The sequence below is a fragment of the Pseudomonas sp. 910_23 genome, from assembly GCF_052850795.1.
On the sequence record NZ_VXCZ01000006.1, the window covers coordinates 1 to 230686 of the forward strand.

General features: G+C 59.6%; 202 protein-coding genes, 4 tRNA genes and 3 pseudogenes (1 of these 209 cut by a window edge). 83 read left to right on the top strand and 126 right to left on the bottom strand.

All coding sequences use genetic code 11. From position 1 onward, the window contains the following. Window positions 1-353: 353 nt before the first annotated feature. Entirely contained in the window at window positions 354-1094 is a 741-nt protein-coding gene (locus FW800_RS08635) for an AraC family transcriptional regulator (RefSeq protein ID WP_446437430.1), read from the bottom strand. Window positions 1095-1426: 332 nt separating this feature from the next. Between FW800_RS08635 and FW800_RS08640 the strand changes: the two genes are divergently transcribed. Both FW800_RS08640 and FW800_RS08645 read left to right on the top strand, forming a co-directional pair. Continuing rightward, on the top strand, window positions 1427-2815 hold the full coding sequence (locus tag FW800_RS08640) for a lipid II-degrading bacteriocin (protein WP_446437431.1): 1389 nt from the start codon (window positions 1427-1429) through the stop codon (window positions 2813-2815). Window positions 2816-2895: 80 nt separating this feature from the next. After that, on the top strand, window positions 2896-3450 hold the full coding sequence (locus tag FW800_RS08645; RefSeq protein WP_446437432.1) for a hypothetical protein: 555 nt from the start codon (window positions 2896-2898) through the stop codon (window positions 3448-3450). 110 nt (window positions 3451-3560) lie between these two features. Here FW800_RS08645 and FW800_RS08650 read toward each other — a convergent pair whose 3' ends face one another. The 3 genes from FW800_RS08650 to FW800_RS08660 form a co-directional block, all read right to left on the bottom strand. Further along, window positions 3561-4439, bottom strand: coding sequence for a PoNe immunity protein domain-containing protein (locus FW800_RS08650; RefSeq protein ID WP_446437433.1), 879 nt, complete (start codon window positions 4437-4439; stop codon window positions 3561-3563). A gap of 92 nt (window positions 4440-4531) precedes the next feature. Next, a complete protein-coding gene (locus FW800_RS08655) occupies window positions 4532-5131 on the bottom strand; it encodes a hypothetical protein (protein WP_446437434.1) in 600 nt (199 codons plus the stop codon). 13 nt (window positions 5132-5144) lie between these two features. Then, window positions 5145-5729: a papain-like cysteine protease family protein gene (locus FW800_RS08660; protein WP_103734716.1), complete on the bottom strand. Its 585-nt coding sequence runs from the start codon at window positions 5727-5729 to the stop codon at window positions 5145-5147. Between the two features lie 536 nt (window positions 5730-6265). On the opposite strand from FW800_RS08660, the gene grxD reads away from it, so the two are divergent. Both grxD and FW800_RS08670 read left to right on the top strand, forming a co-directional pair. Next, a complete protein-coding gene (gene grxD / locus FW800_RS08665) occupies window positions 6266-6583 on the top strand; it encodes a Grx4 family monothiol glutaredoxin (RefSeq protein WP_103734715.1) in 318 nt (105 codons plus the stop codon). A gap of 177 nt (window positions 6584-6760) precedes the next feature. Further along, a complete protein-coding gene (locus FW800_RS08670; RefSeq protein ID WP_446437435.1) occupies window positions 6761-8146 on the top strand; it encodes an IS4 family transposase in 1386 nt (461 codons plus the stop codon). A gap of 58 nt (window positions 8147-8204) precedes the next feature. Here FW800_RS08670 and FW800_RS08675 read toward each other — a convergent pair whose 3' ends face one another. Together FW800_RS08675 and FW800_RS08680 are read right to left on the bottom strand one after the other, a co-directional pair. Continuing rightward, window positions 8205-8690, bottom strand: coding sequence for a hypothetical protein (locus FW800_RS08675; RefSeq protein ID WP_446437436.1), 486 nt, complete (start codon window positions 8688-8690; stop codon window positions 8205-8207). Then, a pseudogene (locus FW800_RS08680) lies at window positions 8690-12133 on the bottom strand (DUF637 domain-containing protein); the annotation flags it as partial. The gene FW800_RS08675 and the pseudogene FW800_RS08680, both read right to left, overlap by 1 nt. 447 nt (window positions 12134-12580) lie before the next feature. On the opposite strand from FW800_RS08680, the gene FW800_RS08685 reads away from it, so the two are divergent. After that, window positions 12581-12829, top strand: a complete 249-nt coding sequence (locus FW800_RS08685) for a DUF6124 family protein (protein WP_223017864.1) — start codon at window positions 12581-12583, stop codon at window positions 12827-12829. A gap of 262 nt (window positions 12830-13091) precedes the next feature. On the opposite strand, the gene FW800_RS08690 is transcribed toward FW800_RS08685, so the two are convergent. The 20 genes from FW800_RS08690 to FW800_RS08785 all read right to left on the bottom strand — a co-directional run bounded on the left by FW800_RS08690 (window position 13092) and on the right by FW800_RS08785 (window position 39447). Further along, window positions 13092-13625: a DUF2247 family protein gene (locus tag FW800_RS08690; protein WP_056791364.1), complete on the bottom strand. Its 534-nt coding sequence runs from the start codon at window positions 13623-13625 to the stop codon at window positions 13092-13094. Further along, window positions 13622-24151, bottom strand: coding sequence for a two-partner secretion domain-containing protein (locus FW800_RS08695; protein WP_446437437.1), 10530 nt, complete (start codon window positions 24149-24151; stop codon window positions 13622-13624). Before FW800_RS08695 ends, FW800_RS08690 begins: the two co-directional genes overlap by 4 nt. 30 nt (window positions 24152-24181) lie before the next feature. Continuing rightward, window positions 24182-25903, bottom strand: coding sequence for a ShlB/FhaC/HecB family hemolysin secretion/activation protein (locus FW800_RS08700; RefSeq protein ID WP_446437438.1), 1722 nt, complete (start codon window positions 25901-25903; stop codon window positions 24182-24184). A gap of 397 nt (window positions 25904-26300) precedes the next feature. Further along, window positions 26301-26376: transfer RNA gene (locus FW800_RS08705), tRNA-Lys, on the bottom strand. A 123-nt stretch (window positions 26377-26499) separates the two neighbouring features. Continuing rightward, window positions 26500-27147, bottom strand: coding sequence for a 7-carboxy-7-deazaguanine synthase QueE (gene queE / locus FW800_RS08710; protein WP_116665958.1), 648 nt, complete (start codon window positions 27145-27147; stop codon window positions 26500-26502). Between the two features lie 164 nt (window positions 27148-27311). Further along, window positions 27312-28142, bottom strand: a complete 831-nt coding sequence (gene ybgF / locus FW800_RS08715; RefSeq protein ID WP_032879701.1) for a tol-pal system protein YbgF — start codon at window positions 28140-28142, stop codon at window positions 27312-27314. 6 nt (window positions 28143-28148) lie between these two features. After that, on the bottom strand, window positions 28149-28649 hold the full coding sequence (gene pal / locus FW800_RS08720) for a peptidoglycan-associated lipoprotein Pal (protein ID WP_003193861.1): 501 nt from the start codon (window positions 28647-28649) through the stop codon (window positions 28149-28151). A gap of 55 nt (window positions 28650-28704) precedes the next feature. After that, window positions 28705-29985: a Tol-Pal system beta propeller repeat protein TolB gene (tolB, locus tag FW800_RS08725; RefSeq protein WP_032803700.1), complete on the bottom strand. Its 1281-nt coding sequence runs from the start codon at window positions 29983-29985 to the stop codon at window positions 28705-28707. 17 nt (window positions 29986-30002) lie between these two features. Beyond that, window positions 30003-31076, bottom strand: a complete 1074-nt coding sequence (gene tolA / locus FW800_RS08730; RefSeq protein WP_005790902.1) for a cell envelope integrity protein TolA — start codon at window positions 31074-31076, stop codon at window positions 30003-30005. Further along, complete coding sequence (tolR, locus tag FW800_RS08735) at window positions 31076-31528, bottom strand: protein TolR (RefSeq protein ID WP_161793227.1); 453 nt, start codon at window positions 31526-31528, stop codon at window positions 31076-31078. The genes tolA and tolR overlap by 1 nt, the downstream gene beginning before the upstream one ends. A gap of 23 nt (window positions 31529-31551) precedes the next feature. Next, window positions 31552-32247: a protein TolQ gene (gene tolQ, locus FW800_RS08740; protein WP_003193865.1), complete on the bottom strand. Its 696-nt coding sequence runs from the start codon at window positions 32245-32247 to the stop codon at window positions 31552-31554. A 1-nt stretch (window position 32248) separates the two neighbouring features. Further along, window positions 32249-32704: a tol-pal system-associated acyl-CoA thioesterase gene (gene ybgC / locus FW800_RS08745; protein WP_003175800.1), complete on the bottom strand. Its 456-nt coding sequence runs from the start codon at window positions 32702-32704 to the stop codon at window positions 32249-32251. A 140-nt stretch (window positions 32705-32844) separates the two neighbouring features. After that, window positions 32845-33903 carry a Holliday junction branch migration DNA helicase RuvB gene (gene ruvB, locus FW800_RS08750; RefSeq protein ID WP_005790907.1) on the bottom strand — a complete coding sequence of 353 codons (1059 nt, stop codon included), beginning with the start codon at window positions 33901-33903 and terminating at the stop codon, window positions 32845-32847. Then, on the bottom strand, window positions 33904-34515 hold the full coding sequence (ruvA, locus tag FW800_RS08755; protein WP_005790908.1) for a Holliday junction branch migration protein RuvA: 612 nt from the start codon (window positions 34513-34515) through the stop codon (window positions 33904-33906). Window positions 34516-34583: 68 nt separating this feature from the next. Beyond that, a complete protein-coding gene (gene ruvC / locus FW800_RS08760; RefSeq protein ID WP_076949748.1) occupies window positions 34584-35108 on the bottom strand; it encodes a crossover junction endodeoxyribonuclease RuvC in 525 nt (174 codons plus the stop codon). A gap of 171 nt (window positions 35109-35279) precedes the next feature. Beyond that, entirely contained in the window at window positions 35280-36026 is a 747-nt protein-coding gene (locus FW800_RS08765; protein ID WP_032879699.1) for a YebC/PmpR family DNA-binding transcriptional regulator, read from the bottom strand. Window positions 36027-36162: 136 nt separating this feature from the next. Next, on the bottom strand, window positions 36163-37938 hold the full coding sequence (aspS, locus tag FW800_RS08770; RefSeq protein WP_005790914.1) for an aspartate--tRNA ligase: 1776 nt from the start codon (window positions 37936-37938) through the stop codon (window positions 36163-36165). Between the two features lie 108 nt (window positions 37939-38046). Next, window positions 38047-38268, bottom strand: a complete 222-nt coding sequence (locus tag FW800_RS08775; RefSeq protein ID WP_003193872.1) for an FmdB family zinc ribbon protein — start codon at window positions 38266-38268, stop codon at window positions 38047-38049. A 170-nt stretch (window positions 38269-38438) separates the two neighbouring features. Next, window positions 38439-38792: a ribbon-helix-helix domain-containing protein gene (locus FW800_RS08780; RefSeq protein ID WP_032803701.1), complete on the bottom strand. Its 354-nt coding sequence runs from the start codon at window positions 38790-38792 to the stop codon at window positions 38439-38441. Between the two features lie 181 nt (window positions 38793-38973). Then, window positions 38974-39447, bottom strand: a complete 474-nt coding sequence (locus tag FW800_RS08785) for a Dps family protein (RefSeq protein WP_003193874.1) — start codon at window positions 39445-39447, stop codon at window positions 38974-38976. A 428-nt stretch (window positions 39448-39875) separates the two neighbouring features. Here FW800_RS08785 and FW800_RS08790 point away from each other — a divergent pair, with 428 nt between their 5' ends. Beyond that, window positions 39876-40478, top strand: coding sequence for a cold-shock protein (locus tag FW800_RS08790; protein WP_005790922.1), 603 nt, complete (start codon window positions 39876-39878; stop codon window positions 40476-40478). Between the two features lie 73 nt (window positions 40479-40551). Here the strand turns inward: FW800_RS08790 and FW800_RS08795 are convergent, their stop codons facing one another. Both FW800_RS08795 and FW800_RS08800 read right to left on the bottom strand, forming a co-directional pair. After that, window positions 40552-40758, bottom strand: coding sequence for a SlyX family protein (locus tag FW800_RS08795; protein ID WP_003209796.1), 207 nt, complete (start codon window positions 40756-40758; stop codon window positions 40552-40554). A 3-nt stretch (window positions 40759-40761) separates the two neighbouring features. Further along, on the bottom strand, window positions 40762-41187 hold the full coding sequence (locus FW800_RS08800; RefSeq protein WP_032879698.1) for an HIT domain-containing protein: 426 nt from the start codon (window positions 41185-41187) through the stop codon (window positions 40762-40764). Window positions 41188-41927: 740 nt separating this feature from the next. On the opposite strand from FW800_RS08800, the gene FW800_RS08805 reads away from it, so the two are divergent. Continuing rightward, complete coding sequence (locus FW800_RS08805) at window positions 41928-43208, top strand: OprD family porin (RefSeq protein WP_228308908.1); 1281 nt, start codon at window positions 41928-41930, stop codon at window positions 43206-43208. A 181-nt stretch (window positions 43209-43389) separates the two neighbouring features. On the opposite strand, the gene FW800_RS08810 is transcribed toward FW800_RS08805, so the two are convergent. Next, window positions 43390-44232, bottom strand: a complete 843-nt coding sequence (locus FW800_RS08810; RefSeq protein WP_005790935.1) for a mechanosensitive ion channel family protein — start codon at window positions 44230-44232, stop codon at window positions 43390-43392. A gap of 136 nt (window positions 44233-44368) precedes the next feature. Beyond that, window positions 44369-44854 (bottom strand): YajQ family cyclic di-GMP-binding protein, encoded by a 486-nt coding sequence (locus FW800_RS08815; protein WP_003193880.1) that lies wholly within the window; start codon window positions 44852-44854, stop codon window positions 44369-44371. A 123-nt stretch (window positions 44855-44977) separates the two neighbouring features. Here FW800_RS08815 and FW800_RS08820 point away from each other — a divergent pair, with 123 nt between their 5' ends. From FW800_RS08820 to FW800_RS08830, 3 genes are read left to right on the top strand one after another with little or no spacing between them, the layout of a single operon-like run. After that, window positions 44978-45895 carry a putative 2-dehydropantoate 2-reductase gene (locus FW800_RS08820; protein ID WP_446437439.1) on the top strand — a complete coding sequence of 306 codons (918 nt, stop codon included), beginning with the start codon at window positions 44978-44980 and terminating at the stop codon, window positions 45893-45895. A 46-nt stretch (window positions 45896-45941) separates the two neighbouring features. After that, the gene (locus FW800_RS08825; protein WP_446437440.1) at window positions 45942-47978 is read left to right on the top strand and encodes an ATP-binding protein; all 2037 of its coding nucleotides are present in this window, start codon (window positions 45942-45944) and stop codon (window positions 47976-47978) included. Window positions 47979-47980: 2 nt separating this feature from the next. Beyond that, window positions 47981-48559, top strand: coding sequence for a cob(I)yrinic acid a,c-diamide adenosyltransferase (locus FW800_RS08830; protein ID WP_005790941.1), 579 nt, complete (start codon window positions 47981-47983; stop codon window positions 48557-48559). 118 nt (window positions 48560-48677) lie between these two features. On the opposite strand, the gene FW800_RS08835 is transcribed toward FW800_RS08830, so the two are convergent. The 3 genes from FW800_RS08835 to secA all read right to left on the bottom strand — a co-directional run bounded on the left by FW800_RS08835 (window position 48678) and on the right by secA (window position 53719). Then, the gene (locus FW800_RS08835; protein ID WP_148852628.1) at window positions 48678-49622 is read right to left on the bottom strand and encodes a Nudix family hydrolase; all 945 of its coding nucleotides are present in this window, start codon (window positions 49620-49622) and stop codon (window positions 48678-48680) included. A gap of 19 nt (window positions 49623-49641) precedes the next feature. Continuing rightward, window positions 49642-50859: a bifunctional glutamate N-acetyltransferase/amino-acid acetyltransferase ArgJ gene (gene argJ / locus FW800_RS08840; protein ID WP_005790945.1), complete on the bottom strand. Its 1218-nt coding sequence runs from the start codon at window positions 50857-50859 to the stop codon at window positions 49642-49644. Window positions 50860-50983: 124 nt separating this feature from the next. Further along, window positions 50984-53719, bottom strand: a complete 2736-nt coding sequence (gene secA / locus FW800_RS08845) for a preprotein translocase subunit SecA (RefSeq protein WP_248130780.1) — start codon at window positions 53717-53719, stop codon at window positions 50984-50986. A gap of 306 nt (window positions 53720-54025) precedes the next feature. On the opposite strand from secA, the gene FW800_RS08850 reads away from it, so the two are divergent. Beyond that, window positions 54026-54481, top strand: a complete 456-nt coding sequence (locus FW800_RS08850; protein ID WP_005790949.1) for a DUF721 domain-containing protein — start codon at window positions 54026-54028, stop codon at window positions 54479-54481. 3 nt (window positions 54482-54484) lie between these two features. Here FW800_RS08850 and FW800_RS08855 read toward each other — a convergent pair whose 3' ends face one another. Further along, window positions 54485-55963, bottom strand: a complete 1479-nt coding sequence (locus FW800_RS08855) for a helicase HerA-like domain-containing protein (RefSeq protein ID WP_446437441.1) — start codon at window positions 55961-55963, stop codon at window positions 54485-54487. 205 nt (window positions 55964-56168) lie between these two features. Between FW800_RS08855 and FW800_RS08860 the strand changes: the two are divergent. The 5 genes and pseudogenes from FW800_RS08860 to FW800_RS08880 all read left to right on the top strand — a co-directional run. Then, window positions 56169-57200, top strand: a pseudogene (locus FW800_RS08860) (HAMP domain-containing protein); the annotation flags it as partial. 93 nt (window positions 57201-57293) lie between these two features. After that, entirely contained in the window at window positions 57294-58058 is a 765-nt protein-coding gene (locus FW800_RS08865) for a methyl-accepting chemotaxis protein (protein ID WP_371920269.1), read from the top strand. Between the two features lie 148 nt (window positions 58059-58206). Further along, the gene (locus FW800_RS08870; protein ID WP_446437442.1) at window positions 58207-59328 is read left to right on the top strand and encodes a glycosyltransferase family 4 protein; all 1122 of its coding nucleotides are present in this window, start codon (window positions 58207-58209) and stop codon (window positions 59326-59328) included. Continuing rightward, on the top strand, window positions 59321-60073 hold the full coding sequence (locus FW800_RS08875) for a DUF2334 domain-containing protein (protein ID WP_446437443.1): 753 nt from the start codon (window positions 59321-59323) through the stop codon (window positions 60071-60073). The genes FW800_RS08870 and FW800_RS08875 overlap by 8 nt, the downstream gene beginning before the upstream one ends. After that, on the top strand, window positions 60061-61170 hold the full coding sequence (locus FW800_RS08880; RefSeq protein WP_446437444.1) for a lysylphosphatidylglycerol synthase transmembrane domain-containing protein: 1110 nt from the start codon (window positions 60061-60063) through the stop codon (window positions 61168-61170). Before FW800_RS08875 ends, FW800_RS08880 begins: the two co-directional genes overlap by 13 nt. Before the next feature lie 124 nt (window positions 61171-61294). Here the strand turns inward: FW800_RS08880 and purU are convergent, their stop codons facing one another. Beyond that, entirely contained in the window at window positions 61295-62143 is an 849-nt protein-coding gene (purU, locus tag FW800_RS08885; protein ID WP_005790961.1) for a formyltetrahydrofolate deformylase, read from the bottom strand. Window positions 62144-62493: 350 nt separating this feature from the next. Here purU and mvaT point away from each other — a divergent pair, with 350 nt between their 5' ends. Continuing rightward, window positions 62494-62868 (top strand): histone-like nucleoid-structuring protein MvaT, encoded by a 375-nt coding sequence (gene mvaT / locus FW800_RS08890; RefSeq protein WP_005790963.1) that lies wholly within the window; start codon window positions 62494-62496, stop codon window positions 62866-62868. Between the two features lie 90 nt (window positions 62869-62958). Here mvaT and sbcB read toward each other — a convergent pair whose 3' ends face one another. Further along, complete coding sequence (gene sbcB, locus FW800_RS08895; RefSeq protein ID WP_446437445.1) at window positions 62959-64386, bottom strand: exodeoxyribonuclease I; 1428 nt, start codon at window positions 64384-64386, stop codon at window positions 62959-62961. 167 nt (window positions 64387-64553) lie between these two features. Here sbcB and FW800_RS08900 point away from each other — a divergent pair, with 167 nt between their 5' ends. The 6 genes from FW800_RS08900 to FW800_RS08925 are packed head-to-tail and all read left to right on the top strand — an operon-like array spanning window position 64554 to window position 71224. Further along, window positions 64554-65246, top strand: a complete 693-nt coding sequence (locus FW800_RS08900) for an RDD family protein (RefSeq protein WP_446437446.1) — start codon at window positions 64554-64556, stop codon at window positions 65244-65246. Further along, window positions 65243-66223, top strand: coding sequence for a stage II sporulation protein M (locus FW800_RS08905; protein WP_446437447.1), 981 nt, complete (start codon window positions 65243-65245; stop codon window positions 66221-66223). Before FW800_RS08900 ends, FW800_RS08905 begins: the two co-directional genes overlap by 4 nt. After that, entirely contained in the window at window positions 66210-67739 is a 1530-nt protein-coding gene (locus tag FW800_RS08910) for a DUF4129 domain-containing protein (RefSeq protein WP_446437448.1), read from the top strand. Before FW800_RS08905 ends, FW800_RS08910 begins: the two co-directional genes overlap by 14 nt. After that, window positions 67736-68893 carry a DUF4350 domain-containing protein gene (locus FW800_RS08915; protein ID WP_446437449.1) on the top strand — a complete coding sequence of 386 codons (1158 nt, stop codon included), beginning with the start codon at window positions 67736-67738 and terminating at the stop codon, window positions 68891-68893. The genes FW800_RS08910 and FW800_RS08915 overlap by 4 nt, the downstream gene beginning before the upstream one ends. Beyond that, entirely contained in the window at window positions 68890-69885 is a 996-nt protein-coding gene (locus FW800_RS08920; RefSeq protein WP_446437450.1) for an AAA family ATPase, read from the top strand. Before FW800_RS08915 ends, FW800_RS08920 begins: the two co-directional genes overlap by 4 nt. A gap of 7 nt (window positions 69886-69892) precedes the next feature. Continuing rightward, window positions 69893-71224, top strand: coding sequence for a DUF58 domain-containing protein (locus FW800_RS08925; protein ID WP_446437451.1), 1332 nt, complete (start codon window positions 69893-69895; stop codon window positions 71222-71224). A 9-nt stretch (window positions 71225-71233) separates the two neighbouring features. Here FW800_RS08925 and FW800_RS08930 read toward each other — a convergent pair whose 3' ends face one another. After that, the gene (locus FW800_RS08930; RefSeq protein ID WP_032881230.1) at window positions 71234-71593 is read right to left on the bottom strand and encodes a PilZ domain-containing protein; all 360 of its coding nucleotides are present in this window, start codon (window positions 71591-71593) and stop codon (window positions 71234-71236) included. A 223-nt stretch (window positions 71594-71816) separates the two neighbouring features. Beyond that, the gene (locus tag FW800_RS08935; RefSeq protein WP_103734699.1) at window positions 71817-72191 is read right to left on the bottom strand and encodes a tetratricopeptide repeat protein; all 375 of its coding nucleotides are present in this window, start codon (window positions 72189-72191) and stop codon (window positions 71817-71819) included. A gap of 176 nt (window positions 72192-72367) precedes the next feature. On the opposite strand from FW800_RS08935, the gene pyk reads away from it, so the two are divergent. Next, window positions 72368-73819 carry a pyruvate kinase gene (gene pyk / locus FW800_RS08940; protein ID WP_005790976.1) on the top strand — a complete coding sequence of 484 codons (1452 nt, stop codon included), beginning with the start codon at window positions 72368-72370 and terminating at the stop codon, window positions 73817-73819. A 160-nt stretch (window positions 73820-73979) separates the two neighbouring features. Here pyk and FW800_RS08945 read toward each other — a convergent pair whose 3' ends face one another. Continuing rightward, a complete protein-coding gene (locus tag FW800_RS08945) occupies window positions 73980-74912 on the bottom strand; it encodes an iron-sulfur-binding ferredoxin reductase (protein ID WP_446437452.1) in 933 nt (310 codons plus the stop codon). A 217-nt stretch (window positions 74913-75129) separates the two neighbouring features. Between FW800_RS08945 and FW800_RS08950 the strand changes: the two genes are divergently transcribed. The 5 genes from FW800_RS08950 (at window position 75130) to FW800_RS08970 (ending at window position 82234) form a co-directional block, all read left to right on the top strand. After that, the gene (locus tag FW800_RS08950) at window positions 75130-76653 is read left to right on the top strand and encodes a fumarate hydratase (protein ID WP_032879675.1); all 1524 of its coding nucleotides are present in this window, start codon (window positions 75130-75132) and stop codon (window positions 76651-76653) included. 253 nt (window positions 76654-76906) lie between these two features. Further along, entirely contained in the window at window positions 76907-78673 is a 1767-nt protein-coding gene (locus FW800_RS08955) for an ATP-binding protein (protein WP_446437453.1), read from the top strand. Then, complete coding sequence (locus FW800_RS08960) at window positions 78667-79992, top strand: sigma-54-dependent transcriptional regulator (protein ID WP_446437454.1); 1326 nt, start codon at window positions 78667-78669, stop codon at window positions 79990-79992. The genes FW800_RS08955 and FW800_RS08960 overlap by 7 nt, the downstream gene beginning before the upstream one ends. A gap of 215 nt (window positions 79993-80207) precedes the next feature. Beyond that, window positions 80208-81527 carry an MFS transporter gene (locus tag FW800_RS08965; RefSeq protein WP_005790985.1) on the top strand — a complete coding sequence of 440 codons (1320 nt, stop codon included), beginning with the start codon at window positions 80208-80210 and terminating at the stop codon, window positions 81525-81527. A gap of 74 nt (window positions 81528-81601) precedes the next feature. Continuing rightward, a complete protein-coding gene (locus FW800_RS08970) occupies window positions 81602-82234 on the top strand; it encodes a flavin reductase family protein (protein WP_032879672.1) in 633 nt (210 codons plus the stop codon). A 124-nt stretch (window positions 82235-82358) separates the two neighbouring features. Here FW800_RS08970 and FW800_RS08975 read toward each other — a convergent pair whose 3' ends face one another. Continuing rightward, window positions 82359-82607, bottom strand: a complete 249-nt coding sequence (locus FW800_RS08975) for a hypothetical protein (RefSeq protein ID WP_446437455.1) — start codon at window positions 82605-82607, stop codon at window positions 82359-82361. Window positions 82608-82652: 45 nt separating this feature from the next. Further along, the gene (locus tag FW800_RS08980) at window positions 82653-82994 is read right to left on the bottom strand and encodes an antibiotic biosynthesis monooxygenase family protein (RefSeq protein ID WP_032879670.1); all 342 of its coding nucleotides are present in this window, start codon (window positions 82992-82994) and stop codon (window positions 82653-82655) included. Between the two features lie 328 nt (window positions 82995-83322). Between FW800_RS08980 and FW800_RS08985 the strand changes: the two genes are divergently transcribed. Further along, complete coding sequence (locus FW800_RS08985; RefSeq protein WP_032879669.1) at window positions 83323-84252, top strand: AraC family transcriptional regulator; 930 nt, start codon at window positions 83323-83325, stop codon at window positions 84250-84252. Between the two features lie 21 nt (window positions 84253-84273). Here FW800_RS08985 and FW800_RS08990 read toward each other — a convergent pair whose 3' ends face one another. The 4 genes from FW800_RS08990 to edd form a co-directional block, all read right to left on the bottom strand. After that, window positions 84274-85701, bottom strand: coding sequence for an ATP-binding protein (locus FW800_RS08990; protein WP_201772885.1), 1428 nt, complete (start codon window positions 85699-85701; stop codon window positions 84274-84276). A gap of 31 nt (window positions 85702-85732) precedes the next feature. Continuing rightward, window positions 85733-86467, bottom strand: coding sequence for a response regulator (locus FW800_RS08995; RefSeq protein ID WP_005790997.1), 735 nt, complete (start codon window positions 86465-86467; stop codon window positions 85733-85735). Between the two features lie 136 nt (window positions 86468-86603). Further along, the gene (locus FW800_RS09000; RefSeq protein ID WP_032879667.1) at window positions 86604-87560 is read right to left on the bottom strand and encodes a glucokinase; all 957 of its coding nucleotides are present in this window, start codon (window positions 87558-87560) and stop codon (window positions 86604-86606) included. Then, window positions 87557-89383, bottom strand: a complete 1827-nt coding sequence (gene edd / locus FW800_RS09005) for a phosphogluconate dehydratase (RefSeq protein WP_005791001.1) — start codon at window positions 89381-89383, stop codon at window positions 87557-87559. Before edd ends, FW800_RS09000 begins: the two co-directional genes overlap by 4 nt. Window positions 89384-89605: 222 nt before the next feature. Here edd and gap point away from each other — a divergent pair, with 222 nt between their 5' ends. From gap to FW800_RS09045, 8 genes and pseudogenes are all read left to right on the top strand, one after another. Then, window positions 89606-90607, top strand: coding sequence for a type I glyceraldehyde-3-phosphate dehydrogenase (gap, locus tag FW800_RS09010; protein ID WP_005791003.1), 1002 nt, complete (start codon window positions 89606-89608; stop codon window positions 90605-90607). Window positions 90608-90739: 132 nt separating this feature from the next. Continuing rightward, on the top strand, window positions 90740-91258 hold the full coding sequence (locus FW800_RS09015) for an RNA polymerase sigma factor (RefSeq protein ID WP_005791005.1): 519 nt from the start codon (window positions 90740-90742) through the stop codon (window positions 91256-91258). Between the two features lie 75 nt (window positions 91259-91333). Then, entirely contained in the window at window positions 91334-92302 is a 969-nt protein-coding gene (locus FW800_RS09020) for a FecR family protein (protein ID WP_446437456.1), read from the top strand. Between the two features lie 115 nt (window positions 92303-92417). Further along, window positions 92418-94982, top strand: coding sequence for a TonB-dependent receptor (locus tag FW800_RS09025; RefSeq protein ID WP_446437457.1), 2565 nt, complete (start codon window positions 92418-92420; stop codon window positions 94980-94982). A gap of 137 nt (window positions 94983-95119) precedes the next feature. Continuing rightward, a complete protein-coding gene (locus FW800_RS09030) occupies window positions 95120-95728 on the top strand; it encodes a biliverdin-producing heme oxygenase (protein ID WP_078822215.1) in 609 nt (202 codons plus the stop codon). A 108-nt stretch (window positions 95729-95836) separates the two neighbouring features. Beyond that, the gene (locus tag FW800_RS09035; protein ID WP_078822216.1) at window positions 95837-96238 is read left to right on the top strand and encodes a YbaN family protein; all 402 of its coding nucleotides are present in this window, start codon (window positions 95837-95839) and stop codon (window positions 96236-96238) included. 138 nt (window positions 96239-96376) lie between these two features. Next, window positions 96377-98515, top strand: coding sequence for a methyl-accepting chemotaxis protein (locus FW800_RS09040; RefSeq protein WP_446437458.1), 2139 nt, complete (start codon window positions 96377-96379; stop codon window positions 98513-98515). A gap of 398 nt (window positions 98516-98913) precedes the next feature. Then, window positions 98914-99033 (top strand): annotated as a pseudogene (locus tag FW800_RS09045) (outer membrane lipoprotein carrier protein LolA); the annotation flags it as partial. Between the two features lie 391 nt (window positions 99034-99424). Here FW800_RS09045 and FW800_RS09050 read toward each other — a convergent pair. Beyond that, window positions 99425-99988, bottom strand: a complete 564-nt coding sequence (locus FW800_RS09050) for a nitroreductase family protein (protein ID WP_446437459.1) — start codon at window positions 99986-99988, stop codon at window positions 99425-99427. A gap of 139 nt (window positions 99989-100127) precedes the next feature. On the opposite strand from FW800_RS09050, the gene FW800_RS09055 reads away from it, so the two are divergent. From FW800_RS09055 to FW800_RS09065, 3 genes are read left to right on the top strand one after another with little or no spacing between them, the layout of a single operon-like run. After that, complete coding sequence (locus tag FW800_RS09055) at window positions 100128-101567, top strand: di-heme oxidoreductase family protein (protein ID WP_446437460.1); 1440 nt, start codon at window positions 100128-100130, stop codon at window positions 101565-101567. A gap of 31 nt (window positions 101568-101598) precedes the next feature. Further along, window positions 101599-102663 (top strand): imelysin family protein, encoded by a 1065-nt coding sequence (locus FW800_RS09060; RefSeq protein ID WP_446437461.1) that lies wholly within the window; start codon window positions 101599-101601, stop codon window positions 102661-102663. A gap of 2 nt (window positions 102664-102665) precedes the next feature. Further along, window positions 102666-103763, top strand: a complete 1098-nt coding sequence (locus tag FW800_RS09065) for a DUF1513 domain-containing protein (protein WP_223017939.1) — start codon at window positions 102666-102668, stop codon at window positions 103761-103763. Between the two features lie 102 nt (window positions 103764-103865). On the opposite strand, the gene FW800_RS09070 is transcribed toward FW800_RS09065, so the two are convergent. From FW800_RS09070 to colR, 5 genes are all read right to left on the bottom strand, one after another. Next, a complete protein-coding gene (locus FW800_RS09070) occupies window positions 103866-104093 on the bottom strand; it encodes a hypothetical protein (protein WP_005791025.1) in 228 nt (75 codons plus the stop codon). Further along, on the bottom strand, window positions 104090-104809 hold the full coding sequence (locus tag FW800_RS09075) for a lipopolysaccharide kinase InaA family protein (protein ID WP_005791027.1): 720 nt from the start codon (window positions 104807-104809) through the stop codon (window positions 104090-104092). The genes FW800_RS09070 and FW800_RS09075 overlap by 4 nt, the downstream gene beginning before the upstream one ends. A gap of 3 nt (window positions 104810-104812) precedes the next feature. After that, entirely contained in the window at window positions 104813-105493 is a 681-nt protein-coding gene (locus tag FW800_RS09080) for a class I SAM-dependent methyltransferase (protein ID WP_005791029.1), read from the bottom strand. 188 nt (window positions 105494-105681) lie between these two features. Continuing rightward, window positions 105682-106962, bottom strand: coding sequence for a sensor histidine kinase (locus tag FW800_RS09085; RefSeq protein WP_005791031.1), 1281 nt, complete (start codon window positions 106960-106962; stop codon window positions 105682-105684). After that, window positions 106952-107635, bottom strand: a complete 684-nt coding sequence (gene colR, locus FW800_RS09090; protein ID WP_003208587.1) for a two-component system response regulator ColR — start codon at window positions 107633-107635, stop codon at window positions 106952-106954. The genes FW800_RS09085 and colR overlap by 11 nt, the downstream gene beginning before the upstream one ends. Window positions 107636-107835: 200 nt before the next feature. On the opposite strand from colR, the gene FW800_RS09095 reads away from it, so the two are divergent. Together FW800_RS09095 and FW800_RS09100 are read left to right on the top strand one after the other, a co-directional pair. Then, window positions 107836-109785 carry an LTA synthase family protein gene (locus FW800_RS09095; RefSeq protein ID WP_446437462.1) on the top strand — a complete coding sequence of 650 codons (1950 nt, stop codon included), beginning with the start codon at window positions 107836-107838 and terminating at the stop codon, window positions 109783-109785. A gap of 50 nt (window positions 109786-109835) precedes the next feature. Continuing rightward, window positions 109836-110561: a phosphatase PAP2 family protein gene (locus tag FW800_RS09100; protein WP_248132466.1), complete on the top strand. Its 726-nt coding sequence runs from the start codon at window positions 109836-109838 to the stop codon at window positions 110559-110561. Window positions 110562-111177: 616 nt separating this feature from the next. Here FW800_RS09100 and groL read toward each other — a convergent pair. From groL to FW800_RS09125, 5 genes are all read right to left on the bottom strand, one after another. Then, window positions 111178-112824 carry a chaperonin GroEL gene (gene groL / locus FW800_RS09105; RefSeq protein WP_005791041.1) on the bottom strand — a complete coding sequence of 549 codons (1647 nt, stop codon included), beginning with the start codon at window positions 112822-112824 and terminating at the stop codon, window positions 111178-111180. 50 nt (window positions 112825-112874) lie between these two features. Further along, window positions 112875-113168 carry a co-chaperone GroES gene (locus FW800_RS09110; protein WP_003193940.1) on the bottom strand — a complete coding sequence of 98 codons (294 nt, stop codon included), beginning with the start codon at window positions 113166-113168 and terminating at the stop codon, window positions 112875-112877. 250 nt (window positions 113169-113418) lie between these two features. After that, complete coding sequence (locus FW800_RS09115; RefSeq protein ID WP_032879654.1) at window positions 113419-113895, bottom strand: FxsA family protein; 477 nt, start codon at window positions 113893-113895, stop codon at window positions 113419-113421. Window positions 113896-113961: 66 nt separating this feature from the next. Beyond that, window positions 113962-114693: a HugZ family pyridoxamine 5'-phosphate oxidase gene (locus FW800_RS09120; RefSeq protein WP_446437463.1), complete on the bottom strand. Its 732-nt coding sequence runs from the start codon at window positions 114691-114693 to the stop codon at window positions 113962-113964. 103 nt (window positions 114694-114796) lie between these two features. Further along, window positions 114797-115804 carry a DUF481 domain-containing protein gene (locus tag FW800_RS09125; protein WP_032879652.1) on the bottom strand — a complete coding sequence of 336 codons (1008 nt, stop codon included), beginning with the start codon at window positions 115802-115804 and terminating at the stop codon, window positions 114797-114799. Between the two features lie 194 nt (window positions 115805-115998). On the opposite strand from FW800_RS09125, the gene FW800_RS09130 reads away from it, so the two are divergent. The 4 genes from FW800_RS09130 (at window position 115999) to FW800_RS09145 (ending at window position 120776) form a co-directional block, all read left to right on the top strand. Then, entirely contained in the window at window positions 115999-116313 is a 315-nt protein-coding gene (locus FW800_RS09130) for an MGMT family protein (protein ID WP_050549437.1), read from the top strand. Window positions 116314-116356: 43 nt separating this feature from the next. Next, complete coding sequence (locus tag FW800_RS09135) at window positions 116357-117889, top strand: AmpG family muropeptide MFS transporter (RefSeq protein ID WP_005791052.1); 1533 nt, start codon at window positions 116357-116359, stop codon at window positions 117887-117889. Window positions 117890-118086: 197 nt separating this feature from the next. Then, window positions 118087-119802 (top strand): proline--tRNA ligase, encoded by a 1716-nt coding sequence (locus tag FW800_RS09140; protein WP_005791054.1) that lies wholly within the window; start codon window positions 118087-118089, stop codon window positions 119800-119802. Between the two features lie 20 nt (window positions 119803-119822). Continuing rightward, window positions 119823-120776, top strand: a complete 954-nt coding sequence (locus FW800_RS09145; protein WP_005791056.1) for a hypothetical protein — start codon at window positions 119823-119825, stop codon at window positions 120774-120776. Window positions 120777-120922: 146 nt separating this feature from the next. On the opposite strand, the gene dinB is transcribed toward FW800_RS09145, so the two are convergent. Continuing rightward, window positions 120923-121981 (bottom strand): DNA polymerase IV, encoded by a 1059-nt coding sequence (dinB, locus tag FW800_RS09150; RefSeq protein WP_005791058.1) that lies wholly within the window; start codon window positions 121979-121981, stop codon window positions 120923-120925. Between the two features lie 278 nt (window positions 121982-122259). Between dinB and FW800_RS09155 the strand changes: the two genes are divergently transcribed. The 4 genes from FW800_RS09155 (at window position 122260) to FW800_RS09170 (ending at window position 126789) form a co-directional block, all read left to right on the top strand. After that, a tRNA-Met gene (locus tag FW800_RS09155) sits at window positions 122260-122336 on the top strand. A 174-nt stretch (window positions 122337-122510) separates the two neighbouring features. Beyond that, a tRNA-Met gene (locus FW800_RS09160) sits at window positions 122511-122587 on the top strand. Between the two features lie 279 nt (window positions 122588-122866). Further along, on the top strand, window positions 122867-125509 hold the full coding sequence (gene mprF / locus FW800_RS09165) for a bifunctional lysylphosphatidylglycerol flippase/synthetase MprF (RefSeq protein WP_005791060.1): 2643 nt from the start codon (window positions 122867-122869) through the stop codon (window positions 125507-125509). Next, complete coding sequence (locus FW800_RS09170; RefSeq protein ID WP_103734883.1) at window positions 125509-126789, top strand: virulence factor family protein; 1281 nt, start codon at window positions 125509-125511, stop codon at window positions 126787-126789. Before mprF ends, FW800_RS09170 begins: the two co-directional genes overlap by 1 nt. A 137-nt stretch (window positions 126790-126926) precedes the next feature. Here FW800_RS09170 and recJ read toward each other — a convergent pair whose 3' ends face one another. Both recJ and FW800_RS09180 read right to left on the bottom strand, forming a co-directional pair. Beyond that, complete coding sequence (gene recJ / locus FW800_RS09175; protein WP_005791065.1) at window positions 126927-128636, bottom strand: single-stranded-DNA-specific exonuclease RecJ; 1710 nt, start codon at window positions 128634-128636, stop codon at window positions 126927-126929. A gap of 157 nt (window positions 128637-128793) precedes the next feature. Beyond that, window positions 128794-129336, bottom strand: coding sequence for a YaeQ family protein (locus FW800_RS09180; protein WP_003193952.1), 543 nt, complete (start codon window positions 129334-129336; stop codon window positions 128794-128796). 137 nt (window positions 129337-129473) lie between these two features. Between FW800_RS09180 and FW800_RS09185 the strand changes: the two genes are divergently transcribed. Beyond that, on the top strand, window positions 129474-130673 hold the full coding sequence (locus FW800_RS09185; RefSeq protein ID WP_446437464.1) for a CaiB/BaiF CoA transferase family protein: 1200 nt from the start codon (window positions 129474-129476) through the stop codon (window positions 130671-130673). Window positions 130674-130843: 170 nt separating this feature from the next. Here the strand turns inward: FW800_RS09185 and FW800_RS09190 are convergent, their stop codons facing one another. Then, window positions 130844-131128 carry a DUF3509 domain-containing protein gene (locus tag FW800_RS09190; RefSeq protein WP_032803962.1) on the bottom strand — a complete coding sequence of 95 codons (285 nt, stop codon included), beginning with the start codon at window positions 131126-131128 and terminating at the stop codon, window positions 130844-130846. A 206-nt stretch (window positions 131129-131334) separates the two neighbouring features. Between FW800_RS09190 and FW800_RS09195 the strand changes: the two genes are divergently transcribed. Beyond that, the gene (locus tag FW800_RS09195) at window positions 131335-131997 is read left to right on the top strand and encodes a response regulator (protein WP_446437465.1); all 663 of its coding nucleotides are present in this window, start codon (window positions 131335-131337) and stop codon (window positions 131995-131997) included. Here the strand turns inward: FW800_RS09195 and FW800_RS09200 are convergent. The 6 genes from FW800_RS09200 to xerD form a co-directional block, all read right to left on the bottom strand. Next, window positions 131966-133210, bottom strand: coding sequence for an EAL domain-containing response regulator (locus tag FW800_RS09200; RefSeq protein ID WP_032879641.1), 1245 nt, complete (start codon window positions 133208-133210; stop codon window positions 131966-131968). The genes FW800_RS09195 and FW800_RS09200 overlap by 32 nt on opposite strands. 422 nt (window positions 133211-133632) lie before the next feature. Next, a complete protein-coding gene (locus FW800_RS09205; RefSeq protein WP_248092557.1) occupies window positions 133633-137202 on the bottom strand; it encodes an ATP-binding protein in 3570 nt (1189 codons plus the stop codon). Between the two features lie 129 nt (window positions 137203-137331). Continuing rightward, on the bottom strand, window positions 137332-138741 hold the full coding sequence (gene thrC / locus FW800_RS09210) for a threonine synthase (RefSeq protein ID WP_032879637.1): 1410 nt from the start codon (window positions 138739-138741) through the stop codon (window positions 137332-137334). 67 nt (window positions 138742-138808) lie between these two features. Beyond that, window positions 138809-140113, bottom strand: a complete 1305-nt coding sequence (locus FW800_RS09215; protein WP_005791086.1) for a homoserine dehydrogenase — start codon at window positions 140111-140113, stop codon at window positions 138809-138811. A gap of 128 nt (window positions 140114-140241) precedes the next feature. Next, window positions 140242-140973 (bottom strand): thioredoxin fold domain-containing protein, encoded by a 732-nt coding sequence (locus tag FW800_RS09220; RefSeq protein ID WP_446437466.1) that lies wholly within the window; start codon window positions 140971-140973, stop codon window positions 140242-140244. A gap of 148 nt (window positions 140974-141121) precedes the next feature. Continuing rightward, on the bottom strand, window positions 141122-142018 hold the full coding sequence (gene xerD / locus FW800_RS09225) for a site-specific tyrosine recombinase XerD (protein ID WP_078822235.1): 897 nt from the start codon (window positions 142016-142018) through the stop codon (window positions 141122-141124). A gap of 107 nt (window positions 142019-142125) precedes the next feature. Here xerD and FW800_RS09230 point away from each other — a divergent pair, with 107 nt between their 5' ends. Then, window positions 142126-143934 carry a cation:proton antiporter gene (locus FW800_RS09230; RefSeq protein ID WP_005791092.1) on the top strand — a complete coding sequence of 603 codons (1809 nt, stop codon included), beginning with the start codon at window positions 142126-142128 and terminating at the stop codon, window positions 143932-143934. Here the strand turns inward: FW800_RS09230 and FW800_RS09235 are convergent, their stop codons facing one another. From FW800_RS09235 to ffh, 6 genes are all read right to left on the bottom strand, one after another. After that, window positions 143935-144348, bottom strand: a complete 414-nt coding sequence (locus FW800_RS09235; protein WP_005791095.1) for an acyl-CoA thioesterase — start codon at window positions 144346-144348, stop codon at window positions 143935-143937. Between the two features lie 81 nt (window positions 144349-144429). Next, window positions 144430-144780 carry a 50S ribosomal protein L19 gene (gene rplS / locus FW800_RS09240; protein WP_003175895.1) on the bottom strand — a complete coding sequence of 117 codons (351 nt, stop codon included), beginning with the start codon at window positions 144778-144780 and terminating at the stop codon, window positions 144430-144432. Window positions 144781-144825: 45 nt separating this feature from the next. Then, on the bottom strand, window positions 144826-145599 hold the full coding sequence (trmD, locus tag FW800_RS09245; RefSeq protein WP_173664496.1) for a tRNA (guanosine(37)-N1)-methyltransferase TrmD: 774 nt from the start codon (window positions 145597-145599) through the stop codon (window positions 144826-144828). Continuing rightward, window positions 145581-146117: a ribosome maturation factor RimM gene (rimM, locus tag FW800_RS09250; protein ID WP_060763572.1), complete on the bottom strand. Its 537-nt coding sequence runs from the start codon at window positions 146115-146117 to the stop codon at window positions 145581-145583. The genes trmD and rimM overlap by 19 nt, the downstream gene beginning before the upstream one ends. Before the next feature lie 5 nt (window positions 146118-146122). Continuing rightward, on the bottom strand, window positions 146123-146374 hold the full coding sequence (gene rpsP, locus FW800_RS09255) for a 30S ribosomal protein S16 (RefSeq protein ID WP_003175899.1): 252 nt from the start codon (window positions 146372-146374) through the stop codon (window positions 146123-146125). Window positions 146375-146625: 251 nt separating this feature from the next. Continuing rightward, a complete protein-coding gene (gene ffh, locus FW800_RS09260) occupies window positions 146626-148002 on the bottom strand; it encodes a signal recognition particle protein (protein WP_017139724.1) in 1377 nt (458 codons plus the stop codon). A 232-nt stretch (window positions 148003-148234) separates the two neighbouring features. On the opposite strand from ffh, the gene FW800_RS09265 reads away from it, so the two are divergent. The 3 genes from FW800_RS09265 (at window position 148235) to FW800_RS09275 (ending at window position 151974) form a co-directional block, all read left to right on the top strand. After that, window positions 148235-149047 (top strand): cytochrome C assembly family protein, encoded by an 813-nt coding sequence (locus FW800_RS09265; protein ID WP_032879633.1) that lies wholly within the window; start codon window positions 148235-148237, stop codon window positions 149045-149047. 12 nt (window positions 149048-149059) lie between these two features. After that, window positions 149060-150298: a transporter associated domain-containing protein gene (locus tag FW800_RS09270; RefSeq protein WP_446437467.1), complete on the top strand. Its 1239-nt coding sequence runs from the start codon at window positions 149060-149062 to the stop codon at window positions 150296-150298. 365 nt (window positions 150299-150663) lie between these two features. Beyond that, entirely contained in the window at window positions 150664-151974 is a 1311-nt protein-coding gene (locus tag FW800_RS09275) for an MFS transporter (RefSeq protein WP_005791128.1), read from the top strand. 95 nt (window positions 151975-152069) lie between these two features. Here FW800_RS09275 and purT read toward each other — a convergent pair whose 3' ends face one another. The 5 genes from purT to FW800_RS09300 form a co-directional block, all read right to left on the bottom strand. Beyond that, complete coding sequence (gene purT, locus FW800_RS09280) at window positions 152070-153251, bottom strand: formate-dependent phosphoribosylglycinamide formyltransferase (RefSeq protein ID WP_068967660.1); 1182 nt, start codon at window positions 153249-153251, stop codon at window positions 152070-152072. Window positions 153252-153321: 70 nt separating this feature from the next. Further along, entirely contained in the window at window positions 153322-153789 is a 468-nt protein-coding gene (locus FW800_RS09285) for a preQ0 transporter (RefSeq protein WP_446437468.1), read from the bottom strand. 166 nt (window positions 153790-153955) lie between these two features. Further along, a complete protein-coding gene (locus FW800_RS09290) occupies window positions 153956-154171 on the bottom strand; it encodes a DUF1289 domain-containing protein (protein WP_078822238.1) in 216 nt (71 codons plus the stop codon). Next, entirely contained in the window at window positions 154168-154692 is a 525-nt protein-coding gene (locus FW800_RS09295) for a gamma carbonic anhydrase family protein (protein WP_032879630.1), read from the bottom strand. Before FW800_RS09295 ends, FW800_RS09290 begins: the two co-directional genes overlap by 4 nt. 35 nt (window positions 154693-154727) lie before the next feature. Beyond that, complete coding sequence (locus FW800_RS09300; protein ID WP_078822240.1) at window positions 154728-155330, bottom strand: CoA pyrophosphatase; 603 nt, start codon at window positions 155328-155330, stop codon at window positions 154728-154730. A gap of 147 nt (window positions 155331-155477) precedes the next feature. Between FW800_RS09300 and FW800_RS09305 the strand changes: the two genes are divergently transcribed. The 7 genes from FW800_RS09305 (at window position 155478) to nagE (ending at window position 163982) form a co-directional block, all read left to right on the top strand. Continuing rightward, window positions 155478-156026 (top strand): NUDIX hydrolase, encoded by a 549-nt coding sequence (locus FW800_RS09305; protein WP_446437469.1) that lies wholly within the window; start codon window positions 155478-155480, stop codon window positions 156024-156026. 37 nt (window positions 156027-156063) lie between these two features. Then, window positions 156064-156567, top strand: coding sequence for a L,D-transpeptidase family protein (locus FW800_RS09310; protein ID WP_103734891.1), 504 nt, complete (start codon window positions 156064-156066; stop codon window positions 156565-156567). Window positions 156568-156829: 262 nt separating this feature from the next. After that, on the top strand, window positions 156830-157588 hold the full coding sequence (locus FW800_RS09315) for a GntR family transcriptional regulator (RefSeq protein ID WP_005791139.1): 759 nt from the start codon (window positions 156830-156832) through the stop codon (window positions 157586-157588). Window positions 157589-157598: 10 nt separating this feature from the next. Then, on the top strand, window positions 157599-158705 hold the full coding sequence (nagA, locus tag FW800_RS09320) for an N-acetylglucosamine-6-phosphate deacetylase (protein WP_446437470.1): 1107 nt from the start codon (window positions 157599-157601) through the stop codon (window positions 158703-158705). Beyond that, window positions 158698-159708, top strand: coding sequence for an SIS domain-containing protein (locus FW800_RS09325; protein WP_371920275.1), 1011 nt, complete (start codon window positions 158698-158700; stop codon window positions 159706-159708). The genes nagA and FW800_RS09325 overlap by 8 nt, the downstream gene beginning before the upstream one ends. A gap of 30 nt (window positions 159709-159738) precedes the next feature. Then, complete coding sequence (ptsP, locus tag FW800_RS09330; RefSeq protein ID WP_446437524.1) at window positions 159739-162249, top strand: phosphoenolpyruvate--protein phosphotransferase; 2511 nt, start codon at window positions 159739-159741, stop codon at window positions 162247-162249. 26 nt (window positions 162250-162275) lie between these two features. After that, window positions 162276-163982, top strand: a complete 1707-nt coding sequence (nagE, locus tag FW800_RS09335) for an N-acetylglucosamine-specific PTS transporter subunit IIBC (RefSeq protein ID WP_446437471.1) — start codon at window positions 162276-162278, stop codon at window positions 163980-163982. A 132-nt stretch (window positions 163983-164114) separates the two neighbouring features. Here the strand turns inward: nagE and FW800_RS09340 are convergent, their stop codons facing one another. The 3 genes from FW800_RS09340 to purL form a co-directional block, all read right to left on the bottom strand. After that, window positions 164115-164408 (bottom strand): DUF6124 family protein, encoded by a 294-nt coding sequence (locus FW800_RS09340; protein WP_248130152.1) that lies wholly within the window; start codon window positions 164406-164408, stop codon window positions 164115-164117. Between the two features lie 309 nt (window positions 164409-164717). Beyond that, complete coding sequence (locus FW800_RS09345) at window positions 164718-165029, bottom strand: NIF3 1 (protein WP_003193986.1); 312 nt, start codon at window positions 165027-165029, stop codon at window positions 164718-164720. A 4-nt stretch (window positions 165030-165033) separates the two neighbouring features. Next, complete coding sequence (gene purL, locus FW800_RS09350) at window positions 165034-168930, bottom strand: phosphoribosylformylglycinamidine synthase (protein ID WP_446437472.1); 3897 nt, start codon at window positions 168928-168930, stop codon at window positions 165034-165036. Between the two features lie 286 nt (window positions 168931-169216). On the opposite strand from purL, the gene mltF reads away from it, so the two are divergent. Further along, window positions 169217-170677: a membrane-bound lytic murein transglycosylase MltF gene (gene mltF, locus FW800_RS09355; protein ID WP_005791148.1), complete on the top strand. Its 1461-nt coding sequence runs from the start codon at window positions 169217-169219 to the stop codon at window positions 170675-170677. 136 nt (window positions 170678-170813) lie between these two features. Here mltF and FW800_RS09360 read toward each other — a convergent pair whose 3' ends face one another. From FW800_RS09360 to treP, 5 genes are all read right to left on the bottom strand, one after another. Continuing rightward, window positions 170814-171092 carry a PTS transporter subunit EIIB gene (locus FW800_RS09360; protein WP_122732556.1) on the bottom strand — a complete coding sequence of 93 codons (279 nt, stop codon included), beginning with the start codon at window positions 171090-171092 and terminating at the stop codon, window positions 170814-170816. 2 nt (window positions 171093-171094) lie between these two features. Further along, window positions 171095-173629: a phosphoenolpyruvate--protein phosphotransferase gene (ptsP, locus tag FW800_RS09365; RefSeq protein ID WP_446437473.1), complete on the bottom strand. Its 2535-nt coding sequence runs from the start codon at window positions 173627-173629 to the stop codon at window positions 171095-171097. A gap of 48 nt (window positions 173630-173677) precedes the next feature. Beyond that, window positions 173678-174898, bottom strand: coding sequence for a carbohydrate porin (locus FW800_RS09370; protein WP_446437474.1), 1221 nt, complete (start codon window positions 174896-174898; stop codon window positions 173678-173680). Between the two features lie 68 nt (window positions 174899-174966). Then, entirely contained in the window at window positions 174967-176613 is a 1647-nt protein-coding gene (gene treC, locus FW800_RS09375; RefSeq protein WP_446437475.1) for an alpha,alpha-phosphotrehalase, read from the bottom strand. A 119-nt stretch (window positions 176614-176732) separates the two neighbouring features. After that, the gene (treP, locus tag FW800_RS09380; RefSeq protein WP_032879618.1) at window positions 176733-178175 is read right to left on the bottom strand and encodes a PTS system trehalose-specific EIIBC component; all 1443 of its coding nucleotides are present in this window, start codon (window positions 178173-178175) and stop codon (window positions 176733-176735) included. 239 nt (window positions 178176-178414) lie between these two features. Here treP and treR point away from each other — a divergent pair, with 239 nt between their 5' ends. Further along, window positions 178415-179119 carry a trehalose operon repressor gene (gene treR, locus FW800_RS09385; protein WP_032879617.1) on the top strand — a complete coding sequence of 235 codons (705 nt, stop codon included), beginning with the start codon at window positions 178415-178417 and terminating at the stop codon, window positions 179117-179119. A gap of 46 nt (window positions 179120-179165) precedes the next feature. Here the strand turns inward: treR and FW800_RS09390 are convergent, their stop codons facing one another. The 7 genes from FW800_RS09390 to FW800_RS09420 all read right to left on the bottom strand — a co-directional run bounded on the left by FW800_RS09390 (window position 179166) and on the right by FW800_RS09420 (window position 185439). Further along, window positions 179166-179477, bottom strand: coding sequence for a hypothetical protein (locus FW800_RS09390; protein WP_446437525.1), 312 nt, complete (start codon window positions 179475-179477; stop codon window positions 179166-179168). Window positions 179478-179527: 50 nt separating this feature from the next. Beyond that, complete coding sequence (locus FW800_RS09395; RefSeq protein ID WP_248132438.1) at window positions 179528-179890, bottom strand: hypothetical protein; 363 nt, start codon at window positions 179888-179890, stop codon at window positions 179528-179530. Next, window positions 179883-180575: a hypothetical protein gene (locus FW800_RS09400; protein ID WP_446437476.1), complete on the bottom strand. Its 693-nt coding sequence runs from the start codon at window positions 180573-180575 to the stop codon at window positions 179883-179885. The genes FW800_RS09395 and FW800_RS09400 overlap by 8 nt, the downstream gene beginning before the upstream one ends. Before the next feature lie 177 nt (window positions 180576-180752). Beyond that, on the bottom strand, window positions 180753-182330 hold the full coding sequence (gene guaA / locus FW800_RS09405) for a glutamine-hydrolyzing GMP synthase (protein WP_005791155.1): 1578 nt from the start codon (window positions 182328-182330) through the stop codon (window positions 180753-180755). Window positions 182331-182411: 81 nt separating this feature from the next. Further along, on the bottom strand, window positions 182412-183881 hold the full coding sequence (guaB, locus tag FW800_RS09410) for an IMP dehydrogenase (RefSeq protein ID WP_014719807.1): 1470 nt from the start codon (window positions 183879-183881) through the stop codon (window positions 182412-182414). 104 nt (window positions 183882-183985) lie between these two features. Next, the gene (locus tag FW800_RS09415; RefSeq protein WP_005791157.1) at window positions 183986-184534 is read right to left on the bottom strand and encodes a hypothetical protein; all 549 of its coding nucleotides are present in this window, start codon (window positions 184532-184534) and stop codon (window positions 183986-183988) included. A 137-nt stretch (window positions 184535-184671) separates the two neighbouring features. Then, a complete protein-coding gene (locus FW800_RS09420; protein WP_032879615.1) occupies window positions 184672-185439 on the bottom strand; it encodes a sulfite exporter TauE/SafE family protein in 768 nt (255 codons plus the stop codon). A gap of 99 nt (window positions 185440-185538) precedes the next feature. Here FW800_RS09420 and FW800_RS09425 point away from each other — a divergent pair, with 99 nt between their 5' ends. The 4 genes from FW800_RS09425 to leuA all read left to right on the top strand — a co-directional run bounded on the left by FW800_RS09425 (window position 185539) and on the right by leuA (window position 190643). Beyond that, entirely contained in the window at window positions 185539-186429 is an 891-nt protein-coding gene (locus FW800_RS09425; RefSeq protein ID WP_446437477.1) for a LysR family transcriptional regulator, read from the top strand. 9 nt (window positions 186430-186438) lie between these two features. Then, a complete protein-coding gene (gene xseA / locus FW800_RS09430; RefSeq protein ID WP_032879613.1) occupies window positions 186439-187818 on the top strand; it encodes an exodeoxyribonuclease VII large subunit in 1380 nt (459 codons plus the stop codon). A 3-nt stretch (window positions 187819-187821) separates the two neighbouring features. Next, window positions 187822-188640, top strand: a complete 819-nt coding sequence (locus FW800_RS09435) for a M23 family metallopeptidase (RefSeq protein WP_032879612.1) — start codon at window positions 187822-187824, stop codon at window positions 188638-188640. A 323-nt stretch (window positions 188641-188963) separates the two neighbouring features. After that, window positions 188964-190643 carry a 2-isopropylmalate synthase gene (gene leuA, locus FW800_RS09440; protein WP_446437478.1) on the top strand — a complete coding sequence of 560 codons (1680 nt, stop codon included), beginning with the start codon at window positions 188964-188966 and terminating at the stop codon, window positions 190641-190643. Between the two features lie 161 nt (window positions 190644-190804). On the opposite strand, the gene FW800_RS09445 is transcribed toward leuA, so the two are convergent. The 21 genes from FW800_RS09445 to trmJ all read right to left on the bottom strand — a co-directional run bounded on the left by FW800_RS09445 (window position 190805) and on the right by trmJ (window position 209644). After that, entirely contained in the window at window positions 190805-191596 is a 792-nt protein-coding gene (locus tag FW800_RS09445) for an amidohydrolase (RefSeq protein WP_032879610.1), read from the bottom strand. Next, entirely contained in the window at window positions 191584-192732 is a 1149-nt protein-coding gene (locus tag FW800_RS09450; protein WP_446437479.1) for a pyridoxal phosphate-dependent aminotransferase, read from the bottom strand. The genes FW800_RS09445 and FW800_RS09450 overlap by 13 nt, the downstream gene beginning before the upstream one ends. A 134-nt stretch (window positions 192733-192866) precedes the next feature. Continuing rightward, window positions 192867-194336, bottom strand: a complete 1470-nt coding sequence (gene der, locus FW800_RS09455; RefSeq protein ID WP_005791167.1) for a ribosome biogenesis GTPase Der — start codon at window positions 194334-194336, stop codon at window positions 192867-192869. Window positions 194337-194470: 134 nt separating this feature from the next. Then, a complete protein-coding gene (gene bamB / locus FW800_RS09460) occupies window positions 194471-195622 on the bottom strand; it encodes an outer membrane protein assembly factor BamB (RefSeq protein WP_005791169.1) in 1152 nt (383 codons plus the stop codon). After that, complete coding sequence (locus FW800_RS09465) at window positions 195615-196256, bottom strand: YfgM family protein (RefSeq protein WP_003194010.1); 642 nt, start codon at window positions 196254-196256, stop codon at window positions 195615-195617. The genes bamB and FW800_RS09465 overlap by 8 nt, the downstream gene beginning before the upstream one ends. A 41-nt stretch (window positions 196257-196297) precedes the next feature. Continuing rightward, entirely contained in the window at window positions 196298-197587 is a 1290-nt protein-coding gene (gene hisS, locus FW800_RS09470) for a histidine--tRNA ligase (protein WP_446437480.1), read from the bottom strand. Between the two features lie 23 nt (window positions 197588-197610). After that, entirely contained in the window at window positions 197611-198720 is a 1110-nt protein-coding gene (gene ispG, locus FW800_RS09475; protein ID WP_003175952.1) for a flavodoxin-dependent (E)-4-hydroxy-3-methylbut-2-enyl-diphosphate synthase, read from the bottom strand. A 2-nt stretch (window positions 198721-198722) separates the two neighbouring features. Continuing rightward, entirely contained in the window at window positions 198723-199721 is a 999-nt protein-coding gene (locus FW800_RS09480) for a RodZ domain-containing protein (protein WP_446437481.1), read from the bottom strand. Beyond that, window positions 199721-200479 carry a type IV pilus biogenesis/stability protein PilW gene (gene pilW, locus FW800_RS09485; RefSeq protein WP_446437482.1) on the bottom strand — a complete coding sequence of 253 codons (759 nt, stop codon included), beginning with the start codon at window positions 200477-200479 and terminating at the stop codon, window positions 199721-199723. The genes FW800_RS09480 and pilW overlap by 1 nt, the downstream gene beginning before the upstream one ends. A 12-nt stretch (window positions 200480-200491) precedes the next feature. Then, on the bottom strand, window positions 200492-201640 hold the full coding sequence (rlmN, locus tag FW800_RS09490; protein ID WP_005791178.1) for a 23S rRNA (adenine(2503)-C(2))-methyltransferase RlmN: 1149 nt from the start codon (window positions 201638-201640) through the stop codon (window positions 200492-200494). 29 nt (window positions 201641-201669) lie between these two features. Beyond that, window positions 201670-202095 carry a nucleoside-diphosphate kinase gene (ndk, locus tag FW800_RS09495; RefSeq protein WP_003175956.1) on the bottom strand — a complete coding sequence of 142 codons (426 nt, stop codon included), beginning with the start codon at window positions 202093-202095 and terminating at the stop codon, window positions 201670-201672. Window positions 202096-202187: 92 nt separating this feature from the next. Next, window positions 202188-202388, bottom strand: coding sequence for a Fe-S cluster assembly protein IscX (iscX, locus tag FW800_RS09500; RefSeq protein WP_032879605.1), 201 nt, complete (start codon window positions 202386-202388; stop codon window positions 202188-202190). A gap of 14 nt (window positions 202389-202402) precedes the next feature. Beyond that, a complete protein-coding gene (gene fdx, locus FW800_RS09505; RefSeq protein WP_005791182.1) occupies window positions 202403-202744 on the bottom strand; it encodes an ISC system 2Fe-2S type ferredoxin in 342 nt (113 codons plus the stop codon). Window positions 202745-202747: 3 nt separating this feature from the next. After that, complete coding sequence (gene hscA, locus FW800_RS09510) at window positions 202748-204610, bottom strand: Fe-S protein assembly chaperone HscA (RefSeq protein WP_446437483.1); 1863 nt, start codon at window positions 204608-204610, stop codon at window positions 202748-202750. A gap of 51 nt (window positions 204611-204661) precedes the next feature. Then, entirely contained in the window at window positions 204662-205183 is a 522-nt protein-coding gene (gene hscB, locus FW800_RS09515; protein ID WP_005791186.1) for a co-chaperone HscB, read from the bottom strand. A gap of 8 nt (window positions 205184-205191) precedes the next feature. Next, window positions 205192-205515 carry an iron-sulfur cluster assembly protein IscA gene (gene iscA / locus FW800_RS09520; protein ID WP_003209680.1) on the bottom strand — a complete coding sequence of 108 codons (324 nt, stop codon included), beginning with the start codon at window positions 205513-205515 and terminating at the stop codon, window positions 205192-205194. A 28-nt stretch (window positions 205516-205543) separates the two neighbouring features. Then, entirely contained in the window at window positions 205544-205930 is a 387-nt protein-coding gene (iscU, locus tag FW800_RS09525) for a Fe-S cluster assembly scaffold IscU (protein WP_003175965.1), read from the bottom strand. A gap of 99 nt (window positions 205931-206029) precedes the next feature. Continuing rightward, window positions 206030-207244 (bottom strand): IscS subfamily cysteine desulfurase, encoded by a 1215-nt coding sequence (locus tag FW800_RS09530; protein ID WP_003194019.1) that lies wholly within the window; start codon window positions 207242-207244, stop codon window positions 206030-206032. A 50-nt stretch (window positions 207245-207294) separates the two neighbouring features. Beyond that, on the bottom strand, window positions 207295-207786 hold the full coding sequence (gene iscR, locus FW800_RS09535; RefSeq protein WP_003194020.1) for a Fe-S cluster assembly transcriptional regulator IscR: 492 nt from the start codon (window positions 207784-207786) through the stop codon (window positions 207295-207297). Between the two features lie 302 nt (window positions 207787-208088). Beyond that, window positions 208089-208871 carry a serine O-acetyltransferase gene (cysE, locus tag FW800_RS09540; RefSeq protein ID WP_446437484.1) on the bottom strand — a complete coding sequence of 261 codons (783 nt, stop codon included), beginning with the start codon at window positions 208869-208871 and terminating at the stop codon, window positions 208089-208091. 2 nt (window positions 208872-208873) lie between these two features. Further along, window positions 208874-209644, bottom strand: a complete 771-nt coding sequence (gene trmJ, locus FW800_RS09545) for a tRNA (cytosine(32)/uridine(32)-2'-O)-methyltransferase TrmJ (RefSeq protein WP_032879601.1) — start codon at window positions 209642-209644, stop codon at window positions 208874-208876. Between the two features lie 145 nt (window positions 209645-209789). Here trmJ and suhB point away from each other — a divergent pair, with 145 nt between their 5' ends. Then, a complete protein-coding gene (gene suhB / locus FW800_RS09550) occupies window positions 209790-210605 on the top strand; it encodes a type III secretion system regulator SuhB (RefSeq protein ID WP_005791195.1) in 816 nt (271 codons plus the stop codon). 224 nt (window positions 210606-210829) lie between these two features. On the opposite strand, the gene FW800_RS09555 is transcribed toward suhB, so the two are convergent. From FW800_RS09555 to queA, 6 genes are all read right to left on the bottom strand, one after another. Further along, the gene (locus FW800_RS09555) at window positions 210830-211372 is read right to left on the bottom strand and encodes a glycine zipper 2TM domain-containing protein (protein ID WP_005791197.1); all 543 of its coding nucleotides are present in this window, start codon (window positions 211370-211372) and stop codon (window positions 210830-210832) included. Between the two features lie 124 nt (window positions 211373-211496). After that, window positions 211497-212411 carry a protein translocase subunit SecF gene (gene secF / locus FW800_RS09560; RefSeq protein WP_446437485.1) on the bottom strand — a complete coding sequence of 305 codons (915 nt, stop codon included), beginning with the start codon at window positions 212409-212411 and terminating at the stop codon, window positions 211497-211499. A gap of 9 nt (window positions 212412-212420) precedes the next feature. Beyond that, on the bottom strand, window positions 212421-214289 hold the full coding sequence (gene secD / locus FW800_RS09565; RefSeq protein ID WP_078822260.1) for a protein translocase subunit SecD: 1869 nt from the start codon (window positions 214287-214289) through the stop codon (window positions 212421-212423). A gap of 62 nt (window positions 214290-214351) precedes the next feature. Next, window positions 214352-214690: a preprotein translocase subunit YajC gene (yajC, locus tag FW800_RS09570; RefSeq protein WP_003175975.1), complete on the bottom strand. Its 339-nt coding sequence runs from the start codon at window positions 214688-214690 to the stop codon at window positions 214352-214354. A gap of 43 nt (window positions 214691-214733) precedes the next feature. Beyond that, window positions 214734-215849, bottom strand: a complete 1116-nt coding sequence (tgt, locus tag FW800_RS09575; protein WP_032803964.1) for a tRNA guanosine(34) transglycosylase Tgt — start codon at window positions 215847-215849, stop codon at window positions 214734-214736. Window positions 215850-215854: 5 nt separating this feature from the next. After that, the gene (gene queA, locus FW800_RS09580) at window positions 215855-216904 is read right to left on the bottom strand and encodes a tRNA preQ1(34) S-adenosylmethionine ribosyltransferase-isomerase QueA (RefSeq protein ID WP_032879598.1); all 1050 of its coding nucleotides are present in this window, start codon (window positions 216902-216904) and stop codon (window positions 215855-215857) included. A 108-nt stretch (window positions 216905-217012) separates the two neighbouring features. Here queA and FW800_RS09585 point away from each other — a divergent pair. Both FW800_RS09585 and FW800_RS09590 read left to right on the top strand, forming a co-directional pair. Further along, window positions 217013-217097: transfer RNA gene (locus FW800_RS09585), tRNA-Leu, on the top strand. 87 nt (window positions 217098-217184) lie between these two features. Beyond that, window positions 217185-217514, top strand: a complete 330-nt coding sequence (locus FW800_RS09590; protein ID WP_032879596.1) for a hypothetical protein — start codon at window positions 217185-217187, stop codon at window positions 217512-217514. Here the strand turns inward: FW800_RS09590 and FW800_RS09595 are convergent. Beyond that, window positions 217485-218123, bottom strand: coding sequence for a LysE/ArgO family amino acid transporter (locus FW800_RS09595; protein ID WP_248129147.1), 639 nt, complete (start codon window positions 218121-218123; stop codon window positions 217485-217487). The two genes, FW800_RS09590 and FW800_RS09595, sit on opposite strands and share 30 nt — an antisense overlap. 26 nt (window positions 218124-218149) lie before the next feature. Then, complete coding sequence (locus FW800_RS09600; protein ID WP_446437486.1) at window positions 218150-218956, bottom strand: 2OG-Fe(II) oxygenase family protein; 807 nt, start codon at window positions 218954-218956, stop codon at window positions 218150-218152. Between the two features lie 229 nt (window positions 218957-219185). Here FW800_RS09600 and FW800_RS09605 point away from each other — a divergent pair, with 229 nt between their 5' ends. After that, window positions 219186-219878: an NBR1-Ig-like domain-containing protein gene (locus tag FW800_RS09605; RefSeq protein WP_005791214.1), complete on the top strand. Its 693-nt coding sequence runs from the start codon at window positions 219186-219188 to the stop codon at window positions 219876-219878. An 8-nt stretch (window positions 219879-219886) separates the two neighbouring features. On the opposite strand, the gene FW800_RS09610 is transcribed toward FW800_RS09605, so the two are convergent. Continuing rightward, on the bottom strand, window positions 219887-220522 hold the full coding sequence (locus FW800_RS09610; RefSeq protein WP_032879592.1) for a LysE family translocator: 636 nt from the start codon (window positions 220520-220522) through the stop codon (window positions 219887-219889). A gap of 156 nt (window positions 220523-220678) precedes the next feature. Here FW800_RS09610 and FW800_RS09615 point away from each other — a divergent pair, with 156 nt between their 5' ends. Then, window positions 220679-221050 carry a PH domain-containing protein gene (locus tag FW800_RS09615; RefSeq protein WP_032879590.1) on the top strand — a complete coding sequence of 124 codons (372 nt, stop codon included), beginning with the start codon at window positions 220679-220681 and terminating at the stop codon, window positions 221048-221050. A gap of 145 nt (window positions 221051-221195) precedes the next feature. On the opposite strand, the gene FW800_RS09620 is transcribed toward FW800_RS09615, so the two are convergent. Both FW800_RS09620 and FW800_RS09625 read right to left on the bottom strand, forming a co-directional pair. Continuing rightward, window positions 221196-221429, bottom strand: a complete 234-nt coding sequence (locus tag FW800_RS09620; protein ID WP_032879588.1) for a hypothetical protein — start codon at window positions 221427-221429, stop codon at window positions 221196-221198. Continuing rightward, window positions 221426-221938 carry a type VI secretion system amidase effector protein Tae4 gene (locus tag FW800_RS09625; RefSeq protein ID WP_446437487.1) on the bottom strand — a complete coding sequence of 171 codons (513 nt, stop codon included), beginning with the start codon at window positions 221936-221938 and terminating at the stop codon, window positions 221426-221428. The genes FW800_RS09620 and FW800_RS09625 overlap by 4 nt, the downstream gene beginning before the upstream one ends. Before the next feature lie 227 nt (window positions 221939-222165). Here FW800_RS09625 and FW800_RS09630 point away from each other — a divergent pair, with 227 nt between their 5' ends. Beyond that, entirely contained in the window at window positions 222166-222450 is a 285-nt protein-coding gene (locus FW800_RS09630) for a barstar family protein (protein WP_078822264.1), read from the top strand. Between the two features lie 146 nt (window positions 222451-222596). Here the strand turns inward: FW800_RS09630 and FW800_RS09635 are convergent, their stop codons facing one another. After that, window positions 222597-222971, bottom strand: coding sequence for a c-type cytochrome (locus FW800_RS09635; protein WP_078822265.1), 375 nt, complete (start codon window positions 222969-222971; stop codon window positions 222597-222599). Between the two features lie 30 nt (window positions 222972-223001). Further along, entirely contained in the window at window positions 223002-223433 is a 432-nt protein-coding gene (locus FW800_RS09640) for a bleomycin resistance protein (protein WP_078822266.1), read from the bottom strand. Window positions 223434-223613: 180 nt separating this feature from the next. On the opposite strand from FW800_RS09640, the gene FW800_RS09645 reads away from it, so the two are divergent. The 7 genes from FW800_RS09645 to FW800_RS09675 all read left to right on the top strand — a co-directional run. Next, window positions 223614-223994, top strand: coding sequence for a response regulator (locus FW800_RS09645; RefSeq protein ID WP_005791228.1), 381 nt, complete (start codon window positions 223614-223616; stop codon window positions 223992-223994). 194 nt (window positions 223995-224188) lie between these two features. After that, on the top strand, window positions 224189-224803 hold the full coding sequence (locus FW800_RS09650) for a biliverdin-producing heme oxygenase (RefSeq protein ID WP_032879575.1): 615 nt from the start codon (window positions 224189-224191) through the stop codon (window positions 224801-224803). Next, window positions 224800-227028 carry an ATP-binding protein gene (locus tag FW800_RS09655; protein WP_446437488.1) on the top strand — a complete coding sequence of 743 codons (2229 nt, stop codon included), beginning with the start codon at window positions 224800-224802 and terminating at the stop codon, window positions 227026-227028. The genes FW800_RS09650 and FW800_RS09655 overlap by 4 nt, the downstream gene beginning before the upstream one ends. 141 nt (window positions 227029-227169) lie before the next feature. Then, window positions 227170-227355, top strand: a complete 186-nt coding sequence (locus FW800_RS09660; RefSeq protein ID WP_146097887.1) for a hypothetical protein — start codon at window positions 227170-227172, stop codon at window positions 227353-227355. Window positions 227356-227476: 121 nt separating this feature from the next. After that, the gene (locus tag FW800_RS09665) at window positions 227477-229378 is read left to right on the top strand and encodes an alkaline phosphatase D family protein (protein ID WP_032879572.1); all 1902 of its coding nucleotides are present in this window, start codon (window positions 227477-227479) and stop codon (window positions 229376-229378) included. A gap of 140 nt (window positions 229379-229518) precedes the next feature. Then, entirely contained in the window at window positions 229519-230532 is a 1014-nt protein-coding gene (locus FW800_RS09670) for a diguanylate cyclase domain-containing protein (RefSeq protein WP_032879571.1), read from the top strand. Window positions 230533-230646: 114 nt separating this feature from the next. Further along, a protein-coding gene (locus FW800_RS09675) for a 2-aminoadipate transaminase (protein WP_103734913.1) crosses the window boundary here: on the top strand, window positions 230647-230686 show its beginning. The gene runs 1214 nt beyond the window's last position; only the first 40 of its 1254 coding nucleotides appear in the window; the start codon lies at window positions 230647-230649; its stop codon lies beyond the right edge, outside the window.

The window sequence follows — 230686 nt, forward strand, 5'->3', positions numbered from 1 at the left end:
ACAAAAAGCCCCAAAGTAACCAAAGGGCCCTTGCCCCACCACTCGGCACCTCGCCTGGGCTCGGTGTGCCCGTAATCCGCCATGGATTTGGGGGGCCGCCGCCACGCGCCATCCATGGCACGGGGCGGCTAAACCGGCATCCCTGCCGGTTTACCCCCCAAATCCCTGTCGAATTCCGGCCAGCGTGGTTTGACGGGGCGCCTGAGATCAAAAGCAGATCAAGATCAAGAACGGCTCGCTTCGCATCGTGGTTACTGTTGCCGACTGCAAAGTTGTGTAGATACCTATGGCCATCGGGGGCAAGCTCCCTCCCACATTTGGACCGAGGCTGACAAGCCTATCGCCAAGTCAAATCACACCAATCGACAGTTACGCGGGGTGTAACCCATGGTGCGCTTGAACATCGCAGTAAACGCACTCGGGCTCTGATAACCATGCTCCAGCGCCACTTCCAGGATCGACACACCACAGGCCAGCCGCTGCATGCTGAGCAACAGCCGCGTGCGCTTGCGCCATTCGCCGTAACTCATGCCCAACTCCTTCCGGAACAGCCGCGCCAAGGTGCGCGAACTCATATTGAGCTGTAGCGCCCAACTCTCCAGTGTCGATTCCTGGGAAGGGTTGTCGATAAAGCCCGCACACAACAACTTGAGCCTCGGCTCATCCGGAATCGGCACATGCGCCAGCACTCTTTGTGCCCTGTCGAGCTCCGAGAAAATCAACTCGACAATCTGTGCGTGGCGCATCAATGCCGCCTCACTGTCGAGCTTATCCCCGGCAGCGATAATCAGCTCACGCAACAGCGGCGAAACCCTGATGACCTCGCACTCCGTCGTCAAGCCACGATGCGCCCCCGGCGAGATCAACAAGGTGCGCATACGCACTTCACCGGTCATGCGGATCTGATGCTCCAGCCCCGAGGGCACCCACAGTGCATGCCCGGAAGGCACCACCCAGGCGGTCGCCTCCACCGACACCAGCATCACACCGTTGATGGCATAAACGAGCTGGCCCTCGTCATGTCGATGGGGCGCCACGATGTGGCCGTGTCCATAGTTAGCGGCGAGCGCAGCTAATGCGGTAGGCGCGTTCATTTCAGCAGGCCATCGCGGCGTTTGCTCGTTTTGAGAGAAGCGCGCTATGTCGGCAGTTGCAGGAAGAGGCTGTGGGCATCATATCGTTTCTCCTTTCTAGGGCAGACCGCCAGGAGCGTTCGGCGCGTCTTGAGTGCGGAAATAACCCGTACATTCGAAAAAATGCACGAATGCATATTTTTGCCTTGAAAACCTCACTGTATGGATACACAGTATCAGCAGGCCTCATCTTATGCCGATTCATCGCTACCGACGAGCAGCGCGGAGAGGCTGAGCCAGAGGGGTAATTCCCAGCAATTGACCGAAATATATATCGATAAGGATATCGACTCATGACTATCGTTCTTCCACCCATCGTCGTCACTGCCACCGAGCCCGGTTACCCGGCAAATCCTGGAGGCCTGCCGTTTCCCGCGCCGAACCCGGCAGTTGTGTTCCAAGGGCAGATGCTGGAACGCTTTGCTTATTATCGCCAGGGGTTGTGGCGCGAGATGCTAATCAAAATCGCCAACGAACAGGTCACCTGGGGAATGACAGGTGGGCCAGCGCCAGGGATCGTCCATGATTTGCAATCGGTGCCGTTTGCAGATAGCTACCTTTACTTTAATCCGGGCCTGACTTCTGGCCATGGTTTGAATTACGCCCAGCAATATTTCCAATCAGGTGGCGTAACCTCCTCTCCAGGCCTCTCGGGCGGCGACCTGACTCCGGTCGCAGCCGTTGGGCACTTCCTTTACGGCAAAGGTACTCCAACCGAAACCTCAATCAACCTGTTCGGGCTGAACTCACCGAGTATCTCAAGCGCTGTGTTCAATGATGTTCTAGCCTCAGCGCCAATTGGAACGTCGCCGATTTCCATTGGCAACATTCCTTTTACGCCAAATGCCACGTCCTGGCAGCTTGCAACGTGGATAGACAATCTTTCCCTGACCTTGCAAGGCACCCTCAATAAGGCTCAGGACGGTAGTTATCAATTTACCGGCGCCGTATCCGCCGCCAACCACACCTACGATTCGATGCCTGCCGGTTTCAAAGCAGCCATCGGCGAAGCGGCTGCAAATACGCTTCAAAGCGTATTTGACGCTCATGGTGCTATGCCCTTTGAGGTCGTGATCAAAGGCGAAACCGCAGTTACCGTTACCAAAGAGCTCACACCCGATGAAAAGGCTGCCTATACAGACGCTGTCAGCTTCGTATCGACTGCCAATGAACAAATGCTTCAAAAATATGGTGCCAACTTGAGCAAAGTTGCCCAAGACATGCAAGCTGAGATCTCTGGCAAGAAAATCAGAAGTTATGCAGAAGCAATGGCGACCTTTGAGAAAATCAGCGCCAACCCCGCTATGAAACTGAATGCGTTGGACACACAAGCAGTGGTCGATGCGCTGAATGCACTGGATAAGGCGACCTTTGCGGATAACATCACCCGTTTGGGCAAAGCATTCGGTGTGGTCGGTAAAGTCGTACAAGCAGAAGCCATCCGCGAGAAAACCGTCTCCGGTTTTCAAACCGGCGACTGGAAGCCTCTGATGCTTGAACTTGAAGCGATGGCAGTCGGCACAGGTGCTGGAATTTTGCTCGCCACCAGCATGGCGTTCTTCTTTCCTGTTTTTGCGTCGGCTGCCGCTGGAGTCGTCGTGGTGGCCTTGATGATGGCAGCCAACGCTGCGTATTTTGATGCAGCCAAAGTCGATGAGATCAACAACCTGATTCTTAACTAAAACAAAGGATCCGGGCGAGCCGAGTCTCGTCCGGACCCAGCGTGTTAGGATTAAAAATCGTACAACAGGATTTCCGAGCAATGAACAAGTCAATCAAACAGTGCATACCTCTGCCCTATTTATTCATTGCAATGACCATGGCACCTATATTTTTCATAGCTTTTTTATTTCCTGCAAAGGCCACATCCGCGCCCTATACAAATATTGAAAGCTTCATAAACACCTACCTGCTCGGCGTGGTAGGGTTTTGGTCGTCTAACTTCCCTTTCAGCTCCACAGTCATAACAAACTACACTGGCTTGCTCGGACCGATATTTGCGGTGATCTTTTTCTTGAAGGTCCGCAAGGGGATGATCATCGATGCCGATCAATATGCAAACATGACCATCAGCAAATATCTGTTCGGCTTGATAGTTTTATCGAGCTTTATCTATATGATCGCATCCGTGAGCTATTTTTACCCGCATGATCTGGCGGCTCACAACTTGAAATGGCGATTGTTTGGCACACACCTATTCACATATGCAATATTCTCTTCGGGCGTGCTATTTATTATTTACTTTATTACCTTGATCTCATACTTCTCTTTATTATACATACCGAGACTTTTAATAAAAAAGAATAAACAGCGCTAGCTTCACGCCATATAGCAAGATGACGGATAAAAGGATATTCAGTCCCGAAACAGGTGTAAGCCTATTTCGGATTGGAGACCATATCCCCTTCTCCCACTGCCACACCAATACTAGTGCCTTTTGCTGTCTTTACGGCTTTTCAGCCCCAGCAACCGCCCCCACCACCCAGACTCGGCACTTGAATTAGGTGTTGGTATCACTTTCTCATTGGGATGTAGCAAATCACCCGGATAGTGCTCGTGCCCAATGCAATCGCTGTCCTCAAGCCCAAATACTTTCACGGCGGCGACCGCCTCAAAACACCAGCGGCCGAAGTAGCTTCCCATCTCAAGTGGGTGCATTACCGGATCACCATAAATGTACCACCACGGTTGCTGTTTACCGCGCCTGTTCAGCTCTGGATACCAATGCTCCACGAACGCCAGCAGTAGAGTTGCTTGCTGCGCCTGTTGCGCATCAATTGCCTTGAGCAGTCTCGCATATGGCTTGGCGTGTAGCAGCTTCTCCCCAATTTCCCGCTCTGGTTGGCGGTACGCAATGATCCGATCCAGCAGAATGTCCTGCCCCCCATCACCTATTAACGCAACCAATCGAAGCCACTGCTCATCGGGAATCTCCAGAGCAAGCGCTAGCCCCACCAACCAGAAACAATAGATGTAATGATTTAAATCGGTTAGTTCGAAGGTCCAGTCTCGGCAAGTCTTAAGATCATTTTCAGCGCATATTTTGTCGGACTCTCGGTTGGAAATTTCCCATGCATCCAGAACGCCGGGGAAGAATGTTGCAATCGTCGTAATATTTCCACCACTCGAGTAGCCCCGTATAGCCGCACGCAAATTATCTTTGGCAAAGTCGAATGTAAATTGCGCTCTATATACGGGATTAGCCGAAGGCTCCGACAGAATCTTACTGACACGCTCAATCCATTGCAGATCTTTTGCCTCATGATCATCCCAATACTGCTTATTTCCCCAAGGTGCACGAATCATGGAAAAACTCCATTCAACGCCGCCTTTTTACAGGCGGCGCCTTTATTTACAAGGCAAACCCGGACAGTGTCCGGTGATTACCTAAGGGTTGATCAACTGCCCAACAGTCCACTGGTGTCCGCCTCGAAGCGCTTGCGGGCCTGATCAGCCGCCGGTTTGAGCAGCATGAGCAGCGCCGCCTCACTGTACAACTGAGTGACCGCCAGTTCCTTGGGGGTCGGCTCAATCGGGATCAGCACATCTTCGCTGTCTGCGTGCAGCCAGATTGCCACAACGTGCAATGCCGAGATGAACAGCACTCGCAGCTCAACGGTTTTACCCTGCAATTGCGGGGACTGTTCCGCCATTTTCAGCGCATCCACCGTCGCCGCGGCCAGGGGCCCGTGGTTGAGCGAGGCGAACTCGACATGTCCGCCTACGTCGGCCAATTGCGCATCCGCAATCGTCACACCATCGGCAAACACCAAGTAATGCCAATCGCCGACCTCAGCGTCTTTCAGACCTTTACCGTGAGTCAAATCCTCGAGGGTGAGCGAGTAGCCACGATAGGCTTCGCTCAGCCTGATGTTGCCCGGTGCGGCGGCCGCGAATGAGTGATTGCGCCCCTGGCCCTGGGTTTGCAGCGCGGCTTGCAACGCCGGACGCAGTGTCTGTACGCCGTTTGAGGGCGCCTTTGGATAAATCAGTTGCATGATGCAGCCCTCCTCAGTTTTTTACGGTGAAGTAAGTGTTGGTCCAATTGCCGCCGCCGTTGTACGAACCAGGGAACGCGTTCAACGCACGGGTCGAGTAACCGTAGATCGAATCTGCGATCAACAAGTAGTTGCCGTTGGTCCCATAGATCACCAAAAAGTGCGCACCGCCACCGTACCAGGCACAACGCAAACCGATGGGGCGGCCCCTGTTAATCTGGTTCTGGATGGCCGACATCTGCAACGAGCCTTGATTCATGCCGTTGTAGCTGCGCGTGGTTCGTAAGGCGGAATCCAGATAGCCGTAGACGTTGCACGGTCCAGGTTGGTTGCAGCAGTTGCGGTCAAGCTCGCTGCTGGCTACACCGCACTGGGTCCAGGACCCGGTGCCGTAGTAGTTGCCGACCGAGGCAGAGAGCGCCGCCCAGCACCAATTGCTCTGGGTTTGTCTCTGCATGCTGAAATTGAGACTGGCGGCAGCCATTGCTTGGGGCTGAGCAGCCGCTTTGACTTCGACCAGTTGCGGATCGATCAGATGACCGACCAGGCAATTGGGCGGTGTGTCGCCGGTGAGTCGGGTTGTTTCAGTGGATAACATTTTTCAATCCTCCATGAGTGAAAACCAGCGTCCTGCTGGTAAACGTGTAGCGGTGTTGCTGAGCTATCGACGTTCAAGGTGGCCCATATTTGATGGGGGCGTTGCGATCTGGCTCGAGGTAACCCTAGACGCGAATATGCATATACGCAAATATGTAAATGCATTGGCGCATATTTTTGATGAATGCGTGGGGTTTGTCTGGCGGGGTGAACCTATTTCAGGACTAGACATGGAAAAAAAAATCTGTCCCCTTTTTCTACGAGGAAGGGATGTTGACAACTAAAGATACGTATTTCAGCTGCGACGCTCACCGCAACTCCACCTAGGGCTTTAGATATAACTTCCGCCAGTCACTCCCTTTTATATTCAAAACTTCTAAATACCTCTAAACCCATAACAAAATATACCAAGCAACTGTCATACTTGACAGTATCCACCAAGTAAAAACACGGCTATAAATCTCTATATGAATACGTGCAACATATCCCCCTATTGATACACCGGAAACTTTATAAATTTTTCAAACAGGTTCCGTAATGAACATACACACAAGAATCGATGATATTGTACAAAGCCACAATATCGTTCTGTTTATGAAAGGTTCCGCACAGTACCCTATGGATGGTTTCAGTGCAAAAGCCATTCAAATGTTGGAGACCTGCTTAGATCCAACCAAGATACACACAGTTGACGTTCTTGAAGACGACGAGCTACGACAAGGAATAAAGGATTATTCCAACTACCCTACCATCCCGCAACTCTACGTTAAGGGAGAGTTCATTGGCGGGAGGGATATCATAATAGACATGCATGCAAGCGGAGAGCTCCAACAACTGCTAAACGCCTCCGAATAAAACACTCTCTCACCAATACTAAATCGCCCTTAACAAAGAGGAAAAAAGGGGGCAGATTTGAATGGCACTTACTTAACAGCTAACTAGCTGATTCAGCTGCAAAAAAATGAAAAAAAGGCCGTCCTTGGTCTACGGTGATAGTTGCGAACACACACCACTCGAACAAGGACAGCCCGCGTGAATCGTAGACGTCAAATCGTCAGGCATCAACAGCAGCGCGCTCATCAGCACGCAAAAAACAGCAATGCCCATGCATTCTTCAAACTGCTCGCCGATCCAGAGCTGCTTCAGCGTGTCGAGTCAATGATGCCCAAGCATCGTCAACGGCTGTTCCCGCCCACCGAAACACTGTCGATGTTTCTAGCCCAGGCCATGAATGCAGACCGCTCTTGCCAGAATGCCGTGAACGACTTTTCAATCAAACGCTCTTGCAATGGGTTAAAGCCCAGCAGCGTACACACCGGCGCTTATTGCAAAGCACGGGCGCGGTTGCCGGTAGAGATGGTGTCAACATTGTTGCGCTCCACGGGATCTGCGATGAGTCACAACGCGCCAGCGGCATGGCGCTGGATGGGTCGCCCGGTGCGCCTCGTGGATGGCACCACGGTGACCCTGCCGGACACCGCCGCCAACCAAGAGGCTTATCCGCAATCTCGTGGTCAGAAGCCCGGGCTGGGTTTCCCCATCTGCCGTTTGGTTGGGATTATTTGCCTGGCCAGCGGTTCCGTTTTAGACGCCTCGCTGGGACGCTTTCGAGGCAAAGGTGGTGATGAACAAACACTTCTCAGAACGATGCTCGACACGCTGAACCGAGGCGACATTGTGCTGGGTGATGCCTACTACGCGACGTACTTTTTGCTGCGCGAACTGCAACGTCGCGGGATCGATGGTGTGTTCGAACAATACGGCGCCAGGCGGCGCAGTACCGACTTTCAACTTGGGCAATCGTTGGGTCCGGAAGATCATTTGGTTGAGCTGAAAAAGCCCCCACAACGACCCTCCTGGATGAGCCAGACGTACTACGACGATGCACCGCAAACACTGACAGTACGTGAACTGAAAACCGGTGGAAAAATCCTGGTGACCATCTTGAACTGCCCACCGCAAGCGCCCAAGGCTGGGCTGAAATCTCTGTACAAGGACCGTTGGCATGCTGAGTTGGATCTGCGCAATCTCAAGACAACGCTGGGGCTTGAAACGCTGAGCTGCAAGACGCCTGCCATGGCCGTCAAAGAGTTATGGGTGTATCTGCTGGCGCATAATCTGATTCGGATGATCATGGCCCAATCGACGCTATTGGCGGATTGTTTACCGCGAGAGCTGAGCTTCAAACATAGCCTTAAGCTATGCCTTGCACTGAGGCATTACGGAGCGGGAGAAGACGACGAGGACGTGTTGAGCCTGCTCAAATTGATTGCCCGAAAACGTGTTGGAAATCGACCTGGTAGAATCGAGCCCCGCGCTGTAAAACGAAGACCCAAGCCTTACCCCATGCTGATGCAGGCACGAAGGCTGGCAAGGGCCGAGGTACGCGAGAATGGGCATCCGAAGAAGGTTAAGTAAGTGCCATTCAAATTTGTCCCCTTTTTTCCCGCCCCCTTTTTTTCCTTAGATATTGTTTTTATTCACATCTGGTTAATTTATCGAGAATAGCACTCCGTTCTGGAAGGGAGGCGATGGTATCAGCACTCACCTCTTCAATAAAATCTGAACATCTGTAAACCTTGAACTGGCCATAAAAAACTGACAGCAAACGTAATAACAGCATCTCATCCATCACGCCGCCCCCCTCGTCCAGCTCAAAAATCAAAAGGGCATCGCATTCCGTGTCTATTGGCAGAGAGCACTCATCACTCCGTAAATACTCCTCAAGGTTCTGTGCTCTGAGTATTTCGATCCTTATCCAGGCATCGCTGTCCGGCCTATTACTCCATTCGCGGTTAACCTCCCACTTATTAATTTTTAAATCTAGATAGCTGCACTCATTGAAAACCTCATGATCTTGGACATAGGACACAGGTACATCGCCCCAAGCCTGACTAATCAAAAAATCTCTATCAGGCAAGATACTCCCTGCCTCCAAAACAACAGCGTATCGAATATTCATCACATATTTCCTGTTTCTTGTAGGCGCTTCAGACCTTTCTCAGCGTTTCTGAGCAATTGATCTCTTGCCGACTGAGGTAACCGCTTAAACGCTGCATTAATCTGTGGAGCTAATGGTTTGGATAGATCTGGTCTGAAATCTACGATCGAATCTTTCCCCCCGCCAGACTGTATCTGAAGCTTACCATTCGGCTCGATATCAACCCGTAATAAACGTTTACGCCCACCGATCACGGCCTCAACAGGCTGACCAATAGTTTCACTTGCTTTGATTATACCTTTAGGTCCACTGCCCCCCTTAACGACATCAGCCCCTACACCCCGAGGCTCACCACCAACGTACTTCTGCCAGTCAGGATGATAAACATCAGCTCTCATCTCATCTGAGATGGTAGTGATTCCGCCAGAAATATTTTTGCTCCCAGAAGCTTGGAGCTGTTTCGAAACCCCTTCCACCAAATCAGCAGACTCAGCCACCTTCCCTTCAAGATATAGCTTTTTCGCCTTACCTAGAACTTTCTGAGCTGCATCTCCAAGCCAGGGAATCAACCCAACGCTTACCATTGCATAATCAAACGAATCCTCAGCCTCTGAAAATGCCTTCACATCGCCATAGACAGGAATAAAGTCTGAACCGAACTCAGCAAGCTCCTTCGCCAACCGCGCCGTTTGTGCCGCCGCAAACGGGTTGTTTATCTCCTTGATACTGCGAAGTTCAGCCTCAATCGAATAAGCTGCAAGCTCCTTGTTTTGCGCAGTGTCCTTAGCCTGCTCTTTGGCCTCAGGACCAAACCTTGCAACCACTAGGCTGCGGGCTGCGTCCTCAGCTTCTTTTCGTAGACCGCGACAGGTACTACTCGCGCCATTCGAAGTACAAGCGGCTTTCAGTTCCAAATCACGAAGTTTATCCAGATTGTCCCAGGCGTCAGCACGACCGCAAGCAGCCTTATCCCCTCCCTGACACTCCTTCTTAGCCTCGCGGCGCTCCTTACTTTCTTCATGATTGAGGTAGTTGTACTGTGTAGCGGTGCCCGCCACCCATGCCCCAGTTTGCAGGCTCTGCGCATCCGCATTGCTCTGTACCGATGCCGCAAGCACACCAAGCAACTGCGAGTTCATGACCAGCAAACCCTTTTTCTGGTCATCGGGCATGTCGGCGTAATTCTTGGCGAGGCTATCCAGCAACGCCTCATTCACACCCGCAGCCAGAGCCCCTGTGCGGAAGTCTCCTCCAGAAGCCTCAGCTGCCAACCCGCCCATCAAGGCATGTAGCCCAATCTTGGTAATGCCACCTTCTGCAAACCGGTTCTTGGAAATATCCCCAACCAGGTTGAATCCATAAGCCGCAAATGCGTTAGCCAAACTACTCTGCAACGCGTCGCCAAGACGGGCTTCGCCCCCGAGCGCCCGATCCACTAATACTGATGTTCCGTTTTGCAGTACCTGGTTGGCCGTGAACTGCCCCACGCCTTGCCAAGTGCTCAACGGACTTACGGTGGCAACTGCACCTGAGTTGGGTAGTGCAGTGGAAGTGCCGGTCTGAGTGCCGGTCCATTTGTCATAGACGCCTGCAGTCAAGCCAGCAGTGACGCCGGACACCACGTAGCCTTTCATCGCGTCGCTGGAAGTGACATCCTTTAAGACGGTGCTCAGGTTTCCACGGTTATTGATGGCGCTGATCGCACCGTTACTCGCCATGCCAGCAAGCACGGTACTGCCCGCAGCATTGGCCCATCCGGCAGACGTGGCCGCAGTCCCAACAGCCGTGGCACTCGCCATCGATGTCCCCGAACCCGCTGCGGCAATTGCACCGCTGGCGGCCCCCATCGTGAAGTACGTAACGATGATCGCAATGATGATTTGCGCGCCGGCGCCCAAGCCTGAATTGCTGTATTTGAAACTGTCGTGCAGTTCTTTAACCTGGCGCCAATCCACGTCCCCGCGCTGCTCGACCTCTTTTAGCCAGGCCAGTTGCGGGTCGGCCTTGACCATCACATCAATCGTCTGGCTAACCGTATTTTGATCGATCTGCTTGATGTCAATTTTCAAGCCATCGACGGCTTTAATCACGACGCTGCCTTCTGCAATCATCTGCGTCTGGCGTAGCGTCTCGTCGGTATTCCCCTTGCCCTTGGAACTGGTCCAGGCGAGGTCGCCCTTACTCTTGGTGTGGCTCTCGTCATGCAGATCCTTCACCGCCTCAAACGTAACCGCCCCACCGCTGACAATCGCAATATCCCCACCACTCTCAAGCTTCGCCGCCTGATACTTCTGATTCCCACCGCTCTCCAGCGTCAGATCCCCCCCAGTCTTGATCTCGCTCCCGACATTCTTCACATCGGTCACTTCATCACGCTGAGTCTTCTTGCTGCCTCAACTGCCCTTCTTGCTCATGTCGTACAGCGAGTAGTGGCTGTCCTGCGCCGCCAGCATTTGCAGTTCGTTATCAGCGTGCACATAGGCTTCATTGCCCGCGCTGATTTTGCTGGCGACTAGCGTGAGGTCGGTGCCAGCGATGGCGATCAGGTCGCCGCCGGCTTTGAGTTCGGCGCTTTGTTGGGTGACGTCGTCCAGTTGAGTAGTGGTTTTGGTACCGCCTTTTTTGCCTTTGGAGTAGTCGTGCTGTTCGTTGGCGGCGGCGGCCAGGGTCAGGTTTTCGCCGGCCTTGACGCTGAGGTCTTTGGCGGCGCTGACGGTGCTGGCGACCACGGCGATGTCGCGGCGGGCGTCGATGGCGAGGTTGCCGCCCACGTCCACGGCGGAGGCGTGTTGCAGGATGGTTTGCTCGGTGCCGCTGATGCGGCGGCGTTGGTAGGCGTAGTCGTCCTGTTCGGTCTGGCTGGCGATCAGCACGTCCCGCCCTGCGCTCACGCTGGCGTTGCCACCGGCCTTGAGGTTGCTGCCAACGTTGAGCACATCGCGCCCGGCGTTCAGCTTGAGCGTGTCGGTAGCCTCAAAGCGTGAGGCTTCGCTGACCACGTCGTTACGCAGTTGATAGCCCTGGCCTTCCTGCTTGAAGGTGGTGACGGTGCGCTCGTTGATGATGTCGCCGGTCACGGCGGTGGCGCTGGTGTCGCGGCCATTGATGATGCCGCCACGGCTGTTGCGGATCGAGTCGGTGGCGAGCATTTCCAGGCGATTGCCGGCTTGCATCAGGCCGCTGTTGTCGATGTTGCCTGCGACCATGTTCAGGTTGTTGGTGGCCCGCAGGGTGCCGCTGTTGTGCAGGTCGCCGCCGGTGATCAGGCTCACGTCCTGGCCCTGGATCAGCGCGCCGTTGGGAGCCAGGCGGTTGTCGGCCTGGGCCAGGTAGAGCACGGGAGTCAGGACTTTCTGGCCGTTGACCTCGGCTTCTTCCATCCACACGATGTCGTGGGTCAGTGCCGCCACTTGCTCGGCGGTCAGCGACACGCCCAGTTGCAGGTTGAGCGAGTCCTTGTTTGAATCATTTTTGAAGACGTAATGCCGTATTCCCGAGCTTCGGACTTTTCCCACGACCTGATGAGGTTGAGCCATAGGAAGTAACTTGGCTAGGATTCGCCGTCGCAGTAAATCCTGTGGCTGGGTGTCGCAACCTGAAGTAGTCTGAGGCGCGGTAGCGCCATAGCTCTGTAGCAGGCGCTTTTTTTATGCCTGCTTACCGCATCTATGGTGGACCGTGTGAGGCGGGCTTTTGCCCGGCCGGTACCCTCGGACACCGGTTTGCGACCCTCGCACGGTCCACCACCCACTCGTGTCGCAACGACGGTGGTGGTCTCTTAACTGTCTGAGGATCGAGTGGATGTTTTCTACAAATCGAAACTGTCGAGTTATTGAAGTAAAAGTCGTGATGAGGTGTTCGCGCTCTGCCGTTGACGCTCATTCAATGTGTGGTGCATTGGAGTGTCGCTCATGAAAACACAAGTAAATGATGATGACTTTCCTACCAGCGTTTTCAACGTAAGGCTAGACTTGAGCTCCGAAGAAGCATTAGTGAATGCAAGTGAGCTTTTGGCCTCGGCGTCAGCTATGGCTAATGAGCAAGCGTTTTCTTCAAGCGGATCACAGCGACTTCAAACCTTTGGTTTGGCCCAGCTAATCGAAAGCGCGCACCTTCTAGTGAACGATGCTCTGAAAAAAACAAGCCCAGTACCCCTCTGATTGTTAATAGAGAAAAAGAGATGAGGGTAGGTTACCCAGTTTTACTCGAAAATCGTGGCCTACCCCACCTATAACTTACATTTAAACAATTGAATTTTTCACAAAAAAGATGATGCCTATAGACATCCATCTTCGCCAAACATAAAACTAGCAGACACAACAAAAGAACGTTATTAAAGAACGAACCGCCAACAGAATTCAACAATAAATCTGTTCCTTTTCCCTCCAAAGCAAGGCCGGCATCGAGATTATTAAAGTAGGTTTAAGCTTTACTAGAGCGCAAAGCAGCCAGTTCATCTTTCAACCATTGCTCATGTTCGTGAACAACGTGATCATAGTTCGATGCAGAGTGGTATTGATCTTCCGGCAAAGTCATCGCGTCAAGCGTCATCGACAGTGGAGCATCAGCAGGCCACTCCCAACTTGACCAAAACTCAGTCAACTTTATCAACCCATAGAGCGGGTCTGAGTCTAAATTTGTTAACAGTTCTTCCAATGCAACAGCTCGCCATATTCTCCTGGCCCGTTGCATGTCCGCGTTTTGAAGTTTGCTCATTTTTTGCAATTGCGAGCATAGCTCAGATATAGGCAGGTCACTATCGTTAGCCAAGCTAACAATCACATCAAGCAAGGGATTATTCCCAGTCGCCTTTTCAAGTTCAGCGTTTGCAAAGTTTTCCACACAAAACGCTGGTAAGCGCCCAAAAAGGCTAGGGATGCCACAGACGCCCTGGAGCAAAACGGCCCAGTCAATCAAGCCATATTTGGTAATTCGTTCAAAGACTGCTTGAATCATGGTTTCACCGGTATACCGTTAACAGTTCCATTTGGCACAAACATTCTGTGTGTTACACCACCCAACTTCGGATCTACAATCCATTCAAACCTACCCGCCACCCCGTTGTAGCTACCTGATGCTTGGTAAAGCGATGAGCCGTTGCTGAGCGAAAATTTAGTCGCACTGTTTGCATAGTTATCGACAACATCGGGAAAACCATGCGCAACTGAAGTCGATGGAAACTCTTGTGTGGCATAAGGACCATTGGGCCTCTCCGAGTACACAGGTATTGGTTTTCCGTCAGCACCAACAACTTGTTGGTTCGGGAGTTGGTCGACTTTATTTCCGCTACCTTGACCCTTCGTACCATTGCCAATACGCGTTTCGACTAGAACATCATTTGATAGCGCTGTTCCACCTTTTGCACCCGCCAACTCTACCTTAACAACCTTAGCAGTGACCTTTTCGACGAGCAAGGCCCCGCTTTTTAGCGCTCCCCCAACTCCCGTCCCAAGCGCCACCACGTCGCTTATCAGCTTCCCGGTTTCACGCCCTGCGTTAAATGATCCACCCGCCCCAGCTCTTTCATACTCCGCTTCCAGATTGTCAATTCGTGCGATGTAGGACTGCTTCACGGCGTCCGAGACATTACCCAGCACATCCCCGCTCTCAAGTACAGATCTCAACGCCTGATACGTCTCTATCGGACTGACGGCAACTTCCAAGATGCCCTTGACCGTATCAAGTAGCCCTTCCGGCACCCCAACCACTGCCCCACCCGCAAAGCCGGCGTCCTGCCCGGCGTCGATCAATTCCCACTTCGTATTGATCCTGAGTGTTTCCAGTGAATCTTTGCTTTCTTCCAGCTCTTTCGCTCTCTGAGCCTTTTGATGATCGCCCAGGTAGTTGTATTGCGTAGCATTCTTCGCAACCCAAGCCCCCTTCTCCATCGTGGCCGCATCTGCATCCTTCTGCGACGCCGCCGCCAGCACACCCACGATCTGCGAACTCATCGTCAGCAGCTCTTCGTTGCCTTTGACCAGCGTATCCAGATGAGTAACCAGCGCCTCATTCGCCCCCGCTGCCAGCGCACCGGTTTTGAAGTCGCCGCCCGTAGCCTCAGCCAGCAAACCACCCACCATCGCGTGAATCGCAATCTTGGGCGCCGAGCCATCGGCAATTACGCCTTCGGTGTAATTCCCCACCAGGTTGAAACTGGCTGCCGCCAACGTGTTGAACAGCGCGCTTTTCAGCGCGTCGCTGGCGCTACCGCCCTGCCCGAGCGCCTTGCTCAGCAGCATGGATGTGCCGCTTTGCAACGTCTGGTTGGCGGCAAATTTACCGACACCGCTCCACGTATTCAGTAGACCTGGCGTCGTGACTTTCCCAGTGATTGTGTTTGTTTGAGTCCCCGTCCAATCACCAAAATAAGCAGCGGTCATGCCAGCAGTGACGCCAGCAATCACATACCCCTTCATCGCATCCGAAGAAGTCACGTCCTTGAGTACCGCGCCCAAGTTGCCACGGTTGTTAACGACACTGACCGTAGCGTTGGTCGCTGCTCCTGCTGCCACTGCTCCAGCTCCAGCTGCCACGCCAACGCCCGCCCCTGCGCTGGCAGCCGCACCCGCTGCCAACGGCCCAACCACCGCCGCCATCACAATCGCAATAATGATCTGCGACGCAGGCCCCAACCCCGAGTTGCTGTACTTGAAGCTGTCGTGAATCTCCTTGACCTGCCTCCAGTCCACATCCCCACGAGCCTCGGCCTCTTTAATCCAGGCCAATTGCGGATCTGCCTTGACCATCGCATCAATCGATTGGCTGACGGTTTGCTGGTTGACCTGCCTGACGTCGATCTTCAGGCCTTCCACCGCCTTGATCGCGATATTTCCCTCAGCCACCATTTGGGTCTGGCGCAGGGTCTCATCTGTATTGCCTTTACCTTTTGATGATGTCCAGAACGCGTCTCCCTTGCTCTTCTCATGACTCTCCTGATGCAGATCCTTCACTGCCTCAAACGTCACCGCACCGCCACTGACAATCGCAATATCCCCACCACTCTCAAGCTTCGCCGCCTGATACTTCTGATCCCCACCACTCTCCAGCGTCAAATCCCCCCCAGTCTTGATCTCGCTCCCGACATTCTTCACATCGGTCACTTCATCACGCTGAGTCTTCTTGCTGCCCCAACTGCCCTTCTTGCTCATGTCATACAGCGAGTAGTGGCTGTCCTGCGCCGCCAGCATTTGCAGTTCGTTATCCGCATGCACATAGGCTTCGTTACCCGCGCTGATCTTGCTGGCAACCAAAGTCAGGTCGGTGCCAGCAATGGCGATCAGGTCGCCGCCGGCTTTGAGTTCGGCGCTTTGTTGGGTGACGTCGTCGAGTTGAGTGGTGGTTTTGGTGCCGCCTTTTTTACCTTTGGAGTAGTCGTGTTGTTCGTTGGCGGCGGCGGCCAGGGTCAGGTTTTCTCCGGCTTTGACGCTGAGGTCTTTGGCGGCGCTGACGGTGCTGGCGACCACGGCGATGTCGCGGCGGGCGTCGATGGCGAGGTTGCCGCCCACGTCCACACCGGAGGCGTGTTGCAGGATGGTTTGCTCGGTGCCGCTGATGCGGCGGCGTTGGTAGGCGTAGTCGTCCTGTTCGGTCTGGCTGGCGATCACCACGTCACGCCCTGCGGTCACGCTGGCGTTGCCACCGGCTTTCAGGTTGCTGCCGAGATTGAGCACGTCGCGGCCCGCGTTCAGCTTGAGCGTGTCGGTGGCTTCGAAGCGGGAGGCTTCGCTGGCCACGTCGTTGCGCAGTTGGTAGCCCTGGCCTTCCTGTTTGAAGGTGGTGACGGTGCGCTCGTTGATGATGTCGCCGGTCACGGCGGTGGCGCTGATGTCGCGGCCATTGACGATGCCGCCACGGCTGTTGCGGATCGAGTCGGTGGCGAGCATTTCCAGGCGGTTGCCGGCTTGCATCAGGCCGCTGTTGTCGATGTTGTTGGCAACCATGCTCAGGTTGTTGGTAGCGCGCAGGGTGCCGCTGTTGTGCAGGTCGCCGCCGGTGATCAGGCTCACGTCCTGGCCCTGGATCAGCGCGCCGTTGGGGGCCAGGCGGTTGTTGGCCTGGGCCAGGTAGAGCACGGGGGTCAGGACTTTCTGGCCGTTGACCTCGGCTTCTTCCATCCACACGATGTCGTGGGTCAGCGCCGCGACTTGCTCGGCGGTGAGGGATACGCCCAGTTGCAGGTTGAGTGAGTCCTTGTAAGAGATGGCGTTGTCCATCAGGTAGCGGAACAGTTGGTCATCGCTGGCGAGGCCGTTGATGTAGCGTTGGCCAGTGCGGGCCACCACGGCTTCGCGGATCAGGCGCTGCTCGTACAGACCGTCGCCCAGGCGCTTCCAGCTGGCATCGGGGTTGTAACCCAGTTTCCCGAGCAGGTAGTCGGAGCTCATGAACTGCTTGAGGTCGGTGAGCGCCGGGTTGGTTTCGATCAGGTATTTGTGGCTGTTATCCACCGGGGCAATGTCTGGCAGGCCTTGCACGCGGGTGATCGAGGGGGAGCGATTGTCCAGAGCCAGCGGGCCCTGGCCGTTGACTGCGCCGCTGACGGGCTGACTGTCGAGGTTGAAACCGCGTTCTTGCACGGCGGTGTAGTCGAGGTTTTTTTCGCGGTCGGCGGCGGTGATGACACGCCCGTTGACGCTGAAGTCCCCGGTGGCAGTGTCCGCTTTACTCGCTGCGCCGCCTTTCGCTGCCTGGCCGCTGAGACGGAACAGGCCGTTCTGGCTGGTCGGCAAACTGAAGCCGGGCAAGGTCACCGGGTTGACCTGGCGTTGGGCCAGGTCTGGCGGCAGTTGTGCGGTGATTGCCGGTTTTACCGTGGAGGCAAATACGTCGGAGTTGGTGTTGCGGTTGGCCGCCGGGGTGTCGATGTTGGTAGCGTTCGGGCGGATGACGCTGTTGTTGATTTCTTTGGTTGCGTTAACGGTGACCGATCCGGCTGCCTGGATCACCGCTTGGGCGATCACGCTGCCAGAGGTGGGCACGGTGTAGTCGATAGGTGATGTGAAGTAGGTATCCGAGAACCTCGTCTTCTCAATGAACTGGTCGAACGTGTACTGACCCGGCTTATAGTCACTTGAGCTGGGATCGTTGCTACGGTTGAACTGTTCGACTTCGCTCATCAGCAATGAGTAAGCCGACCGGTTACGCGTGTAGTAGGCGTAACCGAAATTACGCTGCTCACCGCCGGCAGCGCCGGTGTTGTTCAGCACGTCGGTGTTGATCAGGATGTTTTTAGCGGCCGATACCGAGCTGTAGAGGTTATCGAACGTCTGGCTGCCTACCGTGAGATCACCACCGGCATTGATGAACGCGGAGGCGGAGCTGCCTTTGATGACGTCCTCATAGGTTTCGACGCCGCTGAAACTCAGCTCGCAGCCTTTACCTTTGCAGTAATCGTTGCCGTAGACACCGATGCTCCCGGAGACCAGGCTTTTCTCCGTGGTGAACTGGTCGCGGCGGTTGCTCAGGGTATCGGCCAGCAAACGCATATTGCCGTCGCTTTCCAGGGTACCGGAGACGTTTTCGATCAGCACACTGCGCCCATTGGCATCGTCGCGTGCAATGTCGAGGCCGCCCAGGCTGTAGACATCACCAAAACGGTTGCTGAAGTCGTTGACCCGCAGGGTCATGTCCTCGCCGCTGAACAACAGGCCTTTTTCATTGAGCAGATGCGTGGCGTTAAGGCGAACATTCTCGGAGCCGCCCAGGGTGCCGTAGTTGTTCAGTGTGGCGGCGTTGACCGTCAGGTCACCTACCGAGGTCACGCGACCACGATTGGTCAGGACGTTGGTGCTCGTGATCTGGGTGACCGCACCACCGGCAATCCGTGCGCTCTCGCCCAGGTCCATGTTGGCGGCGGCGAGGGTCATGTCGCCCAGGCTGCTGACCCGGCCGTTACCGCTGTAGCCGCCGGTCAGGGTCAACTTGAGGGTGCCGTCACTGGCCAACAGGCCGTCGTTGGTCCAGGTGTCGCCGGTGCCGGTGAGGCTTTGTGCGCCGAGCAATTGGCCGCTGGCGGTCTGGGTGAATTGGCCAATGTCTAAGTTCAGTCGTCCGGCTTGGATCACACTGCTGTTGGTCCAGCTTGCTGCCTTGATATCCAGTTGGCCGTTGGTGACGAAGCTGCCACCGGCACGGGTGACTTGGTCGGACGTCAGGTCAAACGTGCCAGTGCCGGTATGCACGACGCGCCCACCGTTGTTGTCCAGGCTGCCAGCTTGCAGGTTGAGGGTTTCGTTGGCGCTTTCCAGCGCGCCGAAGCGGTTATCGAACAGGCCCGTGGTACGAATATCGGTGGTGCCGACCCGGCCCATGGCGCGCAGGTTGCCGCTGACGTTGTTGATGGTTTGCGCGGCAAGGCGCAGGGTGTCGTCGCTTTCAATCAGGCCATAGCTGTTGCTCAGCGTGCCTGTCAGGCCGAAATCAATTGCGCGGGCGCCGACCTTGCCACCATTACCGACCTCAGTGCCCTGGTTATCGAAGTTCGCGGCCGCGACTTTGAGCAAGGTGTCGGCATACACACCGCCGCCCTGGTTATTCAGGGTGGTGGTGACGATCTGGCTGTCACCGCCAAGGGCCGACAGATGCCCCAACTGGTTGAGCAGGCCGCCTTTGGCTTCAATGTTCAACGACTGTGCCTGGGTGATGCCGCTGCCGTTATCGAACAGGCCGGTGACCAGTTTGATCCAGCCTTTGCTGCTGTTGAGGATGCCACCTGCGGTATTGGCGACGCTGGCGGTTTCCAGGTCCAGGTTGCCACTGAGGCTGTCGACGCGGCCGCCCTGGTTATTCAGGGCGCCACTGAGGCGCAGGCGGTTATCGGTCTGGCTTTGCAGCGTGCCTTGATAGTTGGTGAGGCTGCGGGCGGTAAGGTCGAGCTTGCCCTTCTGGCTGAACATCAGGCCGTCTTGCTGGTTGTGAACGTCACCGGCCAACAGCCTGATCACCAGGTCTTTCTGGCTGGCGAGTGTGCCTTTGGCGCTGTTATCCAGGTCGCCATTGGCGAGGGTCAGATCAAGGCGGTCCTGGCTGACCAGTTGGCCCCCTCGGTTGTCCAGGCTGGCGGCGCTCAGCAACAGTGCTGCGCCACTGGCCAGGCGGGCGTTGTTGGCGTTGATCAGCGCACCACTGAGGGTGCCGTCCAAGGTGCCCTGGCTGATCAGCTGACCGGCGCTATTATCCAGGCTCTGGCCGATAAGGCTGATGTTGCCGGCATTGATCCGGCCAGCACGGTTGATGATTTGGCTCTGGGCGTTATTGAAGCCCAGGTGTTGAGTCGCAGCAATCAGGCCGTTGTTGCTGTTATCCAGGCGACCGGCAACGTTGAGGTCTACATCAGCCTGGCCGGAGATGATCCCCTGATCATTGTTCAGGCTGCCCGCGGTGAGCGTTTGTTTGCCCAGGCTGACCAGGGCACCCGCCGCGTGGTTATCCAATACACCGGTGAGGTCGGTGTGCAACGTGCCACTCTTGCTCGACAACGTGCCCTCGGCGCTGTTGTCGAGGCTATTGCCGACCACCGTCAGACCGTTCCAGCCGGAGATCAAGCCCTTGTTGGCGTTGACCACTGTATCCGCTTCAAGACGCAATTGATCAGCGCTGAGGATGACCCCACGATCACCGTTATCGATGCGTTTGGCAGCTACGGTGAACGCCGTCTGACTGGAGATTTCGCCTTGTTCGCGGTTGGTCAGGTTAGCCAGGCGCGCGAAGGTCAACGGGCCTTTGGCACTGATCAAGCCTGCGCTGTTATCGAGATTGCCGCCTTGCAGGTCGAGAGTTACGGCGCGTTCGCCGATCAAGCGGCCCTGACGCTGGATCAGCTGTTGGACGATGAGCTTCAAGTCGCCCTTGGCTGAGATTTCGCCATCCAGGCTTGAGTCGACTGTTTGCCCGGTCAGGGTCAGGTCCGCCTGGCTGTTGATCAACCCGGCAGTGTTATCGAGGTTGGCAGTGGTCAGGTTCAGCGCCTGTTGACTGCCGATCACACCCGCACGGTTATCCACATTGGCGGCAGTGACGGTCTGGCTACCGTCGCTGACGATTCGTCCGCCCTGGTGATTGTCCAGCGCGCCGGTGTTGAGCGTCTGTAGCGTGCCGGCCGAGAGGCTACCTTTGTCGCTGTTGTTCAAGGAGCCTGAGGTGGTAGTCAAAACCGTAGCGGCGGATATCTGCCCCTGGTTATGGTTATCCAGCACACCGGTGACCTTCAGGTCCAGCGCACCACGGCTGGCGAGCGCGCCACGGGCCTGGTTGTCCAGGCTGTCGGCTGCCACTTGCAGAACGCTCTTGGCGGACAGTACACCTTCCACGCTGTTATCCAGCGCCTTGGCGATACGTACCTGCAGGCTGTCGCCACTGATGACTTTGCCGCCGCGGTTGTTCAGCGCATCGGCCATCAACAGGAATGACTGGGTGCTGGAGATTTCACCGCCCTGACTGTTGTCGACGTTGCCCAGGTTGTTCAGCAGCAGTTGGCCCGGTGTCGCGATCAGGCCGTGGTCGCGGTTGATCAGTTGCCCATGGTTCAAGTCCAGTTCGATGTTGGTGTTGCTGACCAGCTCACCACGGTCATGCTGGTCCAGCCCACTCAGGGTTGCATTGACCGTTGACTTGGCGAAGATCGACCCTTGTTGGCTGTTGTCCAGTTGCCCTGCGTTGAGGGTAATACCAGCGTCACTGCTGATACTGCCGCGCTGGCTGTTATTCAGGCCGGCACTGCGTACATCAACCTGCTGCTTGGCGCTGATCACACCGCCCTGGCTGTTGTTCAGCCCAGCGCTGACCAGCGTGGCTGTGCCATCGGCGAGTAGTTTGCCTGCCTGGTTGTTCAACTGGCCCTGAGTGGTGATCGACAACGCATTGGCTGCGGACAAAATGCCGCCCTGGCTGTTGTCCAGCGTACCTGCCTGGACGGTTAACGCGCCCTCGCTGAGTAGCGTGCCCTGCCCTTGGTTGAGCAGGTCGCCGGTCAGGGTGATGTTCAGGTCTTTTTGGCTGGTGACACGGCCACCCTGGCTGTTGTCCAGTTGGGTGCCGTTCAACACAAGGCTCTCACGCCCCGCCAGCAAGCCTTTGCTCTGGTTGAGCAGGCGCTGGACCGTGAGCGTCAGGCCGCTGTCGCCGATGACCTTGCCGGTGGTGTTGTTCAGTTGATCAGCGATCACCAGCACCTTTGCCTGGCTGGATATCTCGCCTTGCTGGTTAAGGATGGTCTGGCTGCGCAGGTCCACGCCGTGGGTGGCAGCGATAAGGCCGCCGTTGCGGTTATCCAGGGATGTGCCGGTCAGGTTCAGCGCACCGTCGCTGACGAGTTCGCCCGCTTGTTGATTGAGCACACCGACCGTTGCCTGCAAGTCGCCCTTGGCGCTGATGCGACCGGCGCCGTTTTCGAGCTGGTTGGCGTTGAGGGTCAGCGCACCATCGCTGCCCAACTTGCCGCCGTTGCTGTTGTTCAACTGATTCAGTTGCACGTGCGCTGCGGCCTTGGTGCTGATCACGCCGGCCAGGCTGTTATCCAGATCGCCGCCGGTGAGGGTCAGCGCGCCGTCGGCAATGACCAGGCCACCCTGGTTGATCAGGCTGTCGCCGTGCAGCGCCAGGGTGGTTTTGCTGGACACCAGGCCGCCCTGGCTGTTGTTCAACTGCCCTGCGGCTATTTGTTGAGCCCCCTGGCTGACGAGGTTGCCTTCATTACGATTGTCCAGCAGCCCGGCGACGGTCAGGTTCATCACGCCCTGGCTGGCAACGGAACCTTTGTCGCGGTTATTCAGGCTGGCAGACTGTACCGTCAGGCTGGTGGCGGAGAAAATCCCCAGGCGGTTATCGATGGCACCGCTGGCGGTCACGTTGAGGTTGCTGCCCAGCAATTTACCCGAACGGTTGTCCAGGGTCGTGGCGATCACGGTAGTCTGATCGGCAGAGATTTCACCCGCCTGGTTGCTCAATTGCCCGGCGGTTACACGGGCCTGCGCCTGGCTGGCGACCAGGCCGTTATCGTTAGTCAGTTGGCCGGCGTTGAGCGTCAGGTTCTTGAGGCCGATCACGCGACCGCTCTGGTTATCCAGTGCAGCGGTTACCGTAACGTCGGTGCTGTTTTCACTGTGCAGCAGACCGTTGGTGCGGTTATCCAGGGCGGTGGCCGTGACCTTGAGCGAGTCCTTCCCCAATACACGACCGCCACGGTTGTCGAGTTGGCCGGCGTTAACCACGGCGCCTACACCGCTCAACGTGCCACCTTGATTGTTCAAGGTTTGGTTGGCTGTCGCGGTGAGGGTTCGGCTGGCAACCACGCTGCCGCTATTGCTCAGGTTCGCCGCGTGCAGGCTGACATCGCCATTGGCATTGCGGCTTTCATCAGCGTTGACACCGGCTTCGATGATGCCGCTGTTGACCACCGCCCCGGCGCTGGTCAGGGTAATACTGTCGCGGGCGGCCAGGCTATTTTGATTGCTCAGGCCTGCCGTGGTTTGCACATCGATTCGCGTGCCAGCATATACCGCCCCGGCAGCGTCCAATTGACCGGCCTTGACCACCACCGCTTCGCTGGCTTTGGCATTGGCCAAACTCAGTCGCCCATTGGCATCAAGCTGGATATCACCGCCACTGGCCATGAGTGCGCCATCGAGCTTCACGCCCACACCGGCTTCAGTCCCCACCAGCTTGATCGCCCCGGCATACATCCCGCCCAACGCCGTCGAGTCAATCGCCAGCTCCGGCTTGGCACTGCCGTCATCGGCGCGGGCGGTGGCGTTCAAGGTCTGCGCATTTACATCATTGCGCCCAGCAACCACGCTCAAGTTGCGCGCATTGATCTGCGCATTGATCTTGGCCGAGCGGGTGATGATTTCGAAGCGGTCGACGTTGCTGGCGTTCAAGCCCTGGCCGTCGATAGTCACCGCACCGCCATCGACCTGGTAGCGCTCCAGGCGGCCGTTATCGAGGATGGGTTTACCGGTGGTCAGGGTGACATTGGGGGTGTTGATGAAGCCGCAGCCACTGCAGGTGATGCCGTAGGGGTTGGCGACGATGACCTTGGCCGACTGGCCCGCCACTTCGGTGTAGCCGCGCAATTGGCTGGGGCTGCCACCGTTGACTTCGTTGAGGATGATATTGGCAGCGCGGCCCTGCAGGTTCGGGTTGCCCAGGATGATGCCGCCCAGTTGCGTCGATTGAGTGCGTTCGGTGGCGTTGTTGAGGATTACGCCATTGGTGCCGACGTTGTAGTCCTTGAACTGGTTGTGGGACAAGCCACTGCCATTGGGGGTGGCGATGTTCACTACCGGCACGCCATTGCCCGCCGCGCCCACTGTGGTGCCGGGGGCGCTGACCACGATGCCTTCGGCCTGGGCCAGCAGCGGTTGCCAGAACAGCGCATTGGCCAGGATCAGCGCCAGGCCACGTTTGGGCAGGCCGAGGAACGCGTCACGGCTTTTCAGGGCAGCAGAAGGCTGGCGAACCAGGAAGGCAAATTGGCGAACATCCATTTCAAATTCTCGTTGCAACTGGGCGTTGAATTACAGGAAGAAATCCATGCGGAAGTAGATCGGTGCTTCACGCTCAAATAGCGCGGCCGGTCGTTCCAGCGAGTGGGCAAAGGTCACGCTGGTACTGACGTGTTTGCCGCGGGCGAACAGCTCAAGGGAGTTGCTTGAGACGCGGCCGTGCACTTCGCCGTTGTAGCGACCGTTGCGGATCACGCCCTGGTCGTAGCCCACGCTGGCACCGTATTCACCGAACACCGGGCGCAGCCAACCGAGGGTCACCGGGCGGCTCCAGCGCAGGTCATTGCGCCAGTAGCCGCCACTGTCGCCGGTCAGTTGCTGGTCCTTGTAGCCACGTATCGACGCCGAGCCGCCGAGGCTCATGCGCTGGGGGCTGAACAGCACGTCTTCACTGCGCTGGCCGGTGGCCAGGCTGGTGAGACTGAACGACTCGCCCCACAGCGTGAACGGTTGCAGGTAGCTGACGGTGGCGGTGTATTTGCGGTAGCGGGAGTTGGCCAGTCGATTGCCGTTTTGATCGCGCTCATGTTGGGTCTGGGCATCAAGCAAACCAATGCCGTCCTGCATACCGAGGTCAATGTTGACAAAAGCACTGCCAACTCGCCGACCGTGGTTGATGCCCCACTGCAACTCGCTGAGCCGATTGCTGCTGACGGCCAAGCGGCTGTCTTCGATGTAATTGTTGGTACGCAGGTGGGACAGGCCGACGTTGAGCGAGGTTTTGCTCACGGCATCACGGTGGATCACCCGCTCAGCGCGCAACTGATGGTTTTCACTGTCCCCGGTTTGCTTGAAGTCGAAACCATCGCCCTGGACGACCGAACGGTAGTCGCTCTGGTTGTAGCTGTAGCTGAAGTTCCACCAGCCCCAGGGCACGTTGTAGTACAGCATCGCGTTCTTGGAGGTTTTCTGGTGATCGCTGACGGCGTCGTGGCCGCCGCGCAGAATCAGTTGATCGGCCAGGCCCAGCGGGCTGTCCCATTCAAAGCCGGTACCCCACTGTTGTTCGCCGGTGCTTTTCTGACCATCGTTGTTACGCGACAGGCTGGCACGCCATGGCTTTTGCGGGTTGTTTTTGACCAATACCGAGCTGCCGCCCACGGCCTCGCCCGGCGTCAGCTCCATCTGTGCCTGATTGGACGGTAAACGGTTGAGTTGATCGACAGCCTGCTCGATTTCTCGCAGGTTCAATATCTCGCCGCTTTTGCCGGGAAAGGCCATGGCCAGTTCGCGGTCCGACAGCTTGCTGCTGTCGGCGCCCTTCAGGCCTTCAAGCTTGCCTTCCACCACCAGGACTTGCAGATGCCCTTTGGACATATCCTGCTGCGGCAAGTAGGCGCGGCTGGTCACCAGGCCTTTGTCGATGTAGTAGTTGGTGATGTCTTTGAGCAGGGCGTTGAGTTGTGCAACGCCCAGGCACTGAGCCGCGTACGGCTTGAGTAGACGCTCGCGTTCAGCGGCAGGCAGGTGGTCGGCACCCTGGAGTTCCATGGTTTGGATCGGGAAGCAACGACTATCCACCGGGGCTGCCGGCACTTCGGGCCTGGTCTCTTTGCCGGGCAGTTCCTTGAGCTGCTCAAGACGGCGCTGTTGATCTTCCAACAGGCGGTTTTGCCGCTCGCGGATCAGGTCCTGATCACCCGGCAGGGTTGCCGCCATCACGCAGTGGGAAGCGAGGCAGGCAAGCAGGGCGATGCTCAATGAATACCGAGTCCGTGGCAGTGAGGCAGACATGTTCGATCCATCGAATTTACGAAGGGTGGCAAATTAACATCGACCACCTTTCTCGCCAATAATCTGACCAAACTTTAGGAAAAGCCCTAAAAAATACGTAACCACCTGATGGTTAACGAAAAAAATCAAACAGGAACAGATCTCGCTTGAAGTTTCTGGTTGTTTTCCGACCAGCGGTATCAGGTTTGATACACATTGAAGACGCACACGAACGACCGGACTATTCGGTCAACGCCGGTCCGCGTATGAGTTTTTGATTTAAGGAATGTTTGGACGACAACGGAAATCTGAGCAGACGTTGACCCAACGTCGACTCGGATAGACCAAATGGCAGGCAAAAAAAAACCCGGAAATCCTCACTTGCGTGGGCCTTCCGGATTTTCTAAACCGCCAAAAATGGTGGGTCGTGTGGGATTCGAACCTACGACCAATTGGTTAAAAGCCAACTGCTCTACCAACTGAGCTAACGACCCGCTGTGTGGTGGCGCGTATAATACTGATTTCTAAGGATTATTCAACACCTTATTTGAAATAAATCAGAAAAAACGCATTTGAACGGTAATTGGGTGGGCAGAACGTCTCTCGCAGCAGCCGGATCAGCGCCCCGGCTCGTCGTTCCACAGGTACTTATGCAGCTGCAATTGCAGGCGTACCGGCAGGTTGTCCGCCACTACCCAGTCAGCCAGGTCGCGAGCGTTGAGGTCATGGTGACTGGGCGAGAACAGCACCTCGCCCGCGCGGCGTTCCAGGCCATACTGGATCAGCTTGGAAGTCGCCCAATCATAATCGTCGCGGGAACAGATGACGAACTTGACCTGATCGTTGGCCGTCAACAAGTCCATGTTCTCGTAGCGGTTGCGGTGGGCTTCCTTGGAATCGGGGGTCTTGAGGTCGACCACTCGGCTGACTCGCGGGTCGACCGCAGAGATGTCCAGGGCGCCGCTGGTTTCCAGTGAGACCTCGTAGCCGGCATCACACAGGCGCTTGAGCAGTGGGATGGCATTGGGTTGCGCCAGTGGCTCGCCGCCTGTCACACAGACATAGCGCGGCCGGTAGCCGGCAACCTGTTCCAGGATGTCGTCGAGGGTGCGCACGGTGCCGCCGCTGAAGGCGTAGGCGCTGTCGCAGTATTGGCAACGCAATGGGCAGCCGGTGAGCCGTACGAATACGGTGGGCAGGCCAGCAGTGCGCGTTTCACCCTGCAACGAGTAAAAGACTTCGGTAATACGTAATGTGTCTTGCATAGTCGCCACGGGCGTAACAGCTAAACAGGCTGTCCGCCTCCGTCAGGCACTTCAAGGGATTGCGCCAACGCGCCAACCCCAGGAAGCGTGTTTCATAAAAGGGCGTGGATTCTAACGAAAAAACCCGCGCCAGGCGCGGGTTTCTTCTAAACGGGCGGTATTGCTTACAAGCGTTGCAGATCGCGCTGGGCCAACTGCGCGGCGGAGGTACCCGGATACTGGGCAACCACCTGTTGCAGAATGCCTTTGACCTTGTCGGTGTGACCCAGGCGGCGCTCTACGTCAGCAAGCTTGTACAGCGAATCCGGCACCTTGGCGTGCTTGGGGTACAGTTGGCTGACCTTGGCGAAAGCCTGGCCTGCCCCCTGCAAATCACCCTTAGCCAGGTTGACCTCGCCCAACCAGTACTGGGCATTGCCCGCGTACTGGCTGTTGGGGTACTTGCGCAGGAATGCGGTAAAGGCCTGGCTGGCCTTATCGAAATCCTTGGCCTTGATCAGGTCGAAGGCTGCATCGTAATACAGCTTTTCCTTCGCCGGATCACCCGGTTCACTGCTGGCGGCAGGGGCAGCCGCGGCGGCCCCAGCTGCAGCGCCACCGGCAGCAGCGCTTGGCGCGCCACCGGCAGCAGAATTATCAGGAGTAGCGGCAGGTGCAACACCGGCTCCAATACGACGATCAAGATCCTGGTATCGCTCCAGGCCTTCTTGCTTGAGCTGGTTCACCTGGTTCTGCAGCACTTCAATTGCGCCTTGTTGCTGCGCCAATTGATCCTGCATGCGTTGCAGCTGGTTGAACAGCTCGCCCTGTGCCGAGGGAGCGGACGTAGCCGCTCCCCCCGCATAGGCGCCGTTCGTGCCATAACCCGCTGGCGGATAACTGCTCCCGCTATTGTTATAGCCTGAGTTGCTATCCGTTACAGGAACCGCAGCCCACACCGCAAGCGGTGCGAGGCTGAGAGCCAATACAGTCAGAGCACGACGGCACGTTCGCATGACGAATTACTTACGCAGTTCGACGCGACGGTTCTGAGCCCACGACTGCTCGTCGTTTCCAGTTGCAACTGGACGCTCTTTACCGTAGGAAACCAGTTCCAGTTGGCCTGGAGCAACACCTTGCAGTACCAGGTAGCGCTGAACGGCTTTCGCACGACGCTCGCCCAGTGCCATGTTGTACTCACGAGTACCACGGGCGTCAGTGTTACCTTCCAGAACAACGCGAGCGCCGTTAGCTTTCAGGTCCTTGGCGTGAACGTCCAGAGCGCGCATGGCTTCTGGCTTCAGGTCCGAACTGTCGTATTCGAAGTAGAAAGTGGTGATAGCGCGCAGAGCAGCTTCTTCGCTCAGGGAGCCGTCGACCGCACCAGTGTTAGCGCCGTAACCAGCGTTTGGATCAACAGCTGCGCCTTCACCGGCATTGTCGCCGCCTTTAGAGGAGCAACCAACGGCTACGGACAGAGCCAGAGCCAGAGCAGCAAACTTACCAAACTTCAGCATTTCCATCGTGAAACTCCTAATGAACCCCAGTGTGTTAAGTACTTCTTTTTGTAGCGCCGCGTCAGTTCAGGTAAGGGGACCAGGATGGTTCTCTGACTTCGCCTTGTGCGGTAGGAAGTGGGAGCCTTACGCGTCCATTGATGGACACGAGCATCAAGACTCCCCGGCCCTGCTGGCGGGTGGCGTAGATTACCATGGTGCCGTTGGGCGCAACAGTGGCTGACTCATCAAGGTTGGTATCTGTAAGGATTTTAACGGTTCCGCGCTGCAAATCCTGGGCCGCAACCCGGAAATTAGTGAAACCATCCTGACGGTGAATCATCACCAACGTCTTTTCATCGGCCGAAAGCTTGGGGTTGGCGTTGTAGTTACCGATAAAGGTCACACGCTCAGCACCGCCACCGTTCACGTTTGCCTTGTAGACCTGAGGCTTGCCGCCACGGTCGGAGGTGAAGTAGATGGTCGAACCATCCTTACCCCAGAACGGTTCGGTGTTGATGCCCGGGCCGCTGGTCACGCGACTCAGTTGGCGCGAGGCCATGTTCATCACGTAGATATCCGGGTTGCCGTCCTTGGACAGCACGAAAGCCAGGCGCGAACCATCCGGCGACCAGGCTGGCGCACCGTTGAGACCTTCAAAGTTGGTGATCTGCTCGCGACGACCCGTATCAATGTGCTGCACGAAGATGCGCGGGCGACGCTGTTCGAACGATACGTAGGCAATACGCTTGCCGTCCGGCGCGAAGCGCGGCGACAGGATTGGCTCGCGGGACTGCAGCAAGGTCACTGCACGTGCACCGTCGTAGTCCGAACGTTGCAGGGTGTAGCGGGTGTTGTCTACCGAGAAACGCTCAGCCGTGACATACAGCAGGCGCGTCGAGAACGCCCCTTTGATACCGGTGAGCTTTTCAAACGACTGGTCCGAGATGTAGTGGGCCATGTCGCGCAGTTGCTCGGCGGTACCCGATACGCTGCCGGTCAATACCTGCTGCTCGGTGGCCACGTTGAACAACGTGTACTGGATCTGCAGGCGACCACCGGCCGGCGTGATGTTGCCGACCATCACGTACTGCGCGCCCACGGCTTTCCAGTCACGGAACACGACTTCGCTGGCCTGGTTGGGCTGGCTGATCATGTTGCCTTTGGGGATCGGCGCGTAGTAACCGGAGTTACGCAGGTCGTCGCTGACGATCTGGGCCATGTCGTCCGGCAGCACGCTGCCGCCCTGCCAACCGAAGGGTACGACTGCAATCGGAGTAGCCCGATCGCTGCCGCTGGTTACCAGGATGTTCTTTTCATCCGCCGCCGCTATCCCTGCCATACAGCAAATAACGACAAGCATTCCTCGAAGAAGGTTTCTCACAAGGCTAGATCCTCAGGTGTGAATGTCATCTTGAATGAACGATAGGGAGCGAAGTCACTTGGTTTCATTCCCTGCATCTCGGTCAACCGGCCAATATTCTTGACTGCGGCAACCGCTGAACTGTCGAACGTACCGTCACCACTGGACTTGGCCACGCTGACCGAAGTCACCGTACCGTCCGGCAACATGCCGATCTGCAGCACTACTGTCATGCCTTTGCGTGCCGAAGGTGGACGTGTCCAGCCTTCCGCTGCCCGCGCTCGAATCAGATCGTCGAAACTGCCCGCGACTTCATCACCACGTTCATCGGCCAGGGCTTGCTGACGCTGCGGCGTGTCGGAAAGCAAATCTGCCAGGGCCTGGGCCTTTTTCTCTTCGGCGGATTTGCGTGCTGCTTCCTGGGCCTTTTTCTTGGAGGCGTCGGCGGCAGCTTTCTTCTTCGCTTCGTCGGCGACTTTCTTCTTCGCCTCGTCTGCTTCAGCTTTTTTCTTGGCGTCTTCGGCGGCTTTCTTCTTCGCGTCTTCGACTATCTTTTTCTTGGCTTCTTCAGCGGCCTTTTTCTTGGCCTCTTCCTCGGCAGCCTTCTTGGCTTCTTCTTCAGATTTCTTCTTGGCTATATCAGCCAATTGTTTCTCTTCAGCCTTTTTGGCTTCGGCAGCTTTCTCGGCTTTCTTGGCTTCATCAGCCTTTTTCGCCTCGTCGGCTTTCTTGGCTTCGTCGGCCTTTTTCGATTCCTCGGCCTTTTGAGCCGCCTCTTCTTTCTTTTGTTCCGCAGCAGCCTTCACCGCTTCCTGCTCGACCTTCTTCTGTTCCATCTGCTCGACTTCAGTCTGGCGCGCAGCCGACTTCTGGGCCTCACCTGCAATCTTCTGATTGGTCTGGGTGGTGGCCTGGCTTTTCGATTTCAGCTGATACAGGGTCGCCTGCACGATCGGCTTGGCTGGCGGCAGGTCCGGGGTCATGGCAAAGCTGACAAACAGCATGCCGAACACCAGGACGTGCAGGGCTATCGCCCACACGCCAGGCCAGAAGTAGCTTTCCGAGGCGGACGGCTCTCGCTGTTGCTGCATCAGGGCGCCTCGGTAATCAAGCCAACGTTACCGACGCCGGCCTTCTGCAGCCCGCCCATGGCACCCATGACGGAGCCGTAGTCGACCGATTTGTCGCCGCGGATAAATACCTGAGTGTGCTTGCCGCCTTCGTTGCCGGAGCGAATGATCTTGGTCACCGCATCGGTCATCGCCGGCAAAGTCAGGGCCTTGTCCTGCTGCTTCTGGGTGTCGACTTCGCTGCCAAGGTTCCAGTAATAGGTCTTGTCAGCCTTGATCGAAATGGTCAGGACCTGCGTGTTGTTGTCCTGCGGCAAGGCTTCACTGGAAACCTTGGGCAGATCAACCTTCACACCCTGGTTGAGCATCGGCGCGGTCACCATGAAGATCACCAGCAGCACCAGCATCACGTCGATGTAGGGCACTACGTTCATCTCGGCGACCGGCTTGCGCTTTTTGCGAGCTCGAGCGATTAAAGCCATTAGGAATTACCTGCTTATTCTTCGCTGGTGTGCACTTTACGGTGCAGGATCGCCTGGAATTCATCGGCGAAGGTGTAGTAACGGCCGATCAAGGTTTCGCTGGTTGCGGCAAAACGGTTGTAGGCGATTACTGCGGGGATAGCGGCAAACAGGCCGATCGCGGTGGCGATCAGGGCTTCGGCAATACCCGGAGCCACGGTGGCCAGTGTGGCTTGCTGGGCCTGGGCCAGGCCGCGGAAGGAGTTCATGATCCCCCATACGGTACCGAACAGGCCGATGTACGGGCTGACGGAACCGACGGTGGCGAGGAACGGCAGGCCCTGCTCGAGTTTCTCTTCTTCGCGGGAGATGGCCACGCGCATGGCGCGGGCCACGCCTTCCATCACCGCTTCAGGGTCGACACCCGGCTGCTGGCGCAGGCGCGAGAATTCCTTGAAACCGGCACGGAAGATCTGCTCGACGCCCGAATCCGGGTCCGGGTTGCTGCCGGCCTGGCGGTACAGTTTGGACAGGTCGATACCCGACCAGAAGCGCTCTTCGAAGCTCTCCAGGGCACGTCGACCGGCGCGCAGCATGTTGCTGCGCTGAAAAATCATGACCCAAGAGGTAACCGATGCGGCTACCAGGGTCAGCATGACCAGTTGAACCACGACACTGGCATTGCTGACCAGGCTCCACATGGAGGAATGGTCGACGACGGTAGGTTCCACGCTAAATCTCCTGCTTTGATTGTTTACCCGCGCCGCTCACGGCGGCAAAGGCCGCGCGTAGAGTTTCGGGAATGGCCCGAGGTTTCAAACTGTTGGTGCGTACACATGCCACCAGGAACTGCCCCTCACAGAGCAGCGTTGCATCCGTTGCCCGCCTGACCTGCTGTTTGAATCGCAGGCTGGCACGGTTCAATTCGATGACCTCAGCGCTGACCAGCAATTCATCGTCCAGTCGCGCCGGTGCGTGATAACGCGCCTCGCTGGAATGCACGACGAATAACAGGTCCTCCCCTGCCAGCGTGGATTGGGCAAAGCCCAGCTCCCGTAGCCGCTCGGTTCGAGCCCGCTCCATGAATTTCAGGTAGTTGACGTAATACACGATGCCGCCGGCATCGGTGTCCTCGTAATAAACGCGACAGCGATGTGCGAACGACTGATCCCCGTTTTGCGCGCGCATACTCTAGTGCTTACTCCTCAGGTTGCCAATCCGGCTGGACAACTGTTTTTTCATTCCTGAACGCTTTTGCAGTGACTCAAATGACGACGCCAGACACTGGGACAGCACAAAGCTCAGATAAATCGTCCGGCGTTAGCTTTTTAATCGTCCACTGCATCAAGGAATTCGTCTACCGCAGGCATCTCGCCCAATCGTGACGGAATGTTTAGCCCAAAGTGCAAATAGGCATGGCGCGTCACCACTCTGCCCCGTGGTGTACGCATGATATAGCCTTGCTGGATCAGGTACGGCTCCAGCACATCCTCAATGGTATGGCGCTCTTCACTGATAGCCGCCGCCAGGCTGTCCACGCCGACCGGGCCACCGTCGAACTTCTCGATCATGGTCAAGAGTAGACGTCGGTCCTGGTGATCGAAGCCGTGCTCGTCCACGTCCAGCAGGTTCAAGGCCAGGTCCGCGACCGCCTTGGTGATGTGCCCTTTGGCACGCACTTCGGCAAAATCGCGCACGCGGCGCAGCAAACGGTTGGCGATACGTGGCGTGCCGCGGGCGCGCCGGGCGATTTCAAAGGCGCCTTCCGGGTCCAGGGGCAAGCCAAGGATGCTCGCCGAACGGCTGACGATGGTCGCCAGATCAGCGGTGCTATAAAACTCCAGACGTTGAACAATGCCGAAACGGTCTCGCAGCGGGTTGGTCAGCATACCCGCACGCGTGGTCGCGCCCACCAGGGTGAAAGGTGGCAGGTCGAGTTTGATCGAACGGGCTGCCGGGCCTTCGCCGATCATGATGTCGAGCTGGAAGTCTTCCATCGCCGGGTACAGCACTTCTTCGACAATCGGTGATAACCGATGGATCTCGTCGATAAACAGTACGTCATGGGGTTCAAGATTGGTCAGCAGCGCTGCCAGGTCACCGGGACGCTCCAGCACCGGGCCGGAGGTGGACTTGATCGACACGCCCATTTCCTGGGCGATGATATTGGCAAGGGTAGTCTTGCCCAAACCCGGCGGGCCGAAGATCAGGGTGTGGTCCAGGGACTCACTGCGCCCGCGCGCGGCCTGGATAAACAGCTCCATCTGCTCGCGCACGGTAGGCTGGCCGATGTATTCGGCCAGGCTCAGGGGGCGGATGGCCCGGTCCTGGACTTCTTCACGGTCACGCGGGCCGGTGGCCGCGATCAGACGATCAGCTTCAATCACTTAAATCATTCCCTTCAGGGCTCGGCGGATCATGTCTTCGCTGCTCAGGTTCTTGTCCTTGATGGCCGATACCGCCTTGCTGGCTTCCTGAGGCTTGTAGCCCAGGGAGATCAACGCACTGACGGCATCGCTTTCGGCGCTGGCGATCTGGCCTGCCGGCATATCCGGCTGGTTCGGTACCAGGGCGAACATGCTCGGCACCACTTCCCAGGCCTTGAAGCGGTCCTTGAGCTCCACCAACAGGCGCTCGGCGGTTTTCTTGCCCACTCCCGGCACCTTGGTCAGGGCCGAGGTATCCTGGGCGGATACAGCACGCACCAATTCATCCACTTCCAGGCTCGACATCAAGGCCAGGGCCAATTTGGGCCCCACGCCATTGAGACGAATCAGCTCGCGGAAGAAATCGCGGTCGCGCTTGCCGATGAAACCATAGAGCAGTTGCGCGTCTTCACGCACTACCAAATGCGTGTGCAAGGTTATTGGCTCGCCGACCGACGGCAAGCGGTACAACGTGGTCATGGGCACTTCCAGCTCATAACCCAACCCATTCACATCCAGAATCAGGTGCGGCGGCTGTTTTTCGGCCAGGGTGCCGCGCAAGCGTCCAATCACGGTTCAGATCCTTAAAGCTTGGGGGTCAGATCAGGGCCTGACCGCAAATAACCAATGCGCTGATGCTATCAGAGACGCAGCCGCCCGCCACGACTACGTGCCGTTCCCAAGCCGTGAGGCAGCAGGCTGGAACGGGTATGTGCATGGCAAATGGCGATGGCCAGGGCGTCGGAGGCGTCGATCTGCGGTTTTGAAGTGAGCTTGAGCATGTGCATGACCATCATCTGCACCTGCTCCTTGTTGGCTGCACCGGTGCCGACCACGGCCTGTTTGACCTGGGTCGCGGTGTATTCGGCGATTTCCATGCCCTCTTCGGCGCCTGCCACGATAGCTGCACCCCGGGCCTGGCCAAGCTTGAGCGCCGAATCGGCGTTCTTGGCCATGAAGACCTTTTCGATGCCCATGGTGATCGGGCCGTAGGTCTGGATGACTTCACGTACGCCGCGATAGACGATCTGCAGCCGCTCGGCCAATTCCCCTGCGCCGGTGCGGATGCAGCCCGAGGCAACATAGATGCAGCCACGCGGGGTCTGCTGCACCACGCCAAAACCGGTGATGCGCGAACCGGGGTCGATACCTAGGATTAAAGTCATAACGCCTGCGGGTTGGATAAACACATTTTTTGATACACAGAGACTCTAATGTGGGAGGGGGCTTGCTCCCGATGAGAGAGTGTCAGTAAGTACATTTGTGACTGACCCACCGCCATCGGGAGCAAGCCCCCTCCCACACAAGCCCCTCCCACATTGGGATATTCATCGTTCTTAAGTGAGCTGTTCGGCCACAGACTCAGGGATGTCGGCATTCGAATACACATTCTGCACATCATCCAGGTCTTCAAGCATATCCAGCATCTTCAACACCTTCTGCGCCCCCTCCAGGTCCAGCTCGGCACTGGTGGTCGGCAGCATCACGATTTCCGCGTCGGTGCCGCTGAAACCAGCAGCTTGCAGGGCATTACGCACGGCGTAGAAGCTGGCGAACGAGGTAAACACATCGATAGAGCCGTCTTCGTTGGTGACCACATCGTCGGCGTCCGCTTCCATCGCGGCCTCCATCAGCGCGTCTTCATCGGTGCCAGGTGCGAAGGTGATCTGCCCCTTGCGTTCGAACAGGTAAGCCACCGAACCATCCGTGCCGAGGTTGCCACCGCACTTGCTGAACGCGTGGCGCACCGCGGCGGCAGTGCGGTTGCGGTTATCGGTCATGCATTCGACCATCACCGCCACGCCGCCCGGGCCATAACCTTCGTAGGTCAGCTCGACCATATCGTCAGTGTCGGCCGCACCGGCACCACGGGCCACGGCGCGGTCAATGATGTCGCGGCTCATGTTGGCACCCAGCGCCTTGTCCAGCGCCAGGCGCAGACGCGGGTTGGAGCCCGGGTCACCGCCGCCCTGACGGGCTGCGACGGTCAGTTCGCGAATCCACTTGGTGAAGATCTTGCCCTTCTTGGCATCCTGACGCTCTTTGCGGTGCTTGATGTTCGCCCACTTGGAATGGCCAGCCATAACACAACTCCGAAATTCTCTAGAAACCTTATCAATCCCGCCCCCGGCGGGATTTCCCTCTTTTAAACGCAAAGGCGCATCCGAAGATGCGCCTTTTTGACTGCGTACAACCTTATCGCGCTTTCACGCTGCAGCCTTACTCAGCCTTCGGCGTCTCGCGCAGACGGATGTGCAGTTCGCGCAACGCCTTGGCATCCACCACACCCGGGGCCTGGGTCATGACGTCCGCAGCGCTCTGGGTTTTCGGGAAGGCGATCACTTCACGGATCGACTGGGCGCCGGTCATCAGCATCACCAGACGGTCCAGGCCGAACGCCAAACCACCGTGCGGTGGCGCGCCGTATTTCAGGGCGTCGAGCAGGAAGCCGAACTTCTCTTCCTGTTCCGCTTCGTTGATGCCCAGCAGGCGGAACACCGCTTGTTGCATCTCTTTGCGGTGGATACGGATCGAACCGCCACCCAGCTCAGTACCGTTGAGCACCATGTCGTAGGCACGGGACAGTGCGCCTGCCGGGTTAGCTTCCAACTCCTGCGGGGAGCACTTCGGCGCGGTGAACGGGTGGTGCAACGCGCTGAAACTGCCGTCGTCGTTCTCTTCGAACATCGGGAAGTCGACGACCCACATCGGTGCCCATTCGCAGGTCAGCAGGTTCAGGTCGTGACCGAGCTTGATACGCAGCGCGCCCAGGGCTTCGCTGACGATCTTGGCCTTGTCGGCGCCGAAGAACACGATGTCGCCGTCAACGGCACCGACGCGATCGAGGATCGTGTTCAGGTTGGCTTCAGGGATGTTTTTCACGATCGGCGATTGCAGGCCGTCAACGCCGTTGGCGCGCTCGTTGACCTTGATGTACGCCAGGCCCTTGGCACCGTAGATGCCGACAAACTTGGTGTAGTCGTCGATCTGCTTGCGCGGCATGCTAGCGCCGCCAGGTACGCGCAGGGCAGCAATGCGGCATTTAGGGTCGTTGGCCGGGCCGCTGAACACCTTGAAGTCGACATCCTTGAGCTGGTCGGCCACGTCCACCAGTTCCAGCGGGTTACGCAGGTCTGGCTTGTCGGAACCGTAGCGGCGCATGGCTTCTTCGAAGGTCATGTGCGGGAATTCGCCGAACTCCAGGTCCAGCACTTCCTTGAACAGGTTGCGGATCATCTGCTCGGTCAGGCCCATGATCTCTTTTTCATCGAGGAAGCTGGTCTCGATGTCGATCTGGGTGAATTCCGGCTGGCGGTCAGCGCGCAGGTCTTCGTCACGGAAGCACTTGGCGATCTGGTAGTAACGGTCGAAGCCAGCCACCATCAGCAGTTGCTTGAACAGCTGCGGCGATTGCGGCAAGGCGAAGAAGCTGCCGGCGTGGGTACGGCTAGGCACCAGGTAGTCACGTGCGCCTTCCGGGGTAGCCCGGGTGAGGATCGGCGTCTCGACATCGAGGAAGCCGTTCTCATCCAGGAAACGGCGAATGCTGGTGGTCATGCGCGAACGCAGGCGCAGCTTCTCGGCCATTTCCGGACGACGCAGGTCCAGGAAGCGGTAGCGCAGGCGGGTTTCTTCGCCCACGTCGGAGTATTCGTTGAGTGGGAACGGCGGGGTTTCCGACTCGTTCAGCACTTCCAGCTCATAGCCCAGCACTTCAATGCCGCCGGACGCCATGTTCTTGTTCACGGCACCGGCCGGACGCAGGCGTACCTTGCCGGTGATCTTGACGACGTATTCGCTGCGCACGCGGTCGGCGGCGGCGAAGCTCTCGGCGCGGTCCGGGTCGAACACTACCTGGGCCAGACCATCGCGATCACGGATATCGAGGAAGATCACCCCGCCGTGGTCGCGGCGACGGTGAACCCATCCGCAAAGGGTGATTTCCTGACCTTCCAGGGTCTCGTTCAGTTGGCCGCAATAGTGGCTGCGCATCATGGTCGTGGTTTCACTTCTCGTAATTCGAAATTCGGTGGCAGGCCCGCCTCGTCACCGTACATTAAAGCAGGGGACGGATAATGCAGGAGCCTGCGCGTAGAGTTCAACTCAGTCTGCTTTGTCGCCGCCGGCCAGGTTCTTCTTGGCACCGGTCTTGAAATCAGTCTCGTACCAGCCGCTACCGCTCAGGCGGAAGCCCGGCATGGACAACATCTTCTTCAACTCAGGTGCCTGGCAGGCAGGGCAATCGACCAGCGGCGCTGCGCTGATCTTCTGAATGGCTTCCAACTGGTGACCACAGGAAGCGCATTGATAGTCGTACATGGGCATGGAGATGTCTCGGCGATCAGATCGTTACAGCGCCACGCCCTGCCCTGTGCATAAAGCCCCGGCATGCGCAGCAAAGCGCGGGATTATATCTGGTAAATCGACACAGCGCAGCCGGCTTTCTGCCCCGGGGCCGGCCCACAAGGATGAAGGCCGGGCCCAGGGCCGCCGGGCTACGACGCGAAGGTGCCCTCAGCGGCGGGAGCAACCCGGCCCTTGAGCACGTGAACCACGCACACCACCCTCACCAGCCCACTGAAGTTCTTCACGCCTCCGTAACGCAAATGCACTTCCCGATCGACATAGGACAACAAGGCACTGACCGAACAGGCATTGATCCTGGCGATCTCCGTCAGGATGTTCCAGTAGATCTGCTCAAGCCGCAGGCAGGTCGAAAACCCATTGAGCCTGACCGACCGCGACAAGGGCTTGGCCAGCCCCATATCGAACCCTTTTGCAAAAGGGTCGACCTTTATCTTGTGAAAACCACAGGTTTCCATCACTCCTTTACCCATTCCACGTGACATACACCCGACACTCCATTGCCAAACAGCAGCCAATGGGCTTCTCCCATTGAACGATGGGCCTATAAAACAGCACCCAGCGTGCAGCAGCCAGAAGACGGGGAGTCGGTAGTCGTAGGACAACGCCAGGAAGCGCAGGGAAACAAGCAGGCAGCGCTGAAACAGCGCCGCCCAGGTTTGACGGTTACTGGTTTTCGAGCAGCGAACGCAGCATCCACGCGGTTTTCTCGTGTACCTGCATACGCTGGGTCAACAGGTCGGCCGTCGGCTCATCGCTGACCTTGTCCAGCAGCGGGAAGATGCCTCGGGCGGTACGCGTAACCGCTTCCTGACCGGCCACCAGTTGCTTGATCATCTCTTCGGCGCTCGGCACACCCTCCTCTTCCTTGATCGAAGACAGGCGGGCGTAGATCGAATAGGCGCCCGGCGCCGGGAAGCCCAGGGCACGGATGCGCTCGGCAATGGAGTCCACCGCCAGCGCCAATTCGTTGTACTGCTCCTCGAACATCAAGTGCAGCGTACGAAACATGGGGCCTGTGACGTTCCAATGGAAGTTGTGGGTCTTCAGATACAGAACATAGGTATCGGACAGCAGTCGTGAAAGTCCGTCGACGATGGACTTACGGTCTTCTTCACTGATACCAATATCGATTGCCATGTTTTTCCCCTTCAATTGACGAGTATTCATTGATCAGGTGCAGGACCACTCTAGCAAGAGAGCGAGCCGCATGCAGCCCGTCACACCCAGGCGACCTGCGGCAAATCGCCCCGCATCGCTTGCAACTCGCGAATTGGCAAGCCTTTTTAGCCGTAGGAACGGTCTCGCAACGCCCGCCAAAAAATCCTGCACCTGTCTAGGACAAGCGTTTGCTGCACAAATGCCGTTGCCGTCGCAACACCCCGAAATGCTTGATTTGAGTAGGCACAGCCTTTGCTGTTAAATAGACGCCGTGTGGCTGCCGTTTATTCCTGCGGCACTTCACATAGGCTGATACCCGCGCACGTGCTCAACGCCTCCCATTGTTCAGAAGCGAACCGTGCCAGTCAGCTCTTCCTTGTGATCCGTCTTAACGTGAGTTAATCAAAATGTTGAAAATCGTCCACCTGCTAACGGGCGTTGCAGCTTTGCTGCTGTCCTTTATCCCGAGCCTGCAGCCTGAAAGCCTGCCCTACCTGCAACAACATGACGCTCTGTACCTGGCCTTGTTCGGCCTTCTTAACCTGACGCTCGCACCGGTAATCCCTTACTGGAACAAAGGCACGCGTCATCAACTGCAAAACCTGGTCAGTGCGCTGCTGGTGCTGACTGTTGTTGTTCAAACCCTCACCCTTTTGGCGCCTATGCCTGAAGTGGGTGGCCATCCGGCTATCCTGCTCAGCCTGGTGATTGCTGTGGTTGCCATTGTTCTTCACCTGGCCATCAGCTTCTACCGTTCGTCTCCGGCGGCCGCGTCGCAAAACTACGACATGACCAACCGGGATACCGGTACCGTCAAGTGGTTCAACACCTCCAAAGGCTTCGGCTTCATTTCCCGCGATTCGGGCGACGATATCTTCGTCCACTTCCGGGCTATCCGTGGCGAAGGCCATCGCGTGCTGGTCGAAGGCCAGCGCGTGGAGTTCTCGGTGATGAACCGTGACAAGGGCCTGCAAGCCGAAGACGTCATCGCTGCCCTGCCGCGTCGCTGATCCCAAGCCTTCGCAGCAAAAAAAACCGCGATCCGGCGTTGGCTGGATCGCGGTTTTTTATGGCCTGTGCATTTCAATAGTGCGGCGGCGGCGCTTCTTCTTCAGATGACTCGAACTGGCCGCCCATTTCTTCCTGGCGCTTGAGCAAGGCCGTCATTTGCAATTGCAGGCGTTCAACCGCCCGCTGCTGGGTGACCAGGATGTCGTTGAGGGTCTCGATGGTGTCGTCCTGGAAGGCCAGGCGGCTTTCCAGGTCGGTAACGCGGGCTTGCAGGTCCATGATTCAGTCCTGGGTAAAGATGAAGTCGGCAGGCAACAGCGCACGCAATCGAGCGCGAATCGCCGCCACTTGCTCTTGGGTATAGGGCCGGGCCGGGTGCTTGCCCCACACCGGAGCCGGCCAGGCGGCGTCATCGCGTTTGCGCACGATCACATGCACATGCAATTGGCTGACGACGTTACCCAGCGCACCGATGTTCATCTTGTCAGCGGCCAGCCCCTCGTTAAGCAGTTGCGCCAGGGCCGTCGTTTCTTGCCACAAGGTTTGTTGATCTGCGACATCCAGTTGAAACACTTCGCTGATACCGTCGATGCGTGGCACCAGAATGAACCAGGGGTAATTGGCGTCATTGGACAGCAGCAGGCGACAGAGCGGGAAGTCCCCAATGGCCAAGGTGTCTTGTTGCAGGCGTTGATCTAAGGCGAACACGTGGGCACTCCGTTCGGCAGGTCGGGACAGGCGCCCAGCATACCTTTGAACGCCTGAGGCTTCACGGCCAATCCTGGCACTGTTGAGGCAGGCGGGTAAAAAATGCACCTTTTGGAGGCAGAAAAACAGTTGATCTACGCTAGACCGGGCCTTTACGGCACGCACCAAAATGACCCATTCGTGCGTCAAAGGGATCCGCCAATTACCCACTGATGGGGGTGAACCGGTAACGTTTTACCCAAGTGAAGGTTTTGCGGGGCACCCGACAGTGGTAACACCCTGGACGTCAAGCCCAAACCAAACGGCGTAAGAGGCCCGTGCTTATGCGGTTTTTACATTCCCATCACGCTTTTCACGAAAAAATGACATTCGGTCGCCGGTTTGAGCACGCTTGTTGCATTCACCCCCGTATCGTCGGCAACGGCACCCGTCTGGAAGCAGGTGTTTCGCGATAAAAGTAGTGGCGTTTCAGTGTGTATCAAGGAAGTGTTCAAACTTTGAAAGAAGTCTGAAAACAGCATTGAAGTTGTCAGCCTGGATACATTTTGGGCTGTGAATTTGCGACATGGATCTAGCGATTTACGACAGCCTCGTAAAGAAGCTGAAAGGATAATTGAGTAAGTATCGTCAATAGAGCCTGCGTGAGATAACTTTGCGCCGGCAAAAAAAGAAAGAGCCGCCCAGATAAAAATACAGGTGGGACGGCAGTACTCTTCCTAAAACCAAAGGAGCAAATCACGATGCGCGTGATGAAGTGGAGCATGATCGCCCTGGCTGTTTCAGCAGGCACCTCGCAGTTCGCAATGGCGTCCGCCCAGGACGATTCCAAGGGCTTTGTTGAAGACAGTACTTTCAGCATCAATACTCGCGCTCTGTACTTCAGCCGCGACTTCCGTAACAACCCGTCGGGCCCAGGCTCCAAAAGCCGCGCCGAAGAAACCGGCCTGGGCTTCAATGCCCTGTACGAATCGGGCTTCACCCAGGGCACCATTGGTGTCGGTGTGGACGTGATCGGCCTGATGGGCCTCAAGCTCGACAGCGGCAAGGGTCGCGCCGGCACAGGTCTGTTCCCTACCGGTTCCGACGGTCGCTCCCAGGACGACTACTCCAAAGGCGGCGGCGCAGTTAAGTTCCGCATCTCCAATACCGTGTTGAAAGTGGGTGACCAATACACCACCGCACCGGTGTTCGCCTCTGATGACAGCCGTCTGTTGCCGGAGCTGCCACAAGGTATCTCGATCACCAGCAACGAGATCAAGGGCCTGAAGCTTGAGGGCGGCCACTTCACCTCAAGCGTCGCGCAAAACCAGACCTACCATGACAGCCTGGGCCTGACCAAAACCGACTTTGTCGGCGGCGTCTATGCCTTCACTCCAGAAGTCACCGGTAGCCTGTACTACGCGAAAACCGAAGATTACTTCCGCAAGTACTACAGCAACCTGAACTGGACCCACGCCCTGAGCGATGACCAGTCGTTCGCGCTGGACTTCAACATCTACGATACCAAGAGCGATGGCGCCGGCCTGCAACGTGCAGAGAAGGATGGTGTGACCAAGCTCGACAACCGCGCGTTCAGCTTGCAGGGTGCCTACACCATCGGCGCGCACACCTTCACCCTGGCAGCCCAGAAGGTTACCGGTGACGGCGACTACGGCTACGGCGTAGACGGCGGCGGCACGGTGTTCCTGGCCAACTCCATCGCCCGTTCCGACTTCAACGCCGAAGGCGAGAAGTCCTACCAGGCGCGCTATGACATCAACATGGCAACCTTCGGCATTCCTGGCCTGAGCTTCATGACGCGTTACGTTACCGGTAGCGGCGCCAACACCGGCACTACCAGCAACGGCAAAGAATGGGAACGCGACATCGAAGCCAAGTACGTGATCCAGAGCGGCCCGGCAAAAAACCTGAGCCTGCGCCTGCGTCAAGCGACTTATCGTTCCGGGGATGGCGTTTACTACGGTTCGCCTTCGATCGACGAACTGCGCCTGATCGCGAACTACCCGCTGAACATCTTGTAATTGCCGGTTTAATTACAACGATGGCTTGAGGCTTCGGCCTTAAACAAAAAGCCGCTCCTGCGTTTAACAGGGAGCGGCTTTTTTATTGCAGTTTTGTTTCAACCAACAAAACAACTAGCAAGCTAAGTAACTAGTTTATCAAAGCTGACCTTTCGGCCAACTTCGATAGCAGTACGCCAATTTATTTCGGCGCACTTTCCTGCATCACGCGAATAACCCGTTGTGGAAACGGAATATCAATCCCTGCCGCTTTCAAACGGTCACGTGCCAGTTCATTAAACATAAACACCACGTCCCAATAATCCGGGGTGTTGGTCCAGCAGCGCAGCGAAACGGTGATGGAGCTGTCGCCCAGGGTCGATACCACCGCTACAGGCGCAGGATCAGCCAGCACGCGGGGATCTTTGGCCAGCTCCAGCAACACTTCACGGGCTTTCTGCAGGTCGGCCTCGTAGTCCACGCCCACATCAAACACCACCTTGCGGGTCGGCTGGCGGTTGGTGTTGGTGATGATGCCGTTGGACAGGATGCCGTTCGGCACGATCACTGTCTTGTTGTCACCGGTACGGATCACGGTGTGGAAGATCTGGATGCTATCGACGGTACCCGAGGTGCCCTGCGCTTCGATCCAGTCACCGATGCGGAACGGACGAAACAGCAGAATCAGCACACCACCAGCGAAGTTCGCCAGGCTGCCCTGCAATGCCAGGCCGATCGCCAGGGTTGCCGCACCGATGGCGGCGACGAACGAGGTGGTTGCCACGCCGATCATCGAGGCCACGCTGACGATCAGCATAACTTTCAGCGCAATGTTCGCCAGGCTGGTGACGAAGTGCTGCAGCGCCAGGTCGGCGTTGCGCACGGCCAGCAAACGGCCTACACGATGGGTAAAGACATTGATCAGCCACCAGCCAATGGCCAGGGTGATCACTGCCAGTAATACCCGGCTGCCATATTCCATGATCATGGGGATCCAAGACTGAGAGGTCTTGATCAGGTGATCCATTTCAGCGTTCAAATCCATCTACTTTCTCCTGTGGTGCGGCGATAGGGCTCTATTGACTGCCTGAAAACGCAATTGAGCCCCGAAGGGCTCAATTGTAGGCACTGATTCTGGGGCGTGGGACGTCAAAAACACCCACAGGTTCCCCAAAGTGCCATCAGTCGCGGAAGTTATTGAACTGCAGCGGCATATCGAAAGTCTTGGCACGCAGGGCCGCAATAGCCTCTTGCAGATCATCGCGCTTCTTGCCGGTGACGCGAACCTGCTCGCCCTGAATGGCGGCCTGGACCTTGAGCTTGGCGTCCTTGATGTGGGCGACGATCTTCTTCGCCAGTTCCTTGTCGATGCCTTCCTTGAGCACGGCTTCCTGCTTCATCAGCTTGCCGGAAGCATAGGCGTCCTTGACTTCAAGGCACTGCACGTCGATCTTGCGCTTGACCAGGGCCAGCTTGAGGATCTCGATCATCGCTTCCAGCTGGAAATCGGCTTCAGCGGTCAGGTTGACGGTCAGTTCCTTTTCCTTGAATTCGAAGCTGCCCTTGCCTTTCAGGTCATAGCGACGGTCCAGTTCCTTGACGGCGTTCTCGACGGCGTTGGTGACTTCGTGTTTGTCCAGTTCAGATACCACGTCGAACGAAGGCATGTGATTTCTCCAATATAAGGGGCGGGCTCAGTAGAGATGGAGCGCGCCCGAGCTAAAATTCCGGGGCATTATAGCGGTTCTTTCGCGCCATTCACCGCTGGCGACCTTATGGAGCACACACTGATGTCGACCCCCTGGCATATTCTTGGCGCCGGCAGCCTGGGCACCCTCTGGGCCACGCGACTGGCGCGCGCCGGCGTGCCCGTCAGGCTGATTCTTCGTAACCAGGCGCGCCTGGCCAGCTATCGCGCCGGCCAAGGGCTGACCCTGGTGGAACGCGGTGTGGAACACACTTATCCGGTCATCGGCGAAACGCCTGACAGCCCGGAGCCGATTCGGCGTCTGCTAGTAGCATGCAAAGCCTACGACGCTCAAAGCGCCATCGCCCAGTTGCAGCATCGACTGGCGCCGGACGCCGAATTGATCCTGCTGCAAAACGGCCTCGGCAGCCAGGACGCGGTGGCTGCGCAATGGCCGTCGGCGCGCTGCATCTTTGCCTCCAGCACTGAAGGTGCATTTCGCGATGGCGATTGGCGCGTGGTATTCGCCGGCCATGGCTACACTTGGCTGGGTGACGCGAGCCATCCCACCCCACCGCTGTGGCTGGATGATCTGCAAGCGGCGGGCATTCCCCATGAATGGGCCACTGATATCCTGACGCGCCTGTGGCGCAAGCTCGCGCTCAATTGCGCCATCAACCCACTGACCGTGCTGTACCACTGCCGCAACGGCGGTTTGAGCGCCCACCACTGCGAGGTCGCCACGCTCTGCGCCGAACTGGCCGAACTGCTGGAGCGCTGCGGCCAGCCTGCGGCTGCACAGGACTTGCACAGCGAAGTCGAGCGAGTAATCCAGGCCACCGCCGCCAACTATTCCTCCATGTACCAGGACGTCGCCAACGCCCGACGTACCGAGATCAGCTACCTGCTGGGCTACGCTTGCCAGGCCGCGGCCCGCCATCAGTTGGCAGTGCCGCATCTGCAACAGGTGCACGCGCGCCTGGTGACGCATTTGCTCGCACGCGGATTGGCCAGCGACTGAGGCACGCGCTACCCTGCCTACCTGTCTATCACCTGGGAAAACCCTGATGCCACTGCGCCAGCGTCTTGAAAATCTACCGGTAGGGCAGAAACTGCTGGCGGCCCTGCTAGTACTGTTGACCACCGTATTGCTGGTGGCCAACCTGACGTTTATCAGCGCTGCTTACTGGATCTCCCAGGAAAGCATGGCCCCCCAGGCCCTGCAGGCCATCGGTCGGCTGGTGTCCAACCCGTCGCTTGCCGAACAGGCGCTTGAATCCCCGGCCAAGGCCGAGGCACTGCTCAACGAACTGACCAGCTATTCACCGTTGCGCGCCGCCGCCCTGTATGACGGCGAAGGCAACCGCCTGGCGCAGATGCAACACGGCGACCGCCTGCACCTGCCGGACCACTACCGGCATATTGAAGCGTGGCGTGTTACCGAGTTTCGCAGCAACCAGGTCATCACCCTGCCCCGTGGCAACCAGCCTTCCGGGCATTTGCTGCTGGTGGCCAGCAGTGAGCTGCCGGTGGCCTTCTATACCGGCACGCTGACCGCGAGCCTGGGCATCCTGATCTTCAGTGTGTTGCTGTGGCTGGTCATCGCCCGGCAGATCAAACGCCTGATTACCCGCCCCATCCATGAACTGGAAGAGCTTTCGCGCCAGGTCACCCGCGAAGAGAACTACGCCCTGCGCGCAGGGCCTGGCAACCATGATGAAATCGGCAGCCTGGCCGAAGCTTTCAACACCATGCTGTCGCGTATCGAAGCCCGCGAGCAGCAACTCAAGCGCGCCCGCGACGACTCCCAGGCCGCCTACGACCAGGCCCAGGGTTTGGCCGAAGAAACCCGGCATACCAACCGCAAGCTCGAACTGGAAGTTCAGGTGCGCAGCAAGATCGAGAAAAAACTCACCGGTTTCCAGAACTACCTCAACAGCATCATCGACTCGATGCCCTCGGCGCTGATCGCCCTGGATGAACAGCTCTACGTCACTCAGTGGAACCAGGAAGCCACTGCCCTCTCCGGCACGCGCCTGGACGAAGCTCTGAACCAGCCGATCTTTCTGGCCTTCCAGCCCCTCAAGCCGTACCTGCCACAAATCAAGGCAACGGTGGAGCAACACTCGGTGGAGCGGATAGAACGGGTCACCTGGATCAAGGACGACGAGCCCAAGCATTACGCCCTGACGTTCTATCCATTGATGGGCGGTGCCGGGCGCGGCGTGGTGATCCGGATCGACGACATCACCCAGCGCCTGTCCCTGGAAGAAATGATGGTGCAATCTGAGAAGATGCTCTCGGTCGGCGGCCTCGCGGCCGGTATGGCCCATGAGATCAACAACCCTCTGGGCGCCATCCTGCATAACGTGCAGAACATTCGCCGCCGCCTGTCCCCCGACCTGCCCAAGAACCTGGAGCTCGCCGAACAAGTGGGGATTGAACTGGACACGGTCAATCGCTACCTGCAAGGCCGCGAAGTCCCGCAGTTGCTCGACGGCATCCAGCAAGCTGGCGCCCGCGCCGCGAAAATCGTCACCCACATGCTCAGCTTCAGCCGGCGCAGTAATCGCCAGATGGCCCCCTGCGACTTGCCGGCCTTGATCGACCAGGCCGTGGAAATTGCCGGCAACGATTTTGACCTCACCATCGGCTTCGACTTCAAGGGCCAAGCGATCATCCGCCAGTTCGACCCGCAACTGGGCCCCGTGCCCGGCACCGCCAACGAGCTGGAACAAGTGCTGCTCAATTTGCTGAAGAACGCCGCGCAGGCCATTCACCTGCGTGAAGACGACAGCGAACCGGGGCGCATTATCCTGCGCACCCGCCTCAACCCGCCGTGGGCAGAAATCCAGGTGGAAGACAACGGCATCGGCATGAGCGAAAACGTGCGCAAACGCACGTTCGAGCCGTTCTTCACCACCAAGGAAATCGGCCAGGGCACCGGGCTTGGGCTGTCGGTGTCGTATTTCATCATTACCAACAACCACAAGGGCCAGATGGAAGTGCATTCCACCCTGGGCCAGGGCACGTGCTTTACCTTGCGCCTGCCGCTTGCCGGCAGCCAATTGCCCCCCACTGAACTTACCCAACTGGAGCACTGACCATGGGCTTTCGCCTGTCGAAGATCTACACCCGTACCGGCGACAAGGGCGAGACCGGCCTCGGCGACGGCCGCCGCGTGCCCAAGGACCACCCACGCGTGGAGGCGATTGGCGAGGTGGATACGCTGAACAGCCAGTTGGGCTTGCTGCTGGCCAACCTTGAAGAGCAAAGCGGCAAGCATCCGGCGCTAATGGATGTGATTGAGGTGCTCACACCTTGCCAACATCGCCTGTTCGACCTGGGCGGCGAGCTGGCGATGCCGGTGTACAAGGCATTGAATGCGGCGGAAGTGGATCGGCTGGAAGCGGCGATTGATCGCTGGAATGAGGAGGTTGGGCCGCTGGAGAACTTCATCCTGCCTGGCGGCTCGGCGTTGATCGCCCAAGCCCATGTGTGTCGTAGCCTGGCGCGCAGTGCGGAGCGGCGGTGTCAGCACCTGAATGCGCTGGAGCCGCTGGAAGGCGTGGGGTTGGCGTATATCAATCGGTTGTCGGACTTGCTGTTTGTGGCGGCCAGGGTGATTGCCCGGCGCCAAGGTGTTGCTGAAGTGTTATGGCAGGCGGCTGCCAAGCCACACTGAGACTTATCGGTTGACTGGCAAGACCTCATCGGGAGCAAGCCCCCTCCCACATTTTGAATTGTGAATACATTCAAGTGTGGGAGGGGGCTTGCTCCCGATAGGGCCCGTCAGCGCAACATCAAACCTGCGGCCAGAAGGCCCGAATCCCAGCCACGCCTTGCGCCCCGGCTTCCCAGGCCTGCTCCCGCTGCGCAGGCCCAACCCCGCCCAGCAGAAACACCGGCTTACTGAACCCGGCGATCAACTGCGCCGCCTGCTCCCAACCTAAAGGCTGCGCATCCGGATGCGTCTGGGTCGGCTGTACCGGCGACAGCGTGACAAAGTCCACGTCCATCATCTCTGCCAGTGCCAGCTCTTCGGCGTTGTGGCAAGAAGCCGCCAACCAGCGATCCTTCGGCAGCGGTCGGCCTTTGCTCGCATACTTACGCAGTTGCGCCGAGGTCATGTGCCAGCCGGCGGCAGGGAAATCCCCCAGCCATTCGAACGGCCCTTTAAGCATCAGTTGTGCCTTGCCGGCACACAAGCCAACCGCATCCACCGCCAGATCGCGGTATTTGGGGTCATAACCGTTGGGCGCACGCAGTTGAACCAGCTTGATGCCACCAGCGATGGCCTGCTGGATACCGCGCAACAACATCGGGGTTTCCAGCTCACCGGGGGTGATCAGGTACTCGGCGGGCAGGCGCGCAGCAGCAACAATCGGCGCATTCGCCGCCGGGAACTCGTAGTTGAGCAAGTCCCGCGGCGACACCCATTCCAACGGCTGCCCTTCGGCCCCATGAGGCTCGCCGGTAAAAGCCGAGACTTCCCAGACATCCAGCAATACCTGCTTGTCCGGGTAGTCGTGCTGCACCTTGATCAGCGGCCGCGCCGTGGTGACCTGGATGCCCAGCTCTTCCTGCAATTCACGGGACAAGGCCGTGGCGACCGACTCATCGGCCTCCACCTTGCCGCCGGGAAATTCCCAGAGGCCGCCTTGATGCTGGGTATCGGCACGGCGCGCCAACAGGATCCTGCCGTCGACACCGCGGATCACCGCTGCTGCTACATGCACTCGTTTCACCACCAGTTTCCTCTTGGTATCAGGTACGGTATTCCGCGTTGATCTTCACGTATTCGTGGGACAGGTCGGTAGTCCAGATGGTTTCGCTGCACTCGCCGCGGCCCAGTTCGATGCGGATGGTGATTTCTTCCTGCTGCATCACCGCCGAGCCCTGGGCTTCGGTGTAGGTTTCGGCACGGGCACCGCGGCTGGCGATGCATACGTCGCCCAGGAACACGTCGATCTTGCTCACGTCCAGGTCCGGCACGCCGGCACGGCCAACGGCGGCCAGGATACGCCCCCAGTTAGGGTCCGATGCAAACAGTGCGGTCTTGATCAGCGGCGAGTGAGCCACGGTGTAACCCACATCCAGGCATTCCTGATGGTTGCCGCCGCCATTGACTTCAACCGTGACGAACTTGGTCGCGCCCTCGCCGTCGCGCACGATGGCCTGGGCCACCTCCATGCACACTTCAAACACGGCCTGTTTCAACGCCGCAAACAGCGGGCCTTCGGTGGACGTGATTTCCGGCAAGTTGGCCTGGCCAGTGGCGATCAGCATGCAGCAGTCGTTGGTGGAAGTGTCGCCGTCGATGGTGATGCGGTTGAACGACTTGTTGGCGCCATCGAGCATCAGGCGCTGCAGCACATCGCGGGAGACTTTGGCGTCGGTGGCGATATAACCGAGCATGGTGGCCATGTTCGGACGGATCATGCCTGCGCCCTTGCTGATACCGGTCACGGTGACGGTCACGCCGTCATGCACGAACTGGCGGCTCGCGCCTTTTGGCAAGGTGTCCGTGGTCATGATGCCGGTGGCCGCAGCCGCCCAGTTATCCACAGACAGGTCATCCAGCGCAGCCTGAAGGGCGCCTTCGATTTTTTCCACTGGCAGCGGCTCACCGATCACGCCGGTGGAGTACGGCAGCACTTGGCTGGCGTCCACGCCGGCCAGTTGCGCCAGCTTGGCGCAGGTGCGCGCAGCCGCCACCAGGCCAGGCTCGCCGGTGCCGGCGTTGGCGTTACCGGTATTGGTCAGCAGGTAGCGAATCGACCCGGCCACCCGTTGCTTGGCCAGGATCACTGGCGCGGCGCAAAAAGCGTTGAGGGTGAATACACCTGCCACGGTCGAGCCTTCGGCACAGCGCATCACTACCACATCCTTGCGCCCCGGGCGCTTGATGCCGGCCGAAGCGATACCGAGTTCAAAACCGGCGACCGGGTGCAATGTGGGCAAAGGACCAAGACCAACAGCCATGTATGCGCTCCTTGAAATAGATGATGTCTGTGCCGTCGCTATCGACGGTGGGAATTAATGGCAAAACGCCGCGACGGCTGGTGCCGGTCGCGGCGCAGGGGTGTTGCAGCGTCAGGCGAAAATCTTATTCGATCTGGCCGTGGCAGTGTTTGTATTTCTTGCCCGAACCGCAGAAGCACAGCTCGTTGCGGCCCAGTTTCTGATCATTGCGAACCGGGCTTTGAGCCAGGGCCACGTCGACCTCTTCGCCCAACGCTTCAGGCGCGTCCAGGCCCGGAGCCTCGTCATGCTGGAACTGCATGCGCGCAGCCAGTGCTTCGGCTTCCTGACGCAGGCGTGCCTCTTCTTCGATCGGGTCTTCGCGACGCACCTGAACGTGGGACAGCACGCGAATCGAATCGCGTTTGATCGAATCCAGCAGTTCGGAGAACAGTGTGAACGACTCGCGCTTGTACTCCTGCTTCGGGTTCTTCTGGGCGTAACCGCGCAGGTGGATGCCGTGACGCAGGTGGTCCATGGTCGACAGGTGGTCTTTCCACAGGTCGTCCAGCACGCGCAGCACGATTTGCTTCTCGAAGGTGCGCAGTGCTTCGGCACTCGCCTGCTCTTCTTTCTCGTTGTACGCGGCCAGCAGTTCGGCCATCAGTTTTTCGCGCAGGGTTTCTTCGTACAGGTGGTCGTCTTCGTCCAGCCATTGCTGAACCGGCAAGTCGACACCGAAGTCGCTCTTCAACGCGGCTTCCAGGCCGGCAACATCCCACTGTTCAGGCAGGGACTGTGGCGGGATATGGGCGCTGACGGTAGCATTGAGCACGTCCTGACGGAAGTCAGCGATGGTCTCGCCAATATTGTCGGCGGCCAGCAACGTGTTACGCATGTGATAGATCACTTTACGCTGTTCGTTGTTGACGTCATCGAACTCGAGCAGTTGCTTGCGAATGTCGAAGTTGCGGCCTTCGACCTTGCGCTGGGCTTTCTCGATGGCGTTGGTCACCATGCGGTGCTCGATCGCTTCACCGGACTGCATGCCCAGGGCCTTCATGAAGTTCTTCACCCGATCAGAGGCGAAGATGCGCATCAGGCTGTCTTCCAGCGACAGGTAGAAACGGCTGGAACCGGCGTCCCCCTGACGGCCGGCACGGCCACGCAGCTGATTGTCGATACGGCGCGATTCGTGACGCTCGGAGGCGATCACCTGCAAGCCACCGGATTCCAGCACGGCCTGGTGGCGCTTCTGCCAGTCAGCCTTGATCTGGGCGATCTGCTCAGGGGTCGGGTTGTCGAGCGAGGCCACTTCCACTTCCCAATTGCCGCCCAACAGGATGTCGGTACCACGACCGGCCATGTTGGTGGCGATGGTCAGCGCGCCAGGGCGACCGGCCTGGGCAATGATCTCGGCTTCCTTTTCGTGGAACTTGGCGTTGAGTACCTTGTGCTCGATGCCTTCCTTGTTAAGCAGGTTGGACACGTGCTCGGAAGTTTCGATAGTGGCGGTACCCACCAGGATCGGGCGGCCCTTGGCCATGCCGTCCTTGATGTCGTTGATGATCGCCGCGTATTTCTCTTCGGCAGTCAGGAACACCAGGTCGTTGTAGTCTTTACGCGCCAACGGTTTGTTCGGCGGGATGACCATCACGGCCAGGTTGTAGATCTGGTGGAACTCGAACGCTTCAGTGTCGGCCGTACCGGTCATGCCGGACAGTTTGTTGTACAGACGGAAGTAGTTCTGGAAGGTGGTGGACGCCAACGTCTGGCTTTCGGCCTGGATGTTGAGGTGTTCCTTCGCTTCGATGGCCTGGTGCAGGCCTTCGGACAGACGGCGACCGGGCATGGTACGACCGGTGTGTTCGTCAACCAGCACGACCTGGCCGTCCTGCACGATGTATTCGACGTTGCGATGGAACAGCTTGTGGGCGCGCAGGCCGGCGTACACGTGGGTCAACAGGCCCAGGTTGTGCGCGGAGTACAGGCTTTCACCCTCGGCCAGCTCGCCGATCTGGGTCAGCATCTCTTCGACGAACTGGTGACCGGCTTCGTTGAGTTCGACCTGGCGGGTCTTCTCGTCGATGCTGAAGTGACCTTCTTTGGTCACCACGCCTTCGACTTCCTCGATGTGCTGCTCCAGGCGCGGGATCAACTTGTTGATCTCGGTGTACAGGCGCGAGCTGTCTTCGGCCTGACCGGAGATGATCAGCGGCGTACGGGCTTCGTCGATGAGGATGGAGTCGACTTCGTCGATCACGGCAAAGTTGAGTTCACGCTGGAATTTTTCTTCCATGCTGAACGCCATGTTGTCGCGCAGGTAGTCGAAACCGAATTCGTTGTTGGTGCCGTAGGTAATATCGGCGGCGTAGGCAGCGCGCTTCTCTTCCGGCGGCTGGAACGGCGTTACCACGCCGACGGTCAGGCCGAGGAATTCATACAGCGGGCGCATCCAGTTGGCGTCCCGGCGGGCCAGGTAGTCGTTCACCGTCACAACGTGCACGCCCTTGCCGGACAGTGCGTTGAGGTAAACGCCCAGGGTTGCCACCAGGGTCTTGCCTTCACCGGTACGCATTTCGGCAATCATGCCTTCATGCAAGGTCATGCCGCCGATCAACTGGACGTCGAAGTGGCGCATGCCCATAACGCGCTTACCGGCTTCGCGGGCTACCGCGAAGGCTTCGGGCAGCAGCTTGTCGAGGGTTTCACCTTTGGCTATGCGGGCCTTGAACTCTTGGGTCTTGGCGCGCAATTGCTCGTCCGACAGAGCAACCATCTGCTCCTCGAAGGCATTGACCAGCTGCACCGTCTTGAGCATGCGTTTGACTTCGCGCTCATTCTTGCTTCCAAAAAGTTTCTTTAACAAAGGCGCAAACATATCGGCAGGTTCTTCCACACATAGGGATGGAGGGCGCACCGTGAGTGGCCCGAGCAGCCCTCACGGCCGCATTGCGAACGCGCATTCTACCCGGAATCGTGGGTGAGGAAAGTAACGTTGTTTCCCGATGCAGGCGCGGCGCTATGAGAGGGCTTGTTTAAAATAAGGGCTTTTGCGCGAACTTCAACCCATAGAGCGCAGAAGTTACTTATTGATTTCATGGGTAAAGCCCAGCCAAGGCATGGCCGCGGGGCGTACCGGCGCTTTCTGGTAAGATAACCGCTCTGTTACCTAAGGTGTCTAAACATGGCATTTCGCCCTCTTACAGCCCGCGCTCCCGGCGTGTTGCTTCGCGAAGCCAAGCCGTTGAAAGCCATCTTTGGCCATGCGCAACGCTTGGGTCGTTTGCAGCGCCTGCTTGAAAGCCAGTTGCAACCGGCCGCACGTGAGCATTGTCATGTGGCGTCCTGGCGAGAAGGCAATCTGTTATTAATTGTCACTGATGGCCATTGGGCCACACGCTTGCGCTATCAGCAAAAACGCTTGCAGCGCCAGTTGATGGTCTTTGATGAGTTCGCCGGTTTGACGCGCATTCAGTTCAAGGTACAGCCGCCCACCGTGCCGCAAGGCGCAGTGGGGCATACAATGGACCTGTCGGAAAATGCGGCCGAAACCCTCCAGGCAACCGCCGAAGGGATCAGCGACCCAGGCTTGCGCGCAGCCCTGGAACGGCTGGCCGCCCATGCCCGGCCCAAAGCCTGAACACTACTTGCGTTTGCTGCCGCCCAGCAACGAGCCCAACAGGCCACGCACCAACTGGCGCCCCATTTGATTGGCCGCCTGCTGCATGGCTGACTTCAGCGCCTTGCCGGCAGTAGTTCCCAGGAATGCACCGGCCTTGTCGGTAAAGCTCGGTTCTTCGGCGGTCGGTGCGGTTTCCTCGGTGGGCCCAAGTTCCTTGCGAGCCATCAGCACTTCATAGGCCGACTCCCGGTCAACCGGTTTGTCATAGCGGCCCAACAGCGGCGAACTGGCGACCAATGCCGCACGCTCTGCTGCGCTGAGCGGCCCGATCCGCGATTGCGGGGGAGCAACCAGTACGCGCTGGACGACTTCCGGGGTGCCCTTTTCCTGCAAGGTTCCCACCAACGCCTCACCCGTCCCCAACTCTGTGAGCACCGACAAGGTATCGAAGGTCGGGTTGGGCCGGAAACCATCGGCCACCGCCCGCAGGGATTTCTGCTCTTTGGCGGTGAACGCACGCAAACCATGCTGAATGCGCAAACCCAGTTGCGCCAGCACCGTATCCGGCAAGTCGCCCGGCGATTGGGTGACAAAGTACACGCCGACGCCTTTGGAGCGGATCAAGCGTACGACTTGCTCCAGACGTTCCTGCAAGGCTTTTGGCGTATCCGCGAACAGCAAATGCGCCTCGTCGAAAAACAGCGCCAGCAGCGGTTTGTCGGCATCGCCACGCTCCGGCAACTGCTCAAACAACTCTGCCAGCAGCCACAACAGGAAGGTCGCGTAGACCTTCGGCGCTTCATGCACCAGCCGGCTGGCATCGAGCAGATGAATGCGCCCGCGGCCATCGCTGGCCGGTTGCAGAATATCTTCCAGTTGCAGGGCCGGCTCGCCAAACAAGGCTTCGGCGCCCTGCTGCTCCAGCACCGCCAGGCGCCGCAACAGCGCCTGGCTGGAACCGGTGGTCATCAACGCCGCGTCGTCACCCAGCAGCTCCGGGTGATAGCGCAGGTGATTGAGCAGTGCCTTGAGATCCTTGAGGTCCAGCAGCAACAGACCTTCGCGGTCGGCCACCTTGAAGGTCGCATAGAGCGCCGATTGCTGGCTGTCAGTCAGCTCCAACAAGCTGCCGAGCAACAACGGGCCCATTTCGCTGATGGTGGTGCGCAGCGGATGACCGGACTGCCCGTGGATATCCCACAGGGTGACCGGATACGCCTGGGCCGTGTAATCCAGGAACGGCATACCGGCAATGCGCTCGGCCACTTTGCCCTGAGGGTTGGCGGCGGCGCCCAGGCCACAGAGGTCGCCCTTGATGTCAGCGGCGAACACCGCCACGCCCGCATCACTGAAGGCTTCGGCCAGGCGCTGCAAGGTGACGGTCTTGCCGGTGCCGGTGGCGCCGGCGATCAACCCATGACGGTTGGCCAGGCGCATGGACTGGGCGATGGGCTGGCCGTCAAGGCCGGCACCGATAAGCAGTTGTGTGGACTCAGGCATTTCGTCACCTATGGTTAATCTTTAGTGCCGCGAGGTCGATATAGACGGATGTAAGCCCGACAAAGACTAAAAAATGGTCAGATAATTCCGATATGGACCAACGGAGCTATCACCAGAAATACCACACCTTTTTTAACGCTGCCATTTTGCGCCTCCCCTATAGGACGCGCCTCGGATATTAAGACCTTAGCGGACCCTACAAGCCATGAATAAAAATCTGCGCTTCAGCCACAAGATCCTGCTTGCAGCCTCCCTTATCGTCATCGCCGCCTTCGCGTTGTTTACCCTTTACAACGACTACCTGCAGCGCAATGCGATTCGTGACGACCTCAATAACTACCTGCACGAAATGGGCGACGTTACCGCCAGCAATATCCAGACCTGGCTCACCGGGCGTATCGCCCTGGTGGAAAACGCTGCGCAAAACATTGCCATCAATCCTGAACCGTCCGTGGTTGCCAGCCTGCTGGAACAGAAAGCGCTGACGTCTTCGTTCATGGCGACCTACGTGGGTGACAGCCAGGGCACCTTCACCATTCGCCCTGACACCAAGATGCCCGACGGCTTCGACCCGCGTGTTCGCCCCTGGTACAAGGGCGCCCAGGCCAGCAATGGCTCAACCCTGACCGAACCTTATATAGACGCGGCCACCGGGCAACTGATCATCTCCGTGGCCACCCCCAGCGCCAAGGGCGGCCAAAGTATCGGTGTGGTAGGCGGCGACCTGAGCCTGCAAACCCTGGTGGATAACATTGGCGCGCTGGATTTCGGCGGCATGGGTTATGCCTTCCTGGTCAGTGCCGACGGCAAGGTGCTGGTGCACCCGGACAAAACCCTGGTGATGAAGACCCTGGCTGACGTGTATCCAAAGGACACGCCGAAGATCAGCAGCGACTTCAGCGAAGTACAAGCCAACGGCAAAACCAACATCGTGACCTTCACCCCGATCAAGGGCCTGCCATCGGTGAACTGGTACCTGGGTGTGTCGGTGGATAAAGCCAAGTCGTTCGCCATGCTCAGTGAGTTCCGCACATCAGCCGTGATCGCCACGATCATCGCGGTGGTGATCATCATCGCCTTGCTGGGCATGTTGATCCGCGTGCTGCTACAGCCGTTGCACCTGATGACCCGGGCCATGCAGGACATCGCCGACGGCGAGGGCGACCTGACCCGGCGCCTGATCATCCAGAACAACGATGAGTTCGGCACCCTGGGTACGGCCTTCAACCGCTTCGTGGAGCGCATCCACACCTCGATTCGCGAAGTGTCGTCAGCCACCGAGCAGGTCAATGAAGTGGCGCTGCGCGTGGTCAGCGCCTCCAATTCGTCGATGGTCAACTCCGACGAACAGGCCAACCGCACCAACAGCGTCGCCGCCGCCATCAACCAACTGGGTGCCGCCGCCCAAGAGATCGCGCGCAACGCTGCGCAAGCCTCCAATCAGGCCAGCGACGCCCGGCATTTGGCTGAAGACGGCCAGCAAGTGGTTGAGCGCAATATCAAGGCAATGACGCAGTTATCGAGCATGATCAGCGCCTCCAGCAGCAATATCGAAGCACTTAACAACAAAACAGTGAATATCGGCCAGATCCTGGAAGTGATCACCAGCATTTCCCAGCAAACCAACCTGCTGGCGCTCAACGCCGCCATCGAAGCGGCGCGCGCCGGGGAAGCCGGGCGTGGCTTTGCGGTGGTGGCCGATGAAGTGCGCAACCTGGCCCATCGCACTCAGGAATCGGCGCAACAGGTGCAAACGATGATCGAGGAGCTACAAGTGGGCGCGCGCGATTCGGTCAGTACCATGAGTGAAAGCCAGCGTCACAGCCTGGACAGCGTTGAAATCGCCAACCTGGCCGGTGAGCGCTTGAACAGCGTGACCCAGCGCATTGGCGAGATCGACGGCATGAACCAGTCGGTCGCCACCGCCACTGAAGAACAGACCTCGGTAGTGGAGTCGATCAACATGGACATCACCGAGATCAACACCCTCAATCAGGAAGGGGTGGAAAACCTGCAATCGACGCTGCGCGCCTGCTCGGACCTGGAACAACAGGCCTCGCGCCTGAAGCAATTGGTGGGTAGCTTCCGGATCTGAGGTCCCCCACCTTAATCCACCTGTAGGAGCGAGCAAGCTCGCTCCTACACAGTGCATTTTTCCGCTCCCGCCACCTTCATCCTGCGAATCTAAACCGAACATCTATCCTTACCTCAGGTCCATCTAGGGAGAGCAATGGATCGGAGGGATGTTCATCGTGCATATCGCTGACATAACCATGTTCTACGCCCCGGCAAGCGGTGGCGTACGCACTTACCTCGATGCCAAGCATCGACGTCTGGCGCTCAAGCCCGGGATTCGCCATAGCCTGTTGATCCCCGGCGCGCACTTGAGCGAACAGGACGGGGTCTTCAAAGTACCGGCCCCTGCCCTGCCCTTTGGCAAGGGTTACCGCTTCCCCCTTCGCCTGGCGCCCTGGCGAAATGTCCTGCACGATTTACAGCCCGATCTGATCGAGGTCGGCGATCCATACCTGACTGCCTGGGCAGCGCTGGATGCCCGGCGTCAGTCGGATGTGCCGGTCATCGGCTTCTACCACTCCGACCTGCCGCTGCTGGTGAGCAACCGCATGGGTCCCTGGTTTACTCCCAACGTTGAAGCCTATGTCAGCAAACTCTATGGGAATTTTGACCGGGTGCTCGCCCCCAGCCAGGTAATGGCCGACAAACTCAGTGGACTCGGGGTAAAAAACGTCTTCGTCCAACCCCTGGGGGTTGACCTGCACACCTTCACCCCGGATGTGCGCGACCCCGGCCTGCGCGCCGAACTGGGGATTGGCGAGGATACGCGGCTGTTGATCTTCGCCGGACGCGGTTCCAAGGAGAAGAACCTGCCGGTACTGCTCAACTGCATGAAGCGCCTGGGCGAGGGCTACCACTTGTTGCTGGTGGGCTCCGGTATGCCAGCCAGCGTGCCGGACAATGTCACTGTGATAGATGGTTTCCGCCCCGCTCACCATGTCGCCCGGCTGATGGCCAGCGCCGACGCCTTGTTGCATGGCGGCGACCAGGAAACCTTCGGCCTGGTGATTCTGGAAGCCATGGCCAGTGGCATCCCGGTCGTCGCCGTCGCGGCCGGGGCCTTTACCGAGATTGTCGATGAGCGCTGTGGCCTGCTGTGTGCCCCCAACGACCCCAAGGCGATGGCCGATTCGGTGCGCGAACTGTTCAGCACCGACAGCCGGCGTTTGGGCGCCCAGGCTCGGCGCCATGTCGAGCAGCATTACGCGTGGGACACGGTGGTTGACAGCCTGCTGGGGCATTACCACGCGGTGCTGGGCAGTCATAAGCCGATGCTCGCCCATGGCTGAGCCTGCGCTGATGCTGGTGCTGCACGACGTGGCACCGAGCACCTGGGCCGACTACCGGCCCTTTGTCGAGGCCGTCGATGCCTTGGGCAACGTGCCCATCACCTGGCTGGTGGTGCCGGACTTCCATCACCATGATGCCCTGGCAGCCCACCGCGATTTTCGCCGCCTGCTCGACAGCCGCATCGCCAAGGGCGACGAACTCGCCTTGCACGGCTATTACCACTGCGACGACCAACCTGCGCCGCGTTCGCCGAAAGAGTGGTTCATGCGGCGCATCTACACCCATGAAGGCGAGTTTTACCAGTTGTCCGAGGCCGAGGCGTTACGGCGTCTTACTGCCGGCATCGAAATATTCCAGCGCAATGACTGGCCGTTGCACGGCTTTGTCGCCCCGGCCTGGTTGATGAGCGAAGGCACCCGCCAGGCGTTGCGCCAGTTACCGCTTTGCTACACCAGCGACCCGCAGCATCTTTATCGCCTGCCTGACTTCACCCCTATCGATGCCCCGGGTCTGGTCTGGAGCGCCCGCAGCGCCTGGCGCCGCAGGCTGTCCAAAGTGCTCAGCGACCGGCGCGAACAGCGCTGGCGCGAGGCCCCGTTGATCCGATTGGGATTGCACCCGGTGGACATGCGCCACGAGTTTTCCCGTCGTTACTGGCTGCAAACCCTGCAACGCCTGCTCAACGCGGGTCGTCGCCCCCACACCAAGGCCGCCTGGCTGAAGACGCAGTCATGGGCCGATTGATCTGGCTGCTGTTGGCCCTCTTGGTCGCACTGTTGATACCCGTATGGCTGGGCGGCGGCGAAACGGTTGCGCGCCTGCGGCAGTTTCCCTTGCCCCAACTAGTGGGGATGTTTGCCATGATTATCGGCGGCTGGCTGATCAACAGCCTGCGTCTGCGCCTGTTGCTGGGCGAGCAAGGCAGCCAACTGGGACGGCTCAAAAGCCTGGGGGCAGTGATATCGACCGAGTTCGCCATGTGCGCCACGCCCGGCGGCAGCGGCGGACCGCTGACCCTGATGGCGTTGTTGGCGCGCAATGGCATACGCCCTGCCCGTGCGAGCGCGGTATTCGCCATGGACCAGTTGAGCGATTTGCTGTTTTTTCTGTGCGCCTTGGCGGGAATCGTTTTGTATGCGCTGTTCCATAGCCTCAACCCGCGCCTGGAATGGTTGCTGGGGCTCAGTGTCATATCGATGATCGGCGGGATCATCAGTGGCCTGGCGGTGGTGCGTTTTCATCGTCGGCTGATTCGCCTGGCCGGCGCGATGCTCAAGGCCATTAGAGTAAGGGCCCCCACCCGTCGGCGCTGGGCTCGCAGGTTGCTGCGTTTTCTCGCGGCGTTCACTGCCACACTGAAATTACCCTGGCCCTTGTTGCTCGGAGTGTTCGCGCTGACCAGCCTGCATTGGTTGTTGCGCTACAGCGTGTTGTACCTGGCGCTGCGCGGTTTGGGCGGGGATGTGCAGTGGGCCTTGAGCTTCCTGATCCAGATGCTGTCCCTGACGGCGGGGCAGTTCAGTCTGTTGCCGGGCGGGGCGGGAGCGGCAGAGCTGACATCAGCGGCCTTACTGGCCCCCATGGTCGGCAAGTCCACTGCGGCAGCGGCAATCCTGATCTGGCGGGCGGTCACCTATTACTTCTATCTGCTGGCCGGCGCCCCGGTCTTTGTGCTGATGGTCGGCAAACCGCTGTTCAAGCGTCTTTTACAGGCTCGACAGGCGGCTCGTCCTGCGCCTGCAGCTGTTCCCACAAACGGGCCGCATCGGGAAACTCAGTACCATCCTCGGCGCCCAGTGCCTGCGGGTCGTAGCGACTCAGACAACCCTCGCCCACCGTAGCGGGCGCCCTGGAGGTGGCTTTATCGAGTGGATCGGTCATAGAGGCCTCCTTGATAGCAGGAATAAAAAAGGGCCTGAGGAGTTTTACTCCCAGGCCCCTGCTTATTCAACCAAACCCGAACGATCAGAACACCACGGTCTTGTTGCCGTGTACCAATACCCGATCTTCCAGGTGGTAACGCAGGCCACGGGCCAGCACCATCTTCTCGACGTCCCGGCCAAACCGCACCATGTCTTCGATGCTGTCACTGTGGCTGACACGCACCACGTCCTGTTCGATGATCGGGCCGGCGTCCAGCTCTTCGGTGACGTAGTGGCACGTCGCGCCAATCAATTTCACGCCGCGCAGGGAAGCCTGGTGATACGGCTTGGCCCCAACAAACGATGGCAAGAAACTGTGATGGATATTGATCACCTTGCCGGCGTATTCGCGGCACAGTTCAGGTGGCAGGATCTGCATATAACGCGCCAGCACCACCACATCCGCTTCGTGCTGCTTGACCAGGCGCGACACCTCGGCGAATGCCGGCTCCTTGTCCTGCGGGTTGACCGGTACGTGGTAGTACGGGATGCCATGCCACTCGACCATGCTGCGCAGGTCGTCATGGTTGGAGATCACGCAGGCGATCTCGCAGTCCAGCTCGTCGCTGTGCCAACGGTGCAGTAGATCTGCCAGGCAGTGGGATTCGCGGCTGGCCATCAGCACCACGCGTTTTTTCTGTTCCGTGTCGGTGATGTGCCAGGTCATCGAAAACTCTTCAGCGATGGGCGCAAACGCCTCGCGGAAAGCTTCCAGGCCAAAGGGCAGCGTATCGGCACGAATTTCGTGACGCATGAAAAACCAACCGCTGAGATCGTCCGAGTGATGGCTCGCCTCGGTGATCCAACCATTGTGGGAAGCCAGAAAGTTACTGACCTTGGCAACGATGCCAACCCGGTCCGGGCAAGCAATCACCAGCCGAAAAGTGCGCATTAGGGGGGAACTCCAGAACTTCGCAAAGGCCGCTATTCTAGCGATTGCGCAGAAAAACTGCAGTATTCCTTGCGCCTTATTCTGCAGCCGCCTGGTGGCAACAGCCCTTAATAGCGTAAGGCTTTACCATCGCTATATGACCGTACAACGGCACGCCCAGACAGTTAGCGAAAAATTAAGGTATTTATCTTTCGGCGTAACGGCTGCCAATTAACACTTTTGCATCGCTTTGCCACAAACATTCAATCTGCTTCACATAAATATCTTCTTAAATGTTTACTTGGTGAAATTGCCTGACTATTATTAGGCCACTCACCCTGTCAATCAGCGTTCTACATAAGGTAGTCCACATGTCCCTGATCAACGAATACCGCGCCACCGAAGAAGCAATCAAAGAGCTGCAAGCCCGTTTGAAGAACCTGTCCCAAGACGACAAGCTGCAAACCGAGCTGGAATTCGAAGGCAAACTGCGCACCCTGATGGGTGAATACTCCAAATCCCTGCGTGACATCATCGCGCTGCTGGATCCAGAGTCGAAAGTTAAAGCGCCGCGCGGCGCTGTAAAAACTACCGGCACCAAGCGTGCTCGCAAAGTCAAGCAATACAAAAACCCGCACAACGGCGAAGTGATTGAAACCAAAGGTGGCAACCACAAAACTCTGAAAGAGTGGAAAGCCAAGTGGGGCGGCGACGTAGTTGAAGGTTGGGCGACTCTGCTGGGCTAAGCCTGGTCGGACGTTCACCCGATACGCTACACATTAAAAACGCCAGCTTGCTGGCGTTTTTTATTGTCTGAATACTCAGCAATTACCGGCCTACAGGCTCAGGCGGGCTGCTAAAGAATCGGCATAGTCCTGCCATTGATCCAGCACCTGGCACTGAAATGAGGTGGCACTAAGCGCCAACTCCTCGCGCGCCTGCTTAAATGCCATCAGGGTATTCGGTGCTCCCCACTGCGGATCTGACAAACGTTGCTGACAGAAAAGTCTCCAGCGTTGTTGCTCCTCTGTATTCAAGGTTTCAGGGAAGTTACGTGCGCGATAGCGAAATAATAATTCCGGCAAACGATGATCATCGAACGGCCACGATTGATGTGCTAATTGGGCGGGCTCTGCCATGCGAACTTGTTCACATAACCGGCGATCCCGATCGCCAATAAAACCATCGTAGAGCTGCTGCTCCGGGTCTGCATTCGAGGCAAAGTCTTCCTCGGCGTAAATGGCCGCCAACTTGTCGCGCCAAACTTCCTGTGCGTCAGTTAGCCGCAGCGCCCGCGCCTGATAGGTGTTCATATCCAATTGCAGACGCTCGCGGTCTTGCGCACGCAACACCTTCAACGGTGCTACCACCGGGCAGCGGTTGATATGCAACAACTTGAGGGGCACCGGCAGTTCACCGTCCGCCAACTCATCACGGCGCGTATAGAGGCGCTCGCGCAAGGTCTGTGCATCCAGGTCCAGCAACCCCTGTGGGTCGAGCCCAAGGTCGCAGACGATCAACGCATTGCGGTTGCGCGGGTGCCAGGCCAGGGGCAAGACCACGCCCAGGTAATGGCGCTCGGCGGAAAAACGCCCGGAGATATGCACCATTGGTTGCAACAACCGCACCTCATCCATAACTCGCTGCTTGCTGCGCAGTTGAAATAACCACTCGTACAGCCTGGGCTGCTTTTGCCGAACCAATCGCGCCAGGGCGATGGTTGCACGCACATCAGATAACGCATCGTGTGCCTGACCATGGTCGATACCATTGGCGTGGGTCAACCGCTCCAGCTTGAGCGTCACGCGCCCGTCCTGCTCAGGCCAGATAATGCCCTCCGGCCGCAGCGCATAGGCAGTGCGCATCACGTCGATCAAATCCCAACGGCTGTTACCGCCCTGCCACTCGCGCGCGTAAGGGTCGAAAAAATTGCGGTACAGGCTGTAGCGCGTCATTTCATCGTCAAACCGCAGCGTGTTGTAACCGGCGCCGCAGGTGCCTGGCGCGGCCAGCTCGGCGTGCACCCGGGTCATGAAGTCGGCTTCGGCAAGGCCCTTCTGTGCCAGGACGCCTGGCGTGATACCGGTGATCGCGCACGCAGCCGGATGGGGCAGAATATCGTCGCCGGGCTGACAATAAAGATTGATCGGCGCACCGACCTCGTTGAGTTCGAGATCAGTGCGAATACCGGCTACCTGGAGCGGGCGATCGTTGCGCGGGTTGATACCGGTGGTTTCATAGTCGTACCAGAAAATCGAGGTCACGGGCTATTCCTGTGCTGAAGACCGACAAAGTCTAGGCGCTGCAAGGCGTCTGGGGCCAGCGATACCTTTACTGTATAAATATCCAGTAAAACCTTGAGTGGTTGCTTCCAGCGTCGACACTGCTAGCATCCGTGTCTCCTAATCGCTTTGCACTGCCAGGGATCGCAATGCCGCCAGCTCCTTTGGATACCCATTACCAAATCGAGACCCCGGAGGGGATCGACCTGCCCTTGCGCCCTGCCGGCCTGCCATCCCGGGCATTGGCTTTTGCATTCGACCTGGGTGTGCGAGGCATCATCATGGGCATCCTGCTGGTGCCCCTGGCGCTGCTGGGCAATATTGGCCTCGGGCTGGGGTCGCTGCTGCTGTTCCTGGTGAGCTGGTGGTACATGGTGCTGTTTGAAGTGCTCAACCAGGGCTGCTCGCCGGGCAAGCAGGTCATGGGCCTGCGGGTGGTGCAGGATGACGGCACCCCCATTGGCTGGTCGGCGTCGCTGATCCGCAACCTGCTGCGCTTTGTCGATATGCTGCCTTTGGGTTATTTCCTCGGTGCGATCAGCTGCCTGCAACACCCGCACTTCAAGCGTCTGGGCGATCTGGCCGCCGGCACACTGGTGGTCTACCGCGAACTACCGCTGGTGCGCCCGCGTATCCCTCAAGCCGCCGCGCTGCGGCTGCCCTTTGCACTGGAGTTGAGCGAACAGCGGGCCATCCTCGGTTTTGCCGAGCGCCAGGCCGAGCTGTCTGCCGAACGCGTGCATGAACTGGCGGCGATCCTCGCCACGCCCCTGCAAGTGCCTCCGGCACGCGCCGTGGAGCAACTCAACGGTGTGGCCCGTGGCTTATTGGGGCCGACATGAAGCAGAGTCTTTTTGAAAGCCGCCACCAGCAGCAATGGCAAACCTACGCGCAGCAACTTGAGCAGTTGGAGCAAGGCAAAGCCAAGGCTGGCGAAATGGCTGACTTCCCTCACCAGTATCGACGCCTGTGCCAACACCTGGCCCTGGCCCAACAGCGTGGCTACAGCAGCTACCTGGTAGACCGGCTGCAGCAACTGGCGCTGCGCGGCCATCAACAGTTGTATCGCCATCGCAGCCAACTGGCGGCCAAGATGCTGGCGTTCCTGCTCGCCGATTTCCCATGCCTGGTACGTGAACAGTGGCGCTTCGTACTGATCGCCGGTCTGCTGTTCTTCGGCAGCCTGGTGGGCATTGCACTGCTGGTCTACCTGTTCCCCGACCTGATCTACAGCATCGTCAGCGCCCAACAGGTGGCCGAGATGCAGGGCATGTACGACCCCGCCGCCAGTCGTCTCGGGCGCGCCGCCGAGCGTGCAGCCAGCGAGGACTGGATGATGTTTGGCTATTACGTGATGCACAACATCGGCATCGCCTTCCAGACGTTTGCCGCCGGCCTGTTGTTTGGCCTGGGCAGCGTGTTCTTCCTGATTTTCAACGGCTTGGTCATCGGCGCTGTCTCAGGGCACCTGACCGACATTGGCTATGGTCAAACCTTCTGGTCATTCGTCATCGGTCATGGCGCATTCGAATTGAGCGCCATTGCGCTGGCCGGTGCCGCGGGTTTGCAATTGGGTTGGTCACTGATCGCTCCCGGGCGGCTGGCACGTAGCGAGGCCTTGCGCCTGGCAGCCCACAAAAGTGTGCGGATACTCTGCGGCGTCATGGTGTTTCTGCTGATCGCGGCGTTCATCGAAGCCTATTGGTCCTCCACCACCCACATCGAGCCCTGGCTCAAATACCTGGTAGGCACCGCGCTCTGGCTGCTGGTGGCCGTTTACCTGATCTTCGCCGGACGGAATCGCCATGCGCCTGACTGACGCCAGCGTGGTGATCCGCCCGCGCACTTCCTGGGAAGCCATGGACCTGGGCGTACTGATGGCCAGGGAACATCGTTTGCTGCTGATGGGCAGTTGGGCAATGGTGAGCCTGCCGGTGTTTATCTCGCTGACCGTACTGCTGTGGAATTACCCGTCGCTGGCCATGTTTCTGTTCTGGTGGCTCAAGCCGGCCTTTGACCGCTTGCCGCTGTACATTCTTTCCAAAGCCCTGTTTGGCGAGCCCCCCAGTCTCAAACAGGCCGTTCGCCAGTGGCCGCAACTGCTCAAGGGGCAACTGTTCGCCAGCCTGACCTGGCGACGCCTGAGCATGAGCCGCAGCTTTACGTTGCCGGTAGGTCAACTTGAAGGCCTCGAAGGTCAGGCGCGGCAACAGCGCCTGGGGATATTGCTGCAACGTAACGCTGGTGCCGCCCGCTGGCTGACCATTATCGGCGTACACCTGGAAATCGGCCTGTGGTTCGGCGCCATGGCGCTGTTCTATTTATTCATCCCGCAGCAGCTGGAAATGGATTGGGACTGGCAACGCCTGGCACTGGCAACCAGCCCGAACGTGCTGTGGCTGGAGCACCTGGGCAATGCCTTTTACGCGCTGATCCTGGTGTTCTGGGAACCCATCTACGTTGCCTGTGGTTTCAGCCTGTACCTCAATCGGCGTACGGCTCTGGAAGCCTGGGACCTGGAGTTGGTATTCCGCCGTTTGCGTCAGCGCCTGAGCAGTGCTGCGTCGCTGCTGTTGCTGGTCGTCGGGCTGACGCTCATACCGTTCAGCCCACCCGCCATGGCCGATGAATCAACGGGCCATAAGCCACTCAATACCCAGGCTGCCAGTCAGTCCATCAAGGCACTGCTGGACAAGCCGCCCTTCAAGAATCCGGAAACCGTCACCCGTTATCGGTTTGGTGAAGAAAAAACACCGGTTAAAAGCACAGCCCGTGGCGACGGTAAATTACCCGGTTGGCTCCAGGCCTTACTCGACAACCTCAACAGCGACACCTTCAAACCCCTCGCCAAAACCCTGGAAATACTATTGTGGAGCCTGGTGATTGGTGGGCTGGCCCTGGTGGTGTGGCGTTACCGTGAGTGGCTACGCACCTTTGTCAGCCGCAGCCGGCGCGCCCGCCCTGCAACCGCCACACCTACCCCCGCTCAGTTGTTCGGGCTTGAGCTGGGGCTCGATACATTGCCGCAAGACATCGCCAGCGCCGCCGAACAACTATGGCCCACTCAGCCAAGGCAAGCCCTTGGCCTGCTGTATCGCGGCCTGCTCAGCCGGCTGCTGCATGAATTCGACCTGCCGCTCAAAAGCGCCGACACCGAAGGCCAGGTGCTGGAGCGCGTTCGACACTTGCAACAACCGCAGTTGCTGGCGTTCAGTGATGAACTGACGCGTCACTGGCAAAACCTCGCCTATGGTCATCGCCTGCCGCCCTCCTCGACCCAACAAAAGCTGTGCAGCGATTGGCGCGCTCTGTTCAATGACGGAGCCAGCCAATGAACCGGCCATTATCGTGGGTGGCACTGCTGCTGGTATGCCTGCTGGGCGTGGGTGGCTTGTACGCCTGGCATAAGGCAATCCCCTATGACGAAGTGGTGGACCGCGGCCCATCGCCGGATGCACTGGCCAATCCTTATATGGCCGCCGAGCATTTCCTGCACCAGCAAGGCCTGGTGGTGGAACGCGCCAACGGCCTTGAACGGCTCGCGGACCTACCCGCCAAAGGTCATAGCCTGTTGCTGCTGGGGGAACGCAGCAACATGACCCCGCGCCAGGTCGAGCAACTGCTGGGCTGGACAAACGCCGGCGGGCACTTGCTGCTGGTCGCCGAGGCATTGTGGGACGAGGAGACCAGCAAGAGCGGCGACCTGCTGCTTGATCGCCTTGATATCCACCAGGCTTTGAGCGAAACCTTCGACGAATCGGCGCCTGCCCGTAAACAGCCTGCAGCAGACCTGACCAGGCTTTATGTCGACAACGAAACCGCCCCGGCGTATTTCAGTTTTGACACCGACTTCAACCTCATCGACCCCAAACACCTGGCGCAGTTTTCCGCCAACAGCGCCCATTCAAGCCACCTGATGCAACTCAACCTGGGGCACGGCCGCGTCACTGTGATTACCGATAGCGACCTGTGGAAAACCCCGAGCATCGGCCAACACGATAACGCCTGGTTACTGTGGTACCTGACCCAGGAGACTGACGTCACCTTGCTGTTCAACAGTGAAACGGACGATCTGTTTACCCTGTTGATTCGATATTTCCCACAGGCCCTCGTCGCGCTTGCGGCACTGCTTGCCCTGGCGCTATGGCAGGCCGCCATGCGCCAGGGCCCAATCCAGGCACCGGCGCCCAAGGCACGTCGGCAGCTCCAGGAACATTTGAAGGCCAGCGCCGATTTCCTGCTGCGCCGCAGCGGCCAGGGCACCTTGCTGCAAGCCTTGCAGCACGACATCCTGCGCGCCGCCCGGCGACGCCATCCAGGTTTTGAGCATCTCGATACAGCAGAGCAGTGGCAGGTGCTGGAACACCTGACGCGACAACCCCCTCACATCATCAGCCAGGCGCTCGAACCACTGACGCAGAAACGGCTCTCCAGCGCCGACTTCAGCCGACAGGTTGCGTGCCTGCAAACCCTCAGGAATGCCTTATGAGCGACTCTCCAATGGCCACCGCCCTGACCGCCGAGAACCTGCAACGTGCCAGCCAGCAAGCCCAGGCCCTGCGTGTGGAATTGCGCAAGGCAGTGATTGGCCAGGATCAGGTGATTGACGATGTGCTCACCGCCTTGATCGCAGGCGGCCATGTACTGCTCGAAGGCGTACCCGGGCTCGGCAAGACCTTGCTGGTACGTGCCCTGGCCCGATGCTTTGGCGGTGATTTCGCCCGTATCCAGTTCACCCCGGACCTGATGCCCAGCGATGTCACCGGCCACGCCGTGTACGACCTGCAGACCGAACAGTTCAAACTGCGCAAGGGGCCATTGTTTACCCACCTGTTGCTGGCCGACGAAATCAATCGCGCCCCGGCCAAGACCCAGGCAGCGTTGCTCGAAGCCATGCAGGAACGCCAAGTCACCCTTGAGGGCGAGGCATTGCCCATCGGCGAGCCGTTCATGGTGCTGGCGACCCAGAACCCAATCGAGCAGGAAGGCACCTACCCGTTGCCCGAGGCCGAGTTGGACCGGTTCATGCTCAAGGTCCGCATGGACTACCCCGACGCCCAACAAGAACTGGACATGGTCCGCGAAGTGACGCGCTCATCCAGGGCAGACATGCTGGATGTGCAGCCGTTGCGCACTGTGCTGCAGGCCGAGGATGTGGTGCTGATGCAGCAGATCGCCAGTGATGTGCCCCTGGATGAACAGGTGCTCGATTACGCTGTGCGCCTGGCGCGCGCCACACGCAGTTGGCCAGGACTGGCCATCGGTGCCGGGCCCAGGGCCTCTATCGCCCTGGTACGCGGCGGCCGTGCCCGGGCGCTGTTGCGTGGTGCAGAATTCGTGACACCCGATGACATCAAGGGCTGTGCCCTGGCAGTGCTGCGACATCGGGTACGCATTGCGCCGGAACTGGACATCGACGGCCTGGAGGTGGATCAGGTGCTCAAGCAGTTGCTGGATCAAGTAGCGGCGCCAAGGCAATGACACGCCCATGAAACCGACCCGTCTGCTCCTGATCTGGCTGGGTGTGCTGCTTGGCCTGAACACCTTGTTGGGCGCTTCCGTCGCGTTGCAGCTCAAGGTACCTGAAACCTTGCATTCAGTGGCCTGGGGCCTGCTGCTGGCTTTGCTGCTGCTGGCGCTGCTGGATGCCGCACGCTTGCACCGTCGCCCCACGGTGCGCGTCCACAGGAAACTGCCCGGCAGCCTGGCGCTGGGCCGCTGGGAAGAAGTGCGCCTGAGCCTGGAGCACGACTTTTCTCAGCCACTGACCGTGCAGGTATTCGATCACGTGCCCGATGGCCTGAGTGTGGATAACCTGCCTCAATCCATTGAATTGCGCCCTGGCGAGCGCGGCGAGTTGGACTATCGCGTTCGTCCCTTGCGACGCGGGCATTTCAGCTTCAGTCGCTGCGAACTTTGGCTGCCCAGCCCATTGGGGCTGTGGTCGGCACGGCGATGCATCGAAACCCACGACGCCACCCGGGTCTACCCGGATTTCGCCCGCTTGTATGGCGCGCAGTTGCTGGGTGTGGATAACTGGCTGAGCCAGTTGGGCGTGCGCCAACATCAACGCCGGGGATTAGGCCTGGAATTTCATCAACTGCGCGAGTTTCGTGAAGGCGACAGCCTGCGCCAGATCGACTGGAAAGCCACCGCCCGTCAACGCACACCGATCGCCCGGGAATACCAGGACGAGCGCGACCAGCAAATCGTATTCATGCTCGATTGCGGCCAGCGCATGCGCAGCCAGGATGCCGAGCTATCTCATTTCGACCACGCCCTCAACGCCTGCCTGCTCTTGAGCTACGTCGCCCTGAGACAGGGCGACGCCGTGGGGTTGTGCACCTTTGCCAGCGACCAACCGCGCTACCTGAAGCCGGTCAAGGGCAGTGGCCAGTTGAACACTTTGCTCAATGCTGTCTACGATCTGGAGGCCACCCGAAACACCGCCGACTATGAGGCTGCCGCCCATCAATTGCTGGCACGCCAAAAACGCCGGGCACTGGTGATCATCATTACCAACCTGCGGGACGAGGATGATGAAGCGCTGATGAGCGCCGTCAAACGAATCGGTAGGCAACACCGCGTACTGGTAGCCAGCCTGCGAGAGGAAATCCTCGATCAACTGCGCCAGGCCCCTGTGCAAACATTGCCCGAAGCACTGGCCTACAGTGGCACCGTCGATTACCTCAACAGCCGAAACCAACTCCATGATCGCTTGAGCGCTCATGGGCTTTCAGTATTGGACACGTTGCCTTCAGAAATGGGCGCCACGCTGGTGACGCGCTACCTGGGATGGAAAAAAGCCGGGGTTTTCTAACTGCTGTGTTCAGACGGAGGCCTGTTGAGGGTCAAAGCTGAAGTACTGCAACAGGGCATCAATCAATTGCCTGTACTCTTCGGATGCATTCTGCACCCGGAACCCGGAGTCATAGTGCTGAGGATTGACATCCTCATGACTCCATAAACAGGTCGCTGTGAGATCAATCGTCTGAAATTCGCCTTGTGCCGTTGGTACTTTCAGGCACAGCTCAAAATCCACATTGATCATCATGGGTAATTGGCTGATCAACATCAGCCCGTTTTCAGACACATTGCCCAAAAAACCGATTGGTTTGTCGGTGATACGGTTGAACACCTGCAAAAAGTAAGGCAATTGATGCCGTTCGATCCGTCGCGCAGTAAACATGATGAAAGTCGCCATCCAATAGCCAAGAGTCTGACTGTGCCAGTGATTCGGAGCGAGCAACCGCTCGCTCTCCCTGGATCCCGGTTTGACAACAGGTACCGCTCGTCACCAGACAGCTGCCAAATCCGGGCCTTGCATCCGTTCGAATGAAAACTTATACAAACAGACCTTCAAAGAATAGCCCAAGACTGGCAACGGGCCAGCCATGAAATGACAAATTTCATTACAACGACGCTGGCCGTGGTTTTGCGACGCCACCGCCCTGATAATGCCCCAACTGCTGCAAGGTATCGAGCCGGGCGCGAGCGCGGTAGGCATACTCGCTCGACGGGTATTGGCTGATGATGAACTGATAGGTTTGTGCGGCATCGACAAACAGTTTCTGCCGCTCCAGGCACTGCCCGCGCAACATCGAAACCTCCGGTTGCACATAGCGACGGGTACGGCTTTCGCGATCGACCTGGGACAACTCCAGGGTGACACGTGCGCAGTCGCCCACCCCATAGGCACGGTAGGCGTTGTTCAAGTGGTGGTCCATCGACCAGCGGGTACAGCCGACAACACTGACGGCCAGGGCAGCAACAAGCAAAATTCGCATGGGGGTTCTCCTGTCTTGTGCAGTGTATCGACCCCCGGGCGAAAATCTTCAAGGCTGTTTGCCCATCCAACTGCAGCAAAAACAAAGGCAATCGTCGATAAGTAGTGCAAACGAACAATGACTACAACGAAAGAGCATAGTAGCCTTCCCCAGCGCTTGAACTCAGGAGTCTGTGCATGTCCGTCCGTCGTACCAAAATCGTCGCCACCCTTGGCCCGGCCAGCAACTCGCCGGAAGTCCTCGAACAGCTGATTCTGGCTGGTTTGGACGTCGCCCGTCTGAACTTCTCCCACGGCACCCCGGACGAGCACAAGGCTCGCGCCAAGCTGGTGCGTGACCTTGCCGCCAAGCATGGCCGCTTCGTCGCATTGCTGGGTGACCTGCAAGGCCCGAAAATCCGTATCGCCAAATTCGCCAACAAGCGAATCGAGCTGAAGATCGGTGACAAGTTCACCTTCTCCACCAGCCACCCGCTGACCGAAGGCACCCAGGACGTTGTCGGTATCGACTACCCCGACCTGGTCAAGGATTGCGGCGTCGGTGACGAACTGCTGCTGGACGACGGTCGCGTGGTCATGCGCGTCGACACTGCGACCCCGACCGAGCTGCACTGCACCGTGATCATCGGTGGCCCGCTGTCCGACCATAAAGGCATCAACCGCCGCGGTGGCGGCCTGACAGCGCCGGCCCTGACTGAAAAAGACAAGGCCGACATCAAGCTCGCCGCCGAAATGGAAGTCGACTACCTCGCGGTGTCCTTCCCTCGCGACGCCGCCGACATGGAATACGCCCGTAAACTGCGCGACGAAGCCGGCGGTACCGCCTGGCTGGTAGCGAAGATCGAACGTGCCGAAGCCGTGGCCGACGACGAAACCCTCGACGGTCTGATCAAGGCTTCCGACGCCGTGATGGTTGCCCGTGGCGACCTGGGTGTGGAAATCGGTGACGCCGAGCTGATCGGTATCCAGAAGAAGATCATCCTGCACGCACGCCGCCACAACAAGGCGGTGATCGTCGCGACCCAGATGATGGAGTCGATGATCCAGAACCCGATGCCGACCCGCGCCGAAGTGTCCGACGTGGCCAACGCCGTGCTCGACTACACCGACGCCGTGATGCTCTCGGCTGAAAGTGCCGCCGGCCCGTACCCGCTGGAAGCCGTCCAGGCCATGGCACGCATCTGCGTCGGCGCCGAAAAGCACCCGACCAGCAAGACCTCCAGCCACCGCATTGGCAAGGTCTTCGAAAGCTGCGACCAGAGCATCGCCCTGGCAGCCATGTACACCGCCAACCACTTCCCGGGCGTTAAAGCGATCATCGCCTTGACCGAAAGTGGCTACACGCCGTTGATCATGTCGCGCATTCGCTCCTCGGTGCCAATCTACGCGTTCACCCCGCACCGCGAAGCCCAGGCCCGCGCGGCCATGTTCCGTGGCGTATACACCATCCCGTTCGACCCGGCATCGCTGGCACCGAACGAAGTCAGCCAGAAGGCTATCGACGAATTGGTCAAGCGCGGCGTCGTGGAGAAAGGCGACTGGGTCATCCTGACCAAGGGCGACAGCTACCACACCACCGGTGGCACCAATGGCATGAAGATCCTGCATGTGGGCGACCCACAGGTCTGAGTGACAGGCTGAAAAAACAAAAGCCCCGCCATGAGAATGGCGGGGCTTTTTGCATTTCAAATGCCGGCTGAGGTGTTGAACCGTCGGGCCTCATCGGGAGCAAGCCCCCTCTCACAGTTAATCGCGTACACCCGCAAAGCCTGTACTCGACAGTCAGCACTCAACCACGGGGCAGGAACACATCGGCCAGCAGTTGATTACGCGGCAGCCCCGCCAGAAACAAGCGCTTGGAAAAGGCTTCGACGCTGGCAGGATGCCCGCAGACCAAGGCCAGGGTTTGTCGCGAAGCAAGCCGCAGTTGCCCCAATGCCTGGGCCAACTCATCTGCGGTCCATAACTCCACCACAAGGTTCTGATGCTGCGCGGCCAGCACTGCCAGGGGTTCGGCCAGGTAGTGAGCCTGGGCATCATGGGCCAGGTGAATGACGCGGATGGCACCCTGGTGATCCTGGCGCAGCGCTTCGCGCAATACCCCCCACAACGGACCCAGCCCAGTGCCGGAGGCCAGCAGCCACAAGGGCCGGGCTTGCCAGTCAGGGTCGTAGTGCAACGCCCCGCCGCGCAACTCGCCCAAGCGTAACGGCTCACCGACCTTGAAGTGGCGAGCAGCATCGCTGAATTCCCCGGGTTGACGGCAATCGATATGAAACTCCAGGTACGGGTCCTGCTGGGGCACGCTCGCCAGGGAATAGGGGCGTGCCACCTGCCCTGCCCACAACACCAGATGCTGCCCGGCGCGGTACCGCAGGCCACGCTCGGGTTGAAGGCGCAGGCGCAGCACCGTCGGACTCAGCCAATCGGCACCCTCCACCCGCGCAGGCAGGCCATCACGCAACGGATCAAACGCCTCGACCCTCAGATCAGCGCTGATCCGGCACTGACACGCCAGGCGCCACCCGTCCTGGCGTTGCGCCGAGCTCAGCGCGTCAGGCTGCTGGTCGTCGACTTCGCCCTGGCAACGCACCAGGCACGCATGGCAACTGCCGGCCCGGCAACTGGAGGGCACGGCCACACCTGCCTGATTCAAGGCATCCAGCAGGTTGCTGCCGGTGGTGACCGACCAGTGGCGTTCGCCGACGTACAGTTCAGGCATATCAGGGTCTCAAGCATAAGGAGCGCGCACAGGGAATCATGCCTGCGACAGTTTGACCATAGTCGGGTGTATCGGCCACCGCGCCGGGTTATACTGCCGCGCCTTTTTAGCGTCGCGCCTGCACCACTTTGGCGTGCCTTGGAAAGATGGTTTCAGCCGACCGACGTAACACTGAAGCCACCTTTATTGAATGTTCCCTTATAGAGGAGCGCGACTCATGACCGTGATCAAGCAAGACGACCTGATTCAGAGCGTTGCCGACGCCCTGCAATTCATTTCCTACTACCACCCCGTTGATTTCATCCAGGCCATGCACGAAGCCTACCTGCGCGAAGAATCGCCGGCGGCCCGTGACTCCATCGCCCAGATCCTGATCAACTCGCGCATGTGTGCCACCGGCCATCGCCCGATCTGCCAGGACACCGGTATCGTCACCGTGTTCGTGCGCGTAGGCATGGATGTGCGCTGGGACGGCGCCACCATGGGCCTGGACGACATGATCAACGAAGGCGTGCGTCGCGCCTACAACCTGCCGGAAAACGTTCTGCGTGCCTCGATCCTCGCCGACCCGGCAGGCGCGCGCAAGAACACCAAGGACAACACCCCTGCGGTGATCCACTACTCCATCGTCCCGGGTAACACCGTGGAAGTGGACGTGGCGGCCAAGGGCGGCGGTTCCGAAAACAAGTCGAAAATGGCTATGCTCAACCCGTCCGACTCGATCGTCGACTGGGTGCTCAAGACCGTTCCGACCATGGGTGCCGGCTGGTGCCCACCAGGTATGCTCGGCATCGGCATCGGCGGCACTGCCGAGAAAGCCGCGGTAATGGCCAAGGAAGTGTTGATGGAATCCATCGACATCCACGAGCTGAAAAAGCGCGGCCCGCAGAACCGTATCGAAGAGATGCGCCTGGAGCTGTTCGAGAAGGTCAACCAACTGGGCATCGGCGCCCAGGGCCTGGGTGGCCTGACCACCGTGCTCGACGTGAAGATCATGGACTACCCGACTCATGCCGCTTCCCTGCCGGTGTGCATGATCCCCAACTGCGCCGCCACCCGTCACGCGCATTTCGTGCTCGACGGTTCGGGCCCGGCGTCGCTGGAAGCGCCATCGCTGGACGCCTACCCGGAAATCGTCTGGGAAGCCGGCCCATCGGCCCGCCGCGTCAACCTCGATACCCTGACCCCGGAAGAAGTGCAGAGCTGGAAGCCGGGCGAAACCGTATTGCTCAACGGCAAGATGCTCACCGGTCGCGACGCGGCGCACAAGCGCATGGTCGAGATGCTGAACAAGGGCGAAACCCTGCCGGTGGACCTCAAGGGCCGCTTTATCTACTACGTCGGCCCGGTTGATCCGGTGCGCGAGGAAGTGGTTGGCCCAGCGGGCCCGACCACCGCGACGCGGATGGACAAGTTCACCCGTCAGATCCTCGAGCAGACCGGCCTGTTGGGCATGATCGGCAAGTCCGAGCGCGGCCCTACCGCTATCGAAGCGATCAAGGACCATAAGGCCGTGTACCTGATGGCCGTGGGCGGCGCCGCCTACCTGGTGGCCCAAGCGATCAAGAAGTCCCGCGTGGTGGCGTTCGCCGAGTTGGGCATGGAAGCCATCTACGAGTTCGACGTGAAAGACATGCCGGTCACCGTTGCAGTCGATAGCAACGGCGAATCGGTACACATCACCGGTCCTGCCATCTGGCAGAAAAAGATCAGTGAGAGCCTGGCGGTGGAAGTGCAGTAAGCGCTTTCTCCACAAGCATAAAGGCGACTGCGGCCCATGGCCCAGTCGCCTTTTTTATACCTGAAGCGATTGCCATGGCGAACGCTGTCAAATGTGGGAGCTGGCTTGCCTGCGATGACATCAATTCGGTGTGACTGAAGCACCGAGGTGTCTGCATCGCAGGCAAGCCAGCTCCCACACAAGCTCGTTCGCCACAAGATCCAGACAGCTCATGCTATGGTGCTCGCCCCTCACTGTGCCTGCTCATCATCGTATGATCGTGATCCCTCGCCCTCTGCGTCTGACATTTTACTCGTTGCTGATCATCGCCGGCGCAGTGCTGGCCGCCGCCTTGGCCACCCGCCATGCCGAGCGCCAGGCCCTGGTGGATGAAGCCGCTCGAGCCAATCAACAGCTGGCGTTGTATGCCAACTCGCTGCATACCTTGATCGAACGCTACCGCGCCCTCCCCGCCGTGCTGGCGCTGGATTCGGAAATGATCAGCGCGCTGAAGGGCCCACTCGATAGCGCCACCCAGGATGTACTCAATCGCAAGCTCGAACGCATCAACGGCGCCGCCCAGTCCTCCACTCTGGAGCTGATGGACCGCACCGGCCTGGCGGTGGCCGCCAGCAACTGGAATTTGCCCAGCAGCTATGTCGGCCACAATTACGCGTTCCGTCCGTATTTCAGCCAGACCTTGAGCCAAGGCACCGGACGCTTTTACGCGGTGGGGGTGACGACCGGCATTCCGGGGTATTTCCTGTCCAGCGCGGTGGTCGATGAACACGAGCAGTTCCTCGGCGCCATGGTGGTCAAGCTGGAGTTTCCCGAACTGGAACGCGAATGGGCTCAGGGCAATGACTTGCTGCTGGTCAGCGATGCACGCGGCATTGTGTTTATCGCCAACCAGCCGGGCTGGCGTTATCGCAACCTGCGGCCGCTATCAGAGAGTGACCTGGCGGAACTCAAGGCCACTCGCCAATACGACAAGAAGCAGCTGCAACCATTGGAGACCCAGACCCTGCAGCGCTTCGACGACAACAGCCACCTGATGCGCGTCAACGGCCCGGACGGCAGCGCCAACTACATCTGGGAATCCCTGCCGCTGAAAGCCGAAGGCTGGACCCTGCACCTGCTGCGCAAACCGCAGTTCCCGTTTGAAGACCAACGCAATGCCGGCCTCGCCGCCGCCGGGTCCTGGCTGGCGCTGGTGTTTCTTGTGCTGTTCCTGAGTCAACGCTGGCGCCTGGCTCGCCTTCGCCAACGCAGCCGCGAAGAACTCGAACACTTGGTAGAAGAACGCACCCAGGCCCTGCGCACCGCCCAGGATGGCCTGGTTCAATCAGCCAAACTGGCGGCGCTGGGGCAGATGTCCGCCGCCCTCGCCCATGAGATCAATCAACCGCTGACCGCACAACGTATGCAGCTGGCCACCCTGCGGCTGTTGCTCGACCATGGCCGTGTGGACGACGCCTACAAGGCGCTCACGCCGTTGGATGACATGCTGACGCGCATGGCCGCGCTGACCGGCCACCTCAAGACCTTCGCACGCAAAAGCCCCAGCGGCCTGCGCGAACGCCTGGATCTGGCCACCGTGGTCGACCAGTCCCTGCACCTGCTTGACGCGCGCCTACGCGATGAGGCCATCGGCGTGGTGCTGGACCTGGCCCGCCCGGCCTGGGTACGCGGCGATGCGATTCGCTTGGAACAGGTGCTGATCAACCTACTGCGCAACGCCCTGGACGCCATGGCCGACAAGCCGCGCAAACGCCTGGAAATCCGTCTGCACGCCGATCAGCAGCTGTGGCAGTTGAGCGTCAGCGACAGCGGTGGCGGGATTGCCGAAGAACATTTGAACAACGTATTCGACCCGTTCTTCACCACCAAACCGGTGGGTGACGGGCTCGGCTTGGGCCTGGCGGTGTCCTACGCTATCGTGCATGAATTGGGCGGGCGCCTGATCGCCGGCAATCGTGGCGACGGCGCAGTCTTTTCCCTGACCCTGCCCGTCGCGCTGGAGACACCTGGCCTATGTTGAACGCAGTGATTGTGGTGGATGACGAAGCCAGCATTCGTAAGGCCGTCGAGCAGTGGCTGAGCCTGTCGGGGTTTGACGTTCAGTTGTACAGCCGTGCCGAGGAGTGCCTGGCGCACCTGCCGAAGGACTTCCCCGGGGTGATCTTGAGCGATGTGCGTATGCCCGGGCTCAGCGGCCTTGAATTGCTGGCCGAGGTACAGCGGCGCGATGCTGACTTGCCGGTGATTTTGCTCACCGGCCATGGTGACGTGCCGATGGCCGTCGAAGCCATGCGCGACGGCGCCTACGACTTCCTGGAAAAACCCTTCAGCCCGGATGCCCTGCTCAACAGCCTGCGTCGGGCGCTGGACAAGCGCGGCCTGATCCTGGAAAACCGTCGCCTGCACCAACAGGCCGATCACCGTGCACAACTGGAATCCAGCTTGTTGGGGGTGTCCAAGGGCCTGCAAACCCTGCGTCGCCAGGTGCTGGACCTGGCGACACTGCCGGTCAATGTGTTGATCCGTGGCGAGACCGGCAGCGGTAAAGAACTGGTTGCCCGCTGCCTGCATGATTTCGGCCCACGAGCCAAAAAGCCGTTTGTGGCGCTCAATTGCGCGGCTATCCCCGAGCAATTATTTGAAGCCGAGCTGTTCGGCCACGAAAGCGGCGCCTTCACCGGCGCCCAAGGCAAGCGTATCGGCAAGCTGGAGTACGCCCATGGCGGCACCGTGTTCCTCGACGAAATCGAAAGCATGCCCCTGGCGCAACAGGTAAAACTGCTGCGCGTGTTGCAAGAGCAGAAGTTGGAGCGATTGGGTTCCAACCAGAGCATCAATGTCGACCTGCGCATCATCGCCGCTACCAAGCCGGACCTGCTCGAAGAAGCACGCGCCGGGCGTTTTCGCGAGGACCTGGCTTATCGCCTGAACGTCGCACAACTGCGCCTGCCGCCCCTGCGCGAGCGTCGCGAAGACATTCCGTTGTTGTATGAGCATTTCGCCCAAAGCGCTGCCGAACGTTTGGGCCGCCATCTTGAGCCATTGAGTGGGCCGCAGCTGAGTCGCCTGCTCAGCCATGACTGGCCGGGCAACGTACGTGAACTGGCCAACGTCGCCGAGCGCCAGGTGCTGGGGCTTGGAGAGCCTGAACCTGAAGGTATTGAACCTGGGCAATCGCTGGCGGCGCAGCAGGAGGCTTTCGAGGCGCATTGCCTGAAAGCCGCGCTGACCCGGCATAAAGGCGATATCAAAGCGGTGCTGGCCGAGCTGCAACTGCCGCGACGGACCCTCAATGAAAAGATGCAGCGGCATGGGTTGGTGCGGGAAATGTTCCTCTGATCCTGCTTATGTAGCGATTGCAAGGACGTCTTCGCGAGCAAACCATAAGCGGATTTCCGCTCATCCCGCAAAAATAATCGGCAACTTTCCGCTCAAAAAAACCTCGCAACCCTTCTATTCCGGGCCTTCATCCACTTGGCACAGCTTCTGCTATAGCCCAAGCCAGGCAGTGCTCAAGCACGCTCCATAAAAACAACTAGATGAAGGATCCTTCAATGGATAACTCCAACTCCCTGCCTCTGGGATCGGCGTCTGCGCCGGCAAAAGAACGCACCACTTCCAGCCGCATCAAGTCGATCTTCAGTGGATCGGTCGGCAACATGGTCGAGTGGTACGACTGGTACGTCTACGCCGCCTTCTCGCTGTACTTCGCCAAGACGTTCTTCCCCAAAGGCGACACCACCGCCCAACTGCTCAACACCGCCGCGATCTTCGCCGTGGGCTTCCTGATGCGCCCTATCGGTGGTTGGCTGATGGGCCTGTATGCCGACAAGGTCGGGCGTAAAAAAGCCCTGATGGCCTCGGTCTACCTGATGTGCTTCGGCTCGCTGCTGATTGCCCTGAGCCCTGGCTATGAACTCATCGGTATCGGTGCGCCGATCCTGCTGGTGTTTGCCCGTTTGCTGCAGGGCCTGTCGGTCGGTGGCGAATACGGCACTTCCGCCACTTACCTCAGCGAGATGGCGACCAAGGAACGTCGTGGTTTCTACTCCAGCTTCCAATACGTGACCCTGATCTCCGGCCAACTCATCGCGCTGGCGGTGCTGATCGTGCTGCAACAACTGCTGACTACCGAACAGTTGTACGCCTGGGGCTGGCGTATCCCGTTCGCCATCGGCGCCTTGTGTGCAGTGGTCGCGCTCTATCTGCGTCGTGGCATGGAAGAAACCGAGTCGTTCACCAAGAAGGAAAAGGCCAAGGAAAGCGCAATGCGCACCTTGATGCGCCACCCCAAGGAACTGATGACCGTGGTCGGCCTGACCATGGGCGGCACCCTGGCGTTCTACACCTACACCACCTATATGCAGAAATACCTGGTGAACACGGTCGGCATGAGCATCTCCGACTCCACCACCATTTCGGCAGCCACGCTGTTTCTGTTCATGTGCCTGCAGCCGATCATCGGCGGGCTTTCGGATAAAGTCGGTCGTCGCCCGATCCTGATTGCCTTCGGTGTCCTGGGTACCCTGTTCACCGTGCCGATCCTCACCACCCTGCACACCATCCAGAGCTGGTGGGGCGCGTTCTTCCTGATCATGGCAGCGCTGATCATCGTCAGCGGCTATACCTCGATCAACGCCGTGGTGAAAGCCGAACTGTTCCCCACCGAAATCCGCGCCCTGGGCGTGGGCCTGCCGTATGCGCTGACGGTGTCGATCTTCGGCGGTACCGCTGAATACATCGCGCTGTGGTTCAAGAGCATCGGTATGGAAACTGGCTACTACTGGTACGTGACCGCGTGTATCGCAGTGTCGCTGATGGTCTACGTGACCATGAAAGACACCCGCAAGCACTCGCGGATTACCACGGACTAAAAAATGAGGGAGGGGACAACCCCCCTCCCACATTGGATATGATGTGGGCCCCAGAATCGAGAGCAGAACAGGTCATGTCCGACGATATCCACTTCTACGAACCCGCCAACGGCCACGGCCTGCCCCATGACCCGTTCAATGCCATCGTCGGCCCACGCCCGATTGGCTGGATCTCCTCGCACGACAGCGAAGGCCGCCTGAACCTGGCGCCTTACAGCTTCTTCAATGCATTCAACTACATCCCACCGATCATTGGGTTTTCCAGTGTGGGGCGCAAAGACAGCTTGAATAACATTGAGCAGACCGGCGAGTTTGTGTGGAACCTGGCCACTCGCCCGTTGGCCGAGCAGATGAACCAGAGTTGCGCGGCGGTCTCACCGGATGTGAATGAATTCGAGTTGTCCGGCCTGACGCCGGTGGCTTCGAAAGTCGTCGCTGTACCCCGCGTCGGCGAGAGCCCGGTGTCGTTTGAATGCAAAGTGACGCAGATCATCCAACTGCAACGCGCCGACAAGGAGCTGGTGCCGAGTTGGCTGGTACTGGGCGAAGTGGTTGCGGTGCACATCGCCAAGTGGTTGCTAAAGGATGGGATCTACGACACTGCTGCCGCCGAGCCGATTTTGCGCGGCGGCGGCCCGGCGGATTACTTCCAGTTGGGGCCGCAAGCGCTGTTCAAGATGTACCGCCCAGGCGCCACAAAACCCTGACTGACATACAGTCAAATTGTGGGAGGGGGCTTGCTCCCGATGGCTATGTATCAGCTAAAAATTTGCTGGCTGATACACCGCTATCGGGAGCAAGCCCCCTCCCACATTTGATCGGCAGCGTTCGTTAGTTGGAAGCCGTTGCCCAAGTCAGTTGACCTTCCGCATCCACATCAACCAGGCAATCAAGATGCAGCGTCGCCGCATCATCGGCATCCGAAGCCGTCTTGAACTTCTGCCCGTCAAGGATCTTGTGGAACTTGGGGGCGCCCATGCCATCCAGTGCCTTGACGGCGATGGCAGCGCTATAGCCACCCTCTTCTTCACGCATCAAGGCGGAAACGGCTTCGTGGTGGACAAATTGTTTACGTGCCATGTTGCAGGTCCTGGCCAATGGAAAAGTCGGCCATTGTAAACCGGTTCAACCGGCCAGTTGCAGGTACTCGCCGTAGGCGTTGACGGCAGATGCATCGGTGAAGGTCTGGAAGTCCATGCTGCGCACGACCATGTCGTTGAGCAACTCCGTAAAAATCATCAAGGTCGGTGAGCTGAAGTAGGCACTCATGGCCTCCTCGCTGCTCCAAAAACCTGATACCAGCCATATATCAGGATCGACCTGGGAATGCTGCAACGAAAATTGCAGGCAACCTGGGGCTTGGCGGCCCGGTTCGATCAAACTGCTCAAGCGTGCACCGAGTTCGGTGCTGCACCCGCTACGGGCGCGGATAAAGGCCATGTGGCTCGCGGGAATGGGGGTGGACATGTTCGACTCTCCCGTTGAGAAGTGATGCTCGGCAAGCACGGTGAGGGTGTGTTGCCACAGGATCAAAGATAGCGGCCCGGCTGTGGATGCGGTTAGTCGATTCCTGCAGGCTTATTGCACAATCCTGCGATAAACATAGAGAGGACGTTTGGCCCCCGGGATTTATTCCATGCACCGGTCCAGTGTTTCAGGGAGATGACAGGCGGCCTGCTTGCCTGATTCACTACCTATCGCAGGATCAGGCAAGGATCCTGCAGAATCGACGTAACACTTTTTGAAAAGCTGCCGCTAAGCTGAGCCCATCAAAGCAGCGTGTAGAGGACGCCCCATGTCGTCGCCCGAACCAAAGCCCATTCCCGTCGATGCCGAGATGGAGAAACAACGCGCCGAGCTGGCCAGTATCGTGCACCGCCACACCTGGGAAGATGGCTCCTACGGCACGGCGATCACCTCGCTGTATCTGAACCGCCACAACACGCCACGGGATTTCATGCCGGTGCTGGTGGAACCTGCGCTGTGCATCCTCGCCAGCGGCAGCAAGGAAGTGCGCCTGGCCGACGAAATCTTTGCCTACGACCCGCTCAATTATCTGGTGTTCTCGGTCGCCATGCCGGTAGCCGGCAGAATCATCGATGCCACCCCGCAAGACCCCAACCTGTCGGTCCGCATCAATATCGATCCGGCCCAGCTCACCGCGCTGATTGCCGAAGCCGGGCCTATGGGTGTGCCGTCGCGTCCCACCTCTCGTGGCATGTATGTGGACCGCATCGACACCCCGTTGCTCGACGCCGTGCTGCGCCTGGCCCGCCTGCTGGACACGCCCAAAGACATCGCCATGCTCGCGCCGTTGATCAACCGTGAAATTCTCTATCGCTTGCTGCGGGGCCCACAGGGTTATCGCCTGTATGAAATTGCCGTGGCCAACAGCCAGAGCCATCGCGTCAGCCAGGCGATCAAGTGGTTGAACGGCAACTACGAACAACCGCTGCGCATCGACGACCTGGCCAAGGAAGTGAACCTGAGCGTCTCGACCTTGCACCATCGCTTCAAGGCGATTACGGCCATGAGCCCGCTGCAGTACCAGAAGCAGCTGCGCTTGCAGGAAGCCCGGCGCTTGATGATTGCCGAAGGACTGGAAGCCTCGGCCGCGGGGTATCGGGTGGGGTATGAAAGCCCGTCGCAATTCAGCCGGGAATACAGTCGGTTGTTTGGGGCGCCACCGCTGCGCGATTTGGCCCGGTTGCGCCAAAGCATCTGATGTACGCAGCTCAGGTGTTTGTTAGTCCAAGGTTCTTGGTAGTTGCAGGGTGACGCGCAGGCCGCCTTCGCGCAGGTTCTGCAAACTCACTTCACCGCCATGGCTATGGGCAATGTTGCGCGCGATCCCCAGCCCCAGGCCATACCCCTGCTGCTGGCCGGCCAGGCGAAAGTGCGGTTCGAATACCTGCTCCAGACGCTGCTCCGGCACACCGGGGCCTTCGTCATCCACATGCAGGACGAACTGCACACCATCGTCCTCGATATGCAGATGCGCGTTCTGCCCGTACTTCAAGGCGTTGTCGATCAGGTTACCGATGCAACGCTTGAGCGCCAGCGGCTTGCCCGGGTAGGCCGCCAGGGCCGCGCCTTCAAGGGTTACCCGCCCGTTGCCGTTGGGCGCCAGGTACGGTTCCACCAGGCATTCGAGTACATGATTGAGGTCAACCGGCTGGATGTTTTCGTGGATGTCGGTGTCTTTCACGCATTGCAGCGCGCCTTTGACCAGCAGTTCCAGCTCATCCAGGTCGCGGCCGAATTTGGTTTGCAGGTTCTCGTCTTCGAGCAATTCCACACGCAACCGCAGGCGGGTAATCGGGGTGCGCAAGTCGTGGGAAATTGCGCTGAACAACTGGCTGCGTTCGGTCAGGTAACGGCTGATGCGTTCGCGCATTGCGTTGAATGCGCGGCCCACCTCCACCACTTCACTGCCGCCGCCTTCGGCCACCGGTTCTACATCGGCGCCCAGCGACATATCCCGCGCCGCCCGCGCCAGGCGCTTGAGCGGCCGGCTTTGCCAATGCACCAGCAAACCGATAAACAGCAGCAAAAAACCGCTGGTCAGCACGATAAACCACACCTGCTGGGACGGCAGGCCCTGTTCTTCAAGGCTGGTGTACGGCTCTGGCAACAGCGAGGCGATGTACAGCCATTCGCCGGGAGCCAGTTGAATCTGGGTGACCAATACCGGTGGGTTAACCGGCTCCAGGGTTAACGCGTAATGGGCCCAGGAGCGTGGCAGTTCGTCGAGCTTGAGGCCGGCATTGAAGATGCGCAGGTCTTCGGCGCTGACGAACTCCACCGAGATATGTACATCGGCGCCCAGGGTTTGGCGTAGCACCTCATCGACCGCCTCCAGCACCGCTTGCTTGCGTGGCGTCTGCGGCAGGATCGCCATATCCAGCGGGCGATCATTGAGGGTCACTACAAAGCGGGTACCGCCCATGCTGCGCAACTGATCAAGAACCAAAGGCCGATAGGCCACCGGCAGCGAACGGAAATAACTCACGCTGGCGGTCATAGAGTGCGCCAGGCTGCGGGCGCTGGTCACCAGGCCCTCAAGCTGGGTGGCGCGCAATTGCGACACCCAGATCACGCTGGACAGCGCCTGGGCGAACAGCACGGCGAGCAAGGTCAGCAGCAACATGCGCCCCAGCAGCGAGCGTGGCACCGGAAAGCGGCGGCGGCGCTCGGTCAAAGGTTCAGTGGGCATTGCCGGCAACCACGCTGGCTGCCAGTTGATAACCGCTGCCGCGCACGGTGCGGATCAGCCTCGGGGGTTTTTCGGTATCGCGCAGGCGTTGGCGCAGACGGCTGACGGCCATATCGACGATACGGTCAAGCGGCATCAGGTCACGGCCACGGGTAGCGTTGCCGATAGTGTCGCGGTCGAGGATCTGTTGCGGGTGATCAAGAAACAACTTGAGCAAGGCAAAGTCCGCGCCGGAAAGGATGACCTCTTCGCCATCAACGTGAAACAAGCGGTGGCTGATCATGTCCAGGCGCCATTCATCGAAGACCAGCACATCACCGCCAGTGCTGCGCTCCTGGCCGAATTGGCAACGGCGCAGCAGTGCCTTGATCCGCGCCTGCAACTCGCGAGGGCTGAACGGCTTGCCGATATAGTCGTCAGCGCCCAGTTCCAGGCCGATCACGCGGTCGGCTTCGTCGGAACTGGCGGTGAGCATGATGATCGGTACCTGCGCCTGGCGCGGGTGCTGGCGGATCCAGCGGCACAGACTGAACCCGTCTTCATCCGGCAACATCACATCGAGGATGACCAGGTCGCACGGCGCCTCGTTCATCGCCTGGCGGAACCCCGCACCATCGGCCACGCCACGGACCTGGAAGCCGGCGCGACTGAGGTAGGTTTGCAGCAATTCACGGATCTCCTGGTCGTCGTCGACGAGGAGAATGGATTTACTGATTACGCTCACGGGGGCCTCCTTGTTGTTATGGGGTGTTCTGTAGGGCCTCATCGGGGGCAAGCCCCCTCCCACATTTGCCTGCATTCCAGAGTTGGAACGCGGTCAAATGCGGGAGCGGGCTTGCTCGCGAAGAGGCCATCACAGCCTATGCAAAAGCCTGCTCAAGCGCCACGCCAGCCCCGGTCAGTCCCGAATACGGCGCTGTCACCAACCACACCGGAATACCTTTGAAGTAGTCGCTCATGCAGCCTTTATCCGCAAAACTTTTGGCGAAACCGCTGGCGATAAAGAAGTCGGCAAACCTGGGTATCACCCCACCCACGATGTACACGCCACCGCGCCCACCGGTGGTCAAGACGTTATTGCCCGCGACCCGGCCCAGCCAGATGCTGAACTGGTCCAGCACTTCCATGGCGACCGCGTCACCGGCCAGGCCCGCTGCGGTGATGGCTTCGGGCGTGTCCAGCACCGGCTCGTGCCCGTCCACCGCACAAATAGCGCGATACAGACGCGGCAACCCGCCGCCGCTCAATACGGTCTCGGCGCTGACATGGCCGATCTCCGTGTAAATATGCTGCCACAGCTGGGTTTCCCGCGGGCTGCTCAGGGGCAGGTCGACGTGCCCGCCCTCCCCCGGCAATGCCGCGAAACGCCCGGCGCCAAGGTCCAGCAAGGTGCCAACGCCCAGGCCAGTGCCCGGGCCGATCACCACCGCTGGGCGCAACGGCTCCGGCGTGCCTTCGCAGACCACGCGGAACTCGTCGGGCTTAAGACGCGTCATGCCCAGGGCCATGGCCGAGAAATCATTGACCAGCAGCAGTTCATCCACTTGCAGGGCTTGGCAAAACGCCGTCTTGCTCAGGCGCCAGTGATTGTTGGTGAACTTGAACTCATCGCCACTCACCGGCCCGGCCACCGACAGGCACACCGCACCGATGTCCCCGGTTTCCAGGCCTTCCTCTGCGAGATAGACCTTGATCGCTTCTTCAGGGCTTTGGTGATCCGCTGTGGCATGCACGCGGATCGAATGCAGCTCCTGATCTCGCCATAACGCAAAACGGGCGTTGGTACCCCCGATATCACCGACCAGCGCAAGCTTCACTTAAGCGTCTCCAAGGCAGAGGTAAAGGCGCTGGCGCCCTGCTCTGCGGAGCTTGCGGCCAAGCGCATGAATGCAAACAGCTCGCGACCTGCTCCCACGTTATTGCCCAACAGGCCCGTGGCAGGCGTGCGCGCTGCAAATACTTCGGCGTCCACTTTAAGCTCCAGGGTGCCGGTGACGCCATCGACGCGGATGATATCGCCATCCTGCACCCGCGCCAGCGGCCCGCCGCTCTGGGCTTCGGGGTTGACGTGGATCGCGGCAGGGATCTTACCCGAGGCGCCGGACATTCGCCCATCTGTTACCAACGCCACTTTGAAACCACGGTCCTGCAACACGCCGAGAAACGGGGTCATCTTGTGCAATTCCGGCATACCGTTGGAACGTGGTCCCTGAAAGCGCATCACCGCAACGAAGTCTTTTTCCAGCTGGCCCGCTTTGAAGGCGTCGGCCAGGTCTTGCTGATCCTGGAACACCACCGCCGGCGCTTCAACCACCTGATGCTCGGGCGCGACAGCCGAAACTTTCATTACGCCACGGCCAAGGTTGCCTTCCATCACGCGCAAGCCGCCTTCCGGCGAAAACGCACGGGCCACGGGGCGCAGGATGGTTTCGTCGAGGCTCTCGATCGGGCCATCGCGCCAGACCAGCTCGCCGTCCACCAGGAACGGCTCCTGAATGTAGCGGCTCAAGCCCTTGCCGGCCACGGTGTTGACGTCTTCGTGGAGCAGGCCGGCTTCGAGCAGTTCGCGGATCAGGAACGACATGCCACCCGCCGCCTGGAAGTGATTGATGTCGGCCTTGCCGTTTGGGTATACGTGGGACAGGGTCGGCACCACCTCGGAGAGGTCGGCCATGTCTTGCCAGGTCAGGATGATGCCCGCCGACATGGCAATGGCCGGCATGTGCAGCGTATGGTTGGTGGAACCGCCGGTAGCGTTTAGCGCAACGATGGAGTTGACGATGGATTTCTCGTCGACGATCTCGCCGATCGGCGTGAAGTTGCCATTGGCCTTGGTCAAGCGCGTGACCTGGTGCGCCGCTTCGCGGGTCAACGCGTCACGCAGCGGCGTGTACGGATTGACGAATGACGCGCCCGGCAAATGCAAGCCCATCACTTCCATCAACAACTGGTTGGTGTTGGCGGTGCCGTAGAAGGTACAGGTACCGGGGCTGTGGTAGGACTTCATCTCCGATTCCAGCAGCTCTTCGCGGCTGGCCTTGCCTTCGGCGTAGCGTTGGCGCACATCGGCTTTCTGCTTGTTGGAGATACCCGACGGCATCGGGCCGCCCGGCACAAAGATCATCGGCAGATGGCCGTAGCGCAGCGCGCCCATCATCAGGCCGGGGACGATCTTGTCGCAGATCCCCAGCATCAGCGCGGCGTCGAACATGTTGTGGGACAGCGCTACCGCCGTGGACATGGCGATGACTTCACGGCTGAGCAGGCTCAGTTCCATGCCCGGCTCGCCCTGGGTCACGCCGTCGCACATGGCGGGGGTGCCCCCGGCGAACTGGCCGACCGAGCCCACTTCACGCAGGGCTTTCTTTATTTGTTCAGGGAAATGTTCGTAGGGCTGATGCGCCGAGAGCATGTCGTTATAAGAAGAAACAATTGCCACGTTGGCAGCATTCATCATGCGCAGGCTGTTTTTGTCTTCGGTGCCGCAACCGGCCACGCCGTGGGCAAAGTTGGCGCATTGCAGCTTGCCACGCATCGGACCGTCGCTGGCTGCGCCGCGGATGAGCGCAAGGTAAGCCTCGCGGGTGGCGCGGCTGCGGGCGATAAGCCGTTCGGTGACCTCAAGAACGCGGGGATGCATGTATAGAACTCCAGGCTAACGGATGTGGCGACCTGAGTGTCTATGCTGATCAAACGCCCACAGCTCATGGGATGGCAGGGGGTCGTTTGGATCATCGGACCAGTTGATTCAGGTCACTCGTTGTAGATTGAACAAAATATTGCCACTAAAAAGGCTTGTTTTCTATTTTTATGCGAATAATCTTGTAATTCTTACAACAAATCGACGACAGGCACTTTTCCAATGACTCTACGTATCGCAATCAATGGTTTTGGCCGTATCGGCCGTAATGTCCTGCGCGCACTGTATACCCAAGGCTATCGCCAGGATTTGCAGATCGTCGCCATCAATGATTTGGGCGACAGTTCGATCAACGCCCACCTGCTCAAGTACGACACCGTACACGGCACTTTCGATGCAGAGGTCGCCCACGATCAGGAAAGCCTGACCGTCAATGGTGACCGGATTGCCGTCAGTGCCATTCGCAACCCCGCCGACCTGCCGTGGGCTGCGCACAAGATCGACGTGGTGTTCGAATGCACCGGCCTGTTCACCGACCGTGACAAGGCTGCCGCCCATATTACCGCCGGCGCGCGCAAGGTGATCATCTCGGCTCCGGCCAAGGGCGCGGATGCCACTGTGGTTTATGGCGTAAACCATGACATTTTGCGTCAGTCCCACCAGATCATCTCCAACGCGTCGTGCACCACCAACTGCCTGGCGCCGGTCGCGCAGGTGCTGCACCGTGAGCTGGGTATCGAAAGCGGCCTGATGACCACCATTCACGCCTACACCAACGACCAGAACCTGACCGACGTCTACCACACCGACCCGTACCGCGCGCGCTCGGCCACCCAGAACATGATCCCGAGCAAAACCGGCGCGGCTGAAGCCGTTGGCCTGGTGCTGCCGGAACTGGCGGGCAAGCTGACCGGCATGGCGGTGCGGGTACCGGTGATCAACGTGTCTCTGGTGGACCTGACTGTGCAGTTGAAGAAAGAAGCCACGGCCGATGAAGTCAACGCCCTGCTGAAACAGGCCAGCCAGCACTCGAAGATCCTCGGTTACAACACCCTGCCGCTGGTTTCCAGTGACTTCAACCATAACCCGCTGTCGTCGATCTTCGATGCCAATCACACCAAGGTCAGCGGCAAGCTGCTCAAGGTGCTGGCCTGGTACGACAACGAGTGGGGCTTCTCCAACCGTATGCTGGATAACTGCCTGGCGCTGTGCAACGCCGAGTAATCCCACCTGTGGGAGGGAGCAAGCCCCCTCCCACAGTTACATCTTGTCCAGAGTAGGTTCAGGGAAATAGCCACTTGCCATTTCGGTTGATGATAAGCATTATCATTAACTGCATATCGGTCTGGTATCACTGTGAGCCAATCTCGCTTCAACCAAGTCTTTCTCACCCAACGGGTGATTCTGCTACGCACCTTGCAGCGGATGGTGAATAACCACAGCACTGCCGAGGACCTGTTGCAGGAAACCTACCTGCGCGTCACTCGGGCCCTGAGCGAGCGGCCGATCGACCACCTTGAACCCTTTGTGTACCAGACCGCGCGCAACCTGGCGCTGGATCACCTGCGCTCGCGCCGGATCCAGGCCCGCACGTTGCAGGAAGACGTCCCGCTGGACGTGCTGCAAAGCGTCGCCGCCCCTGCCAGCACGCCTGAAGAAGCCATTCAGGCCGAGCAACTGCTGGAGCATCTGAGCGTCAGCCTCGGCCAGCTGAGCGCTCGTCAGCAGCGGATTTTCATCCTCAGCCGCCTGCACGGTTGCAGCTACCAGGAGATTGCCGATCAGTTGAACGTGTCCTTGAGCACCGTACAAAAGGAACTGAAATTGATCATGGCCATCTGTGTAGGTGTGGCCGAACGGCTGGATCAGCCTTAAGCTCCATCCGACAGAGCTATCGATCCACGCTGTACGAAAAAATGAATAGAACGTGGCGAAGACCCGAGGAACACCGTGACGGACCCGAATAAACTGCGCCCCCATGCGTTGGCTCATGAGGTGCTGCAAGACACGGCCATGGACCAAGCCCTCGATTGGCTGATCGCCTTGCAGTGCCCGCAACCCGGGCAGCAGGCCGAGTTCGACGCCTGGCTGGCCGAGGACCCGGCGCATGTCCACGCGTTCAGCAAGGCCCAGGCGGCCTGGGCAGGTGCACCGGTACACAGCGCCGCCGTGGCCCTGGCGGTGCCACGCAAGCCAAGCGGCTGGCGCCGGATCAAACCGCACTGGAAGCCCTTGGCCACCGCGGCCGTGCTGTTGATCGGTCTGTTCAGCTTCAGCAACTTGCCGATGCGCTTGCAGGCCGATCACCTCACCGTGGTCGGCGAGCGCCAGCGCCTGCAACTGGACGATGGGGCCAAGGTGCTGCTCAACACCAACTCGGCATTTTCCAGCCGCATCACCGACCACCAGCGCATTGCGCGCCTGTACCAGGGCGAAGCGTTCTTCGACATAGCCCCCAGCCGTGGCCTGGCCCTGGAAATCGACGCCGGCCCCGTACGTGCCAGCGTGCGCGACACCGCCTTCGCCGTGCGCTACCTCGATGGCGAGGCCCAGGTACAGGTGCAGCGTGGCGATGTCGACCTGAGCAACACCTTCGACGATGCCCGCGTACGCCTGAGTGCCGGGCAAAGCATCCGCATCGGCCCCAAGGGTTTCGGCCAACCGGCCAAGCTCGATGTCGGCAAGGATCTGGCGTGGGTGCAGGGTAGGCTGGTGTTCGAAAATTGCCCGCTGAGCGAAGTCCTGGCTGAACTGCGCCGCTATTACCCTGGCTGGATCGTCAACAACAATGAGCAACTGGCCAGCGTCGCCGTCACCGGCAACTATCGTCTCGACCAGCCCCTGGACGTGCTGCGCTCCCTGGCCCACATCACCTCGGCCAAGCTGTCGGAATACCCGGCGCTGGTGATTCTGAACTAAATGAGAATTATTTTTACTCGATGTTAACCGGCGATACGTCTCGTTATAGCCAATGCAACTGATTCCTATTTGGTTCAGTTCGCAACTATAAGATTCGTATCCCGGAGCGCTCTCGATGTCCTCTCGTTTCAACCGCCGGTGTTCTTCGCCCGTTTTGTCTTTGCTGACCGCTGCGATCCTGCTGGCTGGCGCGCCCGTCATGAGCGCCACCGCCGCCGAACCCGCCCCTCGCAGCCACGGTAATTACAACTTCAGCATCGAGCAGCAACCGCTGGTGTCGGCGCTCAACGCCTTTACCGCGGTGACCGGCTGGCAAGTCGGCCTGCCGGCAGAGCTGGGCCAGGGAGTGTCGTCCCCTGGCGTGCGCGGCCCGCTGTCGCCGGAAAAAGCCCTGGAGCGGTTGTTGGTGGGGACCAACCTGAGCTACCGCAAACTGGGCAATAACAGCATCGTGCTGGAGAAACGCGCCGCGGGCGGCGCCCTCGCCCTGCAACAGGTGACCATCAGCGCCACCCGTAACGAACAGGATGTGAACAGCGTACCCAGCACCGTCAGCGTGCACGACCGCGAGGAACTGGACCGCCAGAACACCAACAACATCCGCGAACTGGTGCGCTACGAGCCCGGTGTCTCCGTCGGCGGCGCCGGCACCCGCTCAGGCAACGCGGGCTATAACATCCGTGGTATCGACGGCGACCGCATCCTCACCCAGGTGGACGGCGTCGAAGTGCCCAACAACTTCTTCAACGGCCCCTACGCCAAGACCCGTCGCAACTACGTCGACCCGGAAATCGTCAAGCGCGTGGAGATCCTGCGCGGCCCGGCCTCGGCCCTGTACGGCAGCAACGCCATCGGCGGCGCGGTGAGCTATTTCACCCTCGACCCGGACGATATCATCAAGCCCGGCAAGGACGTCGGCGCCCGCCTCAAGACCGGCTACAGCTCCGCCGACGAGAGCTGGCTGACCTCCGGCACCTTCGCAGGGCGGGTACAGGACTTCGATGGCTTGCTGCACCTGAGCCAGCGCAATGGTCATGAAACCGAATCCTACGACGGCAACAACGCCACCGGCCTGGCCCGCACCGGCGCCAACCCGGAAGACGCGCGCACCACCAACGTGCTGGCCAAGCTGGGCTGGAACTATGGTGATGAAAACCGCCTGGGCCTGACCTACGAGAAGTTCAAGGATGACCGCGACGTCAACCTGAAGAATGCCGTAGGCGGCCCGTTCATCGGCGGTCGAGGCATGAACCTCTACCGTGCCCGCTCGGGCAACGACACCATCACCCGCGAGCGCTTCGGCCTGGAAAACACTTTTGCCCTGGAGTCGCCGATCGCTGATCGCATCAAGACCAGCCTCAACTACCAGATCGCCAAGACCGACCAGACCACCGCCGAGATCTACCAGGCTGGTCGCCGCGTACTGCGTACCCGCGACACCCTTTACGAAGAAAAACAGTGGGTCTTCGACGCTCAACTGGACAAGGCGTTCAGCGTCGGCGAAACCGACCACCAGGTGACCTACGGCACCACCCTCAAGCAGCAGAAAGTCACCGGCTCGCGCGAAGGCTCCGCCTCGTGCCTGGCCATTGGTGGCGGCTGCACCGCCATCGGCGCGCCCAGCCCGCAAGCAAGCGACAGCGTGAAGAAGGCCAGCGACTTCCCCGACCCGACCATCAACACTTACTCCTTGTTTGCCCAGGACCAGATCAGCTGGGATAAATGGACCTTCCTGCCCGCCGTGCGGTATGACTACACCCGGCTCAAGCCCAAGCTGACCCAGGAGTTCCTCAACACCGTCAACCCAACTGGCGAATACGCCGTCGATGGCAAGGACAAAACCTGGCACCGCGTCACGCCAAAGTTCGGCCTGACCTACGCCCTGACCGATAACTACACCTGGTTCGGCCAATACGCCGAAGGCTTCCGCACCCCCTCGGCGAAGGCCCTGTATGGCCGCTTCGAAAACCTCAACATTGGCTACACCGTCGAACCCAACCCCGACCTCAAGCCGGAGACCAGCAAAGGCATCGAGACCGGGATACGCGGCAAGTTTGACGAAGGCTCCTTCGACATCGCGGTGTACTACAACAAGTACCGCGACTTTATCGACGAAGACAACGCCGTGGTCGGCGGCACCGTGGAGCAGTTCCAGGCCGTCAATATCAAGCGCGCCACCATCAAGGGCGTGGAAGCCAAGGGCCGCCTGAACCTGGATGCGTTCGGCGCGCCGAAGGGTCTGTACACCCAGGGTTCGATTGCCTACGCCCACGGTCGCAACGACGACAATGGCGAACCATTGAACAGCGTCAACCCGCTCAAGGGCGTGTTTGGCCTGGGCTACGACCAGGACAATTACGGCGGCCTGCTGAGCTGGACCCTGGTGAAAAAACAGAACCGCGTCGACAGCACCACCTTCCACGCTCCCGACGGCAGCACCGACGGCCCGTTCAAGACCCCGGGCTTCGGCATCCTCGACCTGACCGCCTACTACAAGGTCACCAACGACGTGACCATCAACGGTGGCCTCTACAACCTCACCGACAAGAAGTACTGGAACTGGGATGACGTGCGCAGTTACGACAGCGTCGGCGAAGCTGGCGTAACCGGCCCGGCCAACCTCGACCGCCTGACCCAGCCCGGTCGCAACTTTGCGATCAACCTGATCTGGGACATCTGATCCACCCGCCTCACCTCGCCGGAATCCATCAGCGGCGGGGTGAGGATTTTTTACTGTGCCACGTCTTCTTGTTCGTCTAGTTGATAACAGCTCTCTTTAAGGGCACCCAGGCGCTCCCTCTTTCAAGGACTTTTTACATGACCGCTTCTCCTACCGCAGAACGCCCAAGCCTGCGCTCCCAGCGCCTGAACCAGATCACCAATGAACCGCACACCAAGCTGGATGCGTTGGTGAAGGCTCATGCGCCGTTCGAAACCCAAGCCAACTTCGCCCGCTTTGTGGTGGCCCAGTACCTGTTCCAGTCGGAACTGGTGGCGCTGTACAACGATGCCGCGCTGAACACGATCATTCCCGACCTGGCCGCCCGCTGCCGCGCCGAAGCCGCCAAGCTCGACCTGGCTGACCTGGACACCGACGTTCCGGCTCCGGTCGCCGGCGCGGTGAAAAACCCAAGCCAGGCCGAAGCCCTGGGTTGGCTGTTCGTGTCCGAAGGCTCCAAGCTGGGCGCCGCGTTTCTGATCAAGCGCGCCGTCGGCCTGGGCCTGAGCGAAACCTTCGGGGCCCGCCACCTGGGCGAACCGGCCGGTGGCCGCGCCGAAGGCTGGAAAAGCTTCACCCGCACCCTCGACAGCCTGGAGTTCAGCGCCGAAGAAGAAGCTGCGGTAGAAAAAGGCGCGATCGATGCGTTTGTGCGCTTCACCGTGTTGCTGGAACAGGCGTACGCTAGCGCCCCAGAAATGGCGTAAATGTTCCGGTAGACATCGGTTCAATGTGGGAGCAGGCAAGCCAGCTCCCACATTTGAGTGCATTTCATGGCAGATCATGTGTAAACCCTCCCACCAGAAAACTGCAGCATGACCGGCAAAACCCAATCCTCCTCAAAGATCGCCCAACTTCTCTATGGCCTGCTGGCCTACGTCAGCCTGGGGATCGGTTTGGTCGCGATTGTCATACCGGGTTTGCCGACCACCGAATTCATCCTGCTGGCCGCCTGGGCCGCCACCAAAAGCTCACCGCGCTTAAGCGCCTGGCTGGAAAACCACCGCCTGTTCGGGCCGATCCTGTTCAACTGGCGCAACGGCAAGATCATTGCGCGCCGGGCCAAGGTCAGCGCCACCGTAAGCATGTTGCTGTGTGCCGTGTTGATGCTGGTGATGCTTGATCATGGCTGGCCCGTGTACCTGGCAATCGCCGGGATGAGCCTGGGCAATCTGTGGATCTGGTCCCGCCCCGAGCAGCTCGCACGGCCCGTATAACGCCCGGCGTAGGCATTTTCCTACCGCTCATCGCCTATTACTCATGAATTGATTTGTGACGCCGATGTTTCAGGAACGGCGCCGAATGGACTTGGCTCTGCTGCGTGCATACCCACAAGTCCATTCGTGAGTGAACCTATGTTCGACACCCTTTCTATCCGCTTGAAAATCGTGCTGCTGTCCGGCCTCTGCCTGCTGGGAGTGATCGCACTGGTGGTCGGCATCAATATCTACAACACCAACCAGAACGATCGGTTGGTCAGTGATTCAAGCTCACGAATGCTCACCGCCAGCGTGGAACAGCTGCTGCAAGCCAAGGCCGCCGAACAGGCCGGGCACTTGCAAAAGACCTTCGGTGAAAACCTGCTGGCGGTTACCGCCCTCGCCGACCAGATCAAGGACCTGCGTCAGTTGGGGACCAAGCGCTCCATTGAAGCCGGCGCCCTGCGCGAAGAAATCAACCAGAGCGTGAAAACCGCGTTCGAGCGCAACACCAAGGTGCTGGGCATCTGGCTGTCGTTCGAGCCCAACGGCCTGGATGGCAAGGACAGTGAATTCGTTGACGACAAGGCGCGCGTCTCCAACGAAAAAGGTCGCTTTTCCAGCTACTGGAGCCGTGCCGGCGGCGAAAGCCTGAACACCATCATGGTCGAGGATGACCTGACCAAGACCACCCTCAACCTTAGCGGTACGCCTTACAACATTTGGTATACCTGCCCACGCGACACCCGCAGCACCTGCCTGCTGGACCCGTATGAAGACACGGTGGCCGGCAAACCTGTGCTGATGACCACCATTTCCCTGCCCCTGATCGTCGACGGCAAAGTCATCGGCGTCGTGGGTGTCGACATCGCCCTCACTGCCCTGCAAGCCACCACCGATGCGGCACAAAAGGACGTGTTCAACGGTGCTGCTCACCTGGAAATCCTGTCCAGCACCGGCCTGATTGCAGCCTACAGCGGCGAACCGGCCAGGGTCGGCAAGAACCTGGTCGACACCCTCGGCGCCGAAGGCAAGGAGATCGTGCAACTGCTGGGCAATGATCGGCCCATGATCCGCGAACAGAACGACACGATTCGCGCCGTGTACCCGGTCAAGCCGATTGCCGACGCCAAATCCTGGGGTGTGGTGATCAAACTGCCTAAAAGCGTGATGCTGGCTGATAACGAAAAGCTGCAAGCCGTGCTCGACGAAGCCCAGGCTACCGGCACCCTCAAAGCCTTGCTGGTGGCAGCCGCCGCCGGCTTGCTGGGCTTGTTGCTGATCTGGCTGACCGCCACCGGCGTGACCCGTCCGATCAACAGCGTGGCGGCCATGCTCAAGGACATTGCCAGCGGCGACGGCGACCTCACCCAACGCCTGGCCTACACCAAGAAAGACGAACTGGGCGAGCTGGTGAACTGGTTCAACCGCTTCCTCGACAAGCTGCAACCGACCATCGCCCAGATCAAACAAAGCATCACCGAAGCCCGAGGTACGGCGGATCAATCCTCGGCCATTGCACGCCAAACCAGCGAAGGTATGCAGGTGCAGTTCCGTGAAATCGACCAGGTCGCCACCGCGTCGAATGAAATGAGCGCCACCGCCCACGACGTCGCCAACAGCGCCTCCAATGCTGCCAGCGCGGCACGCGGTGCCGATCAGTCGGCCCGCGAAGGCATGTCGATCATCGAGCAGAGCACCCGCGACATCACCACCCTTGCCGAGGAAGTCAGCAAGGCCGTGACCGAAGTTGAAGCCCTGGCAGTCAACAGCGAGCAAATCGGTTCAGTCCTGGAAGTGATCCGCAGCATTGCCGAACAGACCAACCTGCTGGCATTGAACGCCGCGATTGAAGCGGCACGCGCCGGCGAAAGCGGGCGTGGCTTTGCGGTGGTGGCCGACGAAGTACGCAACCTGGCCAAACGCACCCAGGATTCGGTCGAGGAAATCCGCCTGGTGATCGAGCGTATCCAGAGCGGCACCCGAGGCGTGGTAGCGACCATGCACTCCAGCCAGCAACAGGCCCAGAGCAATGCCGGGCAGATCCACCAGGCGGTGCAGGCCCTGGGCAAGATCAGTGACGCGGTCACGGTGATCAGCGACATGAACCTGCAAATCGCCAGCGCCGCCGAAGAGCAGAGCGCGGTGGCCGAAGAGGTCAACCGCAACGTCTCGGCGATTCGCACCGTGACCGAAACCCTCACCGGCCAGGCTACCGAGTCGGCGGCGATCAGCAGCCAGCTCAATGCCCTGGCCAGCCAGCAGATGAAGTTGATGGATCAGTTCAGGGTGTAATTCACACCACAGGTCCAATGTGGGAGGGGGCTGCGCGACAGCCCCACGTTGACGATGTGACCGGGTGGTTGGGTGGTTGGGCCGAGTACATATCCGTTATTTAGGTAACGGCCACTATAGGTTCCGCTCTTACAGCGGGTCACTTTCGAAAAGCGCGAAAGTAACCAAAACGCTCTTGCCCCACCACTCGGCACCTCGCCTAGGCTCGGTGTGCCCGTAATCCGACATTGATTTGGGGGGCCGCCGCCACGCGCCATCCATGGCGCGGGGCGGCTAAACCGGCATCCCTGCCGGTTTACCCCCCAAATCCATGTCGAATTCCGGCCAGCGTGGTTTAACGGGGCGCCTAAGATCAAGATCAAAAGCACAGCGAGGCGGCCTTATAGCCGACCTGATCGTTGAAGCGTGCGCGTACCCCTGTGGGAGCGGGCTTGCTCGCGAAGGTCGTTAACGATGACGGGGGAAATCAGAATGAGCGCGGCGCCCTCAGGTTTTTCGCGAGCAAGCTCGCTCCTACAGAAAAGCAGAAGCGCCGCCAGCGTATCTACGATGCGAAGCGAGCCGCTCTTGATCTTGCTTTTGATCTCAAGCGCCCCGTTAAACCACGCTGGCCGAACGCAGGCTTGAATCCGTGGGTAACCCGGCAGGACGCCGGGTTAGCCGCACTGGGCCAGGGATGGCCCATTGCGGCGGCCCACGGATTCAAGCCTTCGTTCGGGCACACCGAGCCTAGGCGAGGTGCCGAGTGGTGGGGCGAGGACCTTTTGCTTACTTTTGGGTCCTTCCAAAAGTGAGCCGCTTTAAGAGCGGAACCCTAAGTGGCCGTTACCGCAGCAATGGATATGTACTCGCCCCCCCAACATCCTAGTTAGCTGTCAAGCCCCCTCCCACATTTTGACCGCACACCGCTTAGCGTCCGCTCCAGGCCTGGACAAACGGCGTCAGGTCTTCCTTCGGCGCCGTACGCGGCGGGTTCTGCGGCGTGCCCAGGTAAAGGAAGCCAATCACTTCTTCACCCGCCGTCAGCCCCAAGCCTTTGGCCACATGGGCCGAGTAGGACAACTCCCCGGTCCGCCACACCGCACCAATCCCCTGGGCATACGCCGCCAGCAGGATGCCGTGGGCCGCACAGGCCGCCGCCAGCAATTGCTCGGACTTGGGCACTTTGAAGTGCTCCTGCAAACGCACAATCACCACAACTACCAACGGCGCACGCAGCGGGCCGTTCTGCGCCTTGTCGATGACGGCTTGCGGTGCATCGGCATCCTGTAGCCGGGCGGCCTCGGCCAACAGCGTGCCCATTTGCTCACGGGCTGCGCCTTCTACGGTGAGGAAACGCCAAGGGCGCAATTGACCGTGATCGGGCGCCCGCATGGCGGCAGCGAACAACAGGTCGCGCTGCTCCTGGGTCGGTGCCGGGTCGAGTAAACGCGGCACGGAAACACGGTTGAGCAAAGCGTCGAGAGCCTGCATTGGCCACCTCCAAAAAAAATGTGTGGTCATTCTAGCGGGAAAGAATCGCGATGCCACCAAACGATAATTGCTCTTATTCAAACCGCCCGGCCCTGTTAGACTTTGCGACCAGATTTTGCCCCCTCGTCCAGGAATCTCGATGTTCCGTTCGCTTTCCTACCTGTCTGCAGCGTTGCTGGCTCTATGCCTGACTGCTTGCGACGACGCCCCTCGCTTCACCAAGGCCGAGCCGGGTGAATCGCGATCCGGTGGCGCGACAACGGTAAACAAGCGCGACCAGAACGCCTTTTCCCTGCCCTCGGCCAACCTGGCACCCAGCCGTCGCCTGGATTTCAGCGTCGGTAACAGCTTCTTTCGCAACCCCTGGGTGATCGCGCCGGCCACCACCACGGCACGGGATGGCCTGGGCCCGCTGTTCAATACCAACGCCTGCCAGAACTGCCATATCAAGGACGGCCGTGGCCACCCGCCGCTGCCTGATGCGCCGAATGCGGTGTCGATGCTGGTACGCCTCTCAATTCCTCTCTCCATTACAGAGCAGCCCCCCTACGCCAAGCTGATCGAACAGCTCGGCGTGGTGCCCGAGCCGGTGTATGGCGGGCAGTTGCAGGACATGTCCGTGCCGGGCGTCGTTCCGGAGGGCAAGGTGCGGGTCGACTACAGCCCTGTCCAGGTCAGCTTCAAGGACGGCACCGTCGTCGAACTGCGCAAACCCGACCTGCAAATCACCCAGCTCGGCTACGGCCCGATGCACCCCGACACACGCTTCTCGGCACGCATCGCGCCGCCGATGATCGGCCTGGGCCTGCTCGAAGCGATCAGCGACGCCGATATCCTGCGCAACACCGACCCCAAGACCGCCGATAAAGACGCCATCGTCGGCCGCGCCAATTGGGTCTGGGATGACGCCCAGCATAAAACCGTGCTCGGGCGTTTTGGCTGGAAAGCCGGGCAACCCAACCTCAACCAACAAAATGTTCACGCGTTTTCGGGTGATATGGGCCTCACGACCTCCCTGAGACCCTTTGATGACTGCACCGACGCCCAAGTGGCGTGCAAGCAGGCGCCAAACGGCAATGGCCCTGACGGTGAGCCGGAAGTCAGCGACAACATCCTGCGCCTGGTGCTGTTTTACACCCGCAACCTCGCGGTGCCTGCGCGCCGAGGCGTCAACACGCCACAGGTGCTGGCCGGCAAGAACCTGTTCTACGAGGCCGGTTGCCAGGGCTGTCACAAGCCGACATTCACCACGGCCGCCAACGCCGCCGAACCCGAGCTGGCCAATCAGGTGATACGCCCCTACAGCGACCTGTTGTTGCACGATATGGGCGAAGGCCTGGCCGACAACCGTACCGAATTCAACGCCACTGGCCGTGAGTGGCGCACCCCGCCGCTGTGGGGCATTGGCCTGACGCAAACCGTCAGTGGTCACACCCAGTTCTTGCATGACGGCCGCGCCCGCAACCTGCTTGAGGCCGTGCTGTGGCACGGCGGGCAAGCACAAGCGGCGCAGCAACATGTGTTGTCATTTAACGCCGAACAGCGGGCCGCGTTGCTGGCGTTCCTGAATTCTTTATAAGCTTCGCCCCACTCACAGAAGGGAGCTCGACATGTTTCGTCCCAAGTTGTTGTTCACCAGCCTCGCCGCCCTTGCCCTGGGCGCGTGCTCGCCCCAGGACCCGCAAGCGGTGACCTCGGCGGCTATCGCCAAGCAGGTGATCCTGCCGACCTACAGCCGCTGGGTTGAAGCCGACCGCCAGTTGGCCGTAAGCGCCCTGGCCTACTGCCAGGGCAAGGAAAGCCTGGACACTGCCCGCGCCGACTTCCTGCACGCACAAAAAGCCTGGGCCGAGTTGCAACCGTTGCTGATCGGCCCGCTGGCCGAAGGCAACCGCGCCTGGCAGGTGCAGTTCTGGCCGGACAAGAAGAACCTGGTAGGTCGCCAGGTCGAGCAACTGGTCAGCGCCCAGCCGCAGATCGATGCGGCCGCCCTGGTCAAATCGAGCGTGGTGGTGCAGGGCCTGTCGGCCTACGAATACATCCTCTACGACGCCAAGCCCGACGTTGCCGACGAAACCCAGAAAGCCCGCTACTGCCCGCTGCTGATGGCCATCGGCGAGCGTCAGAAAGCCCTGGCTGAAGAGATCCTCGCCAGCTGGAACAGCACCGACGGTATGCTCGCGCAGATGACCAAGTTTCCGAACCAGCGCTACGCTGATTCCCACGAAGCCATTGCCGATCTGCTGCGCGTGCAAGTAACCGCACTGGACACCCTGAAGAAAAAACTCGGCACGCCGATGGGCCGCCAGACCAAGGGCATCCCGCAACCCTTCCAGGCCGATGCATGGCGCAGCCAGTCCTCCCTGCAAAGCCTGGAGGCCAGCCTCGCCGCCGCCCAGACCGTATGGGTCGGTGTCGACAACAAAGGCCTGCGCGGCCTGCTGCCGAGCGATCAGAAGCCGTTGGCCGAGAAGATCGACGCCGCCTATGCTGCGTCCCTGAAACTGTTCGCCAGCAACCAGCGCTCCCTCAACGAACTGTTGAACGATGACGCCGGCCGCCAGCAACTCAACGATATCTACGACAGCCTCAATGTGGTCCATCGCCTTCACGAGGGCGAGCTGGCCAAAGCATTGGGCGTCCAACTGGGCTTCAACGCCAACGACGGTGACTGATGATGCTCAGGCGACAGGCTTTGGCGCTGGGTAGCGTGCTGCTCAGCGCCCTCACGTTGGGCGGCTGGACGCTGTTCAAAGGCAAAGACAAGGGGCCGCTGCTGCTCTCGGCACGCGATGATGCCGACGGCAAGCACTACGCTGTCGGCTATCGCCTGGACGGCAAGCCCGTCTTTGCCACCCAGGTCGGCCAGCGCTGTCACGACATTATCAACCACCCCACACTGCCAATTGCGCTGTTCGTCGCCCGTCGTCCGGGCACCGAGAGCTACCTGATCGACCTGCGCGATGGCACGCTGCTGCAAACCATCACCTCAAAGGCCAACCGGCACTTTTACGGCCATGCGGTGATCCACAAGAGCGGCGACTGGCTGTACGCCACCGAGAACGACACCTCCGATCCCGGTCGTGGGTTGTTGGGGGTGTATAAGTTCGAAGGCGAGCGGTTGGTACACAGCGGCGAGATTTCCACCCACGGTATCGGCCCGCACCAGGTCTCCTGGATGCCCGACGGCGAAACCCTGGTGGTGGCCAACGGCGGCATTCGCACCGAAGCCGAAAGCCGCGTGGAGATGAACCTCAACGCCATGGAACCGAGCCTGGTGCTGATGCAGCGCGATGGCACCTTGATCAGCAAGGAAACGTTGGGGCAGCAAATGAACAGCGTGCGCCATATGGGGATCGCCAGCGATGGCACCATCCTCACCGGGCAGCAGTTCATGGGGCCGTCCCAGGAGCGTTCCGAGTTGCTCGCAATCAAGCGCCCGGGCCAGCCTTTTATGGCGTTCCCGGTAGCCGATGAGCAACTGCAAGCGATGGGGCACTACACCGCCAGCGTGGCGGTGCACAGCGAACTGCGCCTGGTAGCGCTCACGGCGCCGCGTGGCAATCGTTTCTTCATCTGGGATATGGACAGCGCCGAGCTGCGCCTGGATGGGCCGTTGCCCGACTGCGCCGGTGTGGGTGCAGTGGCGGACGGGTTTGTGGTTACGTCGGGACAGGGACGTTGCCGCTTCTATGATTGTCGTCAGGAACGACTGATGGCCAAGCCATTGGAATTACCGGCGGGGTTTTGGGATAACCACCTGCACCTGATCTGAAAATTGCCCCTCTGCAGGAGCGAGCTTGCTCCTACCGTTAAAGCGTCAGGCGTAAAAAAAGGGCCTCGCATCGCAAGGCCCTTTCCAGAAGTTTTACTCGTTTCAACTTTGCGGCCTCATTGCTTGAGACATCCCGAACATGAATAGCAGCAAATCATGATCAGGCCTGGCCGCCACACTTGCCTTTGCAATCCGCGGCAGCAGGCATTGCCCGCCACCGTCTACCGCACTCAGCACTTGTGTGCGAGGTTGTTCCCACGCTGCCAGGGCAAGGGCTGAAATGCCCAACGCCCCGACCAAAAACAAACCTCGTGCTATTTCTAGCTTCATCTGGTTAAACCCTTGATAGCGCTGCCAAACGCCGTCTCGTAAAAGTAGCTGAGTTTTTTCCAGTCGGTATCGTTCCACGACGAATGGCGGCGCAATTGCAGCATGTCATGGGACGCGGCCCGATAAGCGGTCAAACGCTGGCGACATTTTTCAAAATCCAGCAGGGCCACTTCCACAATCGCCGCATCAGGCTCACCGGTTACCCGCACGAAAATGTGCTTGATATACAAGCAACCGTGCTGCCAGCGACCCTTGTGCATACGGGCCAGGGTGCCGGCCAACTCCTGGAGCAAACGCTCGTGGACCGCCTCGCCGTACTGCTCACGGCCACCGGCGGCGTACCAGTTTTCGATCTCGTCGAAACCGTCCAATGACGCGGTCACCAACAGGGCTTTCCATTGATGCTCCGGGTCGCGTCGCGCCTCGCAAAACACCAACTCCGGCACGCGCACATCCAGCAAACGCAGGCCCTTCAAGGCATCACGCTCACGCAGCACCGTCGGACGCCCGAATGGATGCAACCAACTGCGGTAGATGTGCCCGGTCTGACGCTTGCAATACAGCAAACGCCCATTAGGGCTGACCACTCGCTGCACACCACTTTCACCGCCACGCCGGCGATTGGGTTCTTCGACCCACTCACCCTTCTGGCGCCAGAAATAATCAAACCGCTCCTCGGGAGCTACATGACTGCCTGCTACGCACTCAACTGCCATCTGTTACCTCTTGCGCAATACATACACTCGCCACATGGCGTAGAGCGGTATGAAGTCCAGGGACTCCTGAACACGGAAACCGGCCTGCTCGAATTCTGCCTCGACAGTAGCAGCCGGTAACACAAACCGGTTTTGGTAACCTTCCTGCTCACCTCTTTTGCGACGACGTACTTCGCTGCGCTTACGCTTCCAGGCCTTGAAATTGCCGTCCACCCACAGCGAAATAATCACGCTGTCGCGGGTAACTCGCTGAAACTCACGAAGTATTGTCAGCCTGTGCTCCGCTTCACCGATGTGGTGCATCAAGCGCATGCAGAAAATACTGTCGACGGAGTTATCTGGCAAATCGATATCAAAGGCAGATGTCTGCAAAGGGCGTACCCGTTTCACCACCTCCGCCGGTTGCGCAGTGGTGGCGATCTTCAACATCGACGCCGAATTGTCAGCCCCGATAATCACACGGTTGGGTTTTTCGGCCAGCAACGGCCAGAAACGTCCAGCGCCACAAGGCAGGTCCAGCACCAGGCCCGGCTCACCGGCCATGGCCAGTGCACCACGCGCCAGTTGCTCGTCGCGTTTGTGGGACAACCGGCGAGCCAGATTGTCCTGATGTTTGAGCAAATATTGTTGCGCGTGTTGATCGTCGTACTTTTCGGAAAATTCCAACTTGATTGGGGAAGGCATCGTACGTCTCCGGTAACTGATGCCTGCAACCTTAAGCAGTTAAACGTAATCAACAGGTCAACTCATTGTGAAAATCTTGTCCTGTCCAACTGCATACATTTCAAGACTTTACAGAAACATTCAGTAGCATCGGGCCATCTTCGCTGAAAAGCAGGCAGTCTGCATCCGCAAAACGACAGACTGAACGGTCAGCTTTTGACCTGGCTCAGCTCCACATGAAAACGGCAGCCATTGGGCTCCATCGTCGTCAGGCTCACGCTCCAGCCCTGGCTCTCGCAGATCCGTTGCACCAGCGACAGGCCGAGCCCCAGCCCCTCGCCACGGTTCTCACTGCCGCGCACAAAAGGCTCGAACATCGCTTCGCGCTTGTCTTCAGGAATGCCCACGCCAGAGTCCTCCACCACAAAACCACTCGGCTCCAGCGTGAGGCGGATAAACCCTTGCTCGGTGTAATGCAGTGCATTGCGCAACAGGTTACCCATCACTGCGTGCAGGAACGTAGTGTTGTAGCGAGTATCCAGAGGATTGCCAGGGCAGTAGATCAACTCAAGGCCTTTTTGCTCGATGGGCCCACGCCAGATCCCAAGCAAATCTTCGGCGACCTGCGTCAGGTTGACCTGAGCCGACATGACAGCATCATCGTGCTTGGCGCGGGCCAGCATCAGGAAGGTCTGCACCAGTTCACGCATTTCCTCACAGGCCCGCGCGATTCGCTGGACCTGGTTACGGCCGCGTTGATCGATGGCGGGGTTTTCCAGCAGCAGCTCACACGAGCTGGCCAACACCATCAAGGGCGTGCGCAACTCATGGCTTACATCGCTGGTAAACAACTGCTCACGGGACAACGCCTGCCGCAGGCGACCCAGCGTGGCATCGAACGCCACCGCCAGCTCGCCCACTTCATCGGCTGCATAATCCGGTGCCAAGGGCGGCGCCAGCCCTAATAACTGGTCACGATGCCGCACCTGGCGAGCCAGGCGCACTACCGGCGCCATCACCTTGCGGGCCAGCACCCAGCCAAGGAACACCGCCAGCGCCAGGCTGAGCACGAACCCCACCAGCACCACGGCAAACAGCACGCGCTCGCGCTCTTCAAAATCGCTTTGATCCTGCAACAGCACATAACGCCGACCGTCGATCACCTCGACCATGGCGTGGTACGACAGAGACTCGCGAAATACTTCGTGGAAGCCCGGGTCCAGATGCCGAAGATCCTTGGGCAACTCGAAATCGCCTTGCCCACCGCTGAAGTAAAACAACTGGTCCGGCTCCGGCCGATGTCGCCAGTCTTCCATGCTGTCCATCAACAGAAGGCGTTGCAGGTCACCGCCCAGGCCGGCCGAAATCAGTTTCTCTTCCACCAGGTGCACCGTCGCAACGATCCCCATGGCGAAGGCCCCCGCCACCAACGCACTCATCAAGGCAAAGGCGATGATGATCCGTTGGGCAAGGCTTTGTCTAAACTCCATCACGTCCCTCGGCCAAGCGATAACCCACCCCGTGCACCGTTTGCAGCAACGGCTTGGCAAAGGGCTTATCGATCACCTGGCGCAATTGGTGAACGTGGCTGCGCAGGCTGTCGCTGTCCGGGCAGTCATCGCCCCACAGGGCTTCTTCGAGAATTTCCCGGCGTAGCACGTGCGGGCTCTTCTGCATCAGCACTGCCAGCAGTTTCAGGCCGACGGGGTTGAGCTTGAGCAGGCGCCCTTCGCGGGTGACTTCCAATGTATCGAGGTCGTAGTTCAGGTCACCCACCTGCAGGGCACGGCGGCCACCCCCCTGGGCACGCCGCAACACCGCCTCGATCCGAGCGGCCAGTTCCGACAACGCAAATGGCTTGAGCAGGTAATCATCAGCCCCGGACTTGAAGCCTTGCAGGCGATCATCCAGTTGATCGCGTGCGGTGAGCATGATCACCGGCGTATCGCGCCGTGCGTCTTCGCGCAGGCGTTTGCACAGGGTGTAGCCATCGATGCCAGGCAGCATGATATCGAGCACGATCAGGTCGTAATGCTCGGTGGCCGCCAGGTGCAGGCCCGACAAGCCGTCCTGCGCACAGTCCACTGTGTAGCCTTTGAGCCCCAGGTAATCGGCCAGGTTGGCCAAAATATCGCGGTTGTCTTCAACCAATAAAATTCGCATGGGCAGTGTCTCCGTACGCGGTAACGGCCGTGTTGGCTCGCGCAGCTTAAGGCCAAGCGGGGCTCAGGGATAGAGCTGAAAGGCCCACTGATGAGGGTTTTCAACTGATTACAGGGACAAACGAGTTTTTCACTATAGCTTCACAAACAGACCACAGTGTCAGGGTGAAGATCGCGCCCATCGATCTAAGGAACCTGGACATGGGCTTTCTCAAAACAGCGCCAATGCGCTATTTGCTGTTGATAACCGCTGCCTGGTTATTGGTTTTCCTGCTCACTCGCAGCGTGTTGCTCGTGACTCACCTGAATGAAGTGGGCGGCAACTTGCTGCCGGTGTTTGGCGTGGGTCTGGTCTACGATCTGGGCTTCCTCGCCTATGCGGCCTTGCCGCTGGGCTTGTATTTGCAGCTCTGCCCACCCGCACTGTGGCGCCGCCGCGGCCACCGCTGGTTCTTGCAGGCGCTGCTGACGATCAGCCTGTTCGCCATGCTGTTCACCTCGGTGGCCGAATGGCTGTTCTGGGATGAGTTTGGGGTGCGCTTCAACTTTATTGCGGTCGACTATCTGGTGTATTCCGATGAGGTGCTGAACAACCTGCTGGAGTCTTACCCGATCGGCAAGCTGCTGAGCCTGCTGGCAATGCTGGCGATCCTCATGAGCCTGGCCCTGCGTAAACCCTTCAATGCCGCCATGGCGGCACCTTTGCCGGCACTGCGTGGCCGTTTGGTCAATGCCCTGGGCCTGTTGGTGGTCGCCGGCCTCAGCCTGCAACTGATCAGCCAGGACAGCCCGCGTACCCAGGGCGGTAACGCTTACAAGAACGAACTGGCCAGCAACGGCCCTTATCAATTCTTCGCTGCGTTCCGCAATAACGAATTGGACTACACCCAGTTCTATCAGAGCCTGCCCAACGACGTGGTCGCCCGGCAACTGCGCGCCGAACTCAGCGAGCCCAATGCGCGCTTTATCGACCCGGACCCGCTGGATATTCGCCGCGCCATCACCAACCCGGGCACACTGCGCAAGCCCAACATCGTGCTGGTCACCATCGAAAGCTTCAGCGCCAAGTACATGGGCAGCAACGGCGATCAACGCAACCTCACGCCCAACCTGGATGCATTGCGCAAACAAAGCCTGTACTTCAATAACTTCTATGCCACCGGTACCCGAACCGACCGGGGCCTGGAAGCCATTACCCTGGCGATCCCACCCACGCCAGGCCGCTCGATCGTCAAGCGCATCGGTCGTGAAAGCGGGTTCGCGAGCCTCGGCCAACAACTCACGGCCATCGGTTACGACAGCGTGTTTGTCTACGGCGGTCGCGGTTACTTCGACAATATGAACGCGTTTTTCAGCGGCAACGGGTATCGGGTCGTGGACCAAAGCAGCGTGCCCGAGTCAGAAATCTCGTTCAAAAATGCCTGGGGCATGGCCGACGAAGACCTGTTCAAACAGACGCTTAAACTGGCCGACGCCGACTACGCCAAGCAACAGCCGTTCTTGCTGCAACTGATGACGACTTCCAACCATCGCCCCTATACCTACCCGGATGGGCGCATCGATATCAAATCCGGCAAGGGTCGCGATGGTGCAGTGAAATACACCGACTACGCCATCAACCAGTTCCTTGAAGCTGCACGCCAGAAACCCTGGTTCGATAACACCATTTTTGTGTTCGTCGCCGACCACACGGCCGGCAGCGCAGGCAAGGAAGACCTGCCGATCACCAACTACCAGATCCCGTTGTTTATCTATGCGCCCAAGCTGATCGACGCACGGGAGTCCGCGCAACTGGCCAGCCAGATCGACCTTGCGCCGACCTTGCTGGGCCTGATCAACCTCAGCTACGAGTCGACGTTCTTCGGCCGTAATCTGTTGCAAGACAACCCGCTGCCACCGCGAGTCGTGGTGGGCAACTACCAGCATCTGGGCTTGTTTGACGGCAAGGACCTGGCAATCCTCAGCGCGCGCCAAGGCTTGCGTCGCCACGACCAGGCCCTTGGAGAAAGCCAGGAGTTGCGCGTCGGTAGCGATGACCCATTGATCCAGCGGGCAATTACCTATTATCAGGCCGCCAGCTACGACTACAAACAGCAACTGCTGAGCTGGAAAGCGCCCAAGGAAGAAGCTCCAGTCTTAAGCAAACGCTAATCAAAAAGCCCCGTGCAGGTGAGCACGGGGCTTTCTCACCAAGGTTCGTGATGAAATCCTCCTCTTCTTTACCGGTTTCCAAACCGCTCAATTTCTGGCTGTGCCTGGGCCTGCCTGCCGGCGCCGCAGTGGTCTTGCTGTTGCTGGAACTGACCTCATTGGACATGGACCTGGCCAGGCGCTTCTACAGCGCGGAAGCTGGCGGCTTCATCGGCCGCTATAGCTTCTTCCTTGAAGACATCCTGCATGATCGGGCCAAGCAACTGGTGATCCTGTTTTCGGTGTTGGCGATTCTGGGGCTGGTCGGCAGCTTCATTCTGCAACGACTCAAGCCGTACCGCCGCGAACTGGTGTGCCTGGTGCTGTCGCTGGGATTGGCGACGGCCTTCGTGGCGCCGTTGAAAACCATCACCGCCGTGCAATGCCCCTGGAGCCTCAAGGAATTCGGCGGCCAGGAAACCTACAGCGAACTGCTCAGCCCGCGCCCGCCTACCGATAAACCTGGCCGCTGTTGGCCCGGCGGACATGCAGCTACCGGTTTTGCCTTGTTCGCCTGGTTCTTCGCGCTGAGGGATCGGCGACCACGGCTGGCGCGCAACGCGTTCATTTTTGCCGTCAGCCTGGGCAGCGTCTTCTCAGTCAGCCGTATGCTGCAAGGGGCACACTTTTTTTCCCACAACGTGTGGACAGCGATTTTTTGCTGGCTGATTTGCCTGGGTTTGTATTGCTTGTTGCTGTACCGGCCTTCACGGCAAGCCGTAATGCCGATCAGTTAAGCGAATGCAATGCTCAACGCAACGAAGATTCCGTGTAGGAGCGGGCTTGCCTGCGAAAGCCAACGGTAACCACGATGCGAAGCGAGCCGCTCTTGATCTTGATCTGCTTTTGATCTTGATCTTAGGCGCCCCGTTAAACCACGCTGGCCGGAATTCGACAGGGATTTGGGGGGTAAACCGGCAGGGATGCCGGTTTAGCCGCCCCGCGCCATGGATGGCGCGTGGCGGCGGCCCCCCAAATCGCTGTCGGATTACGGGCACACCGAGCCTAGGCGAGGTGCCGAGTGGTGGGGCAAGAGCGTTTTGCTTACTTTGCCGCTTTTGCAAAGTGAGCCGCCGTCAGGGCGGAACCCTAAGTGGCCGTTACCGCAGGAATGGATATGTACTCGGTATAACTGTGTCGGCTGGCAGGCCGCCATCGGGAGCAAGCCCCCTCCCACATTGGGATCGCGGTGTGTCAGGTAGATAGGCGTCGGCTGTCAGGCCGCCAGCGGGAGCAAGCTCCCTCGCCACAGGTCCAGTGTCATACCGAAGTTGAGTAGATACAGCCGCTCACAAAAAAGCCCCGCCTGCATCACTGCAGGCGGGGCTTTTTATAGCGCCGGGTAAGGCTGGCTTACATCATGCCGCCCATGCCACCCATGCCGCCCATATCTGGCATACCGCCGCCAGCTGCGCCTTCAGCCTTCGGCTTGTCAGCGATGGCAGCTTCGGTAGTCAGGATCAGGCCACCGATGGAGGCTGCCGCTTGCAGCGCGGAACGGGTCACCTTGGTAGGGTCCAGGATGCCCATTTCGATCATGTCGCCATAGACGCCAGTCGCAGCGTTGTAACCGTAGTTACCTTTGCCGTTCTTGACTTCGTTAACCACAACGCTTGGCTCGTCGCCGGAGTTGGCAGCGATCTGACGCAGCGGTGCTTCAACGGCACGACGCAGCACAGCGATACCAACGTTCTGATCGGCATTGTCGCCGGTCAGGTTGGTCAGGGCTTCCAGAGCACGGATCAGCGCAACGCCACCGCCAGGTACCACGCCTTCTTCAACGGCTGCACGGGTTGCGTGCAGGGCGTCTTCAACGCGGGCCTTCTTCTCTTTCATTTCAACTTCGGAGCCAGCGCCAACCTTGATCACTGCAACGCCGCCGGACAGCTTGGCCAGACGCTCTTGCAGTTTTTCACGGTCGTAGTCCGAGGAGGTTTCGGCAACCTGTGCACGGATCTGCGCGATACGGGACTCGATGTCGCCTTCAACGCCAGCACCGTCAACGATGATGGTGTTTTCCTTGGAGATGGTCACGCGCTTGGCGCTACCCAGGTTTTCCAGGGTGGCGCTTTCCAGGCTCAGGCCGATCTCTTCGGAGATAACGGTACCGCCAGTCAATACGGCGATGTCCTGCAGCATGGCCTTGCGACGGTCGCCGAAGCCTGGAGCCTTGACGGCTGCAACCTTGACGATGCCACGCATGTTGTTCACAACCAGGGTCGCCAGGGCTTCGCCTTCAACGTCTTCGGAAACGATCAGCAATGGGCGGCCGGCTTTGGCAACGGCTTCCAGTACTGGCAGCATTTCGCGAATGTTGGAGATCTTCTTGTCAACCAGCAGGATCAGCGGGTTGTCCAGCTCGGCAACCATGGTCTCTGGCTTGTTGACGAAGTACGGAGACAGGTAGCCACGGTCGAACTGCATGCCTTCTACAACCGACAGTTCGTTTTCCAGGCCCGAGCCTTCTTCAACGGTGATCACGCCTTCTTTACCGACTTTTTCCATGGCTTCGGCAATGATGTCACCGATGGAGCTGTCGGAGTTGGCGGAGATGGTGCCTACCTGAGCGATGGCCTTGGTGTCGGCGCATGGCTTGGACAGGTTTTTCAGCTCGGCAACGATGGCGATGGTCGCCTTGTCGATGCCACGCTTGAGGTCCATAGGGTTCATGCCGGCAGCGACGGCCTTGTAGCCCTCGTTGACGATCGCCTGAGCCAGTACGGTAGCGGTGGTGGTGCCGTCGCCTGCGTCGTCGTTGGCACGGGAGGCAACGTCTTTGACCAGCTGCGCGCCCATGTTCTCGAAACGGTCTTCCAGTTCGATTTCTTTGGCGACGGAAACGCCGTCCTTGGTGATGGTCGGAGCGCCGAAGCTCTTCTCGATGATCACGTTACGGCCTTTCGGGCCCAGGGTCGCTTTTACTGCGTCAGCCAGGACGTTGACACCGGTGAGCATTTTCTTGCGGGCGGAGTCGCCGAATTTAACTTCTTTAGCAGCCATGATCGATATTCCTTAAATACTTTGTAGTAACGGGAAAATGAGCGAGGAAATCAGTCTTCCAGTACGGCGAGAATTTCGTTCTCAGCCATGACCAGCAGGTCTTCGCCGTCGACTTTCACAGTGTTGCTGCCGGAGTAAGGGCCGAAAACAACCTTGTCACCCACTTTCACGGCCAGTGCGCGTACATCACCGTTCTCCAGGGTCTTGCCTGGGCCAGCAGCGACGATCACACCGTGGTTGGCTTTTTCAGCAGCCGAACCTGGCAGAACGATCCCGCCAGCGGTTTTCTTTTCTTCTTCGCTGCGACGGATTACGACGCGGTCGTGCAGAGGACGAAGCTTCATTGTCGATCTCTCCTAATTGTGTTTTTCATCGGCCGGTATCAATTCCGGCGGGTTAAATTCCGGCGGTGCCGGTCGCGGCTCGCTGGGCGAGACGCGGAAGTCTGTCTGATGTCACCACCAGAAACCTTGCGGTGACCGTTACATAAGGGCGCATACGCTTATTACAAGGGGGCCGGGAGGAAATTTTTTCTCAGATCGCTCCCCGGGCCAATGCAACACGGCACCCGAAGGTGCCGTGCCAGTGAAGCAGTTATTTGTTGTCGCGGTGTTCGAACTCGCCTTCGATCACGTCGCCTTCACGCCCCAGCGGTTGACGCGGGGCCGGGCCGCCACGGGGTTGCAGGTCGTCGGCAAACGCGCGTTGGCGAATCGCCGCTTCTTCGGCGCGCTGGCGCATCTTGCCGGCCAGCAGTTTGCGGGTAAACGGCAGCAGCAGGACCAGGCCGAGCACGTCGCTGATAAAGCCCGGCAGGATCAGCAGGCCACCGGCCAGGGCCATCATCAGGCCCTCAAGCATGGTCTGGGCCGGCAGTTCGCCGCGGTTCAGGCTTTCACGGGCACGCAACGCCGTGGCCAGGCCGGCCACGCGCAGCACCAGGACGCCGAGCATGGAGCCTGCGATGATCAGCAGCAGCGCCGGGAAAAACCCGATCGCACCGCTGACTTTGACGAATACAAACAGCTCCAACACCGGGAACAGCAGAAAGAGCAATAAAAAAGGGCGCATCAAATGGTTCCTCAACGCAAGAATGCCTTGCCAGTCCACCTTAGATGACGTCGCCATTGTGTGAATTCAAGCGTCGGCAGTGGTTTTTTTCGGCCACACCTCGGCGTGAGCCAATGAAACCAGGGCTTCGCGTACTTGTGTCGGTGTGTTGCAAGGCGTCTCGAAAGGCAACCAATGCAAGCTTTGGCCAATACGCAGGTGCATGCCTTCGCTGTCGATGCCGGCCAACTGCGCAGGCTCGCCAGTCGGCAAACCGCTGAGGTCGACGTAATGGGCGATGGCCTTGGTGTGATCGCTGTTCATGTGCTCGATCATGCTGCGCTCGGCCTTGCCTGCAAACGGATTGGCCAGGGTCAACTGGTCGACCCAGTGAATCGCGCCAAACCCACCGATATAACGGTGGCGCACCGGCTTGAGCACCCAGAAATCGAAATCGTGGGCCTTGTGGTAGTTGGCCGAATCGGGGAAGTAGCGGTAGTAACGCTCGGCGGCCGCTTCAATGGCCGCGCCGTCTTCCAGTTTCTCGGCCTCGGCCAGGTAGGTCAGACGCCCCACGGCCTGCACATCATCAGCCTCGCGCTCACCCACCAGCAATGAGCACTTGGGGTCTTTTTGCAGGTTATGGGTGTGCTGGGCGATGCGGCTGATCAGGATCAGCGGACGGCCCTGCTCATCGAGGCAGTAGGGCACGACCGAGCCGAAGGGAAAACCGGGCATGGCTTTTGACTGTGTGGCCAAAGCCCCACGGTATTCCTTGAGCAACAGCTCTCGGGCGTTCTTGGCAACGTGCGCGCTCAACGTATGACTCCTCGGGTGTTCCGTCGCCCATGGCATATGGGAATGGATCTCAACACAAGGTAATCAATATCCGCGCAGGTTGCCAGAGTGGCCGACGCTGCTTTTACCAGGCCACACCAAAGCCTGCGGTGTAGCGAGTCTTGCTCAGGCTGCTCTCGGAACTGCCGCTGACCTCGTTGCGCTCGGCCTTCAAGTTGAGCGAGGCCCACTCGGTAACCTTGTAGCGCAGGCCCATTTCCGCATCCAGGGAATACTCGGACGGCCCGGCAAGGGGTTTGCCCAATTCGCCGTTGGTAAAGAACTCGACAGTCTTGCCCACCAGGTAGCGGTTGTAGTTCCACTTCATGGCCAGGGAATAGAAGTTGTCCTTGCCGCCGTCGGCGTATTCGTAATCGGTGCGGTTGACCAGCGAACCGAGGGAGAACGCGCCCAGTTCATCGTCCCAGAACTGATAGCCCGGGCCGGTACCGACAACGCGCTGACGGGCCAGGTCTTCGACCTTGTCGCGCTTGTAGGTCAGGCGGCCCTGCCAGAACCAGTGCTCGGTGATGAAGCGGTCCAGGTTGTACTCCAGCGCCCAGTTATCGGTGGTGGTAACGTCGTCCTGGAACTCGCGGTTGTATTCGCCCTTGCCCGTATGACGCCATTGGCCATGACGGGCCGAGGTCTTGAAGTCGATGTCGTAGTCGTTGGTGTCTTTGTCGGCACGCTTGTAGTCCAGCGCCAGGTCGACGTTGCCCTTCCACACCAGGTCTTCGATCACTGGCTTGGGCTTCATGATCTGTTGGATGCTTGCCAGGTCGACCGTCTTGGGTGCCTCGCCATTGGCCAGCACCACCTTGCCGTCATCTGACGCCTGCAACGACTTGGCCTTTTCGCCGCTGTAGGCGTCCTGCTTGACCAGCAACTCCTGATCGCTTTCCAGGGTCTTGACCTGCTTCCAGTCCACCGGGATCGAGCCTGCGTAGGTGGTTTGGATCAGCAGTTTGCCACCGTCGAAGACTTTGATCTTGCCGGTCAGCCGGTCGCCGTTTTTCAACCAGACGGTATCGGCGAGCAAGGGCGTGGAAGCACTGAAAACAGCAAGGCACAACAGGGTTCTGGACAACATAAGCAGATACGGGGCTCAGGGGTGGCAAAAAATAGGGGCGTTATAGTGTTACATGGCTAGAACTGACTCAAGGATTTATATTGAGTTCAATGCTCATCGTCATGTTTACAGACGTTTCTGACAAAACCGCGACGATCTCAACGGATATCCCCATAGTGAAGCCACCTGCCGATACGCCGCAAAGCCCCGCCGAAATGCGGCGTACCGCGCTGTACCTGACCTTGTCGCAAGTGCCCGAAGGCTGTGTGGTGAGCTACGGCGAGCTGGCTCACCTGGCGGGTCTGGGCCGTGCCGCCCGATGGGTCGGGCGCACCCTGAGCCAGTTGCCCGAAGACACCCGATTACCCTGGCATCGGGTGTTGGGCGCCGGTGGTAGGATAAGTCTGCCGGCGGGCAGCGCCTCAGGCGACGAACAACGTGCGCGTTTGCGTAGCGAAGGCGTCACTATCTTGAACAATCGTGTTGATATTCAGCGCCATGGCTGGCGTCCGGTAGAGCACAGCGGTTAGAGTGCGCGCTTTGTTTCCGCAAACCTGAGGCAGACTCCAGCCCATGCCCCGTAAAACCTGGCGCGCCGCGCTCGCCGCCTATGCCAGCCCCTCGACATTAGTGCTGTTGTTGCTCGGCTTCGCCGCCGGCATGCCTTACATGTTGGTGTTCTCGACGCTTTCAGTGTGGCTGCGTGAAGCCGGTGTGGCTCGCGAGACCATCGGCTATGCAAGCCTGATCGGCCTGGCCTACGCCTTTAAATGGGTCTGGTCGCCGCTGCTCGATCAATGGCGCTTGCCGTTGCTCGGTAAACTGGGGCGTCGTCGCTCCTGGCTGGTGCTGGCCCAATCGCTGGTGATCCTCGGATTGATCGGCATGGGTTTTTGTGACCCGCAAAAACACCTGTCCTGGTTGATCGCCATCGCGGTGATCGTCGCCTTCGCGTCGGCCACCCAAGATATCGCCGTGGATGCCTACCGCCTGGAAATCGCCGACGACAGCCGCCAGGCCGCCCTGGCCGCGAGCTACATGTCCGGCTACCGCATCGCTGCCCTGCTGGCCACCGCCGGCGCGCTGTTCTTTGCCGAAGGCTTTGGCTCCACCGGCTTCAACTATAAACACTCGGCCTGGACCGGCACCTATGTGCTGTTCGGCGTGTTGATGGTGCCGGCGTTGCTCACCACCTTTCTCATGCGTGAACCTGATGTGCCACTGCGCACCCAGTTGCAGGCCGGCCGCTACAGTTTCATGCACCAGTTGGTGTCGGTGTTTGTGCTGATCGTGCTGTTGGTCTCGGTGCCGGCGATGTTCACCCAGCTGTACAACACCGACTTCGCCAGCGTGCTGTTCCAGGGCGTGAGCCTGTGGGAACTGCTGATGGAAGACCGCGCGTTCCTGCGCGCCATCCTTTATATCATCCTCACCACCCTGTGCCTTTCGGCCATGGGCCGTCGGGGCCTGGCGCCGGTGCTGACGCCGGTCAACGACTTTATCCTGCGCTATCGCTGGCAGGCGCTGCTGCTGCTCGGGCTGATTGCCACGTATCGCATGTCCGACACGGTGATGGGCGTGATGGCCAACGTGTTCTATATCGACCAGGGTTTCACCAAGGACCAGATCGCCGGAGTGAGCAAGATCTTCGGCTTGATCATGACCCTGCTCGGCGCCGGCATGGGCGGCCTGTTGATTGTGCGGTTCGGGATCCTGCCGATCCTGTTCATCGGTGGCGTGGCCTCGGCCGGCACCAACCTTTTGTTCGTGATGCTCGCCGACATGGGCCCCGACCTGCAGATGCTGATCGTCACCATTTCCCTGGACAACTTCAGTTCGGGCATGGCCACCTCGGCGTTCGTGGCGTATCTGTCGAGCCTGACCAACCTCAAGTTCTCCGCTACCCAATATGCGTTGCTCAGCTCGATCATGCTGTTGCTGCCACGCCTGATCGGCGGGTATTCGGGGGTGATGGTGGAGAAGTTCGGTTATCACAACTTCTTTATGATCACCTGCCTGCTGGGGGTGCCGACGCTGCTCCTGATTGCATTGCACTGGTTCCAGGAGAACCGGCGCGCCCGGTTGAATCCGCCGCAGGAAGACTGATACGACTCGGTCAATGTGGGAGCTGGCTTGCCTGCGATAGCGATGGTGAACCCAACGCCGCTATCGCAGGCAAGCCAGCTCCCACACAAGCGACGGTTACGACAGATACGCCCCGCCACCTCACGCCTGTACTCCTGCAGCAACCGCCCGTACAATCCCAAGTCATTTCAAGTCCAAGCAACCGACAACGGCCTACCATGCGTACCAGTCAATATTTGCTCGCCACACAGAAAGAAACGCCTTCCGACGCGGTTGTGATCAGCCATCAGCTGATGCTGCGCGCCGGCATGATCCGCAAACTGGCCTCGGGCCTGTACACCTGGTTGCCCATGGGCTTGAAGGTGATGCGCAAGGTCGAAGCCATCGTTCGCGAAGAAATGAACGCTGCCGGCTCTCTGGAAGTGTTGATGCCGAGCACCCAACCGGCTGAGTTGTGGCAGGAATCCGGGCGCTGGGAAGAGTACGGCCCTGAGTTGCTGCGCTTCAAGGACCGTCATGGCCGCGATTTCTGCGCCGGCCCGACCCATGAAGAAGTCATCACCGACCTGATGCGCAACGAGTTGAGCAGCTATAAACAGTTGCCGCTGAACCTGTATCAGATCCAGACCAAATTCCGCGATGAAATCCGCCCGCGCTTCGGCTTGATGCGTGGTCGCGAATTCATCATGAAGGACGCCTATTCGTTCCACGCCGACCAGGCTTCCCTGCAAGCGACCTACGACCGCATGCACCAGGCCTACTGCAATGTATTCACGCGCCTGGGCCTGAAGTTCCGCCCGGTTGAAGCGGACAACGGCTCCATCGGCGGTGCAGGCTCCCACGAATTCCACGTGCTGGCCGAATCCGGTGAAGACGATATCGTGTTCAGCAACGGTTCCGACTACGCGGCGAACATCGAGAAGGCCGAAGCCATACCACGTGAAACCTCGCGCCCTGCTCCCACCGAGGAGCTGCGCCTGGTCGACACGCCGGACACCAAAACCATCGCGGCTCTGGTGGAGAAATTCAATCTGCCGATTGAAAAGACCATCAAGACCCTGATCGTGCGTGCTGAAGAAGAAGGCAAGCTGATCGCCCTGGTGATCCGTGGCGACCACGAGCTCAACGAAATCAAGGCCGCCAACCAGCCAGGCGTAGCCAGCCCGCTGGTCATGGCCACCGATGCCGAACTGCGCGACGCCATTGGTGCCGGTGCCGGTTCCCTCGGCCCGCTGAACCTGCCGCTGCCGATCATCATCGACCGTTCCGTCGAGCTGATGAGCGACTTCGGTATCGGCGCGAACATCGACGACAAGCACTACTTCGGCGTGAACTGGGAGCGTGACCTGCCGGTTCCGACCGTGGCCGACCTGCGCAACGTCGTAGCCGGTGACCCAAGCCCGGATGGCAAGGGCACCCTGGAAATCAAGCGCGGCATCGAAGTCGGGCACATCTTCCAGCTGGGCAACAAGTACAGCAAGGCGATGAAGTGCGAAGTGCTGGGCGAGAACGGCAAACCGATCACCCTGGACATGGGCTGCTACGGCATTGGTGTTTCCCGCGTGGTCGCCGCTGCCATCGAGCAGAACAACGACGAGAAAGGCATCATCTGGAGTGACGCTTTGGCGCCGTTCCAGGTGGCCCTGGTGCCGTTGCGCTATGAAACCGAGCAAGTACGCGAAGCCACCGACAAGCTGTACGCTGAACTGACCGCTGCCGGTTTTGAAGTGCTGCTCGATGACCGGGACAAGAAAACCAGCCCGGGCATCAAGTTCGCCGACATGGAACTGATTGGCATCCCGCACCGGATCGTGGTCAGTGACCGTGGCCTGGCCGATGGCAATCTGGAATACAAGAGCCGGACCGAAGCGCAAGCCCAACCGTTGCCGGTGGCTGACGTGCTGTCTTTCCTTCAGGCGCGTATTCGTCGCTGAAAACCAGATCAAGAGAAGTCATGTTCAAGCGAAACACCAAAGCCCTGGGGGGCGCCGCCTTGTGCGGCGCCCTGCTGGTCAGCGGCTGCGCCAATCAGATGTCGCAACGCAGTGAGCACGAGGAGCGGGTCGAGCGTAAATTGCTCGATCACAGCCTGCAGATCGATGTAGGCGAACCCAAAGTGCTGGAGCTGCCGCAACGCCGGGTTCGCATTCATGAGCAGAAGACCTTCGAGGTCACCGAATTCGAAGTCACCCGTCGTTACGATCGCTACACGCCCTACCAGCCCTGGCGCAAACTCTATGAGATGCCGCTGGGTGCCGTGGCGTTGGTCGCGGGCGTGGGTGCCAACGTGGCGAATATCTTCGCCCTCGGCAACCTGCCCACGAGTGTGACGCGAGACTGGCTGAGCTATGGCGTGGACGGCATCAACCCGTTCATGAACGTGCAATCCCATGGCCGTGCGCAACAGAACCTGGCAGCTATCGATGAAGTCCAGCGCGACAAGCGCCTGGAGTATTCGAGCCTGCCGTGGAGCGAGCGCCCGGTACAAGTCACTGCCGGCAAGCAGACCCATGAGCTGACCACCGACCGCAACGGCATCCTGCGCCTGAACCTGTTGGACAGCCCGTTTGCCGAGCAGGACCTGAACCGTGTCACCACCTTGAAGATCAGCGTGGCAGATGGTCAGGACGATGTGCACACAGACTCGACCCTGGCGGTCAGCAACTCCCTGCGCGGCAAATTGCTGGAAGCCCATGGCCTGATCTACGACGACCTGGAAGATGACGAAGTGAACCAATGGGTGCACCGCGTCAAGCGCCTGTCGGAACTGGGCCTGGAAGAAGAAGCCAGCGAACTGGAACAAAGCCTGATCGAGCTGACCCGCAATGATCCGGAATTGCAGCAGGAGTTTGTGCAGGCACTGACCAAGGATGCGGGGCGGTTGGTCGCAGATCCTGGCGCACGCTGAAATCTGCAGCCTGTTGGAGATCAAATGTGGGAGGGGGCTTGCTCCCGATTGCGGTGTATCAGTGTCAGATGTACTGACTGACACACCGCAATCGGGAGCAAGCCCCCTCCCACACTTGAGTCTCCCACACTCTTTAATCCCGGTTTCTACCAGGAGAACTCGAGCTGTTCGTTTCCGCCGCTCAGGTCCAGCAACCGCACCCCAATCCCCAACAAACGCACCGGCTTGCCCCCGCGATTAAACGCCTGGGTCAGCAACTGCTGATAACTCTCCAGATCCCGCCCTGCCCCCGCCTGCTCCAGCGTCGTCTGGGTAAAGTCATGAAACTTCACTTTGACGAACGGCTTGCCCGCCCGGTAGCTGCTGTCGATGCGCGCCATACGCCCCGCGAGGGTTTCCATCAATTCAGGAAGTTTAGCCAGGCAGCTTGAAAGATCCGGCAAGTCCACATCGTAGGTATTTTCCACACTGATGGACTGTCGACGACTGTCGTTTTGCACCACGCGATCATCAATCCCACGGGCCAGGCTCCAGAGTCGTTCGCCAAAACTGCCGAATTCGCGCACCAGCGCCAGTTTGTTCCACTCGCGCAGCTGCAAGCAGTCTTCGATGCCCAGGCGCGCGAGCTTATCGGCGGTGACCTTGCCAACGCCGTGCAGCTTGCTGACCCGCAGCTGCGAGACAAAGTCTTCGACCTGGTCCGGGGTAATCACGAACAGGCCGTTGGGTTTCTTCCAGTCGCTGGCGATCTTGGCCAGGAACTTGTTCGGCGCCACCCCGGCAGACACGGTGATATGCAGCTGGTTGGAGACCCGCCGACGGATGTCCTGGGCAATACGCGTGGCGCTGCCGCCAAAATGCGGGCTGTCGGAGACGTCGAGGTAGGCTTCATCCAGCGACAACGGCTCGATCAAGTCGGTGTAGTCGCGAAAGATCGTCTGGATTTCCTTCGATGCTTCTTTATAGGCATCCATGCGCGGCTTGACGATGGTCAGGTCGGGGCACAGCTTCAAGGCGTGGCGCGACGACATCGCAGAACGAACTCCATACGCACGCGCTTCGTAGTTGCAGGTAGCGATAACCCCCCGCCGGTCCGCCGAGCCGCCCACAGCCAAGGGCTTTTGCGCCAGGCTCGGGTCGTCACGCATCTCGATGGCGGCGTAGAAGCAATCACAGTCGACGTGGATGATTTTGCGCTGCGTCATATAAACGGGGTGTGAACCAACGGGTGGCCAGTATCGCATTCACCCCTGTATATAGCACCAGTAGTTTGATTCTTCCTTCCAAGTGGTAGGAAGTTTCCCCGATGAATTTATTTTCTCAATCGAATTCAGCCTTCCGATAGAGCTGAAAGCCTCAGCCTGACTGGCCCGAAGCGCTTCATGACCCCGCCTTGGAGAGCTAACCGATTGAACCACAAGCGCTTTTGTTTGATTTACAGGTTGACACACTCGCGTTCCTCTGTAGAATGCCGACACACAGACGCGGGATGGAGCAGTCTGGTAGCTCGTCGGGCTCATAACCCGAAGGTCGTCGGTTCAAATCCGGCTCCCGCAACCAAACATCAAAAAAGGCTACTCGAAAGAGTGGCCTTTTTTGTGCTCGCGTGTTTTCTCCCGCTGCGCCTGAAAACACCGCCAACACTTTGATTTCAGAATAATTCGCGCTTATTTGGTCCATCGGCTCATTAACGGTTGACACCTCGCCGCTTGGCTGTAGAATGCCGCCCACAGACGCGGGATGGAGCAGTCTGGTAGCTCGTCGGGCTCATAACCCGAAGGTCGTCGGTTCAAATCCGGCTCCCGCAACCAAACATCAAAAAAGGCTACTCGAAAGAGTGGCCTTTTTTGTATCCGACGAAAAAGTTCTTCTGAAACAATGGCATGGCATCTTTCATGAAACCGTAGTCGGTTTGTAGAGTCCATCTCATTGCACGCTAGGCTCAATGCTCAAGCGCTACCCTCTACGACCAATGGCCGCAGTCGCCGACCCCGGTGATCCGCGTTAATATTTGTAATTATTTTGTCCATAGGGATTGGTAACTTGGCCGGATACCCCCATCCTGTCGCGCACAATCCACGAGGTGATTGATGCGCGCCAACTCGTCTGAACCACAAGACACCGTCACAGCAGAACAACCGATCACGCCGACCCGCTTGCGATGGCTGGATTTGTTGAGCAAGTATCGCCAGCCCATTGGCCTGGCCGTAACGCTGCTGCTGTTTGCAATCGCCCTGATCGCCTGCCGACACCTGCTGCTGGAACTGGACCTCTATGCACTCCACGATTCGATTCTGGAAGTGCCCAAGCCAGCCTTGCTCGGTGCGTTTGCAGCGGCAGTCGCAGGTTTCATTATCCTGCTTGGTTATGAATTTTCCGGCGCACGCTATGCCGGCGTGAAGTTACCCGCCAAGACCCTGGCCCTGGGTGGCTTCACCGCCTTTGCCATCGGCAACGCCATTGGCTTGTCGATGCTCTCGGGCGGTTCGGTGCGCTACCGTTTATATGCACGCCACGGCATCGGCGCATCGGAAGTGGCGCACATGACCGTGTTCGCCAGCCTGGCCCTGGGCTGTGCCCTGCCGCCACTGGCCGCATTGGCCACGCTGAGCAATTTGCCGGCGGCTTCGACTTACCTGCATTTACCGCAAAGCCTGCTCGGGGGGATTTCCGGCGCCGTGTTGGTGTTGTCGGCCATGCTGTGCATCGGCATCTATCGTCGTCGCCTGCCGGAACAGCCCTACCCCGATAACCTGCTGGTCAAGGCCGGGCGTCGCACCCTGCGCCTGCCGGGCCGCCGCCTGACCTTCCTGCAGTTGATCATCACCGCCCTCGACGTAGCCGCTGCCGCTGCCGTCCTTTATATGCTGTTGCCGGAAGCACCGCCCTTCGGCCCGTTCCTGCTGGTGTACCTGCTGGCACTGGCCGCCGGTGTGCTCAGCCATGTGCCGGGGGGCGTGGGTGTATTCGAAGCGATCCTGCTGGCGGCCTTCGCCGACAAACTCGGTGCCGCGCCCCTGGCTGCCGCCTTGCTGCTGTACCGGATGATCTACGTGGTATTGCCGCTGCTGATCGCCTGTGTGTTCCTGCTGGTCAACGAGGCCCAGCGCCTGTTCCAGACCCAGCAAAGCCTGCGGGTGGCGTCGGGGCTGGCAGCGCCGGTATTGGCCGTCCTGGTTTTTTTGTCCGGCGTGGTCCTGCTGTTTTCCGGCGCCACGCCAGAGATCGACTCACGCCTGGAAAACATCGGCTTCCTGATTCCCCACCGCCTGATTGACGCCTCGCACTTCGGTGCCAGCCTGATCGGCGTGTTGTGCCTGTTGCTCGCCCAGGGCCTGCGTCGACGTTTGTCGGCGGCCTGGATGCTGACCATGGTGCTGCTGCTGGTCGGCGCCCTGCTCTCGTTGCTCAAGGGCTTCGACTGGGAAGAAGCCAGCCTGATGACCATGACCGCGGTGCTGCTGGCGATCTTTCGCCGCTCGTTCTACCGCGCCAGCCGCTTGACCGAGCTGCCGTTTTCGCCGCTTTACCTGGTGGCCAGTGTCTGTGTACTCGGCGCTTCGATCTGGCTGCTGTTGTTCGCCTATCAGGATGTGCCTTACAGCCATCAACTGTGGTGGCAGTTCACCCTCGACGCCAACGCCCCTCGCGGTTTGCGCTCGTTGCTGGGCGCTGCGGTGCTGCTGGTGATCGTATCGCTGACCTGGCTGCTGCGCACGGCGCGCCCGGTCATCCACTTGCCCACCCCGGAAGAACTGGAGCGCGCCAGCAAGATCCTGATGGCCTCGTCCCAACCCGACGGCGGCCTGGCGCTGACCGGCGACAAGGCGCTGCTGTTTCACCCCAACGATGAAGCCTTCCTGATGTACGCCCGTCGCGGGCGCAGCCTGGTGGCCTTGTACGACCCGATCGGCCCGACCCAGCCGCGCGCCGAGATGATCTGGCAGTTCCGTGACCTGTGCGATATCCACCACGCAAGACCGGTGTTCTACCAGGTACGCGCCGAGAACCTGCCGTACTACATGGACATCGGCCTCACCGCGATCAAGCTGGGCGAAGAAGCCCGCGTCGACCTGAAACGCTTTGACCTGGAAGCCAAGGGCAAAGAGATGAAGGATTTGCGCTACACCTGGAACCGTGGCACCCGGGACGGCTTGTCCCTGGAAATCTTCGAACCGGGCCAGGCGCCGATGGATGAATTAAAAGTCATCTCCGATGCCTGGCTTACAGGTAAGAATGTGCGGGAAAAAGGCTTCTCCCTGGGCCGTTTCAGCGACGACTACCTCAAGCACTTCCGTATCGCGATCATTCGCTTCGAAGGGCGCCCGGTAGCCTTCGCCAACCTGCTCGAGACCTACAATCATGACCTGGCCAGCCTTGACCTGATGCGCGCCCACCCCGACGCGCCCAAGCTCACGATGGAATTCATGATGGTGGGCCTGATTCAACATTATAAGAACCACGGCTACGCCCGCTTCAGCCTCGGTATGGTGCCGCTGTCGGGCTTGCAACCGCGCCGTGGCGCACCGCTGACCCAGCGCCTGGGCTCGATGGTGTTCCGCCGTGGCGAGCAACTGTATAACTTCCAAGGTTTGCGCCGCTTCAAAGACAAGTTCCAGCCCGACTGGGAACCCCGTTACATGGCCGTGCCCGCAGGACTTGATCCGCTGGTGGCACTGGCCGATACCGCCGCCCTGATCGCGGGCGGCTTGACTGGATTGGTGAAACGCTGATGATTCGACGCTCCTGGCGGTATGTATTGGCCTTTGTAGTGCTGCTCGCGCTGGTCGTGGCGGGTGGCTTTTGGTACTGGAACCGCCCTGCCCCGCAACCGACCCTGGAGCAATTGCCCCAGGCCGATGGCTCGGTAATGACCCGCGTTACCCCCGCCAGCGCCGCCAAAGCCCGCGTGGCCGTGGCCGTGATGGCCGATGAAGCGCTGACCGACAGCCAACTGGTTGCCCTGAGCCAGGGCGGCGCGGCGCAAATCGTTCAGGTGATCCTGCCTAAGGATGACTGCAAGCTGCAGGAACAAGCGCTGCAAGGCGCCCTGGCCCAGCTCAAAGGCCCGGCGACCCTGGTCAGCGGCATCGGCCCTGGCGCTGCGCTCGCCTGGCGCTGGCTGGCCACTCAGAATGATGACAAGGCTAACGCGATCTCCGTCGGCTTTGCCCTGAAACAGGAAGGCTGCAACGACCCGCTGCCCACGACCTCTGCCCACGGCAACTGGCTGGTGGCGTGGAACGACAATCCCGACGATGAAAGCGCCAGCTTCGTACGTGACACGCCGCGTGCCACCACCAGCATCAGCGACTACGACATTCATTACCCGCAAGTGCTGAACAACGAGCTGCGCAAGCAACTGGTCGGTTCGGACAACGGTGGCCTGGCGATTCCCGTGGTGGAAGTTCCTGCCGGGCAGGCCAAAGACACCGTGACCCTGTTCCTCTCCGGTGACGGCGGCTGGCGTGACCTGGACCGCGATGTGGCCGGCGAGATGGCGAAGATCGGCTACCCGGTGGTCGGCATCGACACACTGCGCTACTACTGGCAGCACAAGAGCCCGGAGCAAAGCGCCAAGGACCTCACCGAGCTGATGCAACACTATCGGCAGAAGTGGGGCACCAAGCGCTTCGTGCTGACCGGTTATTCGTTCGGCGCCGATGTACTGCCGGCCATTTACAACCGTATGCCGGAAAACGAACAGCAGCGCGTCGATGCGATCATCCTGTTGGCATTTGCGCGCACCGGCAGCTTTGAAATCGAAGTGGAAGGTTGGCTGGGCAACGCCGGCAAAGAAGCCGCCACCGGCCCGGAAATGGCCAAGCTGCCACCTGAGAAGGTCGTGTGCATCTATGGTGCAGAGGAAGTCGACGAGAGTGGCTGCACCGACAAGACCGCAGTGGGCGAAGCCATGAAGCTGCCGGGCGGGCATCACTTCGATGAGAACTACCCGGCGCTGGCCAAGCGCTTGGTGGATATTATCGTCAAGCACCAGGCCAAAGCCGAGTAGCTCCAGGCTGCACACAGGACCCAATGTGGGAGGGGGCTTGCTCCCGATAGCTGAATGTCAGCCAATGATTTAGTGACTGATGCACCGCTATCGGGAGCAAGCCCCCTCCCACATTTGTCTTGCATTGTCAGGAATATCTAACGTGGTTCGATGTGGGCAATCATCAGCTGCACAGTCTCATTGCCACGAAACTCATTCACATCCAGCTTGTAAGCCAACTCCACCCAACGCACCGTCGGGTTCGGCCACACCTCGCGGTCCACGCCGAAGGCGATGCCATCAAGCTTCACTGACCCGCATTCGCTCTTGAGCACCACCTTCAGGTGCCGCTCCCCTACTACCCGCTGCTCCACCAACTGGAACACACCGTGAAACAACGGCTCCGGAAAGTGCTGCCCCCATGGGCCGGCATGGCGCAGGGCGCGGGCCAGCTCCAGGTGGAACTCTTCCACGGCCAAGGTGCCGTCGGAGAGCAGGCGGCCGGTGAGGTCCTCTTCACGCAGCTGCCGACGCACTTCGGCATCAAAGGCTTGCGCAAACAGCGGGAAGTTCGCCTCGGGCAGGGTCAACCCGGCGGCCATGGCGTGACCGCCGTACTTGCTGATCAGGTTGGGATGCTGGCTTGCAACAACCGCCAGCGCATCGCGGATATGAAAGCCTTGCACCGAACGCCCAGAACCCTTGAGCAGGCCGTCGCCCGCGTCAGCAAAGGCAATGGTCGGGCGGAAGTAACGTTCTTTCATGCGCGACGCGAGGATGCCGATCACCCCCTGGTGCCACTCCGGGTCGAACAGGCACAAACCGTACGGCATCGACTCCACCGGCAAGTCCTTGAGCTGGGCCAGGGCCTCGCGCTGCATGCCTTGTTCAATGGATTTACGGTCCTGGTTCATGCCGTCCAGTTGCGCGGCCATTTCCCGTGCGGCGCCAGCGTCGGTGGTGAGCAGGCATTCGATGCCCAGGCTCATGTCATCCAGGCGCCCGGCCGCGTTCAGCCGCGGGCCGAGGATAAACCCCAGGTCGGTGGAGGTGATGCGAGCGTGGTCGCGCTTGGCCACTTCCAGGATCGCCTTGATGCCAGGCCGCGCCCGACCGGCACGAATGCGCTCCAGGCCTTGATGAACAAGGATGCGATTGTTGGCGTCCAGCGGCACCACGTCGGCGACGCTGCCCAACGCCACCAGATCAAGCAGTTCACCGATGTTCGGCTGGGGTTTGTTGTCATACCAACCCAGGCTGCGTAACCGCGCGCGCAGGGCCATCAACACGTAGAAGATCACGCCGACACCGGCCAGGGCCTTGCTGGGAAACGTGCAGCCCGGCTGGTTCGGATTGACGATGGCGTCGGCGGCCGGCAGTTCATCGCCGGGCAAGTGGTGGTCGGTGACCAGCACCTTCAGCCCCGCCGCTTTCGCCGCCGCCACGCCTTCGACGCTGGAGATGCCGTTGTCCACGGTAATCAGCAACTGGGGCTCGCGCTGCAACGCCACCGCGACGATTTCCGGCGTCAGGCCGTAGCCGTACTCGAAACGGTTGGGCACCAGGTAATCGACATGGGCCGCCCCAAGCAAGCGCAGGCCCAGGGTACCTACGGTGCTCGCCGTGGCGCCATCGGCGTCGAAGTCACCAACGATCAGGATGCGTTGGCGCTGCTCCAGGGCGGTCACCAGCAAGTCCACCGCCGCGTCGATCCCTTTGAGCTGCTGGTAGGGAATCAACCGCGCCAGGCTCTTGTCCAGCTCAGCTTCCGATTGCACCCCGCGCGCGGCATAGAGACGGGTCAACAGCGGCGGCAATTCACCGAGAAAAGGCAGGACGGCGGGCAATGGGCGGGGATCGATACGCATGGGGTGACGGGCGCTTCTCTTCTAATACATCGGTTAAACACAGATATTGAACGCAACAAAGATCAAGTGTGGGAGCTGGCTTGCCTGCGATGGCATCCACTCGGTGTGTCTGATGTACCGAGTGGTATGCATCGCAGGCAAGCCAGCTCCCACCTTTTCAACCGCGCTCGCCAACCAGCCATTGCAGTTGCACTTCATGCTGGCCACGGTCGTCGGTCACGAAAATCGTACCTTCGCTGATCATCACATCCCACTTGATCACCCGGGGCATGTCCTTGGCCAGGGTCTCCAACACTTCCTGGGGCACGGCAGCGATGTGCACGTTCTTCAGGTTGTTGGCCACCGGCACTACCTTGCCTTCCCACACACGCAGGCTGCCATAGGCCAGCAGGCTGGTGCGCTCGGTGCGGCGCGAGCACCAGGTCAGGCGATCGGCATCCGGCTGGCCGACTTCGATCCAGTGCAGGACCCGATCATCCAGGCTTTTTTCCCACAGGGCCGGTTCGTCTACATCCGACAGGCCACGCCCGAACGCCAACTGCTCGTTGTACCAGAGGGCGTAGGCCAGCAGGCGCACGGTCATGCGCTCTTCGGTTTCCGAAGGGTGGCGGGCAATGGTCTGTTTGACACTCTCGTACACCGAGCGGTCGAGGTCGGTGAGGTTGAGTTCGAACTTGTAGGTCGTGGACGGCTGGGCCATGAACGGGCTTCTAAAGACAAGGAAAGGCGGCCAGTCTAACCGATGGCGAGGTCATTCAACGAATACTGCGCTGCATCCGGGCGGCTCGCCTATGTTAAAAAGCAGGACACCATCGTCCCGCGCTTGTAAGGATCCCCATGTCGCTCAATGCCAAACCACTTGCCGGCCTGAAAGTCATCGAACTGGGCACCCTGATCGCCGGCCCGTTTGCCTCACGCATTTGCGCTGAATTCGGTGCCGAGGTAATCAAGGTCGAATCCCCGGACGGCGGCGACCCGCTGCGCAAATGGCGCAAGCTGTATGAAGGCACCTCGCTGTGGTGGTTCGTACAGGCCCGTAACAAGCAGTCGCTGACCCTCAACCTCAAGCACCCCGACGGCCTGGCAATCCTCAAAAAACTATTGGCCGACGCCGACATCCTGATCGAGAACTTCCGCCCCGGCGTGCTGGAAAAACTCGGCCTGAGCTGGGAAACCCTGCACGCTCTAAACCCCAAGCTGGTGATGGTGCGCCTCTCGGGCTTCGGCCAGACCGGGCCGATGAAGGATCAGCCAGGATTTGGTGCCGTGGGTGAATCCATGGGCGGCTTGCGCTATATCACCGGCTTCGAAGACCGCCCGCCGGTGCGCACCGGGATCTCCATCGGCGACTCGATTGCCGCGCTGTGGGCGGTGATCGGCGCGCTGATGGCGCTGCGTCATCGCGAGGTCAACGGCGGCTTGGGCCAAGTGGTGGATGTGGCGCTGTACGAAGCCATCTTCGCCATGATGGAAAGCATGATCCCCGAGTTCGATGTGTTCGGATTTATTCGCGAGCGTACCGGCAACATCATGCCCGGCATTACACCGTCTTCGATCCACACCAGCGCCGACGGCAAGCATGTGCAGATCGGCGCCAATGGCGATGCAATCTTCAAGCGCTTTATGGCGGCCATCGGCCGTGACGACTTGGCGAACGACCCGCAATTGGCCAGCAACGATGGGCGCGACAGCCGCCGCGACGAGCTGTATGGCGTGATCGACCGCTGGGTCAACTCGCTGCCGCTGGAGCAGGTGATTGAGCAACTGAACAAGGCTGAAGTACCCGCCAGCCGTATCTACAGCGCCGAAGACATGCTGGGCGACCCGCAATTTCTGGCCCGAGAGATGTTCCTCAAGGCTCAGCTCCCGGACGGCAAGGACTTCAAGATGCCGGGCATCGTACCCAAGCTTTCGGATACACCGGGCAGTTGTGAATGGGTGGGCCCGCAGCTGGGTGAACACAACAATGTGCTGCTCAATGCCCTGGGCTACGACGCGGCAGCTATTGCGCGTCTGCGTGAAAATGGCGCGATCTGAGAATCGCTGGCAAAAAGAAACCCCGAGCAGTGGGGAGACAACTCGGGGTTAAACGTGGCCTTAAAAAGGCACGCACAGCAAGCGACAAACACCGGAGCACAATGATTGCTCTTGCTGTTACGGACTCTGACTGACCGCCGCGTAGGAAGGTTCCGAAGAAAAATAATGTTTCATGCGAGTGCGCCGCCACGGGTTTGGGCAGCATTGCGCAAGGCAGCAATGACCGAGGGTTCCAGGCGCCCTTCGGCGATTTTCACGTCGCGAAGCAGGCAATCCGCGACATCCACCAGCGCACGCTTGTCGGACAATTGCGCGCGATCGACGTCGCGCTCGACCACAATCGCGCCGCCGGGATTCTTTACGGTTACCAGGCAGTCTTCCCGCACACCAGAAGTGGTCAGCGTAACCTGATAAGGGCTCAGTGCTTCACTGAGCAATAGGTGGATACTTTCCATCTCGATCACCACTCAATCATTCGAAAAAGGTTCGAAAAACAAAAATGTCACGAAGAGGCTGACATTCAAGTGACCCGTGCTCAAAGCAGAAAGTTCTACCTTTTGTGTAATCCACTGCTTGAGGAAAACGAGCATGCACGGAAAAGATGACAGAGAAAAAACACAGGCTCACACGCTAGAATCCCTGGATTACCTGGGAGCCTGCCTTGAGAGCTGCGTCTGAAACACCTTTGCGCGTCGTCATTGCCGACGATCATCCGATTTTCCTGATTGGCCTGCGCGCCGTGCTTGAGCGTGACCCGCACATCAGCATCGTCGGGGAGGCCAACTCGCCGCAGGCCCTCAATGCGTTGCTGCAAGACTGTGCCTGCGATGTGCTGGTGACCGACTTTATGATGCCTGCCGAGCCCCATGCCGACGGGTTGCGCCTGATCGACCAACTGCGCCGACACTACCCGGACCTGCCGATTGTGGTGGTCACCATGCTCAACAATGCCGGTTTGTTTCATTCGATTCTGGCATTGGGCGTGATGGGCCTTTTGAGCAAGGCCAGCCTGGCCGATGAACTGCCGCAGGCGATTCGTCAGGTCCGTCAGCGACGCACCTACGTGGCCCAGACCATTCGCCAGGCGCTGAGCCTGGCCGGAGAAGCCGGTGCCGATCGCCTGCACTCCCAGGAACAGTTGTCACCCCGGGAGCTGGAGGTGATTCGCCTGTTGGCCACTGGCATGACGGTGGGCCAGATCGCCACGCACCTGCATCGCAGCAAGCAAACCGTCAGTGCGCAAAAAGTCAGCGCCATGCGCAAACTGGGGCTGGCCAATGATGCTGCTCTGTTTATTTATGTGCAGGAACACGGGCTGGCCTAGCCTGGAACGCAATCCATTGCTTGAGCGCCTCTGCCTCCATCGGCCGGGCAATGAAGCAGCCTTGCAACCACGCCGCCCCCAGCTCACCCACAGCGTGGTAGTCGGCAGCACTTTCAACCCCGGTGACGACCACGGCGATATCCAGACGCGCGGCCATGCTCATGGCCCCCGCCACCACCGCCGCCTTGCGATCGTCATCGGCCATTCCGCAGGCAAACGCCGGGGGGATTTTCAGTTCGGTGAAAGGCAATTCCAGCAAATGCTGCAAGCTGGTGCCGCCCATGCCGAAATCCCCGATGGACAACTGACAACCCAGCATCCGCAGGCGCAACAAGCCAGTGAGGTGGGCACTGTCGGTTTTCAGCGTTGAGGTTTCCACCAGCTCCAGGGTGAGGCTATGGGCGGGTATGCCGTGAAGTTGCAGCAGCCCCTGCAATATCTGTGGGAAGTGTGTGCGCTCAAGCATACGTCCGGGAATGTTCACCGCCACCGGCAGCACCTGGCCGGTCTCGCCCATGACCTGGTTCGCCAGGCCAAGTGCCTGTTCCAGCACATGCCAGGTAAAGGCCTCTTCCATGCCGGCAAACTCCAACACCGGCAGGAACTCTTCGGGCAGCAGCAATTGAGCGTGCGGTAACTGCCAACGCGCCAGCGCCTCCACCCCTTGCAACACCCCGGCCTGGCTGACGATGGGTTGGTACCAGACCCTGCCGCAGGCCGCGATGGTGGCCTGGCTGACATCCGCCGACGGTGGCAGTTGTTCCCGCGCGCTCAACCCCAGCAACTGGCGCACACGCTCCCAGGACAGCACCGCTGGCCCTGGGCGCAAGTGCCGCTGACAATCGGCCAACACCTGCCCGATCAGCGTTGCCGAGGCCGGCTTGGGCAAGCACGCCAGCACGTTGAGGCCCAATTGCCGGGCCATGTTCGCCACGCCTTCGAGCACATCGGGCTCAGCATTGCTGAGCAGAACCAGCACTTGAGCCAAACGGCGCTCGGCGAGTTCGCGGATCAACTCCAGCCCATCGCCCTGCTCCAGATACAGATCGCAGATGGCGACATCCACCGGGCCTTTGCTGTCCAGGGACTGGCGAGCCGTTTCGACATCTTCAGCAGTCAGTACATTGAACACGCCATTGGCATTGAGCATCTGGTGCAGTGCCATCAGCTGAAACGGGTTGTCTTCGAGGATCAGGACATTGAGAGAGCGCATGGGTCATGGAGTCGGTACTGGGAAAAGTCCTTCACAGTAGCCATAAGACGCGAAGCGTCCCATAGGACGTGTCCGAAATGCTGTCGAGCGGAGCGCACAACTTGGTTGACGCCACCGCTAACCACGATGCGAAGCAAGCCGATCTTGATCTTGACCTGCTTTTGATCTCAGGCGCCCCGTCAAACCACGCTGGCCGGAATTCGACAGGGATTTGGGGGGTAAACCGGCAGGGATGCCGGTTTAGCCGCCCCGCGCCATGGATGGCGCGTGGCGGCGGCCCCCCAAATCCATGGCGAATTACGGGCACACCGAGCCGGGCAAGCCCCCTCCCACATTTGGGACCAATACCATCAGTTAGATACTCATCTGCTGCCAAGCCGTCACGGGAGCAAATCTCCTCCCACATTGCATCGCGTCAGCTATCAGTCCAGATAAGGCTGCAGATCGCGACGAAACACCTTCAACACCTCAGACAACCTCAACCACGGCTCCTCAAGCTCAGCCCCACGCTGCTCCCGCGCGCATTGCTCAAGCACCACACAAGCCTTGGCCAACGGCAGCGCATCCACCAGCGAACAAATACCCTTGAGCCGATGCAGCGCCGCATTCAAGCGCGCCACATCACGCTCGGCCAATGCGCTGGCCAATACCTCATGCTCGTGGTCCAGGCTTTTTGCCAGTTCTTGCAACATGCTATGCAGCACAGGCCCGTCAGCCTGGGTCATGGTACGCAGGGCCTGGATATCAAACGAACGCTGCGGCGCCACCCGCGCCAGCACGCGCGTCCAATCCTCCAGAGTCACCGGCTTGACCAGCAGCTCATCCATACCCGCGTCCTCACAGCGTCTTTGTTCATCTTTCATCGCGTTCGCCGTGCAACCGATCAACGCACAACGGGGCCGTTGTTCTTCGGTTTCGATACGCCGGACCGCCTCGCTCAAGGCATAGCCAGACATACCCGGCATCTGGCAATCGGTCACCAGCACGTCGAAACGCTGCTCGCGCCATCGCTGCAAAGCGGCCTCGGCCGAATCCAGGGCGATCACCTGATGCCCCAGGAACTGTAACTGCTGCGCCAGCACCAAGCGGTTGGCCGCCAAATCATCCACCACCAGCACCGACAGGCTACGCCCCGCTGGGGGCAACGCTGGCGCTGGCGTGGCCGGCACATCGTCGGTGCTGACCCGATCAAGGCGCAGGTCGATGCACACCTCGGTGCCCTCACCCACCACGCTTGCCAAATGAATGCGACCGCCCATCAACTCCACCAATTGCTTGCAGATACTCAGGCCCAGCCCGGTGCCGCCATGTTCCGCCGCGGTCAATGCGCTCACTTGGGTAAACGGCTTGAACAACCTTGGCTGCTGTTCGGCGCTGATCCCCGGGCCGCTGTCTTCGACGCACAGGTGCAGGTATTCGGTATCAGACTCATCCCGCTGGCAGGTGACGCTGAGCCGCACCCCGCCCTGCTCGGTAAACTTCAGCGCATTGCCCAGCAGGTTGTGCATCACTTGGCGTAAACGCAGCGGATCGAACCAGTAATAGCCCTTGGCCGCCGGATCAAACGCCAGGGTCAAATGCAGGCCCTTTTTTTGCGCCGTGGCTTCGAACAGACGCTGAATGCCTTCGAAAAAACCCTTCAACTCGGTGGTTTGCGGAACCAGTTGCAGGTGACCGGCCTCGATCTTGGCCAGGTCCAGGCTGTCGCCCATCAGCGCGATCAGCTCGCGCGCCGAACGATGGGCCACCTGTAATGCTTCAGAGACGGGCTGGCCGCTTGCCAGGCAGCGTTCCTGCTCCAGCTCGAGCAAACCGATGATGGCGGTCATGGGTGTGCGAATTTCATGACTTAGCGCAGAAAGAAATGCACTTTTGGCGTAGTTCGCTTCGTCGGCAGCCTGGCGGGCATCCATCAGTTGGTGCTCCAGGTCTTTGCGTTCGTTGATATCGATCCAGCCGCCCAGCAGCCCCTGCAAGCGGCCCTGGGCATCGAAGAACGGAACCGTCCACTGGTAAACGTGAAAGCTGCCGCCGTTGAACTCCAGCTCGCGATCGACAAACAACGACTGTTGCGTGGCCAGTTGTTCCATATGGCCGGCGTGCAGGCGCGCCGCCGTGGCCTCGGGCATTACCCCACTTTCCAGCAGCGTCAGCCCCTGAATCAGCTCAAGCCGGGTCGCCAGTTGCTGTTCATAGCTTTTGTTGCAGGTCACCAGCCGCCCGGCCAGGTCGCGCACAAACAGCGGGTTGGGCATGCCGTCGAGTAACGCACGTTTGAACGCCAATTGGTCATTGAGCCGCTGCTCGGCCTCCAGCCGCTGGCGAATCTGACGCTTGAGCCGGCTGTTCCACACCAGCGATACCAGCACAAACAGCAGCGCCGTGGCCACCATCCAATACGCCCAGGGCGGCACCCGTTGCCAGGCCGGTAGGGGGATCGCCACAGCGCCGATCCAGCGCAGGCGCAGTGCGCTCAACTCGGCCACCGGCAAGGCTTCCAGGGCCTTGTTCAGGATACTCAGCAGCTCAGGCTGGTCCTTGCGTACCGACAAGCAATTGGATGACCACTTGCCGTCGACACTGCGGCCAATACGCAAGCCTTCCTGGGAGTAACTCTGGACCTCCACCTCAGTCTGCAACGTGGCAGCGGCCTCGCCCCGTTGCACCAGTTCGCGGGCCTGGGCGTAATTGTCCACCAGGCGCAGCTTGATCTGCGGGTGCATCTGGCGGATGTAACTCTCCAGCACATGGCGCGCCGGCAGCGCCAGGACCTTGCCTTCCAACTGCTTCAACCCAGTCAGCGGCGTGGCATCGGCGCGTTCGACGAACACCCAGCCGGAGCCGCCAAAGCCATGACTGAAGTCGAGCAGCGCCCTGCGCTCCTGATTCGACGCCAGGGTGGTGTTCATCTGCGCCCTGCCGGTTTCCAGCCATTCCAGGGTTTGCGCGGTGGAGTGCACCTCTTCGAAGACAAACTGCAAACCGGTCATGCGCGAAATGCGGTGCAGCAGGTCGACATTCAAACCCACCCAGTGACCGTCCTTGTCCTTGAATATGTAAGGTGACATCTGCTGCGCCACCACCACGACATGGGGATGCTGCAACAGCCAGGTGCGCTCCGAGGCCGACAATTCAACGCGCTCACCCCTGAAGCCGACGCCGAGCCCTGTGGTCCAGCGGCCCAGGATCTCCCGCTGCACCGACTCGTCAATGCTCGCCAAGGCGCGGTTCATCATCGCCCCCAGCAATGGGTCGGCCTGGCGGGTGGCGAAAGCAAAGCCGATGGGCGCCAGCCGGCTTTGTTCCTTGATCTGCAACCCCAGGTAAGGCCGCAGCGATTTGTAGGCCCGCACAATCACTTCATTGCCGATAAACGCATCGGCATCACCTTGCTTGAGCGCCTCCAGGCCGCTGTAGAGGTTGGGCGCGAGCATGATGTGGCTATCGGGGTAGGCCGCCTGCACGTTGTGCACATTGGCGTAGCCATCGAGCAATACGACTTTCTTGCCCGCCAGGTCGTCCTCTTGAAGCTCATCGCGACGCAGCACCACCACTGACCGATCGGGCATGTAGTCCTGGGTGAACTGCAAGCCGGGCACATCGCGCTCATAGCCGTTGGCGCTGGTCAGGATATCGATGGCTCCACTGCGCAGCGCCTCGACCGCCTGGGCCCGCTCGGCAAAGCCCAGCACCTGCATCGGCACCTGCAAGCGCGCGCCGACCAGGCTCAGGTAATCGGCACTGATACCCTGGTAGCGGTTGCGGTCGCGGGTGATATCGATCGGCTGATAGTCATCAATGGAAATACCCACCTTCAACGTCCGATGCGTCGCCAGCCACTGCTGCTCTGCGGGCGCCAGGGGCAAAGGCTCAAGCGGGATAAACGCCGGCACCAGCTTGAAAGGCAGGCTGACGGCCGCCAGGCTTACCGGTAGTTGGGTAAGCCACAGCATGCACATCAGCCGCACTGTCCATTGAATCAAAACCTGCACCGATTTGGCTTCCTTGATTGGGCGAAGGAACAAGTATGGCTCGCCAAAATAAAAAAGCCCGTCACGAGGACGGGCTTGGCCGACTGCAAAAAAGCTAACTGCCGGATGTAATCTGATCAACCGCGGGCATCAGAGCGGCTTGCCACGATTGCCATGCTGGCTGACAAACGCCTGCACCGCCTTCAGGTCGTTAGCCAGCACGGTGCAGCGCTCTTCACGCTCGAACAGGTCGGCCAGGTGCTCCGGCAATTCCAGCGCCTTGCCAACACCGGCCTTCTCCACCGCTTCGGGGAATTTGACCGGGTGCGCGGTACCCAGGATCACCATTGGAATATCCAGGCTACGGCGGCATTCGCGCGCAGCCTTCACGCCGATAGCCGTGTGGGGGTCGAGCACTTCGCCGGTCTGGGCATAGACCTCGGCAATGGTTTCGCACGTCTGCGCATCGTCCACGGCCAGGGAGTCGAACAGCTTGCGGGTTTCGGTCCAGCGTTCTTGTTCGACGCTGAAACCGCCACCCTGCTTGAAGCTGCTCATCAGCTCGGCCAGCGCCGCGCCATTGCGACCGTGCATGTCGAACAGCAAGCGTTCGAAGTTAGACGACACCATGATGTCCATGGATGGCGACAGTGTGGCGTGCAGGGTTTCCTTGACGTACTGGTTGCCGCTCATAAAGCGGTGCAGGATGTCATTGCGGTTGGTAGCAACGATCAACTGATTGATCGGCAGGCCCATGTTGCGTGCCAGATAACCGGCGAAGATGTCGCCGAAGTTGCCGGTCGGCACCGAGAACGACACCGAACGCGCCGGGCCGCCCAGCTGCAGGGAGGCGTGGAAGTAGTAGACGATCTGGGCCATGATCCGCGCCCAGTTGATCGAGTTCACCGCCACCAGGCGTGTGCCCTTGAGGAAGCTCTGGTCAGCGAAGCTGTTCTTGACCATTTCCTGGCAGTCATCGAAGTTGCCTTCGATGGCGATGTTGTGGATGTTCTCACCGAAGATGGTGGTCATCTGGCGACGTTGCACCTCCGACACGCGCTTGTGCGGGTGCAGGATGAAGATGTCGACGTTTTCGCAGTGCTTGCACCCTTCGATGGCAGCCGAACCGGTGTCACCGGAGGTGGCGCCGATGATCACCACGCGCTCGCCGCGCTTTTCCAGCACGTAGTCCAGCAGGCGCCCCAGCAGTTGCAGGGCGAAGTCCTTGAACGCCAGGGTCGGGCCGTGGAACAGCTCCAGCACCCACTCGTTGCCGTTCAGCTGGCGCAAAGGCGCGATGGCGCTGTGGGCAAACACGCCGTACGTCTCTTCCAGGATCTTCTTGAAGTCCGCATCCGGAATGCTGCCGGTGACGAACGGGCGCATTACCCGGAACGCCAGCTCGTAGTACGGCAGGCCGGCCCAGGAAGCGATTTCTTCCTGGGTGAAGCGTGGCAGGTTTTCCGGCACGTACAGGCCGCCGTCGGTGGCAAGGCCTGCCAGCAGGACGTCTTCGAAATTCAGGGCCGGTGCCTGGCCGCGGGTGCTGATGTAACGCATGACTGGCTCCTCTAAAACATTCTCGAACAGAGGCCGCCGAAGGTGCGGGGCCCCTGGAACAAATCGGTTAGTTCAAGTGCTCGACGCGAATGCGCACCACAGGGCCGACCACACCTTGCAGGGCTTCGAGGGCGTGGATGGCATCGTTGATATGCTGCTCGAGCACGCGATGGGTCAGCAGGATCATCGGCACCTGGCCGTTTTGCTCCTCGACTTCCTTCTGCATGATCGATTCGATGTTGATACCGCGCTCCGACAGAATGCTGGCGACCTGGGCCAGCACGCCCGGATGGTCCTGGGCCTGGATGCGCAGGTAGTAGGCGCTTTCACAGGCTTCGATCGGCAGGATCGGGTGGGCCGACAGCGAGTCCGGCTGGAAGGCCAGGTGCGGCACGCGGTTTTCCGGGTCGCTGGTCATGGCGCGAACCACGTCCACCAGGTCGGCGATCACCGACGAAGCAGTCGGCTCCATGCCGGCACCGGCGCCGTAGAACAGCGTGGAACCGGCGGCGTCACCGTTGACCATCACCGCGTTCATCACGCCATTGACGTTGGCGATCAGGCGGTCGGCTGGAATCAGCGTCGGGTGCACACGCAACTCGATACCGGCCGGGGTGCTGCGCGCTACGCCCAGGTGCTTGATGCGGTAGCCCAGGGCTTCGGCGTAATTCACGTCGGCGGTGGTCAGCTTGGTGATGCCTTCGGTGTAGGCTTTGTCGAATTGCAGCGGGATACCAAAGGCGATAGAGGCCAGGATGGTCAGCTTGTGTGCCGCGTCGATGCCTTCCACGTCGAAGGTCGGGTCGGCTTCGGCGTAGCCCAGGGCCTGGGCTTCGGCCAGTACGTCTTCGAAGGTACGGCCCTTCTCGCGCATTTCAGTGAGGATGAAGTTACCGGTGCCGTTGATGATGCCGGCCACCCAGTTGATGCGGTTGGCAGACAGGCCCTCACGGATCGCCTTGATCACCGGGATACCGCCGGCCACCGCGGCTTCGAACGCCACGATCACGCCCTTCTCGCGAGCCTTGGCGAAGATCTCGTTGCCGTGCACGGCGATCAGCGCCTTGTTGGCGGTGACCACGTGCTTGCCGTGCTCGATGGCCTTGAGCACCAGCTCGCGGGCCACGGTGTAGCCGCCTACCAGCTCGATGACGATATCGATCTCAGGGTTGGTGGCCACGGCGAACACATCGTTGGTAATCGCAATACCGGTCGTTTCGAACTGAGGCTTTGGCGAACGCGTGGCAATTTGCGCCACTTCAATCCCGCGACCTGCGCGGCGGGAAATTTCTTCAGCGTTACGCTGAAGTACGTTGAAGGTACCGCCACCGACGGTCCCTAACCCACAGATGCCTACTTTGACCGGTTTCACTGAAGAACTCCCCATGAAACGGCCGACGCTAGGTCGGCCGTGAAAACAGCCGCACAACTGCGGCTCTCAATTAATGACCCGTCGACAGTTCGGCGGGTCATGATCGTCAAAGGCTCGACGATTAATGCTTACTTGGCACCCAGTGCCAGTTTGGCAACTTGCGGCGCCGGCTGGTAGCCCGGAATCACCTGGCCGTCGGCCAAAACGATGGCCGGTGTACCGTTCACACCAATGGACTGGCCCAGGGCGAACTGCTTGGAAACCGGGTTGGCGCATTTGGCCGATTTGATTTCCTTGCCGTCGACCATCTTGTCCATGGCGGCCTTCTTGTCGGCCGAGCACCATACGGCTTGCAACTGCTCGTCACCCGGCGAACCCAGGCCCTGGCGCGGGAACGCTACATAGCGCACTTCCACACCCAGCTTGTTCAGTGCCGGTATCTCGGCGTGCAGCTTGTGGCAGTACGGGCAGGTGGTGTCGGTGAACACGGTGATGTGGGTCTTGGTTTCGCCGATGGCGGGGTAAACCACGGTTTCAGCCACCGGGATGCCGTTGATCAGCTTTGACACGCCCAGGCGCTCGGCCTTCTCGGTCAGGTTGACCGGCTTGCCGTCCTTGAGCTGGAACAGGTAGCCCTGCACGATGTACTGCCCATCGGCACTGGCGTACAGCACACGGCTGCCCTTGAGCTTGACTTCATACAGGCCGGCCATGGGGCTGGCGCTGATGCTTTCGATCGGGGTGTCGAGCGCCAGGTTGGCCAGGCTCTTGCGAATGGTCTGCTCGGCCGCCTCATCGGCGACAGCAAAGGTGGAAACCAACGCAATGGCTGCGGCGGCAATAATCTGGGTCAAGCGCATGGGAACTCCTGAAGGCAGAGGCAGGGACGGGAGCAGAATACTGATCTGGAACACAACGGGTGCCGTCCCCTTTGCTAACCGGCAAAGCCTACCACAGTTGGGCGGGAGGGCAGACCGCGACAAGTAAAATGGGCCATTTCTGACGTTTTTATCCGCGCGGGTGATGCTTGGCGTGCATATCCTGCAAACGTGCGCGTGCCACATGGGTGTAGATCTGGGTTGTGGATAAGTCGCTGTGCCCGAGCAGCATCTGTACCACACGCAAATCGGCACCATGGTTGAGCAAATGGGTGGCGAACGCATGGCGCAGTGTGTGAGGCGACAGGGCCTTGCCGATTCCAGCCACTTTGGCCTGGTGCTTGATGCGGTGCCAGAAGGTCTGGCGGGTCATCTGCTCGCCGCGCAGGCTGGGAAACAGCACATCACTGGGGCGCCCACCGAGCAATTCGTGGCGCGCATCGCGCATGTAGCGCTCGACCCACACAATCGCCTCCTCGCCCATGGGCACCAGCCGCTCCTTGCTGCCCTTGCCCATCACACGCAATACGCCCTGACGCAGGTTGACCTGCTCCAGCGTCAGGCTGATCAGTTCGGTCACGCGCAGGCCGCAGGCGTAGAGCACTTCCAGCATGGCGCGATCACGTTGGCCGATGGCTTCGCTGAGATCCGGCGCAGCCAGCAAAGCCTCCACGTCAGCTTCCGACAAAGACTTAGGAAGAGGCCTGCCTAATTGCGGCATATCGACTTGTAGAGTTGGATCGGTCGCGATGAGCTTTTCCCGCAACAGGTAACGATAAAAGCCACGCACGCCGGAAAGGAATCGTGCAGTAGAGCGTGGCTTATAGTTCTGCTCCAGGCGCCAGGCCAGGTGATCGAGGATCAGCTCGCGCCCGGCGTTGATCAGCTCAAGGTTTTTTTCCTGCAACCAGCCATTGAACAGGGCCAGATCACTGCGGTAGGCCTGACGCGTGTTATCCGAGAGGCCTTTTTCCAGCCAGAGGGCGTCGAGGAAACGGTCGATCAAAGGGTGGTCGATGGCGGGCATGGGTACTCAAAGCGGCGCAGCATGGGGGCTGTGCGAATTATTTAGTGAACTGTGACAAGGGCCGCTAGTCTTTCATAGCCCGCTACTTCAAGGAACAGGAAGCTTCAATGAATGAACAACAGATTTTGCTGGCCTTTGGTGGCATTGGAGTGGCGGCGCTGGGCTGCCAATGGCTGGCCTGGCGGCTCAAGCTGCCGGCGATCCTGTTTCTGTTATTGACGGGTATTTTGGCGGGGCCGGTACTGGGCTGGCTCGACCCTCAGGAGATGTTCGGCCCCCTGCTGATGCCGCTGGTGTCCCTGGCCGTAGCGCTGATCCTGTTCGAAGGCAGCCTGACCCTGCACCTTTCGGAGTGGAAGGAAATCGGCAGCGTGGTGCATCGCCTGGTCACGGTTGGCGCCCTGTCGACCTGGGCAGTGATCACCCTGGCCACTCACTGGCTGTTGGGCTTTGACTGGATGCTCGCGCTGCTGTTCGGCACGCTGACCCTGGTGACCGGGCCAACCGTGATCGTGCCGATGCTGCGCGTGGTGCGCCCCAAAGCCTCCATCGCCAATATCCTGCGCTGGGAAGGCATCGTCATCGACCCGATTGGCGCGTTGCTGGCGGTGGTGGTCTACAGCTTCATCATTGCCCGGGCTTCCGGCGACGGCTTGAGCCACAGCCTGCTGACCTTTGGCGGCGTCATCCTCTGCGGCAGTTTGTTCGGGATCGCCGGCGGCTGGGTACTGGGGCAGATCATGCGCCGGCAGTGGTTGCCGGAATATCTGCATAACCTCGCGACGCTGGCCGGTGTGCTGGGCATCTTTATCGCCGCCAACCAGGTGATGCATGAGTCCGGCCTGCTGGCGGTCACGCTGATGGGGATGTGGATGGCGAACATGAAGGGTGTGGATGTAAGACACATCTTGCACTTCAAGGAAAACCTCAGTGTGCTGCTGATTTCCGGGCTGTTCATCCTGCTGGCGGCGCGCCTGGACCTGAATGCCTTGATCGCCCTGGGGCCATTCGTGCTGATTCTGCTGGTGATCATCCAGTTTATTGCACGCCCACTGAACGTAGCGCTCTCAACCTTTGGCTCCGGACTGAACTGGCGCGAGCGCGCGCTGCTGGCCTGGATCGCGCCACGGGGCATTGTGGCGGCGGCGGTATCGGCGATCTTTGCGATTCGCCTGGACGAGGCAGGGCATGAAGGCGCGTTATTGCTGGTGCCGCTGACCTTCGCGGTGATCATCGGCACCGTGGTGCTGCAAAGCGCCACGGCACGCCCCTTGGCGCGCCTGCTGAAAGTCGCCGAGCCTGCGCCCAGCGGTTTCCTGATCGTCGGCGCGAACGGCCCGGCGCGGGCACTCGGCAAGGCGTTGCAACAATTGGGCAGCCGCGTGTTGCTGACGGATTCCAGCTGGGAAAATATCCGCGCCAGTCGCATGGAGGGCCTGCCGACCTACTTCGGCAACCCCGCCTCCCAACATGCCGAGTCCCATCTGGATCTGGTCGGCCTGGGGCATTTGCTCGCGCTCTCCCCGTCCGGCGAGCTGAACGCCTTGGCGACCATGCGTTTTCGCCATGATTTCGGCCATCGCCTGTTCGCCCTGGCCAGCAGCCAGGAAAGCCGTCGCACCGACAAACACAAGGCCAGCCACGAACACCGCGGCCACCTGCTGGGCAGCCAACCCCTGAGCTATACCAAACTGGCCAGCCTGTTGGGCCAGGGCGCCGAACTGTATAGCACCAACCTCACCGACGGCTTCGGCTGGGAGCAGTACCAGGCGTTGCACGGGGAGCGCGCCACCTTGCTGTTTGCCCGGGACACCAGCGGCTGGGTGCATGTGGTCACGCCCGAGAGCAGCTTGAAGCCCGTGGCCGGCTGGACCCTGCTGGCGGTGATTCAACCGGAGAACGGCAGCGCCACGTAATCAGTCGGCAAACCCAGGCAATACCGGTACAGGGCGTTTGTCCGCGTCAATCGCGACAAAGCTGAACACGCCCTGGATCGCCTTTTCACGGCCATCAGCGCTCATGCTCTCGACAAACACTTCCACTTCAACCTTGAGGCTGGTGTTGCCGACTTTGATCACCCGGCCGATCAGCTCAACGATGGAGCCGGCCGGGATTGCGTGATTGAAGTCGATACGGTCGGTGGAGACCGTCACCAAAGGCAAGCGACAGAAGCGCGTGGCGGCGATGAACGACACTTCGTCCATCCATGCCAAGGCGGTGCCGCCGAACAGGGTGTTGTGGTGGTTGGTGGTCGGCGGGAACACGGCCTTGGTCACGCGGGTGACGGACAGGTCGGTGCGGCGCTGGATTTCTTCGAGACGGGTGGTCATGGTCAATACCGGCAAATGGACAAATTTCAGACACAAAAAAGCAGCCCGTAGGCTGCTTTTTTCTGCATCGGGAAGCTGGACTTAAGCCAGTTTTTCCTTGATGCGAGCTGCTTTACCGGACAGGTCACGCAGGTAGTACAGCTTGGCTTTACGTACGTCACCGCGACGCTTGACGGCCATGCTGTCGATTTGCGGGCTGTAGGTCTGGAAAGTACGCTCTACGCCAACACCGTTGGAGATTTTACGAACAGTGAAAGCACTGTTCACACCACGGTTACGCTTGGCGATTACCACGCCTTCGAACGCTTGCAGACGCGAACGGTCGCCTTCCTTCACTTTCACCTGAACGACAATGGTGTCGCCCGGGGCAAAGGTAGGGATCTCTTTGGTCATCTGCTCTGCTTCGAGTGCAAGGATGATTTTGTTAGTCATGCTGTGCTCCTAAGGTAAGTCAATGGACCTACCATCGATACGTTGTTAACTATCGTCCCGCGCGAGGATGTATTCCTCGAGCAGCTTCTTCTCTTCTCCAGAAAGCGAGCGGCTTTCCAGAAGATCGGCGCGTCGTTCATAGGTCCGACCAAGGGACTGCTGTAAACGCCAACGCCGGATGTGTGCGTGATTGCCACTTAGCAATACGTCGGGAACACGCTGATCCGCATACACCTCCGGTCGGGTGTAGTGCGGGCAATCCAGCAAACCATCCGTGAAGGAATCCTCCTCCGCAGAGTCCACATGCCCTAAAGCTCCAGGCAGCAGTCGTGTAACCGCATCTATCAGGACCATTGCCGGCAGCTCGCCGCCAGACAATACATAGTCCCCAATCGACCACTCTTCATCGACATGAGCTTCAATAAAACGCTCGTCAATGCCTTCATAGCGACCGGCAATCAGGATCAAACTTTCCTCATTCGCCAGTTCGCGTACCGCCGCCTGTTTCAGCTGACGGCCTTGAGGGGACAGGTAAATTACCTTCGCCTTCTCCCCGGCGGCTGCCTTGGCCTGAACCAATGCATCTTCCAGGGGCTTGATCTTCATCACCATGCCCGGGCCACCGCCAAATGGGCGATCGTCCACAGTGTGATGTCGATCCGTCGTGTAGTCTCGCGGGTTCCAACAGGTGAGCTGCAACAGCCCCTGTTTCACCGCCCGACTGGTGATGCCGTACTCGCTGATGGCGGAAAACATCTCGGGAAACAAACTGATCACTTCAATGCGCAAATTAGCCACGCTTAGAAGTCCGCGTCCCATTCCACCTTCATCTCGCCCACTGCCAGGTCGACGGCCAACACGCATTGCTCGGTATAGGGCAACAGGCGTTCGCGATCATCCAGGCTGCCAGCGCAAGGCTTGACCACCATTACATCATTGGCGCCGGTTTCCAGAAGATGATCGATTTTCCCCAGCAATTGCCCGAGTTGATCAATAACCTTCAGACCTTCCAGCTGGTACCAGTAGTACTCGCCGTCGGTCAATTCAGGGAACAGGTTGCGCGGCACGCAGATCTCGTAACCGGCCAGAAGACGAGCTTCTTCACGATCATCAAGACCCTTGAGCTTTGCGACCAGGAACTTGTCGCTCCCGCGTCCACTGACCAGCTCGACCTGTTTCACACTCCCTTCGCGCTTGAGCGTCCAGGTTTTGTACTGCAACAGGTTTTCAGTCGGATCAGTAAAGGAATACACCTTCACTTCGCCGCGAACGCCATGAACAGAATAAATCTTGCCGATAACGATCAAATCATCAGCAACAGCTGGCGTCGCGTTCATATTGCTCAGGCTGCGGCCTTAGCCGAGTCCTTCAACAGTTTTGCAACGCGCTCGGATGGCTGTGCGCCAACGCTCAGCCAGTAGGCTACGCGCTCTTGGTTCACGGACAGACGAACTTCTTGACCACGAGCAACAGGGTTGAAGAAACCAACCTGTTCCTTGTGCGAACCGTCACGCGGGTTGCGGCTGTCGGTTACGGTCAAGTGGTAAAACGGGCGCTTTTTGGAGCCGCCAAGGGCAAGACGGATTGTTAGCATGTGAACATCGTTCCTGTAGTCGGTGCTGCAAATCTAAATGCACAGCGGGCATAGGTGCCCGAAAGGCCGCATATTCTAAGGAATATCCGGACTTTTGCAAATGTCTTTTTCTGGCGCCTATCAGCGTGCCATTCAGATCTGCTATAGAGCCGTCGGTTAAAACGGCGAGTCAGCCCCCGCCAACGGCGGGTTTGCTGGAGATCCCACATCCCTGTGGGTCGGAGCAGGAGCTGGGCTCCCGCTCGAATACTTTACATTTTCGGCATGCCGCCGCCGGGCAACATACCGCCCATGCCGCGCATCATCTTGGCCATCCCGCCTTTGGCGGAGAATTTCTTCATCATCTTCTGCATCTGCTTGTGCTGCTTGATCAAGCGACCGATGTCCTGCACCTGGGTGCCGGAACCCATGGCGATCCGGCGTTTGCGCGAACCGCTGATCAGCTCAGGGTCGCGGCGCTCGGCCGGGGTCATGGAGTTGATGATGGCTTCCATCTGCTTGAACTGCTTCTCTGCCGCGCCCTGGGCATTGCCCATTTGCGCCAGGTTCACACCGCCGATGTTGGGGAGCTTGTCCATCAGGCCGCCGAGGCCGCCCATGTTCTTCATCTGTTGCAACTGGTCACGGAAGTCTTCGAGGTCGAAGCCCTTGCCCTTCTTCAGCTTCTTGGCCAGCTTGTCGGCCTTGTCCTTGTCGAGCGTGGCTTCGGCCTGTTCGATCAGGCTGAGCACGTCACCCATGCCGAGGATACGCGAGGCGATACGCTCAGGGTGGAACGGCTCGAGCGCGTCGCTCTTCTCGCCCATACCGATGAACTTGATCGGCTTGCCAGTAATGGCACGTACCGACAGCGCGGCACCGCCGCGTGCGTCGCCGTCGACCTTGGTAAGGATCACGCCGGTCAGCGGCAGCGCATCACCAAAGGCCTTGGCGGTGTTGGCCGCATCCTGGCCGGTCATGGCATCGACCACGAACAAGGTTTCGACCGGGTTGATCGCGGCATGCAGCGCCTTGATCTCGCCCATCATCTCTTCGTCGATGTGCAGGCGACCGGCGGTATCGACGATGACCACGTCTATGAACTTGAGCTTGGCTTCTTTAATAGCCGCGTTGGCAATGTCGACCGGCTTCTGGCTCAGATCGGACGGGAAGAAGGTCACACCCACTTCGCCCGCGAGCATTTCCAACTGCTTGATGGCCGCCGGACGGTACACGTCGGCCGACACCACCATCACGGATTTCTTCTTGCGCTCTTTAAGGAAGCGCGCCAACTTGCCGGCGGTGGTGGTCTTACCCGCACCTTGCAGACCGGCCATCAATACGACGGCTGGCGGCACGGCGCTGAGGTTCAAGTCTTCGTTGGCCGCGCCCATCAGGCTTTCGAGTTCGGCCTGGACGACCTTCACGAAGGCCTGGCCCGGGGTCAGGCTGCGGGACACTTCGGTGCCGACCGCGCGCTCTTTGACCGAGTTGACGAAATCCTTCACCACCGGCAAGGCCACGTCGGCTTCCAGCAACGCCATGCGCACTTCACGCAGGGTGTCTTTAATATTGTCCTCGGTCAGCTTGGCCTTGCCGGTAACGTGGCGCAGCGTCTGCGAGAGACGGTCAGTCAAGTTTTCAAACATGCGCGATCCTTTCAGGCCCTACTCATCGAAATGCAGGTAGACCGAGGTAATGGCGGCCCAGGCTGTGGTCAATCGCTATTAAAAACAGCGCTCGCCGAGCCTGCGGCGTGGGCAGGTCGCGGATTATAGCGAAGACTGCGCCCATGCACACCCGCTGTCTGGCCCGGGAGTCTTTCTTGCAACGCAGGTGTGTGCCAAACTCAACGCCTTTCGGGCTTGCCTACCAGGATTTATGCTCCCCTTGTCACCCAGTTTGCTACCCAGCCTCGCCGCCGCCATTCTGTATGCCGCTGCGACTCTCTATCAGGGCACTCGTCTGGCCCAAGGCGCCAAAGCGGACAAACGTCTGCTCGTCGGCCTTGGCGTGCTGGCCCTGCTGGCCCATGCCGCCAGCCTGTTCACTCACCTGATGACGCCGGTGGGCCTGGGCCTGGACTTTTTCAGCGCCGCCAGCCTGATCGCCGCGGCCGTCATCGCACTGACGTTGCTGGCCTGCTACCGCATTCCGGTCGAGAACCTGCTGGTGCTGCTATACCCCTTGGGTGTGCTGACGGTATTGCTGGCGCAGTTCACGCCCACCGGTACCGTACAGGTGATTGACGAAGAGCCGGGTATCCTTGCCCATATCCTGTTGTCGATCCTCGCCTACGGCATGTTCACCATTGCGGTGTTCCAGGCCCTGCTCCTGTTGCTGCAGGATCACCAGCTCAAGCACAAGCACCCCTCAGGGCTGATCAAGAACTTCCCGCCGCTGCAAACCATGGAAAGCCTGCTGTTCGGGTTCCTGTGGGCCGGCTGGACCCTGCTGTCGCTGTCGCTGATTTCCGGCTGGCTGTTCGTCGAGAACCTGTTCGCCCAGCACCTGGTGCACAAGACCCTGCTGGCGTGCCTGGCCTGGGTGGTGTTCAGCGTGCTGCTGTGGGGCCGCAACCGCCTCGGCTGGCGTGGGCACAAGGCAATACGCTGGACCCTGGCCGGGTTCTGCCTGCTGATGCTGGCCTATTTCGGCAGCAAGCTGGTTCGCGAATACATCCTGCATATCTGACGGGCAGCGATCATGGATAACTTGCCTTTGGAGCCGATGCTCGCCGTCATTGCCTTGCTGATTTTATGGGCGGCGCTGTTTACCGCCATCGAAGCAGCACAACAGCATCTGTTGGCCCTGCGCCCCGGCACCCGCCAGGGCGATAAGGCTGCCGCACGCCTGAGCTTCCCGCGCCATAGCCTGATTCTGTGCAACAGCCTGTGCCGCGCCGCCGTGGTGATCCTTTGCACGCTGCTGGCAATCTATGCCTGGGCGCAGAACGGCCCATGGCTGGGTTGGCTGATCTCTTGTGCACTGCTGCTGATTCTCGCCGACTACCTGCCTCGCATCCTGGCCACCCGCCATCCGCAAGCGGTGTTGGGTTTCGGTAACGCCCTGCTGGGCGTGCCGCTGAAAATGCTCTACCCGCTGGCCTGGCTGCTCAACGGCATCAGCCTGTTGCTGCTGCGCCCGTTCGCGCGCAAGTCCGGTGTGGTGAAAAACAGCGATGAGCCGCTGCCGGACCATGACGACCAAGCCCCGCCTGAGGCCGACGAGGACCGCGCGCCCGGTATGCCCGGCATCCACGCGCTGGATAACATCACCGTCAACGACATCCTGGTGCCCCGCAGTGAAGTGGACGGCATCAACCTGGATGACTCGATCGACGAGATCATCGAGCAGCTGCGCAGTTCCCAACGCACGCGCCTGCCGGTGTTCCACAGTGATATCAACCAGGTCGAAGCGGTGCTCAACACGCGCCAGGTCCAGCACCTGCTCCCCGACGCCAGCCTGACCAAAGAGGCGCTGCTCGCTGCCTGTCACGAACCCTATTTCGTTCCGGAAAGCACTCCGTTGCAGCTGCAACTGCTGAATTTTCACAAGCAGCAACGGCGCCTGGGCATGGTGGTGGACGAATACGGCGAAGTGCTGGGCATCGTTACCCTGGAAGATATCCTGGAAGAAATCGTCGGCGAGTTCGAAAGCGATCAGGCTGTGGATAACCCCCACATCGAGGCCCAGCCCGATGGCCGCTACATCATTGACGGCGCCGCTTCGATCCGCGAACTGAACAAAAGCCTGGGCTGGCACCTGCCCAGCGACGGCCCCAAGACCCTCAACGGCCTGGTGACCGAAGCGCTGGAAACCATCCCCCATTGCGCGGTGTGCCTGAAGATCGGCCGCTATCGCCTGGAAATCCTCGAAACCGAGGACAACCGGGTGAGCAAGGTGTTGATCTGGCATACCAGCCATGTGCCCGTGGCCGCCTGACCTCAGCAGGCTCAACCCGGTCAATGTGGGAGCTGGCTTGCCTGCGATGCAGGCGACTCGGTCCTTCAGTTGAACCGAGGTGATGCTATCGCAGGCAAGCCAGCTCCCACATTGATCCAGTTCCAGGCTATAGATCCTCACCAGCCCCTTGTTGGATCCTTAGCCCCCTTCCTATAATCCATCCGGCTTACCCAAGCCCCGCCCGACCGCGTGCTACCCGCACTCAGCGTGTCCAGGCACCGCTATATCATGTCCGACCGGTGTTTGCTCCCATCCCGAGCCGCCCCGCGCACAGCCCTGATCCATGGGTGTTCGACCAATAATAATCCGCGTCCAAACGCGCAATGACCGTCAGGGATACTGCCATGAGCACCACCTACCAAGAGGCTGCGACCGCCGCCCCGACCAATTCGACCGCCCGCGTCGCCACGGCGAGCATCGTCGGCACCGCAATCGAGTTCTACGACTTCTATATCTACGCCACGGCTGCTGCGCTGGTCATCGGCCCGGTGTTCTTTCCCCAGAGCTCCGGTACGGCGCAGATGCTGGCCTCGTTCCTGACCTTTGGCATCGCCTTTATCGCCCGTCCGCTGGGCTCGGCGCTGTTCGGCCATTTCGGCGACCGTATCGGGCGCAAATCCACCCTGGTAGCCTCGCTGCTGTTGATGGGTGTGTGCACCACCTTGATCGGCTTGCTGCCCGGCTATGACAGCATCGGCGCCTGGGCACCGATTCTGTTGTGCGTATTACGCTTCGGCCAGGGCCTGGGCCTTGGCGGGGAATGGGGCGGCGCGGCATTGCTGGCGACCGAGAACGCGCCCAAGGGCAAGCGCGCCTGGTTTGGCATGTTTCCGCAATTGGGCCCATCGATTGGCTTTCTGGCGGCCAACGGTTTATTCCTGATCCTGGCCATGAGCCTGAATGACGAGCAGTTCCGTAGCTGGGGCTGGCGTATTCCGTTCATTCTCAGCGCCGCACTGGTGATGGTGGGTCTGTATGCACGCCTGAAGCTGCATGAAACCCCAGTGTTCGCCAACTCCGTAGCCAAAGAAGCACCGGTGAAGGTGCCACTGGTGGAACTGTTCAGCCAGCATTGGCTGCCGGTGCTGCTGGGCGCTGCGTCGATGGTGGTGTGCTACGCGCTGTTCTACATCACCACGGCGTTTTCCCTGAGCTATGGCGTTTCCACACTGGGCTACAGCCGCGAGACGTTCCTCGGCTTACTGTGCTTTGCCGTGCTGTTCATGGGCTTGGCGACGCCGCTGGCAGCGCTGGCCAGTGATCGTTATGGGCGTAAGCCGGTGCTGATCGTTGGGGCGATCCTGGCGATTCTCTCGGGCTTTACCATGGAGCCGCTACTGACCCACGGCTCGACCTGGGCCGTGGCGCTGTTCCTGGCGTTGGAGCTGTTCTTGATGGGCGTGACCTTCGCACCGATGGGTGCCCTGCTGCCGGAGTTGTTCCCGACGCGTGTGCGTTATACCGGTGCTTCGGCGGCGTATAACCTGGGTGGGATTGTCGGGGCGTCTGCAGCACCGTTCTTCGCGACCAAGCTGGTGGCGATGGGTGGGCTCAGTTATGTCGGTGGGTATGTGTCGGCGGCAGCGTTGCTGAGTTTGATTGCGGTGCTGTGCCTGAAAGAGACGCGGGATAATGATTTGAACAAGGTCGCCTGATAAACCGCTATCGGGAGCAAGCCCCCTCCCACATTCGACCGCATTCCAAAGGTTATACACGGTTAAATGTGGGAGGGGGCTTGCTCCCGATGCTTTTAGAGCTCTACAACAACCGCTTGGGAGGCCCGGGTCGCCTTGGCACGAGCCGCTTCAATCGACTCATCCCGCGCCAACGCCACACCCATGCGGCGCTGGCCGTTGACCTCTGGCTTGCCAAACAGACGCAACGCCGTGTCCGGCTCGCTCAATGCAACGCCGAGGTTGGCAAACGCCGTCTGGGTCGACTGCCCTTCCACCAGGATCACCGCCGATGCCGAAGGCCCGAACTGACGGATCAACGGGATCGGCAAGCCCAGGATGGCGCGAGCGTGCAGCGCGAACTGCGACAGGTCCTGAGAAATCAGTGTGACCAAACCGGTGTCATGTGGGCGCGGCGACACTTCGCTGAACCACACCTGATCGCCCTTGATGAACAACTCCACACCAAACAGACCACGGCCGCCCAGGGCTTCGGTTACCGCCTTGGCAACGCGCTCGGATTCGGCCAGGGCGATCGGGCTCATGGCCTGTGGCTGCCAGGACTCCTGATAGTCGCCCTTCTCCTGACGATGGCCAACCGGCGCGCAGAAGGTGGTGCCGCCAATGTGGCGCACGGTCAGCAGAGTGATTTCGTAGTCGAAATCGATAAAGCCTTCGATGATGACTCGACCCTTACCGGCACGCCCGCCTTCCTGGGCGTAATCCCAGGCTTTCTGCACGTCATCAGTGCTGCGCAACAGGCTCTGGCCCTTGCCCGACGAACTCATCACCGGCTTGACCACGCAGGGGAAGCCCAGGTCCTGGACGGCCTTGCTGTAGTCTTCGAAGGTGTCGGCGAAGTGGTACGGCGAGGTCGGCAGATCCAGTTCTTCGGCGGCCAGGCGACGGATGCCCTCACGGTTCATGGTCAACGACGTGGCGCGGGCGGTCGGGATAACCGTGAAGCCTTCAGCCTCCAGTTCCACCAGAGTGGCGGTGGCGATGGCTTCGATTTCCGGCACGATGAAGTGCGGCTTCTCCGCCTCGATGACTGCACGCAGCGCCGCACCGTCGAGCATGTTGATCACGTGGCTACGGTGCGCCACCTGCATCGCCGGCGCGTTGGCGTAGCGATCCACGGCAATCACTTCAACGCCCAGGCGTTGCAGCTCGATTACCACTTCCTTGCCCAGCTCACCGCAGCCACACAGCAAAACGCGGGTCGCGGTTGGCGACAATGGAGTTCCGATTCGGGTCATCTCAGGTCCTCAGGGGAGCGGATCATGGGGGAGAAAGGCCGGCATTTTACATGAACTGCAAGAATTGGCCTCAGTTGGCGATGGCACGCTTGCGCAGGCGCCAAGCCATGATCAACCACACCACCGTGACCCCGGCGAACTTCGACACCAGCGCCGTGCCCGCCACCGCCGGTGTGAGCGCGCCGATCAAGCCGAAGAAAATAAAGGTGTCGAGGGGAATGCTCAGTGCCGAACTTATCCACAGGCGATCATGCAGCGGGCGTTTGGTGATGCTGAACACCAGCCAGTCGATGCACTCGGACACCGCGAACGCCGTAGCACTGGCCAGGGCGATGGACGGGTCGGAAGTGATATACGACAGCACCAGCGCCGCCAGCATGGCGATGATCGCGCCGTGGCCGAAGCGGGTTTGCACCATGTCGCGAAGGATAAATACCAGGCCACCCCAGGCGGACCAGATGACATCCAGGTGCGGGGCGGTGGAGAAGGCGAAGTTGATCAGCACGACGCTGCTGATGTAGGCGATCAGGAAAAACATGGATGAATGACCTGTGAACAAGGGACACAGGGTACTTCACAATTAGACATATGTCGTCTGGGAGGGCCTCATCGGGGGCAAGTCGAACCGTCGCACCGCCCCTCCCACATTTTGATCTGTGAACACATTCAAGTGTGGGAGGGGGCTTGCTCCCGATAGCAATCGATCAGGCACCCGAGCTTTTGGGCGTCATCCACACCAACCCACCCGCCACCGCCCGCTCATGACACAACCCCAACACCACCCGGCGTTCGGCATTATCCATGCGGCCCCAACGCGTAATCTCGTCCACGTTGCGCTGGCAGCCGGTACAGATATCGTCCTCGTCCAACGCGCAAATATTCACACAGGGCGAGGCTACAGGCCGTTCAACTGCACTCATTCTTCCTGCTCAACCAAGTCTCGGGCATAGCGCTGCGAATTGTGCACATAGTGCGCGGCGCTGGCTTCGAGCATACGTTTCTGCGCCTCGGTCAGCTCACGTACCACCTTGCCCGGCGAGCCCATGACCAGCGAGCCATCGGGAATTTCCTTGCCTTCACCGATCAGCGAGTTCGCGCCGATAATGCAGTGCTTGCCAATCTTGGCGCCATTGAGAACCACCGCGTTAATGCCGATCAGGCTGTAGTCGTCGACGCTGCAGCCGTGCAGCATGGCGTTATGGCCGATGGTCACGCCGGTGCCGAGGGTAAGCGGGTAGCCCATGTCGGTGTGCATTACGCTGCCGTCCTGCACGTTGCTGTTCTTGCCGATCAGGATCAGTTCGTTATCGCCGCGCAACACCGCGTTGAACCAGACGTTGGCGCCCTCCTCCAGCTTGACCTTGCCCACCAGCGTGGCATTGGGTGCGACCCAACTGTTGGGATGGGTCTCGACGCGGGCATCGCCCAGGCGGTATTTCATGGTTTTCCCTCACGGCTTGCCATTCATGCGATGGCTTAGATATTGATAAAACTCTTGGGCGGCTGGTGCAGGCTGATCTTGGCGTCGTCATAGAGCAGGTTGATCAGCTCGACAATCATGATCGCCGTCAGGCCCCAGATCTTGTATTCGCCGAATCTGTAGCTTGGCACATACCAACTTCGGCCCTGGTAATCGATCCGGTGGGTATGTTCGCGTGGGTCCTGTCGGAAAAACTCCAGGGGCACACTGAAGACTGCGGCGATTTCGGCGTCGTTGGCCAGGTATTCGACGTAGTCAGGGATCACGCCCACATAGGGCGTTACACGGATGCCGTGCAGGGAAATCAGCGGGCTCAACGGGCCTATGACCTCAACCAGCCCCGGCGGCAGGCCGATTTCTTCTTCGGCTTCGCGCAAGGCGGTAAAGATCAGGTCCGGGTCTTCAGGGTCACGCCGCCCACCAGGAAAGGCCACTTCGCCACCATGGGTCGACAGGCCGCTGGCGCGCAGAGTCAGGATCAGCTCAGGTTCGTCAGTGCGGGTAATCGGCACCAGCACTGCGGCCTCGGGGAAACGCCCGTCAGTTTCCAAGGTGTGAGGGGTGTGATTGCTTACCCGGCGAAGTAGCTCGTCCAGCATGAGTCATCTCGGTCTGTTGGCTACCTTGCATCATGCACCAAAGCGTGCAAGCGCCCAACCCCAAAACCGCAGGGCTGTCGCTAAACGACAACTTGCAGGAACGCCCGGCACCAAGCCAAGATGTGCCCATTGTTCAGGAACCCCAGCATGAATTTCTGCAGCCAGTGCGGCAAACCGGTGACCCAACGCATTCCCGAAGGCGACGCACGCCTGCGTTATGTATGCGATCACTGCTCGACCATTCATTACCAGAACCCCAATATCGTCGCCGGTACCGTGCCGGTGTGGGGCGACAAAGTGTTGCTGTGCCGCCGCGCCATCGAGCCACGCCTGGGTTACTGGACCCTGCCCGCAGGTTTTATGGAAAACGGTGAAACCGTCGAACAGGCGGCGATGCGTGAAACCCTGGAAGAAGCCTGCGCCCGCGTGCGCAACCTGAGCATCTATACCCTGATCAATGTGTCGCACATCAGCCAGGTGCATATTTTCTACCGCGCCGAGCTGATCGACCTGGACTTTGCCGCAGGCCCGGAAAGCCTTGAAGTGAAGCTGTTCGATGAAGCTGATATCCCTTGGTCCGAGCTGGCTTTCCGCACGGTCGGGCGTACCTTAGAATGCTTTTTCGCTGACCGTCGCCAACAGGTGTACCCGGTGCGCAGCGAGTCGGTCCCGCCGATGACACACCCAACCAAATAACCTTCCAGGCAGCACCTTTATCAGGGATACCGTTTCAATGCGTTGGTTGCTTGCTCTTATCTGCCTGTCGTTTGCCACGCTGTCCCCAGCCTCTACGGTGGAAACTCTCGGCGGTAAAACCGTCGAAAAAGTCCTGGTACTCAAGTCCGCCCACCAACTGCAACTGATCAACGACGGCAAGCCCCTCAAGACCTATCGCATTTCCCTGGGCAAGAACCCCAAGGGCCACAAGCTGATCGAAGGCGACCGCCGTACCCCCGAGGGTTTCTACTGGATCGACTGGCGCAAGACCAGCGACCGCTTCAACCTGGCCATGCACATCTCCTACCCGAATATCAGCGACGCTGCCCGCGCCCGCCGCGAAGGGGTAAAACCGGGCAGCATGATCATGATCCACGGCACGCCCGACACCGAAGACTACCCGGAACAGTGGTTTCACACCCTGGACTGGACCGACGGCTGCATCGGCATGCGCAACGTGGACATGCGCGAAGTCTGGAGCCTGGTCAAAGACGGCACCATGATCGAGATTCGGCCGTAATCTCGTACCGTTCGTAAATTAATTCGAAAATAATTCCTGCCTCCAGCAGCGCCTGCCGGTGAATACCAGTTCACCGCGCGGGACAGTGCACTTGTGCGCGACACAAAGACCTCTCTAATACCACTTGATACCAGGCCCCATTAAAGCCCCCTGAAACCGGGGTTCACACCGTTTTGGCAGCATTGACATGGTATTTAAGTGGTATTAATTTCCGGCCATTACCGGGCGACAACACTCCAATAACGCATCGGAAACCTGACAGATGAATCCCATCCTGGCCCTGCGCCCCGACGACAAGCAATCCACGCCGCTGTACCTGCAACTGGCTCGCAGCCTTGAAGCCGCGATCCATGCCGGCCAGTGGAAATCCGAGCAGGCCCTGCCCTCGGAGCGTGCGCTCAGCGAGCAGTTGAGCATCTCGCGGGTCACTGCCCGTAAAGCGCTGGAAGTGTTGCTTGCCCAGGGCCTGATCCGCCGCAGCCAGGGCTCCGGCACCTTTATCACGCCGCGCCTGGAACAACCCTTGTCGCGCTTGTCGGGGTTCAGCGAAATGCTGCGACTCAAGGGCTTTGTGCCCACCTCCCAGTGGCTGGAGCGCGACATAACCCCGCCGACCCACGAAGAGCTGATCCGCCTGTGCCTGTCACCCACCGACAAAGTGGCGCGCCTCAAGCGTCTGCGCAAAGCCGATGACACGGTCATGGCGATTGAAATGACCGCCATGCCCGCCTCGGTGTTGCCGCACCCGCAAGCCATCGGCAATTCGCTGTACGAATACCTGGAAGGCATCGGCAAGCCCATCGTGCGCGCCCTGCAACATATCCAGGCGATCAACGCCTCGGACGAGTTCGCCAAGCTGGTGGGAATCGCCCCCGGCACCGCCATGCTGCTGATGACCCGCGTGGGCTACACCGCCGACAACACGCCGATTGAAATCACCGACACCTACTGCCGCAACGACTACTACGACTTTGTCGCAGAGCTGCGCCGTCATGACTACTCCGCCGAATTGCGAATTTAGAGAACTGCCCATGTCAGAAGACAATATCCTCACGCCCAACGGCTGGATGCGCGGCCGCCTGGTGCACGAACACGGCAAGGTGGTTGCCATCGAAGGCACGCCTTGCGACCCGGCTGACAACGACCTGCCCTACCTGCTGCCAGGCTTTATCGACCTGCATGTACACGGCGGTGGCGGTGCCGACATCATGGAAGGGGCGCAGGCCTTCGAGACCATTACCCGCACCCACGTGCGTTTTGGGACCACCTCGCTATTGGCCACCACCATGACGGCGCCGGTGGAAGAAATCACCAGCGTCCTCGGTGAACTCGGCAGGTTCTGCGAGCAACGCCCGACAGGCAGCGCCCGGGTACTGGGCGTGCACCTGGAAGGCCCCTACATCAACCCGGGCAAACTCGGCGCCCAACCCAACTTCGCCCACACCGCGTTGATGGCCGAAGTCGAAGCCTATTTGCGCCTGGCGCCAATTCGGGTAATCACCATCGCCCCGGAAATTGCCGGCCATGACGGCCTGATCCGCGCCCTCAGCCAACGCGGCGTGCGCATGCAGATCGGCCACACCCTGGGCAGCTATGAAGAAGGCGTCGCCGCCCTCGCCGCCGGCGCCACCAGCTTTACCCATTTGTACAACGCCATGAGCCCGCTGCATCACCGCGAGCCAGGCATCGTCGGCGCCGCGCTGGCCCACGCCCAATACGCCGAGCTGATCCCGGATCTGCTCCATGTGCATCCCGGTGCCATGCGCGTGGCCCTGCGCTCGATCCCATGCCTGTACTGCGTGACCGATTCCACCGCCGCCGCCGGTATGCCCGATGGCGAATACAAGCTGGGCAGCCACACCGTGACCAAATGCCTGGGTGGCGTACGCCTGGCCGACGGCACCCTGGCCGGCAGCACCCTGACCATGGACCAGGCGCTGCGCAACCTGGTGAAAATCGGCCTGCCCATCAGCGAAGCCTCACAACGCCTGTCGCAATTTCCTGCGGACTATCTGGGCCTGGAAGAACGCGGCCGCCTGCAACCCGGCAGCTATGCCGACTGCGTGCGCCTGGACCGCTCCCTGACACTCACCGACGTAATGGTCGAAGGAGACACCATTGACTTCAAAAATGCTTGAAGAGGCCCTGGCCTCCTGCGACGCCGTCGCGGCACAACTGCAACGCCTGAACCCGCTGCTGGAAGAAGTTGCCGGTCGCCTGCGTCGCCAGCCGCCGCAAGTGGCGATGACCATTGCCCGCGGCAGCTCCGACCACGCCGCCAGCTACTTCGCCTACCTGGCCATGCAGCATGTGGGCATCCCGGTGGCGTCGTTGCCGATGTCGGTGGTGACCCTGTTGCAGGCGCCGATGAAAGTCAGCGGCCAGGTGGCGTTTGGGTTCTCCCAGTCGGGGCAGAGTCCGGACCTGGTCAACAGCCTGCGACTGCTGCGCAAGCGCGGCGCCCTGAGCATCTCGCTGGTGAACGCCGAAGACTCGCCGCTGGAAGCCGCCTGTGAGTTCCACGTGCCGTTATGCGCCGGCCCGGAACAAAGCGTGGCCGCGACCAAGAGCTTTATCGCCACCCTCAGCGCCAGCGCGCAATTGATCGGCTACTGGAACCAGGAAACCGAGTTGCTCCAAGCCTGCCAGGCGCTGCCCGACGGTTTGCGTGAAGCCGCCCGGCAAGATTGGACCCAAGCCATCGAGGCCCTGCGCGACTGCCAGCAATTGATGGTAATCGGCCGCGGCGCCGGGTTTGCAATCGCCCAGGAAGCAGCGCTCAAGCTCAAGGAAACCTCGGCGATCCAGGCCGAAGCCTTCAGCAGCGCCGAGGTACGCCACGGGCCGATGGCCTTGATCGACGAAAACTACCCGCTACTGGTGTTCGCCCCACGCGGCGCCGAGCAGCCCGGCCTGTTGAGCCTGGCCGCCGATATGCGCCAACGCGGCGCCCGCGTGCTGCTGGCCGCACCGGACGATATCGCCGAACGCGACCTGACCCTTAGTCGCGCCGAACACCCGAGCCTGGACCCGATCCTGGCGATCCAGAGCTTCTACGTGATGGCCGCCGGCCTGGCTGAGGCACGGGGCATGGACCCGGACCAGCCGCGCCACCTGAGCAAAGTCACCCGTACGCACTAAAGCGGCGTTTTCCTGATGAGTACCGTGCCCATGCCCAACAACAATAATCCATTGACCTTAAGCGCCCCCTTGAGTGGGCCGGTGCTGGCCCTGAACAGCGTCCCCGACGAAGTGTTCGCCAGCGGCGCCATGGGGGACGGGATTGCCATCGACCCGTTGAACGATTGCCTGCATGCGCCCTGTGACGGCGTGATCATCCATGTCGCCCGCACCGGTCATGCATTGACCATCCGCGCCGACAACGGTGCCGAAGTGCTGATGCACGTGGGCATCGACACCGTGGAGCTCAATGGCGAAGGCTTTGCCTTGCTGGTGAAGGATGGCGCACGGGTGAGCGAGGGCCAGCCGTTGGTGCAGTTTGACCTGGACCGCATTGCGCGCCAGTGCAAAAGCCTGGTGAGCCTGATCATCCTGACCAACAGTGACCGCTTCGAACTGCAACCCATCGCGAGCAAGACCGTGAAGCTCGGTGAATCACTGATGCGGATTGCCCTGCGCACATCCGCGCCGGTTCAAAACGCTGTGGATAACTCGGTCGCGCAAGTGAGCGCCACGGTACGCATCACCCATCGTGGCGGCTTGCATGCGCGCCCTGCCGCGCTGATCCGCAAGACTGCCCAGGGCTTCAGCAGTCAATCGCAGCTGCACTTCGGTGATAAGACCGCGGCTTGCGACAGCCTGATCGGCCTGATGGGGCTGGGTATTGGCGAAGGTGACGAGGTACGGGTGACCTGCCGTGGCAAGGATGGCGAGGCGGCGTTACAGGCACTGGTCGCCGCGCTGTCCGTGGCGATCCACGAGGAGCATCACGTGCCGGTCGTTGCCACACCACGCCGGGCGAATACCGAAGCCAATGTGCTGCAAGGCGTATGCGCGGCACCCGGTCTGGTATGTGGGCCATTGTTCCGCCTCACGGGCATCGAACTGCCGCAAGACAGCGGCAATCATAGCGTCGACGGACAACGGCAACGCCTGGATGCCGCCCTTGAGCAAGTGCGCAGCGAAATCCGCAACACGCTGGACCAGGCACGCCAACGCAAGAGCGTCGAGGAAGAAGAGATCTTCGCCGCCCACCTCGCCCTATTGGAAGACCCGGCATTAATCGACGCGGCCACCGCCACCATCGAACAGGGCAGCGCCGCCACCCACGCCTGGCGCGATGCGATCCAGGCCCAATGCGCCGTGCTGCTGGCGTTGGGCAAACCACTGTTTGCCGAGCGCGCCAATGACCTGCGAGACCTTCAACAACGGGTGCTGCGTGCGTTGCTGGGTGAAGCCTGGCATTTCGAATTGCCGGCGGGGGCGATTGTCAGTGCCCATGAGCTGACACCTTCGGACTTGCTGCAACTGAGCGCGCAACACGCCGCTGGCATCTGCATGGCCGAAGGCGGTGCGACCTCCCATGTGGCGATTTTGGCCCGGGGCAAAGGCCTGCCGTGTCTCGTCGCCCTGGGCAATGAAGTGCTTGATGTGCCCCAAGGCCAACGGGTAGTGCTCGATGCCGCCAACGGCCGCCTGGAACTGGCCCCCAGCGAAGCGCGCCACGCCGAAGTTCACCAGATTCGCGAAACACAGAAATTACGACGCCAGCAACAACAGGCCCAAGCCCGGCAACCGGCACTCACCACCGATGGCGTGACGGTTGAAGTGGCGGCGAATGTCGCCTCCAGCGCCGAAGCCCAGGTGGCGTTTGACAACGGCGCCGATGGCGTTGGCCTGCTGCGCACCGAATTCCTCTTCGTCGACCGCCGCACCGCGCCGGATGAGCAGGAACAACGCCAGGCTTATCAGGCCGTGCTGGATGCCATGGGCGACAAGTCGGTGATCATCCGCACCATCGATGTGGGCGGCGACAAGCAGCTCGACTATCTGCCGCTGCCTGTGGAGGCCAACCCGGTACTGGGCCTGCGCGGCATCCGCATGGCCCAGGTGCGCCCTGAACTGCTCGACCAGCAACTGCGCGCCCTGCTGCAAGTTTCGCCGCTGGCGCGTTGCCGCATTCTGCTGCCGATGGTCAGCGAGGTGGATGAACTGCTACAGATTCGCCAGCGCCTGGATGAACTGTGCGTGGAGCTGGAGCTGACGCAACGCCCCGAGCTGGGCGTGATGATCGAAGTGCCCGCCGCCGCGCTGATGGCCGAGCAGTTGGCCGAACACGCGGACTTTTTATCCATCGGCACCAATGACCTGTCCCAGTACACCCTGGCGATGGACCGTGACCACGCAGGCTTGGCCGCACGCGTTGATGCGCTGCACCCTGCCTTGCTGCGGCTGATCGCCCAAACCTGCACCGGTGCGGCGAAACACGGGCGTTGGGTCGGTGTGTGCGGTGCCTTGGCATCTGACCCACTGGCCACGCCGGTACTGGTCGGCCTGGGGGTCAGCGAACTCTCGGTAAGCCCGCCGCAGATCGGCGAAATCAAGGACCGCGTCCGCCACCTGGACGCGGCGCAATGCCGGCAACTGAGCCTTGAGCTGCTCGACCTGAGCAGCGCCAAGGCCGTTCGCCAAGCCTGTCAACACCACTGGCCGCTGAGCTGAAAACAACAAGAATAGGGAGACACGCCATGTACCAACACTTTATCGAAGGCCTGCAACGCCTGGGCCGCGCGCTGATGCTGCCGATTGCGATCCTGCCAATCGCCGGCCTCTTGCTGCGCCTGGGCGACACCGACTTGCTCAACATCGCGGTGATGCACGATGCCGGGCAGGCGATCTTCGCCAACCTGGCGCTGATCTTCGCCATCGGCATCGCCGTGGGCTTTGCCCGCGACAACAACGGCACCGCCGGCCTGGCCGGGGCGATTGGCTACCTGGTGATGATCTCGACCCTCAAGGTGATGGATACCACCATCAACATGGGCATGCTCGCCGGTATCGCCAGTGGCCTGATGGCGGGCGGGCTGTATAACCGCTTCAAGGACATCAAGCTGCCGGAGTACCTGGCGTTCTTTGGTGGGCGACGCTTTGTGCCGATTGTCACCGGTTTTTCGGCGGTGGGCCTGGGCGTGATCTTCGGTCTGATCTGGCCGCCGATCCAGCACGGCATCAACAGCTTTGGCGTGTTGTTGATGGAAAGCGGCAGCCTGGGTGCGTTCGTGTTTGGCGTGTTCAACCGCCTGCTGATCGTCACTGGCTTGCACCATATCCTCAACAATATGGCGTGGTTCGTGTTCGGCACGTTTACCGACCCGGCAACCGGCGCGGTGGTGACCGGCGACCTGACCCGCTACTTTGCCGGCGACCCGAAAGGCGGCCAGTTCATGACCGGCATGTTCCCGGTGATGCTGTTCGGCCTGCCGGCTGCGTGCCTGGCGATGTACCGCAATGCGTTGCCAGAGCGCCGTAAAGTCATGGGCGGGATCTTTCTGTCGATGGCGCTGACTTCGTTTTTGACCGGGGTGACTGAACCGATTGAGTTTGCCTTCATGTTCCTGGCGCCGTTCCTGTACCTGATCCACGCCGTGCTGACGGGCCTGTCGATGGCAGTCACCAATATGTTGAATATCCACCTCGGGTTTACCTTCTCCGGTGGGTTTATCGACATGGTGCTGGGTTGGGGCAAGTCCACCAATGGCTGGCTGGTGGTACCGGTGGGCCTGGCCTACTCGGTGATCTACTACACGGTGTTCAGCTACTGCATCCGCCGCTTCAACCTCAAGACACCGGGGCGTGAAGATATCCAGGTGGTGCAGGCTGAAGCGATGAGTGATAACCAGCGTGCCACGGCATATATCCAGGCGCTGGGTGGTGCAGAGAACTTGCTGAGTGTGGGTGCATGCACCACGCGGCTGCGGTTGGACATGGTGGATCGCAACAAGGCGGTGGATGCTGAACTGAAAGCACTGGGCGCCATGGCTGTAGTGCGCCCGGGTAACGGCGGGAGTTTGCAGGTGGTGGTTGGGCCGATGGCCGATAGCATTGCTGATGAAATTCGCTTGGCGATGCCAGGGTTTGTTGCCGCAGCGCCTGTAGCGGTTGCGCCTGTGGATAAGCCCCTGACGGTGAATGTGCAAGAGGCCGAGCAATGGCTGAATGCGCTGGGTGGCCGAGGGAATTTGCGCCAGCTGGAAGCTGTGGCGATGACCCGGTTGCGGGTGGAGTTGGGGGATGATTCGGGGTTGTCTGAAGCTCAGCTCACTGCGCTCGGTTGCCAAGGTGTGAGTCAGCTTGAGAGCGGTGTTTGGCACTTGTTGGTTGGTGACAAGGCCTCTGGCTTGGGTGAGGCGTTGGAGCGGTTGGTCAGTGGCCGTGAGGTCGGCGCCAGGGTTTAGAGAGGTAGTGACTGTTCTGGCCTCATCGGGGGCAAGCCCCCTCCCACATTTGAAATGTGTTCGCCGTTCAAAATGTGGGAGGGGCGGTGCGACGATTCGACTTGCTCCCGATTGGCCCTCACAGGCGCCTGATTACTTCTGCTCAGGCACCTCAACTAAATCCAGCACCCGATCCACCATCAACTGAATACCCTCCACCATCCGATGAATCCCCAGCACGGCATCACGCTGCGGACCGTCGACATCAAAAGCCAGATGACCCGCCAGTGCCTGCACGGATGCCAGGTCTTGGGAAGCATTGGCGAGCAGGGTTTCGATGTTCAGACTGGGTATTACGGTGAAGATCTGGTCGGACGGTAAATCACCAGCTTGGCGGGACTCGGCTTGAGATGAGATTGAACCAGTTAGCAAGTTGTCGCTGATCATCATTAAACTCCATATGGAATAGGCTCCTAGTGATTTTTCAGGCTTGCAGTCCCGGTCACTGAATTGGCAGCGACTCGAGAAGGTTAGTTGTACGAGTTCCGACGGACAACCTGAAAGGCTTGTCGGAAAGTTCTGAGGCGCTTGCACCGACGCCATCGCAGGCAAGCCAGCTCCCACATGGGATTGATGTACGGTCTGACAACGGGGTCAAATGTGGGAGCTGGCTTGCCTGCGATTGGCACTTACAGCCAACAAAAAACCCGCTGACCAAACTGGCCCAGCGGGTTTCTTGTTTATGCAGCCAGCCGATCAAAAATCCGCCAACTGCCACACCTCATACGCCGGTGTCTCATACGGATGACTGAGTTTCAAGGCAGCCACAACCGCCACAATCAACTCATCCGCCACCACCAGCTCAACCTTCCATTCCTCAACCACTTCAACCTGGCCGACCTGCCCGATAAACGGCTGACTGCCGTCCAACGCGCGGAATTGGCCCTGGCCCAGCACTTGCCAGGCGCAGCTGTCGTAGTCGCCGATGCGCCCGCCGCCGGCTGCGAAGACGGCGGTTTTCACCGTCTCCACATGGCTGTCGGGCACGAAGAAGGCGAGCTTGTACACGGCCTTAGTTCACCCACACACGCGCGTTGCGGAACATGCGCATCCAGGCGCCGTCTTCGTTCCACTCTTCCGGGCGCCACGAGTTCTGCACGGCGCGGAATACGCGCTCCGGGTGCGGCATCATGATGGTGACGCGACCGTCGCGGCTGGTGAGGCCGGTAATGCCGCGTGGCGAGCCGTTCGGGTTGGCCGGGTAGGTTTCGGTGACCTTGCCGTGGTTGTCGACAAAACGCAGGGCCACGGTGCCGGACAGGTCGGCTTCAAGCAGCGCTTCTTCGCTGGCGAACTCGGCATGGCCTTCACCGTGGGCGATGGCGATTGGCATACGCGAACCGGCCATGCCTTGCAGGAAGATCGAGTTGGACTCCTGCACCTGCACCATGGCGACACGGGCTTCGAACTGCTCGGAACGGTTGCGCACAAAGTGCGGCCAGAACTCGCTACCCGGGATCAGTTCGCTGAGGTTGGACATCATCTGGCAACCGTTGCACACACCCAGGGTGAAGCTGTCGTTGCGTTCGAAGAAGCCCTGGAACGCGTCGCGAGCGCGGCTGTTGAACAGGGCCGACTTGGCCCAGCCTTCACCGGCACCCAGCACGTCGCCGTAGGAGAAACCACCGCAGGCCACCAGGCCTTTGAACTCGTTGAGATCAACGCGACCGGCGAGGATGTCGCTCATGTGCACGTCAATCGCATTGAAACCGGCGCGATCGAACGCCGCGGCCATTTCCACCTGACCGTTGACGCCCTGCTCACGCAGTACGGCAACCTGTGGGCGAATGTCCTTCTTGATGTAAGGCGCGGCGATGTCCTGGTTGACGTCGAAGCTGAGCATGGTGCTCAGGCCCGGGTTGTCTTCTTCCAGGATCACGTCGAATTCCTGCTCGGCGCAGTCGGCGTTGTCGCGCAGGCGCTGGATCTGGTAGCTGGTCTCGGCCCACTGGCGTTGCAGCAAGCGGCGCTGACCGGTAAAGACCGTGTCGCCGTTGAACGAGATATTGACTTCGCCGTTGTTGATCGGCTGGCCAATCACCGCCACGCATTCGGCAAGGCCGGCAGCGCTGAACTGGGCGAGTACATCAGGGGTAGCGTCCTGACGCACCTGAATCACCGCGCCCAACTCTTCGTTGAACAGGATGCCGTTGATTTCGGCAGCATCCTCGGCAACGCTGTCGAGCACGATATTCAGGCCGCAGTGGCCAGCGAAGGCCATCTCGACGACGCTGGTCAGCAAACCGCCGTCGGAACGGTCGTGGTACGCCAGCAGGTGGCCGTCGGCATTCAGGCCCTGGATCACGGCGAAGAAGGCCTTGAGGTCTTCGGCGTCATCGACGTCCGGCGCCTGCTTGCCGAGCTTGCCATGGGTTTGCGCCAGGATCGAAGCGCCCATGCGGTTCTGGCCACGGCCCAGGTCGATCAGGATCAGGTCGGTGGTGCCCTTGTCCATGCGCAGTTGCGGGGTCAGGGTCTGGCGGATGTCGGTGACCGGCGCAAAGCCGGTAACGATCAGCGACAGCGGCGAGGTCACGCTCTTATCGGTGCCATCTTCGTTCCAACGGGTGGCCATGGACATGGAGTCCTTGCCCACCGGAATGGTGATACCCAGTTCCGGGCACAGCTCCATGCCGACAGCCTTGACGGTATCGTACAGGCGCGCATCTTCACCCGGGTGACCGGCAGCGGACATCCAGTTGGCCGACAGTTTGATGTCGGACAGCTTGCCGATACGCGAGGCCGCGATGTTGGTGAGGGTTTCACCAATGGCCATGCGGCCCGACGCCGGAGCGTCCAGCAGGGCCAGCGGAGTGCGCTCGCCCATGGCCATGGCTTCACCGGTGTAGACGTCGAAGCTGGTGGCAGTGACGGCAACGTCGGCCACCGGCACCTGCCACGGGCCGACCATTTGGTCACGGGCAACCAGGCCGGTGATGGTGCGGTCGCCGATGGTGATCAAAAAGCTTTTGCTCGCCACGGCCGGGTGGTGCAGCACGCGCTCAATGCTGTCGGCCAGCTCCAGCGTGCTTGGGTCGAAATCATCGCCCAGTTCGTTTTCACGTACCGCCGAACGGTGCATGCGCGGGGCTTTGCCCAGCAGCACTTCCAGCGGCATGTCTACCGGGCTGTTGCCGAAGTGGCTATCGGTAACCGTCAGCTGCGGCTCGGCAGTGGCTTCGCCGACCACGGCAAACGGGCAACGCTCACGTTCGCAGATGGCCTGGAAGCGTGCGAAGTCTTCAGGACCGACCGCCAACACGTAGCGTTCCTGGGATTCGTTGCTCCAGATTTCGTGCGGGGCCATGCCCGGCTCGTCGTTTGGAATGTTGCGCAGTTCGAAACGGCCACCGCGGTCGCCATCGTTGACCAGTTCCGGGAAGGCGTTGGACAAACCGCCGGCGCCGACGTCGTGGATAAAGCTGATCGGGTTCTTGTCGCCCAATTGCCAGCAACGGTCGATGACTTCCTGGCAGCGGCGTTCCATCTCAGGGTTTTCGCGCTGTACGGAAGCAAAATCCAGGTCTGCCGAGCTGGTGCCGGTGGCCATGGAGGAAGCCGCGCCGCCGCCCAGGCCGATCAACATCGCCGGGCCGCCGAGCACGATCAGCTTGGAGCCGACCAGGATCTCGCCTTTCTTGACGTGTTCTTCACGGATGTTGCCCATGCCGCCGGCCAACATGATCGGCTTGTGATAGCCGCGCACTTCATCGCCACGCGGGGTGGTGATGGATTGTTCGAAGGTACGGAAGTAACCGGTCAGCGCCGGACGCCCGAATTCGTTGTTGAACGCGGCGCCGCCCAGGGGGCCTTCGATCATGATGTCCAGCGCGGTGACGATGCGCTCAGGCTTGCCGTACGGCACTTCCCACGGCTGTTCGAAGCCCGGAATCTGCAGGTTGGACACGGTAAAACCGGTGAGGCCCGCCTTGGGCTTGGCGCCACGGCCGGTGGCGCCTTCGTCACGGATTTCGCCGCCGGAACCGGTGGCTGCGCCCGGGAACGGGGCAATCGCGGTCGGGTGGTTGTGGGTTTCAACCTTCATCAGGATGTGCACCGGCTCCTGCACCGCGCCGTACTGGCGGGTTTCCGGGTCCGGGAAGAAGCGACCGGCGACGGAGCCGACGATGACCGAGGCGTTGTCCTTGTAAGCCGACAGAACGCCTTCGCTGTGCATCACGTAGGTGTTCTTGATCATGCCGAAGAGGCTTTTTTCCTGGCTTTGGCCGTCGATATCCCAACTGGCGTTGAAGATCTTGTGACGGCAGTGCTCGGAGTTGGCCTGGGCGAACATCATCAGTTCGATGTCGTGGGGGTTGCGCTTCAAGCCGGTGAAGGCGTTGACCAGGTAGTCGATCTCGTCTTCGGCCAGGGCCAGGCCCAGCTCGGTGTTGGCCTTCTCGAGGGCGGCGCGGCCGCCGCCGAGCACGTCAATCGCGGTCAGCGGCTTGGGCTCAGCGTGGCTGAACAGGCCGGCAGCCTGCTCCAGCTGGCTGACGATGATCTGGGTCATGCGGTCATGCAGGCTGCTGGCGATCAGCTCGGCTTCGGCATCGCTGAACTGGCCAGCGACGTAAAAGGCGATCCCACGCTCCAGGCGCTGGATTTTATCCAGGCCGCAGTTGCGGGCGATGTCACTGGCCTTGCTCGACCAGGGCGAGATGGTGCCGAACCGCGGCAGAACCAGGAACAAGCGGCCAGTCGGCTCTTGAACGGGAACGCTTGGGCCGTACTTCAGAAGGCGTGCCAGTACTTGCTGTTCGTCGGCGGTCAAGACGCCGGTAACGTCGGCGAAGTGAGCAAATTCAGCGTAAAGGCCTGTAACAGCTGGAACCTTCTGGCTCAGTTGCTCAAGGAGTTTGCTGTGGCGAAAGGCAGAAAGGGCAGGAGCGCCGCGCAGGATCAACATCTTCGGGACAGCCTCGGGAAGGGGTGTGCTTTGAGGCCGTGCATTCTAGCGTAAACCTTCGCCAACGGCACCCGAAACGGCACCGGTGGCCGCTGCCGAACGTCAGTTGGCAGGGTTTGCACGGCATCGGCAGGAAATCCGCGGTGTCGAGGGCAGTTATTTTAACCGTCACAATGGCGCTCCAGGCCGCGTTTCTGCGGGCTGCAGCACAGTTTTAACCGCGCTAGCAGACAAGTGCAGCGCTGTCGAGATATGGCGCCACGGGCCGTTTGCGTATACTGCGCAGATGTTCTCCCCAACTGTTTTGCGCCCGCGATGGGTCAAATGGCTCATCGCCACCCTGCTCTTCCTGACGCTCAGTGCCTGTGTTGATAAGCCCAGCACGCTTGAGCGAATCAAGGAGGATGGCGTATTGCGGGTGGTCACCCGGAACAGTCCGGCCACGTATTTCCAGGACCGTAACGGGGAGACCGGGTTCGAATATGAACTGGTCAAGCGTTTTGCCGACGAGCTGGGCGTGAAGCTGGAAATCGAGACCGCCGACAACCTCGATGACCTGTTCGGTCAGCTGGGCAAACCCAACGGCCCGGTTCTGGCCGCCGCCGGTTTAGTCAGCAGCGAGCAGCGCCAGCAGCAGGTGCGTTTTTCCCACCCGTACCTGGAAGTGACCCCGCAGATCATCTATCGCAACGGCCAATCGCGCCCCACCAATGCAGCCGATCTGGCGGGCAAGAAGATCATGGTGCTCAAGGGCAGCACCCACGCCGAACAACTAGCGGCGCTGAAGAAACAGAATCCTGCAATCGAATACGAAGAGTCCGACGCCGTTGAAGTAGTCGACCTGCTGCGCATGGTCGACGAGGGGCAGATCGACCTGACCCTGGTGGACTCCAACGAAGTCGCCATGAACCAGGTGTACTTTCCCAATGTGCGCGTGGCGTTCGACCTCGGCAATGCCAGCAACCAAAGCTGGGCCGTGGCGGCAGGCGACGACAACAGCCTGCTCAACGAAATCAACAGCTACCTGGACAAGGTCGAGAAGAACGGCACGTTGCAGCGTCTGAAAGACCGTTATTACGGCCATGTCGACGTACTCGGCTATGTGGGCGCCTATACCTTTGCCCAGCATCTGCAACAACGCCTGCCCAAGTACGAGAAGCACTTTCGTGCCTATGCCAAGGCAGAGAAAGTCGATTGGCGGCTGCTGGCAGCCATCGGCTACCAGGAATCGCTGTGGCAACCGACGGTCACCTCCAAGACCGGCGTGCGCGGCCTGATGATGCTGACCCAGAACACCGCTCAAGCCATGGGCGTGTCCAACCGCCTGGACCCCAAGCAGAGCATCATGGGCGGCGCCAAGTACCTGGCCAGGATCAAGGATGAGCTGGACGACAAGATCGCCGAGCCCGACCGCACCTGGTTTGCCCTCGCCGCCTATAACGTCGGCACCGGTCATCTGGACGATGCACGTATCCTGGCCAAGAAAGAAGGCCTGAACCCGAACAAGTGGCTGGACGTGAAGAAGATGCTGCCGCGCTTGTCGCAGAAGCAGTGGTACAGCAAGACCCGCTATGGTTATGCGCGTGGCGGCGAGCCGGTGCATTTTGTGGCGAACATCCGGCGTTACTACGACATTCTTACCTGGGTGACCCAGCCGCAGCTGGAAGGCAACCAGGTGGTGGAAGGCAACCTGCATGTACCGGGTGTGGACAAGACCAAGCCGCCGCAAGACAGCCCTCAACTCTGATCACGACAGCCCGCACACCGCAAATCCCTGTGGGAGCCGGGCTTGCCCGCGATGGCGGCCTGACAGTCAAGGTATTCGGCGCCTGACACACTGCTATCGCGGGCAAGCCCGGCTCCCACATTTGATCATCGTAGCCTTATAGGCCGGTTAGCAGATGGACCACGCCGCCCGGCAGTACCATTACTGCGGGTACACCGGCTGCCTTCAACGCTGACTCATCCACCCGTCCCGCATCCTGCAATTGCACCCTCACCCGCGTCAGCGCCACGCGCTGCTGTGACGTGACGTTCCCCTCCCCACCCAATGCACTCAGCACCTCGGCCGACAACAGGCTCGGTGTCGGCGCGGCAACTGTCTCGGCCACCAGGTCCGGCGTCAGGGCTTTCCAGAACGCCCGCTGCAATTTCTCGAACATGCTCAGTGCTCCACGACAGATGAGGTTTCAACGGTGGCCGCGTGGTACAGGCGCAGGGCCTCACGCACTTGATTGGCTTCTTCCAGACCCAGCACCTGGCGGGCGATGATCTGACAGTCGTGCAGGTCCAGCTCGCGCACGGTGGCCTTGATGGTCGGGATCAGCGGCACGCTGACCGACAGCTCATCCACGCCAAGCCCGATCAATACCGGCACGGCCACTGTTTCGGAGGCCAGTGCACCACATACCCCCACCCACTTGCCGTGGGCATGGGCCGCTTTGACCGTGATGTCGATCAGGCGCAGTACCGCCGGATGGAAACTGTCGGCCTGGCTGGCCAGACGCGGGTGGTCGCGGTCCATGGCGAGGGTGTATTGGGTCAGGTCGTTGGTGCCGATGGAGAAGAAATCCACATGAGGCGCAAACACATCCGCCATCAGCGCTGCGCTGGGGACTTCGATCATGATGCCCAGCTTCGGTAACTCGGTCAGCCCAAGCGCCAATGCCTCTTCTTCGAGCATCTTGCGCGCCAGGTGCAGCTCCGACAGCAGGCTGACCATCGGCAACATGATATGCAGTCGCGCCAAGCCTGCACTGGCAAGGATCGAGCGCAGCTGTTCACGCAGCAGTTCGGGGCGCTCCAGGCACAGGCGAATACCGCGCAGGCCAAGGAACGGGTTGGTCTCGCTCTCCATCGGCACATAGGCCAAGGGTTTGTCGCCGCCCACATCCAGGGTGCGCACCACCAGGTTGCGCTCAGTGCCCAGGGCGCGGGCGATGGCGCTGTAAGTGCCAGCCTGTTCTTCGGCGCTCGGGGCGCGGTTACGGTCCAGGTAGAGGAACTCCGAACGCAGCAGGCCCACGCCTTCCCCGCCCAGGGTCAGGGACTGCTCCACTTCCTGCAACGAGGCGACATTGGCGGTGACTTCAACGTGATGCCCATCGCGGGTGACCGCCGCCCGTGAGGCCTGTGCCACCTCACGTTGCAGTCGCAGCTTTTGCTGTTGGCGAACCGCCTGCAATTGTTCGATTTCAGCCAGATCCGGCTCCAGATGCAGCTCGCCTTTGTCGGCATTGAGCAGTACCCGTTTGCCGTTGGCCAGGGCCAATACCTGGCTCGGCACCCCGCAAACAGAGGGCAGGCCCAGCGCGCGGGCAAGGATTGCCACATGACTGGTAGCGCCACCGGCGACCGTGACGAAGCCCAGGACTTTACCGGTATCCAGGCCGGCGGTTTGTGAGGGTGTCAGTTGCTCGGCGACCAGGATGGCGCACTCCGGCAGCTCCATGGATCGCTCGGGCACGCCCAGGATCAACTTGAGCACGCGCTGACCAACGTCGGCCAAGTCCGCTGCACGTTCAGCGAGCAGTGCCTTACCCAAGCCCTCGAAGAGTTGAGCGGTCGCCACTGTGGCGCGGTTCCAGGCAAAGGCGGCACTCTTACCCTCGGCCAGCAGGCTATAGGCTTGTTCAAGCAGGGTTGGATCTTCGAGCAATTCCTGATGAGCGCGGAAAATTTCGGCTTGGGCACTGCCGGCCGCCTTGGCTTGCAAGTCTTGCAGCGCCTCGCTTGCCGCCCGTAGGCCACGCGCCAATGCGGCCCGCTCAAAGGTTTCTCCGGCGCCAGCTTCGGGAATATCGAGCGTCGGCTCAGCCACTTGGACGACCTGGCCGAACGCCGAACCCGGCGATGCGCAGACACCTCGCAACACGGTGGCCGAAGATGCCGGTGCGGCGGGCGTGTTGATCTTCTCGACCGCTACCGGCAAGGTCTCGCCACAGCCGTCGAGCAACAACGCTACGAGTGACTGGATCGCCGCCTCGGCATCTTCGCCCGCCGCGCTCACCTGCACGCTGTCGCCCTGACAGGTCTGCAGCGCCATGATCGCCACCAGGGACTTGGCATTCGCACTCTGGGTTTGCTTGTGCAGGTAAATGCTCGAGTTGAACCCTTTCGCCGCCTGGGCAAGCACCGCCGCAGGCCGGGCGTGCAAGCCATGAGCGTTGGGCACGGTCAGTGGCTTGGAGAACAGCGCGTTACCCTCCTCCTCATCCAGCTCGGCAGATACCTGCCCGGGCGATACTCGCAACAGTGGCTGGCCCGCCTCGACCAACGCCCGGTCTGCCACCAACAGCTCAAACGGCTCGCCGCTCACCACCAGCATCAAGGTCAGCAGACTGCGTGCATGGAGCGCCACATAGTCGGCATCGAACTCTATCAGCGGCTGCCCAGCCTCCACCCGCTGGCCTTCCTCGACCAGACGGGTGAAGCCCTGGCCAGCCAGGTTCACGGTGTCCAGACCGATATGCAGCAACACCTGCACACCGTTGTCGTCGGTGACACTGACCGCATGACCGCTGTCCTGAATGTTGCTGATCACCCCGGCCAACGGCGCGCAGAGCGTCTGCGAGATCGGGTCGATGCACAGCCCGTCGCCGATCACGCGACCGGAAAATACCGGGTCGGGTACCTGATCCAGCGCCAGCAGGACCCCGGACAGGGGCGCCAGCAGTGTCAGGGGTTTAGATGGGGTCATGACTTCACCTGTTGTTGTGTTTTTTAAAGATCATTGGGAGCTACCGAATTACTTCCACCAGTACTCGACTTGTACACCCATGTTCGAGCCATGCCGCGCAGTGCCATAGGCACCGGTATCAGATAATGCCGAACCCGCCGCCAGCTCATTGGCCGCACGCTTGGCCGCCTGGTTCCAGGACGCATAGGTGTAATACAACCGCACTTCCGGCCGAGCCCAGAACTCAGGACCTTTGGGCGACCAGGTCGGAGCGAACGTGAATTTGCTCAACTTGCGCGTGCTCCCCGTGGCGTCAACCTGATCGTGACCCAGCTCAGCGACCAGTTTGAATTGCTCGCTGATGGCATACGCCGGGCGCACGCCGAGGGAGATCCAATTCTGGTCCTGGCGCCCTGGGCGCACGTCTTTCTGGTACACCGCTTCAACTTGCCCGCCGAAACGCGGGGTCACCTGCCAGTCGAAGAATTCCACTACCCGGTAGCTTTTGCTGCTCCTGTCCAACGCGGTATTGCCGGTATAGCCCAGGCCGGTGCCTGGGCCTTCACCGTACTGGAGGGCAAACTTGTTCTTGCCCCCCAGGAATGCAGCTTGTACATGCTGCGCGGTCAGCGCCCATCCGCTGTTGGCGTCACGCCCGCCAGCCTTGGCGATGTAGCTCAAGCCAAGCTCCAGCTCGCCGCCAGGGTTGGTATTGAAACCTGCGACGTTGAAGTCGTGACGGGTGGCGTATTCCTTCTGGTACAGGTTGTCCTTGCGTGACAGCGCGTAGCTGTATTTCAAGCCGCCGATCAGCACGTCCTCGATTCCCCCTCCGGTGGCGCTCTGGTTCCAGTAGTAGAAGTCGGAGATATGGATGTCGTTACGCTTGTAGTAACGCCGCCCGGCCCACAGCGAACCGCCATTGAGGCTGGGCAGGTTGGACCATTGCGCGTACATCTGCGGCATACGCGCCGAACCGTTGTTTTCGCCCTGGAATTTCAGGGCACGGTCGTACTGGTTGTAGAGGGAAGCCATGGCATCGACGCTGAACACCGACCCGTCATCGAGGGTCAGCAGGTCCTGGCGCAATTCCAGCTCAGCGTATTGCTCGCATTCGTTGCCCAAGCGGTACTTGGTTTGCGCCCCCGGTAGTTGGAAGCATTGCTGCTTGCCACTGCCCGTCGATGTGCCTGCGCCGCTGCGCAAGTAACCGGCGAATTCCAGAGCCTGGGCGCCAAACGGCGCAGCGAGGCAAGAGGCGATAAGACCCAGCTTTATTTTTGTTTTCATGAAGCGCTCCTTTTATTTTTATTGTTATTTCTTACTGTCTTGCGTGACGCGATCGCCCGTAGGGCGGCTTAGCCCTTGAGGTGCAGCACAAACGATTCGTAAGGGCGCAACACCACCGTGCTCGTGCGCACCGGGCAGTCGGGGTAGTTGCTGATCAGCAAACGTTGTTCGCACGCCGCGTTGATCACCTGATCGGGCAATTGGATTTCGCACGGCGTGCCGTAGAAGTTGTTGAGCACCAGCAGGCGCTCGCCCTGGCCTTCACGCAGGTAAGCCCAAACCTTGGAATGGTCTTGCAGCAGCGGGCGATAAACGCCTTGCTGGATCAGAGGTTCGCGGCGCCGCAGGGCGATCAATGCTCGGTAGTGATGCAGCACCGAGTCCGGGTCATCCAGCTGACTTTCGACATTGATGCGCGCGGCGTTGTCCGGGATGCCAATCCAGGGCTCGCCACGACTGAAACCGGCATTGGCCTGGCTGTTCCACTGCATCGGCGTACGCCCGTTGTCGCGGGACTTCTGCATGATCGCCGCCATGCTCGATGCTTCGGACTCTCCCGCATCGCGCTTGAGTCGGAAGATATTCAGGGTTTCTACATCGCGGTATTGTTCGATCCTGTCAAAGCCCGGGTTGGTCATCCCCAGTTCTTCCCCCTGGTACACATAGGGTGTGCCCTGGAGGAAGTGCAGCGCGGTGGCAAGCATCTTGGCCGAGACCACGCGATATTCGCCGTCATCACCAAATCGCGAAACCACCCGTGGCTGGTCGTGGTTACACCAGAACAGCGCGTTCCAACCGCCACCGGCCTGCATGCCTGTCTGCCAATCAGAGAGAATCTGCTTGAGTTGCAGGAAATCGAAATCGGCATTTACCCACTTTTGCAGGTTGGGGTAATCGACTTTCAGGTGATGGAAGTTGAAGGTCATCGACAGCTCTTTCGAGGCCGGATTCGAGTAGCGAATGCAGTGTTCCAGGCGGGTGGACGACATCTCGCCCACGTTGATCAGGTCATGGCCGTCGAAGACTTCGCGGTGCATTTGCTGCAGGTACTCGTGCACATGCGGGCCGTCGGTGTAGAAGCGGCGGCCGTCGCTGGTGTCTTCGGGGAAATCGGCGGGCTTGGAGATCAGGTTGATCACGTCCAGGCGGAACCCACCCACGCCTTTGTCACGCCAGAAGCGCATCATCTTGAACACTTCGGCGCGCACCTTGGGGTTGTCCCAATTGAGGTCGGCCTGGGTGTGGTCGAACAGGTGCAGGTAGTACTGGCCAGTCTGCGCTTCGTACTCCCAGGCCGAGCCGCCGAACTTGGACTCCCAGTTGTTCGGCTGGTCGCGCCAGATGTAGAAGTCGCGGTAAGGGTTGTCGAGGCTGCTGCGTGCCTGCTGGAACCACTCGTGCTCGACGGAGGTGTGGTTGACCACGATGTCGAGCATCAGCCTGATGCCGCGCTTGGCCGCTTCGCTGATCAGCAAGTCGCAGTCGGCCATGGTCCCGTAGCTGGGGTCGATGGCGTAGTAATCGCTGATGTCGTAGCCGTTGTCGCGCTGGGGTGAGCGCAAAAACGGGGTGACCCACAGGCAATCCACGCCCAGCCAGTGCAAGTAGTCGAGCTTGTCGACGATGCCCAGCAGGTCACCGGTAGCGTTACCCGCGTGGCTGTGGAAGCTTTTGGGGTAGATCTGGTAGATCACCGAGTGTTGCCAGGTTTGCATGGTGGGTTCCTTCAGTAGAGTTGGGTGCTGGCCCTTCTGGCCTCATCGCAGGCAAGCCAGCTCCCACAGTTGAAATGCGTTCAACCTGTGGGAGCTGGCTTGCCCCCGGTGGCGATTGATCAGGCGACCCGGTAGCCAGGCCGAATGATCTTCATGCTCAACAGGCAAGTCAGCGCAAACGGCACGACCATCGCCACGATCATGCCGATCACAAACATCGGAATCGCACTCGGCACGATCGAGATAAACCCGGGCAAGCCACCGACGCCGATGGCCGAAGCCGTCACCTTGTTCAGCGACAGGAAAATGCTGCCCAGCGCCGAGCCCAGCAGAGCGGCGTAGAACGGGAACTTGAAGCGCAGATTCACCCCGAACATCGCCGGCTCGGTGATGCCGAAATAAGCCGAAATTGCCGAGGTGGACGCCATGCTTTTGTCCCGCGCATTGCGGGTCATGTAGAACACGCCCAATGCGGCGCTGCCCTGGGCCAGGTTGGACATGACGATCATTGGCCAGATAAAGGTGCCGCCCTGGGTCGAAATAAGCTGCAGGTCGACGGCCAGGAACATGTGGTGCATACCGGTGATCACCAATGGCGCATACAGCAGGCCGAAAATCGCCCCGCCAATCATGGGTGCAATCTCAAACAGGGTGACCAGGCCTTCGGTAATCAGGATGCCGAGGTGGCGGGTGACCGGGCCGATGATCGCCAGGGCCAGCACGCCGGTAACAACGATGGTGGTGATCGGCACGACCAGCAATTGAATCGCATTCGGTACCCGCGCCCTTAGCCACTTCTCGATCACGCTCATGACGAAGGCGGCCATCAGGATCGGCAGGATCTGCCCCTGGTAACCCACCTTCTCGATCTGGAACCAGCCGAAGATATCGAAGTACGGCAGGCTCTGGCCGTCGAGGCCGGCGACCGCCTTGCCGTAGTTCCAGGCGTTGAGCAGGTCGGGGTGCACCAGCATCAGGCCCAGCACAATGCCGAGGATTTCACTGCCGCCAAAACGCTTGGCTGCCGACCAGCCCACCAACGCCGGCAGGAACACGAACGAGGTGTTGGCCATCAGGTTGATCAGGCTCCACAGGCCATCCAGGTTCGGGTAGGCCTCCAGCAGGGTCTTGCCTTCGATGAACATGCCCTTGGCGCCCATCAGGTTGTTCACGCCCATCAACAGGCCGGCGATGATCAGCGCGGGCAGGATCGGCATGAACACATCGGAAAACACCCGCACCAGACGCTGCATGGGGTTGGTCTTGTCGCCGCCGGCTTTCTTCACGTCGGCAATGGTTGAGGCGGCCAGGCCGGTCAGTTCGCGCAGGGCGGCATAGACCTTCTCCACTTCGCCGGGGCCGATCACCACCTGGAACAGGCCGCCGGTAAAGAACGAGCCCTTGACCAGATCGACCTGGTTCAACGCATTGCCGTTGACCAGGCTTGGGTCCTTGAGCGCCAGGCGCAGGCGGGTCACGCAATGGGCAGCTTGCTCAAGGTTATCGCGGCCCCCGAGGTGCTCGAGAATCTCGCGGGCAGTAGACGAATAGTCGTGGCTCATGCTCGTTTTCCACTGTGATTGTTTTTATGGGTGGCAGTCATTGGCAGCACGCCGAGGAGGGAAAAGTACTCGTCTGTACGAGTTAAATCAACAACTCGTCTGTACGAGTTACACTTTTGTTTATATGTGGGAGCTTACTGTCAGATTTTTCCCTCGCCTGCACGGCTATCCAATGGACAAACCCCACCTCTGCCACTAAGGTTCCTGCCTTGAATGCAAGCCAGGCACAGAGCCATCTCATGAGCAAATACAACCAGATCTATACGGATCTGCTTGCCAGCATCACCACCGAACGCCTGCAACGCGGTACGCGCCTTCCCTCCGAAACCGAACTGATGGACGCCTACCAGGCCAGCCGTGGCACCGTGCGACGCGCCATCGAGCAGTTGCAGGAGCGTGGCTTTGCGCAAAAAATCCATGGCAAGGGCACCTTTGTGTTGTCGCCCAACCCGATCGAGTTCCAGTTGGGCGGCATCGTCAGCTTTCACGAGACCCACGCCGACCTGGGCGATGACGTACGCACTGACGTCGTCGAGTTCACCCAAATCCCGCTGGAAGGTTCTTTGCTGCAACACATCGAAGCCGAGCCCGGCACGCTGATCACCCGCGTCAAACGCGTACGACGTATCGGTGGCAAGCGCGTGATCCTGGACATCAACCACTTCGTTGCCGACCTGATCCCCGGCCTGGACCACTCGATTGCCGAGCAGTCGATCTACGCGTTTATCGAGCAAACGCTGGGGCTGCAGATCAGCTATGCACAGCGCACCATCGAAGCCCTGCCGCGCAGCAAGGACGACCAGGCGCACCTGGACCTTGATGGGCAAAGCCATGTGATCGTGGTGAGTAACCAGACGTTTTTGCAGGATGGAAGGCAGTTCGAGTACACCGAGTCGCGGCATACGCTGGATAAGTTTTACTTTTCGGATATTGCGCGGCGGTGAATTCTACGCGCGGGCTTGGGGCTAGCAGCTGGAGAACCGCTCCCCCTTAGTCGATGGCATAGCCCCGTCGCTGATCAAACTCGAGATATTTTCGGGTGATCGCAGGATCATCTGAGCGCCCCTCGACAGTGTCCGTCGTCACCAAGCCATTCAGGCCCCGGACGCAATGAATAGCGGCTTCCCATGCGTCGGGCTCCACGGGCGGCTCAATAAAGTCTTTTAAGTACGCATCCAGAATGCCCTTATCAGGCGTCTCGATTTCTTGACTCAAGGCAGACAGATAGGCCGACTTATCCGTGCGGCCCCAATTAATCGAGAACCCTGCGCGATGACAGAGGACTGAATGAACCACCAGCATCGTTCTTCCATTGCCATCAAGGAATGGATGCCCGTAAGCGAAAAAACCCATCACCAGGCCGGGTGACTTTTAAGCACAACCTTGTTCTGCCCCAAACGAAGCCCTTCTTCAACGGCTCTTTTGGCTTCGTACGGAAGACAAAAACAGGTGCCCGCTTTGGAGATCGCCAAGTCTGGAGAAGTCGCCATCCTGTCACTGCCTGCCCACGGATAAAGATCACCAAACAGAAGCGCATGGACCTTTAAAAAATCGCGGTACGTGATCGTGCTTTTCTTCGCCAAATAGGCCATCGCGTCAGCAAGGTTCGCCGTAAACAGGTCATGTTCAAGCTGCTTGACGATGTTCAGGTCTTTTTCACCGACAACGTTTCTGAGATAGCCCTTCGCGTCAAAGTCCTTGAATGGGTCAAACACGCTGCTTTTCCCTCAAGTAGTTGGTAAGCAGATGAACCGCTTCCAGACCAGTGACTTTTTTCTCTTTCTTCAGCGCGATGACCAAGTTCTCTATGACGTCAGTCTGAACATCGTCTCCCGCCAACCGAGAAACATTTTCTGCCCACTCATCGGCGTAAGTCCGGATGTAAGCGACCTGACATGCGTCCGCCAGATCCATCACGTAACGCCGTAGTCCAGACTCAGGAATGATCAACGCACCCGTTTTCGGATGACGCCGGACCGAACTTTTCGGTTTACGGGGAGAAGCGAGTTCATTGACATAAACCACTGACCGTCCACCAAGCGATAACTTGCGTCGAATTCGGCGGCTCCCCTTTATGCAAATCCTTGCATCCTTTGACACGACCAAACGCCCGGCGCCGGATTTGGCGACCTGCACAGAAGCACTTACGCCAAGCCGCTGAAATACCTCAACGGCGAGCGCTTCAAGGTCAGCGACAGGAGTCACAACGCCTGTATCAGGGTGACGAGAAGCTTTGGCGTAGATGCCAATGCCCATGCGCACAATCACGCCTTTGCGCATTAACTCATCCAATGCGACAGAAACCTGTGAATGCCCGCCAAGCGCAGCAACATCCATGCGCAGGATCACGTTTCCCAGCACGCCCTCAATGGCAGTCTGCATACGCTCTTCCAGCTTCAAGTACAGACCTCCGGCAATAGCTTCTCAGAATCACTTCAAAGGGGTGCCAATCGATGCAGTTCGATTATGGGCAAGCGTAGGCTATTCTCCAACCCCCTTTTCAGGACACACTAAAAACACAAACCCCGGCCATCAGGCCGGGGTTTTGTTATTCAGCACTCACCTGCTATTGCAGGATCATTCCCACTCAATGGTCGCCGGCGGCTTGCTCGACACGTCATACGTCACGCGCGAAATGCCTTCGATTTCATTGATGATACGGCCGCTGACCGTCTCCAGCAGTTCGTAAGGCAGGTGTGCCCAACGGGCGGTCATGAAGTCGATCGTCTCTACGGCACGCAGCGCAACAACCCAGGCGTAACGACGACCATCGCCTACAACGCCAACCGATTTCACCGGCTGGAACACCACGAACGCCTGGCTGACCTTGTGGTACCAGTCGGCCTTGCGCAGTTCTTCAATGAAGATGTGGTCAGCGCGACGCAGCAGGTCGGCGTATTCCTTTTTCACTTCACCGAGGATACGCACGCCCAGGCCCGGGCCTGGGAATGGGTGGCGGTAGACCATGTCGTACGGCAGGCCCAGTTCCAGGCCCAGACGACGGACTTCGTCCTTGAACAGTTCGCGCAGCGGTTCTACCAGCTTGAGGTTCATTTCCTCAGGCAGGCCACCCACGTTGTGGTGGGACTTGATCACGTGGGCCTTGCCGCTCTTGGCGCCGGCCGACTCGATCACGTCTGGGTAGATGGTGCCCTGGGCGAGGTACTTGATGTTGTCCAGTTTGTTGGACTGGGCATCGAAGACGTCGATGAAGGTACGACCGATGATCTTGCGCTTCTTCTCCGGGTCGGACTCGCCGGCCAAGTTGTTGAGGAACTGTTCCTCGGCGTTGGCGCGGATCACCTTGACGCCCATGTTCTCGGCGAACATGGCCATCACTTGCTCGCCTTCGTGCAGGCGCAGCAGGCCGTTGTCGACAAATACGCAGGTCAGCTGGTCGCCGATGGCCTTGTGCAGCAAGGCAGCAACTACCGAGGAGTCCACGCCGCCGGACAGGCCGAGCAACACGTTGTCGGTACCGACCTGGGCGCGCACCTGAGCGATGGCGTCTTCAGCGATTTTCGACGGGGTCCACAGGGCTTCACACTCGCAGATGTCGAGGATGAAGCGCGACAGGATGCGCCCGCCTTGCTTGGTGTGGGTCACTTCCGGGTGGAACTGCACGCCGTAGTAACGACGCTCGTCGCTGAACATACCGGCGATCGGGCAGCTTGGGGTGCTGGCCAGGATGTGGAAGTCTTCCGGCATCTTGGTGACCTTGTCACCGTGGCTCATCCAGACGTCGAGGCCGAACAGGCCGTCGGCGTCGATGTGGTCTTCGATGCCGTCCAGCAGGCGGCTCTTGCCGACCACGTCCACACGGGCATAACCGAATTCACGCAGCTCGGAGCCTTCCACCTTGCCGCCCAGTTGTTCGGCCATGGTTTGCATGCCGTAGCAGATACCGAACACCGGTACGCCCAGGTCGAATACCGCTTGCGGGCAACGCGGGCTGTTGGCTTCGTGCACGGACTCGGGGCCACCGGCGAGGATGACGCCTTTAGGGGCGAATTCGCGGATCGCTGCGTCATCCATGTCGAACGGGTGCAGTTCGCAGTACACGCCGATTTCACGCACGCGGCGGGCGATCAGCTGGGTGTACTGGGAACCGAAATCGAGGATCAGGATGCGATGGGCGTGAATGTCGAGGGCCATGAAGTCAGTCTCGTCTAATGAATCAGAAACAACTCGGGGCTGAAAGAACAGCCCCGGTTACTTAACATTTTGCTGGAAGGCTCAACCTACACGGTAGTTTGGCGCTTCCTTGGTGATCTGCACGTCGTGGACATGGGATTCAGCCATGCCTGCGCCGGTGATCCGTACGAACTCAGGCTTGGTGCGCATTTCTTCGATGTCGGCGCTGCCGGTGTAGCCCATCGAGGAACGCAGGCCGCCCATCAGTTGATGGATGATCGCGCTCAGGGTGCCTTTGTACGGCACACGGCCTTCGATACCTTCCGGTACGAGCTTCTCGGCGCCTGCCGAGGAGTCCTGGAAGTAACGATCGGAAGAACCTTGCGCCTGGGACATGGCGCCCAGCGAACCCATGCCACGGTAAGCCTTGTACGAACGGCCCTGGAACAGTTCGATCTCGCCAGGCGCTTCTTCGGTACCGGCGAACATCGAGCCCATCATCACGCAGGAAGCACCGGCCACGATGGCCTTGGACAGGTCACCGGAGAAACGGATGCCGCCGTCGGCGATCAACGGTACGCCAGTGCCTTCAAGGGCAGCGGCGACGTTGGCGATAGCGCTGATCTGCGGCACGCCCACACCGGCGACGATACGCGTGGTGCAGATCGAGCCAGGGCCGATACCGACCTTGACAGCGTCAGCGCCAGCTTCGGCCAGAGCCTTGGCGGCAGCGCCGGTGGCGATGTTGCCGCCGATCACTTGCACGTCAGGGAAGTTCTGCTTGACCCAGCGCACGCGGTCGATCACGCCTTTGGAGTGACCGTGGGCGGTGTCGACCACCACCACGTCAACACCGGCAGCAACCAGCGCCGAAACGCGGTCGCCCGTGTCTTTACCGGTGCCGACTGCCGCGCCAACACGCAGACGACCCTGGTCATCCTTGCTGGCCAGCGGGTAAGCCTTGGCTTTTTCGATGTCGTTGACGGTCATCATGCCCTTGAGGGCGAATTTGTCATCGACGATCAGCACGCGCTCGATGCGGTGCTTGTGCAGCAGTTCGCGCACATCGTTCTTGTCGGCGCCTTCCTTGACAGTAACGAGGCGCTCTTTAGGCGTCATCACTTCACGGACGGTGACTTCAAGGCGGTTCTCGAAACGCACGTCACGGGAAGTGACGATGCCGACCAGGTCGCCATCGTGCAGCACCGGGACGCCGGAGATGTTGTGCATGCGAGTGAGTTCGAACAGGTCACGCACGGTGGCGTCGGCTTCGATGGTGATTGGATCTTTCACCACACCGGCTTCGTAACGCTTGACCTTGCGCACTTCGGCAGCTTGCTGCTCGATAGTCATGTTCTTGTGGATGATGCCGATGCCGCCTTCCTGAGCCATGGCAATGGCCAGACGGGCTTCGGTGACGGTGTCCATGGCAGCGGAAACCAGGGGAATATTCAGCTCGATGCCACGGGTTAGGCGGGTCTTGAGACTGACTTCGTTAGGAAGCACCTCGGAATAACCGGGCACTAGGAGAATGTCGTCGAATGTCAGAGCTTCTTGGCTGATACGCAGCATCGCGGGGGCTCCCGAGCGGGAAAATGGAAGCGCGCCATTATATACATGCACCCTGCCCGGCTCAATGTAAAACTCTGACAAACTTGGTAATACTGATAGAAGGATTAAAGCTCGACTTTGACCCAGCTCATTTTCTGGTCCAACCAATCGGCAAATTCGTCGATAAAGCTCTGCTTGAACCCCGCCTCCGCCCAGTTGTTGAAGATGAACCCCAGGTTGGAAAACCCGCATTCCTGCAGGAACAGAAAGCCGTTGATGTCATCTTCATGCCCACACAGCGGGCAGGTGAAGTTGTCGGTGTGACCAGGCATCCAGTCTTCCAGGCTTTCGAACAGCGCCTCGCCAACTTCCTTCAGGCATTCCGGGCAGCCGGCTTCTTCAAGGAACCCCTTGGCCGGCGTGTAGATGCAACGCTTGTAGATGATCTCCAGGCCATTGACCGGCTCGTTGAACGGCAGCGCTTCAGGGTGCAGCACCACGGCGCGGGCACCATCGGCCAGGGCGTAGCCCATGCGGTTGCCGGTGCGCCCGCAGGTAGTGAGTTCTTCCTTGATGATGTTCTTGCGCACCAGCCAACGCACGATCGCCCGGGCGCGGGGTTCGTGGACGGGCAAGGTGGAGATTTTCGGGACAAGGATGCTTTGGGAATTCATGGGAGTCCTGCGGTGTGGCTATTGGCGCCATCGCGGGCAAGCCCGGCTCCCACAGTTGATCGCATTCCAATGTGGGAGCCGGGCTTGCCCGCGATGACGCCCGGGAGGACGGCAGCTTAATCCCTGAAAAAATCAGGTCAAGTACTCACATACCGCCCGATCAACGCAATACCACTGGCCAATACCAACCAGGTCACCAACCGCACGAACGCCTCACGGGACAGCCGCATCGTCAGCCTGCGTCCACACCACAGCCCCAGGGCCATCGCCGGCAACAGGCAAACCGCCAACATCAATAACGGCAAATCTGCATACACGCCGGCAATCAGGAACAGACTCAAACGCACGACCGTGCTGCAACTGATCAGCGCGCTTTGCGTGGCCCGCGCCGCGTCCTTGGGCAAACGGCTGTTCAGGTAAATCGCATATAAAAAGCCGCCACTGCCGAATAGCGCACCAAACAGCCCCCCAACAGTGCCCATGGGAATCGACCAGCCCGCTGCCAGCTCAGTCGGCCGTGCCTTCACGGCCAGGCTGTAAATCGCGTAGGCGCTGATAAACAGGCCCATCAACAGCAGCAACAGGTCCGAATGCAGGTTGAGCAAAAACACCACGCCCAGGCTGCAGCCGATGGCCATGCAGGGCAGCAACCGCAACAGTTCTGGTTTGTTCACATCGCGCCGCGTTTGCAGCAAGCCGCCAAACGCCGCGACAAAGTCGAGAAGCACCAGCAACGGGATGATCTTCGACAGCGGCATAAACACAATCAGGATCGGCCCGGCGACCAAGGCCGTCCCGAACCCAGCAATGCCAAACACCACATAGGCCAGCACCACACCCAGGCCGATCACCAGCCAATCCACAGCCCCGAACGACCACTGACTCATCAACTCAACCAGGCTCATGGGTTATCCCTTGTTGGACATGGCCTTCACTTTAGCCATTGTCGACTGTTGCGACTAATATCTTCAAAGCTAGCCACTCATCTCAAAAAGGCATGACTCGTGATCTCCACGCGGCAACTGCGTTACTTCGTCGAAATCGCCGAGAGCGGCAGCTTCAGTGCCGCGGCCGAACGCCTGTTTGTGGCGCAGTCGGCCTTGAGCCGGCAGATCAAGGAACTGGAAAATCAACTGCAAACCCCATTGTTCGAACGCACCGCACGCCAACCGCGGCTCACAGCGGCCGGTGAAGCGTTCTACCCACGGGCGCGCAATTTGCTGAGTGAGTTGCTCAAGGCCAGCGAAGTGGCGACCCTAGTAGGCAATGGCCAGCTTGGCACGCTGCGCCTGAGTCACTCGAGCACAGTGCCGATGAGCGGCGCGTTATTGCACGGCATCAGCACCTGGCTAGAGCGCTGCCCTGGAGTATCGGTGGATATCGCCAAGCTCTCCTCCGAAGCCCAGTTGGAGGACATCGCCGAGGGTCGCCTGGACGTCGGCCTGCTGCGCTTGCCCGTACTGCGCCAGCGCGACGGCGTGCGTGTGCTGCCGTTGTACACGGAGCCGTTGGTGCTGGCGGTGCCGCCGAATCATCCGTTGGCACGCAGCGACGCGCCGGTGGAGTTGGCGCAGCTAAAGGACCAAGCGTTTATCTCGATCCCCCATCCCCAACGCGGCGGGCTGAGTTATCTGTCGGCCGAATTGTGCATGCGTGCAGGATTTTTCCCCAGGGCCGCACGGGTGATGTCGCGCAAGACCACGCAGTTGCAATTGATCCAGGCCGGTTTCGGCATTGCCTTGTTACCAAAATCCATGCAGGACATCGCCCCCGCCAACCTGCACTTTTTACCCCTGGCCGACCCGGACTGCCATAGCACCGTGGCCCTCGCCTGCGCGCAGGCGCCGAACCCGCTGGTAGAGCAGTTCTGTCAAACCCTGCACGAATGCCTATAAACTGCCGCCATGATTAAAGATCCTTTTGCCCGTCTGGGCCTGGACCGCGAAGTCCTGACTGTCAGCCAGCTCAACGGCCGCGCGCGGGTGTTGCTGGAAGACGTGTTCACCAATATCTGGGTCGAAGGCGAAATCTCCAACCTCGCCCGCCCGGCTTCCGGCCATGTGTATTTCACCCTCAAGGACAGCGGGGCCCAGGTGCGTTGCGCGCTGTTTCGCAACAACGCTGCACGCGTGCGCCAGGCGTTGAAGGACGGCCTGGCGGTCAAAGTGCGTGGCAAGGTCTCGTTGTTCGAGGGGCGTGGCGACTATCAACTGATCCTCGACACCGTGGAACCTGCCGGCGATGGCGCGCTGCGCCTGGCCTTCGATGCCTTGAAGGAAAAGCTCAGCGCCGAAGGCCTGTTCAGCGCCGAGCGCAAGGTGCCGCTGCCCGCGCACCCGCGGCGTATCGGCATCATCAGTTCGCCGACCGGCGCGGTGATTCGCGACATCATCAGTGTGTTCCGCCGCCGGGCGCCGAACATTGAACTGACACTGATCCCGACCGCTGTGCAGGGCCGCGAGGCGATCCCGCAGATCGTGCGGGCGCTCAAACTCGCCGATGCCCGCGGCTTCGACGCGCTGATCCTGGCCCGTGGCGGCGGCTCACTGGAAGATCTCTGGTGCTTCAACGAAGAAGCCGTGGCCCGAGCGGTGGACGCCTGCGTCACGCCCATCGTCAGCGCCGTCGGCCATGAAACCGATGTGTCGATCAGCGACTTCGTGGCGGACGTGCGCGCTCCGACGCCCTCCGCCGCCGCCGAGCTGCTGGCACCGGACGCCAGCCATCTGGTGCGCCAGGTAGACAACCTGCATCGGCGCCTGGTGATGCTGATGCGCAACCGCCTGAGCCACAGCCGCCTGCGCCTGGAAGGCATGGCCCGGCGCCTGCGTCACCCGGGCGAGCGCTTGCGCCAGCAGGCACAACGTCTGGATGACCTGGACATGCGTATGCGCCGCGCCTTCGAGCGCGGCCTCAATACCCGTCGCGAGCGCTTGATTCGCCTGGAGACCCGCCTCGCCGGCCAGCATCCGGGCCGCCAATTGGCGCTGTTGCGCCAGCGCCTGGACAGCCTCGCCGAACGCCTGCCCCGAGCCATGCGCGAAGGTCTCAAGGCCCGACGCCTGCAACTGCAAAGCCAGGTGCAGACGTTGCAGGTGGTCAGCCCGCTGGCGACCCTGGGCCGTGGCTACAGCATCCTGCTGGATGAACGCGGCCAGGCGATTCGCAATGCCGCACAAACCCACACCGGCCAGCGCCTGACCGCGCGCCTGGGTGAAGGTCAACTGCAAGTGCGGGTGGAAGACAATCACCTGACCCCCGTCACCCTTTCGCTACTGGATTGATTGATGCCACGTCTACTGAGTTTGCTGCTGCTGTGCCTGTCCATGAATACCTACGCGGACAGCTATATCACCCGCACCTTGAACAAACCGGTGCCCGGTGGTGTGGCCGTGGTCGAACTGGGACCGGCCGCCACGGCGCCCAAAGCCACATACCAAGGCAAACCGGTGCTGGTGGTCAAAGAACAGGACAACTGGCTAGCCATCGTCGGTATCCCGTTGACGGTCAAGCCTGGTAACGAGCGCATCAGCAGCGGCGGGCGCAATTTGCCGTTTATCGTCGGTTACAAGAAGTACCCGGAACAGCGCATCACGCTGAAGAATAAAAGCCAGGTCAACCCTGACCCAGCCCAGCTCAAGCGCATCGAAGGCGAGTTGGCGGTACAGCTCAAGGCTTACCGCAGTTTCAGCCCCACCCTGCCGAGCAACCTGGTGCTGGACAAACCGGTGAACGGCCCGTTGTCGAGCAAGTTCGGGGTGCGGCGCTTCTTCAACGGCGAAGAGCGCAACCCACATTCGGGCCTCGACTTCGCCGTACCGGCCGGTACGCCGATCAAGACGCCCGCGAACGGCAAGGTGATTCTGGTTGGCAATTACTTCTTCAATGGCAACACGGTATTCGTCGACCATGGCCAGGGTTTTATCAGCATGTTCTGCCATATGTCGAAGATCGACGTGAAGGTGGGCCAGCAACTGGTGCGCGGTGCGGTCGTGGGCAAGGTGGGTTCGACCGGGCGGGCGACGGGGCCGCACATGCACTGGAACGTCAGCCTGAACGATGCACGGGTTGACCCGGCGATCTTTATCGGCGCATTCCAACCCTGAAACACGCGATTGCGCGCCCCATCACCGGAGCGCAATTAAAACCAGCTATCAACTTCAAAACAAGCATAAAATCTCGCTTATCCTGCACAAAGCAGAACTTATCTCAATTTTTATCGACTGCTTGCCATCTTTCACCCCTGCGGTTAGGGTTGAGCTTATGAAAACCTCTCACACCCTCATTCAGCTTCGCCAGCACCGCAGCCTGTGCCTCGTCAGCGCACGACTGCCAGGCTGAATCGATCTGCCTCGTCCCAAGCTTTCTCCCCAAAAACAGTTTCACGGCAGGCCGCCTTTTCTCGGCCCCTACAACAAAGGATTTCCCGATGAGCATGCTCAAAGACCCGTCGTCGAAGTACCGCGCGTTCCCGACCATTGATATTCAGGACCGCACCTGGCCATCGAAGACCATCACCACCGCGCCGATCTGGTGCAGTTCTGACCTGCGGGATGGCAACCAGTCGCTGATCGAGCCGATGGACGCCTCGAAAAAGCTGCGTTTCTGGAAGACCCTGGTATCTGTAGGCGTGAAGGAAATCGAAGCCTCGTTCCCGGCCGCCTCGCAAACCGACTTCGACTTCGTGCGCACCCTGATCGAAGACAACCACATCCCCGAGGACACCACTATCCAGGTGCTGACCCAGGGCCGTGAAGACTTGATCGCACGCACCTTCGAATCCCTGCGCGGCGCCAAAAAAGCCATCGTGCACTTGTACAACGCCACGTCGCCGTCGTTCCGCCGCATCGTGTTCAACCAGGACAAGGATGGCATCAAGGCTATCGCCGTCAACGCGGCCAAACTGTTCGTCAAATACGCCGCCCAACAGCCTGAAACCCAGTGGACCTTCGAATACTCCCCGGAAACGTTCAGCGCCACTGAGTTGGAGTTTGCCAAGGAAGTCTGCGACGCAGTGATCGAGGTGTGGAACCCGACGCCCGAGCACAAGATGATCCTCAACCTGCCGGCCACCGTTGAATGCGCCACACCGAACATCTATGCCGACCAGATCGAGTGGTTCGGTCGCCATATCAACCGTCGTGACAGCGTGATCATCAGCCTGCACACCCACAACGATCGCGGCACCGGCGTGGCCGCCACCGAACTGGGCCTGATGGCCGGCGCTGACCGTGTTGAAGGCTGCCTGTTCGGCAACGGCGAGCGTACCGGCAACGTCGACCTGGTGACCGTGGCCCTGAACATGTACACCCAGGGCCTGGATCCGCAACTGGACTTCTCCGATATCGACGGCGTGCGCAAAGTCGTTGAAGAGTGCAACCAGATCCAGGTGCACCCGCGTCATCCTTATGTGGGCGACCTGGTACACACCGCGTTTTCCGGCTCCCACCAGGACGCGATCCGCAAAGGCTTCTCCCAGCAGAAAGACGATGCGCTGTGGGAAGTGCCGTACTTGCCGATCGACCCGGCGGACATTGGCCGCAGCTACGAAGCGGTGATTCGCGTAAACAGCCAGTCGGGCAAAGGTGGCATCGCCTACCTGCTGGAGCAGGAATACGACATCAGCTTGCCGCGTCGTATGCAGATCGAGTTCAGCCAGGTCGTGCAGGCCGAAACCGACCGCGTGGGCCTTGAGATGACTGCGCCGCAGATCTACGCCTTGCTGCAGCGTGAATACCTGCAAGCCAACACCCCGTACGCGCTGGTCAGCCATCGCCTGCAGGAAGAGAACGGCAACAGCTTTGTCGAGGTGGAAGTTTCCGGCAAGGGCCAGGGCGAAACCAACCTGCACTGGAAAGGCAAAGGCAACGGCGCGCTGGAAGCCTTGGTGGCCGGCCTGCCGATTGGCGTGGAGATCATGGACTACAACGAACATGCCATCGGTGCGGGCACCAATGCCAAGGCGGCCGCCTACATTGAACTGCGCGTGAACGGCGAACGTCCGGTGCATGGTGTGGGCATTGATGAAAACATCACCACCGCCAGCTTCAAGGCGCTGTTCAGTGCGCTGAACCGCTCGCTGAGCCAGTTGGAAGCCAAAGCGGCGTAATCGGCTGCTGAAATGTGAAAGGCCCCTGGGTGTGAATCCAGGGGCCTTTTTGCTTTGGGGTTATGGTGGCGCTGATGGCCCTATCGGGAGCAAGCCCCCTCCCACATTTGAATGTATTCGCAAATCAAAGTGGGAGGGGGCTTGCTCCCGATAGCGGTTTATCAGACAAACTGAAAGCTATCGGCATCCAGGTTCGCTGGAAACCTGGTGCGATAAGCAGCCAGCTCCGCTGCATCCAGAATCACCTGGAACACCCCGTCCGCCTCCCCTGCACTCAGCAAGGTTTCACCCTGGAAATCCAGCACCTGGCTGTCGCCTGTATAGGCAAATCCTTTGCCATCCGTGCCTACCCGATTCACGGCAGCCACATAGCACAGGTTTTCAATCGCCCGCGCCGGCAACAAGCGGTTCCAATGCTGACGACGTGCACCGGGCCAATTAGCGGTGTACAGCAGCAAGTCGGTGTCCTGGGCATCGCGACTCCATACCGGGAAGCGCAGGTCGTAGCAAATCAGTGGGCGAATGCGCCAGCCCTTTAACTCAAACTGCACCTGGCGTTCGCCGGGGGTGTAGTGATCGTGCTCACCGGCCATGCGAAACAGGTGACGCTTGTCGTAATGCAACACCTCACCATCCGGCCTTGCCCACAACAGGCGGTTGCGGTGGCTACCGTCGGCGGCCTGGATAATCACGCTGCCAGTGATCACCGCGTTGTATTTGGTTGCCTGCGCCTGGAGCCAGTGATGGGTCGGCCCCTTTTCCGGCTCGGCGAGGGTGGCTGACTCCATGGAGAAACCGGTGGTGAACATCTCCGGCAGTATGATCAGGTCCGCACCATTGGCCTGCTCCAGCAGCAGCTCAAAATGCTCAAGGTTAGCCTGACGGTCATGCCACACCAGGCTGGTCTGGATCAGGGCGATGTTCAGATTGGGCAGTGCACTCAGATCACGCATAGCTTTTCGGCTGCTTGTTGCAGCGTCTCCTCGCGTTTGGCAAAGCACAGACGCACCAGGCGCTGGCCTTGGGGTGGGTTCTGGTAGAACACCGAGACCGGTATGGTCGCCACGCCGTGTTCGCGGGTCATCCACAAGGACATGGCAATGTCATCCAGGTCTGGGCGAATCTGTGAGTAATCCACCAGTTGGAAATAAGTGCCGCTCACCCGGGTAAAACTGAAGCGGGATGGCCCCAGCAGGTCGCAAAACATGTCGCGCTTGGCCTGGTAAAAGGCCGGCAGTTCTTCGACATGCTCCGGGTGATCAGCCATGAAGTCAGCCAAAGCGTACTGCAAAGGGGTCACGCCGCAAAAGTTGACATATTGATGCACCTTGCGCAGTTCGGCAGTCAGAGCCGGCGGCGCGACCACGTAACCGGTTTTCCAGCCGGTCACGTGATAGGTCTTGCCGAAGGAGCTGACCACGAAGGCGCGCTGATACAGCTCCTGATGGGCCAATATGCTGACGTGAGGCACACCGTCGAACACCAGGTGTTCGTAGACCTCATCGCTGACCAGGTAGATATCGCGGTCGCGGATCAGTTCGGCCAACTGGTCCAGCTCGGCGCGGCTGATCAGCGCACCAGTGGGGTTATGTGGCGAGTTGATGATGATCATGCGGGTGCGCGGCGACAGCACCGCCTTGATCTGCTCGAAGTCGAGGGCAAAACCGTCCAGGCTCAGTTGCACATGCACGCAACGACCACCGGCCAGTTCCACCGAGGGCTCATAGCTGTCGTAGCTGGGGTCGAACACGATGACTTCATCGCCACTGCGAATCACCGCCTGGATCGCGCAGAAGATCGCCTCAGTGGCGCCAGGGGTGATGGTCACCTCGCTGTCGGCATCGACTGCGGCGCCATAACTGCGAGCAATCTTGGCGGCCACCTGCTGACGCAACACGGGCAAGCCGGTCATGGGCGCGTACTGGTTGTGACCCAGAGCGATATGCTTGCCCACTGCATCGAGTAAACCTTGCGGGCCATTGAAATCCGGGAAACCCTGGGACAGGTTGAGCGCGCCGGTTTCAGCCGCAAGTTGCGACATAGTGGTGAAAATGGTCGTGCCGACATTCGGCAGCTTGCTGGTGATCATCGGAGGCCCCTGCAGGTGAGCCCCAAGTTTTAAGCTGCCAATTGCACCGGGTCAAGGCACAAACGGCCGCGCACAAAAAAGGGCTCCAAAGGAGCCCTCTCTTGCAGCGTGTCGCTTACAACACAAAGCTGCCGTTATTTCTTGTCACGGCGCTTCTTGTCGGCCTTCTTGTGGTGAGTCATCAAACGACGCTTCTTGTTCACCTGACGGTCGGTCAGTGTGTTCTTGTTGCCTTCGTATGGGTTCTCGCCACCCTTGAACTCGATACGGATCGGCGTACCGACCAGTTTCAAGACTCGGCGGTAAGTGTTTTCCAGGTAACGCACGTAGGACTTGGGCACCTTCTCGATCTGGTTACCGTGGATCACGATAATCGGCGGGTTGGCACCACCCAAGTGGGCGTAACGCAGTTTGATCCGACGGTTGTTGACCATCGGCGGTGCGTGCTCGCCCACGGCGTCTTCGAGGATCTGGGTCAGACGGTTGGTCGGCCAGCGGGTGACCGCGGACTTGAACGAGTTCTGTACCGAGGCGTAGAGGTTACCCACGCCAGTACCGTGCAGTGCCGAGATAAAGTGGATATCGGCGAACTCGACGAAGAACAACCGACGCTGCAGTTCGATCTTGACGAAATCGCGCTCGCTCGGCGTCATGCCGTCCCACTTGTTGATCGCGATCACCAGGGCCCGACCGGCTTCCAGGGCAAAGCCCAGCAAGTTGAGGTCGTGGTCCACCACGCCTTCGCGGGCGTCCATCACGAAGATCACCACGTTGGCGTCTTTGATCGCTTGCAGGGTTTTGACCACGGAGAACTTTTCAACTTCTTCGTGGATCTTGCCGCGCTTGCGCACACCAGCGGTGTCGATCAGCGTGTACTTCTCGTCGTTACGCTCGAACGGGATGTAGATACTGTCGCGAGTGGTGCCGGGCTGGTCGTAGACGATAACGCGGTCTTCACCGAGCATACGGTTGACCAGGGTCGACTTGCCGACGTTCGGGCGGCCGATGATAGCGATCTTGATACCGTCTTTTTCGCTCGGGCCAGGAATGCGCTTGGCTTCCTCGCCTTCAGCGACGATCTCTTCCTCGCCCTCTTCTTCCTCGACATCATCCTTGGGGAAGTCGCGCAGGGCGATTTCCAGCATCTGGGTGATGCCACGGCCGTGGGCACCCGCGACCGGGATCGCATCACCCAGGCCCATCGGACTGAATTCGGCACGGGCCGCCTCAGGATCGATGTTGTCGATCTTGTTGGCGACCAGATAGGAACGCTTGTTGCGCTTGCGCAGGTGCTCGCCAATCATCTGGTCAGCGGCGGTATAGCCCGCGCGGGCGTCCACCAGGAACAACACGACATCGGCTTCTTCAATGGCCAGCAGCGACTGCTCGGCCATTTTTTCGTCCATGCCATGCTCGTCACCGGAGATACCACCGGTGTCGACAATAATGTAGGAGCGCCCTTGCCACTTTGCCTCACCGTATTGGCGATCACGGGTCAGACCGGACAAGTCGCCGACAATGGCGTCGCGAGTCCTGGTCAGGCGGTTGAACAAGGTGGACTTGCCGACGTTAGGTCGGCCCACCAGGGCGATTACGGGAACCATGCGGCTCTCCACTTCGTTATTTCAGAAAATACAAAAGCCGCTGCAGGGCAGCGGCTGGTGCTCGGGGCAGCATCGTCAGATGCCGCATGCCCCGCAAAAGCAGGGCCGCCTGGGTGTTACCCCAAGCATGGTTCTTACTTGATGGTCAGGGCTTCCAGCTTGCCGCCGTTGCCATACACATAAAGCATGTTACCTACCACCAGCGGACGCGCACGCAGGCCGTCGCTGTCGATACGTTGGCGACCGACAAAGCGACCATCCACCTGGCTCAGCAGGTGCAGGTAACCTTCAAAGTCACCGACTGCTACGTAGCTGGAGAAGACTTCCGGTGCCGACAGTTGGCGGCGAGCCAGCGAGTCGTTGCTCCACAGTGCAGTGGTGGAACGCTCATCGACACTTTCAACGGTGCCGGAGGCCAGGCTCACGTAGACGCTGCCAAACCCTTGGGCGACACCTGCATAGCTGGAAGCATCACGCTGCCAGTTGATGCGGCCGCTTTGCAGGTCCAGCGCGGCAACACGGCCCTGATAGGTGGCCACGTAGAGGGTTTCACCCGACAGCAGCAGGCCACCGTCGATGTCCACGACGCGGTCCAGCTCGGAACGGCCTTGCGGGATAGCCACACGGGTTTCCCACGCCGGCACGCCGTTCTGGGTATCCAGGGCGACTACTTTACCGGTCGACAGGCCAGCCACAGCGAGATTGTTGGTCACAATCGGACCACTGGTACCACGCAGGGTCAACACCGCCGGGGTGCTGTCGTACAACCAGCGTTGGTCGCCAGTGGAGGCATCCAGACCGATCACGCGGTCATCCTGGGTCTGCACCACGACGATATCGCCGTTGGTCGCTGGCGCCGAGAGCACTTCACTGGTCACGCGAGCGCGCCATTTCTCTTCGCCGGTGCTGGAGTCGAGTGCGACCACATCACCTTTGAGCGTACCGATCAGCACCATGCCGTAGCCGACACCCACACCACCGGAAACCGGCAGCTCGAGGTCTTTCTTCCACTTGACGTCGCCGTTCATGCGATCCATGGCAACCACGACGCCAGTGGAATCAGTGGCCACGATGTTGTCGCCGTCGATCGCCGGCTGCAACAGGTTGTAGAGGTCGCCCTGCCCGTCACCAATGGATTGGCTCCATTGTTTTTGCAGGACCACTTCTTCCTTGAAGCTGGTCAGCTCGGCAGGCGGCAGTTCTTTTTTGCTGTTGCTGCTGCAACCCGCGGCCAAAACGGCCAGAGCCAGCAATGCTGCATGTTTCCAACGGATCACGTCACGCATCCCCTTTGGCCAAGTCGTCGAGCTTGATTTGTAAGCCACCGACCGCCGCTTCATCAGACAGCGCCGCCTTGGCTTTTTGGTACGCAGCATGGGCTTCGTCGGTACGACCCAATTGGACCAACAGGTCGCCCTTGAGCTCTTCGCGAGTGGCCACGAATGCCTTGTCAGCATCGCCGTCGAGCAGTTTGAGTGCTTCGTCAGCCTTGTTCTGTGCCGCCAATACCTGTGCCAGGCGCTGACGTGCGATTTCACCCAGGGTCGGGTTGGTCGGTTTGTCGGCAATGGCCTTCAGCTCGGTAGCTGCGTCATCCAGCTTGCCGGTATCGACCGCGACTTTCGCGACGAACAGGCTGCCGTACTGGGCGTAGGTGCTACCGCCGAATTCGTTTTTCAGCTTGCCGGCCAGGTCTGCCACCTGTGCAGGGTCAGGCTTGCCGTCCGGCGTCAGGGTAGTTTCCAGCAATTGCTGGTAAACGATCGAGGCGCCCTGGGATTGGTTGGCCTGATACTTGGTCCAGGCTTGCCAGCCGAACACCACCACTAACGCCAGCAGGCCGCCAGTGACCAGGGGCTTGCCGTTACGCTGCCACCAGTCCTTGAACTCGGCCAGTTGCTCATCATCAGTACTCGACACCCCAATACTCCTTAATCGCTAAATTCGGCTGTTCGACAGCTTCAACCCTGCACGACGCAGGTGGCCAAGTGCGCAGCGAGCGCATCAAAGGCAACGTTCTGTTGTTCACCCTGGCCACGCAGGGGTTTGAAACCTATCACTTGCTGGGCCAATTCGTCATCGCCAAGGATCAGTGCGTACAGCGCACCGCTCTTGTCAGCCTTCTTGAACTGGCTCTTGAAGCTGCCGGCGCCGGCATTGATCTGCAGGCGCAGGTTCGGCAGTTGGTCGCGCACCTTCTCGCTCAAGGCCAGGGCGGCCAGTTCGGCAGCCTCGCCAAAAGCGCACAGGTACACGTCCACCTGACGGAAAATTTCTTCGGGAACCTGTTCAAGGGTTTCCAGCAACAGGATCAGTCGCTCGATACCCATGGCAAAGCCCACGCCCGTAGTCGGCTTGCCGCCCATTTGCTCGACCAGGCCGTCGTAGCGACCACCGGCACACACGGTGCCTTGGGCGCCGAGCTTGTCGGTGACCCACTCGAATACAGTCTTGCTGTAGTAGTCGAGGCCACGCACCAGCTTGGGGTTGATCACGTAGGGAATCCCCGCGGCATCCAGGCGAGCCTTGAGGCCCTCGAAGTGCACGCGGGATTCGTCGTCCAGGTAATCGGCCATTTTCGGTGCGTTGACCAGTACCGCCTGGGTGTCGGCGTTCTTGGTATCCAGAACGCGCAACGGGTTGGTTTTCAGACGGCGCTGGCTGTCTTCGTCCAATTTATCCAGGTGAGCCGACAGGTATTCGACCAGGGCTTCGCGATAGCGGCCCCGGGACTCGCTGGTACCCAGGCTGTTGAGTTCGAGCTTGACCGCATCGCGGATGCCCAGTTGGCCCCACAGGCGCCAGGTCAGCACAATCAGCTCGGCATCGATGTCCGGACCGTCCAGGTTGAAAACTTCGCAACCGATCTGGTGGAACTGGCGATAGCGGCCTTTCTGCGGGCGCTCGTGGCGGAACATCGGGCCGATGTACCAGAGCTTCTGGGTTTGGCCACCACCGGTGATGCCATGTTCCAGTACGGCGCGCACGCACGCGGCAGTGCCTTCCGGACGCAGGGTCAGGGAGTCGCCGTTGCGGTCTTCGAAGGTGTACATCTCTTTTTCGACGATGTCGGTCACTTCACCGATGGAGCGCTTGAACAGCTCGGTGAACTCGACGATCGGCATGCGGATCTGCTTGTAACCGTAGTTATCCAGCAGGCGCGCGACAGTGCTTTCGAAGTAGCGCCACAGTGGCGTCTGCTCCGGCAGGATGTCGTTCATGCCACGAATGGCTTGCAGAGACTTGCTCACATCAAATCCTTAAATTCGTTCAATCAGCCGCGAGCGATCAGCGCTGCGTCAGCGGCGACCTTCTCGGCCGCTTTCTCGCGGATCAGCTTTTCCAGCTCATCCACCAGATTGTCATTCGTTAGCTTCTGCGACGGCTTGCCGTCGATGTAAATCAAATTCGGCGTACCACCGGTCAGGCCCACATGAGCCTCTTTGGCCTCACCCGGCCCGTTGACCACACAACCGATGACTGCGACATCCAGCGGCACCAGCAGGTCTTCGAGGCGCAGCTCCAGGTCGTTCATGGTTTTCACCACGTCGAAGTTCTGCCGCGAGCAGCTCGGGCAGGCAATGAAGTTGATACCACGGGAACGCAAACGCAGGGATTTGAGAATGTCGTAGCCGACCTTCACTTCCTCTACGGGGTCTGCCGCCAGGGAGATGCGGATAGTATCGCCAATCCCTTCGGCGAGCAGCATACCGAGACCCACCGCAGATTTCACTGTGCCTGAGCGCAAACCGCCAGCTTCAGTGATACCCAAGTGCAGTGGTTGCACGATTTCCTTGGCCAGCAGGCGGTAGGCTTCTACCGCCATGAACACATCGGAGGCCTTTACGCTGACCTTGAAGTCCTGGAAATTCAGGCGCTCCAGGTGCTCAACGTGGCGCAGTGCCGACTCGACCAGCGCCGCCGGGGTAGGCTCGCCGTATTTTTTTTGCAGGTCTTTTTCCAGGGAGCCGGCGTTCACGCCAATGCGGATCGGAATCCCACGATCACGGGCAGCGTCCACCACGGCGCGCACGCGGTCTTCGCGACCGATGTTGCCCGGGTTGATACGCAGGCAGTCCACACCCAGCTCGGCCACGCGCAGTGCAATCTTGTAGTCGAAGTGAATGTCGGCAACCAGCGGCACCTTGACCAACTGCTTGATGCGGCCGAAAGCCTCGGCGGCATCCATGTCCGGTACGGAAACCCGCACGATGTCTACGCCGGCCGCTTCCAGGCGATTGATCTGGGCCACGGTGGCGGCCACATCGTTAGTGTCGCTGTTGGTCATGCTTTGCACTGCAATGGGGGCATCGCCCCCCACCGGCACCGAGCCGACCCAGATCTTGCGCGATACGCGACGTTTGATTGGAGATTCGCCGTGCATGACTATTGTCCCAACTTGAGGCGAGCGGTCTCGCCACTGGTGAACGGCGCCACGTCTACAGGCTGGCCGTTGTAGGCCACTTGCGCGCCACGGGCAAAGCCCAGACGCAGCGTCAAAGGAGGCTTGCCGCCCTGGTCAAGCGTATCTCCCTTACGCTTCAAACCGCTGAACAGCACTTTGCCGTTGCCATCGGTGACCTGCGTCCAGCAGTCAGCGATGAAGGTGATCTGTACGCGCCCGTCACCGGCGATCAACGCAGGGGTGGTCGGAGGCGACATTGCTGGCGCTGCCGGTGCGGCTGGCGCAGGCGTCGCGGGTGCGGGTGCGGGTGCGGGTGCGGGTGCCGCAGGAGCTTGAACCACGGGTGCTGCCGGGGTCACCGGCGCCTGTACCGCCGCAGTGTCAGCAGGCGTGGTGCCCACTTGCGGCGCCGGCTGCTCAGCCGTAGCCGGCACTTGCGGTGCGGCCTGCCCTTCGGCAACTGCCTGGTCTTCCGGCTCGTCCAGCGGATGAATCTGGGTGGTGCCATCGGCGCTTTCGACTTCGACGTGCTCCATGGCGTTGCTGGTCAGGTCTTTGTTGCGCTGGGAGGCCTGGTCTTGCCACCAGACGAAACCGCCGCCGACCACGGCAACCAGCAGCAACAGGCTGACAATCCGCAAAATCGTGTGGGAAACCCGCGTTGGCTCTTCGATGCGCCCAAGGCCATGGACATTGCTGCCTTGGGCATCGGTACCGGTGAACTGGTCGAATTCCTGCACCAGCACCGCCTGGTCAATACCCAGCAATTTGGCGTAGGCGCGAATATAGCCACGGGCAAAGGTGTGCCCAGGCAGCTTGTCGAACGCGCCGGCTTCCAGATTGGCCAGGGACGTGCTGGTCAAATTGAGCTTGAGGGCCACTTCCGCCAGCGACCAACCATTGCTTTCGCGGGCCTGACGCAAGGTTTCGCCTGGGTTTACGCGATTAGCTGCTACATCTTCCGGGTGCGCGGCTTTCATCATTGCTCCGACAGGTATTGCTGATATTCCGGCGTACCGGGATAGAGTCGTTCGAGTTGCTGGCCAAAACGTGCGGCCGTGTCGTGTTCTTCATGAACCGTCGCCAGGCGCACACCGAGCAATAGACTACGTGCATTTTGCCCGCTGAGCAGGCTAAAACGCTCGTAATAGTCTCGTGCCGGCACATAATGCCTGTCTTCGTAAGACAACTCAGCCATTTCGAGCAAAGCCCGTGGCTGGCGACTGTTCAGATGCAGGGCTTTTTCCAGCTGCTGACGCGCGCTGTCGCGCTGACCAAGGCGCATCGCGGTCACCCCGAGGTTCTCGAACACCCGCGAACGCTCAGGATAAAGAGTATCGGCGCTGGCTTGCTGGAAATAAGCGGCGGCTTGGTCATACCGTTTCTGCTCGAACAGGAAACTGCCATAGTTGTTCAGCAACCTGGGATCGGCAGGACGGGAAGCCAGGGCCTTGCTGAAATAGCGGTCGGCCAGCTCAGGCTCTGCCTGGGCCTGAAACACCAGAGCCAGTGCGGCGTTGGCATCGGCATCCGCGCTGTCCAGTTCAAGGGCCTTTTTCAGCGGCACCTTGGCTTGCTCGCTCATACCTTGACGCAAATACCCCAAGCCCAATTGCACATAGGCAACCCGCGCCTCATCACGGCCTTTAGTGGTGTACAAAGGGCTGTCATGGCCCGATGAAACACAACCGGCAACGAGGCCGGTAAGCAGTAAAAGCAGCGCAAGGCGCAAGGGCATAGAGATCCTCTCTCAGATTCGATTCACAGCAATTTGCGGCAAATCTTCGGCGGCGTTAAGTTCGCGCACGGCGATATAACGTTCGCTGCGGCGGGTGCGGTCCATCACCTGCCCTACCAATTGGCCACAGGCGGCGTCGATGTCTTCACCACGGGTGGTGCGTACGGTGACGTTGTAGCCGGCCTGGTGCAGTTGATCCTGGAAACGACGGATGGCGTTATTGCTCGGCCGCTCGTAGCCAGAATGTGGAAACGGGTTGAACGGGATCAGGTTGATCTTGCACGGCGTGTTCTTGAGCAACTCGATCATCTCGACCGCGTGCTCGACCTTGTCGTTGATGTCCTTGAGCATGGTGTACTCAATGGTCAGCACACGCTTCTCACCCAAGGTCGCCATGTAACGCTGGCAAGATTCGAGCAGCATCTTAAGCGGATACTTCTTGTTGATCGGCACCAATTGGTTACGCAATGCGTCATTCGGTGCGTGCAACGACAACGCCAGGGAGACGTCGATGTGCTTGGCCAGCTCATCGATCATCGGCACCACGCCGGAGGTCGACAGGGTCACACGGCGCTTGGAGATGCCGTAGCCCAGGTCGTCCATCATCAGGTGCATGGCCGCAATCACGTTGTCGAAGTTCAGCAGCGGCTCACCCATGCCCATCATCACCACGTTGGTGATGGCACGGTCGACGGTCGCCGGGACGCTGCCAAAGGATTTGTTGGCAATCCACACCTGGCCGATGACTTCGGCGGCGGTGAGGTTGCTATTGAAGCCTTGCTTGCCGGTGGAGCAGAAACTGCAATCCAGGGCACAGCCTGCCTGGGACGAAACGCACAAGGTGCCGCGTTTGCCCTGGGGAATGTACACGGTCTCGACGCAGCTGCCGGACGCCACGCGCACCACCCATTTACGGGTGCCGTCGCTGGAGATGTCCTCGCTGACAACCTCGGGACCACGTACCTCGGCAATGGCCTTGAGCTTGTCGCGCAGGGCCTTGCTGACGTTCGTCATGGCGTCGAAATCGTCGACGCCAAAGTGGTGAATCCACTTCATTACCTGACCGGCACGGAAACGCTTCTCCCCGATTGAGTCGAAGAATTTCTCCATTTCCGGCTGAGTCAGACCCAGCAGGTTGGTTTTAACAGTCGATGTAGTCATGGATTCACCCTCACTCTTTAAGCCGATGCTTAGCGAGCGGTTACTTCAGTAGCAGCGAAAAAGTACGAGATTTCGCGAGCAGCAGCGGCTTCGGAGTCCGAACCGTGAACAGCGTTGGCATCGATGGACTCAGCGAAGTCAGCACGAATGGTGCCGGCAGCCGCTTCTTTAGGGTTGGTAGCGCCCATCAGCTCACGGTTCAGAGCGATAGCGTTTTCGCCTTCCAGAACCTGAACAACAACAGGACCGGAGATCATGAAGGCAACCAGGTCGCCGAAGAAGCCACGAGCGCTGTGCTCAGCGTAGAAGCCTTCAGCTTCAGCCTTGGACAGTTGCTTGAGTTTCGAAGCTACAACCTTCAGGCCGGCTTTTTCGAAACGAGTGGTGATCTCGCCGATGACGTTTTTTGCAACAGCGTCAGGCTTGATGATGGAGAAAGTACGTTGAACAGCCATGGTGTAACTCCAGAAACGGTAATTTACGAAAAATTAAACCCGCGAATTATACGCGGGTTATTGGGTATTGCCTAACTGCGTAAAAAGGCGGCTCAGTCTGCTTCTTCGATCCACAGGCCTTGAATCGCCTCCAGGACCTTTTCGCCACCCCGGTCAGGGATGTCGTCAAAATCCGGCAGCGCCATTACGAGGTTGCGCAGCTTGACGAAGTTCACGGTAAGAGGATTGACCTCAGGGTGAGCTTCGGCAAGTTGTATAGCGATTTCTTGTACATCAACCCATTTCAGGCTCATGACAGTTCCTTGAATCAATGCGGCGCTTCGGCGGCATGGTTGAGCGAATATTTCGGAATTTCAACGGTGAGGTCTTCAGTCCCCACTTTCGCCTGGCAACTCAGACGCGACGTCGGCTCCAGCCCCCACGCCCTATCAAGATAGTCTTCTTCCAGGTCGTCAGCCTCATTGAGGCTGTCGAAACCTTTACGAATGATGCAGTGGCAAGTGGTGCAGGCATTGACGCCACCACACGCACTTTCAATCTCGATATGGTTGTCGTGCGCGACGTCAAGCAGGGACTTGCCGGTCTCTGCCTCCACGACCATGCCATCCGGGCAGTGTTCGGCGTGCGGTAGAAAAGTGACCTGCGGCATCAGTTATTCCTCGATTTCATTCAGGTTGCGGCCCGCCAGTGCGGCTTTCACCGTCTGATCCATACGACGGGCGGCAAAGGCATCAGTCACTTGCGACAAGCGCTTGGTCTGTTGCTCGATGGCGTAACCATCGTTGCCTTTCATCAGTTCGGCCAATTCCTGCATCTGCAGGTCGATGACCATGCGCTCTTCGGCATCCAGCAGGCGCTCGCCGTCGGCTTCAAGGGCGCCCTGCACCGCTTCGAGCAGGCGCTGGGCATCCACTTGCTGCTCACGCAGTACGCGGGCAACCTTGTCGTCACCGGCATACTGGAACGAGTCCTTGAGCATTTTGGCGATTTCGCCGTCGGTCAGGCCGTAGGACGGTTTGACCTGGATGCTGGCCTCAACGCCCGAAGCCAACTCACGTGCAGCCACGCTGAGCAGGCCGTCAGCATCAACCTGGAAGGTCACGCGAATCTTCGCCGCACCCGCCACCATGGCCGGGATGCCGCGCAATTCAAAACGCGCCAGGGAGCGGCAGTCGCTGATCAGCTCGCGCTCGCCTTGCAGCACATGAATCATCATGGCCGTCTGGCCGTCTTTGTAGGTGGTGAAATCCTGGGCGCGCGCGACGGGGATGGTGGTGTTGCGTGGAATCACCTTCTCCATCAGGCCGCCCATGGTTTCCAGGCCCAGGGACAAAGGAATCACGTCGAGCAGCAGCAGTTCGCCACCATCGCGCTTGTTACCAGCCAGGGTATCGGCCTGGATTGCGGCGCCAATGGCCACCACTTGATCCGGGTCGATTTCAGTCAACGGCTGGCGACCAAAGGCTTCGGCAACCGCCTCACGCACACGGGGCACGCGAGTGGAGCCACCGACCATGACCACAGCGCCGACATCTTCCAGTTCAATACCGGAGTCACGCACAGCACGACGGCAAGCCTTGAGGCTGCGGGCGACCATCGGCTCGATCAGCGCGTCAAAGGCTTCGCGGGTCAGCTGTGCCGACCAATCACCATACTTGACTTCAACAGATGCAGCATCAGTCAGCGCTTCCTTGGCCGCACAGGCAGTTTGCAGCAAGTTACGCTGCGCGCCCGGGTCCAGGTCGGCAGACAAACCGGCGCTGGTGATGATCCAGCCGGCGATGGCGTGGTCGAAGTCATCGCCGCCCAGGGCACTGTCGCCACCGGTGGCCAGCACTTCGAAAACACCGCCGGTCAGGCGCAGGATCGAAATATCGAAGGTGCCGCCGCCCAGATCATAAATGGCGACCAGGCCTTCAGCGTGCTGATCGAGGCCGTAGGCCACAGCCGCAGCGGTCGGCTCGTTGAGCAGGCGCAGTACATTCAGGCCCGCCAGTTTCGCCGCGTCCTTGGTGGCTTGGCGCTGGGCGTCATCGAAATACGCCGGAACGGTGATCACCGCCCCGACCAGCTCGCCGCCCAAGGTTTTTTCCGCACGCTGGCGCAGCACCTTGAGGATATCAGCCGACACTTCGACCGGGCTTTTCGGGCCCTGGACGGTGTCGATAAACGGCATATGGGACTCACCGCCGACAAAGCGGTACGGCAACTGGTCGCCCAACTGCTTGACGTCGGACAGCCCACGACCCATCAAGCGCTTGACCGACAGCACAGTGTTCAGGGGGTCCGAGGACGCGGCCAACTTGGCCGACTCACCCACTTCGGTACGATCAGGGTGGTAACGCACGGCGGACGGCAGGATCACCTGCCCATCGGCATCGGGCAGCGGCTCGGACAGGCCGCTGCGCAAGGCAGCAACCAGGGAATTGGTGGTGCCCAGGTCAATCCCGACCGCCAGGCGACGCTGGTGCGGTTGAGGGCTTTGGCCGGGTTCGGCGATTTGCAGTAGGGCCATGGTAATCAGGTCTTATCTGTCTATCAGGCGTGCATCACGGGCAGCACTGGGTTAATCGTCGAGGCGCTCTTCTAGCTGGCGCACTTCGTAGGTGAGCTTGTCGAGGAACTGCATACGCCGCATCAGGCGCTCGGCCTGTTCACGTTGCGCCGCATCATCCCAACAGGCCGCAAAGCTTTCGTTGAGCTCGTCCTGGGCGGTTTTCAGACGACGCTTGAAGACCGCGACACCCGCCACATCGGCTTCGTCCTGCAGATCTTCGAGCTCCTCACGCCATTGCATCTGCTGCATCAGGAAGTCCGGGTCATGCACGGTGACTTCCATCGGCAACTCACCGCCCTTCATCGCCAGCAAATAGCGCGCGCGTTTGGGGGGGCTTTTGAGCGTCTGATAGGCTTCGTTGAGGCTGGCCGATTGCTCCAGGGCCAGGCGTTGCTCACGCTCGGAAGCGTCGGCAAAGCGGTCCGGATGCACCCCACGCGCCAGTTCTCGATAGCGCGTGGCAAGCTGCTCGAGGTCCAGCCGAAAGCTCGGCTGCAGCTCGAATAAAGCGAAATGACAAGGAGTACCCACGAGTAGCCTCAGATGTTGAAGCTTTCGCCGCAGCCACATTCACCGCGCACGTTGGGGTTGTTGAACTTGAAGCCTTCGTTCAACCCTTCCTTGACGAAATCGAGCTCGGTGCCGTCCAGGTAGGTCAGGCTCTTGGGGTCGATGATCACTTTCTCGCCGTGACTTTCGAACACCTGGTCCTCTTCAACCACCTCGTCGACAAACTCCAGCACGTAGGCAAGGCCGGAACACCCCGTGGTGCGTACACCCAGACGAATCCCCTCACCTTTACCGCGCCCATTCAGGGAGCGGCGAATGTGCTGCGCTGCCGCTTCTGTCATGCTGATAGCCATCGTTGACTCCTTACTCGTCGCCAAATGCTTAGATCAAGCCTTTCTTCTGCTTGTAGTCGCGAACCGCCGCCTTGATGGCGTCTTCAGCGAGTACCGAGCAGTGGATTTTCACTGGCGGCAGTGCCAGTTCTTCGGCCAGCTGGGTGTTGCTGATGGTGACAGCCTCATCCAGGGTCTTGCCTTTCATCCATTCGGTCGCCAGGGAGCTGGAGGCAATTGCCGAACCGCAGCCATAAGTCTTGAATTTGGCGTCTTCGATAACGCCAGCATCGTTGACCTTGATCTGCAGGCGCATCACATCGCCGCACGCCGGAGCGCCGACCATGCCGGTGCCGACATCAGGATCTTCCGCGTTCATCTTGCCGACGTTGCGCGGGTTTTCGTAGTGGTCGATGACCTTTTCGCTGTAAGCCATGGTACTGAATCCTCACTCATCAGGGCCGCTCTGGAACCCTGTAGAAACGCCTGCGTTTACCGCCACGTTCCTACAGAGCTTGGGTGGCGGCTTCTATATTTAGTGTGCCGCCCACTCGATCTTGGAAATGTCGACACCGTCTTTGTACATGTCCCACAGCGGCGACAGAACGCGCAGCTTGTTGACGGCTTCGCAGACCTTCTGCGCGGCATAGTCGACTTGCTCTTCAGTGGTGAAGCGGCCGAACGTAAAGCGGATCGAGCTGTGTGCCAGTTCGTCGTTGCGGCCCAGGGCGCGCAATACATACGAAGGCTCAAGGGATGCCGAGGTACAGGCCGAACCGGACGAGACCGCCAGGTCCTTGAGCGCCATGATCAGCGACTCGCCTTCGACATAGTTGAAGCTCAAATTCAGGTTGTGCGGTACACGGGCAGTCATGCTGCCGTTGATGTACAGCTCTTCAAGGTTCTCGACCTGCTTGTAGAAGCGATCACTCAGGGCCTTGATACGTACGTTTTCGGCAGCCATGTCTTCCTTGGCTACGCGGAAGGCTTCACCCATGCCGACGATCTGGTGGGTCGCCAGGGTGCCCGAACGCATGCCGCGTTCGTGGCCGCCACCGTGCATGGTCGCTTCGATGCGCACGCGTGGCTTGCGGCTGACGTAGAGAGCGCCGATGCCTTTAGGGCCGTAAGTCTTGTGGGCCGAGAACGACATCAGGTCGACTTTCAGCTTGGACAGGTCGATATCGACCTTGCCGGTAGACTGAGCAGCGTCGACGTGTAGCAACACACCCTTGGAGCGCGTCAGCTCGCCGATGGCGGCGATGTCGTTGATGGTACCGATTTCGTTGTTCACGTGGATCACGGAAACCAGGATGGTGTCTTCACGCATCGCGGCTTCGATCATCGCAGGGGTGACGATACCGTCGGTGGTGGGCTCAAGGTAAGTCACCTCGAAACCTTCACGCTCCAGTTGGCGCATGGTGTCGAGGACAGCCTTGTGCTCAATCTTGGTGGTGATCAGGTGCTTGCCCTTGGTTGCGTAGAAATGCGCCGCACCCTTGATAGCCAGGTTGTCGGACTCGGTAGCACCGGACGTCCAGACGATTTCACGCGGGTCGGCGTTGACCAGATCAGCGACCTGGCGACGCGCGTTCTCGACCGCTTCCTCGGCCTTCCAGCCGAATACGTGGGAACGGGAGGCCGGGTTGCCGAAGTTTCCGTCAACCAGCAGGCATTCGCTCATTTTTTGCGCAACACGCGGATCAACCGGGGTGGTCGCTGAGTAATCAAGGTAAATCGGCAATTTCATGGACTTTCTCCTAAATCAGGCTGGCTGGCACGCCGTTAGCTCTTCGGCTGTCACTCGACGGCGGACGCTTCGATCTTGTCCAGACGCGGCGCCTTGGTATTGCAACGGCGCTGGTCCTGACGCTGGGCTACTTCTTGCACCTCACGGCGAGTCACAAGATCAGCCAAGCTGATACCACTCAAAAACTCATGGATCTGCAGGCTCAAGTCACACCACAAGTGGTGTGTCAGGCAGGTGTCGCCGGCGTGGCAATCACCCAAACCCTGGCATTTGGTGGCATCGACGGATTCGTTGACCGCGTCGATCACCTGGGCCACCTGGATGCCCTGCATGTCGCGGGACAATTGATAGCCACCGCCTGGACCGCGAACGCTGGAAACCAGATTGCTGCGGCGCAATTTGGCGAACAGCTGCTCGAGGTAGGACAGGGAAATGCCTTGGCGCTCGGAGATATCGGCCAGGGACACCGGCCCAGTTTGCGCGTGCAGGGCCAGGTCAAGCATGGCGGTCACCGCGTATCGGCCTTTTGTAGTCAGTCTCATGGACAAGTACCAAGGTGTTTCAGAATGGGAGCAAGTATGCGATTCCCGAGTATTTAAGTCAACTATAAGACCTAGTACTTTAGTCAGGAATACCCGTAAAAAGGGCGCGCGAATCATAGCAGGATGGGGTGGGGTCGAACAGCAGGAACAGGGCCTGGCAGAGATCTCGAGACCAATGGAGATCAAAATGTGGGAGGGGGGCTTGCTCCCGATGACTGAATGTCAGTCACTTATCAGTTAGCTGACCCACCGTTATCGGGAGCAAGCCCCCTCCCACAGGGATCTCTGGCAGCCTTGGGACTTCAGCTTGCCTTGGTGGCGGCCTCGTCCTTGATCTCGGCGAAGTCCTCTTCGCGCAACTCAGGCAGATCCTTCGCACAGTATGGGCTGCCCAGATCCTTCAGCGCACCACACATACCGTCCAGCTTGGCGTCCACTGCTTGCAGATGATCAAGCAGCTGACCAATGGCGCGAGCCACCGGATCGGGCATGTCTTCGCTGACGCCATAGGCGTCAAAACCGATCTTCTCGGCCATGGCCTTGCGCTTGGCCTCCTGCTCGTCGCCGACTTCCGGCTTGACGATGATGCGACCCGGAATACCCACCACGGTGGCGCCAGCAGGTACAGCCTTGGTCACCACGGCATTGGAGCCTACCTTGGCGCCGGCGCCCACGGTAAACGGCCCCAATACCTTGGCGCCCGCCCCTACCACTACGCCATTTTCCAGGGTCGGGTGGCGCTTGCCTTTATTCCAAGTGGTGCCGCCCAGGGTCACACCCTGGTACAGCGTCACGTCATCACCAATCTCGGCGGTCTCGCCAATCACGATGCCCATGCCGTGATCGATGAAGAAGCGGCGACCGACCTTGGCGCCAGGGTGAATCTCGATGCCGGTCAGCCAGCGACCGAAGTTCGACACCAATCGCGCCAGCCATTTCCAGCCCATGCCCCACAAGGCGCCGGACAGGCGGTGAATCCAGATCGCGTGCAGGCCCGGATAGCAGGTCAGCACTTCAAAGGCGTTGCGCGCCGCCGGGTCACGATGGAAAACACTCTGGATATCTTCTCGCAAACGCTCGAACATTTTTAATCCTTCCGCTTAAGAAGCTCACCACGGGCCGCTTTCTGGGTTTCCGTGAGGATGCCACGCAATATATTCATCTCCGCCCGGCTCACCGAGCTGCGACCGTACAAACGACGCAGGCGCGCCATCAAGTGCCGTGGCTTTTCAGGATCGAGGAATTCGATGGCCACCAGGGTTTGCTCCAGGTGCTCATAGAACCGCTCCAGCTCGTCCATGGTGGCCAGCTCACCACTTTTGGTCGACGCCACTTCGTCCTTTTCCACTTTGCTCGGCTGGCCGGCAGCAGCCAGCCAGGCCATGCGCACTTCGTACGTCAACACTTGCACCGCCGCCCCGAGGTTCAGCGAGCTGAACTCAGGGTCTGAGGGGATATGCACGTGATAATGACATCGCTGCAGCTCTTCGTTGGTGAGGCCGGAATCTTCACGGCCAAATACCAAGGCAATTTCGGCACCGCCGATGGCCTCTTCCACCACTTTGGTGCCGCACTCACGCGGATCCAGCAGCGGCCAGGGGATACGCCGATCGCGAGCGCTGGTGCCGAGCACCAGGTTGCAGCCGACCAGAGCCTCTTCCAGGGTGGCGACGATCTGGGCGTTTGCCAGCAGGTCATTGGCGCCGGATGCACGGGCATCGGCCTCGTGGTGCGGGAACACCCGCGGTTCGACCAGCACCAGGCGCGTCAGCCCCATGTTTTTCATGGCTCGCGCCACCCCGCCGATATTGCCGGGATGACTGGTATTGACCAAGACGACACGAATGTTTTGCAGCAAGGGAGGCGCTCTCGGACACGGGAAAGGGGAGCAAATCTTACAGAACAGCCTAAGGTTATGCCATGAAAGCTAACGTCGTCCTTCACCTGAGGAAAGTTTCTGCTAGAATGCCCGGCTTTCTTTAACAACCTTAGGTGACACATCCATGCAGCCCATGCTGAATATCGCGCTGCGCGCCGCCCGCAGCGCCAGCGAATTGATCTTCCGCTCCATCGAGCGCCTGGATACCATCAAGGTCGACGAAAAAGACGCCAAGGATTATGTATCCGAGGTGGATCGCGCCGCCGAACAGAAGATCATCGACGCCCTGCGCAAGGCCTACCCTACCCACGGCATCCTCGGCGAAGAAACCGGCCTGCACAAAGGTAGCGGCGAAGGCGAAGACTACCTGTGGATCATCGACCCACTGGATGGCACCACCAACTTCCTGCGCGGCATCCCGCACTTTGCCGTGAGCATCGCCTGCAAATACCGTGGCCGCCTGGAACACGCTGTTGTGCTGGATCCGGTGCGCCAGGAAGAGTTCACCGCCAGCCGTGGCCGTGGCGCCCAGCTCAATGGTCGTCGCTTGCGCGTCAGCGGTCGCACCAGCCTGGAAGGCGCCCTGCTGGGCACCGGCTTCCCGTTCCGTGACGACCAGATGGACAACCTGGAAAACTACCTGGGCATGTTCCGTGCCCTGGTTGGCCAGACCGCCGGTATCCGCCGCGCCGGTGCAGCCAGCCTGGACCTGGCCTATGTCGCCGCCGGTCGTTTCGATGCATTCTGGGAATCGGGCCTGTCCGAGTGGGACATGGCAGCAGGCGCCCTGCTGATCCAGGAAGCAGGCGGCCTGGTGAGCGATTTCACCGGCGGTCACGACTTCCTGGAGAAAGGCCACGTGGTTGCCGGCAACACCAAATGCTTCAAGGCCGTACTGACGGCGATCCAGCCGCACCTGCCGGCTTCGCTGAAGCGTTAAGCGAGCGAGCACAAAAAAAGCACCCTCAGGGGTGCTTTTTTTATGCCTGGGATTTGTGCCAGACCCGTGAATCAGCAGCAATACATATCAAATGTGGGAGGGGGCTTGTCCCCGATGGCGGTGGGTCAGCCAGCTAATCAGGTACTGACCCACTGCAATCGGGGGCAAGCCCCCTCCCACATTTTGAAATACACCAGAGCTTTGAATCAGTGCCAGGCCCGGGATTACTGCTGGTTCTGACCGAGGATCAGACGCCCTTCCTTATCCACCGGAATCTGGCCGCCTGGATCACGCTCCATACGCACAGTCCCTTCCTTGCCATCCAGGTTGTAACGCACGTCATAACCGACAACCTTGTCGCTGATGTCGTTAACAGTGTTACAGCGGGTTTGCGTGGTGGTGTAGGTATCACGGTTCTGCATGCCTTCCTGAACCTTGTTACCGGCGTAACCGCCACCAACCGCACCGGCCACGGTGGCCAGCTTCTTACCATTACCGCCACCGATCTGGTTACCCAACAGGCCACCTGCAAGGGCGCCGACCACGGTACCGGCGATTTGATGTTGATCCTGCACCGGACGTTGCCGGGTCACAGTGACGTCCTTGCAGACCTCACGCGGGGTTTTGATCTGGGTTTTAACCGGCTGTACCGCCAGTACTTGCGCATACTCAGGGCCGCTTTTTACCAGGCTGTAGGTGGCAACAGCACCCCCGGCAGTCACACCGACAGCACCCAATACCGCACCAACCAGCAACGACTTGTTCACGTTGAACCTCCTGACCATCACAAACGGATCGAAAGATCCGCGCTATACCCAGCCTTGGAGCAAAAAAAAAGGCGCGAGTTCAATACTCGCGCCCTTCTTGTAACAGCCGATCAACTAACGCCCATCAAGGGCGGTCGTCGACCTCCTTGCCAGTAGCAGCAGGAGGGATCAAGTCTTCGCTGTTGAGGTTGAGCCAGATCAGCACCACGTTGGCAATGTAGATCGACGAGTAGGTACCCGCCAGAACACCGATGAACAGCGCCAGCGAGAAGCCCCACAGGTTGTCGCCCCCGAAGATCATCAGCGCGGCGATCGCCAGCAAGGTGGAGATCGACGTCGCCATGGTCCGCAGCAGCGTCTGGGTGGTGGAGATGTTGATGTTCTCGATCAATGTCGCCTTGCGCAGCACCCGGAAGTTCTCACGAACCCGGTCGAATACCACGATGGTGTCGTTGAGCGAGTAACCAATGATCGCCAGCACGGCCGCCAATACGGTCAGGTCGAAGGTGATCTGGAAGTAGGCCAGGATCCCCACGGTCACGATCACGTCGTGGATCAGCGACACAATGGCGCCGACACCGAACTTCCACTGAAAGCGGAAGGCCAGGTAGATCATGATGCCGACCAGCGCCATCAGCATGCCGAGGCCGCCCTGGTCGCGCAGCTCTTCACCGACCTGCGGGCCGACGAACTCGACGCGCTTGACCGATGCCGGGTTGTCGCCGCCGACCTTCTGCAAGGCCTCCGCTACCTGGTGACCCAGTTGCGGGTCTTCGCCAGGCATACGCACCAGCAGGTCAGTGGTGGCGCCGAAGCTCTGCACCACCGCCTCATGATAACCGGCCTTGACCAGCTCATTGCGCACCAGGGAGACATCGGCCGGCTTCTCGTAGGTCAGCTCGATGAGCGTACCGCCGGTGAAGTCCAGCCCGTAGTTCAGGCCCTTATGGAACCAGCTGAACAACGCCAGAACGGTAAGGAGCACGGTGACGCCGAACGCAACATTGCGAACGCCCATGAAGTTGATTGTACGTAACATGGCAGCCCCTTAAATCCACAACTTCTTGAAGTCACGCCCGCCAAAGATCAGGTTGACCATTGCGCGGGTCACCATGATGGCCGTGAACATCGAGGTAAAGATACCCAGGGACATGGTCACCGCAAAACCTTTGACGGGGCCGGTGCCCATGGCAAAGAGAATCCCGCCGACCAGCAAAGTGGTCAAGTTGGAGTCGAGAATCGCGGTAAATGCCCGGCCGAAGCCTTCGTTGATAGCACGCTGTACGGTCATGCCGGCGGCGATCTCTTCACGGATACGCGAGAAGATCAGCACGTTGGCGTCAACCGCCATACCCATGGTCAGCACGATACCGGCGATACCCGGCAAGGTCAGCGTCGCGCCCAGCAGCGACATCAGCGCCAGCAGCATCACCATGTTGCCCGCCAGTGCGACGGTGGCGATAACGCCGAAGAAGCGGTAGATGGCGATGATGAACAGCGACACGAACAACATGCCCCACAGCGCCGCATCCACACCCTTGGTGATGTTGTCGGCACCCAGGCTCGGGCCGATGGTACGTTCTTCAGCGAAGTACATCGGCGCCGCCAGGCCACCAGCACGCAGCAGCAGCGCCAGCTCGGAGGACTCACCCTGGCCGTTCAAGCCAGTGATGCGGAACTGCGCACCCAGCGGCGACTGGATGGTCGCCAGGCTGATGATCTTTTTCTCTTCCTTGAAGGTCTGCACCGGCACGTCTTTCTCGACGCCGTTGACCATCTGCTTGGTATAGGTGGTAACGGGGCGCTGCTCGATGAAGATCACCGCCATGCTGCGACCGACGTTGCTGCGCGTGGCGCGGCTCATCAGCTCGCCACCGTGACCATCCAGGCGGATGTTCACTTCAGGGGTGCCGTGCTCGCCGAAACCAGCCTTGGCGTCGGTCACCTGGTCACCAGTGATGATCAAGCCACGCTCGATCAACGCAGGAGGACGATTGCCCTCGCGGAACTCGAACTCTTCGGAGGTCGCACGAGTGGCACCCGGATCAGCTGCAAGGCGGAATTCCAGGTTGGCGGTTTTACCCAGGATACGCTTGGCTTCAGCAGTGTCCTGTACGCCCGGCAACTCAACCACGATACGGTTGGCGCCCTGGCGCTGCACGATCGGCTCGGCCACACCCAGCTCGTTGACGCGGTTACGTACCGTGGTCAAGTTCTGCTTGATGGAGTACTCGCGGATCTCGGCGATCTTGGCCGGGCTCATCGCCAGGCGCAACACAGCCTGACCATTCAAGTCGGCCGGAACGATGTCGAAGTCATTGAAATTCTTGCGGATCAGCGCACGGGCCTGCTCGCGGGAAGCTTCGTCAGCGAAACCCAACTGGATGGCACCGTTGAGCTGCGGCAAGCTGCGATAACGCAGTTTCTCTTTGCGCAGCAGGCTCTTCACGTCGCCTTCATAGACTTTCAGACGCGCGTCGAGGGCCTTGTCCATGTCGACTTCCAGCAGGAAGTGCACGCCACCGGACAAGTCCAGGCCCAGCTTCATCGGGTGCGCGCCAATGCTGCGCAGCCATTGAGGCGTGGTCTGTGCCAGGTTCAATGCAACGACGTAGTCGTCACCCATGACCTTGCGTACAACGTCCTTGGCCGGCAATTGGTCTTCTTGCTTGGTCAGGCGCAACAAGCCGCCTTTGGAACCAGCTGCCAAGGTTGCCGCTTTAACCTGGATGCCCGCGTCAGTCAGCGCTTTGCTAGCGCGTTCCAGATCAGCCTGATTGACCTGCAGCGAAGTGCTGGCGCCAGAGATCTGGATCGCCGGGTCATCAGGATAGAGATTGGGAGCGGAATAAATAAAACCGATCGCCAGCACCGCCAGGATCAGTACGTATTTCCACAGAGGGTATTTGTTCAGCATCACGCCGCCCGCTTATAACGCGGGGCGCCTTGCGCGCCCCGTCGATTGGTAAAGGTTGTTACTTAGATCGCTTTGAGCGTGCCCTTAGGCAGCGTGGCGGCGATGGCGCCCTTCTGGAACTTCATTTCTACGGTGTCGGAGACTTCCAGTACCACGAAAGCATCGGAAACCTTGGTGATCTTGCCGGCGATGCCGCCAGTGGTCACGACTTCGTCGCCTTTTTGCAGGCTGCCCAGCAGGTTTTTCTGCTCTTTGGCGCGCTTGGCCTGTGGACGCCAGATCATCAGGTAGAAGATGACCAGGAAGCCGACCAGGAAAATCCACTCGAAACCACCGCCCATAGGGCCGGCAGCAGCAGGCGCAGCGGCGTCAGCCATGGCGTTAGAGATAAAAAAGCTCATTTAGCACTCCAGTTGCAAATAGTGAATCTTAGGGTCGGAAAACTCAGTCCAAGGGCGGCACAGGGAGCCCGCGCTTGGCATAGAAGGCATCGACGAAGGCGGCCAATGTACCCTGTTGAATAGCCTCGCGCAAACCAGCCATCAGGACTTGGTAGTGACGCAAATTGTGGATGGTATTCAACATGCTACCCAGCATTTCCCCGCACTTGTCCAGATGATGCAGATAGGCACGGGAGAAGTTCTGGCAGGTGTAGCAGTCACAGGTGGGATCCAGCGGCGAATCATCATGGCGATGGAACGCGTTACGGATCTTGAGCACGCCTGTATCGATGAACAGATGCCCATTGCGGGCATTACGGGTTGGCATCACGCAATCGAACATGTCCACACCGCGGCGCACACCCTCTACGAGATCTTCCGGTTTGCCAACGCCCATAAGGTAACGAGGTTTGTCAGCGGGCATCAGGCCCGGCAGGTAGTCGAGCACCTTGATCATTTCGTGCTTGGGCTCGCCCACCGACAAACCGCCGATGGCCAGGCCGTCGAAGCCGATCTTGTCGAGGCCTTCCAGCGAGCGTTTACGCAGGCTTTCGTGCATCCCGCCCTGGACAATCCCGAACAGGGCCGCGGTGTTGTCACCATGGGCGTTCTTCGAGCGCTGGGCCCAACGCAGGGACAGCTCCATGGAGATGCGCGCTACGTCTTCGTCAGCCGGGTACGGCGTGCATTCGTCGAAAATCATCACGATGTCGGAGCCCAGGTCACGTTGCACCTGCATCGACTCTTCCGGGCCCATGAACACCTTGGCACCGTCCACCGGCGAAGCGAAGGTCACGCCCTCCTCCTTGATCTTGCGCATGGCGCCCAGGCTGAATACCTGGAAACCACCGGAGTCGGTGAGGATCGGGCCTTGCCATTTCATGAAGTCATGCAGATCGCCGTGCTTTTTGATCACTTCCGTGCCCGGGCGCAGCCACAGGTGGAAGGTGTTGCCGAGGATAATCTCGGCACCGGTAGCGACAATGTCGCGCGGCAACATGCCCTTGACGGTGCCGTAGGTGCCGACCGGCATGAACGCCGGGGTCTCCACGGTGCCGCGCGGGAAGGTCAGGCGACCGCGACGGGCCTTGCCGTCGGTGGCCAACAATTCAAACGACATACGACTCATAGTTGTTCCTCTGGGCCGCGTGGCGCCGGGTTACGGGTGATAAACATCGCATCACCGTAGCTGAAAAAACGGTACTCGTTGGCGATGGCGGCCTGGTAAGCAGCCATGGTTTGCGGGTAACCGGCAAATGCCGACACCAGCATCAAGAGCGTGGATTCGGGCAAATGGAAATTGGTGACCAGGCAATCGACCACATGGAATGGCCGGCCCGGGAAAATAAAGATATCGGTGTCACCACTGAACGGCTTGAGCACACCATCACGCGCCGCACTTTCAAGTGATCGTACGCTGGTGGTGCCCACGGCCACCACTCGCCCGCCGCGCGCCTTGCACGCATTGACCGCGTCCACGACGTCCTGGCTGACCTCCAGCCATTCGCTGTGCATGTGGTGGTCTTCGATGTTCTCCACACGCACCGGCTGAAACGTACCGGCCCCCACGTGCAGCGTCACATAGGCCGTCTCGACGCCCTTGGCGGCAATCGCATCCAGCAGCGGCTGGTCGAAATGCAGCCCGGCAGTCGGCGCCGCTACAGCGCCGAGGCGCTGTGAGTACACCGTCTGATAGCGCTCGCGGTCCGCATCTTCGTCAGGGCGGTCTATATAAGGAGGCAACGGCATATGGCCGACCCGATCCAGCAACGGCAGCACTTCTTCGGCAAACTTGAGCTCGAACAAGGCATCGTGGCGCGCCACCATCTCGGCTTCGCCACCGCCATCAATGAGGATGCTCGAACCCGGCTTGGGCGACTTGCTGGAGCGCACATGGGCCAGCACACGATGGCTGTCCAGCACCCGCTCCACCAGAATTTCCAGCTTGCCGCCGGAAGCTTTCTGGCCGAACAGCCGCGCCGGAATCACCCGGGTGTTGTTGAAAACCATCAAATCGCCCGGGCGCAAATGCTCAAGCAAATCAGTGAATTGACGGTGTGCGAGGGCACCGCTGACCCCGTCCAGGGTCAGCAGTCGACTGGCGCGACGCTCGGCCAAAGGGTGGCGAGCGATCAGCGAATCAGGGAGCTCAAAAGTAAAGTCAGCAACGCGCATGATGGGGTTCGTCTAGCAGGGCCGGGAAGTCTAGCGGAAATAGTGAAAATAGACCATGAAACGTGATTGACCAACGGTAATCTCATCTCTATACTTCGCCGCCATTGAGCCCTGATGGCGGAATTGGTAGACGCGGCGGATTCAAAATCCGTTTTCGAAAGGAGTGGGAGTTCGAGTCTCCCTCGGGGCACCATCTTAAAGAAAGACCTTGAAATTCAAGGTCTTTTTTTTCGCCTGTGAAAAAGTGCCGGGCGTGGCAGTGGGGGGGGTTAGCGAGACCATGGAATTGATGCTTGAAGCGGTTGCACTGTTCGCCCTGAAGCTGGCGCATGAAACCGAGGACGGCAGCCCGCTGCTGCGCGATGATCCTGCAATGGATGGCTATGAGCGTGAAGTGTTTGGGTTGTTGGTGCGCCAGGGAAACCTGGCTGAGATCCAGTTGAAGCTCGATGAGTGCATCACCCAGGCGTTGATTGCATTGGGTGGAGCGGACAGCGTGCTCGGGCGTGAATTGCTAAAGCTATCCACCCCTGTGCAAAACATCTCTCACCTTGATGAGTTGATCTGCCCGCTGACCGTTCTAAAGGGCTATCTGAAAGATGTGCAATGAATCCGTGATCAGCATAACGGCCAGGTACACCATCAATACCGCCACTCCTGCATCCAGCCAACGCCAGACCGCTGGCTTGCGAAACAATACTGTCAACCGCTGACAGCACAGCGCCAACACCACGAACCACACGAGTGATGCCGTCATGGCGCCTGTCGCGAACAGTGCCTGTTGGCCCGCAGGTTTCGTGGCCCCGATAGAACCAATCAGCACCACGGTATCCAGCCATGCATAAGGGTTGGCAAAGCCGAGTATGACCGCCGAGCGCAACAGCCCTCTTTGCGAATTGCCGCCTTGAGCATCCGGCATGGACTGATCCCGGATACAAGCCAACAGACGCTGGCCACCAAACCAAAGCAGATAGGCCGCTCCGGACAATAGCAATAGCGCCATCACCTCAGGCCGACTTCCCAATAACGACCCTAAACCCGTGACCCCGAAAGCGATCAGGAAAATATCGGCCAATACGCAAATGGCGACAACGCCCCAGATCGGCCCGCGACCGACACCTTGGCGGATCACCAGGGTGTCTTTCGGGCCTGGGGCGGCGAACAGTCCGATGCCCAAGAGCAAACCTTCGATGTAAAGGGCATTGAAGTGAAGAAACATGGACTGTTCGAGCCCTCCAGGACTATTTAGCGCAGTTGAATCGGCTGATTACCGAAACCGGTATGACGAGCATTCACCGTGCTGCCCAGGTCAAGGGGTTTCTGGCGGTAAAAGGTCGTCAGCAACTGATCCGGATTGGGGTTTGCAAAGTAAATCAATGAGCTTCTGGCGACCGGTTTGCTGGGTGCAAGTACAGCATGGTAGGCGGCAGGCACGGCATGATCGGAGAGCTCTGTCAGCAAGGAGCCCGCCAGCACCGCAACCTCGTTCTCCAGAAGGCGTACAGGTTCCAACGATCGTCCCTTCATCAAGACCAGCCCTTCGCGGGTAGGCTTGATAAACGAAAGCATATGCCCGTCTTCATGAGGATCTTGAGCAAATTTACGAGAATGGTCTTTGGCCTGTGGACCGTAGACACACAACTGGATATACGATGCCGCGCGAAAGGGGGCCAAGGGTGCCACGCCAAATTCCTCGCAAATGCCATCCATCACCCCCTGGGCCAACTCGCTCATCTGTCGTTCAAAACTGCCGACTGCGGCAACGAAAGTACTTCGGGTGAATTCGAAAGCGGTTCTTTTTGAAGCGTGCGCGGGCCAGTAACAAAACCGCTCGCACAGGTCAGGGTGATCCTCGGCAAGGGAGTACTCGGCGCCAAAAGGGAAAAACCCATCCGTGTCCTGGGCAAAGGAAAATTCATCCTTGATGGCCTGGGGAATGGCCGAATACCCATCGATGATCTTTTTGTAGTCCTGCAACATCGCATCAGGAATTTGCAGGATGCCAAAGCCTGATCGGGCTATGAATTCGCAGCATGTTTTAAATCGAGACATAGCTATACCCAAAGATAGTTGTAAAGGAATGCAACACACACTAGGTTCGCAAGCATGCGAGAAACCGCGACACTGGATATAGCCAAACAGAAAGGGACCGATCCATGTCCTTCACAACGGCGCTAGCAGGTTGCGAGTGTGCAGGGCTCACTACACGCAACGGCGAGCAAGTTGTCCTTTTTGGCGAACAAGATGATGATTTTTCAAGGACGGGGATCAACGTACGGATATGAGCATCAAAACCCGCGACACGCTCCGAGCACTGGTCGTACGACGCAGCCGGGAACTGGGCAAATCCATGACAACCCTGGCCAAGGAAGCCGGTATTTCGCGTACCTATCTTTACGGTTTAGCGGGTGGCATTTCACAGGATCCCTCGGTACGCACCCTGATCAAACTGGCCAAGGCGCTGCAGGTGTCCCCGCTATTGCTGTTCCGCTACTTCGCCGATTTGGCAGGCGCACCGGTCGATACCCATTCAATGGCAACCACCAACCGAGCCATCGGCCTGCATGATCTTGGCGACATTGTGGTGTTTAACGCCGACGTCACCACGCCCGACCAAACCGTCGTGCTGCCTGGCGAAACGTTTCAGAAAACCTGGGAGATCCAGAACGTCGGTACCCGCCCCTGGCGCGGTCGACGATTGGTTCGAGTGGACGGTGAATACGTCATCGCCCGTCGCACGGCTACAGGCGAGCCCCTGGAAGTGGTGATGGACAGCCACCTGCGCAGCCTTAACAACGAGGTACCGATTGCCGAAACCCTGCCCGGCCAACCGGTGCATATCACCGTAGAGTTTGGAGCGCCGAAAGAGACCTGCACGGTCACTTCGATATGGCGTATCGAAGATGAACACGGGCGCCCCTGCTATGGACCTGCATTCATCCTGCATGTGATTGTCAACGTCATGGCACGCTGAAAGCAGCCTTATTTGCGCCCTTCCACCGCCATCCGTACTGCCAACCCCATCAACACTGACCCCATCACCCAGCGCTGCACCACCTGCCACCCCGGCCGAGTCACGAAGAACACCGCGATGGAGCCGGCCATACAAGCAATCACCGCATTGACGCTGACGCTGATGAAAATCTGCAGAGAGCCCAACACCAACGATTGCAACAGCACGCTGCCATGGCCGTTCGGTTCAATGAACTGGGGCAGCAGCGACAGATACATCACCGCCACCTTGGGATTGAGCAGGTTGGTCACCACGCCCATGGTGAACAACTTGCGCGGGCTGTCCTTGGGCAAGTCCCGCACCTGAAACGGTGAACGCCCGCCCGGCTTGACCGCCTGCCACGCCAGGTACACCAGATACAGCGCACCGCCGAACCGCAGCACGTCGTAGGCAAGCGGCACCGCCATCACCAGCGCGGTGATACCCAGCGCCGCGCACACCATATAGATCAAAAAGCCCAGCGCCACTCCGCCAAGTGAGATCAGCCCTGCGGTGCGCCCCTGGCAGATCGAGCGGGAAATCAGGTAAATCATATTCGGCCCGGGCGTGAGCACCATGCCGAGTGAAATCAGGCCGTAGGCAAGCAAGCTGGATATATCGGGCATTGTTTAACTCCTGGATTTTTATGCTGCCGGCGTAAAATCCTTCGCCAGCACTGTAGTGTTACGCGCCATGCTAGAGCCTTGCAGGCTCAGCCGTTAGATACAGATCCGCGAGCAAAACGCCATACACCAGCGGCACCCTTCAACCAGGACAGGCACATGATCGACTTCAACAACAAAGGCTTCTTCAAGCTCAAACAAAACAACGAATACGCCGAACGCGTTTCGGCCCTGCTGATGGACGGCGAAGAAGTGGTCGACGCGTACAAGGCCATGCGCGACGGCGTGGTCTTCACCACCAAGCGCATCATCGCAGTGAACGTGCAGGGGATTACCGGCAGCAAGAAGGACTTCACTTCGCTGCCTTACAAAAACATCGTGGCGTATTCGGTGGAAACGTCAGGGACGTTTGATCTGGATTCGGAGCTGGAGATTTACTTTTCGTCGCTGGGGAAGGTGAAGTTCGAGTTCACTGGGAAAACCTCGATTGTGGAGATTTCGCGGCTGATATCAAAGCATCTGCTGACCTGAACCTTGGGCAAAAAAAAGACCTTGGCGCACCAAGGCCTTTTTTTGCCTACACGATTCAACAGATGTACCAGATCATAATGTGGGAGGGGGCTTGCTCCCGATTGCGCCCTCCCATGAATACATGATCCGCCGAACACTTGAAAACTCACACCCCACGCCTGCGCAAATATCTGCGATACCAACCCACTCCCAGCAACACCGTAGCCAGCATCACAACCCCATTACCCACCAACCAAAATCCAAAATTTCGATTCTGTTGCGCATCCCCCTCATAAAACGGCCCGAAATAAGCCGACACTGCCACAACCAATCCGTTAAACACCGTCAGCGCCACCACAACCATCCCGATCACAAAGAGCACGCCCTTAACCACCTTCATATGACTTTCCAAAACCATATCTCCCTGGACTCGTGATAGTCCGAGAACGTCCCCTCAATCGAAAACCCCAACTGAATACGCGGATAACTCAGCCAATTCGTCAACCGCCGCCCATTCCAAAGGTCAATGTGGTCACCACTGCGATTGCCAGACGTCTCATTCCCTCGGCTCCAAAAGTCTTTGAAAAAGATAATGCCTTGCTGCCCCGCCAACACCTCTTCGAAATCCTCAGGTTTTATCTTCTTCGGGCGCTGCAAACCGGGGATATTCGCGTCACTTAGAGCTTTGGCCATCTCCTCAGCTGCCAACACATGGCCCTCACTCTTGGCATGCTGCCAACAATAGCGCACACCTCTCAACCTGCTCAGGTCGGCGCCTGACCTGCGCAGTGCTACGCCCAGGTTAATGGCGCATTGGTCACTGACATTTTTGGCGCCGTTGGTTCTACAAGGGGCGGCGTCTCCGAAGATTTCCGGATGGTTTTTCCATAGGGAGTTGAACGTCAGCATTAAGCGCTTCCATCGCGTATTTTTCACACGAACGTAGCAAACGCTTTGCCGCTAATACTGAGGTCAGGCGCAAATCAGAACGGTCCTACTTGCGTGTAGGCTTTGGATGCAGGCCAAGGCTCATAATGTTAATGAAAGGCCTAAAATCACGTGCTGTGAAACATGAGGACGGGTGCATTTGTCCTGGTTATATTCAAGGCGCCTGTAAATCAGCAAATGGTGCACAAGTGACCCGATCATCCATCATCAAAATAGACCTGAGCCGCATCCAAAACCCCAAAGAACTTCACGCCACACTGTGCACTTCACTCAACTTCCCCAACTGGTATGGCCGAAACTGGGATGCCTTTTGGGACGCCATCAGCGGCTTGGTAGAAATGCCGGAGACGCTTGAGTTTTCTGGTTGGGATATTTTTTCAGAGCACCTACCCCACGATGCCAAGATGCTGCGGCAGTGCTTGGCTGAGCTTGCGACCCATTACCCGGAGCTTGCGTCGCGGGTTCGCTATTGATGCTTGAGCCTAATGACAACCGACGGCGATACCTTAAGCCGAACCCAGTTCAATGTGGGAGCCTGCGCTTAACTGACTGGCATGACGGCAAGCCCCGCCACCTTCTGATCGCGTTGTGCCAGGTGGTAGCCGTCAGCCTGGGCAGCTCACTTGGGCTGGAATGTATCTAAGTACGCCAGGATATTTTCAATCTTCTGCGGATCACTGATTCCCCAGAAAATCATCCGCGTCCCACTTACCACCGATTTCGGGTCTTCGATGTAGGCCGTCAGTTTGTCCCGCGTCCAAACCACTCCCGAATTCTTCATCGCATCCGAATACTGATAGTCCGGGGTCGTACCGGCAGGTCGGCCGATAATGCCGTTCAGCTGCGGCCCAAAACCGCCGCGCGCACCTTCACCGATGCTGTGGCAGCCGCCGCAGGTCTTGGTGAAGAGTTTGCCGCCCGCTTCGGCGTCGCCAGCTGCAAACGCGGGTGCAGCGACAACGGTGAGGGCGAGAGTCAATAACACGTACTTCATCAGGGTCTCCCTATGGGTTATTGCCGTCAATTATGCCTGCTTGAACGGCCGCTCCCCCAGCCGTTCCACCAGGCGCACCAGATAACCGTCCGGGTCTTGCACGATGAACTGGCGCTGCCCGGCCTCTACGTCGCCCGCGCGGTACCAGGCATCCTCGACGTTACGGAACAACGGGCGGCCGATCTCCGACAGGCGCCGCAAGATAGGCGCTACGGCAGGCACGTCGATTTGCAAGTTGATGCCACGCCCGAAAGGCTGCTGCAAGGGCGCGGTCAACCACTGCCCGGCGTGCGGCTCGTATTGTTCCAGCATGATTTGCGCACCGTGCAGGTCGAGGTAGGCAAAGCCTTCTTCAGCGCGCTGATAGGCGATGCCGAAACCCAACTGGTCAACCCAGAATGCCAGGCTGGCACCGAGGTGGGTAACGATGAGTTCTGGCACGAGGGGATTACGCTTAAACATGGCATTCCTTGGACGTCGCAGTGGCGCTTACCTTAACGGATTATCGTGCTGACGGCGTGGGGCAAGACCACATGCTGGAACCAGCCGAATGACCACCCATCGTTTAAAAAACATCCAATCGAACCTATATACCCAACCCCCACTCCACCTTACTGAACCCCTGATGGTGGAGTAAGGATCATGGTTCAGCCATCGATTTTAGTATTGGAAGACGACGAGATCATTCGGGCGTTAATGGTGGATGTGCTGGAGGATTTCGGTGCGGTGGTGACTTCATTCCCTTCGGCGGATGAAGGGATGATTTATCTGGAGCGGGGCGACGACCCTGTGGACTTGATTGTCAGTGATATTCAAATGCCCGGCCTGCTCAATGGCTACGACTTGAGCCGCGTAGTGGCTCATCGCTGGCCTGAGGTGCAGGTGGTGCTGACTTCCGGCAATACGAAGATCGCCACTCAATTGGGCAGCTCGGTGCGGTTTCTGCCTAAACCATGGAGCACCGATCACTTGCTTGAGTGCGTTCAAACGGCGTTGACCCAGCAGGGACCGCCCATGCATTGATAGCGTCGCGATATCATCCGGACCGAACTCGTGGCGTGCCGTGGGGTCATTTGGAATGCAGGGAGCGACTTTTCTGATCCACTGGTCAGCCTTTTCGCTTCTTGCGCTCAGCTGACGACAACGAGTTGTGTAGAATTGTCGCCCATTTTCATGCGTCATTCCTGGCCGACAGGCCCACAGTTCGAGCTCATTGAATGCACTCACAGGCCCATGACGTTGGTGCGCCATCCTTGCTGGAAACGTTGCGCACGGGTACCGGCCTGTTGCATGTCGCGTTGGAAAAGCGTTTGCCGTTTTTTTCCGAACGCCTGGATGCCCAGTGGTATCGGCGATTGCTGCAGGCGTACTACGGTTTTTATCAACCCATGGAGGCGGCGCTGTACGACGGTGGCCTGATTCCGGATGGAATTGATATTGCATCACGTGTAAAAACGCCGACGCTGGTTAACGATCTGCGCGCTCTGGGCCTGGATAGTCCCACCCTAGATGCCCTTCCCCGCTGCACCCAACTCCCCGCGCTGGACACTCCTGCCGCTTGCCTCGGCGCCCTGTATGTACTGGAAGGTGCAACGCTCGGCGGCCAGGTATTACGCCGGGAGATGGCGTCACGCCTGGCGATCGAAGCCGACAACGGCGGTGCGTTTCTCGATGTCTACGGTGCCGAGACCGGCCGGCGCTGGAAAGACTTTCTCGACTACCTGGCTCATCAGCCACTGGATGCGAGCGCTCGAGCGCGCGCAGTGATGGCTGCCCGGTCCACTTTCAGCGGCTTTGAGCAATGGCTCGAACGCCAGGAGGTACTGCTATGAAACCCGAAGATTTTGAAGAGCTGCTTGCCAACTGTGCCGACGAGCCCATCCGCTTCCCCGGGGCAATCCAGCCTCATGGCGTGTTGCTGACGCTGTCGGAGCCTGAGCTGAACATCATCCAGGTCAGTGCCAACGTCGGCACCTTGTTCGGCCACGCGCCCGAGGCCCTGTTGAATCAACCGTTACACACGTTGATTGGCAGTGAACACGCCCAGGTGGTGCAGTCGATGGCCGAGCACAATACCTTTATCGACGCCCCACCCCTGCATGTCACGCTCAACGGTGCTCAGTTCGAAGGTTTGCTGCATCGTCATCAGAACGTGCTGGTGTTGGAATTCGAACCCCTGCTCGCGGATTTCAAACCCCAGGTACGCAATGGTCTCACCAGCAACCTGAGCAAAATGCTGCAACGCCTGCAATCGGCCAAGACACTGCAAGCGCTGTACGCCATCAGCGTGGATGAAATCCAGGCCATGACCGGTTATGACCGAGTGCTGATCTATCGCTTCGAAGACGAAGGCCATGGTCAGGTAATCGCTGAAGCCTCGGCGCCGGCCATGGAATTATTCAACGGCCTGTTCTTCCCCGCGTCCGACATCCCCGAACAAGCCCGTGAGCTGTATCGCACCAACTGGCTTCGGATCATCCCGAATGCGTCCTACGAACCCGTACCGCTATTGCCAAAATTGCGCCCGGACACCGGCCAACCGCTGGACCTGAGCTTCGCTACCCTGCGCAGCGTGTCGCCGATTCACTGCCAATACATGCAGAACATGGGCGTGTTGTCGTCCATGAGTATTTCGCTGATGAAGGGCGACAAACTCTGGGGCCTGATCAGCTGCGGCAACCGCGAGCCGCTGCTGGTGCCGAACGATCTGCGTATGACCTGCCAGACCATCGGTCAGGTGCTGTCGTTGCAGATCAGTGCCATGGAAGCCTTGGAGTTAAGCCGCCAGCGAGAGGAGAAAGTCGAAACCCTGGCGTTGCTTGATCGGGCGATGAAAGCCAGCGACGACAATGTGTTCGACAGCCTGGCCCACCACGGTAAAAAACTGATGGACCTGACCTTGTCGGGCGGTGTGGCGATCATCGAAGACAAGCAGTTGCACCGTTACGGCAACTGCCCGGAACCAGCGCAAATCCGGGCGCTGCACAAGTGGCTGCAAACGCTGGGCCAGCCGGTATTTTCCAACCACAACCTGGCTTCGGTGTACCCACCGGCCGCCGAGTATCAGGCGGTGGCCAGTGGTGTGCTCGCCATGAGCCTGCCCAAGCCTGTGGATAACGGTGTGTTGTGGTTTCGCCCGGAAGTCAAAGAGAACATCAATTGGAGCGGTGACCCGAGCAAGCCGCTAAATCTGGAAACTTCTGACACTGGCCTACGCCTTCGCCCACGCACGTCGTTTGAAATCTGGAAAGTGGAAATGGCCGGCATTTCCACCAAGTGGAGCCACGGCGACCTGTTTGCCGCCAATGACCTGCGCCGCTCGGCCCTGGAAAATGACTTGGCCCGCCAGGTGCTGCGCGAACAACAAGCGGTGCGTGCCCGTGACGAGCTGGTCGCAGTGGTTTCCCACGACCTGCGCAACCCGATGACAGTCATTTCCATGCTCTGCGGCATGATGCAGAAAGCCTTCAGCTCCGACGGCCCACACACTTCACGGCGGATTTCCTCGGCCATCGACACCATGCAACAGGCCGCCGGGCGCATGAATGTGCTGCTGGAGGACTTGCTCGACACCTCGAAAATCGAAGCCGGACGCTATGTGGTCAAGCCGGTTGCGCTGGACGTCAGCCAGATATTTGAAGAGGCATATTCGCTGCTGTCGCCACTGGCCTCGGAAAAAGGTATCGACCTGTCGTTCAACGCCGAGCCTGGCCTGCAGATCAGCGCCGACCCGGAGCGCTTGTTCCAAGTGCTGTCGAACCTGATCGGCAACGCCATCAAATTCACCCCCCGCCAGGGCAACATCGGTATCAGCGCCATGAGCAACGGCGAAGAGATCGTGTTTTCGGTACGCGATTCCGGTGAAGGCATTGCGCCGGATCATTTGCCCCATGTGTTCGACCGCTATTGGACCCAGTCCGAGAACAATCCCACCGGCAGCGGGCTGGGGCTGTATATCACCCAGGGGATTGTCCAGGCCCATGGTGGTCGGATCGAAGCCGACAGTGAATTGGGGCGCGGCAGTGAATTCAGGTTTACGGTGCCTAAGCCTGCTTGAGACACACCAAATTCCTACTAGCCAAACATATGGTTACCTATGGCCGGGAACGAAAAACCCGGCCAGCCTCACTCAATCAGTGCGCACTCAAAGGGAGTATTGATGCGACAACAGTCCTCCAATTGAGTAAGGGGTTTTACCATGTTCATCGGCAATTCGTTTCACAGCTTCAGCTATAACATCCAGCAAGGCTTAAAAGATAACCAGCCTCCAGCCAATCCCGCACCAACTTCTTCGCCGCTTGACGGCCCCCCACAGGGGCAGGACACGCAACCAAAACCCAAAGGTTCGGGTATGACCTCTCTCGGAGGAGGCAAACTGACTTAAACCGTTACGGGTCACCGGCAACAAGTGCAGTGCAGCGCACCGCGCTGCACTTGCGTTAACAAAACACTGACATCCTCTGCGTTATCCTCTCCAGTCCCACTTGGTATGAGCTGCATTTTTCATGCATCAACCCGACATCCTGCCTGCCGTCATCGCAGGTCCCCTGCTAAGGCGCCTTGAACCGCAGCGCCTGGTTATCTGGTTGGTGGGCAGTCGCGCCCTGCCACTGTGCTTGAGGCTGCAATTACCCCAGGGCGAGACGCTGAATATCCCGCTCGATGCAACGCACTGCCAAGTCGTGCCCGTCGGGCGCCATGCCGTTATCCACTTGATCGACGTAGCGCTGAGCGACGCTCTGCCCCAGGACGAGGTCATCGGTTACGACCTGATCGTCGACGGCATCGGCATCGCACAATGGGCGCCGCACTTGCTGTATGCCGACGCCACAACGCCGAGCTTCGTGCTGCATAGCCGCATCAACCACTTGGTACATGGCTCCTGCCGTAAACCCCATCACCGTGCAGATGAAGGTTTGTTGTGCGTCGACCGCCTGTTGGCGCAGGCCCGCACCCCGCTCGAACGCCCCGCCTTGCTGATGATGAGCGGCGACCAGGTCTACGCCGACGATGTCGCCGGGCCCATGCTGCGGGCCATCCATGCGCTGATCGCGCACCTGGGCCTGTTCGACGAGTTCCTGGAGGGCGCCGTGGTGGACGACAGCGTCAGCCTCTATGGGCATCGCGCCAGCTATTACCACCGCGCCGACCTGCTTCCGGCGCTGGACAGTAACGAGACCCTGCGCGAACGCTTTTTCGGCGGCGTGAAGAAGCCGATCTTCACCAGCAGCACCGCTGACAATCACCTGGTGACCTTCGCCGAAGTCATCGCGATGTACCTGCTGGTCTGGTCGCCCACCCCGTGGACGCTGATCACACCACGACCGCCGCAACTGAGCGCGCAAGAACAACTGCGTTATGCCCGCGAACAAGTGCAGATCGATCAATTGCGCACCGGCTTGCCGGGGGTAGCCCGGGTGTTCGCCCACTTGTCGACGCTGATGATCTTCGATGATCACGACATCACCGACGATTGGAACCTCAGCGCTCAGTGGGAGCAAACCGCCTACGGCCATCCCTTCTCCAAACGCATCATCGGCAATGCCTTGCTGGCGTACCTGTTATGCCAGGGCTGGGGCAACCAACCCCAGGTGTTCGGCGAACTGCTGACCCAGACCCAGGCACTGACTGGCCAGGCGCAGGGCAATCATCTGGACGCTGCTGCCCAGGATGATCTGCTGGAGGCGCTGCTGAAATTCCAGCAATGGCATTACGTTTTGCCCACCACCCCTGCCCTGGTGGTACTCGATACCCGTACTCGGCGCTGGCGCAGCGAATTTACCCTCAAGCAACCTTCCGGCCTGCTGGACTGGGAAGCCTTGAGCGAACTGCAACAGGAGCTGCTCGACCATCCGTCGGCCATTATCGTCTCGCCTGCGCCGATCTTTGGCGTCAAGCTGATCGAAACGGTGCAAAAGGTCTTCAGTTGGTGCGGCTTCCCACTGCTGGTGGACGCCGAAAACTGGATGGCTCATCGCGGCGCCGCCCAAGTGATCCTGAACATCTTCCGCCACTCGCGCACGCCCGGTAACTACGTGATCCTCTCCGGCGATGTGCATTACTCGTTTGTCTACCAGGTGCTGATCCGTCACCGCAACGGCGGCCCGAGGATCTGGCAAATAACCAGCAGCGGCATCAAGAATGAGTTCCCGCCGCGCCTGCTGGAATGGTTCGACCGTCTCAACCGCTGGCTGTATTCCCCACGCTCGCCGCTCAACTGGTTTACCCGCCGCCGTACCATGCAGGTAGTCCCGTATATTCCGGACCATGCCGAGGCGGGTGAGCGGCTGTGGAATAGCGCGGGAATTGGCCAGGTGTTTTTCAATGAACAGGGTCAGCCGGATGAGATTTACCAACACAACGCGGATGGAAAGCCTCGAACAAAGATGCTGGCGCCCGAACCATAGCCAAACGCCACTATCCGAAAGCAGCACATCCGCCCTATTCAAACCGTGCAAGCTGCGAGGTAGAGTAGCGCCAGCCACGGAGTATCGGCGTCACCAATAATAACTGGCCCTAGAAGCCAGCCCTTGCAGGGAGCGCGCTGATGGACGATACACCCGGCAACGAGCCACTACGCAATGACTTTTCCGAACTCAACGCCGACCTGCTGCACGCCATCATGGAACTGGTCAGTGACGGGATCTGGGACTGGAACGCCACGACTGGCTACGTCTACCGCAACCCCGGCTGGTACGAAATGCTCGGTTACTCCCGAGACTCGCTGGAAAACAACGTGTTCACCTGGGAAAGCGTGATCCATAGCGAGGATTACCCCCGCGTGATGGCGTTGTTTGATGACTACATCAGTCAACGCTCGCCCCTTTATCGCGCCGAATACCGCTGCCGGAAAGAAGACGGCACTTACCTGTGGATCGAGGATCGTGGCTACATCATTGCACGCAACCCCGACGGCTCAGTGGCGCGCATGGTGGGCGCGCACCGCGACATTCATACGCGTAAATGCTCCATTGAACGCCTGCAAAAGCGCAACCAATCCCTTGAGGCACTGGTGGCAGAACGTACCCTTGAGCTATCGCGGGTCAATCAACAATTGCAGATACAGCTGGACGAAAACCGTTCCCTGGCCGAGCGCGACGCGCTGACGCGCATCGCCAACCGTTATCGCCTGGAAAAATGCCTGCTGGAAGAATGCGACCGCGCCGAACGCTTTCGTGTGCCCCTGGCGCTGGTGGCGATGGACATCGATGACTTCAAGCCGGTCAATGACCGATACGGTCACGGCGTCGGTGATCAGACGTTGATAGGGGTGGCGGAACGTCTGGAAAGCTGCGTACGCACAACTGACCTGCTGGCTCGCTGGGGCGGCGATGAGTTCATGGTGGTGCTGCCTGCAAGCAACCTGGACACGGCGAAGGAATTGGCCGAAAGGATTCGCCGTGCAATCAAACAGTCGCCTATCGTCAACGACCTCAACGTCACCCTGAGCCTGGGGATTGTAGAGCGGCGCATGGGTGAGTCTCCCGCCGCGCTGGTGGCAAGGGCTGACCGAGCGCTATATCGGTCCAAGGCGGCTGGCAAAGATGGGGTGTCGGATTAATGCAGACAAGCGCTCCTTCCGATTTGGAATGACCCGGCGACTTTATTTCGTTTGCGGCAAGGCCCGGTGCGCGGCTTAGATAAACCACGCCCAGCCTTGTCGAGTACGCGATTCATGAGCCACGCCAGCATCAGCCAATCGATTTCCATCGTCC

Excerpts from the sequence above, each read along its gene's own strand:
- FW800_RS08905 (WP_446437447.1), top strand. The coding sequence starts at position 65,243 with ATGAAGCAGAGTCTTTTTGAAAGCCGCCACCAGCAGCAATGGCAAACC.
- FW800_RS08780 (WP_032803701.1), bottom strand. The coding sequence starts at position 38,792 with ATGTCACGTGGAATGGGTAAAGGAGTGATGGAAACCTGTGGTTTTCAC.
- FW800_RS08650 (WP_446437433.1), bottom strand. The coding sequence starts at position 4,439 with ATGATTCGTGCACCTTGGGGAAATAAGCAGTATTGGGATGATCATGAG.
- FW800_RS09180 (WP_003193952.1), bottom strand. The coding sequence starts at position 129,336 with ATGGCCCAGCCGTCCACGACCTACAAGTTCGAACTCAACCTCACCGAC.
- FW800_RS09305 (WP_446437469.1), top strand. The coding sequence starts at position 155,478 with ATGAATTTCTGCAGCCAGTGCGGCAAACCGGTGACCCAACGCATTCCC.
- colR (WP_003208587.1), bottom strand. The coding sequence starts at position 107,635 with ATGCGAATTTTATTGGTTGAAGACAACCGCGATATTTTGGCCAACCTG.
- FW800_RS09415 (WP_005791157.1), bottom strand. The coding sequence starts at position 184,534 with ATGAATTCCCAAAGCATCCTTGTCCCGAAAATCTCCACCTTGCCCGTC.
- FW800_RS08690 (WP_056791364.1), bottom strand. The coding sequence starts at position 13,625 with ATGATTCAAGCAGTCTTTGAACGAATTACCAAATATGGCTTGATTGAC.
- ptsP (WP_446437473.1), bottom strand. The coding sequence starts at position 173,629 with ATGACCCCATCTAAACCCCTGACACTGCTGGCGCCCCTGTCCGGGGTC.
- FW800_RS08795 (WP_003209796.1), bottom strand. The coding sequence starts at position 40,758 with ATGGACCTGCAAGCCCGCGTTACCGACCTGGAAAGCCGCCTGGCCTTC.
- FW800_RS08935 (WP_103734699.1), bottom strand. The coding sequence starts at position 72,191 with ATGCGAATTTTGCTTGTTGCTGCCCTGGCCGTCAGTGTTGTCGGCTGT.
- FW800_RS09640 (WP_078822266.1), bottom strand. The coding sequence starts at position 223,433 with ATGTTTAAGCGTAATCCCCTCGTGCCAGAACTCATCGTTACCCACCTC.
- FW800_RS09275 (WP_005791128.1), top strand. The coding sequence starts at position 150,664 with ATGAGCACCACCTACCAAGAGGCTGCGACCGCCGCCCCGACCAATTCG.
- cysE (WP_446437484.1), bottom strand. The coding sequence starts at position 208,871 with ATGTTCGAGCGTTTGCGAGAAGATATCCAGAGTGTTTTCCATCGTGAC.
- iscX (WP_032879605.1), bottom strand. The coding sequence starts at position 202,388 with ATGAGCCTGAAATGGGTTGATGTACAAGAAATCGCTATACAACTTGCC.
- FW800_RS09290 (WP_078822238.1), bottom strand. The coding sequence starts at position 154,171 with ATGAGTGCAGTTGAACGGCCTGTAGCCTCGCCCTGTGTGAATATTTGC.
- FW800_RS08855 (WP_446437441.1), bottom strand. The coding sequence starts at position 55,963 with ATGCCTGAGTCCACACAACTGCTTATCGGTGCCGGCCTTGACGGCCAG.
- FW800_RS09620 (WP_032879588.1), bottom strand. The coding sequence starts at position 221,429 with ATGAAGGTGGTTAAGGGCGTGCTCTTTGTGATCGGGATGGTTGTGGTG.
- FW800_RS08960 (WP_446437454.1), top strand. The coding sequence starts at position 78,667 with ATGTTGAACGCAGTGATTGTGGTGGATGACGAAGCCAGCATTCGTAAG.
- FW800_RS09080 (WP_005791029.1), bottom strand. The coding sequence starts at position 105,493 with ATGCCTTCCCCAATCAAGTTGGAATTTTCCGAAAAGTACGACGATCAA.
- FW800_RS09060 (WP_446437461.1), top strand. The coding sequence starts at position 101,599 with ATGTTTCGTCCCAAGTTGTTGTTCACCAGCCTCGCCGCCCTTGCCCTG.
- FW800_RS09665 (WP_032879572.1), top strand. The coding sequence starts at position 227,477 with ATGCATCAACCCGACATCCTGCCTGCCGTCATCGCAGGTCCCCTGCTA.
- yajC (WP_003175975.1), bottom strand. The coding sequence starts at position 214,690 with ATGAGCTTTTTTATCTCTAACGCCATGGCTGACGCCGCTGCGCCTGCT.
- FW800_RS09185 (WP_446437464.1), top strand. The coding sequence starts at position 129,474 with ATGTCGCTCAATGCCAAACCACTTGCCGGCCTGAAAGTCATCGAACTG.
- FW800_RS08640 (WP_446437431.1), top strand. The coding sequence starts at position 1,427 with ATGACTATCGTTCTTCCACCCATCGTCGTCACTGCCACCGAGCCCGGT.
- FW800_RS09480 (WP_446437481.1), bottom strand. The coding sequence starts at position 199,721 with ATGAAAGCCGCGCACCCGGAAGATGTAGCAGCTAATCGCGTAAACCCA.
- pilW (WP_446437482.1), bottom strand. The coding sequence starts at position 200,479 with ATGCCCTTGCGCCTTGCGCTGCTTTTACTGCTTACCGGCCTCGTTGCC.
- argJ (WP_005790945.1), bottom strand. The coding sequence starts at position 50,859 with ATGGCTGTTGGTCTTGGTCCTTTGCCCACATTGCACCCGGTCGCCGGT.
- FW800_RS09445 (WP_032879610.1), bottom strand. The coding sequence starts at position 191,596 with ATGCGTGATCTGAGTGCACTGCCCAATCTGAACATCGCCCTGATCCAG.
- FW800_RS08655 (WP_446437434.1), bottom strand. The coding sequence starts at position 5,131 with ATGCAACTGATTTATCCAAAGGCGCCCTCAAACGGCGTACAGACACTG.
- FW800_RS09125 (WP_032879652.1), bottom strand. The coding sequence starts at position 115,804 with ATGTTGTCCAGAACCCTGTTGTGCCTTGCTGTTTTCAGTGCTTCCACG.
- FW800_RS08825 (WP_446437440.1), top strand. The coding sequence starts at position 45,942 with ATGCCACTGCGCCAGCGTCTTGAAAATCTACCGGTAGGGCAGAAACTG.
- FW800_RS09095 (WP_446437462.1), top strand. The coding sequence starts at position 107,836 with ATGGGCTTTCTCAAAACAGCGCCAATGCGCTATTTGCTGTTGATAACC.
- mprF (WP_005791060.1), top strand. The coding sequence starts at position 122,867 with ATGCGCGCCAACTCGTCTGAACCACAAGACACCGTCACAGCAGAACAA.
- FW800_RS09390 (WP_446437525.1), bottom strand. The coding sequence starts at position 179,477 with ATGCTGGTGGTTCATTCAGTCCTCTGTCATCGCGCAGGGTTCTCGATT.
- xseA (WP_032879613.1), top strand. The coding sequence starts at position 186,439 with ATGATTAAAGATCCTTTTGCCCGTCTGGGCCTGGACCGCGAAGTCCTG.
- ndk (WP_003175956.1), bottom strand. The coding sequence starts at position 202,095 with ATGGCTGTTCAACGTACTTTCTCCATCATCAAGCCTGACGCTGTTGCA.
- FW800_RS09085 (WP_005791031.1), bottom strand. The coding sequence starts at position 106,962 with ATGGAGTTTAGACAAAGCCTTGCCCAACGGATCATCATCGCCTTTGCC.
- FW800_RS08925 (WP_446437451.1), top strand. The coding sequence starts at position 69,893 with ATGAAACCGACCCGTCTGCTCCTGATCTGGCTGGGTGTGCTGCTTGGC.
- FW800_RS08865 (WP_371920269.1), top strand. The coding sequence starts at position 57,294 with ATGGTCAACTCCGACGAACAGGCCAACCGCACCAACAGCGTCGCCGCC.
- FW800_RS08875 (WP_446437443.1), top strand. The coding sequence starts at position 59,321 with ATGGCTGAGCCTGCGCTGATGCTGGTGCTGCACGACGTGGCACCGAGC.
- FW800_RS08660 (WP_103734716.1), bottom strand. The coding sequence starts at position 5,729 with ATGTTATCCACTGAAACAACCCGACTCACCGGCGACACACCGCCCAAT.
- tolA (WP_005790902.1), bottom strand. The coding sequence starts at position 31,076 with ATGCAGCAACAGCGAGAGCCGTCCGCCTCGGAAAGCTACTTCTGGCCT.
- FW800_RS09140 (WP_005791054.1), top strand. The coding sequence starts at position 118,087 with ATGCGTACCAGTCAATATTTGCTCGCCACACAGAAAGAAACGCCTTCC.
- FW800_RS08980 (WP_032879670.1), bottom strand. The coding sequence starts at position 82,994 with ATGTCCACCCCCATTCCCGCGAGCCACATGGCCTTTATCCGCGCCCGT.
- FW800_RS08785 (WP_003193874.1), bottom strand. The coding sequence starts at position 39,447 with ATGGCAATCGATATTGGTATCAGTGAAGAAGACCGTAAGTCCATCGTC.
- FW800_RS09645 (WP_005791228.1), top strand. The coding sequence starts at position 223,614 with ATGGTTCAGCCATCGATTTTAGTATTGGAAGACGACGAGATCATTCGG.
- FW800_RS08700 (WP_446437438.1), bottom strand. The coding sequence starts at position 25,903 with ATGTCTGCCTCACTGCCACGGACTCGGTATTCATTGAGCATCGCCCTG.
- FW800_RS08900 (WP_446437446.1), top strand. The coding sequence starts at position 64,554 with ATGCCGCCAGCTCCTTTGGATACCCATTACCAAATCGAGACCCCGGAG.
- iscR (WP_003194020.1), bottom strand. The coding sequence starts at position 207,786 with ATGAGACTGACTACAAAAGGCCGATACGCGGTGACCGCCATGCTTGAC.
- FW800_RS09170 (WP_103734883.1), top strand. The coding sequence starts at position 125,509 with ATGATTCGACGCTCCTGGCGGTATGTATTGGCCTTTGTAGTGCTGCTC.
- FW800_RS08945 (WP_446437452.1), bottom strand. The coding sequence starts at position 74,912 with ATGCCTGAACTGTACGTCGGCGAACGCCACTGGTCGGTCACCACCGGC.
- guaB (WP_014719807.1), bottom strand. The coding sequence starts at position 183,881 with ATGCTGCGTATCAGCCAAGAAGCTCTGACATTCGACGACATTCTCCTA.
- ptsP (WP_446437524.1), top strand. The coding sequence starts at position 159,739 with ATGCCCAACAACAATAATCCATTGACCTTAAGCGCCCCCTTGAGTGGG.
- FW800_RS08645 (WP_446437432.1), top strand. The coding sequence starts at position 2,896 with ATGAACAAGTCAATCAAACAGTGCATACCTCTGCCCTATTTATTCATT.
- FW800_RS09135 (WP_005791052.1), top strand. The coding sequence starts at position 116,357 with ATGCCCCGTAAAACCTGGCGCGCCGCGCTCGCCGCCTATGCCAGCCCC.
- suhB (WP_005791195.1), top strand. The coding sequence starts at position 209,790 with ATGCAGCCCATGCTGAATATCGCGCTGCGCGCCGCCCGCAGCGCCAGC.
- secF (WP_446437485.1), bottom strand. The coding sequence starts at position 212,411 with ATGTTACGTACAATCAACTTCATGGGCGTTCGCAATGTTGCGTTCGGC.
- rimM (WP_060763572.1), bottom strand. The coding sequence starts at position 146,117 with ATGAACGCGACGCCAGCTGTTGCTGATGATTTGATCGTTATCGGCAAG.
- FW800_RS09660 (WP_146097887.1), top strand. The coding sequence starts at position 227,170 with ATGTTCATCGGCAATTCGTTTCACAGCTTCAGCTATAACATCCAGCAA.
- rpsP (WP_003175899.1), bottom strand. The coding sequence starts at position 146,374 with ATGCTAACAATCCGTCTTGCCCTTGGCGGCTCCAAAAAGCGCCCGTTT.
- FW800_RS09030 (WP_078822215.1), top strand. The coding sequence starts at position 95,120 with ATGACCGCTTCTCCTACCGCAGAACGCCCAAGCCTGCGCTCCCAGCGC.
- FW800_RS09420 (WP_032879615.1), bottom strand. The coding sequence starts at position 185,439 with ATGAGCCTGGTTGAGTTGATGAGTCAGTGGTCGTTCGGGGCTGTGGAT.
- grxD (WP_103734715.1), top strand. The coding sequence starts at position 6,266 with ATGAACATACACACAAGAATCGATGATATTGTACAAAGCCACAATATC.
- FW800_RS09075 (WP_005791027.1), bottom strand. The coding sequence starts at position 104,809 with ATGGCAGTTGAGTGCGTAGCAGGCAGTCATGTAGCTCCCGAGGAGCGG.
- FW800_RS09310 (WP_103734891.1), top strand. The coding sequence starts at position 156,064 with ATGCGTTGGTTGCTTGCTCTTATCTGCCTGTCGTTTGCCACGCTGTCC.
- FW800_RS08685 (WP_223017864.1), top strand. The coding sequence starts at position 12,581 with ATGAAAACACAAGTAAATGATGATGACTTTCCTACCAGCGTTTTCAAC.
- ffh (WP_017139724.1), bottom strand. The coding sequence starts at position 148,002 with ATGTTTGAAAACTTGACTGACCGTCTCTCGCAGACGCTGCGCCACGTT.
- FW800_RS08910 (WP_446437448.1), top strand. The coding sequence starts at position 66,210 with ATGCGCCTGACTGACGCCAGCGTGGTGATCCGCCCGCGCACTTCCTGG.
- tgt (WP_032803964.1), bottom strand. The coding sequence starts at position 215,849 with ATGTCGTTTGAATTGTTGGCCACCGACGGCAAGGCCCGTCGCGGTCGC.
- mltF (WP_005791148.1), top strand. The coding sequence starts at position 169,217 with ATGTTCTCCCCAACTGTTTTGCGCCCGCGATGGGTCAAATGGCTCATC.
- FW800_RS09025 (WP_446437457.1), top strand. The coding sequence starts at position 92,418 with ATGTCCTCTCGTTTCAACCGCCGGTGTTCTTCGCCCGTTTTGTCTTTG.
- fdx (WP_005791182.1), bottom strand. The coding sequence starts at position 202,744 with ATGCCGCAGGTCACTTTTCTACCGCACGCCGAACACTGCCCGGATGGC.
- FW800_RS09530 (WP_003194019.1), bottom strand. The coding sequence starts at position 207,244 with ATGAAATTGCCGATTTACCTTGATTACTCAGCGACCACCCCGGTTGAT.
- FW800_RS08920 (WP_446437450.1), top strand. The coding sequence starts at position 68,890 with ATGAGCGACTCTCCAATGGCCACCGCCCTGACCGCCGAGAACCTGCAA.
- FW800_RS08975 (WP_446437455.1), bottom strand. The coding sequence starts at position 82,607 with ATGGCACGTAAACAATTTGTCCACCACGAAGCCGTTTCCGCCTTGATG.
- FW800_RS08775 (WP_003193872.1), bottom strand. The coding sequence starts at position 38,268 with ATGCCCATGTACGACTATCAATGCGCTTCCTGTGGTCACCAGTTGGAA.
- FW800_RS09235 (WP_005791095.1), bottom strand. The coding sequence starts at position 144,348 with ATGACCACCCGTCTCGAAGAAATCCAGCGCCGCACCGACCTGTCCGTC.
- treC (WP_446437475.1), bottom strand. The coding sequence starts at position 176,613 with ATGCAAACCTGGCAACACTCGGTGATCTACCAGATCTACCCCAAAAGC.
- FW800_RS09600 (WP_446437486.1), bottom strand. The coding sequence starts at position 218,956 with ATGTCTCGATTTAAAACATGCTGCGAATTCATAGCCCGATCAGGCTTT.
- FW800_RS08915 (WP_446437449.1), top strand. The coding sequence starts at position 67,736 with ATGAACCGGCCATTATCGTGGGTGGCACTGCTGCTGGTATGCCTGCTG.
- aspS (WP_005790914.1), bottom strand. The coding sequence starts at position 37,938 with ATGATGCGCAGCCACTATTGCGGCCAACTGAACGAGACCCTGGAAGGT.
- FW800_RS08965 (WP_005790985.1), top strand. The coding sequence starts at position 80,208 with ATGGATAACTCCAACTCCCTGCCTCTGGGATCGGCGTCTGCGCCGGCA.
- FW800_RS09590 (WP_032879596.1), top strand. The coding sequence starts at position 217,185 with ATGGAATTGATGCTTGAAGCGGTTGCACTGTTCGCCCTGAAGCTGGCG.
- pyk (WP_005790976.1), top strand. The coding sequence starts at position 72,368 with ATGTCCGTCCGTCGTACCAAAATCGTCGCCACCCTTGGCCCGGCCAGC.
- FW800_RS09050 (WP_446437459.1), bottom strand. The coding sequence starts at position 99,988 with ATGCAGGCTCTCGACGCTTTGCTCAACCGTGTTTCCGTGCCGCGTTTA.
- xerD (WP_078822235.1), bottom strand. The coding sequence starts at position 142,018 with ATGCCCGCCATCGACCACCCTTTGATCGACCGTTTCCTCGACGCCCTC.
- iscU (WP_003175965.1), bottom strand. The coding sequence starts at position 205,930 with ATGGCTTACAGCGAAAAGGTCATCGACCACTACGAAAACCCGCGCAAC.
- FW800_RS08675 (WP_446437436.1), bottom strand. The coding sequence starts at position 8,690 with ATGAATATTCGATACGCTGTTGTTTTGGAGGCAGGGAGTATCTTGCCT.
- FW800_RS08830 (WP_005790941.1), top strand. The coding sequence starts at position 47,981 with ATGGGCTTTCGCCTGTCGAAGATCTACACCCGTACCGGCGACAAGGGC.
- FW800_RS09190 (WP_032803962.1), bottom strand. The coding sequence starts at position 131,128 with ATGGAAAGTATCCACCTATTGCTCAGTGAAGCACTGAGCCCTTATCAG.
- purU (WP_005790961.1), bottom strand. The coding sequence starts at position 62,143 with ATGCGCACTTTTCGGCTGGTGATTGCTTGCCCGGACCGGGTTGGCATC.
- trmD (WP_173664496.1), bottom strand. The coding sequence starts at position 145,599 with ATGGGACGCGGACTTCTAAGCGTGGCTAATTTGCGCATTGAAGTGATC.
- iscA (WP_003209680.1), bottom strand. The coding sequence starts at position 205,515 with ATGGCTATCAGCATGACAGAAGCGGCAGCGCAGCACATTCGCCGCTCC.
- FW800_RS09300 (WP_078822240.1), bottom strand. The coding sequence starts at position 155,330 with ATGCTGGACGAGCTACTTCGCCGGGTAAGCAATCACACCCCTCACACC.
- ispG (WP_003175952.1), bottom strand. The coding sequence starts at position 198,720 with ATGCACGGCGAATCTCCAATCAAACGTCGCGTATCGCGCAAGATCTGG.
- FW800_RS09655 (WP_446437488.1), top strand. The coding sequence starts at position 224,800 with ATGAAACCCGAAGATTTTGAAGAGCTGCTTGCCAACTGTGCCGACGAG.
- FW800_RS08955 (WP_446437453.1), top strand. The coding sequence starts at position 76,907 with ATGATCGTGATCCCTCGCCCTCTGCGTCTGACATTTTACTCGTTGCTG.
- treP (WP_032879618.1), bottom strand. The coding sequence starts at position 178,175 with ATGAGCCACGACTATTCGTCTACTGCCCGCGAGATTCTCGAGCACCTC.
- queA (WP_032879598.1), bottom strand. The coding sequence starts at position 216,904 with ATGCGCGTTGCTGACTTTACTTTTGAGCTCCCTGATTCGCTGATCGCT.
- FW800_RS09610 (WP_032879592.1), bottom strand. The coding sequence starts at position 220,522 with ATGCCCGATATATCCAGCTTGCTTGCCTACGGCCTGATTTCACTCGGC.
- FW800_RS09370 (WP_446437474.1), bottom strand. The coding sequence starts at position 174,898 with ATGAAAACAAAAATAAAGCTGGGTCTTATCGCCTCTTGCCTCGCTGCG.
- FW800_RS08635 (WP_446437430.1), bottom strand. The coding sequence starts at position 1,094 with ATGAACGCGCCTACCGCATTAGCTGCGCTCGCCGCTAACTATGGACAC.
- bamB (WP_005791169.1), bottom strand. The coding sequence starts at position 195,622 with ATGCGTGACGTGATCCGTTGGAAACATGCAGCATTGCTGGCTCTGGCC.
- FW800_RS09650 (WP_032879575.1), top strand. The coding sequence starts at position 224,189 with ATGCACTCACAGGCCCATGACGTTGGTGCGCCATCCTTGCTGGAAACG.
- queE (WP_116665958.1), bottom strand. The coding sequence starts at position 27,147 with ATGCAAGACACATTACGTATTACCGAAGTCTTTTACTCGTTGCAGGGT.
- FW800_RS08880 (WP_446437444.1), top strand. The coding sequence starts at position 60,061 with ATGGGCCGATTGATCTGGCTGCTGTTGGCCCTCTTGGTCGCACTGTTG.
- FW800_RS09325 (WP_371920275.1), top strand. The coding sequence starts at position 158,698 with ATGCTTGAAGAGGCCCTGGCCTCCTGCGACGCCGTCGCGGCACAACTG.
- rlmN (WP_005791178.1), bottom strand. The coding sequence starts at position 201,640 with ATGACTACATCGACTGTTAAAACCAACCTGCTGGGTCTGACTCAGCCG.
- purT (WP_068967660.1), bottom strand. The coding sequence starts at position 153,251 with ATGACCCGAATCGGAACTCCATTGTCGCCAACCGCGACCCGCGTTTTG.
- FW800_RS09200 (WP_032879641.1), bottom strand. The coding sequence starts at position 133,210 with ATGCGCTCTCTCAATGTCCTGATCCTCGAAGACAACCCGTTTCAGCTG.
- der (WP_005791167.1), bottom strand. The coding sequence starts at position 194,336 with ATGGTTCCCGTAATCGCCCTGGTGGGCCGACCTAACGTCGGCAAGTCC.
- rplS (WP_003175895.1), bottom strand. The coding sequence starts at position 144,780 with ATGACTAACAAAATCATCCTTGCACTCGAAGCAGAGCAGATGACCAAA.
- FW800_RS08790 (WP_005790922.1), top strand. The coding sequence starts at position 39,876 with ATGTTGAAAATCGTCCACCTGCTAACGGGCGTTGCAGCTTTGCTGCTG.
- FW800_RS09670 (WP_032879571.1), top strand. The coding sequence starts at position 229,519 with ATGGACGATACACCCGGCAACGAGCCACTACGCAATGACTTTTCCGAA.
- FW800_RS09285 (WP_446437468.1), bottom strand. The coding sequence starts at position 153,789 with ATGTTTTTCCTGATCGCCTACATCAGCAGCGTCGTGCTGATCAACTTC.
- FW800_RS09615 (WP_032879590.1), top strand. The coding sequence starts at position 220,679 with ATGATCGACTTCAACAACAAAGGCTTCTTCAAGCTCAAACAAAACAAC.
- FW800_RS09595 (WP_248129147.1), bottom strand. The coding sequence starts at position 218,123 with ATGTTTCTTCACTTCAATGCCCTTTACATCGAAGGTTTGCTCTTGGGC.
- purL (WP_446437472.1), bottom strand. The coding sequence starts at position 168,930 with ATGTTGATCCTGCGCGGCGCTCCTGCCCTTTCTGCCTTTCGCCACAGC.
- FW800_RS09110 (WP_003193940.1), bottom strand. The coding sequence starts at position 113,168 with ATGAAGCTTCGTCCTCTGCACGACCGCGTCGTAATCCGTCGCAGCGAA.
- FW800_RS08815 (WP_003193880.1), bottom strand. The coding sequence starts at position 44,854 with ATGCCTTCGTTCGACGTGGTATCTGAACTGGACAAACACGAAGTCACC.
- FW800_RS09100 (WP_248132466.1), top strand. The coding sequence starts at position 109,836 with ATGAAATCCTCCTCTTCTTTACCGGTTTCCAAACCGCTCAATTTCTGG.
- FW800_RS08930 (WP_032881230.1), bottom strand. The coding sequence starts at position 71,593 with ATGTTTACTGCGCGACGGATCGAACGGCATCAATTGCCTTACTTTTTG.
- FW800_RS08870 (WP_446437442.1), top strand. The coding sequence starts at position 58,207 with ATGTTCATCGTGCATATCGCTGACATAACCATGTTCTACGCCCCGGCA.
- FW800_RS09265 (WP_032879633.1), top strand. The coding sequence starts at position 148,235 with ATGCTCCCCTTGTCACCCAGTTTGCTACCCAGCCTCGCCGCCGCCATT.
- FW800_RS09340 (WP_248130152.1), bottom strand. The coding sequence starts at position 164,408 with ATGATCAGCGACAACTTGCTAACTGGTTCAATCTCATCTCAAGCCGAG.
- FW800_RS09315 (WP_005791139.1), top strand. The coding sequence starts at position 156,830 with ATGAATCCCATCCTGGCCCTGCGCCCCGACGACAAGCAATCCACGCCG.
- treR (WP_032879617.1), top strand. The coding sequence starts at position 178,415 with ATGAGCAAATACAACCAGATCTATACGGATCTGCTTGCCAGCATCACC.
- guaA (WP_005791155.1), bottom strand. The coding sequence starts at position 182,330 with ATGGCCCTCGACATTCACGCCCATCGCATCCTGATCCTCGATTTCGGT.
- FW800_RS09605 (WP_005791214.1), top strand. The coding sequence starts at position 219,186 with ATGAGCATCAAAACCCGCGACACGCTCCGAGCACTGGTCGTACGACGC.
- FW800_RS09625 (WP_446437487.1), bottom strand. The coding sequence starts at position 221,938 with ATGCTGACGTTCAACTCCCTATGGAAAAACCATCCGGAAATCTTCGGA.
- FW800_RS09220 (WP_446437466.1), bottom strand. The coding sequence starts at position 140,973 with ATGCGCTTGACCCAGATTATTGCCGCCGCAGCCATTGCGTTGGTTTCC.
- ruvC (WP_076949748.1), bottom strand. The coding sequence starts at position 35,108 with ATGACTTTAATCCTAGGTATCGACCCCGGTTCGCGCATCACCGGTTTT.
- FW800_RS09040 (WP_446437458.1), top strand. The coding sequence starts at position 96,377 with ATGTTCGACACCCTTTCTATCCGCTTGAAAATCGTGCTGCTGTCCGGC.
- thrC (WP_032879637.1), bottom strand. The coding sequence starts at position 138,741 with ATGCGTTACATCAGCACCCGCGGCCAGGCACCGGCCCTGAATTTCGAA.
- FW800_RS08810 (WP_005790935.1), bottom strand. The coding sequence starts at position 44,232 with ATGGATTTGAACGCTGAAATGGATCACCTGATCAAGACCTCTCAGTCT.
- nagE (WP_446437471.1), top strand. The coding sequence starts at position 162,276 with ATGTACCAACACTTTATCGAAGGCCTGCAACGCCTGGGCCGCGCGCTG.
- FW800_RS09295 (WP_032879630.1), bottom strand. The coding sequence starts at position 154,692 with ATGAAATACCGCCTGGGCGATGCCCGCGTCGAGACCCATCCCAACAGT.
- FW800_RS09270 (WP_446437467.1), top strand. The coding sequence starts at position 149,060 with ATGGATAACTTGCCTTTGGAGCCGATGCTCGCCGTCATTGCCTTGCTG.
- FW800_RS08985 (WP_032879669.1), top strand. The coding sequence starts at position 83,323 with ATGTCGTCGCCCGAACCAAAGCCCATTCCCGTCGATGCCGAGATGGAG.
- ybgF (WP_032879701.1), bottom strand. The coding sequence starts at position 28,142 with ATGCGAACGTGCCGTCGTGCTCTGACTGTATTGGCTCTCAGCCTCGCA.
- FW800_RS09055 (WP_446437460.1), top strand. The coding sequence starts at position 100,128 with ATGTTCCGTTCGCTTTCCTACCTGTCTGCAGCGTTGCTGGCTCTATGC.
- FW800_RS08950 (WP_032879675.1), top strand. The coding sequence starts at position 75,130 with ATGACCGTGATCAAGCAAGACGACCTGATTCAGAGCGTTGCCGACGCC.
- ybgC (WP_003175800.1), bottom strand. The coding sequence starts at position 32,704 with ATGCGCGCGCAAAACGGGGATCAGTCGTTCGCACATCGCTGTCGCGTT.
- gap (WP_005791003.1), top strand. The coding sequence starts at position 89,606 with ATGACTCTACGTATCGCAATCAATGGTTTTGGCCGTATCGGCCGTAAT.
- FW800_RS08805 (WP_228308908.1), top strand. The coding sequence starts at position 41,928 with ATGCGCGTGATGAAGTGGAGCATGATCGCCCTGGCTGTTTCAGCAGGC.
- FW800_RS09450 (WP_446437479.1), bottom strand. The coding sequence starts at position 192,732 with ATGATCACCAGCAAGCTGCCGAATGTCGGCACGACCATTTTCACCACT.
- FW800_RS09035 (WP_078822216.1), top strand. The coding sequence starts at position 95,837 with ATGACCGGCAAAACCCAATCCTCCTCAAAGATCGCCCAACTTCTCTAT.
- nagA (WP_446437470.1), top strand. The coding sequence starts at position 157,599 with ATGTCAGAAGACAATATCCTCACGCCCAACGGCTGGATGCGCGGCCGC.
- FW800_RS09065 (WP_223017939.1), top strand. The coding sequence starts at position 102,666 with ATGCTCAGGCGACAGGCTTTGGCGCTGGGTAGCGTGCTGCTCAGCGCC.
- FW800_RS09230 (WP_005791092.1), top strand. The coding sequence starts at position 142,126 with ATGAATGAACAACAGATTTTGCTGGCCTTTGGTGGCATTGGAGTGGCG.
- FW800_RS08970 (WP_032879672.1), top strand. The coding sequence starts at position 81,602 with ATGTCCGACGATATCCACTTCTACGAACCCGCCAACGGCCACGGCCTG.
- FW800_RS08695 (WP_446437437.1), bottom strand. The coding sequence starts at position 24,151 with ATGGATGTTCGCCAATTTGCCTTCCTGGTTCGCCAGCCTTCTGCTGCC.
- hscA (WP_446437483.1), bottom strand. The coding sequence starts at position 204,610 with ATGGCCCTACTGCAAATCGCCGAACCCGGCCAAAGCCCTCAACCGCAC.
- FW800_RS09070 (WP_005791025.1), bottom strand. The coding sequence starts at position 104,093 with ATGAAGCTAGAAATAGCACGAGGTTTGTTTTTGGTCGGGGCGTTGGGC.
- dinB (WP_005791058.1), bottom strand. The coding sequence starts at position 121,981 with ATGACGCAGCGCAAAATCATCCACGTCGACTGTGATTGCTTCTACGCC.
- FW800_RS08820 (WP_446437439.1), top strand. The coding sequence starts at position 44,978 with ATGTCGACCCCCTGGCATATTCTTGGCGCCGGCAGCCTGGGCACCCTC.
- FW800_RS09145 (WP_005791056.1), top strand. The coding sequence starts at position 119,823 with ATGTTCAAGCGAAACACCAAAGCCCTGGGGGGCGCCGCCTTGTGCGGC.
- mvaT (WP_005790963.1), top strand. The coding sequence starts at position 62,494 with ATGTCCCTGATCAACGAATACCGCGCCACCGAAGAAGCAATCAAAGAG.
- recJ (WP_005791065.1), bottom strand. The coding sequence starts at position 128,636 with ATGCGTATCGATCCCCGCCCATTGCCCGCCGTCCTGCCTTTTCTCGGT.
- FW800_RS09115 (WP_032879654.1), bottom strand. The coding sequence starts at position 113,895 with ATGCGCCCTTTTTTATTGCTCTTTCTGCTGTTCCCGGTGTTGGAGCTG.
- FW800_RS08765 (WP_032879699.1), bottom strand. The coding sequence starts at position 36,026 with ATGGCTGGCCATTCCAAGTGGGCGAACATCAAGCACCGCAAAGAGCGT.
- FW800_RS09435 (WP_032879612.1), top strand. The coding sequence starts at position 187,822 with ATGCCACGTCTACTGAGTTTGCTGCTGCTGTGCCTGTCCATGAATACC.
- FW800_RS09635 (WP_078822265.1), bottom strand. The coding sequence starts at position 222,971 with ATGAAGTACGTGTTATTGACTCTCGCCCTCACCGTTGTCGCTGCACCC.
- FW800_RS09360 (WP_122732556.1), bottom strand. The coding sequence starts at position 171,092 with ATGTTCGAGAAATTGCAGCGGGCGTTCTGGAAAGCCCTGACGCCGGAC.
- FW800_RS09130 (WP_050549437.1), top strand. The coding sequence starts at position 115,999 with ATGCGGCGTACCGCGCTGTACCTGACCTTGTCGCAAGTGCCCGAAGGC.
- secD (WP_078822260.1), bottom strand. The coding sequence starts at position 214,289 with ATGCTGAACAAATACCCTCTGTGGAAATACGTACTGATCCTGGCGGTG.
- pal (WP_003193861.1), bottom strand. The coding sequence starts at position 28,649 with ATGGAAATGCTGAAGTTTGGTAAGTTTGCTGCTCTGGCTCTGGCTCTG.
- groL (WP_005791041.1), bottom strand. The coding sequence starts at position 112,824 with ATGGCTGCTAAAGAAGTTAAATTCGGCGACTCCGCCCGCAAGAAAATG.
- secA (WP_248130780.1), bottom strand. The coding sequence starts at position 53,719 with ATGTTTGCGCCTTTGTTAAAGAAACTTTTTGGAAGCAAGAATGAGCGC.
- edd (WP_005791001.1), bottom strand. The coding sequence starts at position 89,383 with ATGCATCCCCGCGTTCTTGAGGTCACCGAACGGCTTATCGCCCGCAGC.
- tolB (WP_032803700.1), bottom strand. The coding sequence starts at position 29,985 with ATGCTTGTCGTTATTTGCTGTATGGCAGGGATAGCGGCGGCGGATGAA.
- leuA (WP_446437478.1), top strand. The coding sequence starts at position 188,964 with ATGAGCATGCTCAAAGACCCGTCGTCGAAGTACCGCGCGTTCCCGACC.
- FW800_RS08850 (WP_005790949.1), top strand. The coding sequence starts at position 54,026 with ATGGCATTTCGCCCTCTTACAGCCCGCGCTCCCGGCGTGTTGCTTCGC.